Here is a 230,686-nt window from a genome sequence, read left to right as displayed (position 1 = left end):
AGAAGAACCCGAACTCCGGCATGCAGCTTCGGAGCGTGAGGCAAGGAACGGCATACGGATGGTATTCCGAGTCAGCTGCGTTTAACGTGTATTTCAAGGATGCGGATAACGAGATATCCTTCAAACAGCACCAAGGGGAGAGCTTCGAGTATTTGAACGTGTCCCGTTATAATACACCTTTGTTTCCGCTGGCTGCCATTAACGAGTTTTTTGCAGCTCCCTTCAAAAAGCACGATGAACGGGACACGGAGGGACACGAGCATGTTTTTTACATCAATCTCATTCATATTGAGAAGACGCGTTATATTGAATTTTTTCAAAAGCATCTCGAGGAATACTCGTTCTTGCTTCGGCACGAAGCCCATAAAAGCTATGCCCTCACCATAACCACCGGGAAGAGCCTGTACCATCTGCTGCATACGGTCAATGTGTTGTGCCTGTTCCTGGCAATGTTCGGGAGCGAATATCTCGATACCTCGGATAAAGTGCTTGAAAAGCACATTCGCAGTCTGAATGTCATCGATGCCCCCTACTACATACGAAGTCTGTTCGTGCGCAATTTTCTGAATCATCGGGATCGATTCAAGCAGTTCAAGCAGGAGCTTGAGTTTACGCCTAGATACAGCATCAATTTTGCATATGGAAACACGGCTATGCAGCGCAGAAGTTACATCGCTCAAGTGCTGCCATTCAACAAGCCGATATTGGATATCGGCTGCGGTGAAGGCTTTTACGCCCTTTCTTTTGCCGGAAAAATAGAGGAAACCTATTATGCGGTAGATATTAATGAAGCTTTGCTGGAAGTGGTAGAGCGTAAAGCGGAAGCGAAGGGGCTGGACAATCTGGTGACCTTTCCGTCGATCGCTCACTTTCTTGAGGGGTATGACGATGAGTCCGTAGACGTTATTTTGACCGAAGTGATCGAGCATATGCCGGAAGCGGAAGCGGCGGACCTCATCCGCCAAGTCGTGCAGGAGATCCGGTTCGAGAAGCTGATCATTACGACGCCCAATGCCGATTTCAACCCGTATTATGAGCTCGATGGTTTCAGGCATGATGATCATAAGTGGGAAATGGGGCAGGAGAAGTTTAGATCGTGGTGTGACGAAATCCTGCAGAATCTGGGCGTTCAATATGAGTATGTGATGATCGGTGACAGTGTGGACGGCATGCATACAACGCAGGGAATGATTGTTACGAGGAAGGGGGAGTAAGGCCATGGAATTGCATACCAAAATGCATACGATTTTTATGCTGGTCGGTCCGACAGAGTGCGGAAAAACGACGTTTGCGAAGGAAATCCTGATTCCATCCTTGCAGTGGGAATACCCTGAGCGCAACTACAGGAGCAATGTCCAGTACCTATCATCGGACGCCATTCGTCAGGAGCTGCTCGGTTATGATTATGATAAATACGATCAGGTGATGCTGGAGGCGAGCTCGCATGCGTTTCAGTTATTATTTGAGCGGCTTAGATTGACGACTTCTTTTCCGATTCAGGCTGACTTTGTTGTAGTGGATACAACGGCATTGGCCGATGATTTCCGGGGCAAGGTCCTTGAAATCGCGCATGAGAACAACTACCGTGTGGAAGTCATTCTGTTTGATTACCGGAAACGGGAGGATTACTACGCCTCCGATCGCTCCAAGAAGCTGATATCCACGCATATTAGCCGCTTGAAAAAGGAGGTGCTCCCCGTCCTCGCACGGGAAGGATACGATGCCATTCATAAAGTGCGTGCGAAGGATTTTCTTAACAAGGAGAAGGAGTTGGCGAAACCTGCTTACGAAGTGATTGTGGACAATAAAGAGGAGTATCTGTCCTCGATTCTGAGTCAGGATATGGAATACATTGTGATCGGAGACGTGCACGAGCGTGTGGACGCGCTTCAGGGGCTTTTGAGGAGTTATGGTTACGGGATGACGGACGGAAAGTTATCCGTTCCGGAGAAACTGCGAAACACCCGGATCATTCTGGCCGGGGATTGGATCGACAAAGGGAAGCAAACCCGGGCCATGATCGATTTCCTCTACGACAATATGGAGCATTTCCTTTTCGTTATGGGGAATCATGAGAACTTCGTTTATAAGTACCTGAAGGGAGAGATCAAGGGGGCCGAGCCGGAGCTGCTGCGTTCCTACTTTGATTCTACGGAAACGTTAGGCCAAGATGAAGCGCTGCGGGAGCGCTTCGATGAACTTGTAGGCCGGGCTAAGCCATTTTATCGATATGTGGGACAGCAGGGACCTTCCTATTACGTAACCCATGCTCCTTGCCGGAATAAATATGTCGGTAAACTCGACTCGAATTCCCTGCGCCATCAGCGTTCCTTCCGTCTGGAACGGAGCAACCCGGAAGTCACGACTGAGCAGCAGCTTCTATTTTTAAGCGAAGAAGCGGTCAGCAATCATCCTTACCATGTGTTCGGTCATGTCGCCGCGGTGAGACCGTTTCGGATCAAGAACAAAATTCACATCGATACGGGAAGTGTGCACGGGCATATGCTGACGGCCGTTCAAATCGGTCAAAAACCGGTCTATCGCAGCTTTAAGTCGCCGTTTAGGGAACAAGACCCTGTGTTCCTTCATGAACAATTGCCGGATTTATTTGCCAGATCAGAGCGCAGCAGCATCGATCTTCGGGATTTAGACCGCGAAGCCCAGCGAAGATTGTTGTATTGCGCGGAGCATAAAATCAATTTTATTTCCGGAACGATGTCGCCGGCGGATAAGGATTTGGCTAAGGGAGAACTGGAGTCCCTCGCAAAAGGACTCGATTATTACAAGGACCAAGGGATTGAACATGTGGTGCTCCAGCCTAAATATATGGGCTCCAGATGCAGCATCTATCTGTTCCGGGACCTTAAGCGCTGCTATGCCGTCAGCCGTAACGGTTACCGAATCAGCGGGATTGATTTATCTGTGGTGTACGAACGGCTGTTGGAGAGATTTTCGCCTCATATGCAGGCCCAAGGGATCGAAATGATGCTGTTGGATGGGGAGCTGCTGCCATGGAGGGCACTCGGGAAAGGCCTGATCGACAGGCAATTTCAACCGATTGCGGCTGCGCTTGAGTCGGAAACAAGGTTTCTGAAAGAGACGGGTTTTGAGGAGGCTTACGCTCAGCTGCTCACTGCCTATGACGCAAGCGGCTTTGAGAATGAACAGTTTCGACTATCCAAGTCCGCGCTTATAGAGAAGCATGGCTCGAGCAGCTATCAATCGTATAAATATATACGGGAAGTTCGGAAAGCTTATGTGCCGCTCGAGAAGCATGAGGAAGCTTATCGCATGTACAAGAAGCAGCTCGAACTTTATGCGGGGGACGCGGAATTGGATTACAAGCCGTTTGCCATTCTGAAAGAAATTCGGGATACCGGAGAAGAAGTCATGCCTGATATGAATACCTCGGCCATGTTCCGTTTCCTGAATGACGACAAGATTCTGGTTCTGGATTTGCGTGAGCGGGAGAGCTATGAACAGGCGGAGGCTTTCTTCTCCACGCTGACGACCCGGAACCGAATGGAAGGCGTTGTGATCAAACCGGAAAAGGAGCGGGAGAACGCTGCCCCTTACCTAAAGGTGCGAAATCCCGAATATCTCTCGATCATTTACGGTTACGATTACCGGTTTCCGCATAAATACGCGAAGCTGTTGAAACAAAAAAACACGCACAAGAAGCTCCGCACTTCGATCGCCGAGCATCAGCTTGGAAAGCGCATGCTTGGGGTAAAGTATGACGAGATTTCCCCGAGCCACGGGGATTACCAAGCGATTGCGATGCAGCTGCTGTTCGAGATGGAGAAAGAAAAGGAAATCGACCCTAGGCTTTAAGCGATGGGGGACGGACATTTCGCTGAACGTTAAACAGTCTGAAAGATGGCACCCTTCCTAAGGGAGGGCCCTGATTTCGGGCTGTTTTATTTTCCGAGAATGATGACTGGATCTATAGTTCCAGCCGCACAGTGTCCCTTAAGACTCAGGCATATTTTAGCTGGTCATGGATACAATGGAGAAGGGGGTTTAGGGACAACCCCTCCCTAAGGCCGGATTGCAAAAAAATGATCAAAAAATCATGCAAAGGACTTGAAATTTTAAGACAACTTGAGTATCATAAAATTGGTTGTTAGCACTGAGGGTTGTCGAGTGCTAATACATAAAGCTTTGAAAAAAGCATCACAACATATTTAAAGGAGGCTATTTTTTCATGATCAGACCTTTAGGTGAACGCGTATTGGTAGAACCGATCGAACAAGAAGAAACTACGGCATTCGGGATTGTACTTCCTGACTCTGCTAAAGAAAAGCCGCAAGAAGGTAAAGTTATTGCTGTAGGCAGTGGCTCCCTGAAAGACGGCGCACGTGTACCTTTGGAAGTTAAAGAAGGCGACCGCGTCATTTTCTCCAAATACGCTGGAACAGAAATCAAATACGAAGGTAAAGAATATTTGATTATGAAAGAAAGCGACATCCACGCGATCTTAGGCTAATGAACGCCTGAATATATCTTTGTTTCACTATTTCATAATCCACTAGGGAGGTATGTAATACCATGGCAAAAGACATTAAGTTCAGTGAAGACGCCCGTCGCTCGATGCTTCGCGGTGTAGACGCTTTGGCAAATGCAGTTAAAGTAACACTCGGACCGAAAGGCCGTAACGTGGTTCTTGAGAAGAAATTCGGAAGCCCGCTCATCACGAATGACGGTGTAACCATCGCTAAAGAAATCGAGCTGGAAGATGCATTCGAGAACATGGGTGCTCAGCTTGTTAAAGAAGTAGCTACCAAAACCAACGATGTTGCCGGTGACGGTACAACAACGGCAACGGTTCTGGCTCAAGCCATGATCCGTGAAGGTCTGAAGAACGTAACAGCTGGTGCAAACCCAATGATCATCCGCAAGGGTATCGACAAAGCGGTTAAAGCAGCTGTGGCTGAGCTTCAAAACATCGCAAAAGAAGTTAAAAACCACCAGGAAATCGCTCAAGTCGCTTCCGTATCCGCAGCTGACGATGAAGTAGGTCAACTGATTGCAGAAGCAATGGATAAAGTGGGCAAAGACGGCGTTATCACCGTTGAAGAATCCCGCGGCTTCTTGACGGAGCTGGAAGTAGTAGAAGGTATGCAATTCGACCGCGGCTACATCTCTCCATACATGATCACCGATACGGATAAAATGGAAGCTGTTCTTGAGAATCCATACATCCTGATCACCGATAAAAAAGTAACCAACACGCAAGAGATCCTGCCGATCCTTGAAAAAATCGTACAGCAAGGCAAACCGCTCGTTCTGATCGCGGAAGACATCGAAGGCGAAGCGCAAGCGATGCTGATCGTGAACAAACTGCGTGGTACGTTCAACGCTGTTGCTGTTAAAGCTCCTGGCTTCGGTGACCGTCGTAAAGCGATGCTGCAAGATATCGCTGCATTGACTGGCGGCCAAGTGATTACGGAAGAGCTCGGTCTCGACCTGAAAACAGCTTCCATCGATCAATTGGGTACTGCTCGTCAAGTGCGCGTAACCAAAGAGAACACCATCATCGTGGATGGCGCTGGCAACAAAGAAGACATCGAAGCTCGCGTGAAGCAAATCCGCAACCAACTGGAAGAAACCACTTCCGATTTCGACAAAGAAAAACTGCAAGAGCGTCTGGCTAAATTGGCTGGCGGCGTAGCGGTTATCAAAGTCGGCGCGGCTACTGAAACGGAATTGAAAGAACGCAAACTGCGCATTGAAGATGCCCTGAACGCAACTCGCGCTGCGGTTGAAGAAGGTATGGTATCCGGTGGTGGTACGGCGCTCGTTAACGTATACAACGCTGTTGCTGCTGTTCAAGTAGAAGGCGACGAGAAAACAGGCGTGAATATCGTTCTGCGCGCTCTGGAAGAGCCAATCCGCACGATTGCAGCAAACGCTGGCAAAGAAGGTTCTGTTATCGTAGAGCGTCTGAAAAAAGAAGAGATCGGTATCGGCTACAACGCTGCTACGGATGAGTGGGTGAACATGTTCGAAGCAGGTATCGTTGACCCTGCGAAAGTAACGCGTTCCGCTCTTCAAAACGCAGCTTCCGTTGCGGCTATGTTCCTGACAACCGAAGCGGTTATCGCTGACAAGCCAGAACCAGAAAAACCAGCAATGCCTGACATGGGCGGCATGGGCGGTATGGGCGGCATGATGTAACATTAGGCCCCAAAAGCCTGTCATATCAATGAAAAAGAGACCCCTCGGGGTCTCTTTTCTTGTATAAGGTCACAAATGTATATATGTCTTTAAGAGCAGTAGCATTTACTGTGATGTAGCTACAGTCTGTTAAATTTTAGTTGAGATAGGGAACCATCCTGGAGTATTGATGATTTTCAGCCATAACGAATCAGCAATCCCTAATTTTGCTTGATCATTTAAAGTTAACTCTGTACGAATTTCGTTTTCCTTACCCAGAGTTACTTTTTCAACCCAATCTGGATCGATAATCAGTTCTCGTCCAAGCGCAATAAATGGAACTCCCGATTGTAACGCTCTAAGCGCTTCGTCGGGCGTACGGATCGATCCTACGCCGATAATGGGAACTCTTTGTTTCACGAGCTCGTTAATAATCTCCATTCTGGAGCGATTGTCCTCTACGCCACGTCTAGGTTTAGACCAAAAATCCATTAAAGAGACATGCAAATAATCCAAATCTTTATTTGCGAGGGCGTCCACCAATATAAGTGTGTCGGCCATGGTAATACCGGGCGTCAACTCTTCTTCTGGCGATAACCGATACCCCACAAGAAACGGCTGTTTCGCATACTCATCCACCACTTTTCTTACTGTATCTACAATAGTGAGTGGAAATGCCATACGTTTGTCTATATTTCCTCCCCATCGATCATCGCGTCGGTTTGTGTATGGGGAGAAGAATTGTTGAATAAGAAATCGGTTTGCCCCATGAATTTCCACACCGTCGAAACCAGCCTCGATTGCCCTACGAGTGCTATCGCCAAATGCTCGAATAATGTCCACAATTTCTTTCTCTTGGAGTTCTTGAGGGATCACGCTCGATCCTTCTTTAGCAACCGCACTCGCACTGACAATCTCACGGTTCGGTACCAATTCTGGCGAACTCTCACGACCACCATGAAAGATTTGCAGAATGGCTTTTGCCCCGCGTTTCTTAATGGCTGTCGCCAGGCGTTGTAAACTTGGGATTAGATCATCGCGATCAGCCGCTAATTCGCCGCCAAATACCTTGGCGTTGGGTGAGATTATGGCGCTCCCAGTGACAACGATTCCAACTCCATTTGAACGACTTTCGTAATATGCGATTAACTCATCAGATACTGTACCGTCTTGCTTAGAATAAGATATTGTCATCGGTGCATGAACGATGCGGTTTTTTACTTGGATACCATTCTTAAAACGATACGGCTCCATTAAAGGCTGATATTTACGGTCCATAGATGTCCACTCCTATTTTTTAATCATTGCAGTTCCAATCTGATGCGGGCACTAGGCGCAGTTAACCGCGTGAAATGTCGCGTCGATTCGAGTCCAATATACATTTCCTCCTTTATATGGTCGGGACACTTCTCCCTGTTAGAGCTCATCATAAAAGTTGGAGTCGAATCCAAGTCAAGATGCGAAAACAAAAGAGGAGCCAAGGGAAAGAGATAGGAGAATAAGTTTGACTTGGAGTCGGATCCAAGATGTATAATGGGCAAAATGCAATTTTGGGAGGGGACGCAGTGGAAGAACTAACATATACGATCAAGCAAATCGCCGAGCAAACCGGAATTTCCGAGGATACCATTCGATATTACGAAAAGATTAAGCTACTACCTCGGGCGGATCGAAAGGAAAACGGGCATCGCGTCTATAGAAAAGAAGACATCTATATGATCAAGTTGATATCTTGCCTTAAAAAAACGGGCATGCCGCTCGAGGCGATGCGGCCGTTTTTGGCGGCCTCAGCCAACACAGATTCCGTGGAATATACGGAGTTGGTGGATCAATTAAGAAGCCACCGTGAAAATATCGTGAATCAAATCTCCTCACTTCAGCAGATCGTTGATTTTATTGATATCAAGCTGAAGGAAGGGAGACCTCGCCAGGAAAGCGCAGAACAAAGTCAAGGTGAGGCTTTAGAAGCAGAAAAGGAGAAAGCAAAAACAAAGCCTATTTCCGTCGTGGAAATGAGTTATTTTTCAGCCTCTGCTAAAACGGACAGGTTACGAAATTCGATTAAATAAGTATGAGCTTGATCTGCTTAGCTGCGCCTTCTGTTCAGGGAAAATAAAGCATTAGACTGAAATTATAAAATTATAGTCTAGACTAAGTAAACTTCTCACGGAAATATCCAACGGAATCAATAGACCGGAACCGTGATATACCGGACTTAAAGAGGATTGAAGAGGGCGGATTTTTTCGGGAAGTGCCACTAGGTAGAGGTTACAGTGATTTTATTTTACAGCCCTGCAGGAAATTGGTTATACGGGATATTTAACGATGAACGTGGAGTGGGTCAAAATCCGGAGCATGGTATTTCCAGAGCTGTTCAGTTTATTGGCAAGTTTAATAAATGAAAAAGAGACCTCAAGGGGTCTCTTCTCTATTAGAAATCTCAAAAAGGTCACGTTTCTTGCGGGAGTGGTCCCAAATATCGGTATCCGGTCGCTGCCGCCGTTGGCATCGATTATTTAAGATTCATCGTACCAAAAATCGAATTTTTACTTGGATCTCTAAAGGTAATAGAACTGAGATCCATACTTTCTGGAAGGTTGAGCGTAATTTGAATCGTTTTTGTCTCACCCTTTAGTAGATTGGTATGGTCATATGAAGTAGCTGAACTTATCTTCTTATCACCAATAGTAGCGCTATCAAAAAAATCTAATGCACTCCAAGCAAATTGATTTTTAGGCTCTTCGTTTAGCGTTGCTTCAAATTGAATAACAGCGAACTTGTTTCCTTTATCAGCAATTATCCCAGATGTTGCTCCAGGTCCAGATGGGACGAAGTTTGTATAACTTACACTGTTAACTTTAAGTGTCATATCACCTCGAGTAGCGGTTTCATTAAGCCTGAGATTTAATGGAGGCTCCGGTGCATTTGTTTGATTTGAATTTACTTGGGCATTTGTTGGTGTTTGTGACCCAGTCTTCAATTCTATTCTCTTAGCCTTGTTATCGAAAGAAGATAACTCAGCGTTTAGCATTTCAGCAACCTCACGAACCGGTAGGTAGGTTGTACCTTTGTATATGATCGGATCTGATTTGAGATTTTGTTTTTGTCCATCTACGATAATCGTGAATTTTGATAAAACGGCTTGAATTGTACCTGGTGCTGCAGCTGCAATGGTTGCAGATCCAATCATCATGCCAAGTCCTAGAGTGGCAATGGTTTTAACAAAAGATTTCTTCAAGTGATACAACTCCTTTTTTCGTCAAGTATAACACTTATTTCGGCAAAATTTGGACATAATTTTATATCGGTTACACTAACAATTTGCCCAATCAAAGCAACCAAACATAAGTGTATGTCATAGTTTAGTCCTACTGTTCTCTTCTCTTGATCTATTGATTATTTTGGTATAATATCCGATATTTTAATAGTTTAGGGAAATAACCGAAGGGGAGGAAGAAAGGGGAATGAGGAAGAGAAAAATTGTTTTAGCGATGACCGCGTTATTGATGTTGGGAGGTACTGCCGTTTATGCAGCCGCCCCACAGATTGTGCCGCAAAAAGATCACAATGTCAGCGATAAGATAATCTTCTCGTCAGCATGAAACATCAAAGCAATAATGTTATCATTCCAAGCACAAAAAATATGGATCCCAGGCAAATGGAGATTAGTCCTCCGAATTTCACCAAATCAATGTAAGTATCGCTTGGTTCAGAATCTCCCTTGACTTTCCATCCCTCATTCATCCTCCATCCGAATGTCGGATACTTTCTGGACAGGATGCCAATTCCTATGAGGATAATAGCAAAAAGAAAAAGTGTGCCCCATGACATGGCGTTACCTCCTTGTTGAACCAGAGTCGACATTAAGATTAGTACACCACCCCCAAATCCACCTATTGCTGCACTAACCTGAGTTTTTAATAAATCATGATCGTCCTGTTCGTAGTCCTCCGGTAATCTTTTTCCCCAACGTACCCAATCGGAATCCGGATTTTTGAAGTTATATCGGCAAAGTAGAATGATTATGACGCCAAAAAACATCCAAAACATATAAATCAACCCCTTGATGATACTTACGCAGTAACAAAATGGAAGTTTCAGTAAATAGGAGATGGTTCATAAAGTGAAACTGTCCTGATCTTTTTTGTTTATCCATAAATGAAAAAAAGCCCCATTGCGTCAGGGGATTATGAAGTTTGTTGGATTCCAATTCCAGAGGATTGAATGAATAATGAAAAGGAATTGAAGATATTTACAAACTCACAAATATCATTCGCTGAAGGGGGCAGGATTGTGTCCAAAAAGTATTCTCGATTGTTGATTGCGGGTTTTGTCGGATTGCTGCTGATGTTTGAGTTAGGCATTTCCAGTCACGCGGCTGCCGATTCGGCGCGGTCAGCTGTGGAGTGGGCTCATAAGTGGGTTATCTATGAAAAGGCCTATATTTTTAAGATTGATAAAAACGGCAACACGTTGTGGTATAACAAATACAATTATACGGACAGCGTGGCGTTCAACGATTTGATTCCGGCAAATGACGGAGGGTACATTGGCCGTTGGCAGCGTAGGCCGGGCGGAATATGAAACGGGGCCAAAATTGATGACCAAGGCAAAGAGGTCTGGTCGGAACAATTCAAAGAGTCGGATAGCGGCTGGACCGCCTTTTCCGTTACGGCTTCGGGGGATGGGGGGGGATGTCATTGGCAGTGGAAAAAGTGTCAACCATGACCAAGACGGACCTGAACGGACAAGCGCAATGGGAAAAAACATATCGAGACTGGACGAACTCCGAATACGTCAAACGTCTTGTCCGAACCAAAGACGGCTACGCCATGCTGGGAGAACATTTTTCTCGAAACAGTCTGGATTACAAACGTCAATATGATGTGCTGAGCGTCGATAGGAACGGCGAGTTGATCAGCAGGGAATTGTTTAAAGGCCCTCCCATCTACAGCGTCGGAAGTGCAGCGGTAACTCCTGACGGCGGATTTATTTTTCCTGGAACGATTAAGCGGGGAGACGTGACTAAGATCCAACTGATGAAGCTATCGCCGTCAGTGAATATACCGCCTGTTGAACGTACGCTGACGGATCCGGACGAATTCGAAGGCTATATCCAGCTGGATTCTTACGAGTATTCGCTTGCTGAAGGCACGATGCTCGACTTGAAGGTCATATTGCGTAACTATATCGACCAAAACGAAATCGACATCACAAGGCAAACAACATTCATCAGTGATGATCCGGATATAGCCGAGGTGGATGAGCTCCTCTATTACTAAGTCAATTTGTTGGTAAACATTGCGTCTCAGACAACTTCAAATCATTTTCTAAATTGGACCGAGCCGCTGTCTCTCGGGTCGGTTATTGTTTTGCGAGCGATGAGATCTCCTTCTTCATTAAAGCCCTCGATATCAAAAGGTGTGGAAACGGCCGATGGCAAAAACACGAACCAGATCATTTTTTCATTTCCTACGGTCGCCAGTTTAGCTTGATATGTACCATTATTCTGACTCTTGACAGTTACATTCTTGATCGAAGGATTCAGAATATCTCCAAAAACCATGGGAAAGGGGGTGGAGATATGATCTAATTTAGGCATGCTCATATAGTTTAATGATGATTTTGATTGTAGAGATTCACTGATCCCGAATCCCCCGCCCCAAACCCACTTCCATCCCATCCATGTTTTTCGTACATACTCTACCTGAAGATTGCTGCTATCCGATTGATTATATCGTCTCATAAATAAAAGGATGCCCCCTTTAACAGGTTCTCGGTGAATGACTTCCATCGACGATGGACCTCTAAACCGTTCAACCGCTTTATCCGGGGTTTTCCCGAGAGGGATATGAAGGGTAACTTTTTGCCCCAGCGCGCGGGACATGCGCCGATCCGATAATCCTCCAGGGCGTTCCATCATATAAATTATGGCGCAGAAGAGAACGGTAGAAAGTAACATCAGTAAGGCAGTAATCCCAATGATTCGTTTGTGTTTGACTCGCATAATCCTGTTTCACCACCAAAAATGTTTTTATCATAATTCCTCTAAAATCAAACAACGACTCCACCAATATACCATAATTTAGGTGTTGATAAGCCGTGTATGAGAAACCAGACGTTAAAATGGCCAGTGTATCTTAGAGGGATGAAACGCCCGGTTTACTCAACTCCAGCAGGGAAAACCCCCTTTATGTCGAAGTTTGATGTGGGGGGTGCTTACATGCTAAAAACGTTGAAAGTCGAGCTCTTTAGCGATTCCAATCTGGACGATTTGCAAGAACAGGTTAATGAGTTCCTGCATAATATCCATCCTGATGATGTCAAGGATGTTAAGCTTTCGTCTGCCGACGGAACGTACGATATTTTGGTCATTTATAAAGAATAAAGAAAAGCACCGCTAAAGGTGCTTTTCTTTATGTCCAGGTATCACCGTATAATAGAGCATCTATAAGAAACAAACTATTCCGTTTTCTCAATCGTGGACACACCGATAAGAACGGAATTCGTGGTTCCTCCACCTACATTTTCAAATGAATAAAATGTTGCCGGCACTCCTCGCATCGTGACGTAATCGTCTTGCAGAATATCGCCGGTAGTGTGGGCGTAAAAACCGATAATGGAGTTATCGTTATCATCTACGATGTGTATTTCGGCAAGAGTAATGCCCTCGTCGAATTCCTCTTCAACGATATCAACAACGTATCCACTTACCTCGATCATCTGATCTAAATAGGGACTCAGATTTTTGTTGAGGTGACGAGACGTGATATTGGGATCGACTTCTGCCTTCGCTCTCTTTTGAGCTTCGGGTGTAAGCGCTGGAAATAACTCATAATGCTTAACAAAATAGTTATAGGTGAGCTCGTCTAGAGCTGCGTCTACAATTTCAATAGGGATCACATAAGCCATGATTTCAGCGAAAAGGTTTTCTTCCGTTAATCCTTCGACATTACTGCCATCGTTAGCGTTCGAGTCTTCCACCTGATTACTAACTTTAACGGTTTCGAACGAGTCCATTATGTTTTGGACACTCGCTTTTCCTCCATTATCGTAGGCTGTCTTGGAATAGGAAATGGAAAGCGTATAAAGCTCATTGCCGTTTGGGACAAAATATTGAGTCAGTATGACCTGGGCATTGGACTCTCCATGAGTGTATTCCGATTCCAGGATTCCCGCCGCCTTTTCGGGAACGTCGATGTAGTTCAGTTTTTTGAAATTTTGTATTAATGGTCCCCCATCTCCATTGGTTAAACCTTGTACGGCAACATTAGCTGCTTCCTCGGGAGTAGCAGACGATTCCTCAATAACGACATTTAAATTATCAACAAAAGCTCCTTGGGGATTGGGGTTTACGAATGCCGCGACGACTTGAGGGACGTTAAGCTCTGCATCCTTCCATGTCGAAGGGTAGGAAAAGGAGAAATTCTCTCCCTTAAATGTTTGAGTTTTGTCAGGTTCTTCATTCGTCTCCGTATTTTCAGAGGCCGTGTTTGTTGCCGCTTCATTTTCGGATGGTGAAGGGGCGGATGAAGTTTCGGTTGCGTCTTTCCCTGAACTGCATGCAGTTAGCATGAACAATAACAACATGATGAACAGGGTGGATTTTGCCAGGCTTTTCATTTCTTCTTCTCTTTTCTTGAAGTCCCTATCGGCTAGGGGATTTGCTTGCACGGAAATTTTCCGCCGCTTGTTGTTAGCCTGTTAAAACAGGAATATTATAGAATAGTCTATCAGAACTAGGTATATATTTCTATATTTAATGCGAAAATGTACGGATATTGTAGAATAATAGAAATTAATGGGAAAATAGAACTATTACCTGTGAACAGTAGCCTTTCCCATATCTCACCATAGTGATCACTGGTGTACTTACAACTTTTTATGTCCCCCTAATGAAGCTTTAAGGTTTCATTAAGCTGCAGATCATATGATGGAATCACCTCTTAACAATAGATTAGGAGCCCCTCTAATTCCGTGGTTAGAGGGGCTTCTCTTGTTTACATACCTTTTTGACCCGCTCGTGGTTTGATTGTTGCTATTTTTTTGGGATATGATAGACTAGTATTTTTTTAAGCCATACAAATGTTGTAAAGAGAGTAGGAGAGTTATGGAAGATTTCATCATGTGGTTGAAGTACTTGCTGCTGGGTATTGTGCAGGGGGTTACGGAGCCGATTCCGGTATCCTCCAGCGGTCATTTGATTGTCGCCCAGAGACTCATGGGCATGGAGCAGAATGGGCTGTCATTCGAAATGCTAACCAATGCGGCCTCGTTGATTGCGATTGCGTTTATCTATCGCAAGGATTTGCAGAGACTGATCGTGAACGGCCTAAATTATTTACGCACACGAAAACCGGAGTATAAATCCGACTTCTTGTTCATTCTGTATATTGTTGTAGGTACGATTCCGGCTGTCATTATTGGTCTGTTGTTCAAAGATCAGATCGAAGAAATATTTGCTTCTGTACATACGGTTGGTATTGCGCTGCTGTTCACGGGGGTCGCCCTTTGGCTGATAAGGAATCTTCGCGGCCGCAAGCTGGACAATGACCTGTCATTCAAGGACGCGCTTATCGTAGGTTTGGCCCAGGCGGTTGCGCTGATCCCGGGTATTAGCCGATCCGGCTCAACCGTTATTACGTCGATCGCTGTAGGGATGAAGCAGGAGACAGCGCTTCGGTTTTCCTTTATGCTCTATATCCCTATAAGCTTCGGCGGTATGGTGCTGGGTGTGTCGGATATCACATCGGATCCCGACTTTTCTTCGCTGCTAATTCCTTATCTGATCGCGTTCATTGCTACACTGATCTGTACCTATGTTGCGATGAAATGGCTCATGAATATCATGGCGCGCGGAAACCTGAAATATTTCGCCTATTATTGCTTTGTCGTCGGTGTTTTGCTGCTTGTCTTCTTATAAGAATGGAGTATGGCTTCCCACAGGTTCTTGGAACTTGCGGGGGGCTTCTTTTCATATGATGGGAGAGGACAAGAGTCAGAATCTGATTGGATATAAGAAGAAGGTTTGAGGGGTAACTAAAAGGAGGGTGATTATGATGACAACAGTTCCATTTCAGTCCATCATTACAGCGGAGGAGGAGCTTCGGGACCTGTTCGGCGAGTCTAATCACGTGGTCAAACATAAAGCGATTGATCGATTGGATCATCACTGCAAAGACTTCATTGCCAAGAGTCCGCTGCTATTTATGGCTACTTCGGACGCATCCGGTTACTGCGATGCTTCGCCCAGGGGAGATGCACCGGGGTTTGTGCATGTGATGGATGAATCCTGTTTGGTTATTCCGGAACGGCCGGGAAATCGACGCTTTGATTCGCTGCGAAATATCCTGACCAACCCGAGGGTCGGCATCGTGTTTGTCATACCGGGTTTGAAGGAGACCCTGCGTGTTAACGGCAGTGCCGTCTTGGTAAGGGATGAAGAAATCCTGGATCGGCTTAGCGTGCAAGGCAAACGGCCATGGCTTGGCATTGGGGTCTCGGTTGAGGAATGCTATATGCACTGTGCAAAAGCCTTCATACGCTCGCAAGCATGGAATCCCGATTCCTGGATATCAGGCGAACAGCTGCCGAATCCGTCCAAGATCATTACGGATCATGTGAATCAAGATAGTGTGACGGAGGAGTCGGTTATTCGGGGATTACAGGATAGTTACAACAAGCGTCTCTATTGATATTCATTTATAATAAGTTTAGCGACGATGAGATATGACGGTCAGATTGAAGAAAGGGGACCAATAGCTTTGAAAACGACCAGAGAACAAATTTTAGACCGATTACATAAAGGAATACAGACGCAGGAGCGATTGATTGGCGTCGCGGCAGGAGCAGGAATCTCGGCAAAATATGCGGTTAAGGGCGGGGCTGATCTGATATTGGCCCTGAACTCGGGTCGTTTTCGGCAGATGGGACTCGGCTCCCTGGCGGGTTTCATGCCCTATGCGAACTGCAATGAAATGGTGATGGAATTCGGCTCGCGGGAGATTCTTTCGGTAGTCCGTGACATACCGGTAATCTTCGGCCTATGCGGCACAGATCCAACCATTCAACTCCCTGATTACTTGAAATACATCCGCGGCAGCGGTTTTGCTGGCATTATCAACTATCCGACTCTGGGACTGATTGATGGACATTTCCGTGAAGCCTTGGAGGAAGAAGGCATTACCTATATGCAGGAGGTGGAGGCTATCCTGGCTGCTCATGAGCAAGATATGTTTACGATGGCCTTTGTTTTTACTCCGGAGCAGACGAAGTGGATGCTGGATGCGGGAGCTGATATCATCTGCGCCCATTTGGGGGTCACGGCGGGCGGGTTGATGGGCACCACGAAAGCATGGTCGCTGGAGAAGGGGGCGGAAATCGCCAGAGACATATTTGAAGTATGTGACGCTTCGGGCAGGCGGCCGATCAAGCTGGTGTATGGCGGCCCGGTCCATACGCCGATCGATGTTCAATATATGTATGACAACACATCAGCCATGGGTTACGTGGGCGGTTCGAGCTTTGAACGAACACCGACGGAGGAGGCCATCGTGGATGCAACACATCGTTTTAAGGCAACGGGCCATCTGGAGCAGGATCGGCAGCTGATGGAGAAGCTCTCGGGGCTCGAAGAGCCGATGGATTATGTTGCATTTGTGAAGGATTATGTTGCCGAGAATTACGGGGGCCCGATTTCAATGACCGAGCTGGCAGAGCGAATTCATGTTTCACGAACGCATCTGAGCGCGCTTTTTAACAGGGAAGTGGGGTGCAGCTTTCCGGAATATATAGCCAAGTACAGGATTCACAAATCGCAGGAAATCATGAAGTACAGCAGGCTGTCACTGGGCAGAATAGCCGAATTGGTGGGCTACCCTGACTATGTTCATTTCAGCAAAACCTTCAAGAAATACGCGGGAACTTCTCCTCAATCCTACCGTCAGCATTTGAAAGACAAATATACATAAAGATCGTACATCGATACGATCTTTTTTGTTTGAAAGCGCTGTATTATGGTCTTGTAGGGATCCAATGCCGGACCTGTCAGGACGAGTGCAAGCGATCCTTTAGATGAGATATGGAGGAGGTCTGCACGGTGAAGACGGTAGCTATTGCGGGGACATTTGATTCGAAGGGTGCTGAGTTTTCATACGTTAAATCCGTCATCGAGAGCTTGGGGCTAAAGACGTTTACGATCCATAGCGGTGTGTTTGAACCGATGTTCAAGCCGGATGTATCCAACGACGAGGTTGCAGCGGCAGCTGGAGTAGATATACGTGAGATCGCGGCCCGGAAGGACCGGGCGGCAGGGACTGAAGCGTTGGCTCAAGGGATGGGAAAAATTGTACCGAGGCTGTATGCAGAGGGCAAATTCGACGCCATGCTGTCATTCGGCGGTACGGGAGGTACTTCGATCGTCACAGCAGGCATGAGGGCATTGCCGATCGGCGTTCCGAAACTGATGGTGTCCACGGTCGCATCCGGCAATACAGCGCCTTATGTGGGGACAAGTGATATTATCATGTTCCCGTCCATCGTGGATGTATCCACCAAAATATTCACGAACGCGGCACATGCGATCGCCGGTATGGTTCAGTTCGAATCGGCGCCCCCGGTGGATAAAAAGCCGCTGGTTGCAGCGACGATGTTTGGAGTCACGACGCCTTGCATCGATTATGCCAGGGCGCATCTGGAGCTGCATGGTTACGAAGTGCTTGTATTTCACGCAACAGGTACGGGCGGACAAACGATGGAAAGCCTCATTGAGGCCGGATATATAGACGGTGTGCTGGATTTGACGACAACGGAATGGTGCGATGAGCTGGTGGGCGGCGTTTTGGCGGCTGGTCCGCATCGGCTGGAAGCAGCCGGTCGCTGCAAGGTACCGCAGGTTGTATCGACCGGAGCGCTGGATATGGTCAATTTCGGTCCATATGAGACCGTGCCGGAGATATTCCGGGAACGGAATCTGTACAAGCATAACCCCTCGGTTACGTTGATGCGGACCACGGTTGGGGAGAACCGACAGCTTGGCGAGAAGATTGCAGAGAAGCTGAATGGTTCGCAAGGGCCTACGGTGCTGATGCTCCCTTTGAAGGGCGTATCGATGCTCGATGTAGAAGGGGAATCATTCCATGGACCTGAAGAGGATAAGATGCTGTTTGATACTTTAAGACAACGCATAGATCGTAAGAACGTTGAGTTGATCGAGATGAATACGGACATTAATGACCAAGCTTTTGCCGTGGCTGCAGCCGATAAGCTGATGGAGCTGATGAAACGGCAGTGAGAAGGGGAAGCCAAACGCACCAAGTATTCATACTGAAGGAGGAACATATATCATGGCCATGCAAATCAGAACAGAAGTATTAGCAAAATTAAAATCAGAGGTAGCAGCGGGTAAGGTGTTATTGGGAGCGGGAGCAGGAACAGGGATTTCGGCCAAGAGCGCCGAAGCCGGCGGCGTAGACTTGATCATTATTTATAACTCGGGCCGTTACCGGATGGCGGGGCGCGGCTCGCTCGCAGGATTGATGGCGTACGGGGATGCGAATCAGATCGTGGTGGACATGGGGAATGAGGTGCTGCCGGTCGTTAAGCATACGCCGGTATTGGCGGGGGTTTGCGGCACGGACCCGTTCCGGATCATGGATATTTTTCTGAAGCAGCTTCAGGAGCAAGGCTTTGCGGGCGTGCAGAACTTTCCGACGGTGGGCTTGATTGACGGCGTATTCCGGGCGAATCTGGAAGAGACGGGCATGGGTTATGATCTTGAGGTTGAGATGATCCGGAAGGCTCATGAGCTGGGTATGGTGACCACCCCATATGTGTTTGATGTCGATCAAGCGAAGAAGATGGCCGAAGCCGGAGCCGATATTCTGGTTGCCCATATGGGACTTACCACCAAAGGTACCATAGGCGCGAAAACGGCACTGACGCTCGACGATTGCGTGGACAAGATTCAAGCGATCTGTGATGCGGGTAAAGCCGTCAACCCGGACATTATGATTCTGTGCCATGGCGGTCCGATTGCAGAACCTGAAGATGCGGCGTATGTATTGTCCAGAACCAAGGGCGTGGAGGGATTCTTCGGAGCCTCCAGTATCGAGCGTTTTGCCACAGAGGTTGGCATTAAGCAGCAGACAGAGGCATTTAAGAATATCTCCAAATAAAATGATAAGAAAAAGAATGATCGGAATCATAAGGAAAGAAAAAAGGCTCCCATGAAGGGAGTCTTTTTCATGTACAGTGGCTAGAGAAGCGTTGATCGGGTCTAAATTCGTATATGGGTCCGATAACGACGGGTAGCAACCTCTCTAGCATCCGGCGGCTTATCCGCTGGTTCGCTTAATCATCATCCTTGTTCTTGCTCTTGGATGCAGCTATAGCAAAGGCAATGATGATAAGCGGAATGAAGATGAACCAGGGGATCGTAATCGTCGTCCCCAATAGAATGGCAAGCAGGAACAATCCAACCATACCCATTATAATGTACAGGCAGCCTCTGCCGAACGTCTCCATTTTTCCATCAGCTCCTTAATACAAGGATAACGTAATGGACAAGATCCAAGTTTCACGAATCATGATAAAAAGGCAGAAGCCTTGCCCTTGCCGTCACGCCCTTGCCGGTCACGCTGACAATGAATGAAGGTTTCCACCCAACCTCAGTGTAAAGTATGAAAAGCATACCAGATCAAGACTTCTTTTTATCGTTGTTCATCTTTTGCATTCATCTTATAGCCCTTCAGTGCGCTGAGATTAGCCCTGGAATTTCCAAGGGGTGGTTTCTGATCGCCAGGCTAGCCATATAGCTCCCAGTGTCTTGAACAGTTTTGACATGCCGATACCTCCATAGGGGTGATATTGTGTAATCGTATTAAAAAAAAGCTATGCGTGGGTATTGTGTGCACTCGAACGTATCCGCTCTTTACTCCCGGAATGCCTCCCTTTGAATAGGGAAAGCAAACATGATAGTATCAGGAAGGAACCGGTGGATGAGGGGGCTTGATGGATTGTGGCTAACATTAAAGAGATTGCCAAGCTGGCAGGCGTATCGGTCTCAACGGTATCCCGGGTGCTGAACAACCATCCCTATGTCAGGGAAGATAAGCGGACACGCGTGTTGGAGACCATGAAACAGTTGAAATACGCCCGGAATATGAACGCGGTTCATCTGATTACAGGGAAAACGATGAATATTGCTATCATGCTGCCGTTTATTAATCATGCCTACTTCTCCTTGCTGATGGAGGGAGCCGGCCAAGAAGCGCTTGCCGCTAGCTATCGCCTAATCCTGTGCCAAACCGGGTATGCGCCGGACAAGGAAGTGGAAGTGCTGGAGATGCTGCGAAACCGCGAGATTGACGGCATTATTATTTTATCATCGGCCGTAACTCCGAAACAGATCGAGGCCTATTGTGCTTATGGACCGATTGTATGCTGTCAGGATGCGGGTGAACGATTATTTTCTTCTATATATATAAACCATGCTGAGGCATTTCGCAGTGCCATGCAATTTTTGATAAAGCGGGGGCATCGACGCATCGGCTTCACGGTGGGAAGACTGGACAGTCCGAGCACGAGAGCACGCCAAGTGGCATATAAAGAAGTCCTTAAAGAGATCGGGGAGCCTTACCGCCAGGAATGGATTTTGGATGGCTGTATCGATCTGGAAGACGGTGCGGCAATCATGGATCGGCTGTCCGCTATGGAGGAACGTCCAAGTAGTTTATTGGTAACGGGTGACCATGTGGCCGCGGGTTTGATCTATGAAGCTGAGAAGAGAGGACTCTCCATTCCGCAAGAGCTCGCTGTCATTGGCTTCGATAACCAGCCGATCGGCAAAATGCTGGGTCTCACCACGATTGATAACCGACTCTTTGATATGGGTTCGGAGGCCTTCAAGATGCTGTATGCGCATATTCAAGGGGAGCGGAAAGAGCCGATTCGCAAGGAGCTTGCCTTCGAGCTGATCGAACGTTCATCGGTATAATGGCTCCGTAGCCAAGTTCTAACAAACGGATTACAAAGTTCGACAATTATGATATTCTTATTTATGCAAGTTCCATGTTTCACAACGTTAACGTCTGCAGCTGTCTGCAGGCGTTCTATTCTGTATTATAGAAGGAAAGGAGCATAACCAAGTGGATGCCCTTGAACAGTTTAAAAAAGCTTCCCGAATCAAAGTGATTCCCGTTATGCTGATTCCGGTTGCTTTAGGAGCACTCGGGGCTTATGTATGGACAGGTGAATTTCATATCGGCCTCTTTTTATTGACCTTGATCGGGAGCGGCGCTGCCCATCTGTTCTCCAATATGGTGAATGATTTGTGGGACTATAAGAACGGAACGGACACGGAAGCGCAGGAGCATGTAGATGCGATCTCCACGAATTCCGGTTTTCTTACGAAGGGCGTCTGGTCGCTCCGTAAATTCGAGATCGTTACCTGGATGCTGTTCGGGATTGCGGCGCTGAGCGGTATTATCCTTAGTTTGATCAGTGGTTGGTGGGCCTTCATCTTTGGCGGACTTGGCGGTCTGATCGCTTATTTCTATGTCGCACCGCCGATTCAATTCGGATACCGCGGCAAGGGTTTCAGCGAGATTGCGATTTTGCTATCCTTTGGTATTTTGCCGGTGATGGGCGCATACTACGTTCAAACCTCTCATATGGATGTTCGGGCGCTGCTGCTGTCACTGCCCATTGGGCTGCTGACAACGCTGATTTTGTTTAATCATCACTTTTTGCATTGGCAGGCGGATCGTCAGGCCGGGAAGAAGACCCTGGTAGTGGTATGGGGTGAAAAAAGAGCGCTGAGCTTCTCGAGAGTTCTGCTGCTGCTGGCCTGCTTGTCTTTGATAGCCTGCGTATTGGCCGGGGCGCTCCCGCCTTACGCATTGATTGCACTGCTTACGATGATTCCGTTGTATCTTGTCTATGGAAGACTGAAGGACAACAACCGTTCCGAAGCGTATTTACCACTGATGGGTGCGTCTACGATGACCACCATGCGCTGCGGCGGCGTGCTGATCCTGTCATTGATCATTCAAGGAATCATTCAGACTTTGTAAGGAAGAAGGGGAATTAGATGGAACAACAAAGCGTTTTTGGTGATTTTCACTCTATCCTGTCCGAGACCGGGACTTGGAAGATCGGTGGTTTTCCGCTGCCGGACGGTTCATTTTGGGAATATCGCGAGCCGAATGCAGTCGTGATCGTCCGCAACGGAATCCTGTACGTGCGGGCGCCGCTCAGCCGCCAGAATGATCAAATCCAAATTCTCGATAATGCCAAGCATATGTATTATTCCAACGAAGAGGTGGAAGTGCCGGAATCCGGTGAGGTCACGTTCGAGCTGCAGATTCGGGCACGCACCCAGGGTACGGTTCCCGGCGACTTGTATGACGGCTACGTATCGTTGAATCTGCTTGATTTCAGCACGGGCGCAGCACTGGACTTTTTTGCCTCGAACGACAAGTATGCCAGCGTGTATGCCGTCCTGCCATTCCCGGGCGTGCAGGTGCCGGAATCGGACAAGACCCGCTACTTCTGCATTTTCAAAGAGGAAGATACGCATTTTACACCGCGGGAATTCAACACGTACAAAATTACGTATAACCGTGCCGAGGACGAAGCGATCTTCTACGTGAACGGCGAGGAGATCCGCCGGGAGAAAAACATCCCGATCAAGTTTAATAAGTTCACCATCGCTTTGGGGATCATGACCGAAAAAGACCTTACGCCGCAGGGCAGCGTATCCGTGCATGGACAAACCGTCATTGCCGAATATTCTCCCGTGACGGTAACGATAAAAGAGTAGTGCTTATGAAAAAAGATCATGCCCATCGTGGGCATGATCTTTTTTGTGAGCGAGGGACGAGCTGAAGCAGTGCAATGTCGAGGCCGTATCGGGGAAAGCTGCAAGCCCCCGACAGGGCAAGGAAGCTGGCCTGGCAAGCCTGTGAGTCCAGAGGATTCACAGCATGTCCGGTAAGAATCAGGCAGCTGACCGTGTAGCAGTGGTCAGCTTAGCCCCTCCCGCGCCCAGCCCCCAAAAAAGCCATCCCAGACGATAGGGATGGCTCTCTTTTGGTGGGTGGAAAGATTGGAGGCCGTACTTAGGAAAAGAGGATGTATGCGTGGAGGAGACCTGGCGTTCGCCTTTGAAACCGGGAAAATACCGCAAGAATATCATCCCGTTTTCCTGGTTTCAACAGCGACCGGAACGGATACATCCTCCCAGAACAGGCCGACTAATCTTGACCACCAAAAAAAGAAAGCCATCCCACAAACCATGGGATGGCTTTCATCGTTACTTCAAATCCTCAATAGAATTTGCTTCCACGTAAGACGGAACCACCAGGCCGGTTTTCACGCCTTCCATGTTAGCGCCAAGGTCTTCGACTTGGTCCTTGAACTTATCCCAGTAGTCTGCATGCGTCAACGGAAGCCATGCTGCTACGGTTGCATCCACGTCTCCGTTGGCAACGCCGGTCCACATTGGGCCTGCTTCGACTTGAAGCGCCTCAACTTTGTATCCGAGCTTGTCTTCCATGATCACTTTCAGCAGATTGGTGCTGGCGATCTCGGAATCCCAAGCGACATAACTGAATTTGAAGGTTTTGCCGTCAACGGGTTGAACGCCTTCGAGCCAGGCGTCGACTTTCTCCGCATTGTTGTCTGCCCATTCCTTCGCGGCAGCTTCAGGGTCTTGGCCTTCTTGAATCGCCGTCATAATCTGACCCATATCGTCGGACGTCCATTTGAAATTGCTTAGGAACTTGTAAGCGTCCGGATGATCTTCTTTCAGTCCAAGACGGACAACGGTGTGAATCTCTTCCGCTTCACCGAATACTTTCTTCGGATCTTCCAGATACTTCAGGTCATACTTGGAGAACATCCAGTGCGGAGTCCAACCGGTAATAATGATCGGATCCTCATTCTTAATGGCTTTGTTAAGGGTTGCCGTCATGGCAGCTCCGGAGCCTTCGACCAGTTTCCAGTCGGTCAATCCATATTCCTCAATAGCCGCTGCGGTCGCCTTCATAATGCCTGCACCTGGATCAATACCGATGATTTCATGTTTCACTTGTTCACCGAGGGAAGCAGTTGAACCGCCTTCAGCCCCTTTGTCCGTCGTTCCATCCGTTCCGCCATTTCCGCAAGCAGACAGAACCAGAATAGCAGCCAAGCTGAGCAGCAACCAAAACTTCTGTTTCTTCAAATTAAGCACCCCTTTTTTTCGTTTTAAATATATTTTGTGTAAAGCGGTCAAGGACAATCGCCAAAATGACGACAGCCAAGCCAGCTTCAAAACCTTTACCAATTTGCAGCTGCGTTACGGCCCGGTAGACCTCGGCACCGATACCTTGGGCACCGATCATCGAAGCGATGACGACCATCGACAAGGACAGCATGATGGTCTGGTTAATGCCGGCCATCAAGGTTGGCATGGCCAGCGGAAGCTGAACCTTGAACAATTTTTGTCCGGAAGTCGAACCGAATGCATCTGCAGCCTCCGTCAGTTCACCGGATACTTGCATAATGCCAAGACGGGTCAAGCGAATCGTTGGCGGTATGGCGAAAATAACCGAAGCGATAACCCCGGGAACCACGCCCAAGCTGAAGAATGTAACGGCAGGGAGCAAGTACACAAATGCCGGCATAGTTTGCATAAAATCAAGAACCGGTATGATCACGCGGGATGCCGACTTGCTGTAGGCCGCCCATATACCCAGCGGAACACCCAGTATAACGGAGATTAAGGCTGCTGTGATAACCAGGCTGAGCGTGCTCATGGTCTGTGACCAGTAACCCAAGTTATCGATGAGCAGAAAACCGATGGCTGTGAACAAAGTCAACGGCAGACGGCCTAATAGGTAGGCAATGACGGCCAGGATGACAATGAACAGATACGGATGAGGCAGCATGAACAAATCCGTAAACAGCTGCACGATGTTTTCGATGATGAAGGAGATGGCGTCAAAGAATCCGGAGAAGACGTCTCCCATCCATTCGACCAAGGAATCAACCCAGCTTGCGAGAGGGATCTTAGGCATCTTGCGTCACCTCCTCGCTTTTGCTTTCTCCGGCCAGGGCACCAAGTACAGCACCGCGGACGATAACGCCCATCAATCGGCCATTCTCATCCACAACGGCCAACGGTACTTTAGCCATGCTCGTAATTTCAAACAATTCATTTAGCAATGTATCGGGTCCAACACTCGGGCCATCCGTGATGAGTATATCCGCAAGCTTACGGTTATTTTTCATGGCATCCGAAGCATCTTCGGCCGTAATGACGCCAAGCAGCTTCTTGGAACGGTCGATGACGAACAGGTTCGAGATTCCCCGTTCACGCATAAGCTCCAGCGCAACGCGAGGTCCACGATCCATCGTAATGGTCTCCGGACGGCGCATAACGCGTGAAGCGGTAAGCACCTTGGACAGATCCACATCTTCCACGAACCGCTCAACGTAATCGTTGGCAGGCTGGGTCAAGATTTCTTCCGGCGTTCCGATCTGCACGATCGAACCGTCCTTCATCAAGGCAATGCGGTCGCCGATTCGAAGAGCTTCGTCCAGGTCATGCGTGATGAACACGATGGTTTTTTTCATTTTATCCTGGAGCTCGATCAATTCGTCCTGCATGTCTCTGCGAATGAGCGGATCCAGTGCGCTGAAGGCCTCATCCATTAGCAGAATCTCGGGATCATTAGCGAGTGCGCGGGCTAGCCCGACACGCTGCTGCATCCCGCCGCTAAGCTGATCGGGCATCTTTTCCTCCCAGCCCTTCAAGCCTACAAGCTCAAGCGACTTCATGGCTGCTTCGTGCCGCTTGCTTTTGTGTACCTTTTGAATTTCCAATCCGTACTCCACATTCTCTACAACCGAACGATGAGGGAACAAGGCGAATTTCTGGAACACCATGCTGATTTTTTTGCGTCGTACTTCACGCAGCTGTTCCTTGTTCATTTTTCGGAGATCTTTGCCGTGGATCAATATTTCGCCCGATGTTGGTTCAATCAACCGATTTAGCAAACGGACCAATGTAGATTTACCGCTGCCTGACAGCCCCATGATGACAAAAATCTCGCCTTCGTGAATATCGAAGCTGACACGGTTAACGCCAACCGTTATGTTCTTCTCTTTCGCAATTCGCGCTTTACTCCAGCCTTGCTCCAGCAATTGAATCCCTTGTTCCGGATTCGCGCCGAACAACTTGCTGACTTTGTTAACTTGCAGAATAGCCAAAAGTACTCCTCCTTTTATTGTATAGAGACGCGTCCATTTGACCGAGTCTTCTTATTCCTGTCGTCTCGTAAACCCATGTCACCCATTGTAACAACCGATACGTAAAGTATCAAACGTTATATCCGTACATAAAGAACGTACAGTAAAAACTGTACAAAGTTATCCTTTGAAATGCTCCCATATGCTCCAATATCCTCTAGAGCGATCTTCTTTACTTTTAAAATAGCTTTCCCTACAATAGATCAGAGAATGTGTGTGGGTCGGGGCTTGTTTAGATTTCATGGAGAACGTTCACACTACACTTCGAGTCCACCTAGTTTTGTTATATTGACATGACTTCTTGGATGGCTACAGAAAGAGGAGGCTGCAAGCATGGGCTTGTACCATTTAGATGATGAACGGCAGGCAGCCGTGCATAAGATTCGTAAGCGTGTCATTGAAAATATTGGACGGAATATGGATTTGTACGGCATTCCACTCTCAACGGGACATTTATACGGATTGCTTTATTTTGCGGATAAACCGATGAACCTCGATGAAATGGGACAGGAAATGAAGATGAGCAAGACCAGCATGAGTACAGGCGTGCGGACGTTGCTCGATTATAAAATGGTAAACAAGGTGTGGGAGAAGGGTTCCCGCAAGGATTTGTATGAAGTGGAGTATGACTGGTACCAGAGCTTTGTGGATTTCTTTGATATTAAGTGGAGAAAATCGGTGGAGAGCAACATTCTGGTTCTGCGCAAAGCGCTCGACGAAACGGAGAAGCTCCGTAAAGCACATGAAGATGATGAAGAACTGACAGCGGTGCTGCAAGAGGATCAGGCGAAGATGCGTGAGGCCGTTGCTTATTATAAATGGCTGGAACGATTGATTGATACTTTTGTGGATGGCGAGATCTTTAATTATGTGCCGAAAGAGCCGCCAGAAGGCAAATCCTGATATTGAAAATGGGGAATTTACCCAGTATAATGTGAAGTAAGGCAATGCTTACCTAAGAGGTACAACCTGATTTTATCGGGTTGTGCCTCTTTTTTGTTATCTGGCATCGCCTGGAGTGAATTATCGGGAAACAAGCGTATGTTGGTGCAAAAATAGTCAGGAGGGGTTAGAATGGTCAGTATGTCCTCAAGAATGGTAGAAATTGCAGATTTTCCATCGGTTAACTTAGGCAATACCCGAAGTTTGTATGTATATCTTCCACCCAGTTATCATGAGAATACGGATAAGCATTATGCCGTACTCTATATGCATGACGGGCAGCATGTATTTTCAGCGGATGAGAGAGGCGGTTCCTGGGATATGCACGTCACCGCGGATCGGCTGGTTTCCGAGGGACGAATGCAGGAGATTATGATCGTTGGCATCGCAACGGTTCCTCATCAAAGACTGAATGAATACTTCCATGACAATCCAAGGATGCATGAGGTGTTTGATCCCCCGTTTGCCGGCGAACGCTACGAATTATTTATTATTGAAGAAGTTATACCCTATATCAATCAGAACTTTCGCACGTTGAGGGGCCCTCAGCACACGGCCATGATGGGTTCGTCTGCGGGCGGGATCGTTACCTACAATATAGGCTTTAGAAGACCGGACGTGTTCGGAAGTATAGCGGTCATGTCTCCTTATTTCGTCAAAGCTCATTTTGATGCTCAGGGAGAGCTTAAGGAACATCCCTTTTATGAAAGATACGGGACGCATCCCAATCTTAAGATATGGCTTGATATGGGCGGCGCGGAAGGGGTCTTCATGGAAAAATACGCACGGGAGGAAGCAGAACGTTTGATCCAAGACGGGTTTGTGCCTGGGGAAGATCTCATGCTGTTCCTTGATCAGGGAGCGGCTCACAGCCAAAGCGACTGGGCAGGCAGAGCGCAAGCGCCGCTGCTGTATTTTTTCGGCGACATTGGAGAACCAGCCTCGATAAAGCTGCATGGAGATGGCGTCGTAGGGGTGAACGGACCCGTCAAGCAACTGAACCCGGTCATTACATACGACAGCGGATTTGTGCAATCGTTGATGAACGGAACCTACCATGTCGAGGAGCCGGAATTGCTCACGCTGCTGCCGGACGGAACGATGAAGCCTCGAACATCCGGCAGTACCCGGGTTACGCTGCAGATGGGAAGCTTGAGCGCAGATAAAGAGATTACGATCGTGGAACAATTGCCTGAGCTTGTGAAAATCACGATTCAGGTGAAGGTACCGCCTTCCACACCGGCTTCCTCCACGATCTATGCTGGATTTGAGATTCCGTACTGCGGAGATGGCATATATAGAGGAAGTGCAATGGTACCTCATGGCTTGTCTTTTACGTTCAAGGTATCAAGAGGGTTTGGACTGCACGAGAAGATCGGGGATCCTGAAGTTAAACGGCGTTCTTTTACAGCATCGTCTGAGATGGAGCTGTTTTATGAGGTTGAGGACTGGGATACTTGAAATATGAAAATGCATTGAATTGTAATCGGAGGATGAATAGGCATGAGCATCAGATCAGCTAGACCACAGGATGCAGCTGCAGCGGTAAGGCTGCTGTATGACGCACTGCACGATGTGGCGCATCAATTAACAGGGGAAGATAGTGAAGAGAAAGTGCTTGAAGTGCTGGAGCAATATTTCCGGGCAGACGAGGGCAGGCTCAGTTACCGTCAGGCTGCCGTGAAAGAGATCGACGGCGAGGTAGCGGGCATTATCGTTGCTTACGGCGGGGATCAAGCGGCCGAATTGGATCGTCCGATTCTGGATCGTTTGCGGAAGCTTAAGAATGACCCTTCCGCAGCGCTGGACAAAGAGGCAGACGAGGATGAGTATTATATCGATACGTTATCCGTTTCTCCGCGGTTTGGAGGAAAGGGAATCGGTTCGGCGCTCATCGATCATGCAGAGAACCGGGCAAAGGAGCTTACGTATCGTAAAATTGCTCTCGCTGTGGTAACGGACAATCATCGCGCCCATTCTTTGTACGACAGAAGAGGATATAAAACGGATAAGGAAATCATGATTAACGGGCATGTTTATTATCATATGGTCAAACCCGTATAGGAAAAAATAAACAATTTATAAGCCGCCTATTTACAAATGGTAATAGGTGGTTTATTATTGTGTCATACCGATCTAAAAAATTAGAATGATAAATTAAAATGGAATGAACGAAAATAACCGTATAATTTACGTAATTAGAATGAATTTAGAATGGAGTGTTGAGCTATGGAACAAGATCAAAATCAAAGCATCGAAATATCGGTGGAACAAGCAAAGCTGCTCGGGAGCGCCCAGCGGGTAAAAATTCTCGGAACCATACTGGATACGGCCAAAACCTCAAAGCAAGTAGCGGATGAATTGGGAGATTCGCCGGGGAGCATCCACTATCATATTCAGAAGTTATATGACGGCGGGCTGATAGATTTGGTGGAGACCCGGACGGTCGGCGGCATCGTAGAAAAATATTATAAATCCAAAGCGAAGTGGTTTAACACCAAGGGAACGCAAACGATGGACCCGGTTCTTGCCGAAGATTACGCAGCGGCGACCCGTACAAGAATCAGCTTGAGGCTGCAGTTGGACGCAGACCAATATGAAGAGATGACAACGGAATTCAAGGAGCTGCTTGAAAAATGGGTGAACAAAACCCTCACGACCAAAGGGAAAGACAGTAAGGAGTATGCCGTCGGGATCAACGTGGTTTCGACGGAAACGTCCGATTAGGAAGGGGCTTCCAGAGCCTCTTCTCTCCAAAACTACTAAACTTTAAATCAAGGAGTGTTCCTCTATGGAAATATTAAAAAATCGCAATTTCCTGCTGTTGTTCGTTGGCCGAATTCTTACGAATATCGGCGACAGCCTGTACGCGGTAGCGGCCATGTGGCTGGTGTACGATCTCGGAGGCTCGACGCTGTATACGGGGCTTGCCGGCTTCCTCTCGATTCTGCCCCGAATCATTCAACTGCTATCCGGTCCGATGATTGACCGCGTTCCTATACGGGGGCTTCTGGTGTACACCCAGTTATTTCAGGCGCTTCTTCTGTTGATCGTTCCGCTTGCATTTTATTTCGACTTTCTGACGGTCGGCGTTGTACTGGCGATTACACCGATTCTGTCCACGCTGAATATGTGGGTATATCCGGCCCAAATGTCGGCCCTTCCCAAAATTCTCGATAAGAAGCAGCTGACGCAAGGCAACTCGCTGTTCTCCTTAGCCTATCAAGGCATCGATGTCGCTTGCAACGCAATATCCGGCGTGTTGATTATTGTGCTGGGCGCAGTATCCCTTTACTTGTGGAATTCCATTGGCTTCTTCATCGGAGCGCTGTTATTCTCGCAATTGAAAATCAAGAAATCCATCAAAACTTCGGATAACAACGATAATAAAACATCAATGAACAATACAGAAACTTCAAAACCTAAGCGTAATGCCCTTAAAAGTTATTGGGCGGACATGAAGGAAGGTCTTCGCTATATTCTGGCAACCCCGCTCGCACGGGTACAAATGGGGATGATTGTCATCAATGCTGCGGGCGGCGCTACCTTTACGGTTATGCCAGCGTTTGCCGACAGCCTCGGCGGAGCCGGCGTCTACGGTATATTGCTCATGGCCCAGGCTTTCGGAAGTTTGCTGGGAGCGATCCTGGCTCCATATTTGAAGCTGGAGCGCCTGCCCCTTGGTTATATTTTTGCCGGAGCTTTCTGTCTATCGGGCGCTGCCTGGTGTCTCAGCGTATTCACCCCTTGGACTTGGCTTGTCGTTCTGGTGTACGGTCTGGCATGGTTTCCCGGAGGGATTACGAACGTTATCATCAATTCGGTCATTCAGAAGGCAATACCCGAGAAAAGATTGGGTACGGTGTTCGCGGCAGCTAGCGGACTCAGCGGAATTGCCATGCCGCTTGGCAGCCTAATCGGAGGTGCCCTTGGCGTGGTTGCGGCAAGCTCCTCCATTATCGCGGGATGCGGAATCGCCGTGCTCAGCGTAGGGATCTTCTGGGTCTTTGACTCGACTACTCGTAATCTTCCGTCACCTGACAATGTAGATGAGGAATGGTTCGCGCCTTATACGAATACGGCTGCTGAGAAGTCTGTTTCTATGCACACAGCCCCTTAGAGTTGGCTAAGGTCGATCAGTTTCTATACTTACAGAGTCCTATAAGAAGAGGGTTTGTACTGATTATTTTCATATATCGAGCCGAGGATGAATCAGCGATCGACGGATTCAATCTCGGCTCTTTTTCGTTTAAGCGAAGTGTAAATGCCTGCCGAGTCCGGAACGCAGCGGTGCTTGTCAGGCTAGTCTGCATAATGTGACCAAGTCCCTCATAGACATGTATCAATCAAGTCAAAACAAGTGTTGAAGGGGATGATGACATGCGCCGGATTTCATGGGTGCTGCTCGCGGTAGTATTATGCTTAACAACAATACTGGCGGGATGCGGGAAGAAGAATGCAGACAGCGTTGTAAAGGATCTGGGCAAGGTGGCTGATAAGCTGGAAAGTGCCAAGGGCGCTTACCAGGGAGCGGGCGTTATGACCATACATACCGGTTCGGCGCCGCAGGAGTATCAGGTTGAGGTATGGTACCAGTCTCCATCTTATTACCGGATCAGCTTAACCAATGGGCAAAAGGATATTACGCAAATCGTGCTTCGCAACGATGACGGCGTGTTCGTTCTGACGCCGAGCTTAAACAAGAGCTTCCGCTTCAAGAGCGACTGGCCGGATAATCAGGGACAGGTATATCTGTACCAAACGCTGCTCAGCAGCATTCTGAGCGACAACACCCGTCAGTTTGCCGAGGATAAGGATAGTTACGTGTTTGATGTGGCCGCCAATTACCACAGCCATTCCTTGATTCGTCAGAAGATTTGGCTCGCCAAGGACAACTACACGCCGAAACAGGTACAAGTGTCGGATTCCGAAGCGAATGTGGTTGTTGAGGTGAAATTCAACACCTTTACCTTTGATACGAACCTGACCAAGGATTCATTTGATACGAACAAGAATCTAAGTGCCATGAACGATGCGAAGGGGACCATGGCGGAAGTGGACGAGAACGGGGTACCAGTGGCTTCCAGTACGGAAGGTAACGGCACTCAGGGAACCGAAGGTTTGACGGAAGCGGCTTCGGGTCGCGATATGGGATCCTTCGGCATCATCTATCCGGAATATGTGCCTGCAGGGGTCACGAACAAAGACACGATGGAAGTTCCGGAGAGCAAGGATCATGCGGTTATTCTGAAGTATGACGGTGTGTATCAATACACGATTATGGAATCCAGACCGGTGGATCGTGCGGTTTCCCTCGTACCGGGCGAGGCCGTGTATATCGATTTCACAACGGTTGGCCTGCTCACCGGCGATCAGCAAAGAACGCTGACCTGGAATTCGGAAGGCGTGGAATACCGAATTACGAGCGCCAACCTGCCTGTTGAAGAAATGAAGAAAGTCGCTGCTTCCATGCAGGGAGAATCGGGTAAATAATACGAAGTAGGCGGATACCGAGCATTGAAGGAGGGCAAAATTCCGACAATGAGGCCATTCGCCTCTTTTCCAAATAAAGGCACTCCATCCGTGGGCTCATCACTATTTCTTGCATAGATTCCGATGTTTCACCAAGTTTCGCACCCGGGGGGAACCACGAGCCTCATAAATAAGCAATTTGCCTCAATTGACAGTTGCCCCCGGGAACATTACCATTAATCTAATGTAAAGCATAATGCTTTTTTCAAAATGGTAAGAAGGTGACTGGAATTGCAAGCGATATATCGACCTACCCTGGCGGAGATCAACCTGGACCATCTGCGCGCCAACTATAACGCTTTTCGTGAGGCGCTGCCAAGCCACATGAAATTGCTTGCTTGTGTGAAGGCTAACGCCTATGGTCACGGAGCTGTAGAAGTGGCACGCGAACTTCAGCAACTGGGGGCGGCTTACTTAAGCGTAGCTTTCCTGGATGAAGCGCTCGAGCTTCGGCAAGGAGGCATCTCCAGCCCGATCCTGGTGCTCGGATATACACCACCGGAGGCTGTAGAGATCGCTTATGAGCATGATGTAACCATAACCCTGTTCAGTTCGGAAGTGCTCCAAGCGATAAAGGCACTGCCGGTCCAGCCGGAGAAGCCACTCAAGGTACACATCAAGATTGACAGCGGAATGGGTCGTTTGGGCCTGCTTCCAGGCGAAGATGCAATTTCTTTTATAGAAGAAGTATTTTCGCTGACGCAGGTTGTTGTCGAAGGAATGTTTACCCATTTTGCAAGAGCGGATGAAAAGAACAAAGACTATACGTTGGGACAGTACCGCCGTTTTCAGGGCGTAGCGGACGCTCTTCGGGATAAGGACTACCATATCCCGCTCATACATACGGGCAACAGCGCTGCTGCGATTGATACACCCGAATTATCCTATGATATGGTTCGTGTCGGCATCAGCTTGTACGGACTGTATCCTTCAGACGAGGTGAATCGAAAAACAGTGAGCCTCCGCCCTGTCATGACGTTAAAGACAAAGCTTGTCTACGTCAAAAATTTACCTCCGCATTCCGGTATCAGCTACGGGACGAAGTATGTAACGGAGGAGGAAGAGCAAATTGGAACCCTCCCCATCGGTTACGCCGATGGCTTCTCTCGTATGCTGAGCGGTAAAGTGGAAGTACTGATACGCGGCCGCCGCGTCCCTGTTGTCGGAACCATCTGTATGGACCAATGTATGGTATCGCTCAAACCTTTCGCCGATGAGGCGGAACAAATTAAAGCTGGTGAAGAGGTTGTACTCATCGGTCAGCAGTCTGACGAATGCATTACGGCAGATGAGCTGGCGTCCAAGCTGGGGACGATCCACTACGAGGTCGTCTGCATGATTGCCCACCGGGTACCACGTCAGTATATACGCAATGATATACCCGTGAAGACCGTAAATGCACTCTGGAGCAACCTTTAAAAGTCAAGTCACCATAAGTAATTTATTCAGGAAAGAAGGAATAAGTACAGATCTTCCCGAATTAGGAATATGTCGTTTAAGTCTGTACGAAAGTGTCGATTGTAGTTTATAATGATATGCAGCATACTTGATATACCTTCGGCATATATATTCTTTTGTATAATTTTCCTTGAATAATGTAATACTGGTGCACAGGGCGAGAAGGTTGTGGGGGTGTAATAGAGGGTGGCCAATATGCAGAACACCAAACGAATCATGATCAGTTTACCGGATCATCTTTTGCAGGAAGTGGACGGGATCGCTCAGCTGGAAAATTCCAACCGCAGTGAGCTTATTAGGCAAGCCATGAAGTTGTACCTGAATGAACGGAAGAAACGTTACATTCGTGAATCCATGCAGCGAGGTTATATGGAAATGGCCAAAATTAACCTGACCATGGCTTCTGAGGCGTTTCACGCGGAGGAAGATGCAGACAACACTCTAGACCGCTTAGTAAGCGGGGTGTAGACAGTGATCGTTAAACGGGGCGACGTATTTTTTGCGGATTTATCACCTGTTGTCGGTTCTGAGCAGGGCGGCGTAAGGCCAGTCCTTGTCATTCAGAACGATATCGGCAACCGGTTTAGTCCGACTGTGATTGTTGCAGCCATTACGGCACAGATTCAAAAAGCCAAGCTGCCGACTCACGTCGAAATCGACGCGGCGTCGCATGGATTTGACCGGGATTCCGTCATTTTGCTAGAGCAGATCCGGACGATTGATAAGCAGCGGCTAACCGACAAAATCACCCATCTTGATGATGAAATGATGAGTAAGGTGGATGATTCCCTGCAAATAAGTCTGGGCTTGATTGATTTTTGATTCCATTCAAGCGCTAACGTTTTCCACATAGAATGTTATGACTAAAAACCCTCAAGGACTAACTCCTTGAGGGTTTTTATATGGAGGGTATGTTCGAAGGGCACGGCAATGGATGCATGAGACTAAGAGAGCGGCGGTTTACGCGTTTGTAGGTATGAGGATGTAGGCCGTTGTGACCGCCGCTGCGATAAACAAAAGGCAGACAACGGACCAGGCAATCGCATGTTTGTCATTCATCTAAGGTGACCCCCTAATTGTAATGAGGTGCGGATATCCGGCAGCAGCATTTTCGTACACTAAGAATATAAATTTAATCTTAAAATCAGATGAAATTGACATTAAAAGCAGCTTAAAGCCTTATGAAGTGAGCGATGTAGTGGAAATGAGCGCTTAAGTTTGGGATAATAGCAAATATAGTTTCATTGAAGAAAGAGGGATATCATTGTCTGAATTAGAAGCTGTTGTGGAAGTAAATGAGGAACAGATTCGCAAGGAAGAATCGAAACGGATCGTGAAGCAGATCGCGAAGGAGCTTCAATTGTCCGAAAAACAGGTGCGCACGACCGTTGAACTTCTGGATGAGGGCAATACCATACCGTTTATTGCGCGTTACCGTAAGGAAATGACAGGCGAACTGGATGAGAACCAATTACGTGATATTGAAGAGCGGACTGGCTATCTGCGCAATTTGGAGATCCGTAAGCGGGAAGTCATCCGCATCATAGAGGAGCAAGGCAAGCTGACGGAAGATCTGAAGGCATCGATTACGGCCGCCGTTAAGCTGCAGGAGGTAGAAGATCTCTACCGTCCGTATAAGCAAAAGCGTAAAACCCGGGCAAGCGTTGCCAAGGAAAAAGGGCTTGAGCCGCTGTCGGAGTGGATATGGTCGCAGCCGAAGCAGGCTGATGTGATGGTTGAGGCAGCCAAGTATGTGGATGAGGAGAAGGGTGTGGCTTCGGCAGAAGAGGCCGTGCAAGGCGCGATGGATATACTGGCTGAAAACATTGCCGATGATGCAACCGTTCGTTCCTGGGTTCGCAGATACAGCTTGGACCACGGCATATTGACCTCTGAGGCGAAGGATACCGAAGTGGAATCCGTATACGAGAACTATTACAATTACCGGGAATTGGCGAAGAAAATGCCGCCGCACCGGATTTTGGCCATTAACCGGGGAGAGCGCGAGAATATTCTAAAGGTAGGGCTGGATGTTCCTTCCGAATCCATTCACGCGTATATCGGCAAGCAGGTGCTTAAAGGTCCATCAGCCGTCACGGACATTCTTACGGCGGTGATCGAGGATTCATACAAGCGCCTCATTGCTCCATCGATTGAACGGGAAGTACGGGGAGAGCTGACGGAAAAAGGGGAGAACCAGGCAATCTCCATCTTTGCCGGGAACCTGCGCAGCCTGCTGCTGCAGCCGCCGGTGAAGGGACGCTGTGTGCTGGGCGTTGACCCGGCCTACCGTACCGGTTGTAAGCTGGCGGTGGTCGATGATACGGGGAAGCTGCTTGAGGTGGCCGTAACCTATCCGACGCCGCCGGCCAACAAGAAGCAGGAGGCGGCCGCCAAGTTTAAGGAGCTGATTGCCAAATACGGCATCAAGCTTATTGTCATTGGAAACGGTACGGCATCCCGTGAAACGGAGCAGTTCGTAGCCGAAGAAGTCATTGCGGAGCTTGCTGACCCTGAGCTGGCCTACCTCATCGTCAATGAAGCGGGAGCAAGCGTGTACTCGGCCTCGAAGCTGGCGCAGGAAGAATTCCCGGACCTGGATGTTGCCGAGCGCAGCGCGGCCTCGATTGCCCGCCGTGTGCAGGACCCGCTGGCCGAGCTGGTGAAGATTGATCCGAAATCGATCGGCGTGGGCCAATATCAGCATGACGTAACCCAGAAGCATCTGGAGGAGAGCCTGAAGGCCGTCGTGGAGTCTGCGGTGAACCATGTCGGGGTGGATGTGAATACGGCTTCGCCGTCACTACTATCCTATGTGGCCGGCATCAATGCCACGATTGCCAAAAATATCGTGAAATACCGGGAAGAGAACGGGAAGTTTGTCAGCCGGAAGCAGCTCCAGAAGGTCCCGCGTCTCGGTGCCAAGACCTATGAGCAGTGCGTGGGCTTTATGCGGATTTCGGAAGGCGAGAACATATTGGATCGTACCCCGATTCACCCGGAATCCTATGTGGTGGTTGACCGTTTGTTCAAGGAGCTTCAGGTAAGTCTGGACAAGCTTGGAAGCAAGGAGCTCGCTGAACTGCTGGATGCCCAGCAGCCGGAGAACCTTGCCGTGAAGCTGGAGGTTGGCGTGCCGACGCTGCGTGATATACTGGACAGCTTGCAGCGCCCGGGACGCGATCCGCGGGAGGAATTGCCGCTGCCGATTTTCCGTCAGGACGTACTGAAGATCGAGGATCTCATGCCGGGAATGGAGCTGCAGGGAACGGTACGCAATGTCATCGATTTTGGCGCCTTTGTGGATATCGGCATCAAGAGCGACGGACTGGTGCATATTTCCCAGCTGAGCGATGGGTTTGTCAAACACCCGATGGATGTTGTCTCTGTGGGGGATAACGTTACCGTGTGGGTGCTGAATGTAGATTTGAAGAAAGGCCGCGTCGGATTGACGATGCGCAAGCCGAAAGATCAGTCATAGGAACTGCTGCGTAAAATAGAAGAAGAGCCGTAACTCCTTGAACTGTACCCCAGTTGTTAGCGATGACCTAACATTTGGAGGTGCAGTTCCTTTGGGGAGAACGGCTCTTTTTTTGAATAATTCTTGGAGTAAGAGCTAACGGGGCATGTCCTGGCGGTTGGCTTAGCCATGGCTCAGCTTTAGCAGCAGTACTTTTTTATCGTATCTTTCGCGACACCAGTGATATTTTGCTGAAATTTTGGGTTCGACTGCGGGAGCATTTACATCGATTTCATGAAAACCAAACTTCTTATAGAAATGCTGCAGCTCCTCAAATGGAATGCAGTAAACCGTCTTAAAACCTAGTCTTTTGGATTCTTCCACCAGAAACGAGACGACTTCGTGCGCGAGGGACTGGCCTCTAAACTTGTCCAGAATATAAATACCGCCGAGCTCCGCCTCGTGTTCATTAAGTCTAACCAATCGACCGACTCCTGCGTAGTCGTCTTGCGACATGACGATGGCAATGATTTCATTGTCCAGTGAACTTGGCTGAAAGCCGATGTGCACGTATTGTTGATTGACCCAAGGCAATTCTGCTTGAGTCACCCTTTTGATGCTCATGATTACTCACCTCAGTTTCTTCAAAATGGATGTGGAGGTATACTGCGCGCAGCATAAGCATTCGGCTTAGTCCTCGCTGTCCGAAGATTGCTGTTTTTTCTTCGCCCGGAATCGTCTGACCTTCATCAGATTGCCGCACATTTTATCGTCGCAGTACCGTTTGGAACGGTTACGCGTGTCGTCGTAATATACCCAGAGGCAATCGGGATTCGTGCAGATGCGGAACCGGGATAATTCGCCTTGCTCGATGGCTTGCGCAAAGGAGCCGGCAATCTCGGCAGCCGCTGCTTGCAGGCCAGGATTTTGGAGGATATAGGACAGCGCCAAATTTTGTTCCTCATCGATCTCCAGATGACGAATAACGGGTCCAGCAGCCATCCAGCGGTTTAATTGCTCTATCTCCATGGGAGAGGGTGACTCCCCCGCAACGATGTGTTGAACGCACGTTAACAGGAAGGAACGAAGCTCCCTCAACTGCCCCAGCTCATCCGGGGCCAGGGGCAGGCTGACTTGAAGCTGATATTGGTTCATGAAATCGGTGAGCCAATCCTCTCGGGCAAGCCGGTCCTCGGATCGGCCGCTGCCCCTCCAGTCATGCCATTCGCTGTTTATAAAATCATCCCATAACATGAAACTCATCCTTTCTCATCTCATTATTGTAACAAGTAAATATTAATGTTGCTAGTTACTTGTAATGGGGTCCGAAGTGTGTTAATTTTTATGTAACATGCTATTTGATTTATGCTGGTTACAAATTTGATGCGGAGGCGATGGTTATGAACATGAAGGAACTGCTGCTCCAAAACTGGGATTATGCGATGGGGCAGGAGGATTGGTATCCGCCGATTCTTCCTGCCCTGAAGGACGTAACAGTTGAGCAGGCTTTGTGGAAACCGGAAGGGCAGGCGGCAAATTCCATTTGGGAGAACGTTCAGCATTTGCTGTATTACAAGCAGCGTCTGCTCGCGAGATTGGAAGGAACGCCGCTTCCTAATGAAGGAATCGGCAATGACGAGACGTTTCTTATTCATGACACAAGTGAGGGGGCATGGAATACGGCTCGGGAGCAGCTTCAGGATGTTCATGCCGCTTTACGACAGAAGATGGAAGTGATGACGGAGGCAGAGATCATCGAATCGCCGCAGCGAATACTTAGCTTAATCATGCATGATGCGTATCATACGGGACAAATTGTTTTTCTCCGGAAGCTTCAGGGCTCCTGGCCAGCTAAACGCAGCGATCTATAAGTATAACATTCGTCCATTCAGCCATCATAATAAATGCAAAAATAAGCCGGACAGGGCGTCCGGCTTATTGTCATACCTATGGATCGGTTGCAGTGCACTAACGGGCATTCGAGTTTTCTTCGCCCGGGGAATTCCGGTAAAAGTACCAGCATTCATTCAGCAGCTTGATCTGACGTCTGTCCTTTTTGCGAAAAGCGCGTGTCAATTGATTGCAGAGCCATTGCGGCAAGGGTATCTCCTCCTCTTGCTAATTCCATCTGTATGGATAGCATATGGGGAAAAAGCCCAAAGCGTGCAGGTCTACCTCGATTATAACGCTTCTTCCTCGTACCATTGCTCAAGCTGCGCTTGGAGAGCACGAATTTCGGTAAGCAATGAGATGAGCGGATATTCCGTTTCCTTAAGGGAAGCAAAGGCCTGCTCAAGCTCATTTATGTATTCCAGACCACCTTGAATGCTCAGCGATTCCTGAAGCAGATCCAAATTGTCGCATTCGGCTACAGCAAGAGGCAGCTGAGGTTTGCCTGCGGCGGTGAGTTTATCGATTTCCTTATTGAGGCGTAAATTTAGAGCACTGAGCTGGTAAGCATAGTCACTGGGCATTTCAACAAATAACAGCTCGTCCTGTCCTTTTAAAATAACGTAGCGCATGTTCGGCATGATTGCAGGTTCTCCCTCCATACTTTCTACTTGACAGTGTAGCCCAGAGAGAAGTTAAAATTCAAGTAGCATTTATACGGCAAAAGGAAGGATCAGACATGGTGACGATGAACGAGATGAGTAATGAAGAACTGCAGGCATGGGTTGAGAAAATCTCGCTGGAAAGCTTTCGGGTTCCGTTCAGGCATCAGGCTACGTTTAACCGGCGATTGTCTTCAACAGGCGGGCGTTATTTCATGAAAAGCCATAACATCGAGATCAATCCGCATCAGCTTGCTACGAACGGCAAGGAAGAGGTGGAGAAGATCATCAAGCATGAGCTGTGCCACTATCATCTGCATATCGCGGGCAGGGGATATCGGCATCGGGACGCTGATTTCAAAAGCCTGCTGCAAGCCGTTGGAGGGAGCCGTTTCTGCAAATCCTTGCCGAAGGGCAAGGCCGCGGGCCGTCGTCAACCGGAACCATACCGATATAAACTACGCTGCAGCGTCTGCGCAACCGAATATCTGCGTAAACGGAAGATGAATCCCGCCCGGTATCGGTGCGGAAAGTGCAGCGGACGCCTTACACTCCTGAAGCTTGACTCCCCTATGAAGTCATGATAAATTATTAATATCCAACTTAATGTTCCCTGATAGCTCAGTTGGTAGAGCACTCGACTGTTAATCGAGTTGTCACAGGTTCGAGTCCTGTTCGGGGAGCCATATGGAGAGATACCCAAGTGGCTATAAGGGGACCCTCTGCTAAGGGGTTAGACTGCGTAAGCGGTGCGAGGGTTCGAATCCCTCTCTCTCCGTTGAGCGTTACATCGAAGAAAGCTCCCATCACCAAGTGATTGGGAGCTTTTTTTGCATAGGGATGAGAACCCTGGATAGGGTTCGTCGGAGCATAAGCAGCGTTAGGAATACTTCGCAGTCTCGACCGAAGGGAGAGTACCCCTCTCTCTTTCGTTGAGCGTTACATCGAAGAAAGCTCCCATCACCAAGTGATTGGGAGCTTTTTTTGCATAGGGATGAGAACCCTGAATAGGGTTCGTCGGAGCATAAGCAGCGTTAGGAATACTTCGCAGTCTCGACCGAAGGGAGAGTACCCCTCTCTCTTTCGTTGAGCGTTACATCGAAGAAAGCTCCCATCACCAAGTGATCGGGAGCTTTTTTGCATAGGGATGAGAACCCTGAATAGGGTTCGTCGGAGCATAAGCAGCGTTAGGAATACTTCGCAGTCTCGACCGAAGGGAGAGTATCCCTCTCTCTTTCGTTGAGCGTTACATCGAAGAAAGCTCCCATCACCAAGTGATCGGGAGCTTTTTTTGCATAGGGATGAGAACCCTGGATAGGGTTCGTCGGAGCATAAGCAGCGTTAGGAATACTTCGCAGTCTCGACCGAAGGGAGAGTATCCCTCTCTCTTTCGTTGAGCGTGAATGGGGGAAGAGAGCTCAATGAAGCAGATCATTGCAATGGGTGGCGGCGGTTTTTCGATGGAACCGGATAATCTGCTGCTTGATCGCTATGTTTTGGCACAAGTATCGAAAGAATTGCCTGAAGTGTGTTTTCTTCCGACGGCAAGCGGAGATGCGGATGGTTATATTGAACGTTTCTATCATGCTTTCCGGACACTGCCGTGTACTCCCAGTCATCTGTCGCTGTTTCAGCCGAACTTTGCCGATCTTCGGTCTTTTGTACTCGAGAAGGATATCATCTATGTTGGCGGGGGCAATACCCGGAATATGCTGGTCTTGTGGAAGGAATGGGGCCTGGATCAGATACTCAAAGAGGCGTATGGACAGGGTGTCATCTTAACCGGGTTAAGCGCTGGTTCCATTTGTTGGTTTGAGCAAGGGGTGACGGACCCGTTGAACGCGCCTTTGTACAAGCTTGGGGGTTTGGGTATATTACAAGGCAGTCATTGCCCGCATTATGATGGTGAGAGCAAAAGAAGACCTGCCTATCATAAACTCGTGCTTCAAGGTGAAGTACAAGCAGGATATGCTGCTGATGATGGGGTTGCATTACATTTTATGGACGGACGGTTGCATCGAATCGTAAGCTCAAGGGAAAATGCACATGCATACCATGTGGATCGAGAAGGAAATAGCGTTCAAGAAGTGGAGTTAACACCGGAATTTTTAGGCTGATTTATTGGCCGAAAAAGCTCCAAAAATAAATTTTAAAATTTACGAAAAAAAAGCTTGCCAGCATTTTTGGAATTATGCTATACTCAATCTTGTCGTCACGGCGACGTGGTTAAAGTGGCCCGTTGGTCAAGGGGTTAAGACACCTCCCTTTCACGGAGGTAACAGGGGTTCGAATCCCCTACGGGTCACCACTTTCTATATAACCTCGGGATGAGAACCCCGTCGGTTCGTCGGAGCATAATCATCGTTAGGATAGGCTTCGCAGTCTCGAACGAAGAGAGAGTATCCCCTACGGGTCACCACTTTCTATATAACCTCGGGATGAGAACCCCGTCGGTTCGTCGGAGCATAATCATCGTTAGGATAAGCTTCGCAGTCTCGAACGAAGAGAGAGTATCCCCTACGGGTCACCACTTTCTATATAACTTTCTTATATGGCAGCAGCACGATTGTCATCGAGAGCCATTAGCTCAGTTGGTAGAGCACCTGACTTTTAATCAGGGTGTCGAAGGTTCGAGCCCTTCATGGCTCACCATTTTTTACAAAGCAACGAAACGATGTACTCCTTATATTATGCGGTAGTGGTGGAATGGCAGACACGCTATCTTGAGGGGGTAGTGGGTGTATACCCGTGGAGGTTCGAGTCCTCTCTACCGCATACGAATATTAAGAAAAAGCTCCGTACCTTGTGCGGAGCTTTTTTTTTCGCTTAAGATATCAGAAAGTATAAACTTCGAAGCATGCCCTTACCTGATCATGCAAGAAAATAACATCTAATCGAGTTCTGTCTTCTTTAGAATGTACGTTGATAGTTTTTTCTTATATCAAGGTTTACATAGGATTCATCACGGTTTTGATCGATTTTCATTGCACATTTATGCACAACAAGTGTTTCATCTCTGGTCAGGAGTTTAATATCATAACGTGGACGAGCAACAACTTCAAATTACCTATAAGGAGTGATTCAGAATGGCTAATAACAACAATGGAAAGATGAGCCGTGAAGAAGCAGGACGTTTAGGTGGAGAAGCAACTGCGAACAACCATGACAAAGAGTTCTACCAAGAAATTGGACGGAAGGGCGGCGAAGCAACTTCCCGTTCCCATGACAAAGAGTTTTATCAGGACATCGGTAAAAAGGGAGGAGACTCCACGTCAAACTCCCATGATAAGGAATTTTATCAGGAAATCGGCCAGAAGGGCGGGGAAGCGACTTCCGATTCCCATGGCAGGGAATTCTATGAGGACATCGGACGCAAAGGCGGCGAGGCTACCTCGGAATCCCACGGACGTGAGTTCTATCAAGAGATTGGACAGCAGGGCGGCGAAGCCAGAAGCGACAGCGGCAGCAGCGGGGACGGCAAGATGAGCCGTGAAGAAGCGGGCCGCAAAGGCGGCGAGGCAAGAGCAAGACAGCGCCAGCGGGGGAACTAATGACAATCCGGCGCATTTGAGAAGAGGTTTTTCTTGGAGGGGACTGATATTCTCTCATGCGAAGGATCCGCCTTCATACCCAATATTTGAAAAGCAGCAGCTACGGCTTCCTGACAGGAAGCGCGTGGCTGCTTTCTTTTTGTCTAACATCAGCATGCGACAAGGTGGAAAAGAGAATATCGTGCTGGACTTTTGGGACGGTGTGTGATAATTATATGATAATGATAACCATTCTCATTTAAGGTTGGGGTCTGTACATATGTTAAACCTGTCAACGAATAGCAGTAGCAAAAAAGATTCGCGTGAATACAGCGGGCTCACGGCCCGTTTATGGAATATGGATATTGTTCATGGGCAAGAGCTCTCCTTGGAGCAGCAGTTGGCAGTGCAGCCAGCCCTGATTATCCCGCTTAGCGGAGAAACCTGTTTACAACAGGCCGAGCAAATCACCCGTATGAATAAGGGATGCGTTTATTGTTGTGCAGCGGGGACTACTTTCGGAATTACGAGTGTCGATCACAGGAGTTCCGAGGAGCACGAGCAGGCTTCGGTCGCGATCCTTCATTATAGTTTCATGGAAGGGATATCAGGATGCGGTAGATTGCATGAGGTGGATTGCGCCGATTTCATGCCCTATGACGGCATCTTTGTCATCAGCTCTCCGGACCGCTTGAATCTCGTCTGCCGGTCGATGTATAAGGATTTTCACAGTAAGGAGCCCATGAAGCAATGGAGGGTTCAGCTGGATTTTCAAGAGCTGCTATATACGATGATTGCCGAATGCAGCCCTTACTCCAAGAATGATAAGCGGCAAGCGCTGGAGCGGGTGAAGGAGTATATCGAGGAACATTATGATGAAGATTTAACGATTGAACAATTGGCGAACCTTTCGGAGCTGAGTCCCAAATATTTTGTTGAAGTATATAAGAAGACGTACGGGCACAGCGCGATGGATTATTTGGCGCATGTTCGTTTGAACAAGGCGAAGCAGTTGATGCTGGGCTCGGATTCATTGCTGCGTGAAGTGGCGCACATGGTGGGGTATAAGGATGAATTTTATTTTAGCCGCAAGTTTAAGAAGGCATTCGGGATATCCCCCTCGGTGTATATGAAAACAAGGAAAAATAAACTGGCGATGTACGGCTCAACGGCCCTCCTGGGTTACGCCATGCCGCTGGATTTCACGCCGTATGCGGCTCCGCTTCATCCGAAGTGGTCACAGCATTACTATAACATTCTTGGGCCGGATATCCCCGTTCATCTGGATGCATACCGTCAGAATCATAATAAATATGCGAATCTGGAGAAGCTGGCCTCGGCACGTCCGGAGCTCATCGTTTGTGCACAGGGGGTGGAAGATTGGGAGAAGGAGCAGCTTCGGCTGATTGCCCCCCTCTACGAAATGCCTGAAGAGCAGGGAGGGTGGCAGGTTAATCTGTTAGGGCTCGCTAAATTGCTGAACAAGCTGCCCGAAGCAGAGCAGTGGATCGATACGTTTCATCATAAAATATCGACTTACCGTGGGAAGCTCCCCGCTGAAATGATGGAAGAACGCACGCTTTTGACCGCACGCCTGCATCAGGATGAACTGATGGCTTACAGTCATCCGGGCATGAAGGAACTATTATTTGATTATTTTAATTTTCAGCCGGCTAAGTCTGTGGACTGGGAGGAGGCTGGACGTTTAACGATTGAGCAGATCAAGGAGAGCCGGGCAGACCATATGCTGCTCTTGATCCGTCAGGATTCCGAAACGCTGGCCAATTGGAGAAAACTGCAGGCAACGCCGGAGTGGATGACCATTCCTGCGGTGCGAGACGGAACGTTGCACCAACTATCCTCTTACCCTTGGCGCGAGTACTCTCCCATTGCGATGGAGCAGATGGCGGAGGAAGCCTTTCGGTTGTTTTCCGGAAATTGTCCATGAGGAATCCGGTGATTTGTCCATGGTACTAAGAGAGCAAATCCTATACTATGATCAATAATGATAATCATTATCAATTGTTGAGTGAATCATAGATCATGGAAGGGGTAATTGGAGAGAGATGAAACGAATGAAATGGGTCTTGGGGTTATTGCTGGTATTTGCGTTGGTACTGTCCGCCTGCGGTGGAGGCAGCGAGGCTAAAGATACAGACGGAGCTAGCGCGAATAATGCAGCAGAGAGCGCGAACACAGCCGGGGAGGAAAACGCTTCGAAAGAAGAAGCGGCTCCAGCATCGTCCGATACTAAAGTTGTGAAATATCTCGATCAGGAATATACGCTTCCTGCCAAGACGGAGCGCATCGTTATCACCGGTGCCGTTGAAGCCATGGAGGATGCCATTGTGCTGGAAGTAAACCCGGTTGGGGCCATTAGCTTCTCGGGTAAATTCCCGCCGATGTTTGAATCGATTACGAAGAACGCCCAGTCGGTTGGCGAGAAAATGGAGCCGAATTTCGAAACGATCCTGTCTTTGAAGCCGGATGTGATTTTGGCATCGTCCAAAGCCAAGCCTGAAGTCATTGAACAGTTAAATAAAATCGCACCCACGATTCCGTACTCCCATATATCGACCAACTGGGAGAGCAACCTGAAATTGCTCGGCGAGTTAAGCGGCAAACAGGAACAAGCGGAACAGGCAATCGCGAAATATAAAGAGAGCTTGGAAGAAGTCAAAGCGACGATTGGAGATAGCCTGAAGGACAAGAAAGTTCTGGCGCTTCGGATTCGTGCGGGCGAGATGTACATCTATCCGGCAGGCGTGTTCTTTAACCCGGTATTGTATGAGGATTTGGGGATTGAAGTACCGGCTGAAGTAGCGGCAGCCAAAGCACAGGAACTGATCTCGAAAGAGAAAATTGCAGAGATGAATCCGGATTATGTATTTGTCCAATTCTCGCCAGATGAGAATAAGGATACGCCGAATGCTTTGGAAGAACTTCAGAATGATCCGATCATGAAGAACTTGAATGCATTCAAGAACGGGACCGCTTTTGTCAACGTGGTGGATCCACTGGCTCAAGGCGGAACCGCGTACAGCAAAATCGAGTTTCTGAAAGCTGCAGTCGATAGCTTGACAAAGTAACATCCAACATTTCAGTATAAACCTATAAGGCGTGTTGTTCATGAGGTTCAAAAAATCACTGCCGGCTGTCATCCTTGTGATGGCCCCGGCAGTCTGTTTCTTGCTCATAGCGGCCTCCATCCTGTATGGAGCCAAAAATATTACGATGGATACCGTTTGGGATTCCATCTTTGCTTTTGATTCGGAGAGCATCGATCATCAGATTATTGTGAGCTCCAGATTGCCGAGAGTTGTCGGTGCCATGCTTATCGGCGCTTTTCTCGCGGTATCAGGCGCTTTAATGCAAGGAATGACAAGGAACTATTTGGCGTCCCCATCCATCATGGGAGTATCAGATGGTTCGGTGTTCGCGGTAACACTGTTCATGGTATTTATCCCGAACGCCAGCTCCAATATGTATATCGTCAGCTCGTTGATCGGCTCAGCCATCGGAGCGGCCGTCGTGTTCGGCTTGGCATGGCTTATTCCTGGCGGGCTCAGCCCGGTTCGACTGGCTATACTCGGAACCGTAATCGGGACGTTTCTTAGCGGTACTGCAGAGGCTTTGGCGGCCTATTTTCAGATATCGCAAAATATCAGCTTCTGGTACAATGCCCGGCTGCATGCCATGGACCCGGAACTGATTAAACTGAGCATTCCGTTTGCAATCGTTGGTTTGTGTCTTGCCGTTGTATTATCCAAATCGATCACGCTGCTGTCGCTCGGGGACGAGACGGCCAAAGGGCTCGGTGTGAATACATGGCTGATTAAGGCCCTTGCGATGGTGGCTGTTGTGATTCTGACGGGCGTATCTGTAGCCCTGGCGGGTAAGGTTGCCTTTGTAGGTTTGATTATTCCTCATATTGCCCGTTTCCTGTCCGGCTCGGATTATCGATGGATCATACCGGTGTCAGGCGTGCTTGGCGGCATGTTTCTTGCATTATGCGATATTCTCGCACGGTTTGTAAATTACCCGTTTGAGACGCCGGTGGGCGTTATAACTTCGTTGATCGGGGTTCCTTTCTTCCTCTACTTGATCAAGACGAGGGGAGGGACTCAGCGTGCGTAACACCTATTATCGATTCCCGATGGTTCTGACTGGAGGAATCTTGGTTGTATTGACTGCCGTATATTTCAGTCTGACCAACGGGACGTTTGATATGTCCATCAAGGAAGTATTTCAAACTTTGCTCCGCATGAATCCCAATTCGGATTTCGATCTCGTTGTGTTCGAGTTCAGGCTGCCTCGTATTGTGCTTGGCGCTCTCGTCGGCTTTGCGCTGGGTATGGCCGGTGCAGTTATCCAGGGGGTTACCCGCAACGGTCTTGCGGATCCGGGCATTCTCGGCATCAATGCAGGCGCAGGCATGGCGGTTGTGTTGTTTATGTTCCTGCTGCAAGGGCAGATCACGATGACCGGCTGGTTCGGGGTTATGATGATGCCGATGTTCGGTATCGCTGGCGGTTTGGCGGCAACTACGGCCATATTTATGTTCGCCAGAGAAAACGGAAAGCTGGATCCGCAGCGGCTAATTCTTGTGGGGATTGCGATTGCATCTGGTTTTGGTGCTATTACGATGTTCCTCTCGCTGAAAATGAATCCATCGGATTATGAGATGGCTGTATCTTGGCTGGCCGGCAGCCTTCACAGCGCTAACTGGAAGTTCGTGGTCACGATGCTTCCTTGGCTCATCATGCTGCCGCCTGTCATTTGGCTCCGCTCTCAAGTGCTCGATTTGTTCCAGCTGGGCGAGGAAAGCGTGAAGAGTGTCGGGGTAACCGTTGAACGCGAGAAAAATGTATTGCTTCTATGCAGCATCGGTTTGGTCAGCGCGAGCGTTGCCGTATCCGGCAGCATCGGGTTTGTCGGTCTGATCGCTCCGCATCTGGCGAGGCAGCTGGTTGGACTGCAGCACAGGCATATCATCCCGATCAGCGGTATAGCAGGCATGGCGATTGTGGTCATAGGCGATTTCATCGGTAGAACGATATTCGCTCCGGCCGAGCTGGCTGCAGGCATTGTGGTGTCCGTGATTGGGGTTCCATATTTTATCTATCTATTAATTCGTATGCGAAAATAAAAGCAGCTTTCGGGAGGATCACATGAATCGTTATCAACAGCTGGTGGTTGAGGACAGGGAACTCACACTGTATTTGCCTCCTTCCTATCATGAGTCGGACCGTTCTTATCCTGTTGCCTACGTACAGGATCAAGGAGATATGTTCACGGACTGTCTCAATTATCTGAACCATCTGTTTGCAGCAGGCCAACTCGTCGAGGTCATCCTGGTCGGGATTTCGTCAACAAATCGAAACCGTGAGTACACGCCTTGGCCGGCCGAGCCGCTGCTGGAGGGCAATCCGCCTTTCGGCGGGGAGGGCAGAGCTTATGTCGATGAGGTGGCGGATGTCATCAAGGCGTACATAGACAGACAGTACCGTACACTCGCAGCGCCCGAACATACAGCCATCATTGGTGGTTCCTTTGGCGGTTTGATCTCGATGTTCGCGGGGTATTGGCGTCCCGAGACCTTCGGACGGATCGGGATGCTGTCGGCTTCGTTATGGTATGACGGGGTTATGGGTTACATCAGGGAGCAGGGGGAATTGCCTGCCGGGCTGAGGGTATATATGTCCGTTGGACAGTTGGAAGGCGCATATAAGAACAATGCGCAGAAACATATGTATCCGAATAACGTCGAGGCGCATCGATTCTGGATCGAACAAGGGGTGAGCCCCGAGCGGCTCCAACTGGCGGTAGATCCTGATGGGACCCATGATCCCATTTTTATGGCCAGAAGATTTCCGGATGCGCTGCGGTGGTTGTTCGTCAAGGAAGAATATGACCAAGAATCTGAGATGGTGCGAGCTAACTGCAATAACCACGAAAAGGATCCTCTGTTTTGCATACCGGGAACGGTGACATGGTCCATGCAATCCGACGTCACAGGCCGCGAATACCGTATTTTCATTGCCGAACCGATGGGACCACCACCTGAAGGCGGTTATCCTGTATTATATTCGCTGGATGCCAATGCGACCTTCGGAACGCTTGCGGAGGCAATCCGACTGCAATCCCGGACCCCCCGCGGCATTCCCTCGGCGCTTATTGTCGGGATCGGCTTTGATAGTGACAGTCCGATCGTGAGCAGCGAGCGTTTTTACAACTTTACTGAATATGCTGAAGACCATGAATTGCCGGTCCGCCCTAACGGATTGGATTGGCCGGAAACAGGCGGCGTCGAAGCATTCCTTACGTTCATCGAGTTTCAGCTGAAGCCGGCCGTGGAGCGGCAATACGCGGTGAATCGTTCGAAGCAGGCGCTGTTCGGGCACTCGCTCGGTGGTTTTTTCACCTTGTATACATTATTCACCAGACCGGAGACCTTTTCGCGGTATATTGCGGCTTGTCCCTCGGTGTGGTGGAAGAACTACGCGCTGTACAAACGGTGGGAAGAGGGGAAGCTCCGTTTACAACAGAGCGGACAGCGTAAAGAGCTGCGTCTGTATGTTGGAGCTGAGGAGAAGCCGTCCATGGTTCAAGACGCCAGGGAACTCTATGCATTCCTCAAAGGGCATGATGAGGTGGTGGAGACTACGTTCCATGAAATTGAGGGAGAAGGCCACGTCTCGGTGCTGCCTGCTCTGATAAGCCCTCTGCTTCGTTTTGTGAACGCGTAATAATAATGCCTTAATAATGCCTTAAGCATGAATAAGCATGAATAAGCATGAATAAGCAGAATAAGCAGCCTCATATCCAGGGATAAAGCCGGATCATGAAGCTGCTTATTCCGCGTTGCTGTATACATAGGCAAAGAGTTAATCAAGTATTTCCGGATCATCAAGGATGGAAGAGTACTTTGGGTATAATCTGCGAATGCAATCCGGACAGATATCGTGGGTAAATTCAATGGGGAGGCGGCTCTCCAAATAGCTCTCCACAGGCTCCCACTCTTCCGCGTGGTGAACGTATTTGCATACGGCGCAGATGGGAATATGCCCGGGAAGGGGAAAGCTGTGAGCCAGCGCTTGTTCCAGCAGCAGCTCCTTGCGTTTGAACTTCGTAATATCCGTAAATGATATCATAGCTCCGTGAATACGGCTGTCCTTGTTGATAAGCAGCGGCAGTACCTCACATAAAACCCAATTCTCTTGGCCGTTCCATTGTACGGCATATTCAAAGGAATAATCAGATTGCTTCCCCAACATAACATCTCTTACGGAGGGCAAATCCAACTCACGGAAAAAGTGACCAAATGAAGCCAGACTCAGGGACTTGGAAGCGAGATTAAAAAAAGATGCCCCCTGCCATCCAAACTCAGGGGAAACACCATATCTTCCGGCCATGGTAATGAGTGGATCGTTAATTTTGTCTATGATGCCATCCGGCGTAATGATCATCAATCCTTTGTTCAAGGAATGAACCGCATTATTCCAGGATGTGATCATGGTATCGTAGGGCAAATGACTCGCTCCTCATACTGAATAGACTCATGAGTAAAAGATACAACGATCCATGAGTACTATGGTATAATTTAGGCAATATATATTTGATTATACACGTAAATAAGTGGTTTTGCAAGAGAAAAATACGTACATAAGTAATTTTCTTTCAAAGAGAACTAGGAAGGCGGTTGTTTGATGCAGTCTATTTACCAACGAATCGAACATCTCATAGAAAGCCGAGGTATGACCAAGAAGGCGTTTTGTGAAACCCTCGGGATCAGCACAGGAAATTTTGGTGATTGGAAGAGGGGGAAAACAACGCCGAGTACAAATAAATTGATTGAGATTGCTGCATTCTTTTCCGTAAGCTTGGATTGGTTGATTATTGGCAAGGGCAACCCTACCCGCGTCAATGAAGCGCGTGGGGAGTACGAAGTGGACCCGGAATCATCCGATCTTCCCATCATGTCCGGATTGGCAGAGAATGAGAAGGAGTTTATCCGGGAATACATCGAGTTTTCGGCATACCGGAAGGAAAAACGAAACGATAAGACCTAGCTGCTCATGCGTCTAACCGACCCCCCCATAATTTGGATCTTTACTTTTGTGTGACGGAACAGTATAATAGGGAATGTTCGCTACAGAACATCCCTTATAACATGCGGTAGTGGTGGAATGGCAGACACGCTATCTTGAGGGGGTAGTGGGTGTATACCCGTGGAGGTTCGAGTCCTCTCTACCGCATACTTTATGAAGAAGCTGTTTATCAAGAGGAATTCTTCCTTTGATAAACGGCTTTTTTGTTTGCTTAGCAAGCTGGGACATGCGGTTTCTTATGCGAGTTTGCCCAATTATCGTTTCAATTTGTGCTGCAAGTTTAAAGAGTACATGTAGAGACCATAATAGGGCATGAAGGAGATGAACGAGCATGAAACCATTATACACAGCAGATGTAAAAGTCATTGGAGGGCGTGAAGGCTCTGTTGAATCTACCGATGGGGTTCTTAATCACAAGTTAAACATGCCGAAGGAGCTTGGAGGACCGGGCGGTGACGGAACCAATCCGGAGCAGCTGTTTGCGGCCGGCTATGGCGCCTGTTACGAAAGCGCCCTGGCTCATATCGCCCGTAAAGAGGGCGTCGAGCTCAAGGACGTCGTGATCCATTCTCAGGTCATGATCGGAAAGGACGATGGCGCTGACGGTTTTAAGCTTGCGGTGAAGCTGAAGATCGAAATGCCGGGAATCGAACGAAGCCAGGCGGAGGACCTCGCGAAGAAGGCGCATGCGTTCTGCCCTTATTCCAAGGCTACCCGAGGCAACATTGACGTGGAGTTAAGCGTAAGCTAACCATAAAGGAATTCGGATGGTCCTCTGAAATGGAGGGCCATCCTTTTTTGTCGGCTTACGATGCGGAATATGAAACTTTTTACATGATACTCCGTATTTCAGTTAAAGCTATGAATTGGAAAGGGGCGCTTAAGATGAGTATTGAACAAATGATAGAGGAACGGTTTGTATGCAGCAAATGCGGAGGGAATCACTGCCAGACGAAAGAGGTCTCGATGTCAGGGGCCGGGCTGAGCAAGATGTTTGATATTCAGCACAATCATTTCCTATTTGTTTCCTGTACGAACTGCGGATATGTGGAAGTGTTCAACCCGGATATATTAGAAGGTAAAAAGAGGGGGCAGCTTGGCTCGATCCTGGATGTGTTCTTCGGTTGACATCACCCCTAAAATTCTTTAATATGACTAAGTACCAGAAAGTACAAACCAGTCATAGGGAATTTAAATAAAATAAACGGGTGATGAACATGCCATACAGACCGCAGATTGCAAATGTGACCACAGCTGGAAGCAATGAAAAAGAAGGGCTTTACGAATTCATTATCCACACGGCTGACGGAACGGATATTCGCGTATTCTATAACCGCTTCCCGGAATGGAAACTGACTGCGCTTAGCCGACTTGGGAAAGTACCTTGCCCGGTTTGTCGTAAGGATTTCATATGCAAATGCATGGAGAAATTCTCGAACGAATTCGACCAGCAGATGAAAGACGGCGAGTGGCTGAACAAAGCTGCTGAGTAATAAACCAATAAGCGTACTTGATCAAGCGTAGGAGAGGGCTCCTGCGTTTTTTCTTGTTTTAGGCCTGAAGGGAGCCAGGAAATATATGAAGGATCGTGCAACCGATAATCATGAGGACTATGCGATTGTGCTGATTGATGGTGTGTGCCATTTGTGCCAGGGTCTGACGCAGTTCATTATCAAGAGAGATCCTGCTGGTGCCTTTCGCTTCGCTTCGCTGCAATCCGAGATTGGGCAGGAGCTGTTGAGGCAGGGAGGGCTTCGTGGAGATACTACGGAAACGATGGTGCTGATTGAACAGGGGAGGTATTACACAAGGTCGACGGGAGCTCTGCGGATTGCACGGCGTCTTCGCTTTCCTTGGCCGCTGTCGTATATTTTGATCCTGATTCCCCCTTTTTTACGGAATCTGGTGTACCGCTGGGTGGCAAAGAACCGCTATCGGTGGTTCGGACAATCGACGGAATGCATGGTTCCGACGCCGGAGATTCGGCGCCGGTTTTTGTCCTAATCCAGCTTGCTTTAATGATGATGATCTGCCGTACCCTCTTGAAATGTCGGGGTCCCCGCTTGCAGGTAGGCAAGCTCGGCCTCGGACAGTTTGCCGACGGCGAACGGTTTCTGGGGGATGATGATGGAACCGTTGTTGCCGCTGTGCAGCTTGATGAAATATAGCCCCTCTTTATCGAAGGTTCTGGTTACCGTATACACGCCATCACCGACCTCTACCGCATCCGTCATGGGATCCCGCAGGGAGCCGTCATGGCTCCACAGTTCGTAGTGGACAAAATCCGCACCAGGTACTCTTTGGCCATCCTGGGTGAGAATGATCTCAATGGTCTCCGGTTGATGAACGGATAACGTCTCCGGTATGTTTACCTCGGCGATCAGCGGGATTTCTTTTTCATACCGGTTGACTGCTTCGGGACTGGCCGAACAAGCGCTCAGCAGCAGGAACGATAGCAATGCGCATAATATAAAACGGCTTTTCATGATCATGAAACCGCCACCCCTTATTGTAGTTAGAGTAAAGACCGAATCAGGCATTCAGAAATGTCTTGATCGCCGGTACCCTCCGAACGATGACATAATCGATGATCCACACGATGATGAGCGACAAGCCCACAAGCGGGAACAGGATCCCCAAAGCGATGAGCAGCAGAAGGAATACCCTCATGTTCTTGGCTTTAACCTCGGGTGCTTTTGGTGCCCCCAGTCCATGCTCCGGTTTTCGCTTCCACCACAAGTACAGACCGCTCACCGCAATGAAAATGATGCCTATGCATATAAGCAAACTGAAGATTTGGTTAACGATACCGAACTGTGTTCCTTTATGCAGTGTAATGCCCAGGGCAACGGCTTTGCCAACGACTCCATAATGATCATAGCGATAATCCGCCAACACCGCGCCGCTGTACTGGTCGATATGCATGGTAGCCTCGTCTTGGGCTTTCGGCGGATAGGCCGACAACGTGTACACCCCGTCCGCTTGCTGCGGAATGCTGATGGTGTAGCTTGGATGGATCCCCTCGCTTCGGGCTACGTACATGACATCTTCGATTGGAAGCGGCGTAAAGTCGGAGATGGTGGAGTTAGGTACCTCCAGATTTTCGGCCGCCCAAGGGACCTCTGCGACTTCCTTCGTCTGAACCACATGGGAGGATGGCGCACTGCCTGACCAGATGGAAGGCGGATAGCCGGCACCGGTATTGGTTGCCACCGTTTGAAAATTGCTGCCCCACAGGCCTGACCAGGGCAAGCCGGTCATGATGAGAAACAGCATGCCTGCCGCGATCCAGAAGGCGGGAACGGCGTGCAGGTCCCTGCGGAGAATCTGCTTGCCCTTGCCCAGACGCGGATACAGGATGCCCGCGAGGCTTCCTTTGTTTTTGCTTTTGTTTTTATTTTTTGGAAACCACAAATACACGCCGGTAAGGATGAGCACGATCGCCCAGCAGGCGGCAAGCTCCACGATCCGGTCCCCCACGGTCCCGACCATCAGCTCGCCGTGGAACTCCTCGATTTTGTCCATGATGCGGTCTTTGTCTTTCAGCTCGCCAATCTTTTCTCCCGTATAAGGGTCCATGAAGACGGTCATGGATTCGCCTTCTGAGGTCAAACTGATCTCCGTAGAGCGGGAATCCGACTCGCCGGGGCGGTATTTCGTGATCGTAGCGTCAGGGTAGAGCGCTTTAACTTGTCCGACCAGCTTGCTGGGCGTTACCCGTTCAACCTGAGGGGTTACCGTGTAGTAGTCCCGATATAGCGCTTGTTCAATCTGAGGCTTAAATAAGTAAACGGAGCCGGTGATCGCCAGGATGATCAGAAAGGGCGCAAAAATGATGCCGGCATAGAAATGCCATCTCCACACGGTTTTGTACCATGCGGCAGGGTTTGGATTAGATGATTGACTTTCATTTGGTTTGGCTGCTGGAGGTTTCTTGTTCCCCATGGCTGGTGGCTCCTTTTCAATTAAGGCTAAAATTTATATAAGATGAACTTGAGGGTTCATTTCATATAACAGATGGTTTACTTCGGGGCCCGGAAACCGGCCTGGACGGCTTCTGCCTCGCTGCAGAACCACTGCTCCTGCTTCGTGCGCTCATAGTATGGGGATTCGGGAGTATGGTAGATTTTCTCGCCCTTCGAGTTGATGTTGCCCTTGATGTCGCAGCCTTGCTTGGACTCTTGGCTGTTCTCTTTCGGAGCTTGGATTGCCGCTGTGTTATTACGGCTGCCGTTGTTCTTGTTGTTTGTGTTGTCCTGCTCCTCCGGATGGAAGCCGTCTTCCTGGGCATAGTTCTCTACGCTCCATATCCCGAGCGCCTGGTCCCGGCTGATCCGCTGCAAATCATCAAATTTGTCCACATAGCGGGTGTTGGGCGGATAGATATAGGCCACGCGGGCGAGTCCTTCTTCAAGCAGCGATTCCTGGACCATTTTTCCGTCGGCATATACATACGCAAGCAGCCTGGAGTATTTATCGCGGTTCGGACCGATATCAAATTCCAATTCAAGAAGGTCGGCTTGTTCCACCAGTTCCTTCGTAAAAGCCTTGGCCTCGGGCCCGAATGGCTGTACGCCCAGCTTCGGATGACTCGTCTCGGGGGTATCGATCAGGAGCATCCGGACATTCTCCTTCTTCCCTTCGAACATCACGCTGATGGTGTCACCGTCAACGGCTTTGACCAGTTCAACGGCTACCCGCGGAAGATTCAGATCATCGGTTGGATAGGTCGTTTGTTTGGAATTCGTTGTACTGGTGTTGTTTGTCTTGGCTTCGGATTTAACGCTTGTTGCGGTTCCTTCGTTTGATGTCGCCGGGGACATCAGCGGCTGGCTGCAGCCTGATAATAGCAGCAAGGCGGTTAGCATAGCGGTTAACATTCGTTTGTTCACTTGTTGTCACGCTCCTGGCTTGGAAGTTTGGTTCAGATGGTTTAGGAGTTTATGTAATGTTGGTTCTATATAAGTAGTTCTTATATAGAGAACATTCGTTCTAAGCCTATATAGTAGGACATATATCCTTGTTTTGACAATAGTGATTAAGGGCTATCTGTATATCAAAATAATATCTTGCCGTTCTGCTGCAACTGTGATATTCTAATGTCAAATTATAACAGACAACGGAAGCACCGTTCATGGACCGCATATTGCGGCCTTGGACGGTGCTTTTTTGGCGTTGTTACAGAAGAGAGGGATTGGATTTATGATACCGGCCCGACTTGTGCTGGCAGTGCAGGATTCCCGGTATGTTGAACCGCTGCTGAGTTATTTGCATGGAAGTTCTTACGGATCGGCTCTTCAGGTGACCGCATTTACCCGCATCGATTCATTTCTACATTATATGGAAGTGGGAGAAGTACCCAATCTGGTCGTGGGGGATACGGAAATGCTGGAGAGCTGGCTTAGCCGGGGGGAGACTTCGGTTCCGTGGCTGCTTCTAAGTGAAGGTCATTCATCTTCTTCTCTCGTAGAGGGCGGCAGCAGTACATTCAAGTATCAACCGCTGCCTCAGCTGATGGAAGTCATCATCACCCACTGTAAGCGAAGCGGTGGAGCGCTGGAGAAATTGAATGTCGGAACAACCTCGGTGATTGGCATTGTATCTCCCTTGAGCGGGAGCGGGAAGTCAACGATAGCCATGAACATGGCGAAGCAGCTGGGCGTGCTGGGATTAAAGGTGTTCTATCTCAATTTGGAGACGGTGAACAGCAGTGCATTATTTCCTTCCGGTTCGGTGGGTATGGAGGGGAGCTTTTCAAGATTGTTGTACGACATTAAGGCCTCACAAGAAACGGCTTCGGGGACCGATTTGTCAGTAACCCCTTATATCATCAGACATCATGGCCTGAAGTGCGATTCCTTTGAGCCCAGCTTCAACGTGAAGGAAATCACGGAGATGACCATGGAGGACACGGCTTTGCTGCTGGCTTCCCTCGTATCGTGCAATCAATATGATGTCATTGTCGTGGATACCGAGGGATACATGGAAGAACGAATGCAGGCGGTTCTTGAACAGGCCGGAGTGCTAATCTGGGTTTTATTGGATGATCTTATGAGTATGTATAAGAGCGGTGTGTGGATGGATCAATTGGAGCTCGAGGATCCCGCGCTTTTCGGAAGCCTGAAGAAGCGGAGCCGATTCATTGTCAATCGGTACACAGGACAACTTGTTAACGGATTCCCCCGCAAGGATATAAGCATAGGTAGCGTACTGCCTTATATTCCTTCATGGAAACAGCTCCATCGGGAAGAGTTGCTGTTGTCCTCACCGATCTATCAGAGAGAGGTATTGAAGCTCTGCCAGCAGCTGCTGGAGGGCTCGGGTATCATGGCGGTGCAAGCGGGTGGTGGGCAGTGATGATGGAGGATCCGTTCAAGTCAGTTCGTGACCAGGTTCGTTCCGAGCTTGATTTGAGTGCGAGCATTAACAATTCGGAATTGATGGCCCGTATCGAGGAAATGGTGTGGAGAAGACGCGAGCTCATGGAGCTGACAGCCGCTGAGAAGCGGCGGCTGGTGCGCAGGGTATTTGACTCTTTTCGCGGGTTGGATGTGCTTCAACCATTAGTGGATAATCCCCGAATTACGGAAATTATGATTAACAGCCACCAGGATATATTCATTGAGCAGGATGGGGAGGTGAAGAAGCTGCCGCTCCAATTCGAATCGCAGAGCCGCCTGGAGGATATCATCCAGAGCATTGTCGGTACGGTAAACCGGGTGGTGAACGAATCCACCCCCATCGTTGACGCCCGATTGAAGGATGGCTCGCGGGTAAATATCGTGCTTCCTCCCATAGCGCTGAAAGGACCGACCATGACGATCCGTAAGTTTCCGGAATCGCCGATGACGATGGATGACCTGGTACGAAGGGGCGCCCTGACAGAGGAGGCGGCGGAACAGCTTCGGATATTGGTTAAGGGGAAATACAACATTTTTATAGGCGGAGGGACAGGTTCAGGGAAGACGACTTTCCTGAATGCATTATCGCAGTATATTCCGCCTGATGAACGTGTCATCACGATTGAGGATTCGGCGGAGCTGAAGATCGTGACGGTCCCGAACCTCGTGTCGCTGGAGACCCGGAATGCCAACACGGAAGGCCGGGGGGAGATCGCGATACGCGATCTGATCCGATCCTCGCTGCGGATGCGCCCCAACCGGATCGTGGTGGGCGAGGTGCGGGGAAGCGAGGCGCTGGATATGCTGCAGGCGATGAATACCGGGCATGACGGAAGTCTGTCGACGGGGCACGCTAACAGCACACAAGACATGATCAGCCGTTTGGAAACGATGGTGCTGAGCGGCGCGGATCTTCCGATCAGTGTAGTCCGTCAGCAGATAAGCTCGGCGATCGATATTTTCGTTCATTTATCCCGGCTTAGGGATCGATCGCGTCGCGTAACCGAGATTAGTGAAGTGATCGGAATGAGAGGCGGCGAGGTGCTGCTGAATCCACTGTACCGATTCCGCGAGACGGGCGAGTCAGGCGGCCGGGTGATTGGGTCTCTTGAGCCATGCGGGAACCCGCTTCAATCGTCGGACAAGCTTCATATGGCTGGGATTGCGACTTGGCCGCTGCAGAAGATGTTGGAGGTGACATCGTGAAGCGATATGAAGGTTCAGTCTTGACTCCGGAAGAGGGTCAAGGTGAGCGGGTGATCATGAAGAGGAATGGAGCTGGAAAGCGTGAGCAAGCTGCTCCAGCTCGAACCAACACTCTTCCGGATTACGGCGTCTATCATCTCTCGATGAGACAGAGAATGGGATGCATTATCCTTGGCGGTCTTATGTTTTTCTCCATCGGTTATCTGTTTTATCACAATCTGATTTTGTCGCTGCTGCTTGGAACGGCAGGTCTGACGACCCCTAAATTTTGGAGACGGTTTATGCTGGAACGCAGGCGCAAGACACTGAATCTTCACTTCAAACAAGCTTTGTATTCCTTGTCCTCGTCATTGTCCGCTGGCCGCTCCGTAGAGAATGGGTTCAGGGACGCGGTACAGGATTTGCTGCTGCTGGATCCCGGAGGCACCAGCGATCTGATCTTTGAGCTCAAAGTCATCGTGTCTCGGATGGAGTACGGCGAGCCTATTGAAGTGGCTTTGCAGGATTTTGCCCGAAGAGCGGGGATGGAGGATATGGACAATTTTGCCGATGTCTTCTCGACTTGCAAACGAACAGGCGGCGATCTGGTTGAAGTCGTGCGGAGAACTTCTTCAGTCATCGGAGAAAAGCTGGATATTCAGCAGGAGATATCCGTGATGATCGCCCAGAAGCGGTTCGAATCCAAGGCACTGCTGGCTGCGCCGTTCCTGCTGCTGCTGTTCATGAACCTGACGTCTCCCGATTATATGGAGACGATGTACAGCGGACCGGGGATTATGATCTCTACTTTTGCGCTGGCCGCTCTAGGAGGCTGCTTCCTGTGGATCAGCAAAATGATGAATATCAAGGTGTAAGGAGGTGAGGCGGCCATGTTGACATGGGTAGCGGGCACGCTGGTGGTTCTGCTTGTGGGTGGTTGGGTGGTGCTGAATCATATGTGCGGTGAACGATACCATCGTCTCAGTAAAGTGCCCATGGAAGGTCTCAGGCTGCAACGGTTAACACCGCCTCTGTTGTTCCTGCTGGAGCAGGGAAAGATTCCGATGCGTTTTCCGATCGTGTTCTATCGGATGCAGGGCTCCGTCCAGAAGATCCATGGCTTGCGGCACAGCGCAGAAATGACGTTGTTGTTTATGACCGAGGCTCTTGCTTATACATGGCTCATTTTGATTGGTGGCTGTATATGGTCATTGTTGTCGGGAGATGTCACCGGACTTCTGGCTGGATTGGGATTGGGGGTGTTGCTGCCTGTTGCTATGGCAAAGGATCTCCACAAAAAGGTAATGTTGCGCGAGCAGGATATCGTTATGGAGCTGCCGGAGCTCCTAAACAAAATTGTGTTACTTGTTGGCGCCGGCGAGACGGTGCAGCGGGCGGTCATTCATTGTGTAGAGCGGAATAAGGATTTGAACCACCCTCTGTATGTCGAGCTGAAGCGAATGGTGCTTGAATGGGAAGGCGGCCATCCGTTTCAGCAAGCCTTCGAGCAGTTCAATAAACGTTGTGGCGTTCAGGAAGTATCGATATTCACAACAACTGTTTTGCTTAATTTTCGACGCGGCGGGAATGACTTTGTATTGGCACTGCGCGATTTGTCCCGAGTTCTCTGGGAGAAGCGTAAGGCCATCGGAAGAACAAGGGGGGAGCAGGCCTCCTCAAAGCTGGTGCTGCCAATGGTGGTCATATTCATGATCGTGATTGTTTTGCTCGGAGCGCCTGCATTTATGATGATGAACATGTAGAAGGGATCGGTGTATTCGTTATGATGTTGTCCATGGTAAAGAGCGGTATGAAAGCTTTTTGGAAGGATGAGAAAGGGATTGGAACACTTGAGATGATTCTGATCCTTGTCGTTATTTTGATTATCGCGCTGATATTTAAAGATCAAATTACCGCCTTGGTGAACAACTTGTTTAAAAACGTGAATAACAAGAGTAAAGAGTTTCTTGAATAATCGGTTTCAGAGAAGATGGAAGGACGATACGGGGAGCTTCACGGTGGAAGCTTCCCTGGTGCTTCCCATTGTGTTGATGGTGACGGTATTGCTGCTGTTCCTATGCTTGTACATCTATCAACAGTCTATGCTGGTCCAGGCTTCAGTTGCAGCATCCGAGCGGACTGCGTATAGCTGGGATAACAGCCATAAGAGTGCAGCCACGGGATCCGTAGAGCAGGGGAAATATGATTCGCTATATTGGCGGTTGACGGATGATCAAGTTATAGGAACTCTATTCGGCTTGGCTGGGGGTGAGAAAACGAAGTCCATTTCATTGCCGCATGGCGAAGCAGGCAGCGGGAAACTGCCCGAACTCAAAATGTCCAAGGGCGGCATGGCTGTTCCCACAAGCCTGGCGGGAGAGATGAGTTATACCAATCAGCTGCTCATTCGAAAGGTGACGACTTCGTTAAATGAGCAGGTATCTCTGACGCCATTGAGTCGAATATTGGACGATGGAGGTCAGATCAAGGTCAGCGCACAATCGATCGTGGTGGATCCTGTTGAATTTATTCGCACGGTGGATCTAATGCGATATTACGGATCGAAGTTTCAAGGCGGGAGAAATGGAACCGATAAGGCTTCCGCAGGAGAAGTTCTACAAAAGTTCGGAGGTTCGCGATAGTCATGACGAAGCATAGGGAAGCACGGTCGAGTCGGAGAAGGAGAGAGGGCGGCCGATCTTCCGATGGATCTGTATCTGTTTTTTTGATTATCGCCCTGGCTGCTGTATTCATGTTTGTAGCTATCTTTATTGATTATTCCCGCATAGCAGCGATGAAGGTGCAGAGCGAAAGGCTGACCAGAGCGGCCGTACGCTCCGTGATGTCTTCCTATGATCCGCAGCTTCAGAAGGAATATGGATTATATGCCCTTGGGGACACCAGTGGCGATCTCATTATGGGCAATGTGCTGAATGACAGCATGAATCCGGGAGAACGGAGCGATGCATTTCGGTTAATGGCAATGGAGCTCGATAGTTCGGGTCTTGAGCTGCAGCGTCCGCTAGGGACCTATGACATATTCAACCGGCAGATTATTGAGGAAATGAAGTATAAAGCGCCGATTGATTTCACTTTGGAATTAGTGGGTAAGTTCAAACCGTTATCGCAGTCCATGAAGGAAGCTTCCAATACGGTAGATGTTCTTAAGAAGCTTCGCAAATTGTATGACAAGCGGGAAGCGGCGCTGGATGAAATGCTGGCAAAGCAGCGAAAAGCAGGGGAGCATGCAATCCGGCTTTCGAAGCTTGTTATGGATCCGCCGGGACAATCGATCTCCGACACTTCGCTGGGGGGCAGTATGTATACCGCCGCTGATGTGGGATCGCAATACGAGGATTATAAGGCTAAACAACAGGAAGATGCGGACAGGCCTCCTAAGGAACAACAGTATACGCTGCTGCTCATGGCTTACCGGAGCGGAATTTCTTCCATTGGCTCACAGATTTCGAGGGAGGCCAGCCGAGTTCAGAAGGAGAATGACAAGCTGCTCTCGGATGCGCATCAATTATGGGAGGAAGCAAGGAATCTGAATGAAGAGATGAAGCAGGTCATCAAGGATTCCGAGAACCGTTCATCTAATAGTGGATATGATCAGGTCACGAATGATGTAACACCAGGGTCTAACGATTCATCCGGGGCAGAAGCGGAGATGATTCAATCCATACGGAAGCAAGCTGACAAATTAATTCACAGCGATGAGTTCTTGAACGGCTTCCGGCAAGAGATTGATAGCCAGGAGAGTCGATACCAACAGGTTGCCCGAGCGGTCACCACTCTTCAGTCTTCGCTGGGGGAGAGGGAATGAAGGGGACGGTGCTTGAAGCCAGTCGCACATTACAAAGTTTTGTGTCTAATTATGGAGTATCAGGCAGTGGAAATATTATAGATCGGCAGCAGGCGTCATTGGAACAGTTCCGCACATCGGATAAGGAACGGAAGGCGATGGAGAAGCAGGCCAGTCAGAAGCTGAAGCAGGCATCCAAAGTCATTGAGGCGATTAACGGGTTGAATGGACAACATCAGGCCATTATCGATGAGTTCCGTGAACTCCAGCAGTACTATGACGAAAGCCTTCAATTTAATGCTGAAGCGGACAACATGAATAAGGGAAAGCCTTTGGACGATGATCCGTATGATGCCGGTAAACAGGCAATGGATAATATGGATGGTATGTTTGGATTTATGGGGAACGTGCTTGGCGGTGTCAGGGATGAACTGTTTCAAAATGAGTACGCCGTTCACTACTATCAGCATTTTGATATTGGGAATTTAACCGGGATGGTTGATGGTTCCAACACTGGCGGGGATGTCATCCAGGAGTTCGCCATTGGGAACCAGGAAGTGGAGTACATTCTTTATGGATTTCATAACCCCGCTGGGAATATCTCGGCGGCCTATGCAGAGATCTTTGGTTCCAGACTCGCGATCCGGACGATGGAAGGATTCATTGTGAATAGTAAATTGGGAAATCCGTTGGCGATTTTGGCGGCAGCGATTCTGTATGGGATTGAGAAGGCCATTGAGGATATGATCCAGTTGTGTCAGAAGGGGAGCGTTCAGCTATCCAAGTATGTCCCCGTTGAGCTGACTTACAGGGATCATTTACGAATATTTTTGTTTATTCACAGCAATAACGAGAAGAAGCTGTCGCGCATGTTGGCATTGATTCGATTGAACACCGGCACCAATCCTGCGGAGCGATTTACCTACGCTTCAGGAGAGGTCAAGACGGCCATGCGTTTATGGTTTCTTCCAGGGGTGACGAAAGCGATCGGCGTTGTATTTGGAAGCGATGGGGACGAAGTTCAGGGAAATCGTTACATGGTAAAGCGCAAGGCGGATTTTTCCTATTAGGATTAGGGGTACTTGAATGAAACGATTATCGGTAATACAGAAACCTCTCCATAAAGGTAAAGCGTCATCGGAACAAGGAAGCATGGTGGTGGAAGCTGCGCTTGTGCTGCCGATGTTTATGTTTTTTGTCATTTTCCTCATTTATATCGTGCAAATGACGTTGATATCGACAGCACTCCAGAGTACCGTTTCGGATACGGTCAAAATCGTAGCGGCTCATATGTATCCCGTCTCGCTAGCCGTGCAGGCCAATGCCGATGGTAGTGGAACAGAAGAAGGCTCACCAAGCACATCCCATTGGGAGATTCCCAAATTGTCGCTTTCTGATTGGGTTTCGAATTACAGCGACTCTCTTCCTTCTCCTGTTAATGAATGGATAACGCAAGCCGTAGCGTCAGGCGAGGAGCCGCTGCAGCAGCTTAAGAACCAAACCGTGGAAGCCGTACTCGATCCCGTGGTTAAGCCGATGCTGAAGTCATTTATGCCTGAACATCTTCTGGACTATGATCGAATCCATGTGTCCAATGTTCACATTCCCAATTTGAAGAGCGGGGCGAGTCCCTATTTCGGCATTGAGGTGAATTACGCGCTTCCGATCCGGGTTCCTTTCTTGAACAAACGCATCGTGCTGCAGGCAAAGGCTCAGGAGAGATTATGGATTGGCGACACCGGCGAAGGAGGGATGGGTTCAGGGGATGGCTCGGGGACGAACGGGGCTATCGAGCTGTTGGAGAAGCCGAATCCGGCCGTTGCCAGCAAGCAGGCTAAGGTAAAAGTACGAGTGGAGCCGGGCAGCAGTGCTCAATTGTCAGTCTATTATAAGAGTGGTCAGAGTACGGCTAAATATTTGGGCTGGGAAACCGCGGACGGTAACGGCTATATCGAATGGGAATGGAACGTAGGCTTTAATACAACGCCGGGAACGTGGCTGTTTGTCGTTGAGACAGCAGACGGGCAGCGGATTGAGGTGCCGTTTACGGTGGTCGCGCGGTCAGGTTCTTGAAACCTTGATAGCAAGAGTTCGAAATGAAGGATTCCCTAAGAAGTGTTTCAGGGAAGTGTCTTTGAGAAACGTTTCAAGGAAGTGTCTAAGAGAGTCATTCCAAGAAGCATTGGTTGTACATCCATAGTTAGAATCCTATCACGGCTATTCCAGTGAATAGTTTAGCAAGGGAGTTATGATATCGCATGTCCGTTGCTTTTGGTGTTTGTGCTGTTTATTTGATCGCCGCATTCATTACAGACCTTCGTTCCATGAAAATACCGAATATTTTAACTGTTTCGGCTATGCTGTCCGGTCCTGTCTATCATGGCGTTCTGGACGGGTGGGAGGGGCTGTTCTTTTCTTTGAAGGGGCTTGGAGCCGGGTTTCTTATCTTGTTGATCATGTATTTTATAGGGGCTGTGGGAGCGGGTGACGTTAAGCTGTTTGGGGGCATTGGTGCCTGGACCGGCTTATGGTTTACCTTGCATGGCATTATGTATTCTGTCCTTTTTGCCGGTGTCATCGGTTTGCTTATCCTGCTATGGCGTCGGGAAACGATAAAGCGAGTACGTAATGTCGTTGGCAGTATCGCCGGCGTTTTTGTGATGAAGAGCTGGTTGCCATGGTGCAACAGCCAGGAGGAACACTTGCGATTCCCCTTTATGATTGCCGTCCTTCCTGGCGTAATCAGCACGTATGTAATACTGCACTTGTAGGAGGGGGAATTATGCTCGGATTAAAGGCGGATTTTATGCAGAACGGTGGAACCATTATGGTGCTGGATCGGGCTGAAGGAATCCAATCATCAGAACTTAATCATGTACAGCTGGGAATGATCCGTTCGTCGAGAATCCCTCATTTCTTGAAGCTGCATATGAAGGAAGTCGATTATAAGGTAACGCTGGAATATGATATTACCGGCAAAAAAATGCTGTCTCAAACGTTAAAGAGCGAGCGCATGACACTGACTGAATATTTTGGATTGCTGCTGCAGATCGTCACGGCTCTGGAGGACAGCAAGTTGTATATGCTTCAACCGGAGAATTATATTTTGCATGAGGATTATCTGTTTATTGAAGGTTCCCTGCATCTGGGCACTTTATATTTAACTTATGTTCCCGTTGCAGCCACCGAAGCAAGCGGCACTCGTCTTCCGCTTATGCTCAAGGAGCTAATGACAAGGTTGCTCGCATCGGTGACGGAGCTAAAAGGGGGAGGGATACAGGCACTGATGTCATTCTGCAGTGAACAGAGCTTTAATCTACCGGGACTAAAGAAGCTTGTGATTGAGCTGTTAGCCGGAGAGGGTGAAGACCATCGTGCTGTACCTCAAGCTAATGCAGCAGTGCCTTCAGGTCTGAATCAAGGGTCGCCCTATACCGATAGTCAATCAAGCAACATGGGCTCTGCATTCGCATTTGCAGAACCGACTCATGGACGGACAGCAGTGCCACAGACGGACAGTGACATCTACACAGATAAACAGAGTTTAATTCAAGGTCTGAAGGAACGTACGAATGAGATGTTCGGGAAGAGGGGCAAGAGCGAGGAAATGAATTCTCATGCGGGTCGAAGCCCATTGGGTTCCACTCCTTCGTGGCTGCCCGATACGGATGACACAAATTCAGAAGCTTCGGACAATGACAAAGCCTCGCCGGTTCGCACCTATATTATGTTAGGATGTTTGCTCGCCGCAGCGGGAGCTTGGAGATTGCTTTACATGAATCAGCCTACTCCACTGATGCTGGGGTTGTCGGTAGGTATTACGATTCTGCTTGCTGCGGTAACCTGGCTTGGCTGGACAGGTAAACTCCAGCTGCTCTCACGGAGATCCGGCGATTGGTCCGGTTCCTTGCCCATGTTCGAGTCAACAGAGCTTAGTCCGCAGGAGCATTCCAAGTGGAAGTCTGTCCCGCGTTTTCAGGCGGACCCTTTATCGGGTCTTCTTGGGGATAACTCGGAAACAGACGCTGGAAAAGCAGAAGCAGGGCTTGAGGAGGGGAAAGAGAATTGGAGATGGCGGACCCCTAAATCTCCATTCAACTCCGAGAGAGATCACCATTCAGGGGATATTCCGCACAATCTCCGCAGGGCCATGCTTATTCGCGTTCATCTGAGGCATCAGCTGCGGCAGCGGATCCATATGGGGAAGAGGGGGATTATTATGCCCAGTTGTCCCAACGGACGGAGGTGCTTTCGTTCCCTGGAGGTGAGGGAGCTACCGTCCTGCTAAGTCCGGATGCAACAGCCCGTCCAGCCGTGCAGCATTCAGCAGGTGCTTACCTCGAGCTAAATGAACCGAATGCAGCCAACCCGCAGCGGATTGAACTATATCAGCCCCATTTCATCATCGGCCGATCCCCTGACGTAGCCCAATTCGTCGCACAGGGTGTGGGGACTTCACGGGCGCATGTCGAACTTTCGCGCGAAGGCGGAGATTACGTCCTGAAGGATCTGGGGTCGAGAAATGGTACGGTGTTGAAAGGGGAATCCATGGTGCCTTATAAAGAATATCCTCTGATGGAGGGGGATGCCTTTATTATTGCCGGATGGACGTTTACCCTGCGCAGGGGATAATATTCTATAGTACATAAAGAACCCCGGGTTTGAAAGGCAGCGATCTGCCTTAACATAATACCCAGGGTTCTTTTTCTAATTTTTATTGAAGTGTGAGTGCGAAATTTTTATAACGAGCTTGAATAAATCATGTACTCCGTATCGCCGGTTGGGTCAAAATACCAGTAAGCTACCTTTTCCGAGTAATTATAAGATCCTCCGTATAAGGGCCAGCGTGTAACATATACATTGTATTCGGGAACGAAAATATTATATTGGGCATCATATCCGCTTGGATAAGAGGAACTCGCAAAGAATGTAATGATAAAGATATTAACTTTTTTGTAGCCATATTTATTATGTACATGGTTGGCAATATTCTTGGTCAGCTGATGCCCCGTTGAAGGTTTGCTGTCAAAGGTGTCGATAATGTTCTGCATCGTTTGTTCATCCGAAATTTCTACAGCAATGGAAAGTGTATCCGAATCATCGGTTACGCCATAAGTTAAGTTGTTTAGGTGCAATTTTCCGAAAGAGAGATTCGAGTATTTGGATTCCAACTCCTCTTCGATTTTTACGGCTTTCGTTTTTACCGGCGGGATCGGTGTAGGCTTAGGAATAAAGGGTTCTGTCCCTTTGTAACTGGTAATGTTGATGGTGTTTCCATTCACGGCCAGAGTTGCTCCAGTGGCTTCGCTAATGAAGCGAAGCGGAACGAAAATATTTCCGTTCAAGGATACCGGAGGAGATTCGAGCACCATTCGCGAGCCGTTTACATAAGCGTTTTTGTTGCCAACGGTCAGCACAAGGTTGATCCCTTTTTTGGTTCCTGTAATCTGCTGTTTAGCGGGATCCCACTTGACAGAAAGGCCCAAGCTTTTGAATATCGGAGCGAATTGTACCAAGGTCACCCCATCTCGCAAAATAGGGGCCTGTCGCAGTCCCACTTTAACGCCATCCACATTGACGATATTAGCTGGCGCCGCTCCTGCGGCCGGCACGATGCATGTAAATAGTAAAACGATAATAATTGCTAATTTCAACTTCACGTCATTCTTTCCTCCTAGGACTATTGGATTACATTTCTTATAACAGTCTATTATACTTGATCTATGACTTATTTCCACAATTTTCTTGAAGCGAAAAACAGGCTAAGTTGATGTGTATCCCTTCAATATATCGAAATTAAAAAACGAATCCCCCTGATCCTCTGTAAGAGGACTAGGGGGAGATATCTTCCGGACCCAACGGTTTGTCCGAGCATTTGAATGGGACTGGAACCGTAGTTCCATTTAAGGTTGTATCATTACTTATTAATCAAATGCTGATATGGCTTGTAGTCGATTTCCTTCTTCTGGAGGAAATTCATCAGGAATTTGTAATCTCGCTTCGGCGTAGCTACGATGTAACCTTTGATGCAGTGATCCCGGGTGACTTCGTTTGCGCCGGATTCGACGGCGATTTTGCCGATTTCGGCTGCAATGGAGTGTTTGGCGATATCCCGGAACGGTCCCGGAACAGGCTGTACCAGTTCGTCCAGAAATGCTTTGGATTCATCCGTCCACAGCGCGCGGCTTCGTTCTACCCAGTAATTTTGCCAATCGAGCTTTGATTTACCATCGGCTTTGGGAAGCACTTTCAGAAACTTGCGGAACATGAAAAATCCGCCGATGCCCATCAACCCAAGCATGACCCATCCCCAGAAGGCAATGGAGTTCATGAACCATGACGGCGGCGCACTGGACGACAAATAGCCCATGACGGCCCCTGTGCTCTTCATTTGTATATCACCTCAATGATTATTGTCACATGACACTTTCATGAGAATTATAACGCATTTCTAGATTTATTTCGATATACAAGCTAAAATAGGTGTAATTGTGTGTTAAAAAAGGGGGATGCAGCATGTTGAAAATTGGTTCCCACGTGTCGTTTTCGGACAAGGGATTGCTGACTGCGACGGCTGAAGCCACATCATATGGCTCAAGCTCGTTCATGATATATACCGGCGCACCGCAAAACACGCGCCGCAAGCCGATCGATTCCATGTTTATCGAAGAAGGCAAAGCCGCCATGCAGGAAAGCGGCATTGAGGAGATCGTGGTCCATGCGCCGTACATTATTAATCTCGGATCGTACAAGCCCAACACGTTTGAGCTGGCGGTAAGCTTTTTGCAAGAGGAGATCCGCCGCACGCATGCGGTCGGCGTGAAGAATATCGTTCTCCATCCCGGCGCGTATACCGATAAGGATGCGGAATACGGCATCGACCGAATTGCCGAAGGCCTTAATGAAGTGCTCGGCGGTACGGATGAGACCGAAGTGAAGATTGCACTGGAGACGATGGCCGGCAAAGGCACCGAGATGGGACGCAGTTTTGAAGAAATTGCTTCCATTATTGATAAGGTGAAGTACAATGACCGTTTGGCCATCTGCCTCGACACCTGCCATATTCATGATGCGGGTTATGATATCGTAAATGATCTGGACGGCGTGCTGGAGCAGTTCGACAAGCTGATCGGACTCGACCGGTTAACGGTTGTGCACGTGAATGACAGCAAGAATCCGCGTGGAGCGGGTAAAGACCGTCATACGCCGATTGGAACCGGATGGATCGGCTATGAAGCCATTCAAAGAGTCGTTCATCATGAGAAGCTTCAGGGCAGACCGTTCATTCTGGAGACGCCGTGGATCGGTAAAGATCCGAAAACGCAGCGTCCGATGTATGAGATCGAGATTGCGCTTTTGCGCGGGGATGTGGAAGGCCGTTTCGGGCCGACTTTTGCTCAGCAAGTAGAAGAACTGGGTGCTTTCTTTGCGAAGGAAGGCATCGAATCCCGTTCGTTCGTGCTGGATACCTGGACGCTTCTGAAGAATGATGCCAAAGCCAAAAAGGCGGATCCTCGCGAACCGATGGAGCGCCTGTATGATATGGTCATGGCAGCCGGCCTGCTGTCCGACCTTTCGGAGGAGCAGATCAATCAGCGCCTGATCGCTTGGTTGTCCGGTGTTTCCCTGACTTCATAAGCTTCATTAAATGGCTTTATAATCAGAATACTAAGGCATTCTCGGGATAACGTCCGCAAGTCGCGGCATGTTTTCCTGAGAGGCCGATTGACGTTAATTGCAGATTTAAAAGGAGGATCACCTAGTCTTATGGAAATTCACATCAAGAAGGATCTGCCGTCTGCGGCAGGTCAGTACCCTAATCGTGCCCGCATGCTGATCTCCTGTCCGGATGGACCGGGAATTGTGGCGGCGGTCTCCCAGTTTCTGTACCAGCATGGTGCCAACATTGTCCAGTCTGATCAATATACAATGGATCCGGCCGGCGGCATGTTTTTTATGCGGGTTGAATTTGATCTGGAGGATTTGAACACGAAGCTTCCCCAGCTGGAGGAGTCCTTCCGGGAAGTTGCCGATCAATTCCGTATGGAATGGAATATCTACCATGCGGTCCGTAAGAAACGGCTGGCGATTTTTGTTTCAAAAGAAGATCACTGCCTTGTAGAGCTGTTGTGGCAATGGCAGGCCGGCGATCTGGACGCGGATATCGCACTGGTGGTAAGCAACCATCTGGATATGAAGGAATACGTGGAATCGTTCGGTATCCCGTATCACCACATTTCGGTTACGGCGGATACGAAGCCTCAAGCGGAGCAGCGTCAGCTGGACGTGATCGGCGATGATATCGACGTGATTATCCTTGCGCGTTACATGCAGATTATTTCGCCAACCTTTATCGAACATTACCGCAACCGGATTATCAACATTCACCATTCCTTCCTTCCGGCCTTTGTCGGCGGCAAGCCTTATGCGCAAGCCTATAACCGCGGGGTGAAAATTATCGGAGCAACCGCCCATTATGTAACCGAAGAGCTGGATGGCGGCCCGATTATTGAACAGGACGTGCAGCGCGTTAGCCACCGGGATGATGTCAACGAGTTGAAGCGTATTGGCCGTACCATCGAACGCGTGGTGCTTGCAAGAGCCGTCAAATGGCATGTTGAGGATCGGATTCTGGTGCATAACAATAAAACGGTTGTATTCAACTAACGGTCTGCGTAAGATTTGCAAGCGTACGTATGATCAGACAGGAAGACAGCCAGCAGGTTTGGAAACAGAACGAACACGATGGCGAGCGATGCCAGAGTAACCGGGCCTGTGCCTGAGATACAAGTAAGATATGAGGCTGTATTCGGACGATTCATCATAGATAGTACAATGGAGCAGCCCAACACTTTAACGCTGCAATGGATTACCCCTTGATCCCGCTCCTCTTATTGGAGTGGGATTTTTATTTATGGAAGGAAACGTCAAACTTTTTATAGATTCGACTCGTCAATATAGTTGAACTTGTGAAGAGAACCTTTACATACATCTTCTGAACATAGGTGTCATTTGTCATGAGAAAGCAATTTATATGTGGAGAGGGGAATCATCAGTTGTCGTTTTATACAAAAAAAACGTGGATGTTGCTGCCGATGGTGGCGCTGCTGATTGTTGCATCGTTATCCTTCTCGTTCCCGGCCGGAAACGTCTACGCCGACGGAGCGAAGATTGGCATTCAATCCGAAATGGGTTATCAAGGCAAGATTAAACATGATAAATGGAATCCGCTCAAACTGACCTTAACCAGTGACCGGGATATATCCGGTGACGTGGTCGTGCAGATTCAGAACTACAATGGCTTCGGATATCAAACCTCCTACGTCCAGCAGGTGGACCTGCCGAAGGATACGCCGAAGGAAGTCGTGATCGGCATTCCAGGGGCTGTGCTGAATAAAGATAATAACCAGATCCTGTTCTATGAAGGGTCTTATACCAAGGGGAAGCAGATTCCGTTTGCCTCAGGTAAAAATTACGTGCAGGCTTCTCCATATCAGGGCGCACTCATCGCCGTGTTATCCGATGATCCGGATACAATGAATTTCATGAATGTCCTTAACGGCAAGGGCAACAGCGTGAATGTGTTCCCGCTTAAGAACGCCAGCGTTCCATCGGATGGAATGCTGCTGAACGGACTGGACGTCATCGTGATCAACAATTTTGCTTCCGATACGCTGTCAGAGCCTCAACGCAAGGCGATTACAGATTGGGTGAATGGCGGCGGCACCCTGATTCTGGCCGGCGGCGCTGGATATGCCAAAACAGCGGCACCGTTTGCCGACATCACGCCGGTCGCTGCGGATGGGACCACCACCGTTCATTCGCTGGCTGAGCTGGAGAAGCTTGGCGGGAAACCGCTGAAACTGGATGGGGCATTTACCATTTCCACAGCGAAAGCGGTGGAAGGCGCCCAAATCGGAATTGAAGCGGACGGACAACCTTTGTTTGCCTCGAAAGCCTATGGCCAAGGAAGTGTTCAATATGCAGCCTATGATCTGGCTATGGAGCCGGTGAGCTCATGGGCAGGCCATCCGGATGCATGGGCATCGATATTGCGCAATAACCTTCCCATGGTGGGCGCGCAGAATGGCATGTACTACAATTCGCTGATGGACAGTTTGAATTACGTTCTGGAGTATTTTCCATCGCTGAAGATGCCTTCTTTCACGCTGCTGCTGTGGATGCTCATTATTTATGCGGTCGTCGTTGCGCCGCTGCTCTACTATATCTTGAAGAAGGCGGACAAGCGGGAATGGGCGTGGTTCTTGATCCCGATCATTGCCGTCATCGCGAGCGGTTCCGTTTACGTGGTCGGTTCATCGGACAAGACGCGGGAACTCGCGCACACCATCAACTTGATTGAACTAAACGGTCAGGGGGATGCGGTTAAATCGACGGCTTCCGCATTTTTCACGCCTCGAAGCGGGAACTATGCTTTGGAATTTCCGGAGAATACGTATTTGAAAACGGGGCAGTCCCAGACCAGGTTTGGAGGAATGGGCGAGAATAAGAGTTTTGTCCGAGTGGAGCAGGCGTCCACGACGCTGGAGCTTCGCGACATGTCCCAATGGTCATTAGCCAAGGTCTGGGTGGATCGTCAAGGAACCGAGGAGATGGGGCGTCTGGGCATGGATTTGAAGCTGGATGCCAAAGGAGAATTAAACGGTAAGGTCACCAATGACACGATTAACGATTTGACCGAGGTTGTGCTGGTTGTCGGGGGCAAAGCCTACAAGCTGGGAGATATCAAGAAGGGGGATGCTGCATCCGTTCCTCAGGATCCGAAACAAATCATCAAGTTTACGGGCGGTGACTTGTCCGGGATGCTGTACCCTTATTCGCAGAATGATCCGAAACAGCGTGAGCGCGATATTTTGTCCCAATACGGATATTCCAACAGAATGGTTAACAGGGATGCTTACATCTTGGGATGGAGCAAGGACCATTTGACGAATTATACGCTGAAAGGCGCTGAGGTGGACAGTGATCAGCTCAATTTCTGGATACAGCCCGTGGAGATGGATTGGGGATTGAACGGGGAGATTAACATTCCTTACGGCTTCCTCTCTCCCGAAATATCGCAGGTGAATGCGCCGATGTTCGGGGTTTACCCTCATGGGGTTGAAATGGGACAGGGCAGCTTGATTGCCGAATTCCCGTTAATTTCGGAAGGCAACGTGAAGTATTCGGAGTTGTCCGTGAAAGGCACCAAATTCAACAACAACGTTACGATGGAGATCTGGAACTCGAAGAAGAGCGCATGGGAGCCTGTTACAGACGCGAACAATGTGTTTACCATTACCAAGAATCCGGAGCAGTATATCGTGGGGAATCGGATCCGCTTCATGATCACCGCCAAGGATCAGACCAACTTTATGATGCCGGAGCTGTCTGTGAAGGGGGAGGCCACTCAATGATCGAGATTAGAAACCTGAGTAAAAAATACGGAACGTTCCATGCGCTGAAGGACATCAGTCTTCATATTGAAAAAGGGACGGTATTTGGATTTGTCGGTCCGAACGGAGCCGGCAAATCCACAACGATGTCCATATTGGCCACCCTGATGCTGCCAACCTCGGGTGTTGCCAAGGTCGGCGGCTTCGACGTGACCCAGCATCCCAAGGAGGTCCGCAAGCGGATCGGCTACATGCCCGATTTCTTTGGCGTGTATGACCAACTGAAGTCTACCGAATATTTGCATTTTTACGGGGCAAGTTACGGCATTCCGCGCGCCGAGCGGGAACAGCTCATTCCGCAGCTCCTGGAGCTGGTCAACCTGAGCGACAAAGCGGATACCTACGTCGACAGTCTCTCGCGGGGCATGAAGCAGCGTTTATGCCTTGCCCGGTGCCTGGTGCATGATCCGGACGTCTTGATTCTGGATGAGCCGGCTTCGGGGCTGGATCCGCGGGCGCGGATCGAGATGCGTGAAATATTGAAGGAATTGAAGCTGATGGGCAAGACGATCATCATTTCGTCGCATATTTTGCCTGAGCTGGCGGAGATGGTGGATGAAATCGGCGTGATCGAGCACGGCGAGATGGTTGCCCAAGGCAAGGTGGCCGATATTCAGAGCCGTCTCCGCGTAAAAAAAGTCATCCACATCCGCACGCTCGAGCGTGAAGAGGAACTGGCCGAGAAGCTGCGGGACGAACCGTTTGTCACGTCGGTATTGACGGATAACACCGGCGTCCATGTTCACTACGGCGGGGATGACACGCAGCAGAGCGCTCTGCTGCGGCAGGTGGTCTCCTGGGAAATTCCGATTGTCTCGTTTCAGGAAGCGCAGAGCAATCTGGAGGATGTATTCCTCGAAATTACCAAAGGAGGGCCACGCGAATGAATTGGAGCAGAAAGCTAATTAATCCGGTCATTGACAAGGAATTTCGGCTGCGGATGCGTTCTACGCGTTCCATGCTGTCGGTGTTATTTTATGTATTGGCGCTCGGAGCCGTTGCGATGGGTTTCATTTATCTCTTCTTATATTTGGGACAGCGGGGACCTCAGCGATTCGATCCGCAGATGAGCCAAATGATGTTCTATGTGCTGAGTTTTGCCCAACTTGTTCTCATCGCATTCATGGCGCCCGCTCTTACCGCCGGTGTCATCAGCAGCGAGCGGGAGAAGCAAACGCTGAGCATGCTGCTGACAACGCAGCAGAGCTCGGCCACGATTGTGCTGAGCAAGCTGGTGTCGGCGCTCAGCTTCATGACACTGATCGTGCTGGCCACCCTGCCGGTATACAGCATTGTTTTCCTGTATGGGGGGATTTCGCCGAAACAGCTCATATCCGTCTTTATTTTTTATTTATTCGTGATGCTGCTGCTCGGTTCGCTTGGGGTGATGTTCTCGACTTTATTCAAAAGAACCATCGTCGCGATTATTGTCACCTACGGTGCGGGACTGATTATCTTCCTTATAACAGGACTACTGTATTTGTTCTTCATGGGAATTGAACAGCAGAATATGTATCAAAGCGGCCAGGCGCCAACACCAGGCAGCTATTCCTGGGTCGGATATTTGCTGGGCTTGAATCCGGCTGGGGCGATGATGAGTTTGTTTAACCCGTCCTTCTCAAAAGACGTGTTCCTGCTGTACGGCGGAAGCTTGAACAGCAAGGCTCCCATTGAATTGTGGCTGGAATTTTTCATCGTCTATTCGGTTGTGATCGTTCTCGCCCTGTGGGTTGCCGTACGGAATATCCGTCCTGTCGCCAGGCGGAAACGTAAGGATAAGAACGAAGAACAGCTCCCGCAAGTATCGGAAATGAAGCGGGACGAAGCGTAACCTAAAGCATAACAGCAGGGTAAGGAGGAAGAGCAATGGACAACATCATGCGTTTTATCGAAGCCGCGAGACGGCGGCTGCAGCGATTCCGCGTCATAACGTATGTTTTATACGGACTGATGGCAGGGTTTGCCGCACTGCTGCTGCTTCTGGTGCTGGGGAGATTCGTGCCCATAGCCTGGCTTCCCGTTGCATCCGTCGCCATTCCTGTCGGGGCAGGCTTCGTAGGTTTGTTATGGGGATGGCTGCACCGGGTTCCGATCGAAGAGGCTGCTTCTGCGATGGATCATGTTCCTGACGAAGCGGAGCGAAGTGACATGATGGTAACGGCACTATCGTTCAAAGAAGAGGAATCGCAGGCTGCAAAATGGCAGCGCGAGCAGGCGGAGCGCTATGGCGCACGTTTTGCAGAGCAATTGCCGAAGCGTCTTCCTTACCCTAACCGTAAAAGACATCTCTTGATCTGTGGCGCTTCGCTGGCTGCCGTGCTCATCCTTGTTTTTGTTCCGAATCCGATGGATAAGAAGGTGGAAGCGGCAAAAGAGGCGCAGAGCTGGATGAAGGAGCAGGCAGCCAAAACTGAAAAGCTGGCGGAAGAACTCCAGAAAGAAACGATCGATCTTGCTGACAGGAAGAAGCTGCAGGAGAAGCTGGATGCCTTGAAAAAAGCGCTGGAGCGTGAGAAGCATCCCGAGCAAGCGCTGGAGAAGCTGGAAGAAGCGATGAAAGAGCTGGAGAAAATGGCGAAACAGCAGGAGGAAAAAGCGAAGGCTTTGTCGGAGCTGGCCCAAAAAATGCAGCAGGAGAAGGCGTTGTCCCAGGTGGGGAAAAAGCTTGCCGAAGGCATGGCCGATGAGCTCAAGCAGGAAATGAAGAAACTCACCGAGCAGGTGAAAAAGATGTCCCAGGAAGAGAAGAACGAGCTGGCCGATGCCTTGAAAAAATTGGCAGAGGAAGCAGCCAAGCAGCTGGAGGACGGGAAGCTGGAGCAAGAGCTCAAGAAAGCGGCAGACTCGCTGAAGGAAGGCAAGCTGCCGAAAGAGCTGGAAGAAGCGCTCCAGCAGCTGGCCGAGGAGCTGGCTAAAGCGGCTCAAGCTAAAGCCGCATCCGACAGTCAATCGCAATCCGCCGCTTCGCTGGCGTCCTCCCTTGCTTCGCAAGGACTGAGCTTGGCCGATCAGATGACGGCTGCCGGGATGTCGGTATCGGATGCCTGGAGTAACGGCGGCAGTGCGGAGGCGTTGGCGCAGGCGGGATCCGGGGAAGGCTCGGGAGAAGAAGGCGAAGGCTCGGAGGGAAGCTCCGGAGAAGGTGGCTCCGGGGCCGGTCAAGGTCAAGGTCAAGGTCAAGGTCAAGGTCAAGGCGCCGGCAGTGGTTCCGGTTCGGGGAGCGGCTCTGGATCAGGAGCAGGCTCCGGCTCAGGCGGCAGCGGAGGATCGGGAAGCGGAACCGGAAGCGGAGCCGGCTTTGGCTCAGGCGGTCGCGAGCTTGTGACGATCCCTAGAGATTTCAAGGGCAGCGGCAATGTGCAGAACGATTCCGGCGAGATCAAGGGCAGCGGCGGAGATATTCAGAAGGGCGGCGTTTCGCCGACCGTTCCGGGTATGTCCAGGCCTTATGAGGAAGTGTATCGCGTTTATGAGACCGAAGCGCGCAAAACGTTAGATCGCAATCCGCTGCCTGACCAGATGCAAGGGTTGGTCGAGGAATATTTCATACAGATCAATCCGAATCCGTAGGGGATGGAAGAATCGATTACGGAAGCGGAAGCTAGAATGAGTACTTGAACTTTACCAAGAAGATGGAGGTTTCGTCCATGTCGGATATAGCAGTGAGACCACAGGAATGGATGGAGAAAATATCAGGCCTGCGGGAACATATCGGCAAGGTGATTGTCGGGCAGCAGGATGTTGTGGAGCAAATGCTCTGGTGTATCTTTGCAGGAGGGCACGCCCTCCTGGAGGGGATTCCGGGTCTCGGTAAAACGATGCTCGTCCGCACGGTGTCGGAAGCGTTGGAGCTATCCTTTTCCCGTATACAGTTCACGCCGGATTTGATGCCGAGCGATATAACGGGCACCAATATCCTATCGTTCGGGCAGCATGGGGACACCGGGATGACCTTTCAAAAGGGTCCGCTGTTCAGCAGCATCGTGCTGGCCGACGAAATTAACCGGGCCACGCCCAAAACCCAGAGCGCCTTGCTGGAGGCCATGCAGGAGAAGACCGTCACGGTGGGTGGGGTAACCCATCAGCTGCCCAAACCTTTCTTTGTTCTGGCGACGCAAAACCCGCTGGAAAACGAGGGAACGTATCCATTGCCGGAGGCGCAGCTTGACCGCTTTCTGCTGAAGATTGAAGTGTCGTATCCAAGCGCGGATGAACTGAAGGAAATCGTGAAGCGGACGACGTCCTCCCACAAATTCCAGGTGGAGCGGCAAATGACCGGCGACGAGCTGCTGGAAATCCAGCGCGGAGCCCGGGAAGTGCTGGTTGCCGAGGAAATTTTGGACTATGCGGTTCGTCTGCTCATGATGACGCATCCCGAAGAGGCAGCGGCCCCGGAGGCGGTGCGAAAATACGTCCAGTTCGGTTCCGGACCGCGGGGCATTCAATCTATCATATCAGTGAGCAAGGTCCGTGCATTGTGCAGCGGGCGGATGCATGTATCGACAGGGGATATTCGCGTCGTGGCTTTATCTGCGCTGCGCCACCGTTTGTTCCTGAATTTCGAGGGGCAGGCGCTCGGCATTACGACAGACCATGTCATTCAGGAGGTTCTGCAAGCGCTGGAGGCATCCGCGTGAGCGGGGGCGGGCACCTGCTTCCTCCGGAATGGCTTCCGCGTCTGGAGCGGCTGAGCCTGGATGCCAAGCGGCGGGTTGCCGGGACGCTGCAGGGAAAGAGGCGATCCCGCCGGCTCGGATCGTCCCTCGAGTTTGCCGATTATCGAGTGTATGCACCCGGCGATGATGTCCGCAGGTTTGACTGGGGCGTCTATTCTCGTACGGGAAAAGCATTCGTGCGTCAATTCATGGACGAGCAGGAGCTGACGGTCAGTCTATTCGTGGATTGCTCGGCATCGATGGGGGCTGTCATGTCATCGTCATCCGAACCATCTGCTGCAGATCCGGCAGGAACGAAGGAAAGTCCGAAATGGCTGCTCGCACGTCAACTCGCCGCAAGCATCGGCTACATGGCATTGTCCTCTTACGACAGGCTGCAGATCGCCTGTTACAGCCGTTCGATTAACGCCCGCCTTCCGATCATGAGAGGAAAGGGCTCGGCCCATCGCCTGTTTTCGTTCCTGCAAGGGGCAGAAACGGGAGGCGAAGGCAGTTTGGGCGCAGCGCTTGCGGTTCCTGGCGCACTCCCCCGGCAGCCGGGGATGACCTGGGTGTTCTCGGATTTTTGGCTCGAGGGCGGCGAGGAGGAGTTGTTCAGGGCGCTTTCCCTTTTATCCGGCACCGGGCAGGAAGTAGTGCTGGTACATGTGTTGTCGAGGGAAGAACTGGAGCCTAAATTGACCGGCGATTTGCGATTGGTTGACAGTGAAACGATGAGCGGCAAGGAAGTGGCGTTGACGGGTAAAGTGCTCGATGCTTACAAAGAGGAGCTGGAGCGGTACCGGACGATGCTGTCCCGCGTGTGCGCGGAGCGGGGGATGTCTTACGTGCTCATTCCGGCGGACATGCCGCTTACGGATGCGATGTTCGGGGTGCTTGCGGGAGCTGGCCTGGTTACTGGATAGAGCGGGATCCCTTGCAGGGCCCCGTGTCCAAGCATCTGCAGGAGCTTCATACGTATTGGGAAGCTGTTAGACAGGGGAACACCGGAGAATATACATCTATGAAATGCAGGCTTCACGAGCACCTGTTTGTGATCTATATAGAAGAAACAAGAAGAGAACTCAATAAAACAGGAACAGATGACAGGCCTTCATCCGATGCTTTGAGAAAACGTCCAAGTCGTGTTAGTCAGGGGCCACGGGAGTAAGGAGGGGACACGTTGGGGATTCAATCTTGGCTGAGTCTATGGTTCGGTTTAACGCTGCCGGCCATCGTGCTTATGTATATGTTCAAACGAAAATATGTCGATACAACCGTTCCCAGCCATTTGCTGTGGGAGCGGGTGCTTCGGAACCTGGAGGCCAACAGGCCGTGGCAGAAGCTGCAGAACCGGCTTCTGCTGTGGCTCCAGTTGCTTGCTGCTGCGCTGATGGTCTTCGCACTGATGCAGCCTTTTCTGCAGGTGTCTGGCGGAGGCAGCGCCCACGTGGTCATCGTTGCCGATACCTCGGGCAGCATGAGCGCGCAGATTCAGCCATCGGCTGAAGGCGAAGCCGCAACCAGGCTGCAATGGATGCAGGAACGAATAAAGGAATACGTGAAGAACCAAGGGAGACGGAGCGAAATCACCCTCCTGTCCGTGGGAGCAAGTCCCATGACGCTGGTCTCCCATGAAAGCGACCGCACCGTCATTGATAAGGCTGTGGATGGGCTGCGGCCCTATTACGGCCAGGCATCCTACAGGGAAACCTTATCGCTCGCTTCCGCTCTGACACGGGAAGAGCGTGATGCAGAGGTCGTTATTTTTACGGACAGCTACTGGAAACAGGATACGGCTCCCATAACGTTTCAGGTTCCGGTATCCGTAGAGAAGGTGCAGGGGGAGCTCCCTCTTAACGTGTCCATTGACCAATTCGGCATTTCACCCAAGGGTGAAACAGGTTCATCCTATGGGGCGGTCGCTGTCCTCAGCACGAATGCCAAGGAATCGATGTCGGCTGAAGTGAATCTTTACGGGGATGAACAGCTATTGACCAGCAAGATGCTTGAACTGGAGCCTGGTAAAAAATCAACCGAATCCTTTTCCGATCTGCCGTTTGCGGAAGTGTACCGGCTTGAGTTGTCGCAGGATGACGGATATGCCGCAGACAATCAATCCTTTGCATTCGGTTTGGGTCATGGATCTTCGCGCGTGCTTCTGCTGACTTCGGGCAATTTGTTTCTGGAGAAGGCCTTGCAGCTAAGCGGAGCCGAAGTCACCCGGGTTGCTTTGGACGAGTCCAAAGACAAGACCGCCGAGGACAATGGCAGTGCGGATAAGGAGGCGGGTAAGGGCAGCACAGCTGCGGATGTACCGCCCGTGCCTGAAGGCGAATTTGATCTGCTCGTCATCGACGGGGACGTGCCGGAAGGGTTCAAGCAAGGGAAGTGGGCGGAATTGGCCGCTAAAACGCCGCTATGGACGATCGGCGGAGAAGGTGCCAAAGTCGGCAACCAAGGGGGGCGCGCCGTGCTTTCCAAGCATCCGGTGACCGCCTATGTAACCTTGTCGGGCGTCTATTTTGGCACGCTGGTGGAACAGGCCCCTGCCTGGGGAGAGCCCGTTATAAAGCTGGGGGATCAACCGATCGTCTATGCGGGAAGCGAAAACGGGCGACCGCGCTTGTCGTTTCATTTCCTGCTTCAAGATAGCGATCTTCCGTTATCGCCGGAATTCCCGGTCATGGTCAGCAATGCACTGGAGTGGATGACCTCGGGCAAGGGAAGCGGCCTTGGCCGCTATATGGCTGGCGCGCAAGCGGATATACCGATTGCGGCGGATACGGTAGCGGCAAAATGGGTACCTACGAGCGGTCTTGCTCTTACTGGCGGCATCCCTGCTGCGGAAGCGCTCCGGAATGAGCAAGGAATATCGCCGGTACAGCTTGTGCCGGAATATCCGGGGCTGTACGCTTTTGAACAGCAAAATGAAGCGGGTGAGAATCTTAGGTTCTGGCTGGCCGTGACGGCGGATCCATACGAGGCGAATTGGAGCAACGATCAGGGGCCGGTCGTAAGTCAAGCGGCTCCGAACTTGGATGAGTCTGAAGCGGGAGAGCATGCCGGGACATCCGGCAGCAACGAAACCGCAAACCGCGCCGGCTCGTTAATGCCATGGCTTGCTGTCTTTGCACTGGCTGTGATCGCAGCAGAATGGGGGGTGTACCAGCGTGGGCGTTCAATTTAGCCAACCATGGTTGTTGCTGCTGTTGATTCCGGCAGGATTATTTCTTTACTATGCATACAAATCGGATTTTCGATTAAACGGCTTTCGGAAGAAACTGGCTTTATTCTTTAGAACCTGCGTCATTCTATTATTGATTCTTATGATTTCGGGTTTGCATGGCTTTACCGTCCTAAGAGATAAACAGGTTGTATATCTGGCTGACCGTTCCGACAGTATGGGGGATTCAGCCCGGATCGCGAGCTGGATTAACGATTCTCTCTCGGCAAAAGGCGAGAAGGATGGCACGGCTGTTGTTTCTACGGGGCTTGAGGGCGCAGTAGAACGGCGGTTAACCTCTGCAGAGAATGCAGGAGCCTCTCTTAATGCACTGCTGGAGCAGCAGTTTACGGGGCTGGAGTCCGGTCTTCAGCTCGCGGGGAGCCTGTTCGAGGGCAACAGCGATTCCAGAATTGTGTTGATCTCGGACGGGGAAGAGAATGTAGGCAGCATGGCAGCGGCCGGGAGGCTGCTGAAGGACCGGGGCATTGCGGTTGATGTGCTTCCGACGCCCAAGCAGGCCATCCGTGACGTTGCGGTGGAGGAACTGAAGGTACCGGATAAGCTGTATCAAGCGGAGTCTTTCTATGTGGAGGTTATGATCCGCAGCACGTTTAAGACCTCCGGTGAGCTGCGCATTTACGAGGACAACCGTGAGATCGGCCGGGAACGCGTGGACGTCACCCCGGGCGAGAACCGGTATGCCGTGAAAGGCCTGGCCAAGAGTCCGGGACTTCACCGTTACCGTGCCGAAATCTTCATGGACGGGGATGAAGCGTCCGCCAATAATGCAGCGTTCGATTTCACCCGGGTGGAAGGTCCGCCGAACGTACTGATCGTGGAAGGAACCCCGGGAACGTCGGGGAATATCACGGCAGCCCTCGAGTCCGGCATGATCGGCACCGAGGTGATTCCGCCGGAACTGCTCCCGCTGGAAGCGGCCAAGTATGCCGTATACGACAGCATCATCTTTAATAACGTTTCGGGCAGTGACGTCGGCGGCAAGCAGATGGAGCTGATCGAGCAGGCGGTCCGAAGCTTTGGCATCGGGTTTATGATGGCGGGCGGCGAGGACAGCTTCGGAATGGGCGGATATTTTAAAACCCCGATCGAAAAGGCGCTGCCGGTCTCCATGGAGCTGGAAGGCAAGCGGGAGATTCCATCCCTGGGCCTCATACTCGTCATCGACCGATCGGGGAGCATGGACGGCAACAAAATCGAATTGGCCAAGGAATCGGCGATGCGAACGGTGGAGCTGCTGAGAGCCAAGGATACGGTCGGCGTTGTCGCCTTTGACGATCAGCCGTGGTGGGTCGTTCCGCCGCAGAAGCTCGGGGACAAGGAAGAGGTGCTCAGCAGCATCCAGTCGATTCCGAGCGCAGGCGGGACCAACATCTATCCTGCCGTTTCCTCGGCGCTTGAGGAAATGCTGAAGATTAAAACCCAGCGCAGACATATCATTCTGATGACCGACGGGCAGTCCGCCATGAATTCCGGTTATCAGGATCTGACCGATACGATGGTGGAGAACAAAATTACGATGTCTTCGGTGGCGGTCGGGATGGATGCCGATACCAACCTGCTTCAATCCTTGGCGGATGCGGCCAAAGGCCGGTATTACTTCGTTGAGGATGAAACGACGCTGCCGGCGGTATTCAGCCGGGAGGCCGTCATGCTGGCCAAATCCTATATCGTGGATAAACCCTTTGTCCCGGCCATTCAGAACCCGGCCGATTGGGCGAGTCTGTTCCAGCAGGGCATTCCGGGGCTGTACGGTTATGTAGCGACAACGCCGAAGTCTTCCGCCCAGACGATTCTGTCAAGCCCGGAGCCGGACCCGATCCTGTCACGCTGGCAGTACGGATCCGGACGAACGGTGGCATGGACGAGCGATTTAAGCGGAAAGTGGTCCAAGGAATGGGTATTGTGGTCCGGCTTTGCCAACACGTTGACTGAAATCGTGAAGTGGACATTCCCGCAGTTTACGTCGTCGCCCTATGAAGTGACTACCGAGACGGCCGGCAACCAAGTAAAGCTCCAAGTTATGGCAGAGGGCGAGAGTCCGCCGGAGAAGCTGAATGCGGTGATCGGGGACGATGAAGCCGGCGAGCAGACGGTAGAGCTCATTCAGGAGGCGCCCGGCCGTTATACCGGACTCGTCAACGTATCCAAGCCGGGAGCCTTCCTCATGTCCCTTGAGGATGCCAGCGGGGGAGAAGCGCTGCAAGCCGCGCCGGGCACCGGTTTTGTTGTGCCGTATTCGCCGGAATACCGGCTATCTTCCGGCAGCGGCGAGGAAGCGATGAAGCGGCTGGCCGAGATAACCGGGGGTCGCGTACTATCCTGGGATAACCCGGCCGAAGTGTTCGACCGGCAGGCGACCTCGCGGATGAATCTCCATGATTGGAGTTATCCGCTGCTGGTGGCGGCCCTGCTGCTGTGGGTCGCCGACATCGCCGTGCGGCGCCTGGCTCTGCCATGGGGCGCCATCGGCGCTAGGGTGGCCGCCCTGCTCCGCAGGCGGCCTGTACCTGCCGGCGAGGCCGGGCGTGACGCCGGCCTCGAGCGGCTGGCGGCGCGCAAAGCCCGCGCCGCCCAGTTCTACGGCGGCAGCTCCGCGAAGCCGCCGCCGCAGGCCCCGCCCGCGCGCGAACGCAGCGGCGCGGGCCAGGGCGCCGGGGGCGGGAACCCCGCCCCGGCACCTAGCGCAGCTCCGGCAAGGGGCCGAAAGGCCCCGCCGGAGGCGCGCGATTCGCAGCGGGCGGATGCCCCGCTGCGGGAAGAGCGGCCGGCGCAGACGAAGCCGGCCGCAAGCCAGGGCGCGCCCACGCCACCCCCGCCCCCGCCGCCGAAGGCGCAGGGGGGCGGCAGCAGCCGGCCCGGGGAGACCGGGCCGGCTCCGGAAGGAGGCTCCTCCATGGATCGCCTCCTCAAAGCCAAAAAACGCGGCACGCGCTGATGTGCCGCCTCACGCTTCGGCCGAAGCTGTCTACTGTGCAGCTTCGGCCGAAGCTTTTTTAATTGTCGAATGAAGTAACTTTTTCCATGCCGCCGATGTCCGTAAAATCGTTTAACGGATGTCGAATCCGGTTATAACCGGACTATTAAGGGAAATAATGCAAGGGGGATGTCGTTCGCCCTGGCGGCTTTTACACAACTTTGACAATTACGTTATGGAAATGAAAGACGTGTGGTGATACAATAAGAGTCAAAATGATATTCTCAACATTCCTAACTGCTCTAATACCATGTGGATTGGGGCTGGAGGGACGTAAGAAGCCTTCATTTTCGAAGCTTACTATGGAAAAGATTTGAGGAGGACGAATCATGACAACTGAACATAACCAAACGATCGACAACCTGTCCATCGCAACGATCCGGACACTGGCGATCGACGCGATCGAAAAAGCCAACTCCGGTCATCCGGGCATGCCGATGGGGTCTGCACCTATGGGCTACCAATTGTTCGCGAAGACGATGAATCATAACCCGGACCAGCCGGCGTGGATTAACCGCGACCGTTTTGTCTTGTCTGCAGGCCATGGCTCCATGCTGCTCTACAGTCTGCTTCACCTGAGCGGGTATGACTTGTCCATTGAGGATCTCAAGCAGTTCCGTCAATGGGGAAGCAAAACCCCGGGTCACCCGGAATTCGGCCACACGGCCGGCGTTGATGCAACGACAGGTCCGCTTGGACAAGGCGTGGCTATGGCTGTAGGTATGGCAATGGCTGAAGCTCATTTGGGCGCGACTTACAATAAAGACGGCTTCAACGTAGTGGATCACTATACGTATGCGATTTGCGGCGACGGTGACATGATGGAGGGCGTGGCTTCCGAGGCAGCTTCCCTGGCAGGTCATTTGAAGCTTGGCAAATTGATCATGTTGTACGATTCCAATGATATCTCCCTTGATGGCGAGCTCAGCCTGGCATTCTCCGAGAACGTAGCGAAGCGCTTTGATGCTTATGGCTGGCAAGTGCTGCGCGTAGAAGACGGTAACGATTTGCCTGCGATCGAGAAAGCGATCGAGGAAGCGAAAGCCGATACGAACCGTCCGACGCTGATCGAAGTGAAGACCGTCATTGGTTACGGCAGCCCGAACAAACAAGGTAAAGGCGGCCATGGCGGTACGCACGGTTCTCCGCTTGGAGCTGATGAAGCGAAGCTGACCAAGGATTTTTACAATTGGGTATATGAAGAGGATTTCTATGTGCCTGAGGAAGTGCGCGAGCATTTCGGCAAAGTGAAAGAGCGCGGTATTGCAGCTTATCAAGCTTGGGTTGATCAATTTGCGAAATACAAAGAAGCTTATCCTGAGCTGGCGGCGCAATTCGAGCGCGGTGAATCCGGCGAATTGGCTGAAGGATGGGACAAAGACCTTCCGAAATACAGCGCGGATGACAAAGCGGTTTCCACTCGCGTGGCTTCCGGTAAAGCGCTGAACGGGTTGACTGCAGGCGTACCGCAGCTGCTCGGCGGATCGGCTGACCTGGAAAGCTCCACGATGACACACTTGAACGACCTGGCCTCTTTCACAGCGAACAGCTACGAAGGCCGTAACGTGTATTATGGTGTTCGTGAATTCGCAATGGCCGGTGCCATGAACGGTATCGCTCTCCATGGCGGACTGAAGATTTTCGGCGGTACGTTCTTCGTATTTACGGATTATCTGCGTCCGGCTGTACGTCTGGCTGCGATCATGAAGCTGCCGGTTACGTATGTACTGACTCATGACAGCATCGCTGTCGGTGAAGACGGTCCTACGCATGAACCGATTGAACAATTGGCTTCCCTGCGCATCATTCCAGGCTTGACGGTGATCCGTCCTGCGGATGCTAACGAAACTTCCGCGGCATGGGCTTATGCGGTTGAGAACACAGACCGTCCGGTAGCGTTGGTGCTGACACGTCAGAATCTTCCGATCCTTGCAGGCACGGCGGATCATGCACGTGAAGGCATCAAACGCGGCGCTTATGTTGTAGCCGACGCGAAGGATGGCAACGTGCAAGCTCAAATCATTGCAACGGGTTCCGAGGTTCAGCTTGCCGTTAAAGCGCAAGCAGCGTTGGCTGAAGAAGGAATCGCCGTACGCGTCATCAGCATGCCGAGCTGGGATCTGTTCGACAGCCAGGACCAGGCATACAAAGATTCCGTGCTGCTTCCTGACGTAAAAGCCCGTCTGGCTATTGAAATGGCTCATCCGTTCGGATGGGAGCGTTATGTCGGAGACAAAGGCGACATTCTGGGGATCAACACATTTGGCGCTTCTGCTCCTGGCGACCGCGTCATTGCCGAGTACGGATTTACCGTTGAGAACGTGGTTAGCCGCGTAAAAGGCTTGCTGTAATGCAAGCGGATCTAACTCCATATTGATTTTCCGGCACCCGCATTATGCGGGTGCCGTCCATATATCAAGCCATAACTATGTTGGAGGAGGAGAGTTTGTCCATGTCACAATTTAAGAATGCTACCGTTACAAAGGCAGCCAACGTGTACTATGAGGGAAAGGTAACCAGCCGTACGGTGCTGCTGGAGAATGGCGAGAAGGTAACGCTCGGCATCATGCTTCCGGGAAGCTATGAATTCGGAACGGATGGCCCTGAGATTATGGAAATTTTGTCGGGCGATTTGCGTGTCCTGCTGCCTGGAGAGCAGGAGTGGTTAGAGATTCAAGGGGCTGCAACCTTTAACGTTCCGGGCAATTCAAGCTTTAAGCTGGAAATCCGCACCGTGACGGATTATTGCTGCTCTTATCCAACCATGTAATAGATGAAATGCCGCATGTGATGTCGTGTCCGTAAATACACAACAAAAAGGCTCAAAGCCGTTGGCTTTGAACCCTTATTGTCAATGTCGGATATCAACGCATGCCGTTAACGTTGGTTGCTATAATGGACTTATTCCTCCGGGATCGTCACGATCTCGCCTTTATATCCGGGAGCCCGGTTATCAAGCTCTACGTATCCTTCGCTCCATTCCTGATTACGGTCGAGCAGCCGGTAGCTGGTGACGCCGGAAGGATAACGGAATACGAATCGGGCTACAGTCCAGTTTCTGGCATCCGGCTGCTTACCGATCTCGGCTTGAATCGGGGGCAGGAAGAACAGGTTCTGATTCGCAGCCGCTTTGGCGGAGTAATCCAGCTTGCCCTGCCATTTCAAATATTTGACGCCGCCCTGGATTTCGTAATATTCGGCGATGTCGTTATCGACCAGGAAGAAGCGATTGGATTCGCCTTTTGGAAAATAATAATCCACGCCCTGCATTTCCACAGGGAGCATTTCCAGCTCAGGTTTCTGCAGTTGGGATGAATAAGGCAGCTTGGCAGCAGCATTCCTGGCGGTGGCCAGATCGGAGCTCTTTAAGTCAGCGAGCATAGCGGCATCTGCTTTATTGATATAAGCCGTCTTGAGAGAACCGTTCCAGTTGATGTCGGCATCAAAAGCTTGGGCTACGGCCCTCAGGGGAATCATGGTCTTGCCTTTATGGAGCAGCGGGGCTGCAGGCAGCGTCTTCTGAACTCCGTTCACTTCCATGCGGTTGCTTCCCGCCGTGAGAATCACCGTTCGGTGGTCACCCTGAATCGTCACCTGTTTCTTGCTGTTGTCGTACTTCATGACGTAGTTACCCAGAGGTTTGAGATCGGTTAGGGTAACAAAGGTGGAGCCCTGCTTGACCAGCACTTCGCCGCTCGCGGTAACATTGTTAATCGAAGCGGTAGGTTTGGCTGCGGCAGAAGCCGGTGATACAGCTGTTACTGAAGATAGTACAGTGGTTAATAGCGCAGCGGCTGTCACTGCTTTTAAACCTGTGGTCCATTTCATGTTGTATATTCCTCCCTTTGCATAGTAGACGAAATGAAATGCAAAAAGTTTCTTCTGGAGGGGGAAATCATGAATTTGACCAAAAAAATGGCTCCTTCCTCCTGGTCCGGATGATCCGAAAACCAGTATGAAAGGAGCCAGTGTAAGGCAAAGCATGGCTTAGCTGGTATTACTGCTGCTGTTCGCCGATTTTCTGGCCGATCCAGGCTTCATAACATTTCACGACAGCGGAAAGATCCTCTTCGCCATAACCTTCGCTGGCACCGGCTTGGAACAGGCTCTTGGCCAGATTCAGCATAGGGGAAGGCATTCCGATGCCATCGGTGAGTGAGGAGGCCAGCTTAAGGTCCTTGAGCATGAGCGCAAGCGAGAACTGATTGCTGAAGTCGCCCTCGATAATTTTGCGTCCCTTCAGCTCTGCCGCTTTGCTGCCGGCTGATCCCAGCTGCACGAGCTCCAGGAAATTGTCAGCGGGAATGCCTGATTTCGCGGCGATGGCAAAGCCTTCGGCAAGCGCCAGATTGTTAATGCCCACGATGGTATTATGCGCAAGCTTCGCGACAGCGCCGCTTCCGTTAGGTCCCATGTGGATGACTTTTTTGCCCAAGGTGTCAAACACGTCTGCATGAGCTTCGATGACCGCGGCATCGCCGCCAACCATGAACACCAAGGTTCCATCCATCGCTGCAGGCTTGCTGCCGGTTACCGGGGCATCCAGGAAGGAAGCGCCCAGACCGGTTACGGCGGAAGCGATTTCCTTGACAAGGCTCTCGGAGATCGTGCTGCAGTCAATGACGGTCATCCCGCTCGTCAGGGAGCCAAGCAGGCCATTCTCACCATAGAATACATCCCGGATGGATTGGTCGTTGCTTACCATTGTAATAACAAGATCTTGTCCTTCAGCCGCTTCACGAGGCGTCTCCGCAATGGAGGCTCCCTGTTCGGCGAGCGGACGGCATTTTTCGTGGGTGCGGTTATACACGGTCACATCGTAATCCTGCTTCAGCAGATTGGAGGCCATGGGAGCGCCCATGGTGCCCAGTCCGATAAACCCGATTTTTTTCATAGCTATATCACCTTCGATTATGGATTCCTGATCCACTCTATCTTAGCATGGGTCCCTGAAACGAAGCCAGCGTTTGTGAGGAATGGAAGCGCAAGGGAGACCCTCGCATGAAGAATAGATGACAGTTGGCCCGCGAAGCTTGCGGTCTTTATTAAATTAAAGTATCCTATTTCTAAATTCACAGGAGGTTTAAGGCATGTCTAAAAAAATCAAGTTTGATTACAGTAAAGCACTGACTTTTGTCAATCAGCACGAAGTTGATTATTTCGCTGAGCCGATCCGCACAGCTCATGAACAGTTACATAACGGTACGGGAGCCGGCTCCGATTATCTGGGCTGGATCGACCTGCCGACGCAGTATGATAAAGAAGAATTCTCGCGCATCCAGAAAGCGGCTGCCAAAATCCAAAGCGATTCGGACGTTTTGATCGTTATCGGAATCGGAGGCTCCTACCTCGGGGCACGCGCGGCCATCGAAATGCTCTCGCACTCGTTCTATAATGAGCTGTCGAAGGACCAGCGCAAGACACCGGAAATCTATTTTGCGGGCAACAACATCAGCTCCACCTATGTGACTCACCTGCTTCAATTGATTGAAGGCAAGGACTTCTCCGTCAATGTCATCTCCAAATCCGGCACAACGACAGAGCCGGCTATCGCATTCCGTATTTTCCGTGCGGAATTGGAGAAGAAATACGGCAAGGAAGAAGCTCGCAAACGCATTTATGCTACGACGGATCAAGCGAAGGGCGCCCTTAAGAAGCTGGCTACCGAGGAAGGCTACGAGTCCTTTATCATCCCTGACGATGTGGGCGGACGTTATTCCGTGCTGACAGCGGTCGGTCTGCTTCCGATTGCTACGGCAGGCATCAACATTGAAGAAATGATGCAAGGCGCGGCTGACGCATCCAAGGAATACAGCAGCCCGAACGTAGCCGAGAACGAAGCTTACCAATATGCGGCGGTTCGTAACGCGCTATACCGTAAAGGCAAAGGCATCGAGATCCTCGTGAACTACGAGCCTTCCCTGCATTTTGTATCGGAATGGTGGAAGCAGCTTTACGGCGAGAGTGAAGGCAAGGATTACAAGGGGATTTACCCGGCATCCGTCGATTTCTCTACGGATCTGCACTCCATGGGTCAATTTATCCAGGAAGGCAGCCGCAACATCTTCGAAACGGTCATTCAGGTTGAGAACGTATCCGAGCATATTACGATCGAATCGGATCCAGACGATCTGGACGGCTTGAACTTCCTGACCGGGAAAACATTGGATTTTGTTAACAAAAAGGCCTTCCAAGGCACGATGCTGGCCCATACAGACGGACAAGTTCCGAATTTGATTGTGACAATTCCAGATTTCACTCCCTATTCGTTCGGATATCTGGTATACTTTTTCGAAAAGGCCTGCGGTATCAGCGGCTATCTGTTGGGTGTCAACCCGTTTGACCAACCGGGCGTAGAGGCGTACAAGAAAAATATGTTCGCATTGCTCGGCAAACCTGGGTATGAGAAAGAGAAGGCCGAATTGGAAGCTAGACTTTCCGAATAACCTGACACTTTCATTGGATTAGACGTAAGACGCTGAAGGAAGCAGTCCGCTGGCATATCATTGCCGTGGACTGCTTTCTTGGCAATATAGAGGTGGTTGTAGTTTCATGCTGGATCGTTACAAAACGGTACGTCAGGCGGGCTCCAAAGAGATCGTCATCAAGAAATCGCGTTTCATCGGGCATGTGATGCCGGTTGAAACCGAAGAGGAAGCCGTCGCTTTTATTGAAGAGATCAAGAAAAAACATTGGAATGCTACCCATAACTGTTCCGCTTATATGATCGGCGAGCGGGATGAGATTCAGAAGCAATCGGACGACGGGGAACCGAGCGGAACGGCTGGTAAGCCAATTCTCGAGGTGATCCGCAATCAGGGGCGGAAGAATGTAGCCATTGTGGTCACGCGTTATTTTGGCGGCATTATGCTGGGTGCGGGCGGATTGATCCGGGCGTACACCGACGGAGCCGTGGCTGCGATGGAGTCAGGCGATCCGATTACAAGGGTTCTTCATCGGGAGATTTTCGTGGAGCTGGATTATACCTGGCTGGGTAAGGTGGAGAACGAGCTACGCAACCGAGGCGTTCGTATGGGAGAGACAAACTTTGCCGACACGGTGACCTTGACCTGCTTGCCGCTCGATGGTGATGCGGAGAGCTTTATGTCTTGGATGGTGGATTTGACACAGGGGCAGTCCCTGATCACAGAGGGAGAGCGGCTTTATTTTATTGAAGGGGAATAAAATAATATGGCAAGAAGAGCAGTCGAACGCGAGTTGTCGAGAGAGCGGATACTGGAAGCAGCCAGGCATTTGTTCATAACCAAAGGATACAGGGCCATATCGATGCGAAGCATCGGGCAGCATCTGGGTTATAGCCACGGCTCCCTGTATTATCATTTTAAGGAAAAGGCGGAGCTTTTCTACGCCATTGTCATGAAGGACTTTAATGATCTAAGTGATTTGCTGTTGGAAGTCTCGGGAAAGCCTCCCTGTGACGGGGTATCGAAGCTGGAGCAGCTGATGCTGGAATTCGTTCGTTTCGGTCTGGATAATCCTTATCAGTACGAAATCATGTTCATGATTCGGGACGAAGAGCTGCTGTCCTACTGTCGCTCTGAGCAGGGACGCTGTTTTGAAATGTTTGCTATGCTGGTCCGTCAGTATTTGCTTGAGGAGAATTACAGTGAGGAAGAACGGCGAACCGTTCCGTTGACTTTGTTTTTGTCGCTGCATGGATTTATATCGTATTATATTCAGGACAGAATTGGTTTTGATGAGATTAAACCAGCAGCTCTTACCCATATCAAAGTGTTATGCCGGAGTTTGTACAGCAGGGTCTGATGTTTAAATACGGTCAAAACGTGCAGCTTGATGCTTCAATCCGTTACAACGATCTAGCGTTGAAACGTCAATCACTTAATGAATAAAACACAGACAGGTCCACGCCCCCTAGCATGTGCCTGTCTGCTTTTTGTGCTGTTATACATACGCTGGCGTCAACATAACATCTTATTTAAGGGATTATCCTTCCATGATCTTCACATGATACTGGCGCTGCCTCGGTCCGTCGAATTCGCAGAAATAAATGCCCTGCCAACGTCCGAGGAGCAGGTGCCCGTTCTGAATGATCACGGTCTGGGAAGGGCCGCAGGTGATCGATTTGAGGTGGGAAGCGGTGTTGCCCTCCGCATGGCGATACTTGGGATGATTCCAAGGATAGACCTCATCGAGCGACATCAGGACGTCCCGTTTCACATCAGGATCCGCATTCTCATTGATGGCAATCCCCGCCGTCGTATGCGGGCAATAGATCAGGACCGTTCCCTGCTGGACCCCGCTTTGTTTCACGTAGGAGTGGATCTCCCTTGTAATATCCCTCATCTCATCACGACCTTGCGTTTCCAATTCACCGGTATACAGCATGTAGAATACCTCCTCATTTTTCACCATTTCTTTTATTTTACCCGATAAAGTGCAAAAGATGGATTGACGATGGGATTCCGCTTTTGGTAAAGTATGTGTAAAGAAAACCAAGTATACAAATAGGAAATATAAAGATGGTTTGCGAAAGTGTCGACCGGAATGCCATCCGGAGGCGGGAGGGATACGAGATGACAACATGGATTCGTCATAAAGGTTGGACTTGGGGATTTCGAAGTACCGTACTGCTTTATTTTCTTGCCTTGATCGTACTGCCGATCTTTGGGGTATATGTGCAATCATTCTCTGCAGGATGGAGTCATTTTACGGAGAGCATTATGGATCCGATCGCGTGGAAGGCTGTGCTGCTTACCATCAAGCTGGGCGTCATCTCTACTTTCATCAACGTGCTTATCGGAACGATGATTGCATGGGTGCTTATACGATATAAGTTTCCGGGAAGGACGCTGCTGAACAGTCTGGTCGACCTGCCCTTTGCACTGCCGACAGCCGTTGGCGGTCTGATGATATTACTGCTGCTGGGCCCCGGGAGCTTTCTCGGTGGTTTGGCAGAGAAATTGGGTTTTGAAATTGTATTCCACCAGCCCGCGATTGTGATAGCGATGATGTTTGTCACGTTTCCGTTTGTCATCCGTGCGGTTCAGCCGCTGCTGGAGGAGCTCGACCCGCTGGAGGAAGAAGCGGCATATACGATGGGAGCTTCCAGGACGAGAACCTTTTTCAAAGTCATCCTGCCGTCGATGCTGCCCGGGATTATCAGCGGAGGAATGCTGGCATTCTCAAGGGCATTAGCCGAATTCGGGGCCGTTGTCTTGGTGGCCGGCAACATTCCGGGAAGAACACTGATTGCCTCGGTTTTTATTTTTGGTGAGGTCGAGAGCGACAATCCTGCTGGAGCGGCTGCGGTATCTATTCTGCTCCTTACCCTCTCATTCATCATCCTCTGGGTGATCAATGCCGTACAGCAGAGGGGGAGACGAGTTTGAGACGTCTGTGGATCGGACTTACGTACGCCGTATTTATTATTCTGTTAATCATCCCCCTGTCCCGAATTGCGATCGGTGCGTTTGATAAAGGGCTGAGCGGGTTTGCCGAAGGTTTGTTCAGGCCGGAAGCCTTGCATGCCCTGATGATGACGGGGCTTATAGTGGTATTCGTTACGTTCTTCAATGCGTTGTTTGGCATCATGATGGCGTTGTACCTGGTACGGGCGAATTGGCTGAGCCGAAAGATCAAGGGCATTCTGAACAGCATTGTCGATTTGCCCTATGCGGTATCGCCGGTCATTGGCGGTTTGATGATTGTACTGCTGCTCGGACCCGACAGCATCATCGGCGGTTTTTTTGAAGGGATCGGGTTTAAAGTGGTATATGCTTTCCCGGGTATGGTAATCGCCACACTGTTCGTCACGTTTCCGCTCATGGTTCGTGAGGTCATGCCTGTATTGCAGGAAATTGGAAATGATCAGGAACAGGCGGCAGCGACGCTGGGGGCTTACGAATGGACAACGTTCCGAAAGGTAACATGGCCTTCCATCCGGTGGGCTGTCGTATATGGCCTGGTACTCACGGTGGCCCGTTCATTGGGCGAGTTTGGTGCGGTGCTGGTGGTGTCCGGTAATATCATGAATAAAACTCAGACGGCGACAACGTTAGTATATCAGGATGTGGAGAATTTTAACGTGGCTGCGGCGAATGGCGTCGCATTGGTATTGGCTGCCTTCTCGGTAGGACTCTTGCTGCTGATGGAATGGGCCAAAAAAAGAAAGGATGTGCATTGATATGCATGTGGAGGTTCGCGATCTGAACAAGCATTTTGGTACGTTTCATGCCGTCAAGGATGTCAGCTTCGAGATTGAGAAGGGACATCTGATTGGACTTCTGGGGCCCAGCGGAGGCGGCAAAACCTCCATCCTGCGCATGCTGGCCGGGCTTGAGAATCCGGACTCCGGGCAAATCTCCTTTCATGGCCAAGTGGTTAATGATCTGCCGCCGCAGGAGCGCGGAATCGGCTTTGTATTCCAGAACTATGCCTTGTTTAAGCATATGACCGTGTTTGATAACATCGCTTTCGGCTTGAAGGTGAAGAAGACTCCCAAGGCCATAATCAGGGACCGGGTAATGGAATTGGTGGAGCTGACCGGCTTAAAAGGTTTCGAGAGCCGCTATCCGCACCAGTTATCGGGCGGACAGCGTCAGCGTGTAGCCTTTGCCAGAGCGCTGGCGCCCGAACCGCAGCTGCTCTTATTGGATGAACCGTTCGCTGCCATCGATGCGAAGATCCGCCAGGAGCTTCGCTCCTGGCTTCGCGAGCTGATCGAGCGGGTCGGCATTACGTCGATTTTTGTTACGCATGACCAGGATGAGGCGATTGAAGTCGCGGATGAAATTATGATTATTAATCAGGGGCGCGTGGAGCAGAAGGGAACGCCTTGGGATATTTACAAGGAGCCGAAGACGCCGTTTGTCGCTTCATTCATAGGCGAATCCACCGTGATTTCGAGCGCGGCCGAGCTGAAGGGATTTGAGGCAGCGGCTAACAAGAATGCGACGCGTGCGCTGATTCGTCCGGAATATATCGAGATTGGAAGCAAGCATGATTTCAGCGTGTTGTCCGCAACGGAGACGGGGATCGTCCGTCATCTGCATTTCCGCGGCAGCGAATGGCTGGTGGAGGTGGAGGTTAAGGGACATAAGCTGATCACCTACCGTTCACTGGAGAAGGAAACGCTGTACCCGGGTCAAGAGGTCCGGGTTCTCGTTCACCGGGCTTATCTCTTTAATGAAGAGCACAGCTGGATCGAGGAGAATCGATTGAAGGTCGACCCGATGCCAATTATGATCTGATGGTTCTAAATATCCGAAGGGAAGTGGATTCATTCATGCGGATCTTAAATATGAAACGCACCTCATTCCTGCTGGTTGGCATGGCGCTTCTCTTCAGTTTTTTTATGGCAGGATGCGCCAGTGATTCGCCGGATCGCGAAGAAGTGATATCCCGAGCGGGAGAGAGAACGATCGTTCTGGGCGCGTACAGCGTGGCCAGAGATGCCCTGTCCGAGATCATCCCTGCTTTTCAAGCGCAGTGGAAGGAGCAGACGGGAGAAACCATTCGGTTTCAGGAATCCTACGAGGCTTCCGGAACACAAGCTCGTGCCATCACGGGCGGATTTGAGGCCGACGTAACGCTGCTTGCCATGGAAGGGGATGTCGACAAGCTGGTTCGGGAAGGGCTTGTGGACCCGGAGTGGAAATCTCAGCCGTATAACGGCATGGTGACACGATCGATTGTCGTTCTCGGCACGCGCGAGGGAAATCCGAAAGGAATACGGGATTTTGACGATCTGACCCGATCGGACGTCAAGGTGCTGTATCCGAATCCGAAGACCTCGGGCGGCGCCCAGTGGGACATTAACGCGATCTACGGCGCGGGGCTGAAACTATCGGAAGAGAACGGAAAGCGTGATCCTGCCGAAGCGAAAGCTTTCCTTGAAGCGGTTCACCGCAATGTGGAATCGCTCGATAAAAGCGGGCGGGCTTCCATGGCGGCTTTTGAATACGGGGTCGGCGACGTGATCGTCACGTATGAGAACGAGCTGCTCGCCCGGATTGCCCAAGGCGTCCAATATGATATCGTTGTGCCGCAGCACACGATGCTGATCGAGAATCCGGCTGCAGTCGTCGAGCGTTTCGCTGAAAAACACGGCACGCTGGATGTATCGGCAGCTTTCGTAGAGTACTTGCGCACGCCGGAGGCGCAGAGCATATTCGTGAAGTATGGGTTCCGTCCAGTTGAAGAATCGGTGTATGAACAGACGAAGGATCAGTTTTCCAACCCGCCGGGGTTATTCGATATCGAGTATCTGGGTGGATGGGATCAGGTGCGCGAGACGCTGTATTCCAAGCGCGGAGTCTGGTATCAGGTGCTGGCCGGTCTATGATGCTCGCGGCAAACGGGAGCGATTGAGGGTTCATGAGGGTCAGTCGCGTGCTGAGCTGCGTTTCGTACATGGTCCGTCGATCAAAAAAGACAAAAAAGCGAGCCGTCCAGGATCTCCTGGCCGGCTCTTATTTGTATATATAGAACATTAAGCGATGATCTGAATAACGCCTCATGTACTGGAAGTTTTCCATGTAAACGGATGGTGCCGTACAATCCTTGCCCTACACGCTCAATTTCCGCGCTTCCCATTCTTCGCGCAGAATGCCCATGCGAATGGAATCGTAGTAAACGCCCTCGTAATATCTGCACTTTCGCATACGGCCTTCGAGCTGCATGCCAACCTTCTCCGCGCAGCGCATCATTCTCGGATTGCCGGACCAGGTGGTGATGCCGACACGAGCGATGGTGAGATTTTGAAACAGGCATTCCACCCATAGCGACAGCGCTTCCGTGCCGTATCCGCCGCTCCAATGGCTCGGATCGTAAATCAGGATGCCCGCTTCCAGCCAGCGTGAGGCTTCATGCTCCCAATAGAACGTGACGATGCCAATCGTCTTTCCCTCTGCTTCGATGAGCAAATCACTCGGAAATTGATCGGTTTCGAAGTCGGCGTTCCACTGCGTTTCAAATATTTCGTAGGAAATCTGCTTGAGCGAGAAATAAGGAGCGTCGTATTTTTTCCATTCCGGATTCTTCGTGCCATAGATCAGATTATATAGAACCGGGGTATCCTCGGGTTTCCTGGATCTTAGCGTCACATTGCTGCCTTCAAGGCGAATTTTTTGCATATGTAGAAATTCCTTTCGCTCTGTATTCTGTACATGCTTAAGTACGGTCCGGGTTCTCTACATTGTAACGGTGAACAAGTTGGTTGCCAACTAAATTTGGATAAATGATCCTTTATATGAAACATTAGGTGACGCCATTCCGTCAATAGCAGATAGACAAAGAATTTGAGATTGAAGGGGGACAAGGATATGCGAAAAAGGATGATATTCTCGGGCCTATGTTTACTTATGGGGCTTACCGCTTGCGTTCAGGGCAGCGATATCCAGTCAGGGGAACCGCAAGCCATGGTGGATAAGCTGCCCAAAGTGAAGGAATTGTCGGCTGAGGAACGTAAAGAGGTATTGACCAAGATTGATACCGGCATGGTGGAAGCGCAGAATGATTTTGGCTTACGATTGCATCAGGCGTTAGCGAATAACCCGGAGTACAAAAGTGATAATCTGATTATTTCCCCGTATAGCGTTACGCAAGCTTTGGCACTGGCCTATAACGGGACAGCGGGCGGTACGGCCGCCGAGATGTCCGACGTACTTGGTTGGAAGGGCATGAATGTGGCTGATATCAACGATGGGAACCGCCAGCTGCGATCATTGCTGGAGAACGGGGGAGGCGTCGTGCTGAATGTGGCCAATTCCGTTTGGCACCAGCCAGGCCTTGAGATGAAGAAGACGTATTTGCAGGCCGTTAAGGATAGCTATCGTGCTGAAGTTAAGGAGGCCGACTTGTTGCATGCCGATGCAATGGATGCCATAAATCGGTGGGTGAACGACAAGACGAGCGGCATGATTCCTTCGATATATGATAAGCCTCCGGGCGGCGTTGCGGTTCTGATCAATGCCATTTATTTTAACGGCGGGTGGACGGACGAATTTGATCCGGCGAATACCGTGGATGAAGAATTCACGCTTTCTGACGGCACCACTCAAAAAATTCCGATGATGAAGCGGGAAGGACGATACGGTTACAAAGAAGGGGAGTCCTGGCAGGCGATCCGCATTCCTTATGGAGATGGCCGCATGCATATGCTGGTCATCTTGCCGAAGGAATCCTCATCCATGGATGAGCTGCAGCAGCAGCTGTGGAAGGATGCGTCCGTCTGGAAAGGTGATTTCCCGCATGAGACCATCCAGCTTGGGCTGCCCAAATTCAAGGTGGAACAGACCTTCGAGCTCCCGAATGCGCTTCAAAGTTTGGGGATGATTCAGGCATTCGACAGAAATGCAGCTGATTTTAGCGCCATGGCAGCCGATGGAGAGAAATTTTGGATTGATAAGATAAAACACAAAACCGTAGTTGATGTCAGCGAAAAGGGAACAGAGGCTGCTGCAATTACAGCAGTCGGGATCGAGACAACTGCTGCTCTGACCTCCCAGCCGATCGTCATGAATGTTGACCGCCCTTTTTTCTTTGCCATTGAAGATCGGGACACCGGCACATGGTTATTTATGGGGTCTGTTTTGAAACCTTAGCATATACTATACCAACATGCGCCTGCCATAATTTTCACCCAAAAATAGGCAACTTTGTTATAATGGTCGAATAAGACTAAAATGTATAACAAAGGGAGAATAGGATGTGCCTATGACCATACCGAAGCCGAATTTATTCATAGGTTCTTCCAGAGAGGCCATCAAGTATGCAAGGGCGATCCACGAACAGCTCAAACGGTCCGCCCAAGTGACACCTTGGTACGGCGGAACGTTCGGGGCGAACCTGTATACGATGGAAGCTTTGGAGAAGCAGCTGGCGTCCAGTGATTTTGGTGTGTTCGTCTTTTCTCCGGATGATGTGGCACTCATTCGAGGCAAACATGTATTTGTTACCCGCGACAACACGCTATTCGAGATGGGACTGTATTGGGGAAGGCTCGGGCGGCGAAGGGTGTACTGCATCATCCCGGATCAGGTGGAGGCAGACAGCAGTTCCGTTCAAGACGTGATCGTTAAGGATTACCATCTACTCTCCGACCTGCAGGGCTTAACGCTGCTCGAATATGAACTGCGAAGCGATGACGATTACAAATCAGCCGTCGATGTCGCTTGCGGGCATATACTGAGCGCGATCGAAACCGAAGGGTTCTACAACAACCCGAGCACCGTGATTGAACAGAAGGATGCGGAACTGAGGCGCAAGCAAAGCGTGCTGCATTTTTTCTGGGAATATAACCGAAATGTGCATGTGAGTGATGAAGCGGAAAAATATCATGCACTGAGTGAAGCTGTCCGAAATTCCTTGCTCCCGCCGGCTGCAGGGGATTTCAGGGTGACCGGGGCCGCCTTCTGGGGCCGAAGAGATGAAGGCATTGCCCAAATTGGGGGTAATGTAGGTAGAGGACGGTATTTCCCGTTCGATGGGAGTAAGGAACATTCGCCAAGTAACCAGTCGATTTACGTGATAGATGTCTATAATAGTGGAAAATGGGCATTTTATCACGAAGAGGAAGTTGCGCAGGTGTATGTGTTCTGCTATCCTTTAGGTGTAAATCATGTATTGTCCGTGCATTTTACGGGACATGAGATTCTTACGGATGAAGATCTCGCGGAGGTTGTAGAACAGAATCGTGAGCTGCTTCGTACCATCAGGCATTTAGTTGGAGGGGATTCGTCGTGAGCAGGAATGAGAAGAAGAGAACGTCAGGTCATCCGCAGGGGTCCGCCAATGGCAGCAGCTGGGTGGTTCGGGGACCCGTACCGATGATGAGTACGCTGAAATCCCGGAAGCGCTCGGTTAGACGCCCAAGCAAGAACAGTGTATATGTTGGTCCTTCTGTGGAAGGTGTAGATAAGAAATACGTCAAGGTCATCAGCGGAGCTGTTGACGATAATAAGCCCTCATTTGCTTAATGAATTGCTATGATACCGTTTAAGACGAAATGACGAAAGACCGTTCGGGATGATCCGGGCGGTCTTTGTTTTTTCTTCGTGCGCTTATACAATATAGGGACAAGGTTTACGCAAACAAGAACAAATCTATAAACACAAATGGGGGATGTCGTGTGAGCGGGGATACATTGACTTTTTTGGGAACGGGAGATGCCATGGGCGTTCCGCGGGTATATTGCGATTGTGAGGTATGCACGGAAGCCCGGAATACGGGGATCAATCGGCGTTTGCGCTCTGCCGTTATGGTGGAGTGCGATGAAACGTGCTTCATGATCGACTGCGGCCCGGATTGGCGCTCCATGATGGAGGAGCTGGGAAAGCGGAAGATGAGCGATATGCTGATTACGCACGCCCACTTTGATCATATCGGCGGTCTTCCGGAATGGAGCGATGCCTGCAGATGGCAGAGGGAAAAGGGACGGTTATACGCCCCTGCCGAGGTGCTGGAGCAGATTGTAAGGCAGTATCCATGGCTCCCGCGACAGATGGAGATGACGCCAGTCGATGATGGATTTTCACTGGGCGGTTGGGAGATTTCCTGCTGGAAGGTAAACCATGGACAGAACGGATATTCTTATGCATACCGGTTTCAGAAGGACGGGTACGTCTGGGTATACAATTCCGACTCGATTAATCTGAGCCCTGCGGAAAAGGAACCGCTGAATGGCGTGGATTTGCTGGTCCTCGGAACCAGCTTTGTTCATGAAACCGCCAAATTTGAGACGCGCTCCGTCTATGATATGAAGGAAGCGGCAGAGCTGCTCGCCGAGGTGAAGCCTCGCCAAACGGTGTATACCCATATGTCTCATGACGTCGACGTTCGGAAGGAGCTGCCTCTTCCGGAGGGAGTCCGCGTGGCGAGGACAGGGATGACCGTGAGTCTAAGCAAGTGAAAAAAATATGATGGACTTGATACGGATGCATACAGCGCCGATTACAATGCAACCTGGGCTAAAGATGTGAACTTGGCTAGATAGGCACTGGGAGAGATCCAAAAGACAGCTAATAACATTATCCGCGAGATCGATCACTTGAACAGAGAACGTATCCAGGAAGTTATTAAAGAGAAATCATTCCTGGTATGGATGTAGTTATAGAAGTAGCCGTAGGGTTCTATGAAACGAGACGAGCCAAAGGTCCGCGATAAGTCCAATGTAGTTGAACTCCCAAAAACTAATCCAGGGCCAGAACTAGAAAGATAAATACCCTGATTATGGTATAATAGAGAAGACAAAGTAACCGGTGGGATGTTGACACGGCGAAGCTACCCGAAAGGGGGCGACGCTGTGTCACTTGATCTTTTGGTGAAGATTCTGGATGTGCTACTAAAAGTGGTTGGTATTTTTGCTGGCCTGAAGACTTTGCATGGTAGCGGAAAACAGAAGAAAACACGTAAAGACAAGAAAAACCACCGGCGATAGGTGAACTGCACCCCAATTGTTAGACACCATCTAACATTGGAGGTGCAGTTTTTTCTATGGCTAATTTTAGTTCGGACGAAAAATTACAAGCAGTTATGCGTTATCAAAATGGATCAGAAAGCATGAAATCGATTGCGAAATCACTAGGACTCCATCATACTGTCCTTTTACATTGGATTAGACAATATGAGCATCATGGTGAAGAAGTCTTTAAAAAGCGCTATACACCGTATTCTGTACAGGATAAACTAGACGTACTTCATTATATAAAAGAACATGGGACGTCTATTAGAGAGGCAGCTGCAGTATTTAATATTGCGAGTCATAGTACCATTCTAAGCTGGCAAAGAAGCTTAGAGTTACATGGAATAGATGCCCTACAACCAAAGAAAAAGGGGCGTTCATCCATGAAAAAGGATCCAAAACAACTGAATGATCAAAAGTCTGTAAAGGGGTCGGTAGAGGCTTTACAGAAAGAGATAGAACTTTTGCGTATGGAGAATGCTTATTTAAAAAAGTTGAATACCTTAGTTCAAAACAAGGAAAAATCACCAAACAAGACAAAGCGCAAGTAGTCTATGAACTAAGGAACGAATTTTCGGTGAAAGCACTCCTCCAGCTCGCAGATATCCCACGTAGCACGTATTACTACTGGGTGAATACATTCGGTATGCCGGACAAAGATTCTGAGTTAAAGGACGTTATTCAAGCGATTTATGAGGAGCATCAGGGGCGTTATGGTTATCGCCGTATTCGAGACGAGTTAATGAATCGCGGTCACCATGTGAATCACAAAAAGGTGCAGCGTTTGATGAACGTGTTGGGATTGAAGTGTCTAGTACGCATGAAGAAATATCGTTCATATAAAGGTTTGGTTGGCAAGATTGCATCAAACATTCTAGAGCGTAACTTCTCCGCTGAAAGCCAAATGAGAAGTGGGTAACGGATATAACAGAGATTAAATTATTTGGAGAAAAACTGTACTTATTCCCCGTGTTAGATCTTTTTAATGGGGAGATTATTACGTATACGATCGGTTCAAGACCCGTCTATTCCCTTGTTTCAACCATGCTAGATCAAGCATTCGATCGACTAACGGATGAAGATACTCTTCTGATTCATTCTGACCAAGGCTGGCATTACCAGATGAAACAGTATCGTCATGCCCTCGAACAACGCGGTGTTAAGCAAAGTATGTCCCGTAAAGGTAACTGTTACGACAACGCGGTCATTGAGAACTTTTTTGGAATCATAAAATCTGAGTTTCTATATATTAATGAATTTGAAAGTATTGAGCAGTTTAAACAAGAACTTTCTACATATATCGATTATTACAATCACAAGCGAATTAAAGCAAAACTAAAAGGCATGAGTCCGGTACATGCCCAACAAATTGCCTAATAAAATAATATGTCTAACTTTATGGGGTCAGTTCATAGGTTGGCTCCCTAACCGGTGGTTTTTCATTTCGTATGAATCTCTCGCCGTGGGTAGCCCACTGGCCTTTGTTAAAAGTCACGATGTATCGAGCATCGTGACTTTTATTATTTTACGCTTCCTATATATTGATTATACCACAATAGAAACAATCCGGAACAGCCGTTTCATGAGTCAATATTGATTTATCAACAATTCGAGGACTATTTGAATAATGAAAGAAAGCGAGATGCAGCGGAAACAATTCGCAGCCCAGTGAGATGCCATACACAGGTTTGAAGGCCCCGCTCTCTTACACAGACCTGGCCATGCCGTATCGATCAGGGTACAGCAGCTTGAAGCCGGCATGTTGGTACAGCTTGATTCCGGGCACGTCGGTGATGACGGTGACCTCGGCTCCGCTTGGCGCTATTTTTGCCAGCCGGGAGAGCAGCTCGGACACGATCATCTCTTCAACCCCTTGATCAAGGTGGGAGTCCGCAACCATAATATCCACCAGTTGAAAATAGAAAGCGCCATCCCCTACGACCCTTCCCATCCCGATCAGCCGGTCATTGTCGTCTCTGGCCAGAAGGGACAGCACGCTGCGGTTTAGCGCTGTTGCTATGGCCGAAATCTCAACCTCAGGCAGCCCTGCAGCTGCTTTTAGATCCATGTATTCTTGATTCTGTGGAAACTCCTCGGTTATGTGCACGTTCATCATAATCAGCCTCCCGCGGTTAATAATAAGTTCATCTTGCCTCTACACCACTCAATATACAACATTGATGCAAGTGAGAAGATGTCTTGCAGCGGATCCAACCATGTCGAGGATGTCATCCAATAAATCTTCTCATAGCACTTTAATGTTTTAATTTAAGGTTTGCCAATGGCTTGCGATTCTGGTAAAGTAGGTTCTCAATCGTGATTGGGGAGGGAACGGCATGCATTACTACAAGCCGAAAGATATCGCCAAAGAGCTGCAAATCAGCACGAGTGCTTTAAGGCATTATGAATCTTGGGGAGTGGTACCCCCTCCTGCCCGGAACGAGAAGGGCTACCGTTTATACACGCAAATGCACATGGCTTACTTCCGTTGTCTGCGCGCCATGTTTCCGGGCTTTGGGTACGCGGTTACTTATGATGTGATTCGCCACATTCAGAAGAGGGAGATGGATGAAGCCCTCTGGCTCGTGAATGGGGAGCAGGTCAAACTGTTGCAGGAAAAAAACATTGCAGACGAAACGCTTGCCTTGCTCGAGAATCCCGAACTTAACATCATCAAGGATAAAAAGCTCAAACCCCATATGACAATCGGCGAGGTCGCCGAACTGACCAACGTGGAATCGTCCGCCATCCGTCACTGGGAGAAGGAAGGCTTGATCACCCCGGATCGAAACCCCGAGAATGGATATCGGCTGTATACCCCGTCGCAAGTCAGGCAGATTTTGCTGATCCGCTCGCTCAGGCGGACCGTATATTACTTGGAGAGTATCAAGGAGATTATTCAGGCCGTGGAGCATCAGAGCATTGAACAGGCCCAAAAAATGGTTCGCGAAGCGTTGTCCGTCATCCATCAACGGAATCTGCAGCAATACAACGGCATTCATAAATTGATGGAGCTGTGCATGGAGGTTGGCCTGCTGGAGTTCAACGATGCGGCGCTTCTGAAGCCGATTCTAACGTTTAACCCGGATCGGGAATGACGGACAAGCCGCGAAGGCTCTGCGCCGTCCCTCGTGACCTGTTAGGGAACGCACTGGCTGCGTTTTTTAAAGGACATGAACAAGCCCCCATGGATATCATGGAGGCTTAATTGCGCAGATTTATTTGTTCCGGATATTAACCTTGGTTGAGCACGAATTTATCAATGACATGTTTCACGCCGTCTTCGTTATTCCCAAGCGTAACGTAATCGGCAATCGCCTTAAGCGGCTCGATCGCATTGCCCATAGCGACGCCAAGACCGGCGGCTTCCAGCATCTCGTGATCGTTCCAGGAATCTCCGACAGCGATGGTTTCCTTGAGGTCGCAGCCGAAATGATCGGCAAGGAAGGTGAGCGCATGTCCCTTCGTGCCTTCCTTATGCATGAACTCCAGAAAATGCGGTTTGGATTTGGTAATGTGCATGTCATCGCCCAGCAGCTCACGGAATACAGGGATCAGTTCATCCAGATAGTCCGGATCGTCAATGATGAGCATTTTCGGGGTCGGTTGCTGAACCATTTTCATAAAATCAGGCTCGATGTAATACGGCGTCCGGTTCAGGGCACAGTAATCGATCAGCTTCTGATTCTCTTCACGGGCATACAGCTTGTCATCGATGTAGGTTTGCAGATGGAGATTGTGCTCTACGCAGTATTCATACAGCTTCACGGCTGCATCGACGGGTACAAAGCGTTCGTAGAGAACCTTCTCGTCGAGCAGATTTTTAATCAGGGCGCCCTGGTAGGTGATAATGGGAACGTTGAGTCCGGTTTGACGCGCAATAGCTTGAGCGGACGCATAGGCACGCCCGGTTGCCAGTGTCACAACGACACCGTGGGCTACGGCTTGCTCAAGCGCCTGCTGGACGCCGGGGGTTACTTCCTTATCGTCATTGATCAAGGTATCGTCAATGTCGATGGCCATCAATTTGTAAGTTGTCATGGGTATCTCTCCTTTTGTTTCTGTCTCTGTCTTTAACTCTATTGTACCTTCTGTGGCGCAGACTTCAATTCCGCAATCATCATTCCTGCCAAAATGCATAGACAACCGATGCCGCCGATGAGCGTAAGCCGCTCTCCCGCGAACAGGATTCCGGTCAGCGCGGCGAATACCGGCTCCGTTGCATAGATGATGGCCACCCTGGACGGCGTCGTATATTTTTGACAGACGGTTTGGATCCAGAAGGCGAATGCGCTGGTAGGTCCGATGGATACAGCCAGCGCCCACAGCACGTTCGGCTGGGTCAGCTTCCCCATCAGGTTGGTCACATTGCCGACATGCTCGGTTAGCGCAGATGCCGCTAAGCTCAATATCCCCACGACAGCCATCTGGAGCGCCGCCAGCAGCAAAGCAGGGTATCTCCCGGCATAAACGCCCGTGTAACCGATATGGAGCGCAAAACCGATGGCGCAAACGAGCACCAGCAAATCCCCTTTATTCAGGCTCATGCCGGATTCGGTGAAGGTAAGCAGATACAGCCCTGCCACCGCAAGCAAAGCGCTGATCCAGGTGAATTTGGAGATGGAGTGCCTTAGCAGAGCATAGGATATGAAAGGGACCAGCACGACGGACAAGCCGGTAATGAAGCCTGTATTGGACGTGGTGGTGTACAGAAGGCCCGCGGTTTGAAACGCGTACCCTATAAATAAAAAAAGACCCAGCAGGCAAGCATGCAGCAGCATTTTGCCGGTTATTAGCTTCCACTGGCTCCGGTAAAAGAGGGTGATGATCCATGCAAGGAGCAGGGCCGCTCCCAGAAAGCGGACTGAATTGAAAGCCATCGGCGGGAACACGCGGACCGCATGCTGAACGATGAGGAACGTAGATCCCCACATCATGGCCACCAGAAGCAGGCTGAGATCGGCAATTCGTGAGCGATTCACTCGGTAGTCATCCTTTCTTGAAGATGTGAAACTCCTGATGAGATTCCCGTGCATTCGTCCCCGGTCGTAACCTTGGGCAAGTGATCAAATTGTATCCCATATCAGAGAATCGGACAACCATTTTTAGGCCTAACCCAAGTGGGAGGGGTAGACAAAAAGAGGATGATTTTGCTATACTAATGAACCGAACGTACATTCTCATGACCCTGGGCTATCGGAGGTGAAGGTCGGCAAGCGATCCATCGATCCCATAGTCAGCATTGAGCTTAGAAAGGAAGATTGTCATCATGATGGGCAGAGCTCATTTGATTATTAGCACAGGGGTCACGTTATCCGTCATGGGCATGAGCGGAGTGCCTGTCACATTGCCGGCTGCCGCAGTGGCTTTGGTTAGCGCGCTGCTTCCCGATATTGACGAGCCCAACTCTCTGCTGGTGCGCAAGGCGCTTCCTTCCGGGTTGCTGCGAATCCTACAGCTGGCCATGATCGGCGCAGCCATCTTTGTTGTCTTCTACGGCAAGGAGTATGCCCCATGGAACGTCGCCCTGGCCGGACTGATCGGGGTGGTTTCGTACCTGCCAAGCCGGACCCTGCGCCATATCGTCATGTTCCTGATCGGTCTCGGACTGATATCATTTGGGCAGGGCTTCAGCCCGTGGAACACGATCGCAGGCAGCGTGCTTATTGCAGGCTCCTTGGTGACCCACCGGGGGTTAACCCATACCGTCTATGCCGCTGCCGGATGGACGGGCCTGCTGTATTTCGCGTCGCAGGGCAAGATCGGCGGGGAAAGCCTATGGTTTGCCGGCGGTTTATCCTACTCCATTCATTTGCTTGCAGATGCATTGACCAATCGCGGAATCCGCCCGCTTCCTCCGTTCAAATGGAGAATTAAACTGAAAATCATGAGCACAGGAAGCAAATGGGGACGCACGGTAGAGAATGCCTGCATTGTGTTAACGCTGGTCCTCGTTTGGTATGTGTTTATGGCCTCCTCTTGACCCGAGGTATACCTGTTTGAAATGAAAAAGCCTCCCACCCTTGTGCATGCTGCATACGGGCGGGAGGCTTATTTAATACGAGCCGGCTCTATTCCTCAAGGAAAATCAAGCCGATCAGATCGTCGAGCTCAAGGTTGCCGAAGTAAAACTTGACGTCGATGCCGGATAACGCGGTGCGCACCGCAGTTTCTTCATACCGTTTGCCGCGGAGCAGGTTCTCGATATCAGCGACATCGCCGACGCCGAAGAAGTCGCCGTAAATCTTGATCTCTCCGATATGTCCTTCACGGATGTCCATCCGGATATCGATAATGCCCACCGGGAACTTCTTGGCATGCTTCACATTGCTTTCCGGGGATAGCCCATAGTTCCAATCCCAGTTCTGGTAGCGTTCCTTCGAGATCTGGTTGATCATCTCCCAGTCCTTCTCTTGAAGGACGTATTGCGGTACTTGATCCGGTTCCATACCGAAAATCGAGCGAAGCAGCTCGGCGCGGAACTGTTCAATCGTCATATCCGTGCCAAGCAGCTCCTTGATGTTCGCCACGCGGCTGCGGACAGATTTGGTGCTCTTGGATTTGAATTTTTCCGGATTGGCATTCAGCGAGGCTTGGACATCATCCAGGTTCAGGTCAAACATGAGCGTGCCGTGGCTGAACATGCGTCCCCGCGTCGAAAACTGCGCGTTCCCCGAAATTTTCTTCTCGCCGACCTGCAGGTCATTCCGGCCGCTAAGCTCGGCGGGCACGCCCATCTTTTGCAGGAAGTCGATAACCGGCTGCGTGAACTTCAGGAAGTTGTGGAAGGACTGTCCGTCATCCTTCGTAATGAAGCTGAAATTCAGGTTGCCGAGATCATGGTATACGGCTCCGCCCCCGGACAGCCGGCGCACAACCTGAATGTTGTTGTCACGAACGTATTCCTGGTTGATCTCTTCGATCGTATTCTGATGCTTTCCGATAATAATGGAAGGCTTGTTGATATAAAAAAGAAGGTAGCTCTCGTCCATGGACAAGTGCTTCAAGGCATATTCTTCAATCGCTAGGTTAATGGAAGGATCGTGGATCCCCTGATTATCGATAAATAGCATAGTATCCTCCGTCGTCACAAATCAAAATGTGGTGCTTCCAGACTATTGTAAACCAATTTTAAGGCAGAGACAAAGCATTCCATGTTGACGAGGCAGGGACGGTAGCGACATAATGATGGCATTACATAACGGCAGGGCTTGCAAGAGCCGGGACATGGAACAGGAGGAGCCCTTATGAACGACAAAAAACAGCCCTTGATCGAGGTGTACGGCCATGGAGGAGACGTGGAGACGGCGGCTGCCGCATTCGGAAGGAAAGCCTCGGCTTTCCTGGATTACAGCGCCAATATTAACCCGCTCGGACCGCCGCAAGGCGTTATGACGGCCTTGCAAGAGGGAATGAGTGCGGTCATTCGTTATCCGGATCCGGGACACCGCAGGTTCAAGGAGCGGCTCGCAGCTGAGTTAGGCACCGATACCAGACAAATCCTTGTCGGCAACGGAGCGGCAGAGTGCATGGCGCTATTGTTGATGGGTCTTACGCCAGGGATTGTGGGCGTAGTTGACCCGTGTTTTTCCGAATATCGGGAATTGTCCTTAAAATTTGGTTCGGACATCCACTCCGTGTGCGGACATCCGGAGAGGGACTGGAGAGCAGACAAGGCGGATGTTATGGAGCTGTTGGCCCGTACGGATCTCGTGTTTTTGGGCCAGCCCAACAATCCGAACGGGGTTCAATACAGCCTGGAGGATATTCGTGAAATAGCGGTATGTGCAGAGCAAGAAGGGACCTGGCTGGTGCTGGATGAAGCCTTCATCGATTTCATTCCGCCGGTGGACAGACAGACCTTGATGCCGGAGCTGCAGGACTATCCGCGGACGGTCATTGTCCGGTCGATGACCAAGTTTTATGCGATTCCAGGCCTGCGGCTCGGATATACGGTCGCGCATCCTGACGTGATACGCAAGATGGCAGGCAAACAGGTGACGTGGAGCGTCAATGGACTGGCGCTGCTTGCCGGAGAGGCTTGTCTTGGCAGCGGCAGGGAATATGAACTGGATACGCTGCAATTGATTCGCGCAGAGCGCGAGAAGCTCATACGGGGGTTACAAGCGCTGGAGCTAGACGTTACGCCGGGCGAGGCTAATTTTCTACTCATGGAGCTTCCGCGGCCATGGAGTGCCGGGAGGTTTCAGTCGGAGATGGGCAGACGCGGCGTGCTTGTCCGCAGCTGCGCCATGTACCCGGGACTTGGTGAGCGTCATATCCGGCTAGCCGTTAAGGATGCCGGAGCTAATGACAGGCTGCTGGCCATAACCGCAGAGGTCCTTGGAAATTCTTCTGCTGGCGTGACATAGGGATGTTTAGCAGCAGAGCTATAGGAAGAACGCTACAGTTGGTTCAGATATTTAAGGAGCAGGGAGAGAAAAAAACATGGCAGTACCTTTTCTGAAAGGCAACACGCGTCCGTATTGCTCGGATGCATGGCCGGGAGCCACAGTGTACTTGGAATCGGAGCGGCAGCATCCGCATATCCGGATCTCGCTTCCGGAGCCGGCTGCGTCCATAAGCAGCGCCATATACGGCGGCGGATTTCTGCATTTGGATCATATCGTGAACCGTTATGTGGACAAGCACTACGATTGCAGCGACCCTGTGAACGATATGGTTAACTTTATGGCTGTTCACGGTTATCCGGCTGAATCCACAGCTGGATTGATGACAGCGGTAAAACTGAAGTATGCCTCTATTCGGGAAGAGCGGAGTGAACAAGCCTCCATCCTGTGCTGCACCACCGCCGGCGTGGGCAATGCAGCCCGTGCCGGGTCGAGTCGTACGACCTTTGCCGCTTATCAGCCGGGCACGATTAATATCATGTTGATGGTGGACGGGATGATGACGCCGGCTTGCATGGTGAACGCGATGCTGACGGCGACGGAAGCGAAAGCCGCTGCGCTGCATGATCTGGGCGTGAGGGATCATGAGACCGGAGGCGTTGCGACCGGAACGACAACGGACGCAATGGTCCTTGGGGTCAGCGGCAATGCAGCGTATGGCGTGAACCACCATTATGCCGGAACCGCAACCGATCTGGGCGGCATGATCGGCCGTCTTGTCTACGAGAGTGTTATGGAAAGCATTATTACCGAAAGAGAGGACCGGATATGACCGTCGTATGGGTCATTTGGGCAGCGGTCGTGCTGGACCTGCTGATCGGAGATCCGAGATGGCTTCCCCATCCTGTCATCGGCATGGGGAAAGCCGTTCGCCGGGTTGAAGGCTGGATACGCCAACGGGCGACTACCGCTCAGAGCCTGAAGCGAGCGGGCATTCTGCTGCCGGTGATCGTGGCCGGCGGATCCTTCGTGCTGGCATGGCTGCTGCTGGAGCTGTGCGGAGCGATTCATCCTTGGCTAGCGTGGGGAGTAGAGATCGTGCTTATTGCGACTACGATTGCCATCAAAGGGCTGCGTGAAGCCGGATTGGAGGTCTACGGCCATCTTCGCTCCGGGAAAATCGCGGAGGCCAGACGCTCGCTCAGCATGGTTGTCGGAAGAGACACCGGTCATCTGGATGAGCCGGAGATCGTGCGGGGAACGGTGGAGACGGTTGCGGAGAATATCGTGGATGCGGTCATCGCTCCGTTGTTTTTTGCCCTGATCGGGGGAGCGCCGCTGGCGATGGCCTACCGGGCCGTGAATACGCTCGACTCCATGGTCGGATATAAAAACGACAAATACCAGCATATCGGCTGGGCATCCGCAAGGCTGGACGATATCGCCAATTGGATACCGGCACGTCTGACGGCAGGACTGTTGACCATGGTGGCTGCCATGTTGTCGCTGCAATGGAAAAAAGCGATCAAAATGGTCAGAAGAGATGCGCGAAAGCACCCCAGTCCGAACAGCGGCTTCCCGGAATCGGCCGTTGCCGGTGCGCTGGGGGTTCGTCTGGGAGGCGAGAATTCCTATCAAGGCGTGATCTCGTTCCGGGCTTATATGGGGGATCCCGAACGCCCGCTTGAAGCGGAGCATATTCGGGTGACAAACCGTCTGCTGCTGGGCGTATCGGTATTGTTTACGTTGCTGGGTACCCTGGTGCTTGGGCTTGTTGCCGCAGCCGGAGGAAACCTATGGATATGAGGATCACGCTGCATCTGGTCCGTCACGGCCGCACGTTGTGGAACGAGGAGCGCCGTTATCTCGGCCATGAGGATCAGGGAATCCTGATTGAGGAAAGGGAACAGCTCCTCCCGCTTCGGGATAGGTTTTTTACCGGGCAGTTTGTCCGGATCTATTGCAGCGATCTCCTTCGATGCAGACAGACGCTGAATGTTATCCTATCGGACTCCAAAATGGCTGCTATTCCTGACGATGAAGTTTTGGGCAGGATTATACCGGGAGTGATGTATGATCCGCGGCTGCGCGAGCTCGATTTCGGAGATTGGGAAGGGAAAACCTACGAGGATTTGAAATCGGATATCTCCTATCGGCGCTGGATTGATAACCCCGCAGAAGTTACGCCGCCGAATGGGGAGAGCTGGGAGGCGTTCCGTTCCCGGCTTCAGGCATTCTTGACCGGATTGCATTTGGATTTAAAGGAACTGTTGCATATAGAGGAAGATCCGGATACCCTTGTGCAGGCAGAGGCAGAGGCAGAGGCAGAGGCAGAGGCAGAGGCAGAGGCAGAGGCAGAGGCAGAGGCAGAGGCAGAGGCAGAGGCAGAGGCAGAGGCAGAGGCAGAGGCAGAGGCAATGCCAGTTGGTTATGTCCTTGGAGCACAAAGGGCGGAGCTTGATGTGCTTGTGGTGACCCATGGAGGCGTCATCCGGCAGATCGCTGCAGCAGTCCTTCCGCATACGGAATTCTGGGAGACGCAGGTGTCGCCGGGCGAGGAGCTCAAGCTGCAATTGACATGGGACGGAGAACGCTGGCAAGGCGTACGGTTAAGCGATTAAACGAAATCGTATGATATCGGTGCGGAATGGGCGATAACGGGATAAATCCGTATCATAAGGCATTTGAAATGACCGAAACTTTCGGTTGTAAGAGGGAGGTTTATCGCCTATAATCTTGGGCAGAGAAACCATGCTTGGCCTAACATACATAAATTCATATTATTTGCGAGGGTCCCGGACAGAGGGCATTTATTGTCATCTGCCGGGTTAATAGGGAAGCCGGTGCAAGTCCGGCACGGTCCCGCCACTGTGAAGCAGGGACTTCTCCATATGCCACTGAGCCAAAAGCGCTTGGGAAGGCGGAGAAGTCGTTACAGCCTGCAAGTCAGGAGACCTGCCCTCGGCGAATGAATGACGGTCCTTCGAGGAGAGGATTACGTTGCCGGACCCATGCAGCATGTGTGGGCGGAAGTTTAAGGCGCTATCTGTGAACGGTGATCCAGATGTCCTTATGTTAAAACGTAATCCCTGATTCCTTGTTTACGAGGAGTCGGGGATTTTTGCATCTTTGGAGTATGACGATTGATGTTTTTTTCTCCCGGTAAGGATCGGTCGAAGGAATGTAAACTCGCAGCGCCAGGTTCTCAATTATGTATAGGGGGATTTCAAGAGATGAAAGCATTGAACAAAACATGGTCCGTACTTCTGGTAGCCATACTGATGGCTCTGGCCTTGATCGGCTGTGGAGGCGAAGAAGCTGCGCCGAAGGATACAACGCCGCCGGCACAGCAGGAAGAGCAGAATAACGAAGCGCCTGCGGATTCGGGCGAAGAGCTTAAAACGACGTATCCGCTGACCGTCAAGGATTCAACCGGGGTTGAAATGACGTTTGAGAAAGCTCCGGCCAAAATTGCATCCCTGACACCGTCCGAGACGGAAAAACTGTTCGCTTTGGGCCTGGATGAGGAAATTGTGGGCGTGTCCGATAATGACGATTATCCGGAAGCGGCCAAATCCAAGCCGAAATTGGGCGGGTTCCAAGTAAATGAAGAGGCTATTATTGCAGCCGATGCCGATGTGGTATTCGCCGCTTCGATGAATGCCGAGAATGCCGAGAAATTGCGTGAGCTTGGCGTGACCCTGTTCGTCAATGATCCGAAAACCATCGATGCCGTAATGGAGAACATCCAGTTGATCGGACAAATTACGGACCGTCAAGCGGAAGCGAAAGCCGTCGTGGATCAGATGAAGCAGGAATTGACTACCGTTACAGAAGCCGTGAAATCCGTGAAGGATGAAGACAAGAAAAAAGTGTATGTGGAATTCTCTCCAGGATGGACCGTCGGCAAGGGCGAGTTTATGGATGAGATCATCACCTTAGCTGGCGGCGTTAACGCAGCCGGCGAAGCGGAAGGCTGGTTCGAAATCAGCGAGGAGAATATTATCGCTGCAAACCCCGACGTCATTCTGTACACGGACGATGTCGTTGACGAAGCAACCAAGAAAACATTGGATCAGCTGATCAAGGAGCGCGGCGGCTGGGATCAGATCGAAGCCATCAAGAACGATCAGGTCATATCCGTGGATGCGAATCTGTTAAGCCGTCCGGGTCCCCGTGTAACGCAAGGGTTGATTGAAGTGGCGAAGGCCGTTTATCCGGAACTGATGAATCCATGAGTAAAAAACTTGCAGGATTCGGTGCGGCCGGCATCATCCTATTACTGTTAACCTTGGTTGTCAGTCTCGGAATCGGCTCCGTGCACCTGCCTGTGAGAGAGATTGGGGCGATGCTGCTGCACCGGCTGCCGGGAATCGGCGATTCCATCGTTCCGGGCTGGGAAGCTTCATCCGAGCAAATCTTAATGAAGGTGAGATTGCCGCGCATATTGCTTGGGATGCTCGTAGGAGCCTCCCTGGCCGTCGCCGGAGCCGCCTTTCAAGGGGTATTGCGCAATCCGCTGGCGGATCCGTTTACGCTCGGTGTATCCTCGGGTGCTGCGCTTGGCGCAGCATCCCTGATTTTTTTCGGGATGGAATACTCCTTTGCCGGAGGTTACACACTTCCGCTTGTAGCGTTTCTGACCGGAGCAGGGACCTTATGGGTCGTTCTGCTGCTGGCGAGGGATCAAGGAAAGCTGCCGATCCACGGGCTCATTCTGTCCGGCGTGGTGATGCAGTCGTTTCTGGGCGCCGTCGTTTCCTTTCTGACGGTCATGTCCAAAGATACGGTGAACCAGATCCTGTACTGGACGATGGGGAGCCTGAGCATGCGTGGATGGTCGTATACGGCCATCCTTTTCCCGTATTTTATCGCAGGTTTTATATACTTATGGAGCAGGTCGCGAGCGCTTAATATTTTGTCGCTGGGGGAACGGCAGGCCGCCCATATGGGCTTGAATGTGGATCGGCTGAAGACGAGCGTGCTCATCGTTGCTACCCTGCTCGCCGCAGCAGCCGTGTCGGTCTCCGGCGTGATTGGATTCGTGGGACTTGTAGTACCGCATATGATCCGTTTGATCACCGGCTCCGATTACCGCGTCATTGTTCCACTGTCGGCTCTGGGCGGCGCGATGTTCATGGTCTGGTGCGATACGGCGGCACGGTCCGTGCTGGCACCAACGGAAATACCGCTCGGTGTGGTTACGGCATTCATAGGCGCTCCGTTCTTTGCGTATTTGCTATACCGGAACAAAAAAAGGCGCAGGGAGGGTTTATCATGATTACAGCTCAAGGACTTGGCAAAGCCTATGGCAAGGTGCCGATTCTTGAAGGTGTGGACCTTCACATTGCCGAAGGGGAATGGTGGGGGATCATCGGTCCGAACGGAAGCGGTAAATCCACCCTTATGCAGCTGTTATCCGGTGTGGAGAGTCCCTCGACAGGAAGCGTGACCCTTCGGGGCAAGGAGCTTGGACGCTATACCCGAAAGGCGCTGGCACGGATCGTGGCGGTGCTTCAGCAGGAAGGGCTTGACCCTACTGATTTTACGGTCCGGGAAGTGCTGGAGATGGGGAGATTCCCCTTCCTGAACTGGCTTGGTCGTGAAGATAAGGATGCAGGGCCGCTCATTGAGGCCATTATCCGAAAGCTGGATCTGAACGGTCTGGAAGAACGGCGGCTTACCGAGTTAAGCGGGGGCCAGCGTCAGCGTGTCGCGCTTGGCAAGGTGATGGTCCAGGAACCCTCGCTGCTGATGCTGGATGAACCGACGACTTACTTGGATATCCGCTATCAGCTTCAGTTTATGGATATGGTGGCGCAGTGGCGGAGCTCCTCCGGAATTACCGTGATCAGCGTACTGCATGATCTGAACCTGGCAGCCCAGTTTTGCGATAAGCTGCTGGTGCTTGATCAGGGAAAGATCGCGGGGATTGGCAAGCCGAAGGAGGTTTTGACAGCGGCGTATATACGCCGAATCTTCCGGGTAGAGCCCTCGATTGTGGCCCATCCCGAGAATGGCGCTCCGCAGGTGCTGTTAACGGCAAATAGCACATGGTCCTGACCGATGCAGCCGCATGTTCCGACGGGGATGCAAGATTTAGGAACAAGATATGAGGAGGTCATTTCATTGACGGATACCATCGTGAATCGTTTAAATCGTTACATTGCTAACATAAAACCGCTGAGTGTCGAGGTGCAGAACGAAACAGCCGCTTATTTGGATACGCTGACGAAGCCTCCGGGCAGTCTGGGCAAGCTGGAGTCGCTAGCGATCCAATTAGCGGGCATTACAGGGAATATGAAACCGTCGTTCACCCAAAAATCCGTCGTTGTCATGGCTGGCGATCATGGAGTCTGTGAAGAAGGAATCAGCGCCTTTCCGGCTGAGGTAACGCCCCAGATGGTCATGAACTTCCTGAATGGAGGGGCGGCTGTGAATGTGCTGGCCCGTCAGGCGGAGGCAGACGTTCATTGTGTGGACATCGGGGTCGCGATCGAGCTGAACCATGAGAAGCTGATGTCGCGGAACGTTGGCAGAGGAACCGCCAATATGGCCAAAGGGCCTGCGATGACAAAGGAAGCGGCACTGGAGTCCATTGTAGTCGGTGCAGAGGTAGCTGCCGAATTGGTATCGCGAGGAACGCAAATGTTCGTGACCGGAGAGATGGGCATTGGGAACACGACACCGAGTGCGGCGATCTTCTCCGTTCTGTCCGGCTATCAGCCTTCTGAAGTCGTGGGGAGGGGAACCGGCGTAACGGATGAACGGCTGCTGCATAAGATTCGAGTGGTGGAACAGGCTATACAAGTTAATAGACCACATGCCGATGATCCCCTCGACGTGCTCGCCAAAGTTGGAGGATATGAGATCGGCGGGTTGGCTGGACTGATCCTGGGTGCAGCTGCTCACGGTTGTCCGGTTATCATCGATGGTTTCATATCCAGTGCGGCGGCGCTGGTTGCCAAATGCATCTGCCCGGACGCTCTCTCCTATATGATTGCCTCTCATGTTTCGCATGAGCAGGCGCATGTTCTTCTGCTGAAAGAGCTCGGACTCCAGCCGATGCTGCAAATGGACATGCGTCTTGGCGAGGGGACGGGCGGGGTGCTGTGCCTTCATCTGGTCGAGGCGGCGTGCAGGATCGTGAACGAGATGGCGACGTTTGAGAGCGCTGGAATCAGCGGAGGGGCCGTATGAGCCATCGTGGAAGCGTGTTGGTAACAGGCGGGGCCAGAAGCGGAAAGAGCTCATTCGCGGAGAAGCTGTGCATGAAGCGATCGAAGTCGGGAACGTACGTGGCGACTGCGCAAGCCTACGACGAAGAGATGAGGGAACGGATCCGGATTCATCAAGACCGCAGGCAGGATTCAGCCTATCGTTGGGAGACGGTGGAGGAGCCTGTCGCACTGCCCGAATTGCTGGAAACGCTCGGCCAGTCCGCCTCGGATGCCCCTGCGGTGGTAGTGGACTGCCTGACGCTGTGGCTTACGAATGTGCTGCTGCAAGCTGAGCCTGAAGGAAGTGCTGCAATGGAAGAACGGTTAGGACTTCAAATCGGCAGACTGGCAAGAGCGGTACAGAGTTACCCGGGCATGGTCATTTTGGTAACCAATGAAGTGGGGTCGGGTATTGTTCCGGAATATCCGCTAGGCCGAATATATCGCGACTGGGCAGGGATCATGAATCAGAGGCTGGCTCAGGTATGCGATGAAGTATTTTTGGTGACGGCGGGAATTCCGATGGAAATCAAGAGCAAGGAGTATCTCATATGAGCAAGATGATCGAAGCGGCTGCGGCCGCTTTTCAATTTCTATCGAGGCTGCCGGTGCGGAGAGAAATTCCTTTTACGCCGGAAGTGCAGCAACGGAGCGTCGTTTTTTATCCTTTGGTAGGGGCGGTCATAGGCTTTATCGTTGGCGGATTGGGACTGGGCTTAAGCTATGTGCTGCCCTCCCTTCCTGCTGCCGTCATCCTGCTGGTTGTATGGGTAGCGCTGACTGGAGGGCTTCATCTCGATGGCTGGATGGACAGCGCGGATGCGCTGCTCAGCCATCGGTCGCGCGAACGGATGCTTGAAATCATGAAGGATAGCCGTGTGGGTGCGATGGGCGTCATGGCGTGTATGCTGCTGCTCCTTCTGAAGGCTTCCTTGATCATGTCTGTATGGGATTTGTCAGCCGGGGCATGGAAACAAGAGGCATGGCTGCTGGTGCTCGCTCCGGTTTGGAGCCGCTGGTTTATGGTCCATGCGATGTATCGCTGGCCGATGGCACGGGGAAGTGAGGGGCTAGCCGCTCTATTTCACGGATTGACGGCCGGAAGGAGATCGCTGGCGGGCGTAATGGCTGCTCTCTTAACGCTAGTTACTGTAGGTTTCCTATGGTTCACGGCAGGCGAGACTAATCTTTGGACGATTGCAGTCGGAGGAATCCTTATTATCCCATTCATAGCCTGGGCAGCTGGAAGTTTAACGGCTGAACGGATGAGCCGAAGACTTGGAGGACTGACGGGGGATACATATGGAGCTCTCAATGAACTGATTGAAACGGTTTTGTTAATATTTGTGGTTCTCCTTTTGAAGTTTACATGATATGATAGTAGGGTGATATCAGTGGTAATCCGATCAACATAGTCGACATAATCCGCATCGATGGGAAACTAACGATTTTGACAGGAATTTTCTCAATCGGGTAATGATATGTTTAGAGTGGGCTGTAATGGATATGAATACATACTAGCGCACTTATGACATGAGGATGGAGCACATATATCCTTATTTAAAGAATGGGAGGAATCATTAGGATGGAAACGCTTTGGGTTATCATCAATGTCCTTGTTCTGATTCTGCTGGTCGGTATTTTGTACTGGATGCAGAGAAAGCATATCTCGTTTACCAAACGCGTGTTTGCCGGACTCGGACTGGGTGTGTTGTTCGGAGTGGCACTGCAGCTCATCTACACTTCGACCTCCGATGTGGTGGTGAAATCCACCGATTGGTTTAATTTGATAGGATACGGCTACGTAAGGCTGCTGCAAATGATGGTCATTCCGCTGATCATGGTGTCGATCATATCGGCTATCATGAAGCTGAAGGGCGGAAAGAATCTGGGCAAAATGAGCGGACTTATCATTACGGTGCTGCTTCTGACGACAGCCGTAGCCGCTGCAGTCGGGATTACAACCGCGCTGGCGTTCGATTTGTCCGCCGTCAATATCCAAGGCGGTGCAGCGGAAGAGCAGCAGGGTGCACTGCTGCAAGAACGGCTCGGGGATGTTGAGGGCCGTACGCTCCCGCAGCAGATCCTGGATTTCATTCCGAGCAATCCGTTTGCCGACATGACGGGGGCGCGAAGAACTTCGACGATTGCGGTCGTTATTTTCTCGGCATTCATCGGGATCGCGGTTCTCGGGTTAGACCGAAAAAACAAGGAGCAGGCGGAAACGTTCCGCAATATGATCTCTGCGGTGTATGGCGTGGTCATGCGCATCGTGACGCTGGTGCTTCGTCTGACCCCTTACGGGATTTTGGCGCTTATGGCCAAAACGATTGCCACGACCGACCTTGCGGTCATCATGAATTTGATCGATTTTGTCCTTGCTTCGTACGTGGCTTTGATCGCCATGTTCATTATCCATCTGGTACTGCTGGCGATATTCGGGTTCAACCCGCTTAAATATGTGAAAAAGGTATTCCCGACGCTGACCTTCGCCTTTACGTCGCGTTCCAGCGCGGCTACGATTCCGCTTAACGTGCAGACCCAGAACAAAAAGCTGGGTGTCTCGGAAGGCATCGCGAATCTCTCGGCATCGTTTGGCGCCACGATTGGGCAGAACGGCTGCGCGGGCATTTATCCTGCCATGCTGGCCGTCATGATTGCGCCGACAGCCGGCGTGGACCCGACCTCATGGTCGTTCATCCTTACCCTGATCGTGGTCGTTATGATCAGTTCCTTCGGCGTGGCGGGTGTCGGAGGCGGGGCTACCTTCGCCTCGCTCATCGTGCTCTCCACGATGAACCTGCCGGTTGCCTTGGCGGGCCTGTTGATTTCCGTCGAGCCGCTGATCGATATGGGACGGACGGCACTGAACGTGAATGACTCCATGACAGCGGGCGTGATTACCGGGAAAGTCATGAATGAAGTCGATAAAGACGTGTACAACGATGACAACATTGAACTGGATATGGTTCAGGCATAAGAACGTAACCATGGGAGCCATCTTGAAGGCATTGTTTCTGCCGGAGGATGGCTCTTCTGGTACATAGAGAAAGCCCGAATACCGTAAGTAAAACGGTATCCGGGCTTTTTTTATCATACTGAAAATGGAATTATCCGATGCTAGTCAGTTCTTTCGGGAAGGAGGTCAGCACCTCGACGCCATCCTCGGTTACGATCACATCATCCTCGATCCGCACGCCGCCTACGCCTTGCAGATAAATGCCGGGCTCGATCGTGAATACCGCCCCGGGCTGTAAAATGTCCTGGTTCAAACCGTGGATGGACGGATATTCATGAACATCCATGCCAAGCCCGTGCCCCAAGCGATGTACAAAAGCATGGCCGTACCCTGCGTCGTCAATCACTTTGCGAGCGGCTTGGTCAATCGACCCATAGGTTACGCCGGGTTTTACGGCCTGAATGCCGGCCAGGTTCGCTGCGAGAACCGTCTCATAGATGTCTACGGCTTCAGGCTTCAGCTCGCCTACGGCAAAGGTACGGGTAATATCCGACGCATAACCACCCGCATAAACTCCCATATCGAACATGAGCAGATCGCCTGCTTCAATCCGGCGCGTACCGGGAACACCGTGAGGCAAGGCGGTATTGGGGCCGGATAATACCATTGTGGCGAAGGACGGAGCATCGGCACCCATTTTTTTCATTAGGTATTCCAGCTCTGCCACAACCTCAATCTCACTGACGCCGATTTTGATCTGGGCCAGGCCTTGTGTCAGAACATCCTCAACCAGTCTTACTGCATGTTTGATGATCTTCACTTCATCGGCCGATTTTCGGATTCGGAGCTCCCGGAGCACAGCGCCAACATCCTCGATCCGGTTCGCGTTCACATGCTGCTGCAGCTGCTCATAACGGGAGACCGTAAGCTGATCCTTCTCTAGCGCCATCGTACCGACGGCACCTTGAAACTGCTGCTTGAGCAAGAGATACGGATTATCGGTATCCTGGTGCGTGACAATATGCTTAACCGTTGAAGCGGCCGCTGCCGCGTCGGCATCCAATGCGGGGACAATCAGCACCGGATCATTCGCAGAGGAGAGGAGCAGGCCCAGGAAACGCTCATGAGGATCACTCGCAAATCCGGTCAAATAGTAAACATGCTTGGGGTCTGTCACAAGGACATGATCCCAGCCCTGTGTATTCATGGATTGTAGCAAACTTTGCAATCGTTCATTCATTCTGTTCATTCCTTTCATCATCAGAAGACGGCTTTTACGCTATTAATGTTAGGTTATCGCGTTCAAACACGTAAGTAAAGTTTTCCTTTATTATGAGCTTGATCTTCCTATATAATGTTTTGAAGTTAATAAATTACATGTTATACGGGAGGAATTACACTCGAATGGATCCGAATCAAGTTCAGGAGAACACTCCTGATTCATCACCGCAGGGCCAGACACCCAAATATCTTATAAAACTTAAAGTGGAAGGGCTTGGCGGATGGCTTGTATTAGTCCAGATTTCTATGTATTTTTCATTGATCACGATCACATACCTGCTGTTTAATCATATTTTCCCGGTGTTCGAGCCGGAGATATGGAGTATGATTACCGATAAAGGATCGGCTGCTTATAATCAATCGCTTGTCCAGCTAATCCTTTTTGAGACCGTAGTTAATGTGTTGTTTATTATTGCATTAGTCTTTGCTTTATTTTTGCTCTATCGCAAAAAAAGGCGTTTCCCAAATTGATGATCGGTTATATTTTATTTAGTCTGCTGACCAGCATAGTGGACTATGTCGCAGTCAGCCAAATCGAAATCCTGGCTCAGGGGAATGATGGGACATTCATGCGTGAAGTTACCCGGTCCATTCTGTACGCCTGTATCTGGATCCCGTATTTCATTCGCTCCATGCGTGTGCGAAACACCTTCGTGAATTAATGCCGCTTGAAAAAACAGAAGCGTTTTTCCGCTGCCTCTTGTACAATAGATCTCGTACAAAAAGATTACGCATCTATTCGGAGGTAGGACATCGTGACGCAACAATACCGTATCGATTATGCCGTCAAAGAGGATTTGCCGGCCATTGTTGACATTTACAATTCGACGATCTCAGGCAGAAAAGTAACCGCCGATCTGGAGCCGGTCACGGTGGAGAGCCGTATACGCTGGTTCGAAGAGCACAGCAACGATTTTCGTCCGCTGTGGGTCATGCGGTCCGATGACGGAATGGTTGCATGGATGAGCTTTCAATCCTTTTATGGCCGTCCGGCCTATAACGGCACAGCTGAGATCAGCATATACGTAAACGAGAAATATCGCGGCATCGGTGCCGGAAGCATATTAATTCAGAAGGCCATTGAGGAGTGCCCGCGCCTTCGCGTCAGTAATCTGGTCGGATTTGTATTCGGCCATAATGAACCGAGCCTTAAGCTGTTGATGAAGTTTGGCTTTGATCAATGGGGGCTTCTCCCCGGGGTTGCGGAGCTTGACGGCATTAAGCGGGATTTGGTCATTGTAGGCCGTGCAGTTTAATCCGGAAATCATGACACCATCCTGGATGCTTGAAGATGAAGTTGCGTGCAAACCGTTCGTGATTTTATGCATTCCAAACCCTGACCGTCATCCAGTACACTTGGGGTAACGTCGGATGTAAAGGATGTGCGTGATTTGAAAGCAGAGATTCATATATATCAAGCGGAACAGAAGGATTTGAGCAAGGCAGCCGCTCTGTTTAATCAGTATCGGCAATTCTACAGGCGGGAAGATGATTTGAACGGGGCCGAGGAATATATCAGGGAGAGGCTGACCCTGGGCGATTCCGTTATGTATTTAGCGGATTGCAATAGAGGAGAAAACCTGGTTACGGCTGGCTTTCTGCAGTTATATCCATCCTTCTCATCGCTCTCGATGTCCAGGTTGTGGGTCTTGAATGATCTATTCGTGGACTCCGAATATCGCGGGCTTGGTATCGGAAGGAATCTGCTGCATCAAGCCCAAGCGCACGCCCTTCAGACCGGAGCCATAGGGCTGACTCTGTCCACGCAGCTTCATAACGTGACAGCTCGGCATTTGTATGAATCGGCAGGGTATGTGCAGGATGAAGAATTTGCCTATTATTATTTGGACTTATCATAACGAAGGGGCACAATAGCAAACAAAGACGATACTCCAGAAGGAGTTATCGTCTTTGTTTGCTATTGATATATCGAGCGTATTTTGCGGAAAACCTCAACCCGGGCAATTTTAAGTTCCCACATCTGGTCCAGCAGCTTCCGCTGCATATCTTTATCATCCGTTGCTTTCAGTTCATTGTAAAGGGCAAACATCCGGTCATTGATTTGGTTCACGCATTGCCACAGTTCTTGTTCCGTGCATTCCTCCGACTTCGCTTGCTTCTTGCCCTGCGGTTCCAACATGTGCCGAAGTGTACGAACAATGTCTGCTTGCCACTTCCGATCTTCCAAGCGAATAGCCAAACTGAGGAGATCCAGATAATCATCGAGGGTCAGAGATGTCGGTTCTTTATCGCATTGATCCAAGTTGAAAGCCCCCTTTAGTAAACTTCTAATCACTTTATACCAAGTATTATACTTGGAATTATGAGTTTTTCAAGAGAAAAAATAACGAGTATATTGTTATAAACATTGCTTTCGCTTGTTGCAACAATGCGAAGGAATCAATATAGTTAAATGTGACCGTATTTTTCCAATCCAAGGAGTAATATGAATGAAGGTAATTCTCGTAGATGACGAACCGTTGGCTTTGAAGTATTTAGAACGTCAGCTGTTAAAACTGGATACCATGTCTATAGATGTAATCGGTACATATACGAATCCCTTTGAAGGACGCAAAGAAATTCTTGCAAGGGACGTCGATATCGTGTTTTTGGATATCAGCTTGCCGGAATTAAATGGCATTGAGCTGGCAGAGCAGCTGCTTGAGCAGAAGCCTCATCTCTGTATTGTATTTGTGACGGGGTATCACGAATATGCAGTCACTGCCTTTGAATTGAATGCCGTTGACTATATTGTTAAACCTGTCCAGATTGATCGAGTCGCCAAAACGATGGAGCGTTTGCGAAGCCGCATTGCGTCCAGGCCGGAAGAGGTCATGGAGTCCAATCGCAGCATTCGGATGACAATGTTCCGCCAGGTTATGATCGAGCAGCCGAATGAGCAGGGGCAATTCGCTCTGCTTCATTGGCGGACAACCCGGGCTCAGGAGATCTTCATTTATTTGCTTCAGCATAGAGGACAGCTTGTACGAAAGTCGGCATTGATCGATATGTTATGGCCGGAGTTTGATATGGATAAAGCCTATCCCCAGCTGTACACGGCCATTTATCATATCCGAAAAACATTGGAGCCTTATGATACCCGATTCCAAATCACCAACACGACGGAAGGCTATGTGCTGAATATGGAAGGCGTGCAGCTGGACATTGAGGAGTGGGAGAATTGGTTCATGTCAAACACCTCCGTATCGGCTGAATCGATTGAGCGACATATTGAAATGATGAAGTTGTACACGGGGGACTACCTGCAGGAATATGACTACTGGTGGGCAGAAGGAGAGCGTCAAAGGCTGAAGGAGCTGTGGCTTAGCGTTTCTTTATCCATGGCGGAATGGTATGTGGATCAGGAACGCATCGATGAAGCCATATTATGCTACTTCTCGATCCAGAGGCAGCATCCCTTGGAGGAGAAGGCCTACATTTCATTGATGAAAATATATGCTTTGCAGGATAATCCGGCCCAGGTGCACCGTCAATTCAGTCTTCTGTGTCAGGTGTTAGAAGATGAGATGGGCGAGGAGCCAAGCCCTTACATTGTGAAATGGTACGACGAATGGAGCAATGGAATTCAAGCCGCCAATATGAAATAGATGAGATAGCCAAGACGCATTCGAGATGAAATCACCGGTTGTTCGACCGGTGATTTTTTTGTATATACTTGCCTGATTTTATAGTCCTTCCGGTGTTGTTCAGAAATTGTAGAGGACGGTCTCCTATACTGGGAGTGAACCATAACAATCGGGAGGTACATTATTCGGTTATGAAATTCATTCGGAAATTTAAGGAATCTTCGCTGCAAAAGGCCATGGGATTGGAGCTTGGAACGTTCCGGGAGTTCGAGCTTGATGCGGAGAAGGACCTCCAGCATTGCAGAGGCTTCTATGCTCACTTCAACGGCAAGCGGATTGGCATCGTTGCTACGGATGAGGGTCCGGTATTTCTGTGTGGACAGGAAAAGTACTTGCTGGATGAGCGTACCGTTCATTTTTTGTTGCAAAAAAACGCCGAGGTTAACACATTTATCTTTATGTGGGATGGGGGAGTGAAACTCCAAATTCCTTATTTGCGGTCCTTGATCGAGTACAACGGAAAATGGGTGGATGATTCGATTTTCGACTTTTTTTCGTGGATCTATGAAGCATCCGGTAGAAAAAGATTCTACTCTTACTATACGGTGAAGTATGTATCCGCTGCGGAATTATGTCCGTACCAGCCGCTGCAGCGTCCAGGCAAGACATTATCGTTTGTATAGCGGCCTGACCCGGCCCGCTTATTTATTGGACTTTATGGAAAAGGAACAGACAACAGCTCCGTAACGATGTAAAATAATGGACAGTTGTGTAGGGGTGTTGATTTTTTACAATATGTTAAAAGGACTGTTATTATTGTCGACCTATTCCAACTCGAACTCAAACTCGAAATCGAAACCGATCTCCGGCAAAAGGCTGCTGGGGATTACTTTTCTGTTTATTGTCATTTTACTCTCCGTGCGGTTGGCTTATTTTAAAATCATCATGATCCCTGAGGAAGTTCCGTTTCAGCAAGGAGTGCTGGATCTTCGGGATTGGCGGGCGGATGACCGCAATACGGTCGCGCTGAACGGGGAGTGGGCCTTTTATCCGAATCAATGGATGGGCCCGGATAGATGGTCTCAAGGGGAGCAGCAGCCTGCCGCCGATCCGCGCTGGATACAGGTTCCCGGGCCATGGGGAGGCGTAAACGAGAACGGGAACCAAATGGGCTTCGGCACTTATCGTCTCAAGCTGCTCGTACCGGAACGTAACATAACTTACGGCCTCTGGATCACCGATATCCGTACAGCCTATCGTTTGTATGTCAATGGCGAGTTATTGTACGAATCCGGACATCCCTCCGATACGCCAAAGACCCATGTGGCAAGAATCGTTCCCCATATCGAACTCATCCCCCCGGCTGCCGAAGACGAGCTGGATATCATTCTGGAAGTGAGCAATTACCAATATGCCGATTCAGGCGGGATTAGGCTGCCAATCAAATTCGGGACTGCAGAAGCGGTGATGAAAGGAAAAGCGTTCTCGGAGAACATGCAGCTGCTGGTCTGCATAGTGCTATTTCTTCATGTCATGTATATCTTAATTTTGTATCTGATCGGCTATCGGAGCAAAGGCCTCTTATATTTTGCGGCCCTTATACTGTTTACGCTGCTGGCTACGCTGGTTGACGACGATAAGCTCCTGCTCGTTTGGCAGCCTGCTATCCGTTTCGAATGGTCAGTGAAGCTTAAGGTTGTTGCTTATGTGGCAATATCCTTATGTTTGATTCTGTGCACCAAGCATTTACTCCGGCCGAGAATCAAAGAAGGATTATACCGGGCCTATACAATCTTTGTGGTTTCGTATGCCGTCGCTTATTTGCTGCTTCCGTTTCATCTGATGGTGCATCTCTCTACTTATTTATCATTGGTATTAATAAGCTCCGTACTGTTCCTGCCTTCGATTGCCAGGAAGGCGGTCAGCGAGCGGACGGAAGCGGCCATATTTATCTTGCTGTCGGCGGTTGCGGTTTCCTGCAACATTATCGTAAGCGGAATTTTAAGGTTTCGGTATTTTAAGGAACTGCCTTATTATCCGATAGACCTGATCGTTGCGTTTCTCGGATTTGCTTCCTTCTGGTTTATCCGGTTTGCCCGAAACACTGTGGTGCTGAGGGAACAGGCAGAGGAGCTGCAGCGGGCAGACAAGAAAAAGGATGAATTTCTGGCAAATACGTCCCATGAGCTGCGAAATCCGCTGCATGGCATGATTAATATGGCGCAAACGCTGCTGGAACGCAAAGGGAGTACACTTCAGCAAGAGGATCGTAATCACCTGGAGCTGATTACCGGCATTGGTAAGCGGATGTCGCTGCTGTTGGATGACTTGCTGGATGTTTCGTTATTGAAGGACAGGCGGATTCGGCTGGATGTACAGAGCATCCATCTCGGTTCGGCTGCCCAAGGCGTGCTGGATATGCTCCGTCCGATGGCGGAGGGCAAACGAATCGAGCTCGTATGCGAGATCGAGGATGACTTTCCCAAGGTATGGGCAGATGAAAGCCGGTTGGTTCAGATTATATTCAATCTGATTCACAATGCAATCAAATATACGGAGTCAGGCCGAATCATGGTGACTGCCGATGTTGTTAATGGAAGGGCCTGCGTCCACGTTCTTGATACGGGGATGGGGATGGACGAAGAGACAGTAAGGCGGATATTCCTCCCCTACGAGCAGGGAGACTCCAACTTTGCCGCAGCGGGAGGCGGCTTGGGGCTTGGACTCAGCATTTGCAAGCAGCTGGTTGAGCTGCATGGCGGGGAACTCTCCGTGTCATCTGCTCCGGGGCAGGGAAGTTCCTTTACGTTTACGCTGAAAGTGGACGATATGATGAGGCAGGAGAATACGGATAAACAGGAGTTTATTGCCGGCTCCTTGGCTTCAAATTCAGAGAAAGAGAAGGAGAGGCTATCTAACATGTCAGATAAGCACGAACAGGATGATGCCGAATCCGAGGCTAAGCAGCGTTCTCGTCAAACCGATGGCAGGCTGCTCATCGTAGATGACGATCCGGTTAACCTAAAAGTTATCCGTCATTTGCTTGAAAACGAAGGGTATCAGATCGTGACCGTTACCCGGGCTGAGGAAGCCCTTCAATTGTTAGAGCAGGGAGAGTGGGATCTCATCATATCTGATGTGATGATGCCCCAGATGTCAGGATATGAATTGTCCAGGACGATTCGGCAGAGGTATATGATATCGGAGCTTCCAATTCTGCTGCTGACTGCAAGAAATCGCCCTGAAGATATTCATATGGGCTTCATTTCCGGAGCTAACGATTATTTGATAAAACCGGTGGATCATCTGGAATTAAAAACAAGGGTACGCGCGCTGCTGGACCTGAAGCGCTCCATTAAGGAAAGGCTGCATATGGAGGCGGCTTGGCTCCAGGCTCAAATTCAGCCGCATTTTCTGCACAATACTTTAAATTCGATTGCATCTCTTAGTGAGATTGACCCTTCCCGGATGGTTGCGCTGATTGGAGAATTCAGCCACTATCTGAGAGCCAGCTATGATATCAGCAACTTGGAGCGTTTTATCCCGCTGGAGCAGGAGCTTGGCTTGGTTCGCTCATATCTGTATATCGAAGGAGAGCGGTTTGGGGAACGCCTGCGTGTCCGTTGGCATATTTCCGAGGAAGTTGCTGTTCAGCAGTGGAAGCTTCCCCCTTTGACCATGCAGACGATTGTGGAGAATGCTGTCGTTCACGGGGTATTGGCTCGAACCCAGGGAGGGACCGTAACGATTCGCATCGTAAGTGAAGCTGAATCCGCCAAAGTCATTATTGCGGATGATGGTGCCGGGATGGATCCCGAGAAGCTCCGCTTGATGCTGGGAAGCGGGAAGCGTACCGGCAAGGGAGTCGGCCTTATGAACACGGATCGGCGTTTGAAGCAAGTCTATGGGCAAGGACTCATGATTGACAGCACAATGGGCAGAGGAACCACCGTGTCGTTTGTCATCAGGAAGATGGCATAATGAGAGCCTAAGCCTATTAAACCTATAGTCTTTGAATCTTGGACGAATGCTTGAGGTATGGGTTAGGATGTAGAGAGAATGATCCATGTACATTATTCTTAGGGAAGATACGGAGACGAAGTTAGTTGATGGAAACAATTACCGTAACCGAATTCCCGGTCTTGAATCCGGATCACCGCCGCGCTTTGTTACCCATAAATATCGCCATTTTCCCGAAAGAGGGGAAATGGCAATACCGATTCAATAATATAAAAGTCGGAATCGATGGGCAATATGCGCTGATGATGTGCAATATGAGCTGATGATGTGCAATATGAGCTGATGATGTGCAATATGCACGGATGATGTGCAATATGCACTGATGATGTCAATATGCACGGATGATGTGCAATATGCACGGATGATGTGCAATATGCGCTGAAGATGTGCAATATGCGCGGATGATGTGCAATATGCGCTGAAGATGTGCAATATGCACTGATGATGGCAATATGCACTGATGATGGCAATATGCACTGATGATGTCAATATGCGAGGATGATGTGCGATATGCGCGGATGATGTGCAATATGCACTGACGATGTGCGATATGCACTGATGATGGCAATATGCACTGATGATGGCAATATGCACTGATGATGGCAATATGCACTGATGATGGCAATATGCACTGATGATGGCAATATGCACTGATGATGTCAATATGCGAGGATGATGTGCGATATGCGCGGATGATGTGCAATATGCGCTGAAGATGTGCAATATGCGCGGATGATGTGCAATATGCACTGACGATGTGCGATATGTGCTGATGATGTGCAATATGCACGGAGAGATGCGGACAGGAGGTCCGCTATTTGCCAACAACAGTGCCAAATTTAAGGCTTTGCGGACACAGAATCCGTTATTCTCGGCTTTTGCTTGTTTTTTGCTGTGATATGCCGGCAATAGCGGAACAAGTGTCCGCTTAAGCTTAATTTTAGTACCTTTGTTTGCAAATAGCGGAATCACGGTCCGCACGGAGCAGGTCTTATGTCTGTACACCGTTCGCGGCGTCCCCGCACCGAGCGCTGTCCCCTGTGCGCACGCACCGAGCGCGGCGGCGCCTGTGTGCACGCACTGAGCGCGCCGCCCCCTGTGCTGACGATGTGCGATATGCGCGGATGATGTGCAATATGCGCTGATGATGTGCAATATGCACGGAGTGATGCGGACAGGAGGTCCGCTATTTGCCAACAACAGTGCCAAATTTAAGGCTTTGCGGACACAGAATCCGTTACTCTCGGCTTTTGCCTGTTTTTTGCTGTGATATGCCGGCAATAGCGGAACAAGTGTCCGCTTAAGCTTAATTTTAGTACCTTTGTTTGCAAATAGCGGAATCACGGTCCGCACGGAGCAGGTCTTATGTCCGTACACCGTTCGCGGCGTCCCGGCACCGAGCGCTGTCCCCTGTGCGCACGCACCGAGCGCGGCGGCGCCTGTGTGCACGCACTGAGCGCGCCGCCCCCTGTGCGCTCGGTGCGTGGTCCGGAGCAAACTTGGATGGCTGTCGTCGACCTTATACAAAGAGCCCATCTCTCGAAGCAATGCAAAGATCAACGGTAAGTGGGTGGATCATCAGGTTCTGGCGATTATAAATCCGTCAGAGGATAGCTAGTTTTCCAAAGTGCAAATAATCGATGATTTATGGCTCAACCAACGGGATACGTTAGTTGAAATGACAACAGCGGCGGACCAAGAATTTTTACTTTGCATAAAGGTGGACCTCATGATCTCTTCTTTCTTAGCTACGATTTATGGCGTATTCCTACCCATATCACTGCCCGTCATCGGCGGAGCACTGCTCAAGCGATTCAAGGGCATTGAAACCAAGGGCCTTTCGGCCCTGTCTTTATATGTGCTGAGCCCGGCTCTGATCTTCGAAACGCTGGAGAAGGCTTCGATTACCTCGAATGAGGTCACGGTAACGGTTGCGTTTTGCTTGTTGAATGTGATTGCGCTTTGGGTGCTGAGTGCCTTAGCCGGTAAAATGCTGGGCTTGTCCCAGACAGAGAAATCGGGGCTCGCCTTGACCACTATTTTTACCAACAGCGTGAATTACGGGCTTCCCCTCGTTCTGCTTGCCTTCGGGCAAGCAGGGCTGGATAAAGCTTCTGTGTATGTCATTGTGCAGATTATCATTATGAATACATTAGGGGTGTACCTGGCAGCGAGATCTCATTTTTCCGCCGCAAAGGCGATCAAATCGGTGTTTACGCTCCCCTCGGTTTACGCGGCGGGACTCGCCGTGCTCTTCCGGTTGACGGATTTTCAGCTTCCGGAAGGGTTGAATACCGGCGTTTCCATGCTGTCCGCGGCTTATGCGCCGCTCGCTCTTGTCATACTGGGAGCCCAGATGGTCGGGGTTCGGGATGGCGGAGCTTCTGCCGTCTCCAAGCGCGGATTCTGGTCGGGCATGGCGATGCGAATGCTGGCGGGCCCATTGGTGGCTTGGGGATTGCTCGCGATTTTATCCATTGAGGGAACCTTGTTTGCGGTCATCCTGATTTTGTCGGCGATGCCAGCAGCCGTGAATGCGGTAATCCTTGCTGAACAATACGATGCCGCGCCCAAGCTGGTATCCAGGTGCATACTGTGGACCACGCTGGCTTCCTTTATCGTTCTGCCTGCCATGATCGGCTTTCTCTAAGCTTGCCATCTCCTGACCTGAAGCTTGGTTCAATCTCCAGACGTGTGTGTAAAGAGTAGTAAGCGTCAAGAAATAACCAACATCTGCAACTAAAGAATCGGATGGAGGTGGAGACTATGAGCAGGCAGCGTGACCGAGACGTGGAGATCGAGACCCGCAATATCGAGGAGCGGAATGACTCCAGCAGGGTAGCATCTACGTTAATTAAGTATGTGGCTTATCTGATTATCTTCTTTGGATTTTTGTATTTCCTTATCAAATACGTATTTCCGATGTTCTAGAAGGAGCAGATGGTATTCTTTAAAAAGCCTCCCTTTCGTGGTACGCGAAAGGGAGGTTTTTTATCATGGATCGTTCATAACAAGCTTTACCTTAGTCAGGCGATTCATCCAACCTCGTGTGATCAGATTCACTTCGCACCTGGGATCATCAAATCTTCCAGCTTGGTCTTTTCATCAGACCAGTTGGCAAGCAGTTCTTGAATATACCGGATGTCCGAATCGTCCGGATCATAGAAGTAATCGCCGCGGATCACTAGATCTTTTCCCTTTAGCATGTAATTCTCAAATGTCGGTGGAGAGTCATTAAAAAATAGGTTTTCGGCCAGCTTGAGAATGAAATCGGAGTTTAAGTCCATCGTGAGATTGCTGCCTCCGATACGAATCAGCTCCGGGATTTTGGTTATATTTCTCAATTCAAATACCCGATCCATTAAGGAACTGAGGAATATGCGTTGACGCATGGTACGGTTGAAATCCGAATCCTCCCGGTACCTTATATAATTTAATGCCTCTGTTCCATCATAAATCGGCTTGTTCGGCTCGATCCGCAATTTGATATGACGGGCGCTCTTGTTCTCGATGACTTTATCGATGGGGAGTTTAATCCCATCCAATGCATTGACGATATCCGTTAATCCGTGGAAATTGATGGCTGCATAATAATCGACAGGGTGCTGAAACAGATGCTCAACCGTATCCATGGCCATTTTCGCGCCGCCGTGGGCGTAAGCTGAGTTGATTCGGGAGGTGACTCCCCTGCCGATGACTTCGGTGTAGGTATCTCTCGGAATGGAGACAAGCAAAATTTTATTAAGGTCAGGTCGGATGACAGAGTAGATGATGGTGTCGGAACGGGCAGGCTCGTCCTCGCGTTGATCAACGCCCAGAAGCAAAACCGAGAATGGTTTCGTTGCCTCCGCAATAGGCTCGGGCGAATCAGAAGGACCAACAGGTTTGTAGGATTGCTCGAGCGTATGTTTGATATCTTTCGCGAAAAAAGCCTGAAACGCTATCCAGGATAATTCTTTTCTGAAAATATAGCCTAGTCCGCCTAAGAGAATCAGTATAGTAAAGGATACTCCTACCCATTTTTTGAGTTTGAGACGGCGTTTGGGCTTTCGAGGACGTCTGATAGTATACGTTTCATTTCGATGTTGGCTGGGATCCATGGATTTCCTCCTTGAATGTTTTGGATCATGCAGGGATGCCTGGATTATGTTTGAATAGGTTGATTTTACCAATACGTATTGTGATAATTATAGTGAAAAGTTCGGGAAAATCAACATAAAATTACATTATATCCCATAAAATTTTGAAATTTGTATATCAAGTGCCTGATTTTGGATTAAGGGGCAGCGGCTTCACCGTTGACTTTAAGGGTTAATGTAACTATGATGGTTACATGATATGATAGTCATCTGAAGATTTGGTCCGTCAGGAGGGGTCACATGAACATAAGCAGCCGATTTGCAGTGGCCATTCATATTCTCTCCGTGCTGGAGATGAATAAGGCTGGCGTCAGCACCTCAGATTATATCGCGGAGAGTGTGAACACGAATCCTGTGGTTATCCGGCGTATTGTAGGCATGCTGAGCAAAGCGGGCCTGGTGGAGGTTAAACCTGGCGTAGCGGGAGCGAAGCTGGCAAGGCAACCGTCCGAGATTACGCTGCTGGATATTTATCATGCCGTTCATGTCGTGCAGGAGGATTCCTTGTTTGGCATTCATGAGAATTCGGACACAAAATGTCCTGTCGGCAAACATATTCAAACGGCGATTGTCCCGGTTTTTTCAGCCGCCCAGAAGGCCATGGAGAACACGCTGCATGAGGTGAATCTGGAAGAGATTGTCCGGAAAATTGATGCCTCTGCGAATGGAACATCAAGTGAATAGGCAAAAATCACACGCTCGATCCTTATGTAGGATGGGCGTTTTCTTTTGGTTAAATGTTGGCGACTCGATGTACTTGTAAATTACTGGGTTTGACAACAAGGATGTCCTGTAACTATAATGATTACAAGCAAGATGTAACTGATTTGATTACAAGTTGAACCTGACGTTGACCTGAATATATGGAATGAACTAACCACAACATTCAAGGAGTGAGAATATGACAGCCATTATACATCCATCCACAAAGCTTGGCCCGGTCTCTCTGCGGATCAGTAATCTGGCACAATCTGTTCGCTTTTATACAGAAGTCGTCGGGTTGAAAATGCTTCGCCAGCATGGCCGTGTTGCCGAATTGACGGCAGACGGCAAACAGCCGCTGCTGATTATAGAGGAAATTCAAGATCTGGTGAGACCGCAGACCCGGACGGCAGGTCTGTACCATTTTGCAATTCTGGTTCCGAATCGGGAATCGCTCGGGCTTGCGCTTGCCAATCTGATTGCGCATAACATTCCAGTCGGTCAAGGCGATCATTTGGTCAGCGAAGCATTGTACATTAATGATCCGGACGGGAACGGCATCGAGATTTATGCCGACCGACCAAGGGATATCTGGAAGCGTGATGCCAATGGGGAATATGTGATGACTACCGACCCTGTCGATGTAGAAGGACTGCTGGCTCTCTCCAAGGACAAGGAATGGTATGGACTTCCTGAAGAGACGGTTATCGGGCATGTGCATTTCCACGTGTCCAACCTGCATGATGCCCGCGTATTTTATTGCGATGTTCTGGGGTTTGAGCTGACAGCCCATTACGGCGGCGCTGCGTTGTTTATATCTGCGGGAGGGTACCATCACCATATCGGGCTCAATGTTTGGGCAGGAATCGGTGTGCCGAACACACCACGGAGCGCTGCGGGGATGGAAGATTATACGATTGAGCTTCCGAGCCATGAAGAGCTTGAAGCGGTAACCGGCCGTATCCGTGAGGCGGGACTGGGCCTGGAGCAGCGCGATGGCGTCTGGGCCGTTCAAGATCCTTCGGATATCTGGATCCGGTTGGTTGTTGCTTAATAATATAAGTTAAAAAGCCTGTCCGCGATGATCGTGGGCAGGCTTTCTTTATGAGAAATCTCGGTTATCTTTAAGTTATATCTGGTCTAATTCTCCCAGCGTACGAAGCATGAATTCCAAGATATTCGGAATATCTCCCATCTGTTCTTCGTTGATTCTACGAGGAAAGCGAAGCTCGATCGTGTTGTGAAGCGGTACCGGATCATCGCTGTAGGTGTACCGTATCGTTTGCAGCGGAGGAAGCTCCGGATTCCATATCTCCTTTATGATCTGGGCAATAGCCGGACACGCTATGGAAGCATCAGCGATATGTTTATAAAAGCGGAGTTTCAGCTCGCAGGCTGGCTGACCTTCCGGAATTTCCAAGATCTCGGCCGCCAAATCCCGGAGCCCGGTCTCCAGGCAAATTTCGGCTGAAGTTGTGGATGACGCAGCCAGCTCGAACCGGAGGCTAAAACTTCTGGATAACGTGGCCATATCCAGAAGATCCTTCCGATCGGTAACACGAATGATTTCATCGAGGTTATCGAGATCGTAGACCGCGTTTTCGATGCCAACCTTTAAATTTTCGAATATCGTCGGGTCAAACATGAGGCACATCCTTTGAACGTCATAATGTCGTATATACGATTGTGGATAATATATCACAATTCAGCTGCTTAAGGGGAGCAGGCTAAGTGTATAAGACGGGATCCCTGCGTGATTTCCTTCGTGTTATAACAGTATTGCCAAATGGTATCATCGTTGACTCGCACTCGGCTCCAATCTGGTATAACGGAAAAATCTTAGGGGCAGCAAGTTGACCTGCGGATAAAGATCATGATAGGATGAAACACAAAAGACGGTAAAATAAATTTTACCGGTAAAGTGTATGGAGGTGTTAAAATTAAAATGACTGGTGTTTATAGAATTAAAACTCATGAACAGCTCAAAGCGATTGCCGATCCCCTGCGCACCAAGATCCTGATGAATCTCGTGAAAGATGCCTACACCGGACAGCAGCTAGCCGAGGTACTGGACATTACGCGGAACAATATTTACTTTCATCTGAAGGAGCTGGAGAAGCACGGCATCATTCACGTGGTCCGGAAGGAAGAGAAGAACGGTATCGTGCAGAAATACTATCGCGCCGTCGCAAGCCGTTTCATTCCGGAGGATCATTTGCTGCCGAGCCTGGATTTGGTGGAAACATCCAGACAGGTATTTATGGAGACACTCGATGTTACCCGGACGAAAATCGAAAGCGCGCCGGCTTCTTCTCTTGCCTTGGACAGCACAAGCGAACACTATCGAAAAAACATTGCAGGGACCTACCGTTTTCATGCAACAAAGGAGAGCTTCCATGCTTTTGTGGATGAGTTCAAGCAGCTCATGAATAAACACTTTACGATGGAGACGGCCGAAACAGGCCATACGCCTGTGTCCACGGAAGAGAAAAATTACTATATGTCGTTGATCGCATTTCAAGATAATCAGGAGGATATCACCATTCGATAATCCTTGATGGGGGAGTCATTACATATGGAGAATCATCAACATAACGTCGTTATCGATGATGCATGGTTTACCGTATCGCAGCTGGATGAGACCACGTTCGCGATCAGTGAATACGGACATTGGGAGAAGGTACATTCGTTTCTGTTGATCGGAAGCGAGCGTGCCGCACTGATTGATACGGGACTTGGCATCGACAACATGAGGCGGATGACCGATCAGCTGACGGATTTACCTGTTGTGGTGCTAACCACGCATGTTCACGCGGATCATATCGGCAGTCATGGGCAGTACGGAGAGATTTATGTGCATGAGGCTGAGGAGGACTGGCTCGTCAGCGGGATTAAGAAGCTGTCCATTGAACAAATCCGTAAGGACATTTCACGCGATATCACGAGGCCGGTACCGGCTTCCTTCGATCCGGCAACCTATACCCCTTACCAGGGGCAGCCGAACGGTATTCTAAGGGATCGAGATGTCATCGAGCTGGGCGGGCGGAGTCTGGTTATTTACCACACGCCGGGCCATTCGCCTGGACATATCGTGGTATTTGATGTACACCGGGGTTACTTGTTCACAGGGGATTTATTGTATGACGAGACGCCGATATATGCTTTTTATCCAACGACAAGTCCGGAGGATCTCGTAAACTCGCTGGAGCGGATCGCGAATCTCGATGGTGTAAAGCGCATCTATGGTTCTCACAATACACTTGGACTGGATCCGGCATGGCTGGTCGTGGTCAAAGAGGCGGTTCAAGAGCTGCGGGAAAAAGACCTTGTCCGATTTGGAACGGGCATTCACCGGTTCAACGGATTTTCGGTTCAATTTTAGCACCGTTATCCGGTTACTTCTCCGGCAAGCAAGCGCCATGGGAAGAAATGAAAAGCCTTGCACCGAGGGGTGCAGGGCTTTTTCGATCCCTGATTTATTTCGAGGCTAGCGGAAGGGCGTAGTAGTTAAAAGGCCTTGTCCAGCAGAGCACAGGCCTTTTGACGAAGCAGCAGTTGCTTGGAACGGAAATGGACGGAGCCGACCTTTTTGGTTACGAGTGTCCGGATCAACGACTCCACTCCCGATAAGCACTTGAATGGCTTCTACTAACAGCCAGCTACATTCAGTCACTTCTTTGAGAAGGCGTGTCATATGACATTTTGACACTGTTGCACATGACAACGAGTGCAGTAGGATACAGGAGTATCAAGGTCATGAAGACATGAAAGGAGTTTAATCTATGAAGAAATGGCTGAGGGAGTACCTGCTGAACTTTTGTTTTTTGATGCTGACTTTTGGAACCGGGGTGTTTTACTTTTGTTATTATCTTGTGGGCCTTGTTTTTGGATCCGGCATGAGTTTCACCCTGATCGGGATACCGGTTCTTACCTTTGTTATGCGATCGTCATGGACTTTCATGGATTATGATCGGATCCAGACGAAGTTCTATACGGACATAACGATCGAACCTGTTATGAAGAGAACAACAACCGGCTCCCTCTGGATTCAGGCTAAGGGGGAACTGGCGGATATCCGAAATTGGAAAGCCGTATCGGTACTCATGCTGAAGTTTATCGTTGGCATCACGAGTTTGTTCAGTGCCGTTATATTCTTTATCGTTCCCATTCTATGGATATTGGCCCCATGTATCAGTTCCTTTGCGGATATCAACGTAGGACCTATTCGCATCGATACCTTGCCCAAGTCTCTGCTTATGATGGGAGTCGGCGTTCTGTTTGCTTATGCAGGGTCATGGGCCGCTAAGGGAGCGGCGAGATGGAGCGGCCGGTACACGCAGTGGATGTTTTCGGTTTGTAGGTAGACACACTGTGGGGGCCATGTCATATTAGGAAAGAACCGTGAAGGAACTGCAGGGAGTGAAAGCTTTGTTTGATATAGTGAAACAATGGAAGTGGTACGACTGGGCCATGCTCTTTATTCGCATGATGGGCTGCATCTCCCTGATCATAAAGTTTGTAGAGCTCCGGAATCAGTTTACCGTATCATTATGGCTCGTCGTCATGTGGGAGATGGCAGCTTTCTCGATACCCTGGCTGTGTCTGCTTCTGAACCATAAAGCATATTTGGTAACGGAGCTCCTGTTATCGGGGGGGATCGCCGTCTATTTAACTTCCTTATTCCCGGAGGCTTACTTGTCGTTTATCATTCCGGCATTTCTGATGGCAGCGAACAGCTATGGAAATACGTACAGATGGACAGGCCCCCTTGCGGCTATCTTGGTTCCAATGCTGATCAAGCTGTACGCCCCATCAACGGATTTGATGCTGATGATGGAGCATGTCGCCTTTGCGTTTGCGTTAGGATTTGCCTTTCATCTATTGATGGCCAACTATCGCCAGAATGAAATCATTCGAACACATAATACGATTTTGGAGCAATATTTGTCCCAGGTCGAGCGGGTCACGCTGCTGGAAGAACGAGAGCGCGTGTCCAAGGAACTGCATGATACGATGGGCCATACGTATACGGCGGTCATTATGGGCTTGGAAACGCTTCGTTCCACGGAAACCGATGCAGCGGCTCAGCGTAAGCTGTCCAATCTGCTCGAACTGACACGGAGAAGCCTGGATGAAGTCAGAGGGTACTTGCATGAGCTGGACTCACCGCAAGAACAGCTTCCCCTGGTGCAGTCACTGAGACAGGTAACGGAGGATTTTGAGCGCAACAGCGGGGTAAAAGCAGGATTTAGAGTGCTTGGTGAAGCGTACCCGGTATCCCGGCAGGTGAAAATGACCTTCTATCGTTGTCTCCAGGAGTCTTTAACCAACAGTGTTCGTCACGGCAATGCGACGAGGATTGATGCCGTGCTTCAATTCGAATTGCAGCAAACCCGGCTTGAAATTCTGGATAACGGCCGTGGAACCGTGCAAATCCAGGAAGGTTTTGGTTTAAGTGCCATGAAGGAAAGGGCCTATCGCCTTCAAGGCCAAGTCACGGTTTATTCGACTCCCGACGAAGGAACCGTTGTGACCTGCAGCTTGCCTAGGATCTTGGAGCCTGCGGATGAAATCATCAGAATTTTATTGGTGGATAATGAACCTTTTATCAGGGAGAGTCTCGGCATCATTCTGGAGTCGGAGAAGGACCTTGAGGTAGTAGGACGTGCGGAACATGGGGAGTTTGCCTTGGACATGTGTGAGAAGCTTAACCCCCATCTGGTGCTGATGGATCTGGAGATGCCCGTGATGGATGGCATTACAGCGATGCGATTGATCAAACAACGTTGGCCGTCAGTGAAGGTGATCATATTTACCACATTTGAGCAGAGGGTCAAAGCAGCCGAAGCGATGCGAGGCGGAGCGGACGGTTATTTGCTGAAGTCGATGGAGCCTCGTGAACTTGCTGAGAACATTCGCATTGTGTATCGAGGCGGAACTTTGATGAATCCGGCGATTTCAGCGAAACTCTTCGATGGGGTATCGGGCGATTTTATGAAGGAGGAGGGCGGTACTGCATTCCTAATCGAAGCCGATCCGGCGTCGTCTCCAACTTTGAAGTTGTATGATCTGACACCAAGGGAGATGGAGATTCTGAAGTATCTCTCCCAAGGCATGCGGTACAAGGCGATTGCGATGAGATTGTATCTCTCAGACGGGACCGTACGGAATTATGCTTCAACCTTGTATGCCAAGCTGGGCGTCCGCAACCGGGACGAAGCGATAGAAATTGCAAATCAGGCCGGGCTCCTATGAGCCCGGCCTGGTTTCTGATTCTTGCATATTTCCAGCATCAAAGCCGTTTGATGGCAGCGTATCGGAGTGCATACCATCAGTAACTGCGGTCCATGTTTTTACCGTAATAAATTTCGTCCATCTCCAGTTTGATGCGCTCGGTGATTTTCTGCTGCTCGGCTTCGGATAGCTTATCCTTCGTGTAACCGAACAGATAGTTGTCCAGATCAAACTGCTTCAGCTTACACTTGGTGTGGAAGATGTTCTCCTTGTATACGTTGACGTCAATCATATCGAACAGCTCCTTGGCCTCGTCCGGAATGTAGTTCTGAATGGAGCTGATCTCATGGTCGATAAACAGCTTGTGCCCGTGAATATCCCGCGTGAAGCCTCGAATTTTATAGTCGATCGTCATAATATCCGTATCAAAGGAGTGGATCAGGTAATTTAGGGCTTTCAGCGGTGAAATCTCCCCGCAGGTTGACACGTCGATATCGGCCCGGAAGGTGCTGATTCCCTCATCGGGATGAAATTCCGGATACGTATGGACGGTAATGTGGCTCTTGTCGAGCTGCAGGATGACGTTATCCGGCAGCGGCCCCGGCGATTCGTCATAGGATTCCTCCGGAACCTCCACGACCGGACCCTCGGATACAAGGACCGTTACGCTGGCGCCTTGCGGGATATAATCCTGCTTGGCAATGTTCAGGACATGCGCTCCGATGATTTCGGCCACATGGCTCAATATTTTTGTTAGCCGATCCGCGTTATACTGCTCATCAATATATTCAAGATACGCCTCTCGTTCTTCCCGGGTTTTCGTATAACAGACATCGTACATGTTAAAGCTGAGCGATTTTGTTAGGTTGTTGAACCCGTGCAGGGTAACGCGTTGTTCTGGTGTCATATCCATATGAATTTCCCCTTGTGTCGTTAATATATCAGTTCGAGTACCTATTATTTCCGAAACCGGCGATTCCTAATCTGCCCATGCTTCACCTTCGGAATTAACATTAATATGTTCTTACCCGGATCGGGTTTAACATTAACAGAAGGTCAAGGATGATAGAGACAAGTATTGGCTGCTCAAAACTCAAAAAGGCCAACCGGTAATCCCCGGCTGACCTCAAGACGAGAAGGACACCTGCTACATGCAGCATATCCTTCGAGCGTGTATATGGACTTCACTTCGTATTTCCGATACTATGATCCTTCTCAAACGGCATGATTACTCCGTAAATTCCAGCAGTTCAATTACATTCCCAAAAGGGTCCCGGATTGCGCTGTATAGACCGGGAGGGCACGGCTGCGGTGTATCAAAGATGACCTCTACACCCTGCGTTTTGTAGTTCGCAATCGCCGCGCGTACATCAGCCGTCTCAAGTCCGATAATAACCTGAGCTTCAAGCGGGTAATCGGTTTTCGTAGGACGGTCGCATTTTTGCAGAACAAGGGAAACGCCTTCATGTTTCAAACTGATGATCTGATCATCATACACCTTGGAAATTTCGAATCCCAGAATATCACAATAAAATCGCGTCGCTTGATCCATATCACTTACATTGATCGATAGAACACAAAGATTGGGCATAGTTCCTCTTCTCCTCTAATCCATGGGTTGTCTTACTGGCAGCATAGAATGCCTTCACCGGATTCGATGCTGGATTTTAAGCTGGCCAGCATGCTTTTCCATGCATCCACATGCCATTCCCGGGCTTGCAGTGACGACTCGGTATCCTTCCAGCCCGTATGCTCTAAGGTAATTCTCGTGCCGCCGTCCTGTTCAGGTCTAAAAGACACCTTGACCTCAGTTAATTCCCCCTGATTCATCGTTTCCGCAAAGGGATCGGGTCCTTTCCACTCAAACACGAGGGTATGCGGTTCATCATACTGCAAAATGGTGCAGCCCGCGGTGCACATCGATTCACGATTAGCCGGGTTAAAATAAAGCTCGAACTTTCCGCCCGCCCTCGGTTCAATTTCAGCAGCCGGCGCAAACCACTCGGTTATCCTCGCAGACTCCGTCCATGCTCGCCAGAGGAGCTGCACGTCGGCCTGAATTATGGTTTCTTGAATAATGGTCATGTCTATTCCTCCAATCTATAGTGCTCATTGTTCCGTAATAACGCTTCCAGCAATTCCATTATAAAGGGACATGCGATTCAAAAATTCTTCTACCTTGCGCTGTTATTTCCGATCCTTCTCGAATAAGAGCAGAGGTAGATTAACAACAATCGGCGGGTCATAGGGCAGAGGCTCGCGCAAGGTGATGTTTACGGCGAGATCGGTTTCTTCGTCGATATGGACAGGCTCCTCCCGCTTGCCGCGCAAGGATTTGCTCAGCAGAAAATAATCCCGGGGATTGAGGCTCCAGGGGATGCCCGCTGCCAGCACATAATACGTTCCGGTTGGTATGCCGGCTAAAGTACAGGTCCGGTTCTTGAGGTTGACCGCCGTACCGGAGACGGGCTTCTGATCAGGCACGGGTCTTGGGAACAGACCAACGTAAATCATGCCGCGGAACGCCTCGGGAGCTTCGATCCGGCAATGAATCCGGGGCAGAGCATGTCTTTCTTCCTCTGCCCAGGTTAATGGCTTGTGCTCATATTGATTCACGTAACGATGCAGGGACTCGGTGGTGGAGCGGAACCTTTTCGGAGACAGGCCGACAAACTGCTTGAAGCGGGTATTGAAGGTGCCGGGACTTGCCAAACCGATGCGCATTCCGATTTTTACGAGCAGGGAAGGACTTTGAAGGAGCTCGATTTTGCCGGATTCAACCCGGAGCGCGGACAGGTATTGCCTGAGCGATATGCCGGTTACTCGCTTGAATACTCTGGAGAAATGGTAGGGACTGTATCCCGCAAGATCGGCGAGCTGCTCGGCCGTCATGGGCTCGTCCAGATGCTCCTTCATATATTGAATGGTTTGATTTACGGCTTCGGTATGTGCGTCATTCATTAGGATCACCAACTTCACTTTTTGGGCTCTACATGATAGCATGCCTTTTTCCACATTTATGAAGTTCTCTTCGTCGAATGCAATTTCCTTCTACGATTCGGTTGCCCATTCATGGAAAGGCCGTTAAACTTAAAGGATACAGGCTTTTCGAAACGGAAAACCAAGGAGAATTAAGGAGTTTTTATCCATGAATGTGGAAACAAATGATAGAGAATCGATGAATATGGATACAGCGCGGGATTATCTGCAGAAATATTACGGCTATCCTGATTTTCGGGAGGGCCAGAAAAAAATCGTCGCCAGTCTGCTGGCGGGTCAAGATACGCTCGGGATCATGCCGACGGGCGGAGGCAAATCGATCTGTTATCAGATCCCGGCGCTCCTGTGTCCGGGTCTCACGTTGGTTGTATCGCCTTTGATTTCCTTGATGAAGGATCAGGTGGATGCCCTTACGACAGCGGGTGTGGCCGCTGCCTATATCAACAGCACGCTCAGCGGCAAGGAAGTGAACGATCGCATACGTGCGGCCAAGCGCGGAGAATTGAAGCTGTTATATGTCGCCCCGGAACGGCTTGAACTGGATTGGTTCCGGGAGGAGATGGCAGGTCTTGACATTTCGATTGTGGCTGTCGATGAAGCTCACTGCGTATCCCAGTGGGGGCATGATTTCCGGACCAGCTATCTCTCGGTGGCTCCTTTTGTTAAAGGGCTCCCGAACCGTCCGATCGTGGCGGCCTTTACGGCCACGGCCACGCCAGAAGTTATGGAAGACATGCAGCGTCTGCTTCGACTGGAACAGCCGCAGGTGTTCGTAACGGGCCTTGGGCGCGACAATCTGGAGATGTCGGTGCTTCGCGGTGAGAACAAGCGGGAGTTCGTTCTGGACTATGCGGCCTCGCATACCCACCAGCCAGGAATCATCTATGCCGCCACTCGCAAAGAGGTCGATGATTTATGCCAGCGCCTTATAGCTAAGGGGCTTCTAGCGGGTCGATACCATGCCGGCATGAGTGACGCGGAGCGGGCGGAGAGCCAAGAGGCTTTCCTCTATGACGATATTCGCGTTATTGTAGCAACGAACGCGTTTGGCATGGGGATCGATAAATCCAACGTCCGGTATGTCATTCATTACAATATGCCGAAAAATATGGAGTCCTACGTGCAGGAAGCGGGTCGCGCCGGTCGGGATGGCGAGCCCAGCCAGTGCATATTGCTGTTTAGCGCCCAGGACATCATGACCCAGAAATTTCTGATTGAACAGAATCCCCAGGAGGGCGAGCGCAAGCAGAACGACTACCGGAAGCTGCAGCAGATGATCGATTACTGCTACACCACAAGGTGCCTTAGGAGCGCGATGCTGGATTATTTCGGGGAAGAACACGAAGATAAGCCCTGCGGTACGTGCAGCTCCTGCACGGATGACCGGGAGCTTGTCGATATCACGGTGGATGCGCAGAAAATTTTCTCATGCATCCACCGGATGCGCGAACGCTTTGGCGTGTCCACGGTCGCCTCGGTGCTGAAGGGCTCCCGGGCGAAAAAAGTGCTGGAGTACGGCTTTGACCGCCTTCCGACCTATGGCGTGATGTCGAATCGGACCGAGAAGGAGATATCCGAGACGATCAATGTGCTCATCTCGGAAGGGTTCCTGGCGCTGACGGAAGGCCAATACCCTGTCGTGAAACTGCAGAGCGAGGCCGCCGATGTGTTAAAAGGCCAGCGCGAAGTGATGCAGCGCGTTCCGCGTCCTTCCAAAGCCGCAGGCAGCCAGCGAAGCGGCAGCCGCCGCGATTATTCGCCGTCAGCCGTCAACGAGACGGTGTTCGAGCAGCTGCGTTTGATTCGGCGTGAGCTGGCAAGCAAAGAGCATGTGCCGTCCTACATCATTTTTAACGACGCAACCTTGCGTGAGATGAGTGTGGTTTGTCCGCAGAGCGAGGATGAGATGCTGAATGTCAAAGGGGTCGGGGAAGTGAAATTCCGTAAATATGGCCGTCCGTTCCTGGAATTCTTCCTGAATGGTCAGAGTGCGTCGAATGACGGGGACGATCTGTTTGACTATGAAGAATAGGCTTGCATGACAGGCGGAAATCATGGCTTTTTCCCGTTCCATCACTCAGAATAAACCGTTCGGTTAATAAATTTACATTATGTAGAAAGAAAGTGGACCCTACCATGAAAGTCATACTATCAACCTTGAATGCCAAGTACATTCATACCTCTTTAGCCATTCGCTGCCTGAAGGCATACAGCGAGAAGGATTTCGATATCGAACTGACGGAGTACACGATTAAGGACCCTGTGATGAATATCGTCTCCGACCTGTTCCAGCGCAAGCCGGATGTGATCGGATTCTCCTGTTATATATGGAATATTGAAGAAACGATTAAAGTGATCGATATCGTGAAGAAGATTATGCCGGAGGTCACGATCATATTGGGCGGACCTGAAGTATCCTACGATACGGAGTATTGGATGAAACGGCTGCACAATGTCGACTTTATCGTTATGGGTGAAGGCGAGGAGACCTTCCACCATTTGCTGCAAACGATTGAAGGGGACCGGAAGTATCATTTCGTTTATGGCGTGGCTTACCGCAAGCAGGATGAAGTCATTGTGAATCCCGGAAGACCGAAGAGCATTCTGGCAGAGCTGCCTTCCCCGCATCGTTTTCCGGAGGATATCCCGCATCTCGGGAAGCGGGTTGTCTATTTTGAGACCAGCCGGGGCTGTCCCTTCAGCTGCCAGTTCTGCCTGTCGAGCATTGAGGTGGGGGTTCGCTACTACGACATTGAACGGACTAAAGCGGATATTCTCTACCTGATCGAGAACGGAGCAAAATTGATTAAGTTCGTAGACCGAACCTTTAACATTAAGCGGGATTACGCGCTTGAAATGTTCGAGTTTCTTATCGAGAATCATGGCGGCTGCGTGTTCCAGTTTGAGATCACGGCGGATATCATGCGTCCCGAGGTGCTGGATTATTTGGCGAAAAATGCGCCTCCCGGCATTTTTCGGTTTGAAATCGGGGTGCAATCGACCAACGACCCGACAAACGAGCTGGTAAAGCGTCGCCAGAATTTCACCAAGTTGTCGCGCACGGTAACCATGATCAAGGACAGCCGCAAGATCGATCAGCATTTGGATTTGATTGCAGGTCTTCCGGAAGAGGATTACGATACGTTCCGCAAAACGTTTAACGATGTATTTGCGCTTGGGCCGGAGGAACTGCAGTTAGGCTTCCTGAAGATGCTCCGCGGAACCGGGTTGCGGATCGATGCGGACAAGTATAATTACACCTACATGGACCATGCTCCGTATGAGATCCTCGGTAGCGACGTGCTACCGTTCTCGGATATCGTCCGACTGAAGAGACTGGAGGATGTGTTGGAGAAGTATTGGAATGCGCACCGGATGGACCACACCCTGAATTATTTGATGAAGCATGAGTTTACGTCGCCGTTTGATTTCTTCCAAGAGTTTGGAGACTACTGGGAAGGACAGGGCTGGCAAAAAATCGGCCATCAGCTCGAGGATCTGTTCACGCGTTTAACGGCTTTCCTTGAAGATCGGAAGACCTCGCATATGGACGTTGTCTCCGGTCTCATGAAGTTTGATTATTTCCTGGGCCATAAGTATAAGCCGCGGAAAATATGGTGGGATCATACCCAGGATAAAGCGCAATGGACCGCCAATGTCCGCAAAATCGTAGAGGAGCCTGCGGCCCTGTCCGACGGTTTTGCCGATCTGGGGATCACGGAGCGCGATCTGCAGAAACATGCGATGATTGAGGTGCTGCCGTTTAACCTCAGCGATGCCATCCAGGGCGGCACCGGATTTCCGGACAGCGCGGACCATGCAACGATGCTGTTGGTATTGTACCAGCAGAACGAAACAGGACAGCCGCAGTACTATACGATGCCTGTGGGGTTAGCGAAGCAGGCAAAGTAGAGTTAGCGAAGGACAACTCTTACCGGAACTTGATGTGAGCGGCTTGCCGTGTTGGCGAAATACCTTTCTTATAGGGATTGGCATGGACTGGAGCCGTGAAGATGAATCCCTGCGTTGCCGTAACGGACCATAACCTGGGCGTCCCGGAATAAAACACCCTGAGGATCGGAATTCTAATCGCATCAACCGATGAGGAGGGGATGTTTATGAACGGGAAACAGATGGGGCGGGAACAGCATCCGCAGGATGAGCCCACCATTGCGCCGGGTATGGAAACCAATGATGATCTGCGCGAAGAGGCTACGGAGGATGAAGTAAACCATGGCGAGTACACCGAGGTCACGCAGCTGATCATCGACCGCACGCCGAACGAGGAAGAGTAAGGAGCTGAAAGGGGCTGGGCTTTCTGTTAAGTAGGTTTACTTACTTGGCGGATAGCTTGTCGAATTAAAAAGGTTTCCATTTACTAAGGAATTTTATGTTAAGGGTGGATATGCACAGCGTCACAACAGAGAAGGGGGTGTCCCAAAAGGTTAATCGACCTTTTTGGGACACCCCCTTTTTAATTCGTCCTGCAACATTCTTTTACATACGGGTTTCGATTCTCGCGGCGTCGTCTGCTGTCCCATGCGATTCCGAGGTGTGCCGTTCTAGCCAGTCGAGAACATGTGCCGCAACTTCATCCCGGTTGATTTCATGCAGCATTTCGTGGCGACCGCCGGGATACAAACGGTATTCAAGATCCTGGATGCCATGTTTCCGGTACATTTCGATCAAACGCCGTACGCCTTTTCCGCGGTGTCCGACCGGATCATCCTCGCCCGAGAAAATGTAGACCGGCTTATCCTTTAGAAGGCATTCCATCAATTGAGGTTTATGGATCTGGGACAGCAGCTTGAAGAAATCACGGAAGAAACGAGCGCTGCATACCTGACCGCAATAGGGGTCGTTGATATACTTATCCACTTCCGTTTCATCCCGGGACAACCAATCGAATGGAGTGCGAATAGGGCCGAAACCTTTGTTGTAAGGGCCGAACACGATGGCGTTCAGCATCAGACTCCGGTGCGTGTTTCCTTGAAGGCGCATTTGTACCGCTGCCAGATTCAAACCGAACGCCAGCAGTCCCTGTGGACCATTGGTGCCGGACAGAATGAATCCGTCGAATAATTCGCCGTTCAAACACATGATCTTTTGGGTCAAAAAAGACCCCATGCTGTGACCCATCAAGTAATGTGGAACACCGGCATGGCGCTTCTTAAGCTCGGAAGCAAGAAGCAGCAGGTCTTCAATCATTCCTTCGAAACCGTCTTCCCCGGCATCGCCGAGAAGTGTAAGGCCGGACGTTTGTCCATGACCCCGATGGTCGTTGCAGTACACAGCGTAACCGTGTGCTGTAAGCAACTCAGCAAGCTCCTCGTATCGTATGCCGGTTTCGCACATGCCATGCGCAATTTGCACGATGGCACGAACGGGATGGTCCGGCTCCGGCAGCCATTGATATACAAAAACATGCATGCCCTGCGTATTCAGCATCGTAAACGTGTCGGTTTGCATTTCAGGCCTAACACCTCCACAAAAACGAATGGTTTATTTCAATACTTTATACCCTGTTTATGGAAGATATGAACGAAGAACCGTAGATTGCCCGTCCAGCGTATATGCACCCAGGTTAGCTGGCAGCAGGAAGCATTGTCCGGACGTATACTCAATGGAGCCGTTATCCCAGCTGAGGGTTCCTTGACCATCGCATACCACGACGATCGTGAAGCTTTCCGCGGAAGTGGACAAGGACCAGGCACCGTTAACAACGCCTTTCTCGACAACAAAATAGGGAGACTTGGCAAGCTCAAGCCATTCTCCAGGCGCGGTTCCTTCCGTGCTCATTGTGGTCGCGCCGGATCCTTCGTAGGCCGTCACGTTCAAGGAGTCCTCGATATGAAGCTCGCGCGGCTTACCGTCAAGGCCTGGTCGATTATAATCGAAAATCCGGTAGGTTGTATCCGAATTTTGCTGAATTTCCGCCACTACAACGCCAGCACATAGGGCGTGCACCGTACCGGCAGGTATGTAGAACGTGTCTCCGGCTTTTACGGACACTTCTTGCAGCTGGTCCATAACCGTGCCGTTTTCCATGGCTTCTTTCAACGTCTCGCGGCTAACGCCTTCCTTTAGACCGTATATGATTTTGGCGTCCGGCTTCGCATCCAGCACATACCACATTTCAGTCTTGCCCAGCTCGCCTTTCGGAAGCCCCTCGTAGTCATCGGTCGGATGCACCTGAACGGAGAGGTTGTCATTGCAGTCAAGCAGCTTGATCAGCAGGGGGAAACGTCCGTTAACCTCGGAGAATCCCTTGCTGCCAAACCACTCCCGTCCAAATTGCTCCCGAACCTGATCCAGGCCGCGACCGGCAAGTTCACCGTTCACAATGCTGGTCGTGCCGTTCGGGTGGTCGGCGATCATCCAGCCTTCTCCGATATGTCCTTCAGGAATATCCAGGCCGAATTGCTCCAGGGCACGGCCACCCCACACACGCTCTTTAAATTCGGGTTGGAACAATAATGGATATGGTTTTGTCATAGTAATCATCTACCTTTCATCATGTTTGGAATATTCTATGGATGTAAGTGCGGGACCTCTCCTAGAACTTATATCATATCGGCTTCTTCCGTTCCAGTGCAATGAGATATGGCGCTTCGGAACGCTGAAGACCACGATACAATATCGTTTGCACCTTGTGCGGGGGCAATTCAGCCGCCCAGGCCTGCACGGCGTCCGCTTCGGCATCGCCGCCTTTATGGCCCGGGTACAGCACGATGGTGATAATGCCGCCGGGACGGAGCAGCTCGATGGCAGCTTCCAGAGCCGTGAGTGTGCTGGCGGTTTCCGTCATGATCCGTTTATCTGATGAATCTGCCGGAAGGTAGCCGAGATTGAACATGATCGCACCCATACGGCCATGCTCGCACTCAGGTACGCATTCTCCCATAAGGGCATGGCTCTGATGGTGAAGGGTAACCTCCGCAAGGGTGCCGGGCGGTTCCTTATCAAGCCGATCACGAGTCAGCTGCAGCGCCTGTTCCTGAATATCAAAAGCGTACACCTTGCCCTTTGAACCTGTGCATTTAGCTAGATACAGCGTATCGGCCCCGGTTCCCGCCGTCGCATCCAGCGCAATGTCTCCAGGCCGCAGCCTTTCGGACACGAGCTTGTGAGCAAAACTCAAAACCGAGAGGAAGCCCATCAGGATCCCCCCACAATTTACCCTGCCATGTATCCCGGCGCTTGAGCTCGGCGTCAATGCCGTTAAGCACTTCCCACTTCTTGAGACTCCACGTCGGTCCGATCAAGAGATCCCGTGGAGCGTCTCCGGTCAGACGGTGCACGATCATTTCGGGAGGTAAAAACTCCAGGCTATCTACGATAAGGCTGATATATTCGTCCTGTTCCAGGAACCGTAGCAGCCCCGCCTCATATTGCTTCACCATCGGCGTCTTGCGCATGAGGTGCAGCAGATGGATCTTGATTCCCTGCACATCCATCTTGGAGACCGCTTGGCCGGTGGCGAGCATCATCTCGTGGTCCTCTTGCGGAAGGCCATAAATGATGTGTGTGCAGACACGAATGTTATGCTTGCGCAGCTTTTCGACCGCTTCCAGATAACATTCGGTATCATGGGCCCGGTTGATCAGCTCGGAGGTGGAATCATGGATCGTTTGCAGGCCCATTTCCACCCAGAGATAGGTTCGCTCATTCAGCTCGGCCAAGTATTCCACGACGTCGTCTGGCAGGCAATCCGGGCGTGTAGCGATCGATAAACCGACAACGCCCGGCTGCTGCAGAATGACTTCATAGTACTCCCGAAGCTCCTCTACCGGAGCATAAGTGTTGGTATAGGCTTGGAAATAACCGATGTATTTGGCGCTCGGCCACTTCTGGTGCTGCCGGTCACGGATGGTGTTGAACTGGGTAACAAGATCGTCCCGCCGTCGTCCGGCAAAATCACCGGAGCCGCGGGCGCTGCAGAAGGTGCACCCGCCCTTGGCAATCGTGCCGTCGCGGTTCGGGCACGTAAAGCCCGCATCCAGCATAACCTTGAATACTTTTTCCTGGAATTGGCTGCGCATCTCGTAATTCCATGTATGAAATCGTTTGTCGCCCCATAATGTTGGGGCGGGTCTAAGTGATGTACTCATGTGTGCTCCTTTTATAGCCGCATAAGATGAATAGAGACAGGGATTGCCGTGCCTCAAAGTATACATGTTTTACTTAACTTATCCTTAAGCAGATATGTCCATTGTAACAAAAAATAAAACTTTGCGTTATATACAGGTCTTCAAGCCTAATTAAGATGTTGTTACTTGAATGAATTGCATATAATTGGTATATTTAAAGTAGAAAAATAAAAATATGATTCAAGCAATTTTGGCATGGGTATATATCGGATAGGATTCATATTTGTGTGACGTCATGGATACAATAATACCGTGAGGTGATTACGAATGAATTCATCGACAGTAAAGAATGACAGTAGAGACAAGATCGCTGTGGAGCTTACCCCGAACGAAGCTTTAGCCCTTACTGGCGTGGAGTTTAACTCCAACCAGGACGTGAAGGCTTCGGCACGTCGCAAGATTCGGGCCGCCTTTGAGAAGACGTTTGAATTTACGTCGAATGAAAGGTAGACTATTCACAGTTTAACCATCGCGGAACCCCAATTCCAAATATAAGAAAGAGGAACCTAAGCCTTTGCGTTAAGCAGAGTATAGGTTCCTTTTTCTATGGGGCTTTACTTTTGGGAGTAACTTCGTCACAATAAATGCAGTATCGGGATATCATTCTAAATTTACTTGGAAAGTTTCGGAGGTATGACATGCGTTTACGCGGAAGAAAAGGTATACGGGAAAATCTGGAGCAGCAGGAAGACCTGGTCGTTTTGGACCCCGGTCAATATAGAGGGAAATGGGCTTCATTATTTGGCAATGACCTCCCGATCCATGTCGAATTCGGCATGGGCAAAGGTCAATTTATAAGCCAGATGAGTTACAAACATCAGAATGTGAATTTTATCGGGGTGGACATGTACGACGAGCTGATTCGCCGCGCAAGCGAAAAGGGACGCAATGTCTGGGCTCAGGACGGTGTCGATACCCCGCCGAATTTGAAGCTGGCGCTGTTTAATATCGAGAATGTCGAGCAGGTTTTTGAACCCGGCGAGATCGAACGTTTATATTTAAACTTCAGCGATCCGTGGCCAAAATCCAAGCATGCCCGCCGTCGTTTGACGCATCCGCGTTTTTTGGACAAGTACTCCCAGATCCTGAACGAGCGCGGGGAAATTCATTTCAAGACCGATTCGGTTACGCTTTTTGAGTTCTCCCTGAATGCATTTGCCGATTATGGTTTGCAAATGACGAATATTTCGCTGGATCTGCACCGGGACGGACTGAACGAAGAACACGTGATGACTGAGTACGAGACGAAATTCGTCGGTCAAGGTATGCAGATACATCGCTGCGAGGCCATTGTTGGCAAGGAAGCACTTGCTTCCTACCATAAGAATCGTCTTGAAAAATACGGTAAATAACGTCTATATGGTAGAGTTTCTTCGATGATAGCGCTTGCATCTATTATAATAGTAGGAAATCTATCAATTCGATGACGTGTTTGCCGACAACGGCGCAAAAAAAGGTGTGCTCCCTCTTTAGGAGTACACCTTTTCGTTTTCCAGCATGTCGATGATGCTGCGTGCGCTTTGCATCGGATGGAATCGCTCGATGTCTCGCAAATTTTGCGCCCGTTGCTGTTGAATCACATCGTATTGATGAAGCAGTTTGTTCATCCAGTTGGCAAGAACATCCAGTGAATGGATAGGTTCGCCCAAACCTTGCGCGGTGAAATATTGGCAGTTCTCTTCTTCCTGTCCCGGAAGAGGCTGATGAAACAGCATCGGGATTCCTTTGGCCAAGCCTTCGGTGCATGTCATCCCGCCTGGCTTCGTAACGAGCAAATCCGACACCTCCATCAGCTTGTCGATCTCGCGCGTAAAGCCCAAAATCCGGATGTTCGGATGCTGGAACCGGGGGTTGTTCTCCATCTCCTCGCGTCCCTTGTCGTTATTGCCGAGGCAAAATATGATCTGGACTTCGTCGCGCCATCGGGTCAGAAATTCATGCACCACTTCGTCATTCATGATGCCCCAGCCTCCGCCCATTACAAGCACGGTAGGCATATCGGACAGATTAAATCGTTCCCTGATTTCCTTCTTGCTCGGATGCGTCCAGAAGTCGGGATGGATCGGAATGCCGGTAACCTGAATTTTGGCTTGGGACACCCCGCGATTGAGCAGCTTTCGCCTCACCTCCGGCGTGGACACGAAATATCGGTCGACCTCTGGACTGATCCATGTATCGTGAGCATCATAATCGGTAATAACGGTACACAGAGGCACATCAATGCCCAGTCGTTTCAAACGCGAGATGACCGCACTTGGTATAAAATGGGTACAAACAATGATGTCGGGTTTGAGCTGTCTAACCACGTTTTTGGTGCTTGTATAGAACATTCGGTGAAGTGCTAAAGCCGTAAAGCGATTAAAGGACTTTTGATGGCGATACATGTACCCGACCAATCTCGGGCGAGTTGTAATCGTCTTTCTGTAGGCCGAAATGATCAGTGGAGCGATTTTAGGGTTCAAGAAGCTCCCGAGCTCGAGAACTTTGGTCTGTACGCTAGGCGATAACTGGCGCAGGCTGCTGGAGAGTGCATGAGCGGCCTGTGTATGGCCTGCACCGAACCCTTCAGATAACAGCAAGACTCTTTTTTTAGCCACTACTTTTCACCCGTTCTGCAGCGTTATTCTTTAACTTTAACATATCGACTTTGGGAAAAGAAATCAACCGTTCTCCACTTGTGTTTCAGGGACTTTGGTCCCGGAAACGGAAACTTTGTTCGGCAAACTTCTCGCTGGCGCCTTGCTACTTAAGGAGTTAGTCAGCAGCGCGCATTTTGTAGAAAATCAGGGTCCGTGGTCTTTTGACTTGAGTATGAGATGCCGATACAATGATTCAAACGGACATCAAAAAGTTTATTAGAGAAAGAGCAATGAAAAACGAAAACTTTTTGGGTGTCTGTTGCGTTTATTTATTGGCGGACAAGTCGAAAAAGAAAAAATGGGCAGCCAAGAGAAATAAAAAGCAAGGAAACGGATGAAAATAAGAACTAAAGCCGTTTGAAACGAAGCTTGCTGGCAAACGACATTGCAAGCTGAGCTCTTTTACGAAGTTTTTCCGTAAATTAGAGCATTCCACGGTTTTGACAAAAGATTCAAAAGTGTGGAAAATCGTGTATGACGTGCGAAGTTGCCCCGCGGCACCGAGGCTACTAGAAGGACAGACACAAGTCACAGGGTCATAGCAACAACAAAAAAAGCGAAAAACTTAGAGAGAAAAAAATAACAAACATTCTCGGGTTATAAAAAGGGGGTAACGGAGAATCATGACAGACGCCATCTTTATCGCGCTCCAACTATTCTTGGCCGCGGTGGGTGTGTACCAGTTCGTATTCTCTTTGTTTGGTCTGGTCAAAAGAAAAAAGAAACAACAGTTTGAACCCAATAAATCATTTGCAGTGTTAGTTGCTGCGCACAACGAAGAACAGGTTGTCGGTGCATTAATGGAGAACCTGAAACAGCTTGATTATCCGAAGCATCTGTACGACGTATTTGTCATCTGCGACAACTGTACAGATCGTACTGCAGAGATCGTCCGTGCCCACGGGATGAACGCATGCGTGCGCACGAATCAGAATCTCCGAGGCAAAGGTTATGCCATCGAGTGGATGCTGAAAGAGCTCTGGGCAATGCCGCGCCAGTATGATGCGGTTGTCATGTTTGACGCGGATAATCTGGCCGCTCCGAATTTCTTGAACGAAATGAACAATGATCTCTGCTCTGGAGCAAGAGTTATCCAGGGATATATCGATACCAAGAATCCTGAGGATTCCTGGATCACTGCCTCTTACGGGGTATCTTACTGGTATATCAACCGCTTGTGGCAGCTCTCCCGTAGCAATCTGAACATGGCGAACTTCCTCGGCGGTACGGGAATGTGCTTTGAGACCAATCTCTTGAAGGAGATCGGCTGGGGTGCAACCAGTCTGGTTGAGGACTTGGAGTTCACGATGCGCAGCGTTATGCGCGGCGTGTATCCGAAGTTCAACTATGACGCGAAGGTATTTGACGAAAAGCCGCTTACGTTTAAGGCTTCCGCCAGACAACGTCTGCGCTGGATGCAGGGTCACTTTACGGTTGCCCGTCGTTATTTCTTCCCGCTGCTGTGGCGTGCCATTAAAGAACGCAGCCTCGTGAAGCTGGACTTGGCATTGTACGGAGTCAACGTTTACATCGTACTGCTGACTTTCTTGCTGACGGCCATCATCTGGGTTGACAGCTCATTCTTCGATGGTCCGAATATCGCTAATCTGTACGGATATTTACCGCTCTGGCTGAGCTTTACAGCGATCGCGGCGAATGTGTTCACGTTCATGATCGCGATGATTCTGGAGAAAGTGAAATACAAGAAAGTGTATATGTATCTGGTGCTGTTCCCGATTTACCTGCTGTCGTGGTATCCTATCACGGTGTATGCGTTCTTCACGCAGAACAACAAGCAGTGGAGTCATACGGAGCACACCCGGGTTGTACGCCTTGAAGAAGTTCAAAGCAAACAAGGCTAATCCAATATTTATATTGCATCTGTGTTGACAGAAGATAGGATGACCTGTTATACTATCGTAGTCTGTTAAACAGAATATCTGATTGCAAGCAGAAGCGCCGCTTCTCACCTGACCGACATGTGTTGGCTGGTTTGATCACGAAATCAATGAATGGATTTAACTTCATTTGTGAGATGAGTATCAAATAGGGATGTCGGTGATTAACCCGTCATCCCTTTATTTTTTTTGCAAACAGGAACAACAAGTAATTTGGAGGTGGAGGACTATCAGTAAGGAACATATGATCAATGACGAGATTCGGGCCAAGGAAGTACGTTTGGTTGGTGCCGAAGGTGAGCAAATCGGGATCAAGCCGATTCGTGAAGCACTGCAAATGGCAATTGATCTCAATCTGGATCTGGTGAACGTGGCCCCTCAGGCGAAACCGCCGGTATGCCGCATCATGGACTACGGTAAATTCCGCTATGAGCAGCAGAAGAAAGAGAAGGAAGCACGTAAGAACCAGAAAATTGTGGATATCAAAGAAGTATGGTTCCGAGCCAACATTGAGGAGCATGATTATCAAACCAAGCTTCGCAATGTCGTTAAGTTTTTGAAAGACGGCGATAAAGTGAAATGCTCCGTGCGTTTCCGTGGTCGTGAAATCACCCATGCTAACATTGGTCAGAAGATTTTGGAGCGCGTGAAGGTGGAAGTGGCGGATCTCTGCGTCATTGAACGTCAACCGAAATTGGAAGGCCGCAGCATGATTATGATTTTGGCTCCAAAAGCCTAAGAGAAATTAGAGGAGGAAGTACTACAATGCCTAAAATGAAAACACATAGCAGCCTGAAAGGCCGCTTCAAGATTACTGGTACTGGTAAAGTTAAACGTTATAAAGCTTACAAAAACCACTTGCTTTCCCACAAATCCAAGCGTGCGAAGCGCGTATTGTCCAATAGCCCAGTTATGGCGCCTGGAGATGTTAAACGTTTGAAGCAAGGTCTGGCTAACTTGAAATAGTAAACAACAATTATTGGGAGGTCTTTTGATATGGCACGAGTTAAAGGCGGATTTGTCGTTCGTCGTCGACATAAAAAAGTATTGAAGCTTGCGAAAGGTTATTTCGGTTCCAAACACCGCATTTTTAAAACAGCGAACGAGCAGGTAATGAAATCCCTCGTTTATGCATACCGGGATCGTCGTACAACGAAACGTAATTTCCGTAAATTGTGGATCGTTCGTATCAACGCGGCTGCTCGTCAAAACGGTCTGTCTTACAGCAAATTGATGCATGGTCTGAAGCTTGCTGGCGTGGACATTAACCGTAAAATGCTGGCTGATCTGGCTGTTAATGACCTGAACGCGTTCAATTCTTTGGCTACTGTAGCTAAAGAAAAAGTGAACGCTTAATTATACGTGTATGAAGAAACCGCCGTAATATTACGGCGGTTTTTTTATTTTTCGCTCCTGTCCGTCATACATAAGGATCCTAAGTGCTGAATGCTGGGCAGGACGAGCTTTTTCACCTATCTTTAGCCATCGTAAGGGCCATGAAACAAGCAAGGGAACTCCTTCCGGAATAGATTGAAATGTATATTACCTGAGGAGGGATCTTATGCACAAGCCTGTCAGCAAGGCAAAAGTGAAATCATATGTGGGCAAACAGATCGTAGCGTATAAGAAGGACGGGACGATGGTGACAGGCAAGCTGGTACGCGTTTCCGGCAACCGCCTTTTTGTAGAACCGGCAACCAAGGGGAAAAAAGTGAGAACCAAGGCGATTCTTCCGCTCGCATTGTTTGACCTTCTTGCCATTGGGACGGCACCTTATGCGTTCGGTGGAGGCTATGGTGGCGGATTCGGTGGATATCCGGGAGGCTACCCAGGGGGATACGGCGGATTCGGACCGGGGTATGGCGCATTCGGGCCAGGCTTTGGGCCAGGTTTCTTCTGGTAATTAGAGGAACCAAATCTTCTCTAGCTCATAACAGCGGCTCGGTTCGATGATTCTTGTAACCGTGTAGCCGAGCTTTCGGTAAAAGTTAAGGCCGGTCTGGTTTCCAATATCGACCATGACCTTGGCGCGTTTGCATCCGCGGGATACAGCGAAACGTTCGGCATGCTCCATCAATCGGACGCCCCACCGTCTTCGCTGTGCGGTGGATGCGACGGCCAGCATATCGATATACAGCAGTTCGCCGTGCATCATAAAATGGATAAAGGCAATGATTTTATTGTTATCCTGAGGCGAAGCAACAAGGGTCACGCCGCGTCGTAATCGAGAGGGAATATCCTTGCGGATGATGTCCAGCTCTTTTTTTGTCATATGGGAAAGCGGGACGAGTTGGGACTCAATGAGTTGTAGAATCATCGGATCATCCTGCTCCGGTTTTCGATAGCGGATCATCGTGTTGTTTCCTCCCTTCACCGCTATTAAGGATAGCTCCATTTATCATATGTAGCAGGGTTTAAGAGCGTGTTTTGCATCAAGGAAGCGAAGGGATTGCTCTAATTGTGAATGAAAACCTTTCATCGGAAGTAAAATAAATGTGTTGACTTCTGGAATGAATGAATCATATAATGTTTCTAAACATTTTAACGAAAATATCCAATCGGCAATGATGAGGACGAAGTTTAAAGGGCTCTTTTGCTCAGAGAGTGGATGGATCAGCTGAAACCACCACCAAAACCCCTTTTATACGAGCTCACCTCGGAGCTGTTTCCCTGAAAGATGCTACGTTATGACTTTATCGCATTAAGTCGTAACAGCGTTTATTAGGGGGAATCGTCTTAGTCCACGTTACGGACTGCAGATATTGAAGAGCTGTGTTCATTGTGTTCTTCATACCTGCTGAGGCTTTACACTGCGAAGTGTAGGGCAAACATGGGTGGTACCACGGAAGCTAAACCTTTCGTCCCTCACACGGAGTTACTCCGGGTGTGGCGACGGAAGGTTTTTTTGTTGCTTGAATGAAGAGTGCCAATATTTGAGAGGAGGATGACTGATGAGCGCGCAAACTCCAGAAGTGCGGTCTACAGAACAATTACGAGAGAAATGGTTGAAGCCTGAAGTGATTACCGGATCGGAAATCTTGCTTCGGAGTCTTCTGCTCGAAGGTGTCGAATGCGTCTTTGGATATCCGGGCGGAGCGGTCCTGTACATCTACGATGCCATGTATGGTTTTGAGGACTTCAATCACGTCTTGACCCGTCATGAACAAGGCGCCATTCATGCAGCTGACGGTTACGCTCGCGCAAGCGGCAAAGTCGGTGTGTGCATAGCGACTTCAGGACCGGGGGCAACGAACCTTGTGACCGGTATCGCAACAGCTTATATGGATTCCGTTCCACTCGTTGTGATAACCGGTAACGTTGCAACAACCCTGATCGGTACGGACGCTTTCCAGGAAGCGGACATTACGGGCATCACGATGCCGATTACGAAACACAGCTATCTGGTAAGGGATGTAAAGGATCTGCCAAGGGTGATTCACGAAGCCTTCCATATCGCTTCAACCGGCCGCAAAGGTCCGGTACTGATCGATATTCCGAAGGATGTATCCGCCGCAACGACGCTGTTCCAGCCGGAAGAACGAATTCAACTGAGAGGATACAATCCCCGGACGGTACCTAACAAACTTCAGTTGGATAAATTAGCCCGCGCGATTGAGGAAGCCGAGCGTCCTATGATCCTTGCTGGCGGCGGCGTGATTTACTCCGGAGCTCATGAAGGGCTGTACGAATTCGTGAATAAATCCGGGATTCCGATCACGACAACGCTTCTCGGTCTGGGTGCCTTCCCAAGCGGCCATGAGCTGTGGACGGGAATGCCGGGTATGCACGGAACCTACACATCGAACCATGGTATTCAGCAGTCGGACCTGCTGATCAATATCGGGGCAAGATTCGATGACAGGGTTACAGGCAAGCTCGATGGTTTCGCGCCACATGCGAAGATCGTTCATATCGATATCGACCCGGCTGAGATCGGCAAGAACGTGCCAACCGATATCCCGATTGTCGGAGACGTGAAGACCGTGCTTGAAATGTTGAATCCGCTCGTTCCGTACGCAGCGAAAGCAGATGCGTGGAGAGACCAGATCAGAACATGGAAGGCCGAATACCCATTCCGTTACGTCGATTCAGATACTGTGCTGAAGCCGCAATGGGTTATCGAAATGCTGAACGATACGACAAAGGGTGAAGCGATTGTAACGACTGACGTTGGCCAGCACCAAATGTGGGCCGCTCAGTATTACAAGTTCAACCAGCCGCGTTCCTGGATCACCTCCGGCGGTCTCGGAACGATGGGCTTCGGATTCCCGTCCGCGATTGGTGCCCAGATGGCGCATCCGGATCGCCTGGTCATTTCGATCAACGGGGATGGCGGCATGCAGATGTGTTCGCAAGAACTTGCCATCTGTGCCATCAACAACATTCCGGTAAAAATCGTTGTCATCAACAACCAGGTGCTAGGAATGGTTCGTCAATGGCAGGAGCTCATTTACGATAACCGTTACAGCCACATCGATCTGGCAGGCAGCCCTGATTTCGTCAAGCTGGCTGAAGCCTACGGTGTCAAAGGACTTCGTGCCACCACGAAAGAAGAAGCACAGCGTGCTTGGGCCGAAGCGATGGAAACACCGGGACCCGTCCTCGTTGAATTCGTTGTAGAGAAAGGCGAGAACGTGTATCCGATGGTGACGCAAGGGTCGACAATCGATCAAATGCTGATGGGGGATGCGTAAGATGAGTACAAAACATACCATTGCCGTACTAGTGAACGACCAGCCGGGTGTCCTGCAGCGCGTATCCGGGTTATTCGGACGCAGGGGCTTTAACATCGAGAGCATTACCGTGGGGCAGTCGGAGGAATCCGGCTTGTCCCGGATGGTTATCGTAACCACCGGTGATGAAACGACGCTGGAGCAGGTGGAGAAGCAGCTTTACAAGCTGATCGATGTTATTAAAGTCATTAACCTGAGCTCGAAACCGATGGTAGCCAGAGAGCTCGCCCTGATCAAAGTAAAAGCCGAGCCATCGGCAAGACCGGAAATTATGGGCGTTGTCGAGACATTCCGCGCATCCGTCGTGGATATCGGCACAGCCAACCTGATGGTTCAGGTGGTTGGCGATACCGTCAAAATCGATGCCATGATCGAGCTGCTTAAGCCGTATGGCATCCAGGAGCTTTCCCGTACCGGGGTTACCGCGATGATTCGCGGTAACGCGTAATGATTTTACGTTTTTCTTTTTATCCGGATGACAAAGTTATTGCAATATAAGCGTTAGACACCTGCATGGCATGAGCGGGTGTCTCAGCAGATCGGAAAAGGGATCGGTCTATTGAGATACCCGCTCATCATGAAGGGTCTTTAAAATCAAAGGAGGACTTATACAAATGGCAATTACTACTTATTATGAACAAGATGCAGAACTCAGCGTGTTAAAAGACAAAACAATCGCGGTTATCGGTTATGGAAGCCAAGGTCATGCTCAAGCGCAAAACCTGCGCGACAGCGGACTTCAGGTTGTCATTGGTCTTCGTGAAGGCAAGTCGTTCGACAAAGCGAAAAACGATGGTTTCGAAGTGCTTCCTGTAGCCGAAGCCGTTAGCCGTGCAGATGTAGTTCAAATCTTGATGCCGGACGAAACGCAAGCAGCGGTATACAAGAACGATATCGAGCCAAACCTGAAAAAAGGCGCGGCACTGATGTTCTCCCACGGTTTCAACGTTCATTTTGGTCAAATCGTAGCTCCTAAAGACAACGATGTCCTTCTGGTCGCTCCTAAATCCCCAGGTCACATGGTTCGCCGTACGTATGTTGAAGGCTTTGGCGTACCTGGATTGATTGCAATCGAGAAAGATGCAACTGGACAAGCCAAGGCGATCGGTCTTGCTTATGCAAAAGGTATCGGTTGTACTCGTGCAGGCGTTATCGAAACTTCCTTCCGCGAAGAAACCGAAACGGACTTGTTCGGTGAGCAAGCGGTATTGTGCGGCGGTGTATCCGCATTGGTTAAAGCTGGTTTCGAAACGTTGACTGAAGCTGGATATGCGCCGGAAATGGCATACTTCGAGTGCCTGCATGAACTGAAACTGATCGTAGACATGATCTATGAAGGTGGTCTTGCAAGCATGCGCGACTCCATCAGTAACACAGCGGAGTACGGCGACTATGTAACAGGCCCTCGTGTGGTAACCGAAGATACGAAGAAGGCAATGAAAGAAGTCCTCTCCGATATTCAACAAGGTAAATTCGCTCGCGACTTTATCCTTGAGAACCAATCGGGCCGTGCGTTCCTGACAGCTACCCGCCGCAACGAGTCCGAGCATCCGATCGAAGTGGTTGGTGCGGAACTTCGCGAAATGATGCATTGGATCAAAAAATAAGAATATATAGAATTCATAAGAATTCTTCCGGGTATGGAGCAGTCGAGCATGAGATGATGGTGCTGCTGCAGGGAACCCGTTAGATTAAAGCAGCCGGCGGCAGGGGATTAAGTCAACCTGCCGCCGGATGTTTACGTCAAGCGATAAACTTCAAGGAGGTGCCGACATGCGAAAGATTTATATCTTTGATACAACGCTGAGAGATGGAGAGCAGTCTCCTGGCGTGAATTTGAACACTCGGGAAAAGGTGGAAATTGCCCTTCAACTCGAAAAGTTGAAAATCGACCGCATGGAAGCAGGCTTTCCAGCGGCGTCACCCGGTGACCTTGCTGCTGTGAACGCAGTGGCGCGCGCGGTTAAAGACGTCACGGTCATTGGATTGTCACGTTCCAGAGAGAGTGACATCGATGCGGTTCGCGAAGCGCTTCAGGGAGCACAGGATCCATGCATACACGTATTCCTGGCGACTTCCCCGATTCACCGCAAGTTCAAGCTGCGGATGGAGAAGCAGCAGGTGCTGGAAACGGCGCAGGCCTCGATCCGTTATGCCAAGAAATACTTTTCCAAAGTGGAGTTTTCCCTGGAGGATGCCGGCCGGACGGAGCTGGATTTCATGGCCGAGGTTGTAGGCATGGCTGTACGGGAAGGCGCCAATGTCGTTAACATTCCGGATACCGTGGGATATTTGAATCCTTCGGAGTACGGGGCTATATTCAAATACTTGAAGGAAAATGTTCCGGATATCGAGAAGGTGCAGCTGAGCGCGCATTGCCATAACGATCTGGGCATGGCGACGGCGAATACCCTTGCCGCCATTTTAAACGGGGCCGATCAGATCGAAGGAACGATCAACGGAATCGGCGAACGTGCAGGGAATACCGCCATTGAGGAAATTGCGATGGCGCTGGAGACGCGCTCCGAGTTTTTTGGAGCGAAGACGGGGCTGGCACTAACGGAAATCGCCCGCACGAGCCGCCTTGTGAGCAAGCTGACCGGTATGGTCGTGCCGGGCAACAAAGCGATTGTCGGCGCGAACGCGTTCGCTCATGAATCCGGTATTCATCAGGACGGCATGCTGAAAGAGAAGACGACTTACGAAATTATGACGCCTGAGTCTATCGGGCTCAAAGAAAGCAAGCTGGTGTTAGGCAAACACTCTGGCCGTCATGCTTTCCGGGAGAAGCTGCTGGATTTGGGCTATGAGCTGAGCGAAGAACAGGTGAATGACGCATTCGCCAAATTCAAGGTGCTCGCCGACAAGAAGAAGGAAGTATCCGATGAGGATCTGCTGGCTCTGCTGGAAGAGAAACTGATCGATACGCCGGAAGTGTTCAAGCTGGAAACGATATTTGTTGCTTACGGCAACGAATCCACACCGACGGCGCGGGTTCGTATTGCGACTGCGGAGCAGACGATTGAGGAAGAGGCCGAGGGCAACGGTTCCGTCGACGCGATCTATAACGCGATCGACAAGGTGACCGGCGAAGAGGTTACGCTTGCGGATTATTCCATCAAATCGGTAACGCACGGCAAGGATGCTCAAGGTGAAGTGCATGTCGTGCTGTCGCAAAACGACGTGGCTGCGCAAGGCCGCGGCTTGAGCACCGACATTCTGGAAGCAAGTGCAAGAGCTTACGTGGATGCGGTTAACGTCCTGATCGAGAAACGCAAAACGTTTAGCCGGCGTGAGCGCGCTACGCTGTAATCCATACTTAGAGTACATGGTAGCTCTGAATCGCATCGTTTTGCGCTGCAGGAGATATTCAAAAGAAAAAGAGGGGCCGCTGTGAAAGCGGCTCCTCTTTTTCTTTATTTTATGATGCTGTTGGCCGGCCGTGAATGCTGGTATCAGATACTAGCAGCGAGCCTTTAACTCTCATGGCAGCGTACCGATACAGCCTTGATGCAGCTGATCAACGGGATAAGACAGCGTTTCGTTCAAATGTTATCCTTATTTTACCAGGCGTAGGCCTGCGGAGCGGCTCCGCCCGGACCCGGGAAAATTTCATCCAGACGCTTCATTACGGATTCATCGAGTTCAATCTCAAGCGAGCGCAGGGAGCTTTCGAATTGCTCCAGCGTGCGCGGTCCGATAATCGGTCCCGTAACCGCCGGGTTCTTAAGCACCCAGGCAAGGGCGACGTTATCCTGTGGTTCGCCAAGCTCCTGGCAGAGTGCGGCGAACTGTTCCAGCTGCGAGCGGTGTTTCTCCACGCGCTCCGCATTGCCCCCACTGCGAGAGCCTTCGATTTTCTTAAGCGCATTGCGTCCCAGCAGTCCACCGTCCAGCGGACTCCATGGAATGACGCCGAGCCCAAGCTGCTGCGAAGCGGGAAGCACTTCGAGTTCCGGCAATCGGCAGGTCAGGCTGTATTTATGCTGTTCGGAAACGAGGCCGAGGAAATGCCGGCTCTGGGCTGCGGCTTGCGCAACCGCAATCTGCCAGCCCGCAAAGTTGCTGGATCCGACATACCCGATTTTTCCTTGATGAACCGCAACCTCAAATGCGCCCCACAGCTCGTCCCAGGTGACGGAAGGATCGACGTGATGCATTTGGTACAGCTCGATATGGTCTGTCTGCAGACGCTTTAGCGACGCTTCGAGATGACGGCGAAGTTTATAGCTCGACAGCCCGGCTTCATTGTTGGGACCATCCAGAGGATCGCTCATGGAGCCATAGAATTTGGTAGCCAAAACGACTTTCTCGCGGCGGCCCCCGCCTTGATTAAACCAGCGTCCGATAATGGTTTCGGTCAGGCCCGAGTTCTCGCCCCAGCCGTAGACATTGGCTGTATCGAAGAAATTGACGCCTGCGTCAAGCGCTGCATCCATAATGCGGAAGGCTTCCTTTTCATCCGTAGCAGGACCGAAATTCATCGTCCCCAAACACAGACGACTTACTTTCATACCGGATTTACCTAGAGCAGTGTACTGCATAATCGATGATCACTCCTTGGTCGTTTAGGGTATAAGACAAATTCACCCCTATTGTAGCGTATTGGCAGAAAAATGTAACTAACGGTGTGGGGTAACGTTAATATGGTTGCACTGAAAGCCGACCTGCGAGTGATCTGTTTACTTCATTGGCCAAATTTAAAGAGCAAGAAGCAAGAAGCACAAGCAGGACTAGGAGTAACCGAGAATCTCTTCAAGATGTTACTTTCAAGAGCCGCCCCATGATTATACATAGGGCGGTTCTTCTATCTCCCACCACCCTTGTGGTCAGGGAGATGTGCTCTTCTCCAGTGACCTGTCAATCGCCAATTCATTAGCTTCGAAGCAGCGAAGAGGACGAATCGATTCCGGAAAAGCGGAGCGGTCGCCTTTGGAGCCGAATTTCAACCCCAGACATACAATCCAGAAATTCGGCGACAACAGCGATTGGAGGAACGATACGTAATCGGAGCCTCTCACATTAAGTCTTCGAAGTCTCGCATAAAGCTGCTCTCATTAAAGCCGATCTCGCATAAGTTACCCACGCACAAAAGCACACACGATTAAGCTTTGCCTCGAGCCTTTCTCAAAGTAAGCCTTACTCGCGTTCAGTCGCTCTTGCGATATTAACTCTTCGAGCTTCTGCACAACTCTTTGAGCGTCTGCGCAACTCTTCGGCGCAGCCATCTCCCTGATCACTTTCCCCCTGCTTATAGGCAAAACGAATTAAGTTCATAGTTTCTATATCTTGGTCAATCAAGGGGGAAGTATGTTACAACAGTAACTAGATGATTAAATACGACCAGTGTATATATAAATTAAGGAGTGACGAAGAATGGCAGAAACGAAGAAAATCGCGGTAATTGCCGGAGATGGCATCGGTCCTGAGGTAGTGGCTGAAGCGGAGAAGATCATTAAACGTACCGAAGAGGTGTTCGGATATTCATTTACGACGGAACATGCACTGTTTGGCGGCATCGCCATTGACGAGAAAGGGACGCCGCTGCCAGAAGAAACGTTGAATGTATGTAAGAGCGCCGATGCTGTATTGCTTGGTGCGGTAGGCGGACCGAAATGGGACAACAATTCGAAGGAGCTTCGCCCGGAAACCGGATTGCTTGGCATCCGTAAAGAGCTTGGCCTGTTCTCCAACCTGCGTCCGGCTGTCATTTTCGATTGCTTGAAGGATGCGTCCACATTGAAGCCTGAAGTCCTGGAAGGCACTGACTTGATGGTCGTTCGTGAGCTGACAGGAGGCATATACTTCGGCGAGAAATTCAGACGCGAAGGTGCTGGTGGCGAAGAAGCGGTAGATACTTGCGTATACAATACGGCGGAGGTAGAGCGAATCGTCCATCAAGCCTTCGAGATTGCACAGAAGCGCCGGAAGAAGCTGGCTTCCGTCGATAAAGCGAACGTGCTGGAAACGTCCCGCTTGTGGCGCGAAACGGTAAACCGCATCGCTCCTGAATATCCGGACGTGGAGCTGGAGCATGTGCTGGTAGACAATTGCGCGATGCAGCTTCTGCGCCGCCCGTCCAGCTTTGACGTGATCGTAACCGAGAACATGTTCGGCGACATCCTGAGCGATGAAGCAGCCATGCTGACAGGTTCCATCGGCATGCTGGCATCCGCATCCATGGGCGAGGGTGCTTTCGGCCTGTACGAGCCGGTACACGGTTCGGCACCTGATATTGCCGGTCAAGGCTTGGCAAACCCGATCGCAACGATTCTGTCCGTAGCGCTGATGTACCGCCTCACGTTCGGCTACGAGGATGCGGCAGACGCAATTGAACGCGCAGTTGCCGAGGTGCTTGATGCCGGACATCGTACAGCAGACATTGCTGTGGATAATAGCAAAGCGCTCAGTACGACAGAAATGGGCGATTTGATCGCTGCGGCTATCCGTTAATAGAGGAAGCATTCGTTCAAGGAAAATCCTTATTTATAATAATTATAATAAAGTAACGTCTACAATCTTGACTTTGATTAGCCTCAATGATAACATTTCTATTAAATGTTCATAGGAACATAGCATGTAGGAAATACACGTATTTTCTTACATATGTTAAGGAGGAATTCAATCATGGCAGAACGTTTGGTTGGTAAAGCGGCTCCTGATTTTACAATGGAAACTGTATCAGGAGACGGTAAAGATTTTGGTAAAGTAAGCCTGTCCGACTACCGCGGCAAATGGCTCGTATTCTTCTTCTATCCGCTTGATTTCACTTTTGTATGCCCAACTGAAATCACGGCTCTCAGCGATGCTTATGATCAATTCAAAGCATTGGATACTGAAATTCTGGGTGTAAGTGTTGACTCTATCCACAGCCACAAAGCTTGGATCAACACTGCTAAAGAAGCTAACGGTCTGGGAGCATTGAACTTCCCGCTGGCTTCCGACATCACCAAAAACGTAGCAAGAGACTACGGTGTTCTGATCGAAGAAGAAGGCGTTGCTCTGCGCGGCTTGTACATCATCGATCCAGAAGGCGAATTGAAATATCAAGTTGTAAACCATAACGACGTAGGCCGCAGTGTAGAAGAAACGCTTCGCGTTCTTCAAGCACTTCAATCCGGCGGATTGTGCGCTATGAACTGGAAACCAGGCGACAGCAACCTGTAATTCCATTTCGTTAAAGTTAAGGCAGCCCTCATTATCTGACATTATGTGCAGGTAGTGGGGGTTTTTTCACCTCTGATTTTATTGGATGAAATAGGGGAAGACTCTTGTTTAGAGAACCGCTCTTGCGTTGATATATAATTTAAATTTAAATTTAAATATATAGGCTAACGGACTTATGTTTAGGGAATCGTGCCTAAAATTTTTATCGAGGTTCTTTTCATGAAGGAATTAGCGGGAGTGAAAGCGAATACAATATTTTGAAACGGTTGAGAGTCCACAAAAGGAGGGTGAACGATATGAGTTTTTGCTGTGGGGCTAGTATGATGGGTACAAAGGGTACACTGAAGCATTATCGCACTCAAGTACATAATGTTCCCCTGCTGTCTTGTCCGGTCTGCCATCGCGTGGAGGTACATCATCGGGTTGAGAATGAGTATGAAATATTAGCTGAATATGCCCATGGTGACGGAGCATCCCAGGTGGATTTTCAGGATTATGTGATGGAAGATGAGGATGCGATTTTTGAGAATGTTGTCAACCGGGAGTCGGAGGATCCGCTAACGGTGGTTCAGAGTCAGATTGATATGTCGTTAGATCTCCTGGTGGTTGCCAAATGGATGGAGGATGAGAAGTGGCAGGGCGAACTGAAAAGACGGCTTGCCGTGATGAGTCAGCGCAGACTCCGGCTCCAGAAGCAGCCTTAATCCAGGAATTAATAAAGCCTCGTGAGTACTCGGGGCTTTTTTAATGTTTCAAATCATACAAAAGGGGGTAATGTTTATATTAGTTGTTTGGAATTAGGTGTTAGATCCACTACATAAGCAGAAATACATAAGCATGATGCATGGTATTTTTATGCAATTTCCCATTTTTCGACAGGATTTCTGATTGACGTTTCTTTGTCTCGATGACTATCATGGAAGGAAGCAGATTCGGGCTGCTTCTGATTCAAAGGCGGACAAGCTGATGTTTGCAAGGTTTTTTGTCGGTTTGGTGAGTTCAACTTTTCATGAAAAGGGGGAGCCATCTTGTTGAGTCAAATCCGTGAATCTGAGCTGCAGGCAATTCGTTCTTTTCATTCCAGCCAGCTTATAAGGAACAAGTATGAAAACATACTGGAGAATCTCGACAGCGGGATCATCCTCTTTGATAGTGACGGTGTGTTAGCATTTGTTAATGTACAGATGGCAAAATTGTTAGGTGTATCCCGTAAATCGCTGACTGGCTGTACGCTGACCCAACTATTGAGACATCCCCAGCTCTCCAGATTTAAGAAGAGAAAAATACTTCGCATTTTTCGGGAAACGGTATTCCACCGCAAGAGATTTCATGAATTGGTTGATGAATATGGCCGATCGTGGCTGATCACGATGACTTATGGGGACCAGATGGAAGGCGATTTTCTGATTAGCGTGAAGGATGTCTCCGACTTCAAACGAATTGAGCAAACCGCTTATCAGAACGATAAGCTGGCCATGCTGGGAAAAATCTCGGCCTCCATTGCCCATGAGATACGCAACCCGCTCACCTCCATCCGTGGCTTCATCCAACTGCTTCGTCCGCATCTCGTAAGTTTAGGTAAGGACGAGTATGCCAGAATTATACTTACGGAGATCGATCGCGCGAATGATATTATATATGAATTTCTAAATTCCTCCAAACCCTCGGCTCCAGAAACCAAAATTGTGTCCGTATCCTCTTTATTGAAGGAAGTTGTTCTGCTAACTGAAAGTGAAGCCTTAATGAAGGGATGCCAGATTAATCTGCATACCGATAAGACCCCGCCTGCGTTTATATCCGTGGATGTGAAGCAGATCAAACAGGTGATTCTGAATATTATTAAAAATGCCCTGGATGCGATTAATGAGCATCATGATGAGAACATCACCGGCGTGATTGATATCTCAGCCCGCGATACGGGGAAACATATCAACATCTGCATATCGGATAACGGCGGCGGCATGGATCAGAACACACTGAACCATCTGTTCAACCCGTTCTTCACAACGAAGGAGAGTGGAACGGGGCTCGGGTTATCCGTAAGTTACAGTATTATCAGAAACCATGGCGGTTCGATTGCCGTGGATAGCCAGGTTGGTGCCGGAACGGAGTTTGTGATTACTTTTCCCAAGCTGGACGTTTCGGAAGTCTAAGATTGTACGATACGTGCCTGAAATGAATACGAGAGCAGCTGTTCCGATGGAATGGCTTTTTCTTTTTTAGGAGGAGATCACGCATGAAGTGGACATTAAAGGGCAGTTTATCATCCGGGCAAGTACATACCGATGCGATCATTGTTCCCGTAACGAAAAAACAAGCGGCGGATGGCGGCGTTTCCGAGTCCTGGGATCCACTGCTCAAACAGTTGGTCGAGAATCGGTTATTTGATGGCACTCCGAATCGGTCATTCGTATGGCCCGAGAGCATCGAAGGGGGAGCACGCTTGTTAATATGGCTGGGACGTCCCGAAGGAATTCTGACATCCGAGCAGCTGCGGCTGCTTGCAGCACAGGCAGTAAAAGCAGCCGGGAGATCGGGTGTACGCAGTGCCGCCATTCAAATTCCAAATACGATGGTTAACTTTACCGCCGAACAGACGCCACAAGATGCTGCACAGGCTTTAACTGAAGGGTTTATCCTCGGAAGCTATCGGAAACCGCATTATAAGCGTGATGCTTCCGAGCCGACGAATTTAGAAGAAATCCTCTACTATATAGAAGGCGATATGGATGCGGAATTTGAAGCAGGGTGGACGAAGGGAATGTCATTAGGCGCAGCGATTGGAGAAGCAACCTGCCTGGCACGAGACCTGACGAATCTGCCCGGCAATATGCTGCTGCCGGAAGACCTGGCCCAGAAGGCGCTTCAGTTGGCGAAACGGTATGGTTTCGAAGCCCAGGTACTGGACGAGGACGCCATAGACGAGAAGGGTATGGGCGGCCTCCTGGCCGTAGGCAAAGGCAGCATCCATCCACCGCGTATGATCGCGATCCGTTATCAGGGACGGGAGACGTGGGAGGATGTTATCGGCCTTGTTGGCAAAGGGGTTACGTTTGATACCGGTGGCGTGTCGCTGAAGAGGGCATCCGGAATGGAGGATATGATCAGTGATATGGGCGGGGCGGCTACCGTAATGGGCGTTATGGAAGCGTTAGGACGGATTCGCCCCAGAGTCAATGTAGTGATGGTGATTCCGACTGCGGAGAATGTGATGAGCGGTAGTGCCTTTAAACCCGGCGATATCGTCACGACACTGAGCGGCCGCACCATCGAAGTATTGAATACGGATGCCGAGGGCCGTATCGTGCTTGCAGACGGAATAACCTATGCCAAGCAGCTTGGAGCTTCGCGTTTGATTGACGTAGCTACATTGACGGGGTCCGTCGTTTCGGCTCTTGGGGATATCGCCACTGGGGCCGTAACCAATGATGAGACTTTTTTGCAGGAGTTTATTGCCTCCTCCCGGAGGGCCGGCGAAAAAATATGGCCGCTGCCATCCTATCCGGAGTTTTGGGATAAATTGAAGAGTGAGGTGGCGGATTTACGAAATCAAACGGGCCGAGAAGGCGGGACGATAACGGGCGGTCTTTTTGTGGGGACATTTGCTGATGGACTGCCTTGGGTGCATTTTGACATAGCAGGTACGGCATACCTATCCAAGGAGCGGGGCGTGGATCCCAAAGGGGCGACCGGCGTGCTCGTCCGCACCATCACCGATTGGATACTCAAACAGGCCCAGGTCGTCAATTGAAGCGTTTGTTCTGAAATGAAGAGGCAGTGGCAGTCCCATATCCCTTTGAAAAACGTCCGTCCTTCGGACGTTTTTGCTTTACTTTTCAACCGGCATTCAAGTATGATGAAGAGAAAAATTGCCGAGAGGAGCTTAGCTTAGATGATTAAGAGTAGTCAGACAAAGATTGTAGACTGTACCATTCGCGATGGCGGACTGGTAAATAACTGGGATTTTAGTGTAGAATTTGTACAAAATTTATATGCGGGCCTGAATGAGGCTGGCGTGGACTATATGGAAATCGGCTATAAAAATTCGCCTAAACTGCTGAAAGGCGCTGATCAGGCGGGCCCTTGGCGTTTTCTGGATGATGAATTCCTCAGAGAAGTCATTCCTCATAAAGGTAAAACCAAACTGTCCGCACTTGTAGATATCGGCCGCGTGGATGAAGACGATATTTTGCCGCGCGAGGAAAGCTTGCTGGATCTCATCCGTGTCGCTTGTTACATTAAAGACGTGGATAAGGCGCTTGCGCTGGTACAGACCTTCCATGATCGTGGTTACGAGACTACGCTCAACATTATGGCTCTCTCCAACGTAATGGAGAACGAGCTGCTGGAAGCTTTTGAGCTGATCAGGGAGAGCGTCGTGGATGTGGTATATATCGTCGATTCTTACGGAAGCCTTGATCATAAGGATATGGAATACCTTGTGAATAAGTTCAAGACGCATCTGCCGAACAAACGCCTGGGCGTTCATACCCATAACAACATGCAGCTGGCGTTCTCCAACACGCTGGTCGCTGCAGATCTTGGCGTTGAGCTTCTGGATGCATCCGTATACGGGATGGGACGTGCGGCTGGCAACTGCCCGACCGAGCTTTTGGTTACCCATCTGAAAGGCACCAAGTATGAACTGCGTCCGGTACTGGATATTATCGAGCGCTACATGATTCCACTTCGTGAAAAAGAAGAGTGGGGTTATATCATGCCTTACATGATTACAGGCACCCTGGATGAACATCCACGCTCCGCCATGGCCCTTCGTGCTTCGGACGATAAAGACAAAATTGTGGATTTTTATGATAAATTGACGACACCGGAAGTGACTTTCGACAAAAAATAGGCAAGGGCTTTTGCAGCTCTGTTGTTTCAGGTCAAGGTAATATCAGCATCTTTCCCTCCTTGGAAGGATGCTGTTTGCTTTTTTAATATGGGTGATCTATTTTCCATAAAATACATGTTGAAATTACGTGTTCGGCATGGTATATTTATTTTTGTCTTCAAAAGACAGCATCTTTATTATCGGGACGTAGCTCAGCTTGGTAGAGCACCTGGTTTGGGACCAGGGGGTCGCATGTTCAAATCGTGTCGTCCCGATTCGCTTAAGATTTAGGACCTCACAGAAGTAATCGGGATATGCGCCGAGTCATAGCTCACTTTTGTAGGTATATATGCGGGTGTAGTTCAATGGTAGAACTCCAGCCTTCCAAGCTGGTAGCGTGGGTTCGATTCCCATCACCCGCTTACGTAAGAACAGAAAACCCTTGGTGACAAGGGTTTTTTTGTTTACTTTTTTTCGAATTGTAGGTAGGACCGGATAAACAGGCGATAGCAGGAATTCGAATATGTAGAAGTTCCGCTAATCAACCCTTTTACTTCTTAAGAATATCTGTTATAATGGCCATAATTTCATTCCAAGAATGCGAGGTAACCTAGTCCAATGAAGTAAGACACCCTTTTCTCTAAAAACAACTGCATGTGGTTTGCAGGCGTTTCTCTACGGCGGTAGAGGGAGAGATTTGGTGTGTCTGAACAATGTGACTGGGGTACCTCTTTTTGTTATGTCGAAAGTGGTACTCTTATGCAAAACAATCACATAAACGGAACGGATTGCAGCTTTCGCTGACAGCCGACGGTATAGAGCCTAACATCTCCATACCGTCAGGGCTGGCCTGGAATGAACAGCCGAAGGAAGTGTGCTGTGGCGTGCGTTCGTCCCGTTACTCAGATCAGAACAAATCCTCTCTCATGATATCCGCCGCAGGCCATCGCTTGCGGTTTTTTAGTTTTTTCCAAAGAGAGAGGATGAGGCGATATGACCATGATTCTAAAAGCGAAAGATATAAGTATGGAGCTCCAAGGGAGGCCGTTGTTTGAAGGCATTCAGCTGGAGGTGGCAGAAGGAGAGCGGATTGCGCTGTACGGGCGCAACGGCACCGGCAAAACCACGCTCCTCTCGATTCTGGCCGGCGAGCTCGAACCTGCCTCAGGCGTTGTGGAGACGATTCTCCCACGAGATCGCTGGGGCTGGCTCAGGCAGCAGGATGAGCCGGACGAAATCGATCGGAGTGCCATCGATACGGTGCGCAGCCGCAGTAACCCTTCGTTGTGGCAGCTGAAGCTTCAGATTGCCAGCGTCGAGCAGCGGATGAATGGCGGCAGCGCTGCTGAGATGGAATCATTGCTTGAGCAATATGGCAATCTGCTGGAGCGTTACGAGTCCCAGAACGGTTTCCAGTGGGAGACCGAGGTGGAGAAAGCGATGACGATGCTGGGCATCGGGCCGGAGGTATGGCCTGTGTCTTACCGCGAGCTGAGCGGAGGCCAGAAGACGAAGGTCATGCTGTCAGGGCTCCTTGTATCGGCACCGAAATTTTTACTGCTCGACGAGCCCACGAACCATCTGGACAGTGACAGCTTGGTCTGGCTGGAGCAGTGGCTGGTATCATCCTACAAAGGCACCGTGTTGTTTGTATCCCATGACAGAGAGTTCATCGACCGGGTAGCAACCTCTGTATGTGAGCTGACCTCGGAGGAACTCCGGCGTTACCGGGGAGGATATACGGATTACCGCCGTGAAAAGGAAAGGGAGCTGCGCGAGCAGGAGACGCTTTACCGAAAGCAGGAGCTGGCCCGCAAAGCGCTGGAGGAATCGATCCGAAGATATGAGGAATGGTTCCATAAAGCACATAACGCGGCCGGGGACGTGAATGACGTCAAGATCACCGCCAGCTTTTACAAGGCCAAGGCCAAGAAGAACATCTCAAGATATCATGCCAAGGAAAAAGCGCTGGAACGGCTGGAAGCAGAGCGGGTGGATAAACCGCGAAACGGTCCCAAGCTGAACATGGAGCTGGAAGGGGAGGCTTTCGGCGGCCGTACCCTCGTCCAAGTGAAGGATATCTGTTTTGGATACGGAGATCAGCAGCTTTTTAATAAGCTAACCTTCTATCTGAACCGCGGCGACCGGTTGGCCGTAAGAGGCCCTAACGGGAGCGGGAAAACGACACTGCTTAAGCTGCTTCTGGGCGAAATCGAACCGCATGAAGGCCGGATTACCCGAAATCCTTCCGTCAAGATCGGTTATTTCTCGCAGGAGCTTGAGGGGCTGGAACCCGAAACCACGCTGCTGGACAGTCTGCTTGTCATTCCGGGAATGACGGAGAGCCGTGCGCGTACTTTGCTGGGTTCGTTCCTCTTCAGACGGGACGATGTGTTTAAGAAGATGGGGCAGCTGAGTATGGGAGAGAAGTGCAGAACGGCTTTTCTCAAGCTATACTTCAGCGGTGCGCATCTGCTTGTGTTGGATGAACCCTCCAACTACCTGGATGTGGATACCCGCGAGGTGATTGAACAAGTGCTCGTGAGTTTTCCCGGTGCGATTGCGCTCGTATCCCATGACCGGTATCTTGTGCGTAAAATCGCGAACCGACTGCTTACGCTGACGCCCGGGGAAGATCCGGTTTGGTTCGAGGGAAGTATGGACGAGGAGGATGAGCAGGCCTCGCGGACCGGCGTGATCAAGGGAGATACGGAGAAGGACAACCGGCGGATGGAGCTCGAATACCGGATTCAGGAATTACTGGGATTGTCAGCCGAAGATCTTGAACCCGGGGACGAGGGAAGCTGGCTTGCCGAGATTAGGGAACTTCGGGCTGAGCTGGCTACACTTCAGTCGGAATAAGATCAAGGATCGCGATTAAAATCAGCCGGATGGGGTTAAAATGGGGAAATGAAACTTGCCATATCCCGAAAGGTTGCATATAATAAACCCTATATATTTGCATATGTAACAAATGCGTCGATGGAGAAAAGTAGTCAGTGCCTCTTTACAGGGAAGGGATACCGTAGATTGAGAGTGTCCCTCAAAGAATCAGGCTGGTGAAGTTCGCTCCGGAGCAGTTCCTTGAACACGGCATGCTGCCGGTCAGTAGGGGATAACGGGTCCGATTCGTTACGTCGGTCAAGTGAGCATGATGAGGCATACTCGGGGCTAAGGCTTTTACCGCCTTGGTTAGGGTATGAAACATGTTAACAAGGGTGGTACCACGGTCTCTTCGTCCCTTTTCGGGAGGAGAGGCCTTTTTTGTTTTCAGTCTTTTTTGTTTTCAGTTCGATGATGGAGTTTACAAAGGGGTGTGCGAATAGCCATGAAGGAAAAATTAGAAGCATTAAAGCAGGAAGCATTGGCGCAATTGCAGGATGTTACCGATCCGCAGCAGCTGAATGATCTGCGGGTGAAATACCTTGGCAAAAAAGGGGCTTTGACGGAAATCCTGCGCGGAATGGGTGCGCTGAGCGCAGAAGAGCGTCCTGTTATCGGCCAGGTGGCCAATGACGTTCGGGGCGCGATTGAGGAAGTCATCTCCGGCAAGCAGGAAGCATTCCTGCAGCAGGAAACCGAAGAGCGCCTGCGTGCAGAGAAGGTGGACGTAACCCTCCCGGGCCGCAAGCTCAGCCAAGGCGCTGTTCATCCATTGAGCAAGGTGATCCAGGATATCGAGGATATCTTTATCGGGATGGGTTATCAGGTAGCAGAAGGACCCGAGGTGGAAACGGACTACTTCAACTTCGAAGCGCTGAATCTGCCAAAGAATCACCCGGCACGTGACATGCAGGATTCCTTCTATTTGACGGAAGATCTGCTGATGCGTACTCAGACATCCCCGGTGCAAGCCCGGACCATGCTGTCGATGCAAGGAAAAGCACCTGTCAAAATCATCTGCCCGGGACGCGTATTCCGCCGGGATGACGATGACGCGACGCATTCGTTCCAGTTCCACCAAATCGAGGGCCTGGTCATCGGCGAGAACATTCGCATGAGTGATCTGAAAGGAACGCTGCTGCAATTCGTGCAGGAGATGTTCGGCGATAACACGCAGATCCGTCTGCGTCCAAGCTTCTTCCCGTTCACGGAGCCGAGTGCGGAAGTGGACGTATCCTGTGTAAGATGCGGCGGCAGCGGCTGTCGCGTATGCAAGCAAACAGGCTGGCTTGAGATTTTAGGCTGCGGCATGGTTCATCCGAAGGTGCTTGAAATGGGCGGTTATGACCCTGAGAAGTACAGTGGTTTTGCTTTCGGTATGGGGGTTGAGCGGATTGCGATGCTGAAATACGGCGTGGATGACATCCGTCACTTCTTTAACAACGATACAGCATTCTTGAATCAGTTCACGAGGATCTAATTTTAACGATAAAGGGAAGTGAATAGACAATGAGAGTTTCAACCGATTGGTTGTCCGATTATATTTCGCTCGAAGGCGTAACCTCTGAGGATTTGGCGAGCCGCATTACTTCGGCTGGTATTGAAATCGATGTGATCGAGAAACGGAATCAAGGCATTAATAAAGTGGTCGTCGGCTACGTTAAGAGCAAGGAGAAACATCCTGATGCAGACAAGCTGAATGTATGCATCGTGGATGCGGGTCAGGAGGAAGATCTCCAGATCGTGTGCGGAGCCAAAAATGTGGATGCGGGCCAGAAGGTGCCGGTGGCGCTTGTGGGCGCGAAGCTGCCTGGCGGTATGGATATCAAGAAGGCCAAGCTGCGCGGCGTGCTCTCCCAAGGCATGATCTGCTCGGCGAAGGAACTGGGCATGAATGACAAACTGCTGCCTAAAGAGCTGCAGGAAGGGATTCTGGTACTTCCGACGGATACGGAAATCGGCAAACCGATTGTGGATGTGCTCGGTCTGAACGATGAAATTTTGGAACTGGATCTGACACCGAACCGCTCTGACTGCCTCAGCATGCTGGGAGCCGCTTACGAAGTGAGCGCCATACTGGGGCGTGAGCTCAGTCTTCCGAATCCGGAAAAGGAAATGCTGGAAGTTCAAGATGCAGCGGCCGATCATATCTCGGTTACGATTGGCGCTGACGAGCAGTGCAGCCATTATGCGGCACGCTACATTACCGGTGTAAAGATCGGTCCTTCTCCGCTGTGGATGCAGAACCGCTTGATGGCGGCAGGCGTGCGCCCGATCAGTAATATCGTGGACATTACAAACTATGTGATGCTGGAATATGGCCAGCCGCTGCATGCTTTTGATGCCGATCAGCTGAAGGATGGCGCGGTTCACGTGCGTATGGCTGAAGCTGGCGAAACGATGGTGACGCTGGACGGCACGGAGCGTCGTCTGGAGCCGCATATGCTGGTGATTACAGCTGGCGGCAAGCCAGTGGCCTTGGCTGGCGTTATGGGCGGCCTGGAATCCGAAGTAACGGACAGCACGGTGAATATTTTCTTGGAATCGGCGAAGTTCGATGGCGGAACCGTACGCAAAACATCCCGTCAGCTCGGACTGCGTTCAGAGGCAAGCTCCCGCTTCGAGAAGGAAGTGGATCCCGCCGCAGTTATCCCTGCACTGAACCGTGCAGCGGCACTGATGGCGAAATATGCCGGCGGCGCTGTCCATCAGGGAATCGTCGAAGCAGGCAGTGCGGACACCGAGCCTACCGTGATTACTTTATCGCTGGAGAAGCTCAATCGTTATCTTGGTACGGATCTGTCCCTGCTTGAGGTCAAAACGATCTTTGCCCGGTTGCATTTCCCTTGCGGAGATGCGGGCCAAGGATTGGTGGATGTGCAAGTGCCGTCCCGCCGCGGCGATATCGTGCTTGACGTAGATCTTATTGAAGAGGTGGCCCGTCTGTATGGATACGACAATATCCCGACAACGGCCATAGAAGGTCCGACGACACCGGGTTCATTGACGATCGCTCAGGCCATCCGCCGCTCGCTTCGCCGTTTGCTGACGCATAGCGGATTCCAGGAGGTTCTGGGTTATTCCTTTATCCATCCGCAGCAAGCGGAAATGTTCACTTCCCTGTCGTCAGACGGGACAGCGGTTAAGCTGGCCATGCCAATGAGCGAGGACCGCAGCGTCCTTCGTACCAGCTTGCTCCCACAGCTGCTGGATATCGCGGTGTACAACCATAACCGCAAGCAGCCGGACCTGGCCCTGTTTGAAATAGGGAACCTGTTCCATACACATGAGAAGACGTTGACGAAGCAGCCGCTGGAGCGTCCGGTTCTTGGTTTGCTGCTGTCGGGACGCAAAGGCAGCAAGCAATGGAATGTCCAGCCGGCCAAAGTGGATTTCTTCGATTTGAAGGGTGCGCTCGAGACGGTGCTCGACTATCTTGGAATTCGCGCGGAAGATATCACTTACGAGGCTAACGGACCGGTTGGCTTCCATCCGGGGCGTTCCGCTTCCGTGTATGCGGGTCAAGGCGAGAATAAGAAGCTGCTAGGTGTGCTCGGACAAATTCATCCGAAGACGCAGCAGGAGCTGGATTTGGAAGATGCTTATGCCGCTGAAATTCTGCTTGAGCCGCTGTATGAGCTGACCAACGCCCGCGTCGTTTACCGCGATTTGCCTAGATTTCCGGGCATGGAACGAGATCTTGCCATCGTCGTGAATGAGGAGGTTGAAGCCGGCTCCCTGATTCAAGTGATCAAGGAGAATGCAGGTGAGCTTCTGCAGCAGATTCAGGTGTTTGACGTCTTCACGGGCAGCAAGCTTGGAGAGGGCAAGAAGAGTGTTGCCATCTCCATGACGTACCGTCATCAGGAACGGACCCTGACCGATGAAGAGGTTGCCGGCGTCACGGAAAAAGCGGTTGCTGCCCTTCAGCAAACTTTTGGCGCAGAATTAAGAAAATAGCAGGAATTGTGAACGCCCGCATCGAATCCATTACATCAGGGATTCGATGCGGGCTTTTTTGCTCTAAATTGAACTGGGATTTGCATCAGGACGCCCGCAGGGTACATAATTATAAGCACAAAACTGTGTTATCATATACCAAACTTCGGTCTGTTTTCTTGAGGTTCGTCTACAGATGTTATCTCATATATAATGAATGTAGAGAATAGACCATTTCAGACATCATAGAATCTACACATAATAGAAGGAGGGCACAATTTTGACTACATCGGACCGTAAAAGCGTTACCGTAGACATCTACGGAACTTCCTATAAACTCGTTGGCAGTAGCAGTGATTATACCAGACAGGTAGCGAATTATGTAGATGACCGCATGCGTACCATATCCAAGGCGCACTCTCGATTGGATACCCCGCGCATTGCCGTCCTAGCTGCAGTACATATGGCTGAAGAAGCTTTGCAGAAGCTGGAGTTTCAGAATGAGGCCAAGCAGATGACGGCCGAGCGGAATGAACTGCGCACGGAGCTTGCCAAGGTGCAAGGACTTCAAATCGAGCAGCAGGAGAGACATCGTCAGCAGCTGGAGCAGCTGGAGGGCAAGCTGGCGGAGCAGACAACGCTGGCTGAGGAATACAGGAAGTCCAAGGAGAATCTAACCGCGGAGTCAGAGCGTACGAAGGAATTGCTCCAGAAGGAATCGGACCGCGTGGCGGAACTGCTGAAGGAGAAGCAGCAGCTTGAGGCGCGTCTTAAGGAGCAGCGTGAGAAGCTGGAGAGCGGCCATAAGCAGTCTATTGAAGATATGAAGCGCCGCTATGAAGGGCAAATTTCACAGCTGACGCTCACTCATAGGCAGGCCATCGAGAAGCTGGAACAGAGTCAACGGACTTCTGCGAAGCAGGCCGAAGAGAAGCTGGCTGAACAATTGAAGAAACAGGAGAGCACCTATAAACAAGAGGCGCTCCTGAAGGAGCAGCAGCACTCGAAGACCGTGCAGGATCTGGAGCAGAAGTATACGAAGACGGTGCAGGATCTGGAACAGAAGAATGCGAAAACCGTGCAGGATCTGGAACAGAAGAAAGCGAAAACCGTCCAGGATATGGAGCAAAAGCATACGAGGACCGTTCAGGATCTGGAGAAGCAGCTTGCCGAGCAGCGAACGCGCGGTGGTCAGCTCCAATCACGTTTGTCGTCCGCGGAGAAGGAACTGGGTATTGTAAAAGCGGAATCGGACAAGCTGAAGGAAGCGCTCCAATCGTCCAGGCAGCAAGCCGAAGCCTCTTCGCAGGAATTGCGTTCCTTCCGTACGAAGGTGGAGGGGCTGACGAAGGAGCTCGAAGGACTGAAGCAGGAATCCGCCAAGTCGGAGGAAGAGCGCCGTCGTCTGCAGAAACTTGTGGTGGATGCGAATCAGACCTCCCGCAAGCAGCAGGAAGAGCTGCAGCGTCTAAGCAGCGAGCTTCAATCCTGGCGTACGCTGGCTGATCAGCGCAAAGAGGAAACCGGCGAGCTGGAGATGCGAATTGTCGAGCTTATGGAAGCGAACGAGAGCCTGGAAGAAGGAATGAAGGGACTTCAGGATGAAATCCAGGTCATGAAGGACGAAGCTGACCGGAGCATGTCCGAGCGCCGAAGTGCCCAAGAGGAATTGAAGGAACTGCAGCTTCGCCATGAAGAATTGGAGAAGCTCACGAAGGAAGCGGGAACCCGAGAGGAAGAGACCAGCAAACTGTACGCCATGCTGGAAGAAGAATACGATACGGTGTCGAATCAGCTGGATGAGCTTCGCAAGAAGGCAGCTGCCAGTGAAGAGCGCGCACGTGAACTCGCCGAGCAGCTGAGAGATTCAGAGGAACGCGCCGTTCAGTGGCAGGAGCAATACCAGCAATGGATGGCGGAACGGGAGCAGCTTGCCAAGGACAGCGAGAAGCTGGCCGCCGAGCGCGATGAGTGGAAACGAACCAAGCTTGCTCTCGAAGAAGAGCTCCAGTCCTGGCAGCAGGAAATTGCATCCGCACGCCAAGCCTGTGAGCGTCTGGAAGACGAGAAAAGTGAAGCGGCGCAGCAGTATTCCGATTTAGGTGAACAGTATGAGCTGGTTATGCACCAGTATCGTCTGCTCCAGGCAGAACAGGAATTGAAGGCGGAGCAATCTGCGCAGCTTGAAGAAGAACACCGTAAGCTGAAGGAAGAGTATGCGAAGCTCCAAGTTGAATATAATGAGTGGATCGAGTTGATTGAGCAGGATCAGCGTTAGGCCATGGCGAAGAATTGAACCTGAAAAAACCTCCGGATTAGACAGAGGATACTCTGGCGATCCGGAGGTTTATTTTCGTGAGCAGATCTACTATTCTTCGACGATAAGTTTGGAGATCATTTTGCTGTGACCCGCTCCACACATAATGGAACACGAAACTTCGAATTCTCCCGCTTCATCCGGCGTAACGACAGCGGAGTTGTTTTTACGGTCCAGCTGCAGGCCAAGTGCAGGAATCATAACGCCGTGGTTGCCGTCTTCGTTCTCGTAAGTGATCTTGACGGGCACACCTTTCTTGAGTCGATATTCCTCTTGGTCGAATTGAAAATTGGTGCCCTTAATGACGAGTTCAGCTTCCGGTGCTACGCCAGTATCCGAGATCCCGGAACCTCCTTGGGACTCTTTCTGGTCTCCGCCGCAGGCAGCCAATACAAAAAGGAGCATACATGAAACAAGTAAAGCTATGCCTTTTTTCACTATAACCTCTCCTGACTATGAAATAATTGTGAAATATAATTTCCAATCTTTATGATAGCTCAGAAAAAGAGTGGATGCACATATGTGTTATGAAAAATTGGTGAACGTGAACGGTTTCAAACGATGATATGGATTTCCTTTATAATATAGGGGAAGATGGAAATAAAAGAATGGAGCTTTGCCCAAAATGAAAACCCCCTGCGCAAATTGCAACAGAGGGTTAATGTGGAGTAATGCAGCTCCCGATCGGTTCGTTCAGGAAGAGGGTTCCAGAGGAATCCTCTAACAGAAGCGGCGTTCTTCTATTTGCGGGTTTTGCCTGCTTCAAAAGGGGTGGAAATCGGAATGAACAGATCGATGATCCCGATGACCAGTGCAGCAAGCAAGGCGCCCAATACGGAGACGCTAACGCCTCCAACGATGAATTGGGCAAGGTAAATCACGAGTGCGCTCACTAGGAAGCCCACGATGCCACGTCCAAAAGGCGTGACTTTTTTGCCGAAGATGCCCTCAATAGCCCAACCAATCAGGGCTATAACGAGTGCAAGCAACAGGGCGCTTCCGAATCCGCCGACGGTGAATTGGGGGACAATCCATCCGACAACCATAAGAACGAGCGCGGCAACGATAAATCGAACAACGTGCCCGAGAAATTGCATGGTACCTGCCTCCTTAGAATAAGACTGGAATGTTACGCAGAATTTATTTTGTTCAATAGGACCGTCGGTTATGTGTGGAAGGATTTTGGATTCCTTGGCGAATTCCCATCACTTTCGATATAATATATGCATTGATTGAGAGGAGTTGTGAACTTCTTGAATGACAAGATTTTGCAAACTTTAGAATACCGGAAAATTTTAAATACATTAACAAAATACACGCAAACCTCCATGGGAAGTGATAGAGCTGAAAAGTTAATGCCTGAAACCGACCTGGAGGCTGTAAAGGATCTGCTTGCGGCTACCGATCAGGCCTACACCGTAGACAGGCTCAAGGGCAATCCGTCTTTCCGCGGGATTACCGATATCAATGATGCTTTGAAGCGGGCCAGAATCGGAGGGACGCTCAGTCCCCATGAATTGCTGGCTACGTCGAATACGATTCATGGATCACGCCGAATCAAGCGGTTTATTGCGGCGATTCATGAGGACGAGAAGATTGAGATCCTCTATAATCTGAGTGATCTTATTTCGGAGCAAAAGCCCCTGGAAGACGCCATTCGGCTGTGTATTGATGATGCTGCTGAGGTCCTTGACTCCGCAAGCGCCGAGCTTTCCCAGATCCGGCGGGAGCTGAGGGGCGGAGAAGTTCGCATTCGCGAGAAACTGGAGTCCATGATTCGATCGCAATCCGTGGCGAAGATGCTGCAGGACCAGTTAATTACAATACGCGGCGACCGTTTTGTCATCCCCGTTAAAGCGGAATATCGCTCGCATTTTGGCGGTATCGTGCACGACCAGTCCGGGTCAGGCGCGACGCTGTTTATTGAGCCGGAATCCATCGTAGCCATGAACAACAAGCTGCGCGAGACGCGAATGCGGGAAGAGCGGGAGATCGAAGTGATTTTGCAGAAGCTGACCGCCCAGGTCGGCGAACAGGCTGAGCTGCTGTCCATTGACTTGGATCTGATCGGCCAGCTCGACTTTATTTTTGCCAAGGCTCGTTTGGCCCATGTCATGAAGGCTTCACTGCCAAGAATGAATGACAGAGGCTATATTAAGCTGCGTAAAGGCCGACATCCGCTGATTCCGGCGGATCAGGTTGTGCCGCTTGATGTGGAATTGGGCAATTCCTATACATCCATCATCGTCACGGGTCCGAATACCGGCGGTAAGACGGTTACGCTCAAAACGATCGGGTTATTAAACCTGATGGCGATGTCCGGACTCTTTATTCCAGCCGAAGAAGGCAGCCAGATGTGCGTGTTTGATGCGATCTACGCGGACATTGGTGATGAGCAAAGCATTGAGCAGAGCCTCAGTACCTTCTCCAGCCATATGACGAACATCATCCGAATATTGAGCCAGATGACGCCAAAGAGTCTCGTGCTGCTTGATGAGGTTGGAGCAGGGACCGACCCTGCGGAGGGTTCAGCTCTGGCGATTTCCATCCTGGAGCATATCCACCGCATGGGCTGCCGCATGATTGCGACGACGCACTATTCTGAATTGAAGGCTTATGCATATGAACGCAAAGGCGTAATTAACGCCAGCATGGAGTTCGATATCAATACCCTAAGCCCGACCTACCGGCTTCTGGTAGGCGTACCTGGACGCAGTAATGCGTTTGCCATTGCAGAACGTTTGGGATTGCCGGGATCCATTCTGGAATTTGCCCGTGGCGAAGTCAAGGAAGAGGATCAACGGGTGGAGCATATGATTGCATCCCTCGAAGAGAACCGTCACACCGCGGAAGTTGAGCGTGAGAAGGCGGAGCAGGTTCGGAAGGAAATGGAGGACCTGCGTCTTCGTCACCAGCACGAGCTTCAGAAGCTGGAAGAGCAGAAGGACAAGCTGGTTGATAAAGCACGTGCCGAGGCGAGACAGATCGTGGACAAGGCTCGGAGTGAGGCAGAGGAAATCATCGCGGATTTGCGCAAGATAGCCCAAGAAGAAGGGGCTTCCGTTAAGGAGCATAAGCTGATTGCTGCCAGAAAGCGTTTGGATGATGCCGAACCGCAGCAAGGCAAGAAGACGGCTGGCCAGCGTTCAGCGCAGCAGCAGCGCAGCATTGAGCCTGGTGACGAGGTTCGGGTATACAGCCTGAATCAGAAAGGGCACGTCGTGGAAATGGCCGGCTCGAAAGAAGCGGTTGTTCAGCTCGGCATCATGAAGATGAAGGTATCGCTGGATGATTTGGAGCTGCTGTCGAATCCGGCAGCAAACGCTAAACAGGCGCCGAAACAGCATGCGACCGTCTTGAAACGGACTCGCGATACCAACATCCGGAACGAGCTGGATTTAAGAGGCGCGAATCTGGAAGAAGCGCTGATTGAGGTGGATCGGTTCATTGATGAGGCATTTCTGGGGAACTTGGGTCAGATTTACATCATTCATGGCAAAGGCACCGGGATCTTGCGAACCGGAATTCAGGATTATTTGCGCAAGCACAAGCATGTTAAGAGTCATCGTTTAGGTAATTACGGTGAAGGCGGCAATGGCGTTACCATTGCCGAGCTGAAGTAAGGAAAGTAAGAAATCAGGAACCGTTTTCTCCTTCAATCGTATAACATATCATCATAAGGTTCAGAACGACGGGATGCGAAAGGTGCCGCATCCCGTTTATATCAGGGAGGAAATAAGGTAATGACGGAAGCGATTGATCATTTGCTGGCCCATCCACTCGGGGTGCTCGTCGGCTATTTCTCGGTTGCGATACTTGCACTTATTGTTTACTTGTATTGCTTTGAATTGGTTACCAAGTACAATTGCTGGGATGAAATACGCAAAGGAAACATCGCGGCGGCCATGGCGACCGGCGGGAAGATCTTTGGCATCGGTAACGTGATGCGGTACAGCATAACGGCGAATACGTCCATTTATGGCATGATTAAATGGTCGTTCTTCGGGTTTATACTGCTTTTATTGGCTTATTGGTTGCTTGAGTTCTTGACGCCTGTGTTTTCGGTCGATGAAGAGATTGGCAAGGATAACCGAGCAGTGGGCTTGATCGTACTTCTTATCACCGTATCTTTATCTTACATTATTGGAGCGAGCATCATTTAAGGGCTTCGGGAGGAAAAGGACGATGAAATATTTACCGCGGATATTGTTTGCGGCCGCCTTGATTTTTTTTGTGGCGGGTATTGTATACTTGATGTCTCAATAAAAATAAAGTGAACAGGGCCATCCATGGCCGTTTGAATAAGAAAGGGATGAATGATCGATGGAACCGACGGTTTGCCCATGGTGCCAAAGTGAGATTGTGTGGGATGAAGAGATAGGTCCCGAAGATACTTGTCCTCATTGTGCGAACGAGCTGAAAGGCTACCGCACATTGAATATCGCATTGGATGACGAGGAAACACAGGACGATCCGGAGGAATATGAAGAGGATTATGAGGCTTCCGATGAGGAGGCAGGTGATCTTCAACGTATTTGGGGGTCCGACCATGAATCGCTGTCCTCGCTTCGAACCGTGGATAAGTACGGGGAGGATCACGACCTATTTGCATTTGAGGAGACCGTAGAGGGGATTCTGGACCAGCAAGAGGAAGTTCCCGAGTGCTTGCATTGCCGGGAGTATATGCTTCATGCCGGAACGCAGCACGTGAGCGGGGAAGGCTTCCAGCCGGTTAACGCAGCCTTGATTCAAGGTCCGATCCTGCAGCCGCCATATGATTTAAACGTATATGTGTGCCCTGGATGCTTCCATGTACAGTATAATCTGGCAGAGAATGACCGGCTTCGGATGATCAAGAGCTTTATCCATAATAAGGAATAGCGTTTACGGAAAGGCGCTGTGTGCCGATCCGCGCGAACTTAAGGAAACTGCTATCGGCGGTTTCCTTTTTTTTGTTCATGAAGTGGGGATTAGAGGGGTAAAATACCTTGGACTTCAAGTGTGAGGGCGAGGGAGGAACTGTATATGAAGTTGACAAAGGACCCCCAGGCTATACTTCTGTTATCAGTTCATGGGTTGTTTATCTTATCGAGTGCATTGTCGGGTACGTTCCTCAACGTATACCTATGGAAAAGCCGCCAGGATTATACGATGCTCGGTTGGTTCACGATTGCTCAGCAGGTCGCATTGGGCTTGACGTTCTGGGCCGCCGGCAAATGGGTGAAGGAGCATAACAAAATGAATGCGCTTCGCCTGGGAATTGCGGTGTCTGGCCTGTTTTATTTATGCGTTCTGTGGGCAGGGCGGGACGCCGTCCATTATATTTGGCCGCTCGGCTTGCTGTTCGGCGTGTCATTAGGATTATTCTGGTTAGCCTTTAATGTGGTCTATTTTGAGGTTTCGAGCGCGGAGAATCGGGACTGGTTTAATGGCTGGATCGGACTTCTGGGCTCCATCACGGGCATTATCGGTCCGTGGCTGGCGGGCTGGATCATCACGATGATGCATGGGGATCAAGGCTACCGGTTTATTTTTACCGTATCGATGGTCATCTTCGCCGTGACGGTGGTGCTGAGCTTTTTTCTGCGAAAACGGCCGGTTCAGAGCGGCTATCATTGGCTGGAGGGGTTGAGCCGGCTCAAGGAGGGCGGCGTATGGAAATACGCGGTATTCGGCTTGGCCGTTCAGGGAATCAGGGAAGGTGTGTTTTCCTTCCTTATTACACTCCTTGTTTTTGTGGCAACGGATCAGGAGTCGAAGCTGGGGCAGTTTGCATTGATTACTTCGGCGGTTTCGCTGGTCAGCTACTGGGCCTGCGGGAAGTGGTTCAAGCCCAAATTCCGTAAAACCGGCATGCTGGTAGGTTCCGTATTGATGCTGCTGGTCATTTTACCGCTGCTGTTTGCCGTCAACTATACGACGCTGCTGGTGCTGGGAATCGGGACGTCGCTGTTCATTCCGCTGTACATGATGCCGGCTATATCCGCCAGCTTTGATCTTATGGGAGTGAATCAGGAAAACGTGGAGAAGCGGGTGGAACTGGTCGTGCTGCGGGAGCTCAGTTTAACCATAGGCCGAATTACGGGCCTGCTTGTGTTCATTCTTGTCCTGTCATTTAGACAGGACACGTTAACGGTGACGTTGCTGCTGTTGTTCCTGGGGGCGTCCCCTATCGGATCGTGGTTGTTTATACGAAAGCTGTTCCCTTCCAAAGGTCAAGTCACCTAAAGCCTAATGAAATCCCCCGGGTCAAAAGAATCCGCAAGTCAACGAACGGTTTGCTGATCAAATCGACTGCGTCAGAGCGCAATCCGTACAGCAAAGAAGGTATCTCCAGGGCTGCATGGCCTGCTTGGAGATACCTTCTATTATTTTATGACATCTTAAGGTCCATTGGCCGTGTCAGGGAGAACCATTTCAGTTCTTCGGGCTCACGTCCTGCTATCGTCTCGCCCAGCAGATCCGCAGCGATCATGCTGTATACGGTCCCGTTTCCGCCATACACCTCGATAAAGTAGCTGTGCGGATATTTCGGGTGCCTGCCGATCAGCGGGATGCCGTCTTTGGTTGTGGCAAATACGCCGGCCCAACTGCAAGCGATCTTCAAATCCGTCATATGGGGGAACAACTGATGAATTTCATTTAACAATCTCCGGCTTCTTGATTCAGCGTACTCCTCTGGTTTGCCAGAAGGAGGCAGCGGCTCATCCAGCCCTCCGGCTATGATTCGCTGATCCGGCGTTGTCCGGAAATAGAGATAAGGGCGATTTGTTTCCCATATGAATGCGCGCTCATACCATGAAGACAGATCGGATACCGGCTCCGTCAGGATGGCATAGGTATTGAGCAGCTCCGCTTGATAATCAGGCTTCCATTCTTGGGTGCTATACCCGGTGGCCCAGATGACGTTCCTGGCCAGAACGCTTCCTTGATCGGTTAAGACGGTGACATCGCTGTCGGTATACCGGGTTTCCTTCACTTCGCTATTTTCATAAACACGCAGCCCATGCTCGCTGGCATCCTGGAGAAGATTATGCCCGAAACGGTAGGGATCCACTTCGGCATCGCCGCGGGCATAGATGGCCGCTTCTTTTGAGAACGGGAAGTTAGCCTTCACATGCTCGCGGCCCCAGTATTCGACATCGAAGCCCTTCCGTTTGAGCAGGTCATACTCGTGCCGAATCATGCCGACATCTTGAGGGGTACTGGCATAGTAGAGGCTGCTTCGCGTGATCAGGCCGGAATCCCTGGACAGATGATTTGCGATTTCGGTGATCCGGCGTACCGCATGTCTGCACATCATGTAGAAGGAGGAAGCCCGTTGTTCACCGAATTGTTGGATCAGATCAGATAGAGGGCAGTCGTTAGAAAATTGCAACAGCCCCGAATTGGCGGATGTGCTGCCTTCGCACACGCGTTTTTTCTCCAGTAGGACGGTGTCCACGTCTTGCATGGTCAGCACGTAGGCCATCAGCGCGCCGCTTATACCGCCGCCGACTATGAGTACATCACAGCTGAGCTGTTCTGATAGACCGGGGTATTTTTTTACAGGTTCAGTGTTTAAATATTTCCAGGGCGTTATTCCGCCGGTCAGTAAAATGTCCCTCACCCCCTCATTGTCACATCGTTATTAGTTTGGACGTTCCTTTCGTTTTTAATGACATCTCACGACATAGATTTTTATATAGGTGGCATACTAGCTCCTGTGCAACCTAAATGGAAAGGGGAACAAACACAAAGATGACACCTAATCAGCAATTACAGCCTCTAACCTCAAAAGAACTGGACTATATTGCGGATTGCATCTCCAACGAAACCATGCTGGCCAAGCATTGTGCCGCGACAGCAGCAGCCAGTCAGAATCCAGCTATCCAGCAGGCGCTGCTGGGATTCGTAAAACGCCATGAGCAGCATCTGGACACCTTGGTGAATGCTCTGCAAATTCACAGCAATATCGCGCCGACGCAGCCTCAATAAGAGGAGATGTATAGACCAGGAAGCAAAATTGTTAAGGAGGAACGACTTATGGTAACCCCTAATGGATCTTCATACCTGCCCGAAGAGGATATGCTTAGCCCTATTCTGGGAGAGCTGAAACGTGCCGTTCGAGAGTATACGACAGCCACGACGGAAGCCTCTTGCCCTGAGGTGCGTCAAATGTTTACGGATCTGACCGCGGATACACTGAGGCTGCAAGGCGAGTTTTTTAATATGATGAAGCAGCAGAACATGTATACCGCCCCTCGGCATGCATTGAAATACGATGTGGACAAGCAGCATAAGCAAGCGCAGCAGTCGCTGCAAAAAACTCGGGAAACCATTAATCAAAAAACTTCCAGCATGGGCGCGTTCGCGCATCACCCGAATGTGGCGCCGCATGCCACCAATGTAGCGCCCGCTTCTAATAATGTAACCCAATGATCCCATGGTGAACTTAATCTATGAGCCGATGACCCCCGCAGCCGTTGCTGCCGGCATGCATCGGTATTTTTTTTTGCACATCCCGTGTAAGTTATTGTAATATAAGTATTAATCTCTGTTCCGATATATCATGCTATAAGAACGGATATTCGGAATAAGTGCTGGAGGATACGTATATGGAAGAGCTTAGCGAATTGAAACTGAAGGTGCTTGACCTGCTGAAAGAAGACGCGAGAAGATCGCCGGCTCTGCTCTCTACTCTACTCGGTGTAGATGAGGAAGAAGTAAAGACCTCCATTGCGGAGCTTGAACGAGATCACGTCATTGTTAAGTATGCGACCGTAGTCAACTGGGGCAAGGTGGAAGACGAGAAGGTTACGGCGCTGATCGAGGTTCAAATTACACCTGAGCGCGGAAGAGGCTTTGAAGGAATTGCGGAACGGATTTATTTATTCCCGCAGGTGAAGTCCGTCTATCTTATGTCTGGCGCCTACGACTTGCTGGTTGAAGTGGAAGGCGGAAACTTGCGTGAGGTGGCCAACTTTGTTTCGGAGAAGCTGTCACCTATCGATTCTGTATTATCGACCAAAACGAATTTTATTTTGAAAAAATATAAACAAGACGGGATTATTTTTGAAGAACGTCAAGAAGACAATCGTCTCCTGATCTCGCCGTAAAGGAAGCGTGTGCTATGATTGTGAACGAACAGCAGCTTGCAGAAAATAACAGGAAATCGATGAGCTCCTATTTGGCGCCCAGGGTCAGGGACATTCAACCCTCTGGAATCCGGAAGTTTTTTGATCTCGTCAGTGGAAATAAGGATATTATCACACTTGGTGTCGGTGAGCCTGATTTCGTAACGCCGTGGCATGTACGAGAAGCCTGCGTATATTCATTGGAGCGCGGGTTTACAGGATATACGTCCAATGCCGGTATGCCTGAACTTCGGGAGGCGATCGCGGAATATTTGAACGACAGTTTCCACGTGACCTATAATCCTGCCAATGAAATGATCGTAACCGTAGGCGGCAGTGAAGCGATTGATCTGGCGCTGCGTGCCTTGATTGTTCCCGGAGATGAAATTCTGATCCCCGAGCCGTGTTACATTTCTTACTCGCCGATTGCTTCAATCGGTGGCGGGGTGCCCGTTGGTATTGAAACGACGGCAGAGCATCATTTCAAACTGACCGCCGAGGCGCTCGAAGCGCAAATCACCCCCAAATCAAAGATTCTGATCCTGTGTTACCCAAGCAATCCAACAGGAGCGATCATGACCTATGAGGATTGGCTGCCCATTGCGGAAGTAGTGGAAAAACACGATCTGATTGTGATCTCCGATGAAATCTATGCTGAGCTCACGTATGAAGGCAAGCACGTCAGCTTTGCCTCGATGCCAGGCATGATGGACCGCACCATTCTGGTAAGCGGCTTCTCGAAGGCTTTTGCTATGACTGGTTGGCGTATGGGGTATGTGTGTGCTCATTCGGATCTGATTGGCGCCATGCTGAAAATCCACCAGTATACGGTTATGTGTGCACCCGCAATGGGGCAAGTCGCCGCGCTCGAAGCATTGCGTAACGGCATGGGGGAAAAGGACCGAATGGTTGAATCCTATAACCAGCGGCGCAGACTCGTGGTTCAAGGGCTGCGCGAGATCGGTTTGGATTGCCACGAGCCACAGGGAGCGTTCTACGCGTTCCCGAGCATCAAGCGAACGGGACTCGGCTCGGATGAATTTGCCCAGCGCTTGCTGACCGAGGCGAAAGTGGCTGCCGTACCGGGCACCGCATTCGGTCTTGGCGGGGAAGGATTCATTCGCTGCTCATATGCTACATCCATTGCCCAACTGAATGAGGCCTTGGAGAGAATGGGCAATTTTGTGGAAAAAATAAAGTAGGCAAGGAAATCGTTGAACTTTTTCCTTGAATTAACAAAAAAAATACTTTCCATTGGCAAAATATATGTTATAATTTTATTTTGGGGGCAGAATTTTACTTTCCAAGGAGGGATCACCAGTGTTTTGTGATTATGAATTGTCAAACTACCGTGGTGACTATACGGCTGAAGACAATAATCACGGTAAATGGTCAATTAAATCAGCCAAATCCACTCCTCAGGAAATTACCTTGGAAGACGAAATTCACATGCTTCGCCGAAAGATGGAACAAATTTTTTTGGAAGAGCAGTCCTTCACATCAGAGATTGTCATCGAGATCAGCAGTTTGCTGGACTTGAAGATTAACGAATATATGAAGGCCCATCCCAAAAAGAAACTATAAAATACGATCTGATTGAATAATACAAGGCTGTTCCTGGGGCTAGATGCCTTACGGATCAGCCTTGTTTGCGTTTAAATGATTCCCTCTGATGTAAAAAAACGTCCCGGAATCATGATGGGCCTGGGCTTATTCCGGCGCAGAGGGACCCTGATTCGAAATTATGCTATAGTTGAGCATATTAAGAAAAACGTCTATCGACGTACTTTCTCAGAAGACTGACCGCGGTTATAAGGAAGTTTTTCTTGCGATTATAGAATTGCTCAGCTTCGCTGAAACTATAAATTCTATAATCTTAAGAAATATGGTGTTATTGAATAAGGATCGGACGATGAAATGGAGGATATTGTGATGAAGGTATATACGAGAACGGGAGATGCAGGGGAAACTTCAATTATTGGCGGTCGTGTGCCCAAGGATGACCCGCGGATAGAAGCGTATGGCACGATTGATGAATTGAACAGCTTTGTCGGTCAGGCCGTGTTTTTGGCCAAGGAAGCCGAATTTGAGGAGCTGCACCTTCAGCTCGTTCGAATCCAGCATGAACTGTTCGATTGCGGCTCGGATCTGGCCTATGCAAGGCCTCGAGAGGATAAACTCAAGGTAAGCGCCGAGCTTGTGGACAATCTGGAGGTATGGCTGGATGCTTTCGAGGAGAAGAACCCTCCGCTTGAGCGGTTCATCTTGCCTGGCGGAAGTGCGTTGTCTTCGCTGCTTCATGTATGTCGGACCGTATGCCGCCGAGCCGAACGGTTGACCGTTTCGCTGCAGCGAACCACGGAAATCAATCCGGAAGTCCGCCGGTATTTGAACCGATTGTCCGACTATTTCTTTGTGACTGCACGGGCAGCCAATGTGCACGCCGGGATTCCGGATGTCGAATATGAGCGAAGCGGAAAGGTGTTTCGGTAATTCATGAGTTTGTATTATCCGCCTATCAGTTATGTCGTGTCCCCACAGGAGGACGGCATGCTGCTTAAGACCATTTTGCAAAAACGGATGAGAGTATCCCGTAAGCTGCTGTCTCGCCTCAAGTTGACTGAGCAGGGCATCATGCTGAACGGGACCCGTGTATACATTAGCGTTAACGTGCATGCCGGAGATCTGATCGAAATCCGGATGGAGCAGGAACGATCGGACGATATGCTGCCCCAGCCGATGAACCTTCATATTCTGTACGAGGATGAACATTTGCTTGTCCTGAACAAGCCTGCGGGGATCATTGTCCATCCGACGCACGGGCATTATACAGACACGCTGGCGAACGGCGTCGTTCACTATTGGCAGGAGAAGGGCTGGAACTACCGGTTCAGAGCGGTTCACAGGCTGGACCAGGAGACTTCCGGCGTGTTGGTGATTGCGAAGAATGCATATATTCACCAGCATGTCTCCGAACAAATGATAGCCGGCACCGTTGACAAGAGGTATGTAGCATTTGTTCATGGCAAGCCTGCTTTGCCCTCAGGCGATATTGACGGTCCGATTGATCGGGACCCGTTAGAGCCCCACCGCCGCATCGTAACTCCCGAAGGATACCCTTCGCTTACGCGGTATAAGGTATGCGAAGCTTACCCTTCCGGATCCTTGGTCGAATTAAAGCTGGAAACGGGTCGTACCCATCAAATTCGGGTGCATATGCTTAGCATCGGTTGTCCATTGATTGGAGATCAGATGTATAGGCATCCGGTTTACGGCGATCGGGAGTTACGATCAGACGGAGCGGAGGCGGCTTCGGACTTGGCTGCCGGTCCAGCAGATCTGGAAGCCGAAACGATCATGAGGCTGGACCGCTATATGGGCCGGCAGGCGCTGCATGCAGCGAGCCTGAAGCTGATCCACCCGATTGAGGGGAGCACGATGACATTCACAGCCCCGCTTCCTGAGGATATGAACGCACTGAGAAACATGCTCGCGGAAGAGGCGACTTAAGTAGGTTCAAAACAACACTAGAAGGAGAACGTATCGAATGAGCAAACTGAAAGTATATCAATATCCGAAATGCGGGACATGCCGCAACGCGGTCAAATGGCTGCAAAACGAAGGACATGAGCTGGAACTTCAAAATATTTTTGAACAACCGCCACAAAAGGAAGAACTAGCCGACCTTATCGCCAAGAGCGGCCTGGAACTTAAGAAATTTTTCAATACGAGCGGCGAGGTCTACAAGGAAATGAATCTGAAGGACAAGCTGCCTGGGCTCTCCGATGAGGAGAAGATCGAACTGTTGTCGTCCAACGGCAGATTAATTAAGCGTCCGATCGTGACGGACGGCAGTAAAGTGACCGTCGGCTTTAAGGCGGAACAATATCAGGAGTCATGGCAGAAGTAGAATGGATCCAGTGTATACACATTCTCCTGCTGAAGAAGGTAGAGCATCCCAAGGTCTTTCGACCGCCGGGATGCTCTTTTGTTTTAAGAGATAAGAAAGTATAAACATCCGAGGCTTAGCATCCTTATCTCGCAAGAAAAACTTCCGCTAAATGCGGTCTGTCAACTGAGAAAGCACGTCGATAGACGTTTTTATTTTGTGAACAGCCAATGATAGGAAATTCAAAGAAATACCTTATGACAAGCCCAAGACTATATAGGGATATGGTATAATGACAAGGTATATTTAAGGTTATATCAGAGAAGTTAAAGTTAGGAGCGATCATGACTGTGATACCCAATCAACAACCATCCTTAATGCTTGTAGACGGGATGGCTTTATTATTTCGTGCTTACTATGCAACCGCCTCAAGCGGCTATATCCGTAGAACCAAAGCGGGTGTTCCGACCAACGCGATTTACGGCTTCCTGCGGTATATGTGGGATGCTATCGATAAATTTCAGCCTACCCATGTGGCGTGCTGCTGGGATATGGGATCAAAAACATTTCGTACAGAGCAGTTTGCATCGTATAAAGGCAATCGTCCGGAAGCCCCGGATGATCTGGTTCCGCAGTTTTCGTTGGTGCGCGATGTGACGGAATGTCTGGGAATTCCGAACCTGGGCGTCGTGGGCTATGAGGCCGATGATTGCATCGGCACGCTGGCCAGACGGTACGGGGACAGCATGAATGTCATGATCCTGTCAGGGGACCATGATCTGCTTCAGCTCGTGAACGATTCGACTTCCGTCATCATTATGAAAAAGGGACACGGCAATTATATGCACTATACCCCGGAAACGTTATATGCCGAAAAAGGACTTTCTCCAAGACAGGTTATCGATGTGAAAGGCCTGATGGGAGATACGAGCGATAATTATCCGGGCGTACGCGGGATTGGCGAGAAAACGGCAGTCAAGCTGATTCAGGAGTATGAATCCGTGGAAGGCATTCTTGCGAATCTTGATTCACTGACCAAAGGGGTCCGCACCAAGATCGAGGCGGATTTGGAGATGCTGCACCTGTCCCGGGCTTTGGCCGAAATCCATTGCGAGGTTCCCATGGAGTGCGAATTGGATCTGTGCCGCTTAAGCGTGGATCACGAACGTGCATTAACCAAACTGGAGGAGCTTGAGATGAAGAGCCTCGGTCATCTTTTTGGTGTGGCGGTGGTTTCCTAGTCATGCGGAGACGGTTTAATTTCGGAAGAAAATCAATTTTGACCGGTTTACTGCTCGGGACATTGCTACTTCTTATATCGGCATGTGCCTCCGTCCAGACTCCTTCAACCGATACCTCTAAACAGCCCTCAAGAGACGAGAAGAAGGTGGAAGTTATGGTTTCGGCAGCAGCAAGCCTCAAATCCAGTCTGGAAGAGACCGGACGACGATTTGAAGCGGAATTTCCGAATGTTACGCTTCGTTATAATTTCGGCGGTTCGGGCTCTCTTGGACAACAGCTTGAGCAAGGGGCGCCCGTAGATTTGTTTATATCCGCAGCAACGGAGCCGATGGATCGATTGGTCGAGAAGGGGATCGTGCAATCCGATGCGGTTCAGTTGATGTTTCGAAATGCATTGGTGCTGATTGAGCCTGTCGGCAAACAGAACGTGAAGCAATTACCGGATCTATTAAAACCCGAGGTGCGCGTTGTGGCCATTGGGCAGCCGGATACTGTACCGGCCGGAGAATATGCCAAGGAGGCTCTTCAGAATGAAGGCCTTTGGGATGATGTCGAATCCAAGGCGGTGTATGCCAAGGACGTGACGCAAGTTCTGGCTTATGTAGAGTCGGGGAATGCGGACGCCGGTTTTGTGTACAAAACCGATCTGAAGAGTTCCGCCAAGGCAACGCTTGCGCTTGAGGTCGATCCGGACAAGCACCAACCGATCGAATATCCTGCAGCGGTTCCCGGTAATGCCAAGCATCCGCAGGAGGCTGAGGCTCTTCTCGAATTTATGCGGAAGCCTGAGATCAGGGATATCTTCACGGAGGCTGGATTTGAGGTAGCGGAGGCATCGCCGTGACCACGACCGAAATGTTCTGGATGCCGGTATGGCTGTCGATAAAAACATCACTGCTGTCCAGCATCATTGCATTTATACTGGGAGCAGCAGCAGCACGCTGGATGTCCCGGCGCTCGTTTGTCGGCAAGACGGCGGTAGAAACGCTGCTGATGCTTCCGCTCGTGCTTCCGCCTACGGTGGTTGGCTTTCTTCTGCTTGTCATGCTGGGCAGAAACAGCTGGATAGGTTCAGCTGCCGAATGGCTGTTTGCCAGACCCATCATTTTTAGTTGGGGAGCCGCGGTCATAGCGGCTATCGTGGTCTCGTTTCCGCTTGTGTATCAGAGCATGCGGGTGGGCTTTGAGTCTGTGGACCCGGAGCTTGAGGATTCGGCGCGATCGGCCGGGGCCGGCGAATGGCAGGTCCTTCGCTGGATTACGCTGCCGCTTGTTCGCAGGGCGGGAATTTCGGCGTTCATACTGGCCTTTGCCAGAGGTTTAGGGGAATTTGGGGCAACCTGGATGGTTGCAGGCAATATACCGGGCGTTACGCAAACGCTGCCCACGGCGATTTACGTTGCGGTAAGCAATGGCGAGAGCGGGCTGGCGTGGGCGTGGACGGCGGTCATTATTTTGTTCTCATGGCTGTTACTGGCCGCGTCAGGAACGGGCAGAAGCAGAGAAAGAGGCGGGCAGACTTGACGGGAGCACCATGTTTACATATGCTTCGAATAGAGCTTGTTAGCAACTATATAGAGAACAAGGCACAGCACATCGTGGAGAGGATGGAAGAAGCATGAGTTTACTTGGAGCAATTGAAGCAGGAGGAACCAAGTTCGTTTGCGGCGTGGGTATGGAGGATGGAACGGTTGTGGAGCGAGTGAGCTTCCCGACAACAACCCCTGAAGAAACCATGGCAAATGTCTTTAACTTTTTTGCTGATAAGGATATAGAGTCGATCGGAGTCGGTTCTTTCGGGCCGATTGATCCGGTGAAGGGCAGCCCGACTTATGGCTGCATTACAACGACACCAAAGCCGCATTGGAGCAATTACAATATTGTCAAAGCATTGGAAGAGCGTTTTCATGTTCCGATTGGGTTTGATACCGATGTAAACGGAGCAGCTCTTGGAGAATATACATGGGGCGCTGCCCAGGGACTGGATAGCTGTCTGTATATCACCATTGGAACGGGAGTAGGAGCAGGCGCCGTGGTAGCTGGTGAATTGATCCACGGATTGTCTCATCCGGAGATGGGGCATATTTATGTGCGCCGCCATCCGGAAGACCGGTATGAAGGGACCTGTCCTTATCATGCAGACTGTCTGGAGGGGCTTGCAGCCGGACCGTCACTTGGCAAACGTTGGGGAGTTCCCGGTGTGGAATTGACGCCGGATCATCCGGCTTGGGAGATGGAGGCTTATTATCTGGCACAAGCGCTGATGAATTATGTCCTCATTCTGTCCCCTCAGCGAATCGTGATGGGCGGAGGCGTTATGAAGCAGGAGCAGCTGTTCCCGCTGATCCGCACGAAGCTTCAGGAGCTGCTGGCCGGATATGTACAGCATCCAAGCCTTCATGACGGGATTGATCAGTTCATCGTTCCGCCGATGCTCGGCGATAATGCGGGTCTCTGCGGTGCATTGGCGTTGGCCAAGCTTGCAGTAGATGAGGCCAAGAGCGTTCAAGCTTAACTTTATTTGTTATATAGAGTGAGCCAAAATGGGTTTGACTTTATTACAGATTATGGTATTATGAATTCAACAGTATAACGTATGGAACGGGAAGCACCTTTCTTTGTCGCTGCGGCGGAGGAGAGGTGCTTTTTTGCGTTGTTCCATCGTTGTGCTGAATGCTAAACGGGAGGTATTCGAGGGATGCAAATTGTATTCATGAATCAGATGAGCGGAGCGGATGAGTCAGGTCACCTCCGTTCTGCTCAAGTATGGATCGGTGAGGAAGAGGGAGGATGGCGGCTCGGCTGGCGGAACATGGAACCGGACGGTGAAGTATCCGATGATGAGTGGTATGAAGGGAATTCATGGAATGAGTTATTATGCGTGTATCGACATCAATTAGCGAAGAAGCTTGGAGAGGGGTTCCGGCCGCTTGTGGAGGGGGTATTCCACGAACCGGGAGAGACTGGAGGCAAGAATCTTGGTGTGCAGAAGCTGCAGTGCTACAGTGAGCTGTACGGCTCGGAGGAGCTGTACACGGAGCTGTGTGCCTGGCGCAGGAGAAAGGCGGCTTCCGGAAGAAAAGCACCTTATTTTATTGCCAGCAATCGGGTGCTGCGCATGATTAGCGCCTTCGTCCCCCAGAACGAGGAAGAGCTGCTGCAGCTTCCGGGAATCGGAATCAGCAAGTCTTCAGAGCATGGGGCGGAGTGGCTGGAGATCACGTCAGGAATCGAGCGAACCACAACCTTTCCACTGGATTGGGTTGATAAGCAGCTGCAGGAAGAGGTGTTCTTGTCCTGGCTGTATAAGCAGAAGGAGCAGCGCTACAAGCAAGAGCTGGACCGTTTCCGAATTCGCCGTACGATGCTGCTTGGCATAGCTGAGGGAGCTTCGCTGACCGAGCTGGAAGAACGCACTTCGTTATCTCGTCGAGATTTGGTTGAGGAATTGGAAGGTCTTGAGAAGGACGGTTATGATACGGAGCAGCTGCTGGAGGTTGAACTGAATACGATGACGTCTACCGAGCAGGCGACGGTATGGAAGGCTTTTGAGGAGCTGGGCGATACATTTCTTAAACCCGTATTACAACGGGTATATGGAGAAGGACAAGCCCACAATGGAGAGGTAGAAGAGATTGGCGGAACGGAGAAGCTGTATGAGCGGCTGCGCCTGATCAGGATTCGCTTTCGGCGGGAAGAACCTGGTAAAGCGAACGCAGGCTAATTCCAGGTAATGAAAACAGGACGGATTCCCTTGCGGCAGGGAGATCCGTCCTGATGGTTTCGAGAGCTTCATATCCAGTCTTTCTTACGGAACAGATAAAACATGAGAGCACCGGCAGAAATCATGACGCCTATAACTACATAATAAGAATATTCCCAGTGAAGCTCAGGCATATTGTCAAAGTTCATGCCGTAGATGCCTGTAATCAGCGTCAGTGGAATGAAGATCGTTGTAATGGCGGTAAACACGCGCATGATTTCATTGGCCCGATTGGCGATACTGGATTGGTAAGCCTCTCGAAGGTTCCCCATGAGATCCCGGTAGGTTTCGAATGTTTCGGAAATTTTCACGGCATTTTCATAGATATCGCTGAAATATTTTTGCAGCTGGTCATCGATCAGCCGGAGATCTTTTTTGTTAAGTGTATTGATAACTTCCTTCTGCGGTCCAAGCACCTTTTTCAACCAAAGAATCTCGCTTCGCAGACCGATGATCTCGCTGAGGTGGGATTTTTTGGTATGCATCAGAATGTCTTCCTCCAGCTTTTCAATCCGCGCCTCGATGCGGTCCCCGACGGAGAAATAGTTGTCCGTCACAAGGTCGATCAAGAGATAGAGGAAGCGGTCAGGCGTGCTGACTTCATCCTCCCAGAGAAGCGGTTTAACGGTGCGCAGCTCGTGGATCTTTTGCTTGGTCACCGTAATAATAAAATGTCTGCCCAGGAAAACATTCAATGCCCGAAGGAAAATCTCTTCGTCGTCAAACCGGATGCTGTTCACGACGATAAAATAGTGGTTCTCGTATATTTCAATTTTGGGACGCTGCTCCTCTTCGCTGAGGCAATCCTCAACCGCAAGATCATGCAGGGAGAAGAGGGGCTGCAGTTCCGCTAAATCATCCACATCCGCATCCAGCCAGTAGAAGCCGCTGGCCGGAGGTGTCAGCGTCATTTCGATGTCATCAACAGGGGTAAATACGCCCGAATCGACCAACCGGATTTTCATCTGATATCACTCCTTTGTCAAATACAAGCTGCTTGGTTAAGCAGTAAAGGCACAGGATATCAGCCCACCGGTATACGGGCATAATCAAGGAAGGTTAGAATACGATAAAAAGCGCATGAAAAATAACGCCGCCCTCTGCCGGTAAGCTGATCTTAATCCTATGCGGTTGTGCGTCTTGTGCATCCAGTTTCTGGCTCGGGTCACCGTCCATCTTCCATGTCACCTCTTTCATACTCGGTTTTAAACAGCACTTGTCTAGTATAACGCCGGGTGTAGGACCTTTCAAGTTGAAATCCGGTCCAGCCAGGGGCCACGGTACAGGGTATGGAAACCTTCGGTGAAGTGTGACGGACTTTATGAAAAGGTTCTTGACGAAAAATTGGGAATGATTTAAAGTAAGTATCAATTACGAACAATTTAAGACAACTGAATAAAGCGAAATCTTATCAAGAGCAGGTGGAGGGACTAGCCCTATGAAACCCGGCAACCGGCGGCAACATCGCACGGTGCTAATTCTTGCAGGAGATACGACGCTTCTTCGAAGCCGTTGTATAGTCTGACAGATGAGAGAGGCGCATTGTGATACGTATATGATGACCTTTCTCTACTTTGAGAAAGGTCTTCTTGCGTTTATACAGTCTAACGCTCTTTCTCACAGCTTTTTTATGGATGTATCATTTCATATTTCGAAGGAGTGAGCCACGATGCCAATTAAAATTCCGGATGCCTTGCCGGCAAAGGAAGTTCTGGCTGGAGAAAACATTTTTGTCATGGATGAGAGTCACGCATTTCATCAGGATATCCGCCCATTGCGGATCGCTATTTTGAACCTGATGCCTACCAAGGAAACGACGGAGACCCAACTGCTGCGATTGATCGGTAACTCCCCGCTCCAGGTGGATGTTGTCCTTCTTCACCCGAGTTCGCACGTTTCGAAGAATACGTCGGCTGAGCATCTGAAATCATTTTACAAAACCTTTGAAGAAGTGAAGAACCGTCGTTTTGACGGCATGATCATTACAGGAGCTCCGGTCGAGCAGTTGGAGTTTGAAGAAGTGAATTACTGGGATGAGCTTACTGAAATTTTTGAATGGACCAAGACGCATGTGACCTCCACGCTCCATATCTGCTGGGCATCGCAAGCCGGACTTTATTATCATTACGGCGTGCCGAAATACAGCCTCGAGGAAAAATGCTTCGGCGTATTTCCACATACGATCAATGAAACATGTACCAAGCTGCTCCGCGGATTTGACGAAATGTTCTTTGTTCCGCATTCCCGTCATACGGAAGTTCGGCGCGAGGACATTACAGGCATTGACGATCTGGTCATCCTGTCCGAGTCCGAGGAAGCAGGCATTTATTTGGTATCAAGCCGGGATGGAAAGCAGATTTTTGCCACAGGGCATTCCGAGTATGATGCGGACTCTCTGAAGTGGGAGTATGACCGGGACGTTGCCAAGGGCATGGACATCGAACTGCCGCGCAACTATTACCCGAATAATGATCCAACAAGGACGCCTCCGTCCATATGGCGGGCGCATGCAAACTTATTATTTACTAATTGGCTCAATTACTATGTATATCAGGAAACGCCATACGATATTGGTCCGCAAATATAGCAGTAAACGGGAGGAGAGTTTGTGATGGAGAAGAAACCTTTTAATATAGAGAGCCGGCTGGCACAGATCGGCTCGGTGCAAGAACCGGTAACCGGAGCCGTGAATTTTCCGATTTATCAGGCTACGGCATACCGCCATCCCAAATTAGGCCAGAGCACGGGGTTTGACTACGCCCGTACGAAAAATCCGACCCGGTCGGTACTGGAGGACGCCTGCGCCGAGCTGGAATCCGGCGATGCCGGCTTTGCTTGCAGCTCGGGCATGGCTGCCCTTCAGACGATTTTTGCTTTGTTCGGTCAAGGGGACCATCTGATTGTATCGCTGGATCTGTATGGTGGGACGTATAGGCTGCTGGAGCGGATTATGTCCAAGTTCGGCGTTACGGCTACGTACGTGGATACGAATGACCTGGATGCGCTGGAAGGGGTAAGAAGGCCCGACACGAAGGCTGTATTTATCGAAACGCCGACTAATCCGCTTATGATGATTACGGATATCGAAGCCGTCTGTACGTGGGCAAGGCATCATCAACTGATCAGCATTGTGGATAATACGCTGCTTACTCCGTATTTCCAAAGACCCATCGAGCTTGGGGCGGATATCGTTATACATAGCGCCACCAAGTATTTGGGAGGACATAACGATGTGCTGGCGGGGATCATCGTAACGAAGGGCAAGGAACTATCGGAGGAGATGGCTTTCCTTCATAACTCCATCGGCGCTGTGTTAAGCCCGACGGATTCCTATCAGCTGATGAGAGGAATGAAGACGCTTGCGCTGCGTATGGATCGGCACGAGACGAATGCAACCGCAGTGGCAACGTTTTTGACAACTCACCCGGCGATCGGCGAGGTGTATTATCCTGCCCTGCCGGACCATCCGGGACATGACATCCAGAATCGTCAATCCAGCGGCAACACGGGCATCTTCTCCTTCAAGGTGAAGGACGCCCGTTATGTGGAGCCCGTGCTGCGGCACATTAAGCTGATTGCGTTCGCAGAAAGCCTGGGGGGCGTTGAGTCCCTGATGACATACCCTGCTGTTCAGACCCATGCGGACATCCCGCTTGAGATTCGGGAAGCAATCGGCGTGGATGACCGCTTGCTCCGGTTCTCGGTCGGCATCGAGCATGCGGATGACTTGATCGCGGATTTGGATGCTGCACTGAGCGCGGCCATGGCTGAAGTGGAAGGGAGCACGGGAGAATGAGCATCGATAAAGGTCCATCCGGATTGGAAACGCAAACCAAGCAGTTAGCTGCTAAACGGGGACACGAGGAAGAACTCCGTTTCGAGACAAAACTATTGCATTTCGGCGGGGAAATCGACCGGGCAACCGGCGCCTCAAGCGTTCCGATCTATCAAGCCTCGACGTTTCACCATGAAGACATCTTTAACCCGCCGCAACACGATTACAGCCGTTCCGGCAATCCGACTCGGCAGGCGCTGGAGGATTATATCGCCCTTTTGGAGGGAGGCGTACGCGGTTTCGCTTATGCTTCCGGTATGGCAGCGATCTCCAGCTCGTTCATGCTGCTCAGTGCGGGGGATCATATGATCGTGACGGAGGATGTGTACGGCGGAACCTACCGCTTGCTGACCAGCATTTTAAGCCGTATGGGCATCGAGAGCACCTTCGTGGACATGACCGATCTGGATCAGGTGAAGGCGGCCCTCAAACCGAATACGAAAGCCGTCTATATGGAAACCCCTTCAAACCCGACCCTGAAAATTACCGACATTGGTGCGGTGACGGATTGGGCGAAGGAGCATGGCCTGCTTACCCTGCTGGATAATACGTTCATGACGCCGTTTTACCAGCGTCCGATTGAATTCGGCGTGGATATCGTGATCCATAGCGCGACCAAATTCCTTGGCGGGCACAGCGATGTGCTGGCAGGTCTCGCGGTAGCCAGAACCGAGGAGCTGGGAGACCAACTGAAGCAGCTGCAAAATGGTTTGGGCACGGTCCTTGGGGTCCAGGATTCCTGGCTCCTTATGCGCGGAATGAAAACGCTCAGCACACGTATGGCCCACTCCGAGCAAAGCGCGGCCAAGCTTGCGGCCTGGCTGCAAGGGAGAAGCGACATTGAGCAAGTGTACTACCCTGGCCTCTTGAATCATCCGGGACGTGAAGTCCATGAGAAGCAATCGAGTGGTTATGGCGCGGTCATCTCTTTTGACGTCGGCTCAGGCGAACGCGCCAAGCACGTGCTGAACCATGTGAAGCTGCCGCTGGTAGCGGTCAGTCTGGGAGCCGTGGAGAGCATCCTGTCGTATCCGACAATGATGTCGCATGCGGCCATGGGTGAGAAGGTTCGGCATGAACGCGGAATTACGGATGGCTTGCTCCGTTTCTCGGTCGGACTCGAGGATGTGGACGATCTGATTGCTGATCTGGATCGGGCTTTTGCTGCCAGTTACTAAAGATTTTCCAAATCATAGAATTCGGCATCCTGTCACGGACGGGATGTCGTTTTTAATGCCGGATTGTGGTAGGATGAGATAGAAAAAGTTTTGCTGGTGATTTGTTATTTTGCTCTAAGTAGGGAGGCTGCAAGAATGAGTGCGGTAAACCGTATATTGGATAAAGCTTTACGCGGTGAGCGTTTGAACCTGGAAGATACCGTAACGCTTTTTGAAAGTGATGAGATTGAGAAAATTGGTCATGCGGCGGATGTGATGACAAAGCGTCTGCATCCGGATCCTATCACGACATTTGTTATCGGCCGGAATATCAATTACACAAACATATGTGATGTATTCTGCCGTTTTTGCGCTTTTTATCGCAGACCCGGCTCTTCCGAGGGCTATGTACTGCCCGATGAAACAATCTTCCAGAAGATTCAGGAAACCGAGGATGTAAACGGTACTGAGATTCTGATGCAGGGCGGCGTTAATCCGGATTTGCCTTTCAATTATTATACCGACCTGCTTCGCAACATTAAGAAGCGGTTTCCTAACATCACGATGCATTCGTTCTCCCCGGCGGAAATTATGAAAATGGTGGAGATCTCCGGGCTTACGCTCGAAGAGGTGATGCGCGAGCTTCACAGCGCGGGTCTGGACTCATTGCCTGGCGGCGGCGCTGAGATTTTGGATGATCGTATCCGCAAAAAGGTCAGTCGTCTAAAAGGCACATGGCGCCAGTGGATGGATGTCATGCAAACGGCCCATAAAGTCGGCATGAACACGACGGCTACCATGGTAATCGGTCTGGGCGAAACGATGGAAGAGCGTGCGCTACATATGCTTCGCGTACGTGATGCGCAGGATGAATGCATTCAGAACGGTTATGATTCCAAAGGCTTCCTTGCCTTCATTCCATTTACGTTCCAGCCGGACAATACGAACCTTAAGCGCGAGCGCGAAACGCCGGAGGCGTACTTGAAGACGGTAGCCATCGGTCGCTTGGCGATCGATAACGTTCCGAATCTGCAGTCGTCCTGGGTAACGATGGGACCTGAAATCGGCAAGCTGTCACTCAGCTACGGCTGTAATGACTTTGGCAGCACGATGATGGAGGAGAACGTGGTTTCTTCCGCAGGAGCCGTCTATAAGGTCAATATTGAATCGATTATTCAATTGATCCGGGAGACCGGCAACATCCCGGCTCAACGCAACACCCGGTATGATATTCTGCGCGTGTTCGAAGATAACAGCACCGTTGAGCGCGACTTCGTCATGCAGAACTAATTCTATACTTCATGAAGATCCGTAAGGCGGGCCGAGCAACTCGGTCCGCCTTTTTAATTTGGATCAGAGAGTATGTGCGTTGATGGACATATTTAGGATGCGGCCGTTGATTAGATATTTTCCGGACTTGCTTGTTTTTCCAAGCAGGAGTTCCGTATATCCCCGAGCGGGTCCCCATATACTGAAAAGGGAACTCGAAAGGAGTGATTCCATGGAACTGTTCAGCATTTCTGTCGGTACACGGACGGAAGACGAGAAAAAGGCGTTTCACCGTATATTGTCAGACAAGCAGAAAGAGCTACATAAACAATGCAAGCAGCTGAAATTCACATTCAGCGCTTCGGATGACCGCGTGATTTGGACGTGCTCCGGCAAGCTTCCGCTGTCCTCATGGACCGCATCGGCCGACACGCTGCGCCGGCTCACTGCCGAAGCAGTCACTGCTTATATTATGGAAGAGAAAGAGCAGGAGATTGCTGCACGGTTAATGTTCTCGGAATTCGAGTTTGATGATGAGGAAGAAGCGGGGCGGATCCTGCAGTGGTTTTTGATGCTCCTGCAAAAAGAGGAAGGCCCGTCCGGGGACTTCTGGCAGAGCCGCAGACGCAAGCTGTCGGAAGGCATATATCAATGCCTGAACGAGGCGCCTGAGCTTAATCTGGATGGGTTTATAACCTTCCGGCTTCAGTCTTATGAACAGGAGCTCCGCGAGATGGCGGAGTATGCAGTGGATGAATTTATGCTGGATCAGCAGTACGAGGAGTTCGTCAGTCTGCTGAAATATTTTGTTTATTTTCAGGAGCCCAAAATGCCGCTGGTTCACGTCATTCATAAGGGGGAGGAAGAGTTCCTGCTGCTGGATGGCAATCTTCGCCCGATTGAACGCCCTCGGGATGAAGGACTCGTTATGGAAAGGCTGGACCAGGATATGGAGATTGAAGATATGGTGGTCAGTACGCTGATTTCGGTATCTCCGGCCCGCATGATTATCCACACGAGGCAGCCTGAGCTTCCCGTCATCGTAACATTGGCCCATATCTTTGATAACCGCGCCGAAGTATGCTGCAGCTGTCCCGAATGCAGCGCGCTTCTCGGTAGCGGACGAATGATGACTTGACGCATCGAAGCGGTCAGGATTATAATTACTGATAAATTCACGTAAAAGCTCTGACAAAGACATGAATCAATTTTGGATTTGACCGCTCAGAGAGAGGAAACCTCGGCTGGAATTTCCTCCGGTTCACCATTGATTTACCCCTTTGTAGCTGTGTCGTCGAACCCGCACGTCATGATGAATGCGGATGAGTAGGCTTCACCGGTTCATGACCGTTACTCAATGCTGATGAAGGATCTTAATCGTTTATGTACCCAGTACATAAGGTGATGAAAGAGATCGAATTAGGGTGGAACCACGGGTATAACACTCGTCCCTTCGCGGGACGGGTGTTTTTTGCATGTTCCGGTATCTTTCGTTGAAGTCCAGGCGGGCACCTCAGCGGTCCATGCCTGTCTTCGCAGGGAGACTAACGCGTCCTTCATATATGGAAGAAACGTGAAATTCTTTGTCTTGGGAGGAATACAAGGTGGCTATTAGCATTAAATTGCCTGACGGCTCCGTACGGGAGTATGAGGCGGGCAGCAGTATTGAGGATGTGGCTGCTTCAATCAGCAGCGGACTTAGAAAGAATGCGGTCGCGGGAAAAATGGACGGGATCGTCGTGGATCTTTCGACACCGCTTCAGGACGGAGCTTTGATCGAGATCGTAACGCAGGATACGCCCGAAGGGCTTGAAGTGATGCGTCATAGTACAGCGCATTTGCTGGCTCAAGCGACCAAGCGTTTGTATGGAGCGAAAGAAGTAAAGCTGGGCGTGGGTCCGGTCATTGAGGACGGCTTCTACTATGACATGGATCTGGAAGAGCCTTTGAATCCGGAGGACCTGCAAAAGATCGAGAAGGAAATGGAACGCATTATCGGGGAGAATCTTCCGATTGTCCGCAAGGAAGTAAGCCGTGCGGAAGCGCTGCGCATCTTCGGCGAGCTCGGGGATCCGTACAAGCTGGAACTGATCAATGCCCTGCCTGAGGATAGCGTTATTACGATCTATGAGCAAGGCGAGTTCTTTGATCTCTGTCGTGGACCTCATGTCCCTTCAACCGGCAAGATCAAAGTATTCAAGCTAATGAACGTGGCGGGCGCATACTGGCGCGGCGACAGCAAGAACAAAATGCTTCAGCGCGTTTACGGTACGGCGTTCGTGAAAAAAGCGCAGCTCGATGAGCATCTTCATCTGCTGGAAGAAGCCAAGAAGCGCGATCATCGTAAGCTGGGCAAGGAATTGCAAATGTTTACGTTCTCTCAGCTTGTTGGACAAGGCCTGCCGATCTGGCTGCCAAACGGCGCGAAATTGCGCCGTACCCTGGAGCGTTATATCGTGGACATGGAAGAGCGCCTCGGGTACCAGCACGTGTACACGCCTGTGCTCGGAAACGTGGAGCTGTACAAAACCTCCGGTCACTGGGAGCACTATCAGGAAGATATGTTCCCGAAAATGGAGATGGACAACGAGGAGCTTGTTCTTCGTCCGATGAACTGTCCTCACCATATGATGGTATATAAGAGCGATATGCACAGCTACCGGGATCTGCCGATCCGTATTGCTGAGCTTGGCATGCAGCACCGCTATGAAATGTCCGGTGCGCTGACCGGCTTGCATCGGGTGCGCGCGATGACGTTGAACGACTCGCATATTTTCTGCCGTCCGGATCAGATCAAGGAAGAGTTTGCACGGGTCATTCAGCTGATCATGACGGTCTACAAGGACTTTGGCATCCATGACTACCGCTTCCGTCTTTCTTACCGGGATCCGCAGGATACCGAGAAGTATTTCCAGAATGATGAAATGTGGGAAATGTCCCAGCGCATGCTGCGCGAAGTTGTCGAAAGCCTGGATATGCCGTTCTATGAGGCCGAAGGCGAAGCTGCCTTCTACGGTCCGAAGCTCGACGTTCAGATCCGTACGGCTCTAGGCAAGGAAGAGACGCTGTCAACCGTTCAGCTCGACTTCCTGCTGCCTGAGCGCTTTGAGCTGGAATATGTCGGCGACGATGGCCAGAAGCATCGTCCGGTCGTTATCCACCGCGGTATTCTGGGCACCATGGAACGCTTCACTGCCTTCTTGCTTGAGAATTTTGCGGGTGCGCTGCCGTTGTGGCTGTCACCGGTACAGGTGAAAGTCATTCCGGTCTCCAATGCCTTTGAAGATTATGCCAAGGAAGTGGCTGAGAAGCTTCAATTCGCCGGTATCTCCGTGGAGCCGGATCTTCGCAACGAGAAGCTGGGCTACAAGATTCGGGAAGCGCAGCTCGAGAAGATTCCTTACATGTTCATCGTTGGCGAGAACGAGAAAAATGCGGGCGCGGTTTCCGTTCGCAAACGCGGCGAAGGGGATATCGGGGCCCAGCCGCTCGACGAGATCATCCTCAAGCTTCGTGAAGAAATTAACACCCACGTCGTTTAAGTTTAGCTTTAAGCTTAAGTAACGTAGGGACATGCAAACCTCTGCCATCACGTATATTCTTTTTGGGAAGTGGGAACCCTCGCTAGTAAGGGGGAGGTACTCACATGATCCAATGGAAAAAATGGCAGAGGTTTTTTGCTGGTTTTATTTTATCAGCCGTCTTGTTCAGTGCAGGTTCTTCAATAGTAGATGCCCATAATCTGATTCTAAGCGAATCCTATGATTCAACAGACTTAAGAAATGTGTATGATCCGTCCGGGGGATATCAAGGCTCCGATTACGTGGAAATGTCTCGCTTCTATGCGTTTCGAGTAGCAGGTTTTAGCGATATGAATAGATATTTGGATGTTCCGGATACGGGGCCTAAGGCCAGCGTGCCTGGCAAGAAACGCGAATCCATGCCCGTGCTTGCGCCTAGGGAGGACCAGGTGCTGCATACGGTGAAGGTAACCGCTACCGGCTATACGGCAGGTTATGAATCCACCGGGAAGAAGCCGGGGCATCCTCAATATGGAATTACCTATTCCGGTGTGAAGGTGAAGCGGGATCGAAATACGCTATCAACGATTGCCGCGGATCCGGATGTATTTCCGCTTGGCAGTATTCTCTATATACCGGGCTATGGTTATGGAATCGTAGCGGATATCGGATCAGCGATCAAAGGGCAAAAAATCGATCTTTATTTCTCCACAACCAAACAAGTGTTTAAGGAGTGGGGGAAGAAGGACGTCGAGGTACAGGTCATTAAAACCGGAAGCGGCAAATGCACGGAGGAAATGCTCAGAACCCTGGATAACGCGATCGAGACCTATCGTTTCCTGCCGGCATCCGTTTTGGAGGAAGCCATTTAGGGTGATTTTGGCGCGTAGATTGGCAGTAAACATTTAAGAATAATGCCTCCCTGTTCATCACATACTACTTTTCGGGGGCCAAACCCCTGAAGAGGATGATGGTATTGCATATGAACAGGGAGGTGAATACTGTGGCTAAAAAGAACAAGGTACAAGAGAACTTTAAAACGCCGAATGAAAAGTTTAACGCTGAGTTTGCTGAAGATACCAGCATAGCCAGCAACCCAAAAGGGAATTCCAAAGTTCAAGAGAACTACAAAAAACCGAACGAGAAGTTTGATGCTGAGTTTGGCGAACTGAACACACCAGGGGACCATCCAACAAACCGTTAAGGTGTAGATGCCAGCGCCCGTTCGTGCAAAAATAAGACCTCCGCTTTAGCGGGGGTCTTTTATTATGGTTTGGCTCCCATTTTTATCCATGGACTCAGTCTCTAGACCGAGTTCAACTTCATTCCACCGCCGCTAACCTGTTCATCGCAATATGTTGTACACTGTAGTTAAGAAAAAATAGAACTGGAAGGCAAGGGGATGACCATGAGTAGAAAAGGATGGAGCCAGCTTAGCAACGGATTGCTGCTCATCGGTATTGGTGTGTTGTTTCTTCTAAATCAGCTCGATATGATACATGTGGATCTTGGTTATATATTCAAGACTTTTTGGCCGGTATTCATCATCTGGTTCGGGCTGCAAAGCTTAATTTATGCCCGCGGAGGGGCACTATGGGGCTCTGTCGTGCCGATCATTATCGGATCGTACTTTCTTGGAAAAAACCTGAATTTGATTGACTTCTCGTTTGGCGATCTGATCAAGTATGCGATTCCGATTATGCTGATTGGGTTTGGATTGCAGGTCATTTTCAAACCGAAACCTCATACGCCGCCGCCATCGCCGCCAAGTCCGGATGACTTTAGCTCGCATCGTAGCGACCATTATGACATTCCCGATCCGCCTGAAGCGCGTCCGCTTGATTCTTCCCTGGATGAAGAATTCGAACGGAGATTTGGCAAGCCAGACAAGGCTGACAAGTCTGAGAATATCCTGCCCGATCGCGAACCAGGATCACCGGATTTTCATGAGCAGGGCAAGGGTTACCGCTGGCAGGGACAGCAGCAGGAGCGACCGCGCCAGGAGCCTCAGGATCGCAGCAAGTTCAGAGTTCATGTGGATTTTGACGATAACGGCAAAAGCTACGGCAACGGATCGGATTATAAGGATGAACAGCACCAACATCAACACCATCATCATCAATCTTGGCACAGCCATGATGCGGTGAACAAGTCCTCTTTTATCGGGGACGTGCACATGGGAAAAGATTATTTTCAGCTGAAGCCGACAAATATCTCCCAGTTCATCGGTGATACGGTGCTGGATCTGACCAAAGCTCAAATCCCTTACGGAGAAACGAAAATCAACATCTCGGCGTTTATCGGGGATGTCAAGGTATTCGTTCCGAATGATTCGGATGTCGGCATTCATGTCACGACCAACTCATTCATTGGCGATATGAAGGTGCTGGAGGAAAGCCGCAGCGGCTTTATGAGCAATGCCGGTCTGGAAAGCCCGCACTACAGGGAAGCCGGTAAGAAAATACGAATCACCGTCAGCGTATTTATCGGTGATGTCAAAGTGAATAGGGTAGGATAACCGTTATGATGGGAATATTGAAAAATACCAAATGGGTGATACTGTTTTACTTTCTGTTGATTGGAGCCGGGGTTGCTGTTTTCCTGTATACAGCAAACCAATCCGGCTACATACATATTGAAGATAACCGGCTGTGGGTATATTACACGGTCGGTGTACTTCTGTTTACGGGGATTGCGGGGTACATCGCGGGGCAGCGCATTCAGCGACCGCTGGACCTGCTACATCTGAACATGCTGCAGGTTGCCAAAGGAAATCTGAACGTGCGGCTGCCGGCAATGGAAGACGGTTCTTTTGCCAGAGTATATGATGAGTTTAACGGAATGACGGAAGCGCTGGAGAAGAAGATGAAGCTGCTGCAGCGCCTGGGCGAGCAGGATGTCATTGAGAAAGAGATCGCCGCGGAAGCCGCCGTGCTTGAGGAACGACGCCGGATGGCAAGGGATTTGCATGATACGGTCAGTCAGCAGTTGTTCGCGATTCATATGTCGGCTTCATCGCTTCCGGCGGTTCTGAAGAGAAACCCGGAGCACGGCGATAAAGTGCTCGGTCAGTTGATTGAGATGTCTCACGTGGCACAGAAGCAGATGCGGGCGCTGATTGCACAGCTTCGGCCTGTTGAACTGGAAGGAAGAACCCTGGAGGAGGCACTCGAACGGTGGTTTCCGGATTACTGCCGCCAAAATGGCCTGAAGGGCATGAAGGATGTGGAACTTTACGGCGGGGTGTCCGATGCGATTGAGCATCAGCTGTTCCTGATTATCCAGGAAGCCGTAGCCAACATTGTGAAACATGCCGGTGCAAGCCTTGTCAGCATGTCGCTTCGTGAGGATCAGAAACGCGTTATTTTAAGCATCAGCGACGACGGGATCGGGTTTGACGAGGTGGCAGGCAAGCAGGGCTCATACGGGCTGTCCACGATGCGTGAGCGAGCCGAAAAGCTTGGTGGCCAGGTCGATATCATAAGCAAAAAGGGTGCAGGAACGACAGTTCGCGTAAACATTCCGCTATTTGAGGCCGAGGGTAGTCAGGGACCGGCTGCGGAAGAGAGCAAGGAACAGGAAGAGCTGGCTGAGCCAGTGGAGTAGAGAGGGGACAACATCTTATGGGTACGATTCGGATATTGCTGGCGGATGATCATGACATGGTTCGTATGGGATTAAAAACGTATTTGTCGCTGGATCCGGGATTTGAAGTGATCGGAGAGGCAGCTAACGGCCAAGAGGTTGTTGATATGTTAAGAAATGGAGATGAGGCAGACCGGCCTGATCTCATTCTTATGGATCTGATGATGCCGGTGATGAACGGGGCAGAGACCACGCGTGCGGTCATGTCCGAGTTCCCGGACCAGAAGATTGTGATTCTGACCAGCTTTCTTGAAGATGAGCTTGTGGTTGAGTGCATTGAGGCGGGGGCTGTCAGTTATGTACTGAAAACCGTTTCGGCTGACGAACTCATCTATGCTCTTCAGGGAGCGTTCAGGGGCATGCCGGTCATGACCAAAGACGTGTCGGAAGCACTTACCCGCGGGATCCGCCGACATATGGTGAACAGCGATGATTCCGGGCTTACCGAGCGCGAGAAAGAAGTGCTGCTGCTCATAGCCGAGGGCAAGAGCAACAAAGAGATCGGCGAAGAGCTGCATATCAGCATTAAAACGGTTAAAACCCATGTCAGCAATCTGCTGATGAAGTGTGAGCTGGAAGACCGCACGCAATTGGCGATTTATGCCCACCGTAAGGGATGGGTCAAAATATAGCGATTCCATTCGAATCAGATTCCCTTGACGCCGCCCGGCTTTCTTTTTATCTGCCTTTTAATTGTTTTTAAGGTACTATTAAGGTTTATAGTACACAATAAGAACAGTTAATCAATGAAACCACTTGGAAGCAAGTGATTTTAAATAGGAGGTAGACCTATGGACGACCAAAGAAAGCGCTACGGGTATCCGGATGATGAGGGAATGAACAACGAGTCGAATAACAATGAAGCACCGAGACGTGAGGAAGCATCCACGAAGAATTCGTCTTATTACTATTCTTACGGACCGTTTCAGTCCATACCCAATGAACGCGATGATCAGCAGACGGAGCGACCATACCAGAGCCGGGAATCGCAGGAAGTGGAGGTTACCGCTCCGCAACCGGTTAAACCGATTCCATCCTCCGGTTTCTCGCAGTCACATTCCTCCGGAAGCCAAGGGGGCGGCGGATCTATGGATTCGATGAAAAGAAACAAAGAATGGAATTACAGCCAGAAGCCTAAAAATTCCGTGAAGACGGTGCTGTTGTCCTTCTTGGCTGGTGTCCTTGTTATTTCAAGCCTGATGTTTGCCGCGGACCGCACGAATCTGTTTACGCCGGATGCGGCGTATTCATCGGAGCCAGCCCAAGAAACTTCAGCTAGCGTTGATGATAACGGTGGAGCTACTACGGCATCGGCCATGATTCCTTCTAATCCGGGCGATGTATCGGCGGTTGTTGACCAGGCAAGTCCAGCCGTCGTGCTGATCGAGACGCTTGTAAACAGCAGCAATCGTCAAAGCACGAATCCGAACATGAATGATCCGTTCTGGTACTTCTTTGGCGGCGGACAATCGAGCCAGGGAGGAAATGGCGGAAACGGTGGAAGCAGCAACAACGGAGGTCAGGAATCCCAGCTTCAGCCTTCAGGCATCGGCTCGGGTTTCATCTTTGAGAAGTCGGGATACATTTTGACGAATGAGCATGTGATCCATGGCGCAGATGTGATCCAAGTGACGGTTCAGGGTACCAAAAAGCCTTATGAAGCGAAGCTGCTCGGTTCCAGCTATGAGCTCGATTTGGCCGTACTAAAAATCGAAGGGGCCGATTTTCCATCGGTGCAGCTAGGCGACTCCAACTCGCTGAAGGTTGGTGAATGGCTTGTTGCCATCGGTAACCCGCACGGTTTTGAGCATACGGTAACCGCAGGCGTACTTAGCTCGAAGGAACGCGAGATCGATATTCAAGGGACGAATGGTGAGGATAATCGAAATTATGAGCATCTTCTGCAAACCGATGCTTCGATTAATCCGGGTAACTCCGGTGGGCCGCTTCTCAATCTGAAGGGCGAGGTTATCGGGATGAACGTAGCCGTCAGCGCGGAAGCGCAAGGGATCGGATTTGCGATTCCGTCCAGCACGATCAAGGAAGTTGTGGAATACCTGAAGAACAATGAGGAAGTTCCGAAAGAGCCGGTTCCGTTTATCGGGGCAAGCCTTGGAACAGTCACTCCGCAAATTGCCCAATCCCTGGGCACCTACGTAACGGAAGGCTCTTATGTTGACGGCGTCGTATTCCGTTCGCCGGCTTATGAAGCAGACCTGCGTCAATATGACATCATTGTGGGTGTAGACGGGACGAAATATCCGACCTCGCAGGATCTAATTGAATTGATACAATCGAAGAAGGTTGGAGACAAAATTACGTTGAATGTGGTTCGTAACGGCAAGAAGATTGACCTGCCGCTTACGATCGGCGATAAGAACGATTTCGATTTAACCCAACAGCAGCAACAACAGCAACAACCGTAACCCTGGATATGTGTGAGAACAAGCGGAAGGGACCGTTCCCTTCCGCTTGTCTTGTCCTTGAGACGACCGATATAATGGGATTGTAACGTCGTACTAAATTTAACGCTAGAAGATAGAGGAGATGCCGCTATGCGATCCCGGATATTAATTGTAGATGATGATGAGAAGATTATTTCGATGCTGCGCAGGGGACTTGCGTTTGAGGGCTATGACGTCCTGACCGCGTCCAACGGAGCGGAAGGTTTGAAAGTAATTTTGAGTGAGGACCCGGACGTTGTCGTTCTGGATGTCATGATGCCTCAGGTCGATGGATTTGAAGCGCTGCGCAGACTCCGGGAAGGCGGAAGCACGACACCGGTGCTGATGCTGACGGCGAAGGATGAGGTGGAGAATCGGGTCAAGGGACTCGATGCCGGAGCGGATGATTACTTAGTCAAACCCTTCGCGCTGGAGGAGCTGCTCGCCCGCGTACGAGCCTTGTTGCGCCGCAAAACCGGAGATGATAGCTCTAACCACCGACTGACCTTCGAGGATCTCGTGATGGATACCGATGCAAGGGAAGTCATTCGCAGCGGGCAAAGACTGGAGCTCACCGCCAAGGAATTTGAGCTGCTGCATCTGTTTATGCAAAATCCGAAGCGGGTGCTGTCCCGCGATTTGATCATGGATAAAATATGGGGCTATGACTACAGCGGGGAGTCCAACGTGCTGGAGGTTTACATCGCCATGCTCCGGCAAAAGACCGAGGAACATGGAGGTAAACGGCTGATACAGACGATCCGCGGAGCCGGTTATATTTTAAGAGGAGATAATTAGCATGTCCATTCGGTTAAGACTGACAGCATGGTATACCGGCATTTTATTTGTGACACTGCTGATATTCAGCTCGGCGGTGTATGGGTTTGTCCATTTGTATACGTATGAGGAGTTAAAACAGCGATTAGTACAGGAAGCGAATAAAATCGGTTACACGTCTTCGTCTGTTGCGCTTCTACCGGATCGTTCCTCCGCGCTTAATATGGAGGCAGCTGATTTATACGTTCAGCTTTATACTTTCTATAATGGATCCATCTGGAGATCTGGCAATATGGAGTTCAGTGGTTTGCAATTTGAGAATCCAACTGTAGAAAGAGCGTTAAGTATGACTAAACCCGGAGAGTTTAAACGTTTTTCTTTTAATGGGGTATCCTTCCTTGTATACGAATCCCCAGTTGTTGAAACGAACTCAAGGAAATTGTTTGGCTGGCTTCAAATTGGTTCCAACACAAGGTTAATCGACGAGACACTTGACCGGCTTCAATCCATCCTCATCATGGGATCCGCAGCGACACTAGTCATTGCTTCCACACTAGGCTTGTTCCTCGCCCGGAAATCCATGAAACCGATCGGCAAGGTCACGGAGGCAGCGGAGCAGATCCAAAAAGGCACCGACCTTAGCGTACGTATCGAATACGATGGGCCTGAGGACGAGATCGGACAATTGATCGGCACGTTTAACGGCATGCTTGAGAGGACGGAGGGCTTTTATAAAGAGCTTGAAGATGCCTATGCGGCCCAGCGGCGTTTCGTATCGGATGCTTCCCATGAACTCCGAACGCCGCTGACCACCATCCGGGGGAATGTGGATCTCCTCCAGAAGATGTGGACGGAAGCCCCTGGTGAGAGAGCGAATATGGACGAAGAAACGATCAAACAAATCTCGTTCGAAGCGGTGGGAGATATATCCGATGAAGCGAAGCGGATGAGCCGGCTGGTGAACGATATGTTATCTCTGGCGCGAGCCGATACCGGTCAGACCTTTGAGCTGAATCCGGTTCCTCTGCAGCCATTGGTTGAAGAGGTCGCACGGCGTGCTCATTTCCTTGATAAAACCGCTGAGTGGCATGTCGGAGAGCTGTCTGTCCTGAACGGAGTTTATGTAGAAGGAAATAAGGACTACTTGCAGCAGATGCTGTTCATCTTTATCGAGAATGCGTTCAAGTATACGCCGGAGGGTGAAGTCAGCCTGGATGTCGTCCTGTACAAGGGTCAGGTCGGGCTGCGAATTTCGGATACGGGGATCGGCATGGATAAGGATGAGGTTCCGTTTATATTCGAGCGTTTCTATCGCGCGGATCAGTCCAGAGGCATCACGAGCGGGACCGGTCTTGGCTTATCCATCGCCAAATGGATTATTGATGAGCACAAGGGCTCTGTCGAGGTTGTTACCCGAAGAGGGGAAGGCAGCACCTTTATCGTCTGGCTGCCCGTCGTCTTTGCTCCTCCGCTGGAATAGGTTATAATAGACTGGATACTTTATGTATGACAACGGAAAGCAGGTGAGGATCATCGAAGTCTTGAAAATATCACCGAGAGGTTACTGTTACGGTGTCGTTGACGCTATGGTCTTGGCACGTCAGGCGGCCCAGAATCTGGATCTTCCTCGGCCTATTTATATATTGGGCATGATTGTGCATAACAGTCATGTCACGCAATCCTTTGAGGATGAAGGCATCATTACCCTGGACGGTCCGAACCGGATGGAAATCCTGAGCCAGGTGGAGAGCGGCACCGTCATATTTACCGCACACGGGGTCTCTCCCGAAGTACGCAAGCTTGCGCGGGATAAAGGGTTAACCACGCTCGACGCAACATGTCCGGATGTTACGAAAACCCATGATTTGATCCGGGAGAAGGCAGCGGACGGGTATGAGATCATTTATATCGGGAAGAAGGGACATCCCGAGCCGGAAGGCGCGATCGGGATTGCACCGGATCACGTGCATCTGATCGAGAAGGAAGAAGAGATCGAACAGCTTCAGGTCAATTCGCCCCGAATCATCATTACGAACCAGACGACGATGAGTCAATGGGACATCAAGCATATCATGAAGAGTCTTCTCGATAAATTCCCGGGGGCGGAGATTCATAATGAAATCTGCCTTGCAACACAAGTCCGGCAGGAGGCGGTAGCCGAGCAAGCGGGCCAGGCGGATTTGGTCATCGTGGTCGGGGATCCGCGCAGCAATAACTCTAACCGTCTTGCACAGGTATCCGAAGAGATAGCCGGCGTACCGGCTCACCGCATTGGCGATGTGACGGAGCTTAAACGCGAATGGCTTGAAGGCGTAGGCAAAGTGGCTGTGACATCAGGGGCATCAACACCGACTCCGATTACCAAGGAAGTCATCGCCTATTTGGAACAGTATGAACATGATCAGCCGGAAACCTGGGAGATCAAGCGCACGGTGAATATGAATAAATTGCTTCCGCCTGTACGGGTGAAGAGCAAGTCATAAGAATTTTAATACAACGGTTGCGTTCAATCGCAACCGTTGTATTTTTGTTGATATCGGTGTGTCCTTAATATGATCCCGTCATCGTCATAGTTGACGGCCATATGCTAGGAATTGTGTATTCTGCCGTTAATAATTGATTAGTATCATTTTTCATGATCGCTCGGCTAAATGTTGATAGAGCTTATGATACTTCCCCTTGTAGTGAATGGTGGAACAACTGTTCATGTGAAATGAACTTGACACTATTGACGCCAGGGGATTTTCTGTGTCCGGGATTATGACGCAAGGGTGAAATTAGACTACCTGCCCCGTAAAAGGAGCTTTTTGGGGTTACTCATCCCTCCCGTAAGCTGTAAGCGTTTTAATTTTCGATTGAATAATATCATTTTTCGTTGAATAGGCAAATGTTTATATGGGATCATTTATTCTACAATGTTAGACATCAGGTAAAACTTCATGGCATAGAACACACGGGGGGTTGGACATGGCGCAAATATCCGTAGAACAGGAAACTGTTCCAAAACGGAAGAGAGACAACGGATTCATTCGCTTTTTTAAACAGTGGGATATTCAGTTAATGGTACTTCCCGCTCTCGCACTCATTTTTATTTTCAGTTATATACCGATGTACGGTATTCTGATGTCGTTTCAGGATTTTAATATCTTCAAAGGCATGGGAGACAGCCCTTGGGTAGGGATGAAGCATTTCCGGATGTTCTTTGAGTCTCCAGAGTTTATGAACGTGATGCGAAACACTATCGTTATCAGCTTACTCAAGTTTTTGGTCGGCTTTCCAGCTCCGATCCTGCTTGCGTTGATGCTGAATGAAGTGCGACATCTGTTCTTCAAGAGATTGGTTCAGACCGTCAGTTATTTACCCCATTTCTTATCCTGGGTTATCGTATCAGGGTTTGTGGTTTCCTTGCTTTCTACCGATAACGGAAGCGTAAACATTCTGATGGAAAAAATGAATTTGATTAAAGAACCGATTAATTTCCTATCCATTCCTGAATACTTCTGGGCGATCCTGGTAACCACAGGGGTTTGGAAAGAAATCGGATTCTCCTCCATCGTTTACTTGGCCGCAGTTGCGGGAGTGGATCCTCATATGTACGAAGCGGCAGATATGGATGGTGCGAGCAAATTCAGACAGATTTTCACGATTACATTACCATCCATCATGCCTGTTGTTATCATATTTATGATTCTTGCAATAGGTAACCTGCTCACTGCAGGTTTTGAGGATATTTTGCTCTTGGCTAAGAACCCTGTCTTAAGAGAGGTATCCGACGTAATTGATACTTATGTATACCGGATCGGTATTGAAAACTCCAGGTTCTCCTATGCAACGGCTGTAGGCTTGTTCAAAGCGGTAATCAGCGTGATGCTTCTGACAATTGCTAACGTGATTGCACGCAGATCAGGTAACAGTCTATGGTAAACGAACATGGTGATGAAGGGAGCGGTTAGACTTGGTGCGTTTAGGATTCGGTGATCGTTTCATGATGATCATGATTTATATCTTTCTAGCATTTTTGGCCTTTGTGACGTTTTATCCTTTTTGGAACGCTCTTGTGGTTTCCTTTAACTCTGGAGCCGATACATCGCTTGGGGGAGTCACATTCTGGCCGAGGGATTTTACTTTGGAAAACTACGGTATCGTATTTCAGGATAAACGCCTGCTGAATGGCTTCGGAATATCGGTAGCCCGTACGATTGTGGGAACCATAACTTCGATTCTAGTGACCTCCATCTTCGCTTATGGCATGACCAAACGCGAACTGATCGGTCGTAAATATTACATGATTATGTGTATAGTCACCATGTATTTCGGTGGTGGTTTGATACCAAGCTTCATGCTGATTCGTGGTCTGGGCTTGATGGATTCGTTCTGGGTATTCATCATTCCTGGTTTGGTAAGTGTATGGAACATGATTATATTCCGTACCTTCTTTGCAGGGTTGCCTAATGGCTTGGAAGAGTCGGCAAAAATTGACGGGGCGGGCAATTGGGGGATCTTCTTTAAGATTATCCTGCCGCTATCCGGTCCGGTTATTGCAACATTGTCTTTGTTCACGGCAGTATCACACTGGAATGAATGGTTCCTACCGAGTATTTACATCAATAAAGAAGAATTGCTGCCCATTCAGACGATATTGCGTCAAATACTGAATTCCAACATTATGTCTGAACAGATGAGCAATTTGGACTCGGCATCTCAGGCCGCTTTATCTCGAATGCAGAGTGTGACCACGAAATCTTTGTCCATGGCTACAATGATTGTCGCTACGGTTCCGATCATCATGGTATACCCTTTTGTACAGAAGCATTTTGTTAAGGGAGTACTGGTGGGATCGTTGAAAGAGTAGCACATGTATGGCAAGCAATCCTGTTGTTTGAAGCTTAGCTTTAGACATAAATATCAAGGGGAATTATGAAAGGGGAAATTAGAGAATGAGGCTCAGAAAAAAATCTTTGGCCACATCGGTTACTGCGTTGTTAGCAGCGGCTTTAATGCTGTCAGCATGCAGCGGTGGTACTAAGACAGCTAACCCGACTCCTAGCGACAATGGAACCACCGCACCGCCAACAGAAGCAGCATCAGACAAGTTTGTACTGGGTGAGCAACCGCTTGATTTTAGCTTTTATGGTCACTATGACTGGTACACGATGCCAACATGGGGAGAAGATGCCGCAACGAAATGGATTAAAGAGAATAAAAAAGTCGATGTAAAAGCGGTTAACTCCCAAGGCAATGCTCAACAAAAATTCAACACGATGATTGCTTCCGACGAGCTTCCTGATGTTATTTGGCTGGAGCGGGGATCGGATGTTGAAAAATTGAGAGAAAACGGCATGCTCGTACCTTACGATGACTACTTGGATAAATATCCGAACTTGAAGGAATGGTTGGGTGAGGCAGGAATCAACATGCTTCGTTCCCCTGACGGCAAGCTGTATCAATTCCCTAACTGGTACACCAGCCAACCGAACGGTAATGCAGGTTATGTAGTCAACAGTAAAATTTATAAAGAGCTTGGCGAGCCTAAGCTGGAAACAACGGACGATTTGACTAAATACCTGGAAGCTGTCAAGGCGAAATACGGAAACTCTGTAGTTCCTTATGAACCAGGTATTGAAGGACAAGGGATTGATGTGTTGTACTCTGCTTTCAAAGAGAATGCAATGACACGTTGGATTACCATTCGTGGTGTGCCTAACGGAGATAAATTGACTTCGATCTTTACGGATCCAACATATCGCGAATCGATGCAATATGCAGCGAAGCTGTTCCGTGATAAACTGATTTCTCAAGATGCATTGACTCAAACCGCTGACCAAATCAAGGAAAAAGTAATGACAGGCCGCGTTGCTGTATATGCAGCTTCCAGCCCGACTGAAAATGCAATGAACGCACATGCGGAACTCGTTGCCAAAGATCCGGAAGCCGGTTATTTCATGATCTGGCCGATTCATAAGGAAGGTCTGGACAAGAATAAAATCTTCCCGGGAACCTATACTCAACTGGGTTGGAACGTAAGCGTTATTACGAAAGCTGCAAAAAATCCTGAAGCGATCTTTGCTTTCCTGGACTGGTATACAGGTCCTGAAGGTCAAACACTGTTAATGTGGGGACCGGAAGGCGGATATTGGGATGGATATGAAGAAGATGGTATAACGCCTAAGTTTACTGAGAAATATGTTACGGATGCTGCGGGTCTTGGCAAGTTGCAAGCGGAAACAACAAACCTCCAGTGGAACGGAAACACGGTATTTATTGATACAGCAAAAGCGAAATACGAAAGCACATTGCCAGAAGAAGAGCGTAACTGGTCAACTCGTTGGCAGTATGAAATAACTTGGAAAACTCAAGCAAATGCAACGGAATTCATCAATCTTGATCCGGCCCCAGAAAGCGAAGAAGGTATTATCCGTCAGCGTGTAGAAGATATCTACACAGAAGCTAGAGCGAAGGCGCTGTTTGCGAAGGACGATGCAGAAGTACTGGCTGTCTTGGACAAAGCAGAAGCGGATGCTCAAGCAGCTGGCTATGATAAACTTCTTGCATTCAAAACAACGAAATGGCAAGAAAACTTGGCTCAAATGAATGGTCAAAAGTAGAATAACGTAAACCAAAAGGGTATGCTGCATCTGCAGCATACCCTTATCGAAATTTAGGGGAGAGGATACCCATCTATAAAGTGCTGCTGGCTGACGATGAAATATTGGACCTAGAGGGCATGAGGAGCTTTATTCCATGGGAGAGTCTTGGAATGACCGTGGTTGATTCGGTCAATAATGGATTTGCAGCATGGGAAGTCCTGCAACGAGAGGATATCGACATTCTTGTGACGGATGTACGCATGCCCAATATGACTGGTATTGAATTAGCGCAAAAAGCGCTGAAGATACATGATGAATTACAGGTTATTTTTGTGAGTGGTTACCAGGATTTCAGTTATGTTAAACAGGCAATCGCATTAAACGCTTGTAATTACGTGCTGAAGCCCATGGAGGACCAAGAGCTGATTGAAGAGTTGACCAAAGTTCGGATTGAGCTGGACAGGCTCCATGACCGCAAGGAAACAGAACGGGCTTATCAACTGATGGTACCGATTCTCAAAAATCAGTACCTGCTGCAAATTCTCCAGAAGCCTTATGACGGTGCCATGCTGGGTATTATTAAGCGGGAATACCAACTTCATGAGATGAACTGGCCCGTGCGAGTAATATTACTTGAAGTGGATGATGTCAGCTCCTGGCGGAGCAATCATTACGAGGTCGAGAATCCGAGTGGATTAAATGAGCAGTACTTCACGAGATTGCATAAAGAGCTGGAGAGTTGCGGATTCAGGCATATATGCAAGGTGACAGATCAGCGGATGGCAGTACTCATGGATACGACAAAAGGCAAGGAAGAGATTCAGTCATTACTGACGGCGCTAGGCCAAGAGTATCCCCTTACCGTGACCGTAGGTGAGGGAGGGACTGCGAATCGGCTTGAAGAACTTCATCCGTCCTACGTTATGGCAGAGGGTGCCCTTGACTATAAAATGTTTCGTGGAAAAGGGAAATGGATACTTTATAACGAAGTGCCGACAGAGGACCGGGAGGACGCCAAAAGCCTCGATATCAGGCTGGACTCTTTATTTACCGCTATGACGAATTATGAGATCGTCAAAATCCACGATGAGATCGAAGCCATACAACTGCTTGCATCCAATATCCGCTCCAAATTTACGGTTCGAAATCTTGGAGTATACATTATATTGAAGTTGGACGCGCATTTGCATACGATGCATGAAGACCTGTTTCGGATGCTGGGAATCGAACTGAAAAACCTCGATGTACTCTTGCAATTTGAAACGATGGACGATATTTTCTCGTGGTTAAGAATGAAAGTTTTTGAGATTTCGGAGCAATTGAAATTTCGCAAATCGTCCAAGAATGGACGTCTTGTTGAGGAGATTATTGATAATATACGAGAGCGGGTTCACGAGAATATTACGCTCCGGGATATGGCGAACCGTTTTTCCTTTTCTCCAAACTATCTAGGTGTTCTGTTTAAGGAAGAAACCGGTTATAATTTTAGTGATTATGTCATCAAAATTCGTATGGAGCGAGCCAGAGATCTATTAGTCAGCACGAAACTTAAAATATATGAAGTGGCTTCTCAAACAGGTTACCAGTATTTGCCCTATTTTAGTCGTCAATTCAAAGAGATGTATGGAATGACACCACTGGAGTATAGGCGTAAACACTCTTAATACTACTATACCGCTTGTAATGAGGTTGTGATTAGGTTTGGCGGGGAAATTCGAGCGTATCCGGGTCAAGATACCATTTGGCTTCAAATTAATGATTTCTTACTGTGTATTCATCATAATACCGGTATTGCTTGTAGGAAATATCGCGAACCAGGTATTTATCAAATCGATTAGAGAACAAACGTATAATAACATTCAAGGTACCCTGCACCAAATGAGTGATAATATTTCGTATAAAATGGAAGACATCGTCCGCGTTTCCGACATGCTCTACTTTGATTCGTCCTTTAATAACCGACTGCGTTATTCAGAAAGTACATGGGTAAGCTACGATACGATGGTCAATGTCCTGATTCCGAAGTTGGAAACGGCGATTAACACAGCGAACTCCAAGATTTGGCTGTCGATTTATTTACGGAATGAAGAGTTAAGGGAAATTTATAATAATTATAGTTACTCTGATCCGCTTGAATCCAACACGCGTTTATTTGATATATATCAGTATGAGCGTCTTGTGGATAAGACCTGGTACAAGCTCTATCCCCAAGAGGAAAACTATGGATCGACGCTGGAATGGAAGCAGGTTGAAAATGATGCGGGCAACGGTCGCATTTCACTTTTGCGCAGGCTGATCGACATCAGTTCTATACAGCTGCAGGAGATTGGATTCGTGCGAATCAATGTCAGTCTAGAAGATATGTTCGAAAGCATGGATTATAACAAAATCGGTGATGGGACAGCGTTATATTTGTCGGATGCGCAAGGCAGAGTCATTCTTTCTTCAGGCGGGGTACAGACAACCGTGTTTAAGGAGAACGAGCTGCGCAATAATGGAGACTTGCTTATTCGTAAGCCGATTCCCGTGCTCGGCTGGAATCTTATCGCGGTCGTTCCTGCAGAAATCGTGGAGAAAGATACGGTGAAAATCCGGAACCTCACCCTGCTTATTTGCCTCATTTGCATTGCTATATTTTTTATAGTCAGCATCGTAATATCCAAGTACTTCAGCTTACGCGTATCCAAGATCGTCTCTGTTTTGGATTCTTTTCAGGAAGGTGCATTTCATAAACGGGCTCAGTTCAAGGGAAATGATGAGTTTACACACATCGCTTCGGCCCTGAATGATATGGGCAGCAATATCGGCAAGCTGATTAATGAGGTGTATCTGGCCGACCTTCAGAAAAAACAAGCGGAACTGGAATCGCTGCATGCGCAGATTAATCCGCATTTCCTATACAACACCCTATCCTCCATTAGCCGTCTGGCGCGGTTTGGGATGCTGGATAAGCTGCAGCGCATGGTGATGGACTTAGCGAAGTTTTATCGCCTGTCTCTTAATGATGGACGGAATATCATCTCTGTGAAGAATGAGTTGGAACAGGCTCAGGCATATGTGGATATTCAAAAGATTAAATACGACGAACGCATGCAGGTTACTTATGATTTTGAGCCGGAAGTGGTCCGGTATGAAACCGTGAAATTGATTTTGCAGCCGTTTATCGAGAATGTGCTGGAGCATGCCTGGACCGGGGATTATATACATGTTCGAATTACCGCCAGAGTGCTGGAAGATGTTCTGGAATTTAAAATTATCGATAATGGCGTCGGGTTCCCGCCCGGCAGAGTTCTGGACAATACAGGCGGACAGGATCTAACCAATGCCGGATATGGCATTCGGAATGTGGATCAACGAATCAAACTTCACTATGGCAGCGAATACGGGGTTACATTATTCAGCCGTGCCGGTATTGGGACGACGGTAAGAATTGTGATCCCCCTCGTGAAGCGAACCGTAGCGGAAGGACGCAGCAAAACATTGATGTAACAGGGGGCCTATATCTCCCGATCGTTCAGGCTTCAAGAATGGGCTTGACGAGGGGAGATATTTTCTGTATATTTACTTTATCGATTAAAAGCATAAAAGCTTAAAAGCGAACAAGCGCGAAAGCGACTATCAAACAATAAAATGGAATATATGCAGAAAGAAGGTTTTATTATGATCGTTATTACATCCAATCAAATACCAGAGGAACAAGTTCAGCATATTGTAAGCGAGATTGAGAAGGAAGGACTCCAGGCTCATGTATCCAAGGGAGCGGATCGTACCGTGATCGGGCTGATCGGCAGCGTAAACCCGAAGCTTGCGGAGCATCTTCGCCAAATGAAGGGCGTAGAGAATGTAGTTAAAATCTCCAAGTCCTACAAGCTTGCGAGTCGTGATTTCCATCCGGATGATACCGTCATTGATATTAAAGGCACCAAGATTGGCGGCGGCAATCTGGTCGTTATGGGTGGTCCATGCGCCGTGGAATCGCCGCAGCAGATTGACGAGATTGCGCAGCTGGTTAAGGCAGCAGGCGGACAAGTGCTTAGAGGCGGCGCGTTTAAGCCTCGCACGGGTCCATACAGCTTCCAGGGCGTTGGTGTCGAAGGTTTGATCATGATGGCGGAAGCCGGGCAAAAACACGGCCTGTTGACGATTACGGAGGTTATGACGCCCGAATACGTGGATATTTGTGCGGAGTACGCCGATATCCTGCAAGTGGGTACCCGCAATATGCAAAATTTCGACCTGCTTCGGAAACTGGGCACCTGCGGCAAGCCGGTTTTGCTGAAAAGAGGTTTCAGTGCAACCTATGATGAATTCCTGAATGCAGCGGAGTACATTCTTGCCGGCGGCAATCCGAATGTCATGCTCTGTGAACGTGGAATCCGAACATTCGAAACTTACACCCGCAATACGCTGGATTTATCTGCCATCCCTGTTTTACAAGGGTTGAGTCATCTTCCGGTCATCTCTGATCCGAGTCATGGAACGGGACGACGCGAGCTTGTCGAACCGATGTCCAAGGCATCCGTGGCGGCCGGAGCAGACGGCCTTATTATTGAGATGCATACAGACCCGGATAATTCCATGACAGGTGACGGGGTTCAATCCCTGTTCCCGGATCAATTCGCCGCACTGCTTAAAGACTTGGAGCAGCTGGCCCCATTGGTAGGCAAAAGCTTTGCGACCGCCAAAGCGCCTGCTTCTGAATTTGCGCGCGTATAGCATTTGAGCAGTGACGCTGCAACCACAGGGATCGCGTTAAGAACCTGGTCAAGGTTCGCCATTTCCTTAAATCTAATTGAGAAGACACCTGCAAAGAGCTTGCAGGTGTCTTTTTTCTGAGTTTACATTAACTGGTTCCTCGTGTCATATAAGTTGACATTGTTTTCAAAAATACCTTACATAGGTATTGACGTCAGGTTATCTCCCGGCATATAATGACGAAAAGAAATCGAAAGATTATGAACATTGTTAAGCTGTTTAAGTCTTAATGTTCGGAAATTGGGAGGAAGAGACATGTCGGTAGAGAAAGTATTGCAAACCATTAAAGAGAACAATATTGAGTGGGTCGATTTTCGTTTTGTAGACTTGTCGGGACGGGTTCATCATATTAGCTTGCCGGCTTCAGAAGTAGACGAAGAAACATTCGTGAACGGGGTAGCATTTGATGGATCTTCTATTCCAGGATTCCGCGGCATTGAAGAATCGGATATGGTTATGATGCCTGATCCGGAGTCTTGCTATATCGATCCGTTTACAGCACATCCTACGCTTAACATTATGAGCAACATCTATACTCCGGAAGGGGATGCTTACGAGCGTGACCCGCGCGGTATCGCAGCTCGTGCCGAGCAATACCTTCAAGAGGCCGGTATCGGAACAGCGGCATTCTTTGCACCGGAATCCGAGTTCTTCCTGTTTGATGAAGTTCGCTATGAAAGTTCCATGAACAGCTCCAGCTATTTCGTAGACTCCGAGGAAGCGCATTGGAATACGAACCGTAAGGAAGAAGGCGGCAACCTTGGCTTCAAAGTTGGCGTTAAGGGCGGATATGTTCCAGTAGCGCCTGTGGATACGCAGCAAGATATCCGCAGCGAAATGTGTCGTTTGCTTGATGAAGCAGGACTTCGCGTTGAGCGTCACCACCATGAAGTAGCAACTGCCGGCCAAGCGGAAATCAACTTCCGTTTCGATACATTGAAAAAAACAGCTGACAATTTGTTGATCTATAAATATATCGTGCATAACACAGCGCGCCAATATGGCAAAACCGCTACGTTCATGCCGAAGCCATTGTTCGGGGATAACGGAAGCGGCATGCACGTTCACCAATCCATTTTCGATGGCGATACTCCATTGTTCTACGAGAAAGGCGCTTATGCGAACCTGAGCGAAACAGCGATCCACTATATCGGCGGTATTCTGTACCACGCGCCTGCATTGATCGCTTTGACAAACCCGAGCACCAACTCCTTCAAACGTCTGGTACCAGGCTATGAAGCACCGGTTAACCTCGTATTCTCGAAGGGCAACCGTTCTGCCGCAGTGAGGATTCCGGTTGCGGCCGTAACGCCTAAAGGCTGCCGCATCGAGTTCCGTACACCGGATTCCACGGCGAACCCTTACCTTGCATTCTCCGCTATGCTGATGGCTGGCTTGGACGGTATCAAGCGCAAAATCGATCCA

The 230,686-nt window shown here is 50.0% G+C and carries 214 protein-coding genes, 8 tRNA genes, 4 pseudogenes and 2 riboswitches (2 of these 228 cut by a window edge); of the genes and pseudogenes, 179 read left to right on the top strand and 47 right to left on the bottom strand.

What is annotated here, in order from left to right; genetic code table 11:
• The 4 genes from BJP58_RS14375 to groL all read left to right on the top strand — a co-directional run.
• Positions 1 to 1,214 carry the 3' portion of a methyltransferase domain-containing protein gene (locus BJP58_RS14375; protein WP_194544445.1) on the top strand. 52 nt of this gene lie to the left of the window's left edge, so 1,214 of the gene's 1,266 nt are visible here — the last part of the coding sequence; its start codon lies beyond the left edge, outside the window; it ends in the stop codon at positions 1,212 to 1,214.
• 4 nt (positions 1,215 to 1,218) lie between these two features.
• Entirely contained in the window at positions 1,219 to 3,834 is a 2,616-nt protein-coding gene (locus BJP58_RS14370) for a metallophosphoesterase (RefSeq protein ID WP_194544444.1), read from the top strand.
• Positions 3,835 to 4,207: 373 nt separating this feature from the next.
• On the top strand, positions 4,208 to 4,489 hold the full coding sequence (gene groES / locus BJP58_RS14365; RefSeq protein ID WP_006212454.1) for a co-chaperone GroES: 282 nt from the start codon (positions 4,208 to 4,210) through the stop codon (positions 4,487 to 4,489).
• A 62-nt stretch (positions 4,490 to 4,551) separates the two neighbouring features.
• The gene (gene groL / locus BJP58_RS14360) at positions 4,552 to 6,180 is read left to right on the top strand and encodes a chaperonin GroEL (protein WP_194544443.1); all 1,629 of its coding nucleotides are present in this window, start codon (positions 4,552 to 4,554) and stop codon (positions 6,178 to 6,180) included.
• Positions 6,181 to 6,309: 129 nt separating this feature from the next.
• On the opposite strand, the gene BJP58_RS14355 is transcribed toward groL, so the two are convergent.
• The gene (locus BJP58_RS14355; RefSeq protein ID WP_194544442.1) at positions 6,310 to 7,437 is read right to left on the bottom strand and encodes an NADH-dependent flavin oxidoreductase; all 1,128 of its coding nucleotides are present in this window, start codon (positions 7,435 to 7,437) and stop codon (positions 6,310 to 6,312) included.
• A 248-nt stretch (positions 7,438 to 7,685) separates the two neighbouring features.
• Between BJP58_RS14355 and BJP58_RS14350 the strand changes: the two genes are divergently transcribed.
• Entirely contained in the window at positions 7,686 to 8,228 is a 543-nt protein-coding gene (locus tag BJP58_RS14350; protein ID WP_194544441.1) for a MerR family transcriptional regulator, read from the top strand.
• A 443-nt stretch (positions 8,229 to 8,671) separates the two neighbouring features.
• Here the strand turns inward: BJP58_RS14350 and BJP58_RS14345 are convergent, their stop codons facing one another.
• Positions 8,672 to 9,397 carry a stalk domain-containing protein gene (locus BJP58_RS14345; protein ID WP_194544440.1) on the bottom strand — a complete coding sequence of 242 codons (726 nt, stop codon included), beginning with the start codon at positions 9,395 to 9,397 and terminating at the stop codon, positions 8,672 to 8,674.
• A gap of 226 nt (positions 9,398 to 9,623) precedes the next feature.
• Here BJP58_RS14345 and BJP58_RS14340 point away from each other — a divergent pair, with 226 nt between their 5' ends.
• Positions 9,624 to 9,761 (top strand): hypothetical protein, encoded by a 138-nt coding sequence (locus BJP58_RS14340; RefSeq protein WP_194544439.1) that lies wholly within the window; start codon positions 9,624 to 9,626, stop codon positions 9,759 to 9,761.
• 4 nt (positions 9,762 to 9,765) lie between these two features.
• Here BJP58_RS14340 and BJP58_RS14335 read toward each other — a convergent pair whose 3' ends face one another.
• The gene (locus BJP58_RS14335) at positions 9,766 to 10,209 is read right to left on the bottom strand and encodes a DUF6199 family natural product biosynthesis protein (protein ID WP_194544438.1); all 444 of its coding nucleotides are present in this window, start codon (positions 10,207 to 10,209) and stop codon (positions 9,766 to 9,768) included.
• A 243-nt stretch (positions 10,210 to 10,452) separates the two neighbouring features.
• Between BJP58_RS14335 and BJP58_RS14330 the strand changes: the two genes are divergently transcribed.
• Together BJP58_RS14330 and BJP58_RS14325 are read left to right on the top strand one after the other, a co-directional pair.
• Positions 10,453 to 10,743, top strand: a complete 291-nt coding sequence (locus tag BJP58_RS14330; RefSeq protein WP_194544437.1) for a hypothetical protein — start codon at positions 10,453 to 10,455, stop codon at positions 10,741 to 10,743.
• A gap of 116 nt (positions 10,744 to 10,859) precedes the next feature.
• Positions 10,860 to 11,441: a hypothetical protein gene (locus BJP58_RS14325; RefSeq protein ID WP_194544436.1), complete on the top strand. Its 582-nt coding sequence runs from the start codon at positions 10,860 to 10,862 to the stop codon at positions 11,439 to 11,441.
• Between the two features lie 41 nt (positions 11,442 to 11,482).
• Here BJP58_RS14325 and BJP58_RS14320 read toward each other — a convergent pair whose 3' ends face one another.
• Positions 11,483 to 12,166 (bottom strand): hypothetical protein, encoded by a 684-nt coding sequence (locus BJP58_RS14320; RefSeq protein ID WP_194544435.1) that lies wholly within the window; start codon positions 12,164 to 12,166, stop codon positions 11,483 to 11,485.
• A 216-nt stretch (positions 12,167 to 12,382) separates the two neighbouring features.
• Here BJP58_RS14320 and BJP58_RS14315 point away from each other — a divergent pair, with 216 nt between their 5' ends.
• Positions 12,383 to 12,547, top strand: coding sequence for a sporulation protein Cse60 (locus BJP58_RS14315; RefSeq protein WP_194544434.1), 165 nt, complete (start codon positions 12,383 to 12,385; stop codon positions 12,545 to 12,547).
• A gap of 74 nt (positions 12,548 to 12,621) precedes the next feature.
• Here BJP58_RS14315 and BJP58_RS14310 read toward each other — a convergent pair whose 3' ends face one another.
• Entirely contained in the window at positions 12,622 to 13,833 is a 1,212-nt protein-coding gene (locus BJP58_RS14310) for a PsbP-related protein (protein WP_194544433.1), read from the bottom strand.
• Between the two features lie 436 nt (positions 13,834 to 14,269).
• On the opposite strand from BJP58_RS14310, the gene BJP58_RS14305 reads away from it, so the two are divergent.
• The 5 genes from BJP58_RS14305 to BJP58_RS14285 all read left to right on the top strand — a co-directional run bounded on the left by BJP58_RS14305 (position 14,270) and on the right by BJP58_RS14285 (position 19,334).
• Complete coding sequence (locus BJP58_RS14305; protein WP_194544432.1) at positions 14,270 to 15,082, top strand: undecaprenyl-diphosphate phosphatase; 813 nt, start codon at positions 14,270 to 14,272, stop codon at positions 15,080 to 15,082.
• 136 nt (positions 15,083 to 15,218) lie between these two features.
• Positions 15,219 to 15,854, top strand: a complete 636-nt coding sequence (locus BJP58_RS14300; RefSeq protein ID WP_194544945.1) for a pyridoxamine 5'-phosphate oxidase family protein — start codon at positions 15,219 to 15,221, stop codon at positions 15,852 to 15,854.
• 69 nt (positions 15,855 to 15,923) lie between these two features.
• Complete coding sequence (locus BJP58_RS14295; protein WP_199341205.1) at positions 15,924 to 17,129, top strand: phosphoenolpyruvate hydrolase family protein; 1,206 nt, start codon at positions 15,924 to 15,926, stop codon at positions 17,127 to 17,129.
• 128 nt (positions 17,130 to 17,257) lie between these two features.
• Positions 17,258 to 18,451, top strand: a complete 1,194-nt coding sequence (locus BJP58_RS14290; RefSeq protein WP_194544430.1) for a Tm-1-like ATP-binding domain-containing protein — start codon at positions 17,258 to 17,260, stop codon at positions 18,449 to 18,451.
• A 52-nt stretch (positions 18,452 to 18,503) separates the two neighbouring features.
• On the top strand, positions 18,504 to 19,334 hold the full coding sequence (locus BJP58_RS14285; RefSeq protein ID WP_194544429.1) for a phosphoenolpyruvate hydrolase family protein: 831 nt from the start codon (positions 18,504 to 18,506) through the stop codon (positions 19,332 to 19,334).
• A 175-nt stretch (positions 19,335 to 19,509) separates the two neighbouring features.
• Here the strand turns inward: BJP58_RS14285 and BJP58_RS14280 are convergent, their stop codons facing one another.
• Entirely contained in the window at positions 19,510 to 19,683 is a 174-nt protein-coding gene (locus tag BJP58_RS14280) for a hypothetical protein (RefSeq protein ID WP_194544428.1), read from the bottom strand.
• 493 nt (positions 19,684 to 20,176) lie between these two features.
• On the opposite strand from BJP58_RS14280, the gene BJP58_RS14275 reads away from it, so the two are divergent.
• From BJP58_RS14275 to BJP58_RS14265, 3 genes are all read left to right on the top strand, one after another.
• Entirely contained in the window at positions 20,177 to 21,154 is a 978-nt protein-coding gene (locus tag BJP58_RS14275) for a LacI family DNA-binding transcriptional regulator (RefSeq protein WP_194544427.1), read from the top strand.
• A gap of 151 nt (positions 21,155 to 21,305) precedes the next feature.
• On the top strand, positions 21,306 to 22,232 hold the full coding sequence (locus BJP58_RS14270; RefSeq protein ID WP_194544426.1) for a prenyltransferase: 927 nt from the start codon (positions 21,306 to 21,308) through the stop codon (positions 22,230 to 22,232).
• Between the two features lie 17 nt (positions 22,233 to 22,249).
• Positions 22,250 to 22,981: a DUF6081 family protein gene (locus BJP58_RS14265; RefSeq protein WP_194544425.1), complete on the top strand. Its 732-nt coding sequence runs from the start codon at positions 22,250 to 22,252 to the stop codon at positions 22,979 to 22,981.
• A 492-nt stretch (positions 22,982 to 23,473) separates the two neighbouring features.
• Here BJP58_RS14265 and BJP58_RS14260 read toward each other — a convergent pair whose 3' ends face one another.
• The 3 genes from BJP58_RS14260 to BJP58_RS14250 are packed head-to-tail and all read right to left on the bottom strand — an operon-like array spanning position 23,474 to position 26,415.
• Positions 23,474 to 24,385 (bottom strand): glycine betaine ABC transporter substrate-binding protein, encoded by a 912-nt coding sequence (locus BJP58_RS14260; RefSeq protein WP_194544424.1) that lies wholly within the window; start codon positions 24,383 to 24,385, stop codon positions 23,474 to 23,476.
• Position 24,386: 1 nt separating this feature from the next.
• On the bottom strand, positions 24,387 to 25,220 hold the full coding sequence (locus tag BJP58_RS14255; RefSeq protein WP_113058970.1) for an ABC transporter permease: 834 nt from the start codon (positions 25,218 to 25,220) through the stop codon (positions 24,387 to 24,389).
• Positions 25,213 to 26,415 (bottom strand): quaternary amine ABC transporter ATP-binding protein, encoded by a 1,203-nt coding sequence (locus tag BJP58_RS14250; RefSeq protein WP_194544423.1) that lies wholly within the window; start codon positions 26,413 to 26,415, stop codon positions 25,213 to 25,215. The genes BJP58_RS14255 and BJP58_RS14250 overlap by 8 nt, the downstream gene beginning before the upstream one ends.
• 372 nt (positions 26,416 to 26,787) lie before the next feature.
• Between BJP58_RS14250 and BJP58_RS14245 the strand changes: the two genes are divergently transcribed.
• The 10 genes from BJP58_RS14245 (at position 26,788) to BJP58_RS14200 (ending at position 37,867) form a co-directional block, all read left to right on the top strand.
• Positions 26,788 to 27,357, top strand: coding sequence for a GbsR/MarR family transcriptional regulator (locus BJP58_RS14245; RefSeq protein ID WP_113058972.1), 570 nt, complete (start codon positions 26,788 to 26,790; stop codon positions 27,355 to 27,357).
• A gap of 171 nt (positions 27,358 to 27,528) precedes the next feature.
• A complete protein-coding gene (locus BJP58_RS14240) occupies positions 27,529 to 28,857 on the top strand; it encodes an alpha/beta hydrolase (RefSeq protein WP_194544422.1) in 1,329 nt (442 codons plus the stop codon).
• Between the two features lie 42 nt (positions 28,858 to 28,899).
• Complete coding sequence (locus tag BJP58_RS14235) at positions 28,900 to 29,460, top strand: GNAT family N-acetyltransferase (RefSeq protein ID WP_194544421.1); 561 nt, start codon at positions 28,900 to 28,902, stop codon at positions 29,458 to 29,460.
• A gap of 165 nt (positions 29,461 to 29,625) precedes the next feature.
• Complete coding sequence (locus tag BJP58_RS14230; RefSeq protein WP_113058975.1) at positions 29,626 to 30,123, top strand: winged helix-turn-helix domain-containing protein; 498 nt, start codon at positions 29,626 to 29,628, stop codon at positions 30,121 to 30,123.
• A 64-nt stretch (positions 30,124 to 30,187) separates the two neighbouring features.
• The gene (locus tag BJP58_RS14225; RefSeq protein WP_194544420.1) at positions 30,188 to 31,516 is read left to right on the top strand and encodes an MFS transporter; all 1,329 of its coding nucleotides are present in this window, start codon (positions 30,188 to 30,190) and stop codon (positions 31,514 to 31,516) included.
• A gap of 260 nt (positions 31,517 to 31,776) precedes the next feature.
• Positions 31,777 to 32,889, top strand: a complete 1,113-nt coding sequence (locus BJP58_RS14220) for an outer membrane lipoprotein-sorting protein (protein WP_194544419.1) — start codon at positions 31,777 to 31,779, stop codon at positions 32,887 to 32,889.
• A 270-nt stretch (positions 32,890 to 33,159) separates the two neighbouring features.
• The gene (gene alr / locus BJP58_RS14215) at positions 33,160 to 34,347 is read left to right on the top strand and encodes an alanine racemase (protein WP_194544418.1); all 1,188 of its coding nucleotides are present in this window, start codon (positions 33,160 to 33,162) and stop codon (positions 34,345 to 34,347) included.
• 225 nt (positions 34,348 to 34,572) lie between these two features.
• Positions 34,573 to 34,854: a CopG family ribbon-helix-helix protein gene (locus BJP58_RS14210; protein WP_028406492.1), complete on the top strand. Its 282-nt coding sequence runs from the start codon at positions 34,573 to 34,575 to the stop codon at positions 34,852 to 34,854.
• Between the two features lie 3 nt (positions 34,855 to 34,857).
• Positions 34,858 to 35,208 carry a type II toxin-antitoxin system PemK/MazF family toxin gene (locus BJP58_RS14205; RefSeq protein WP_006212388.1) on the top strand — a complete coding sequence of 117 codons (351 nt, stop codon included), beginning with the start codon at positions 34,858 to 34,860 and terminating at the stop codon, positions 35,206 to 35,208.
• 442 nt (positions 35,209 to 35,650) lie between these two features.
• A complete protein-coding gene (locus BJP58_RS14200) occupies positions 35,651 to 37,867 on the top strand; it encodes a Tex family protein (protein ID WP_269468915.1) in 2,217 nt (738 codons plus the stop codon).
• A 162-nt stretch (positions 37,868 to 38,029) separates the two neighbouring features.
• Here the strand turns inward: BJP58_RS14200 and BJP58_RS14195 are convergent, their stop codons facing one another.
• Positions 38,030 to 38,470 (bottom strand): GNAT family N-acetyltransferase, encoded by a 441-nt coding sequence (locus BJP58_RS14195; protein ID WP_194544417.1) that lies wholly within the window; start codon positions 38,468 to 38,470, stop codon positions 38,030 to 38,032.
• A 66-nt stretch (positions 38,471 to 38,536) separates the two neighbouring features.
• Positions 38,537 to 39,100 carry a CGNR zinc finger domain-containing protein gene (locus BJP58_RS14190; protein ID WP_194544416.1) on the bottom strand — a complete coding sequence of 188 codons (564 nt, stop codon included), beginning with the start codon at positions 39,098 to 39,100 and terminating at the stop codon, positions 38,537 to 38,539.
• 146 nt (positions 39,101 to 39,246) lie between these two features.
• Here BJP58_RS14190 and BJP58_RS14185 point away from each other — a divergent pair, with 146 nt between their 5' ends.
• Complete coding sequence (locus BJP58_RS14185; protein WP_194544415.1) at positions 39,247 to 39,717, top strand: DinB family protein; 471 nt, start codon at positions 39,247 to 39,249, stop codon at positions 39,715 to 39,717.
• A gap of 97 nt (positions 39,718 to 39,814) precedes the next feature.
• Here BJP58_RS14185 and cmpA read toward each other — a convergent pair whose 3' ends face one another.
• The gene (gene cmpA, locus BJP58_RS14180) at positions 39,815 to 39,946 is read right to left on the bottom strand and encodes a cortex morphogenetic protein CmpA (protein WP_015737250.1); all 132 of its coding nucleotides are present in this window, start codon (positions 39,944 to 39,946) and stop codon (positions 39,815 to 39,817) included.
• A gap of 80 nt (positions 39,947 to 40,026) precedes the next feature.
• Entirely contained in the window at positions 40,027 to 40,377 is a 351-nt protein-coding gene (locus BJP58_RS14175) for a hydrolase/acyltransferase (RefSeq protein WP_071222576.1), read from the bottom strand.
• A gap of 98 nt (positions 40,378 to 40,475) precedes the next feature.
• On the opposite strand from BJP58_RS14175, the gene BJP58_RS14170 reads away from it, so the two are divergent.
• The 13 genes from BJP58_RS14170 to BJP58_RS14110 all read left to right on the top strand — a co-directional run bounded on the left by BJP58_RS14170 (position 40,476) and on the right by BJP58_RS14110 (position 50,677).
• Positions 40,476 to 40,982 carry a SprT family protein gene (locus BJP58_RS14170; protein ID WP_233355076.1) on the top strand — a complete coding sequence of 169 codons (507 nt, stop codon included), beginning with the start codon at positions 40,476 to 40,478 and terminating at the stop codon, positions 40,980 to 40,982.
• Positions 40,983 to 41,008: 26 nt separating this feature from the next.
• Positions 41,009 to 41,084, top strand: a tRNA-Asn gene (locus tag BJP58_RS14165).
• Between the two features lie 3 nt (positions 41,085 to 41,087).
• A tRNA-Ser gene (locus BJP58_RS14160) sits at positions 41,088 to 41,176 on the top strand.
• Between the two features lie 643 nt (positions 41,177 to 41,819).
• Positions 41,820 to 42,515 carry a Type 1 glutamine amidotransferase-like domain-containing protein gene (locus BJP58_RS14155; RefSeq protein ID WP_194544414.1) on the top strand — a complete coding sequence of 232 codons (696 nt, stop codon included), beginning with the start codon at positions 41,820 to 41,822 and terminating at the stop codon, positions 42,513 to 42,515.
• 116 nt (positions 42,516 to 42,631) lie between these two features.
• Positions 42,632 to 42,706 (top strand) — tRNA-Glu (locus BJP58_RS14150).
• A gap of 268 nt (positions 42,707 to 42,974) precedes the next feature.
• Positions 42,975 to 43,050, top strand: a tRNA-Lys gene (locus BJP58_RS14145).
• Positions 43,051 to 43,090: 40 nt separating this feature from the next.
• Positions 43,091 to 43,173 (top strand) — tRNA-Leu (locus BJP58_RS14140).
• Between the two features lie 311 nt (positions 43,174 to 43,484).
• Positions 43,485 to 43,949: a KGG domain-containing protein gene (locus tag BJP58_RS14135; protein WP_194544413.1), complete on the top strand. Its 465-nt coding sequence runs from the start codon at positions 43,485 to 43,487 to the stop codon at positions 43,947 to 43,949.
• A 259-nt stretch (positions 43,950 to 44,208) separates the two neighbouring features.
• Positions 44,209 to 45,876: an AraC family transcriptional regulator gene (locus tag BJP58_RS14130; RefSeq protein ID WP_194544412.1), complete on the top strand. Its 1,668-nt coding sequence runs from the start codon at positions 44,209 to 44,211 to the stop codon at positions 45,874 to 45,876.
• Positions 45,877 to 45,994: 118 nt separating this feature from the next.
• On the top strand, positions 45,995 to 47,017 hold the full coding sequence (locus tag BJP58_RS14125) for an ABC transporter substrate-binding protein (protein ID WP_194544411.1): 1,023 nt from the start codon (positions 45,995 to 45,997) through the stop codon (positions 47,015 to 47,017).
• A 40-nt stretch (positions 47,018 to 47,057) separates the two neighbouring features.
• Entirely contained in the window at positions 47,058 to 48,065 is a 1,008-nt protein-coding gene (locus BJP58_RS14120) for a FecCD family ABC transporter permease (RefSeq protein ID WP_194544410.1), read from the top strand.
• 19 nt (positions 48,066 to 48,084) lie between these two features.
• Entirely contained in the window at positions 48,085 to 49,077 is a 993-nt protein-coding gene (locus tag BJP58_RS14115) for a FecCD family ABC transporter permease (RefSeq protein WP_194544942.1), read from the top strand.
• Between the two features lie 22 nt (positions 49,078 to 49,099).
• Positions 49,100 to 50,677, top strand: coding sequence for an alpha/beta hydrolase (locus BJP58_RS14110; protein ID WP_194544409.1), 1,578 nt, complete (start codon positions 49,100 to 49,102; stop codon positions 50,675 to 50,677).
• A 138-nt stretch (positions 50,678 to 50,815) separates the two neighbouring features.
• On the opposite strand, the gene BJP58_RS14105 is transcribed toward BJP58_RS14110, so the two are convergent.
• Positions 50,816 to 51,460: a PAS domain-containing protein gene (locus BJP58_RS14105; RefSeq protein ID WP_194544408.1), complete on the bottom strand. Its 645-nt coding sequence runs from the start codon at positions 51,458 to 51,460 to the stop codon at positions 50,816 to 50,818.
• Positions 51,461 to 51,637: 177 nt separating this feature from the next.
• Between BJP58_RS14105 and BJP58_RS14100 the strand changes: the two genes are divergently transcribed.
• The 6 genes from BJP58_RS14100 to BJP58_RS14075 all read left to right on the top strand — a co-directional run bounded on the left by BJP58_RS14100 (position 51,638) and on the right by BJP58_RS14075 (position 54,043).
• On the top strand, positions 51,638 to 52,000 hold the full coding sequence (locus BJP58_RS14100) for a helix-turn-helix domain-containing protein (RefSeq protein ID WP_156088551.1): 363 nt from the start codon (positions 51,638 to 51,640) through the stop codon (positions 51,998 to 52,000).
• 103 nt (positions 52,001 to 52,103) lie between these two features.
• Positions 52,104 to 52,186, top strand: a tRNA-Leu gene (locus BJP58_RS14095).
• Positions 52,187 to 52,370: 184 nt separating this feature from the next.
• On the top strand, positions 52,371 to 52,790 hold the full coding sequence (locus tag BJP58_RS14090) for an organic hydroperoxide resistance protein (protein WP_194544407.1): 420 nt from the start codon (positions 52,371 to 52,373) through the stop codon (positions 52,788 to 52,790).
• Between the two features lie 134 nt (positions 52,791 to 52,924).
• Positions 52,925 to 53,167, top strand: a complete 243-nt coding sequence (locus tag BJP58_RS14085; RefSeq protein ID WP_071222731.1) for a zinc ribbon domain-containing protein — start codon at positions 52,925 to 52,927, stop codon at positions 53,165 to 53,167.
• Between the two features lie 89 nt (positions 53,168 to 53,256).
• Positions 53,257 to 53,532 carry a hypothetical protein gene (locus tag BJP58_RS14080; RefSeq protein ID WP_076324660.1) on the top strand — a complete coding sequence of 92 codons (276 nt, stop codon included), beginning with the start codon at positions 53,257 to 53,259 and terminating at the stop codon, positions 53,530 to 53,532.
• Between the two features lie 85 nt (positions 53,533 to 53,617).
• Positions 53,618 to 54,043 carry a thiol-disulfide oxidoreductase DCC family protein gene (locus BJP58_RS14075; protein ID WP_113060399.1) on the top strand — a complete coding sequence of 142 codons (426 nt, stop codon included), beginning with the start codon at positions 53,618 to 53,620 and terminating at the stop codon, positions 54,041 to 54,043.
• An 11-nt stretch (positions 54,044 to 54,054) separates the two neighbouring features.
• On the opposite strand, the gene BJP58_RS14070 is transcribed toward BJP58_RS14075, so the two are convergent.
• The 3 genes from BJP58_RS14070 to BJP58_RS14060 form a co-directional block, all read right to left on the bottom strand.
• Entirely contained in the window at positions 54,055 to 54,531 is a 477-nt protein-coding gene (locus BJP58_RS14070) for a FixH family protein (RefSeq protein WP_194544406.1), read from the bottom strand.
• 40 nt (positions 54,532 to 54,571) lie between these two features.
• On the bottom strand, positions 54,572 to 55,984 hold the full coding sequence (locus BJP58_RS14065; protein ID WP_194544405.1) for a PepSY-associated TM helix domain-containing protein: 1,413 nt from the start codon (positions 55,982 to 55,984) through the stop codon (positions 54,572 to 54,574).
• 77 nt (positions 55,985 to 56,061) lie between these two features.
• A complete protein-coding gene (locus BJP58_RS14060; protein WP_194544404.1) occupies positions 56,062 to 56,931 on the bottom strand; it encodes a thermonuclease family protein in 870 nt (289 codons plus the stop codon).
• 310 nt (positions 56,932 to 57,241) lie between these two features.
• Here BJP58_RS14060 and BJP58_RS14055 point away from each other — a divergent pair, with 310 nt between their 5' ends.
• The 12 genes from BJP58_RS14055 (at position 57,242) to BJP58_RS33620 (ending at position 68,062) form a co-directional block, all read left to right on the top strand.
• Entirely contained in the window at positions 57,242 to 58,396 is a 1,155-nt protein-coding gene (locus tag BJP58_RS14055; RefSeq protein WP_194544403.1) for a P-loop NTPase family protein, read from the top strand.
• Positions 58,396 to 59,646: a TadA family conjugal transfer-associated ATPase gene (locus tag BJP58_RS14050; protein WP_194544941.1), complete on the top strand. Its 1,251-nt coding sequence runs from the start codon at positions 58,396 to 58,398 to the stop codon at positions 59,644 to 59,646. The genes BJP58_RS14055 and BJP58_RS14050 overlap by 1 nt, the downstream gene beginning before the upstream one ends.
• Positions 59,647 to 59,702: 56 nt before the next feature.
• Positions 59,703 to 60,500 carry a type II secretion system F family protein gene (locus BJP58_RS14045; RefSeq protein WP_194544940.1) on the top strand — a complete coding sequence of 266 codons (798 nt, stop codon included), beginning with the start codon at positions 59,703 to 59,705 and terminating at the stop codon, positions 60,498 to 60,500.
• 15 nt (positions 60,501 to 60,515) lie between these two features.
• Entirely contained in the window at positions 60,516 to 61,388 is an 873-nt protein-coding gene (locus BJP58_RS14040; RefSeq protein WP_194544402.1) for a type II secretion system F family protein, read from the top strand.
• A 20-nt stretch (positions 61,389 to 61,408) separates the two neighbouring features.
• The gene (locus tag BJP58_RS14035; RefSeq protein WP_194544401.1) at positions 61,409 to 61,600 is read left to right on the top strand and encodes a Flp1 family type IVb pilin; all 192 of its coding nucleotides are present in this window, start codon (positions 61,409 to 61,411) and stop codon (positions 61,598 to 61,600) included.
• On the top strand, positions 61,593 to 62,267 hold the full coding sequence (locus BJP58_RS14030) for a TadE family protein (protein WP_194544400.1): 675 nt from the start codon (positions 61,593 to 61,595) through the stop codon (positions 62,265 to 62,267). The genes BJP58_RS14035 and BJP58_RS14030 overlap by 8 nt, the downstream gene beginning before the upstream one ends.
• A gap of 2 nt (positions 62,268 to 62,269) precedes the next feature.
• The gene (locus BJP58_RS33630; RefSeq protein ID WP_233355075.1) at positions 62,270 to 63,451 is read left to right on the top strand and encodes a hypothetical protein; all 1,182 of its coding nucleotides are present in this window, start codon (positions 62,270 to 62,272) and stop codon (positions 63,449 to 63,451) included.
• Positions 63,448 to 64,500, top strand: coding sequence for a hypothetical protein (locus BJP58_RS33625; protein ID WP_233355074.1), 1,053 nt, complete (start codon positions 63,448 to 63,450; stop codon positions 64,498 to 64,500). Before BJP58_RS33630 ends, BJP58_RS33625 begins: the two co-directional genes overlap by 4 nt.
• An 82-nt stretch (positions 64,501 to 64,582) precedes the next feature.
• Complete coding sequence (locus BJP58_RS14020) at positions 64,583 to 65,503, top strand: TadE/TadG family type IV pilus assembly protein (RefSeq protein WP_194544939.1); 921 nt, start codon at positions 64,583 to 64,585, stop codon at positions 65,501 to 65,503.
• A 185-nt stretch (positions 65,504 to 65,688) separates the two neighbouring features.
• Entirely contained in the window at positions 65,689 to 66,201 is a 513-nt protein-coding gene (locus tag BJP58_RS14015; protein ID WP_194544399.1) for an A24 family peptidase, read from the top strand.
• 11 nt (positions 66,202 to 66,212) lie between these two features.
• On the top strand, positions 66,213 to 67,718 hold the full coding sequence (locus BJP58_RS14010; RefSeq protein WP_233355073.1) for a DUF6382 domain-containing protein: 1,506 nt from the start codon (positions 66,213 to 66,215) through the stop codon (positions 67,716 to 67,718).
• Complete coding sequence (locus tag BJP58_RS33620) at positions 67,658 to 68,062, top strand: FHA domain-containing protein (protein WP_233355072.1); 405 nt, start codon at positions 67,658 to 67,660, stop codon at positions 68,060 to 68,062. Before BJP58_RS14010 ends, BJP58_RS33620 begins: the two co-directional genes overlap by 61 nt.
• A 107-nt stretch (positions 68,063 to 68,169) precedes the next feature.
• Here BJP58_RS33620 and BJP58_RS14005 read toward each other — a convergent pair whose 3' ends face one another.
• Together BJP58_RS14005 and BJP58_RS14000 are read right to left on the bottom strand one after the other, a co-directional pair.
• On the bottom strand, positions 68,170 to 69,090 hold the full coding sequence (locus tag BJP58_RS14005) for a copper amine oxidase N-terminal domain-containing protein (RefSeq protein ID WP_194544398.1): 921 nt from the start codon (positions 69,088 to 69,090) through the stop codon (positions 68,170 to 68,172).
• A gap of 257 nt (positions 69,091 to 69,347) precedes the next feature.
• A complete protein-coding gene (locus BJP58_RS14000) occupies positions 69,348 to 69,821 on the bottom strand; it encodes a DUF2621 domain-containing protein (RefSeq protein ID WP_194544397.1) in 474 nt (157 codons plus the stop codon).
• A 125-nt stretch (positions 69,822 to 69,946) separates the two neighbouring features.
• Here BJP58_RS14000 and BJP58_RS13995 point away from each other — a divergent pair, with 125 nt between their 5' ends.
• From BJP58_RS13995 to ppnP, 12 genes are all read left to right on the top strand, one after another.
• A complete protein-coding gene (locus tag BJP58_RS13995; RefSeq protein WP_071222600.1) occupies positions 69,947 to 71,068 on the top strand; it encodes a deoxyribonuclease IV in 1,122 nt (373 codons plus the stop codon).
• Positions 71,069 to 71,197: 129 nt separating this feature from the next.
• Complete coding sequence (gene purU / locus BJP58_RS13990) at positions 71,198 to 72,097, top strand: formyltetrahydrofolate deformylase (RefSeq protein WP_194544396.1); 900 nt, start codon at positions 71,198 to 71,200, stop codon at positions 72,095 to 72,097.
• A 350-nt stretch (positions 72,098 to 72,447) separates the two neighbouring features.
• A complete protein-coding gene (locus BJP58_RS13985) occupies positions 72,448 to 74,847 on the top strand; it encodes a DUF7408 domain-containing protein (protein ID WP_194544395.1) in 2,400 nt (799 codons plus the stop codon).
• Positions 74,844 to 75,773, top strand: coding sequence for an ABC transporter ATP-binding protein (locus BJP58_RS13980; protein ID WP_071222603.1), 930 nt, complete (start codon positions 74,844 to 74,846; stop codon positions 75,771 to 75,773). The genes BJP58_RS13985 and BJP58_RS13980 overlap by 4 nt, the downstream gene beginning before the upstream one ends.
• On the top strand, positions 75,770 to 76,717 hold the full coding sequence (locus BJP58_RS13975) for an ABC transporter permease (protein ID WP_194544394.1): 948 nt from the start codon (positions 75,770 to 75,772) through the stop codon (positions 76,715 to 76,717). Before BJP58_RS13980 ends, BJP58_RS13975 begins: the two co-directional genes overlap by 4 nt.
• 35 nt (positions 76,718 to 76,752) lie before the next feature.
• Entirely contained in the window at positions 76,753 to 78,456 is a 1,704-nt protein-coding gene (locus BJP58_RS13970; protein WP_194544393.1) for a phage tail tape measure protein, read from the top strand.
• Between the two features lie 77 nt (positions 78,457 to 78,533).
• Positions 78,534 to 79,523 carry an AAA family ATPase gene (locus BJP58_RS13965; protein ID WP_194544938.1) on the top strand — a complete coding sequence of 330 codons (990 nt, stop codon included), beginning with the start codon at positions 78,534 to 78,536 and terminating at the stop codon, positions 79,521 to 79,523.
• Entirely contained in the window at positions 79,520 to 80,467 is a 948-nt protein-coding gene (locus tag BJP58_RS13960) for a DUF58 domain-containing protein (RefSeq protein WP_071222607.1), read from the top strand. Before BJP58_RS13965 ends, BJP58_RS13960 begins: the two co-directional genes overlap by 4 nt.
• 257 nt (positions 80,468 to 80,724) lie before the next feature.
• Complete coding sequence (locus BJP58_RS13955) at positions 80,725 to 82,731, top strand: vWA domain-containing protein (protein ID WP_194544392.1); 2,007 nt, start codon at positions 80,725 to 80,727, stop codon at positions 82,729 to 82,731.
• Complete coding sequence (locus BJP58_RS13950; RefSeq protein ID WP_194544391.1) at positions 82,715 to 85,726, top strand: VWA domain-containing protein; 3,012 nt, start codon at positions 82,715 to 82,717, stop codon at positions 85,724 to 85,726. The genes BJP58_RS13955 and BJP58_RS13950 overlap by 17 nt, the downstream gene beginning before the upstream one ends.
• Before the next feature lie 368 nt (positions 85,727 to 86,094).
• Positions 86,095 to 88,116 carry a transketolase gene (gene tkt / locus BJP58_RS13945; protein WP_194544390.1) on the top strand — a complete coding sequence of 674 codons (2,022 nt, stop codon included), beginning with the start codon at positions 86,095 to 86,097 and terminating at the stop codon, positions 88,114 to 88,116.
• 101 nt (positions 88,117 to 88,217) lie between these two features.
• A complete protein-coding gene (ppnP, locus tag BJP58_RS13940; protein WP_194544389.1) occupies positions 88,218 to 88,535 on the top strand; it encodes a pyrimidine/purine nucleoside phosphorylase in 318 nt (105 codons plus the stop codon).
• Positions 88,536 to 88,666: 131 nt separating this feature from the next.
• Here the strand turns inward: ppnP and BJP58_RS13935 are convergent, their stop codons facing one another.
• Positions 88,667 to 89,593 carry a copper amine oxidase N-terminal domain-containing protein gene (locus tag BJP58_RS13935; RefSeq protein ID WP_194544388.1) on the bottom strand — a complete coding sequence of 309 codons (927 nt, stop codon included), beginning with the start codon at positions 89,591 to 89,593 and terminating at the stop codon, positions 88,667 to 88,669.
• Between the two features lie 169 nt (positions 89,594 to 89,762).
• Entirely contained in the window at positions 89,763 to 90,659 is an 897-nt protein-coding gene (locus BJP58_RS13930) for an NAD(P)-dependent oxidoreductase (RefSeq protein WP_194544387.1), read from the bottom strand.
• A gap of 196 nt (positions 90,660 to 90,855) precedes the next feature.
• On the opposite strand from BJP58_RS13930, the gene BJP58_RS13925 reads away from it, so the two are divergent.
• From BJP58_RS13925 to BJP58_RS13915, 3 genes are all read left to right on the top strand, one after another.
• Positions 90,856 to 92,211, top strand: coding sequence for a glucose-6-phosphate isomerase (locus BJP58_RS13925; protein WP_194544386.1), 1,356 nt, complete (start codon positions 90,856 to 90,858; stop codon positions 92,209 to 92,211).
• A 106-nt stretch (positions 92,212 to 92,317) separates the two neighbouring features.
• Positions 92,318 to 92,950: a YigZ family protein gene (locus tag BJP58_RS13920; protein ID WP_194544385.1), complete on the top strand. Its 633-nt coding sequence runs from the start codon at positions 92,318 to 92,320 to the stop codon at positions 92,948 to 92,950.
• Between the two features lie 6 nt (positions 92,951 to 92,956).
• A complete protein-coding gene (locus BJP58_RS13915; protein ID WP_113061516.1) occupies positions 92,957 to 93,550 on the top strand; it encodes a TetR/AcrR family transcriptional regulator in 594 nt (197 codons plus the stop codon).
• 180 nt (positions 93,551 to 93,730) lie between these two features.
• On the opposite strand, the gene BJP58_RS13910 is transcribed toward BJP58_RS13915, so the two are convergent.
• Positions 93,731 to 94,132 (bottom strand): secondary thiamine-phosphate synthase enzyme YjbQ, encoded by a 402-nt coding sequence (locus tag BJP58_RS13910; protein ID WP_194544384.1) that lies wholly within the window; start codon positions 94,130 to 94,132, stop codon positions 93,731 to 93,733.
• Between the two features lie 188 nt (positions 94,133 to 94,320).
• Between BJP58_RS13910 and cysT the strand changes: the two genes are divergently transcribed.
• From cysT to BJP58_RS13890, 4 genes are read left to right on the top strand one after another with little or no spacing between them, the layout of a single operon-like run.
• Positions 94,321 to 95,136 (top strand): sulfate ABC transporter permease subunit CysT, encoded by an 816-nt coding sequence (gene cysT / locus BJP58_RS13905; protein ID WP_071222617.1) that lies wholly within the window; start codon positions 94,321 to 94,323, stop codon positions 95,134 to 95,136.
• Positions 95,133 to 95,930, top strand: coding sequence for a sulfate ABC transporter permease subunit (locus tag BJP58_RS13900; RefSeq protein WP_071222618.1), 798 nt, complete (start codon positions 95,133 to 95,135; stop codon positions 95,928 to 95,930). Before cysT ends, BJP58_RS13900 begins: the two co-directional genes overlap by 4 nt.
• Before the next feature lies 1 nt (position 95,931).
• On the top strand, positions 95,932 to 96,996 hold the full coding sequence (locus BJP58_RS13895) for a sulfate/molybdate ABC transporter ATP-binding protein (RefSeq protein ID WP_194544383.1): 1,065 nt from the start codon (positions 95,932 to 95,934) through the stop codon (positions 96,994 to 96,996).
• A 35-nt stretch (positions 96,997 to 97,031) separates the two neighbouring features.
• Complete coding sequence (locus tag BJP58_RS13890; protein WP_194544382.1) at positions 97,032 to 98,090, top strand: sulfate ABC transporter substrate-binding protein; 1,059 nt, start codon at positions 97,032 to 97,034, stop codon at positions 98,088 to 98,090.
• Positions 98,091 to 98,313: 223 nt separating this feature from the next.
• On the opposite strand, the gene BJP58_RS13885 is transcribed toward BJP58_RS13890, so the two are convergent.
• The gene (locus tag BJP58_RS13885) at positions 98,314 to 98,880 is read right to left on the bottom strand and encodes a GNAT family N-acetyltransferase (RefSeq protein ID WP_194544381.1); all 567 of its coding nucleotides are present in this window, start codon (positions 98,878 to 98,880) and stop codon (positions 98,314 to 98,316) included.
• Between the two features lie 189 nt (positions 98,881 to 99,069).
• Between BJP58_RS13885 and BJP58_RS13880 the strand changes: the two genes are divergently transcribed.
• The 6 genes and pseudogenes from BJP58_RS13880 to BJP58_RS13860 all read left to right on the top strand — a co-directional run bounded on the left by BJP58_RS13880 (position 99,070) and on the right by BJP58_RS13860 (position 104,585).
• Entirely contained in the window at positions 99,070 to 100,350 is a 1,281-nt protein-coding gene (locus tag BJP58_RS13880; RefSeq protein ID WP_194544380.1) for a serpin family protein, read from the top strand.
• A gap of 112 nt (positions 100,351 to 100,462) precedes the next feature.
• Positions 100,463 to 101,491 carry a TIR domain-containing protein gene (locus BJP58_RS13875; RefSeq protein ID WP_113061508.1) on the top strand — a complete coding sequence of 343 codons (1,029 nt, stop codon included), beginning with the start codon at positions 100,463 to 100,465 and terminating at the stop codon, positions 101,489 to 101,491.
• Positions 101,488 to 101,724, top strand: coding sequence for a hypothetical protein (locus BJP58_RS13870; RefSeq protein WP_071222624.1), 237 nt, complete (start codon positions 101,488 to 101,490; stop codon positions 101,722 to 101,724). Before BJP58_RS13875 ends, BJP58_RS13870 begins: the two co-directional genes overlap by 4 nt.
• Positions 101,725 to 101,918: 194 nt before the next feature.
• On the top strand, positions 101,919 to 102,656 hold the full coding sequence (locus BJP58_RS13865; protein WP_194544937.1) for an MBL fold metallo-hydrolase: 738 nt from the start codon (positions 101,919 to 101,921) through the stop codon (positions 102,654 to 102,656).
• A gap of 393 nt (positions 102,657 to 103,049) precedes the next feature.
• Positions 103,050 to 103,184, top strand: coding sequence for a hypothetical protein (locus BJP58_RS33910; protein WP_258394733.1), 135 nt, complete (start codon positions 103,050 to 103,052; stop codon positions 103,182 to 103,184).
• A gap of 56 nt (positions 103,185 to 103,240) precedes the next feature.
• A pseudogene (locus tag BJP58_RS13860) lies at positions 103,241 to 104,585 on the top strand (IS3 family transposase).
• Positions 104,586 to 104,913: 328 nt separating this feature from the next.
• Here the strand turns inward: BJP58_RS13860 and BJP58_RS13855 are convergent.
• Positions 104,914 to 105,324 (bottom strand): GNAT family protein, encoded by a 411-nt coding sequence (locus BJP58_RS13855; protein ID WP_194544379.1) that lies wholly within the window; start codon positions 105,322 to 105,324, stop codon positions 104,914 to 104,916.
• Between the two features lie 220 nt (positions 105,325 to 105,544).
• Between BJP58_RS13855 and BJP58_RS13850 the strand changes: the two genes are divergently transcribed.
• Positions 105,545 to 106,306 (top strand): TioE family transcriptional regulator, encoded by a 762-nt coding sequence (locus BJP58_RS13850; RefSeq protein WP_071222627.1) that lies wholly within the window; start codon positions 105,545 to 105,547, stop codon positions 106,304 to 106,306.
• A 136-nt stretch (positions 106,307 to 106,442) separates the two neighbouring features.
• Here BJP58_RS13850 and BJP58_RS13845 read toward each other — a convergent pair whose 3' ends face one another.
• A complete protein-coding gene (locus BJP58_RS13845; RefSeq protein ID WP_071222628.1) occupies positions 106,443 to 107,249 on the bottom strand; it encodes a Cof-type HAD-IIB family hydrolase in 807 nt (268 codons plus the stop codon).
• 38 nt (positions 107,250 to 107,287) lie between these two features.
• Positions 107,288 to 108,190: a DMT family transporter gene (locus tag BJP58_RS13840; protein WP_194544378.1), complete on the bottom strand. Its 903-nt coding sequence runs from the start codon at positions 108,188 to 108,190 to the stop codon at positions 107,288 to 107,290.
• 287 nt (positions 108,191 to 108,477) lie between these two features.
• On the opposite strand from BJP58_RS13840, the gene BJP58_RS13835 reads away from it, so the two are divergent.
• The gene (locus BJP58_RS13835) at positions 108,478 to 109,191 is read left to right on the top strand and encodes a metal-dependent hydrolase (protein WP_194544377.1); all 714 of its coding nucleotides are present in this window, start codon (positions 108,478 to 108,480) and stop codon (positions 109,189 to 109,191) included.
• An 88-nt stretch (positions 109,192 to 109,279) separates the two neighbouring features.
• Here BJP58_RS13835 and BJP58_RS13830 read toward each other — a convergent pair whose 3' ends face one another.
• Positions 109,280 to 110,281, bottom strand: coding sequence for a lipoate--protein ligase (locus tag BJP58_RS13830; RefSeq protein ID WP_194544376.1), 1,002 nt, complete (start codon positions 110,279 to 110,281; stop codon positions 109,280 to 109,282).
• A gap of 174 nt (positions 110,282 to 110,455) precedes the next feature.
• On the opposite strand from BJP58_RS13830, the gene cobD reads away from it, so the two are divergent.
• From cobD to BJP58_RS13775, 11 genes are all read left to right on the top strand, one after another.
• The gene (cobD, locus tag BJP58_RS13825; protein ID WP_194544375.1) at positions 110,456 to 111,580 is read left to right on the top strand and encodes a threonine-phosphate decarboxylase CobD; all 1,125 of its coding nucleotides are present in this window, start codon (positions 110,456 to 110,458) and stop codon (positions 111,578 to 111,580) included.
• A gap of 76 nt (positions 111,581 to 111,656) precedes the next feature.
• On the top strand, positions 111,657 to 112,391 hold the full coding sequence (locus BJP58_RS13820) for an adenosylcobinamide amidohydrolase (RefSeq protein ID WP_194544374.1): 735 nt from the start codon (positions 111,657 to 111,659) through the stop codon (positions 112,389 to 112,391).
• A complete protein-coding gene (gene cbiB, locus BJP58_RS13815) occupies positions 112,388 to 113,365 on the top strand; it encodes an adenosylcobinamide-phosphate synthase CbiB (protein ID WP_194544373.1) in 978 nt (325 codons plus the stop codon). Before BJP58_RS13820 ends, cbiB begins: the two co-directional genes overlap by 4 nt.
• A complete protein-coding gene (locus tag BJP58_RS13810; RefSeq protein ID WP_194544372.1) occupies positions 113,356 to 114,180 on the top strand; it encodes a histidine phosphatase family protein in 825 nt (274 codons plus the stop codon). The genes cbiB and BJP58_RS13810 overlap by 10 nt, the downstream gene beginning before the upstream one ends.
• A 152-nt stretch (positions 114,181 to 114,332) precedes the next feature.
• Positions 114,333 to 114,536: riboswitch (cobalamin riboswitch) on the top strand.
• Positions 114,537 to 114,792: 256 nt separating this feature from the next.
• Positions 114,793 to 115,797: an ABC transporter substrate-binding protein gene (locus BJP58_RS13805; protein ID WP_194544371.1), complete on the top strand. Its 1,005-nt coding sequence runs from the start codon at positions 114,793 to 114,795 to the stop codon at positions 115,795 to 115,797.
• The gene (locus BJP58_RS13800; protein WP_194544370.1) at positions 115,794 to 116,840 is read left to right on the top strand and encodes a FecCD family ABC transporter permease; all 1,047 of its coding nucleotides are present in this window, start codon (positions 115,794 to 115,796) and stop codon (positions 116,838 to 116,840) included. The genes BJP58_RS13805 and BJP58_RS13800 overlap by 4 nt, the downstream gene beginning before the upstream one ends.
• Positions 116,837 to 117,622: an ABC transporter ATP-binding protein gene (locus tag BJP58_RS13795; protein ID WP_194544369.1), complete on the top strand. Its 786-nt coding sequence runs from the start codon at positions 116,837 to 116,839 to the stop codon at positions 117,620 to 117,622. Before BJP58_RS13800 ends, BJP58_RS13795 begins: the two co-directional genes overlap by 4 nt.
• 66 nt (positions 117,623 to 117,688) lie before the next feature.
• Complete coding sequence (cobT, locus tag BJP58_RS13790) at positions 117,689 to 118,759, top strand: nicotinate-nucleotide--dimethylbenzimidazole phosphoribosyltransferase (RefSeq protein ID WP_233355070.1); 1,071 nt, start codon at positions 117,689 to 117,691, stop codon at positions 118,757 to 118,759.
• Positions 118,756 to 119,334 carry a bifunctional adenosylcobinamide kinase/adenosylcobinamide-phosphate guanylyltransferase gene (cobU, locus tag BJP58_RS13785; protein ID WP_194544368.1) on the top strand — a complete coding sequence of 193 codons (579 nt, stop codon included), beginning with the start codon at positions 118,756 to 118,758 and terminating at the stop codon, positions 119,332 to 119,334. Before cobT ends, cobU begins: the two co-directional genes overlap by 4 nt.
• Complete coding sequence (cobS, locus tag BJP58_RS13780) at positions 119,331 to 120,152, top strand: adenosylcobinamide-GDP ribazoletransferase (RefSeq protein WP_194544367.1); 822 nt, start codon at positions 119,331 to 119,333, stop codon at positions 120,150 to 120,152. The genes cobU and cobS overlap by 4 nt, the downstream gene beginning before the upstream one ends.
• A gap of 212 nt (positions 120,153 to 120,364) precedes the next feature.
• Entirely contained in the window at positions 120,365 to 121,759 is a 1,395-nt protein-coding gene (locus tag BJP58_RS13775) for an L-cystine transporter (RefSeq protein ID WP_071222641.1), read from the top strand.
• 130 nt (positions 121,760 to 121,889) lie between these two features.
• On the opposite strand, the gene BJP58_RS13770 is transcribed toward BJP58_RS13775, so the two are convergent.
• Positions 121,890 to 122,978, bottom strand: coding sequence for a M24 family metallopeptidase (locus tag BJP58_RS13770; RefSeq protein WP_194544366.1), 1,089 nt, complete (start codon positions 122,976 to 122,978; stop codon positions 121,890 to 121,892).
• A gap of 92 nt (positions 122,979 to 123,070) precedes the next feature.
• Between BJP58_RS13770 and BJP58_RS34255 the strand changes: the two are divergent.
• From BJP58_RS34255 to BJP58_RS13750, 3 genes and pseudogenes are all read left to right on the top strand, one after another.
• A pseudogene (locus BJP58_RS34255) lies at positions 123,071 to 123,681 on the top strand (DUF2569 domain-containing protein).
• 93 nt (positions 123,682 to 123,774) lie between these two features.
• Complete coding sequence (locus tag BJP58_RS13755) at positions 123,775 to 124,275, top strand: GNAT family N-acetyltransferase (protein WP_071222644.1); 501 nt, start codon at positions 123,775 to 123,777, stop codon at positions 124,273 to 124,275.
• Between the two features lie 126 nt (positions 124,276 to 124,401).
• Positions 124,402 to 124,878, top strand: a complete 477-nt coding sequence (locus BJP58_RS13750; protein ID WP_194544364.1) for a GNAT family N-acetyltransferase — start codon at positions 124,402 to 124,404, stop codon at positions 124,876 to 124,878.
• Positions 124,879 to 124,937: 59 nt separating this feature from the next.
• Here BJP58_RS13750 and BJP58_RS13745 read toward each other — a convergent pair whose 3' ends face one another.
• Positions 124,938 to 125,282: a hypothetical protein gene (locus tag BJP58_RS13745; protein ID WP_194544363.1), complete on the bottom strand. Its 345-nt coding sequence runs from the start codon at positions 125,280 to 125,282 to the stop codon at positions 124,938 to 124,940.
• Positions 125,283 to 125,469: 187 nt separating this feature from the next.
• Here BJP58_RS13745 and BJP58_RS13740 point away from each other — a divergent pair, with 187 nt between their 5' ends.
• The 7 genes and pseudogenes from BJP58_RS13740 (at position 125,470) to BJP58_RS13715 (ending at position 133,557) form a co-directional block, all read left to right on the top strand.
• Complete coding sequence (locus BJP58_RS13740) at positions 125,470 to 126,627, top strand: response regulator (RefSeq protein WP_194544362.1); 1,158 nt, start codon at positions 125,470 to 125,472, stop codon at positions 126,625 to 126,627.
• A 170-nt stretch (positions 126,628 to 126,797) separates the two neighbouring features.
• Positions 126,798 to 127,289: a hypothetical protein gene (locus BJP58_RS13735; RefSeq protein ID WP_194544361.1), complete on the top strand. Its 492-nt coding sequence runs from the start codon at positions 126,798 to 126,800 to the stop codon at positions 127,287 to 127,289.
• 112 nt (positions 127,290 to 127,401) lie between these two features.
• The gene (locus tag BJP58_RS13730; protein WP_194544360.1) at positions 127,402 to 130,587 is read left to right on the top strand and encodes a hybrid sensor histidine kinase/response regulator; all 3,186 of its coding nucleotides are present in this window, start codon (positions 127,402 to 127,404) and stop codon (positions 130,585 to 130,587) included.
• Positions 130,588 to 130,712: 125 nt separating this feature from the next.
• The gene (locus tag BJP58_RS13725) at positions 130,713 to 130,889 is read left to right on the top strand and encodes a hypothetical protein (RefSeq protein WP_194544359.1); all 177 of its coding nucleotides are present in this window, start codon (positions 130,713 to 130,715) and stop codon (positions 130,887 to 130,889) included.
• A 1,259-nt stretch (positions 130,890 to 132,148) separates the two neighbouring features.
• Positions 132,149 to 132,244 (top strand): annotated as a pseudogene (locus BJP58_RS34125) (GNAT family N-acetyltransferase); the annotation flags it as partial.
• 111 nt (positions 132,245 to 132,355) lie between these two features.
• Positions 132,356 to 133,276, top strand: a complete 921-nt coding sequence (locus BJP58_RS13720; protein WP_194544358.1) for an AEC family transporter — start codon at positions 132,356 to 132,358, stop codon at positions 133,274 to 133,276.
• A gap of 116 nt (positions 133,277 to 133,392) precedes the next feature.
• Positions 133,393 to 133,557 carry a hypothetical protein gene (locus BJP58_RS13715; RefSeq protein ID WP_164817510.1) on the top strand — a complete coding sequence of 55 codons (165 nt, stop codon included), beginning with the start codon at positions 133,393 to 133,395 and terminating at the stop codon, positions 133,555 to 133,557.
• Positions 133,558 to 133,685: 128 nt separating this feature from the next.
• Here the strand turns inward: BJP58_RS13715 and BJP58_RS13710 are convergent, their stop codons facing one another.
• The gene (locus BJP58_RS13710) at positions 133,686 to 134,726 is read right to left on the bottom strand and encodes an LCP family protein (protein ID WP_194544357.1); all 1,041 of its coding nucleotides are present in this window, start codon (positions 134,724 to 134,726) and stop codon (positions 133,686 to 133,688) included.
• A gap of 279 nt (positions 134,727 to 135,005) precedes the next feature.
• Here BJP58_RS13710 and BJP58_RS13705 point away from each other — a divergent pair, with 279 nt between their 5' ends.
• A complete protein-coding gene (locus BJP58_RS13705) occupies positions 135,006 to 135,449 on the top strand; it encodes an Rrf2 family transcriptional regulator (protein WP_194544356.1) in 444 nt (147 codons plus the stop codon).
• A 217-nt stretch (positions 135,450 to 135,666) separates the two neighbouring features.
• A complete protein-coding gene (locus BJP58_RS13700) occupies positions 135,667 to 136,521 on the top strand; it encodes a VOC family protein (RefSeq protein ID WP_194544355.1) in 855 nt (284 codons plus the stop codon).
• A gap of 75 nt (positions 136,522 to 136,596) precedes the next feature.
• On the opposite strand, the gene BJP58_RS13695 is transcribed toward BJP58_RS13700, so the two are convergent.
• Positions 136,597 to 137,112 carry a hypothetical protein gene (locus BJP58_RS13695; RefSeq protein ID WP_194544354.1) on the bottom strand — a complete coding sequence of 172 codons (516 nt, stop codon included), beginning with the start codon at positions 137,110 to 137,112 and terminating at the stop codon, positions 136,597 to 136,599.
• 300 nt (positions 137,113 to 137,412) lie between these two features.
• Here BJP58_RS13695 and BJP58_RS13690 point away from each other — a divergent pair, with 300 nt between their 5' ends.
• The 4 genes from BJP58_RS13690 (at position 137,413) to BJP58_RS13675 (ending at position 141,722) form a co-directional block, all read left to right on the top strand.
• The gene (locus BJP58_RS13690; protein WP_194544353.1) at positions 137,413 to 138,018 is read left to right on the top strand and encodes a winged helix-turn-helix domain-containing protein; all 606 of its coding nucleotides are present in this window, start codon (positions 137,413 to 137,415) and stop codon (positions 138,016 to 138,018) included.
• Positions 138,019 to 138,042: 24 nt separating this feature from the next.
• Positions 138,043 to 138,849 (top strand): MBL fold metallo-hydrolase, encoded by an 807-nt coding sequence (locus tag BJP58_RS13685; protein ID WP_194544352.1) that lies wholly within the window; start codon positions 138,043 to 138,045, stop codon positions 138,847 to 138,849.
• A 400-nt stretch (positions 138,850 to 139,249) separates the two neighbouring features.
• Positions 139,250 to 139,831 (top strand): sensor domain-containing protein, encoded by a 582-nt coding sequence (locus tag BJP58_RS13680; RefSeq protein WP_194544351.1) that lies wholly within the window; start codon positions 139,250 to 139,252, stop codon positions 139,829 to 139,831.
• Positions 139,832 to 139,907: 76 nt separating this feature from the next.
• On the top strand, positions 139,908 to 141,722 hold the full coding sequence (locus BJP58_RS13675) for a response regulator (RefSeq protein ID WP_336245453.1): 1,815 nt from the start codon (positions 139,908 to 139,910) through the stop codon (positions 141,720 to 141,722).
• A gap of 76 nt (positions 141,723 to 141,798) precedes the next feature.
• Here BJP58_RS13675 and speD read toward each other — a convergent pair whose 3' ends face one another.
• From speD to BJP58_RS13655, 4 genes are all read right to left on the bottom strand, one after another.
• Positions 141,799 to 142,614: an adenosylmethionine decarboxylase gene (gene speD, locus BJP58_RS13670; protein WP_194544349.1), complete on the bottom strand. Its 816-nt coding sequence runs from the start codon at positions 142,612 to 142,614 to the stop codon at positions 141,799 to 141,801.
• Positions 142,615 to 142,929: 315 nt separating this feature from the next.
• Positions 142,930 to 143,292 carry a VOC family protein gene (locus BJP58_RS13665; RefSeq protein ID WP_194544348.1) on the bottom strand — a complete coding sequence of 121 codons (363 nt, stop codon included), beginning with the start codon at positions 143,290 to 143,292 and terminating at the stop codon, positions 142,930 to 142,932.
• Between the two features lie 32 nt (positions 143,293 to 143,324).
• Positions 143,325 to 143,786 carry an SRPBCC family protein gene (locus tag BJP58_RS13660; protein ID WP_194544347.1) on the bottom strand — a complete coding sequence of 154 codons (462 nt, stop codon included), beginning with the start codon at positions 143,784 to 143,786 and terminating at the stop codon, positions 143,325 to 143,327.
• Positions 143,787 to 143,888: 102 nt separating this feature from the next.
• The gene (locus BJP58_RS13655; protein WP_233355069.1) at positions 143,889 to 144,680 is read right to left on the bottom strand and encodes an AraC family transcriptional regulator; all 792 of its coding nucleotides are present in this window, start codon (positions 144,678 to 144,680) and stop codon (positions 143,889 to 143,891) included.
• A gap of 169 nt (positions 144,681 to 144,849) precedes the next feature.
• Here BJP58_RS13655 and recQ point away from each other — a divergent pair, with 169 nt between their 5' ends.
• The 3 genes from recQ to BJP58_RS13640 all read left to right on the top strand — a co-directional run bounded on the left by recQ (position 144,850) and on the right by BJP58_RS13640 (position 148,996).
• Complete coding sequence (recQ, locus tag BJP58_RS13650; protein WP_194544346.1) at positions 144,850 to 146,733, top strand: DNA helicase RecQ; 1,884 nt, start codon at positions 144,850 to 144,852, stop codon at positions 146,731 to 146,733.
• Positions 146,734 to 146,837: 104 nt separating this feature from the next.
• Positions 146,838 to 148,613: a B12-binding domain-containing radical SAM protein gene (locus tag BJP58_RS13645; protein WP_194544345.1), complete on the top strand. Its 1,776-nt coding sequence runs from the start codon at positions 146,838 to 146,840 to the stop codon at positions 148,611 to 148,613.
• Positions 148,614 to 148,819: 206 nt separating this feature from the next.
• The gene (locus BJP58_RS13640) at positions 148,820 to 148,996 is read left to right on the top strand and encodes a hypothetical protein (RefSeq protein WP_194544344.1); all 177 of its coding nucleotides are present in this window, start codon (positions 148,820 to 148,822) and stop codon (positions 148,994 to 148,996) included.
• A gap of 202 nt (positions 148,997 to 149,198) precedes the next feature.
• Here BJP58_RS13640 and BJP58_RS13635 read toward each other — a convergent pair whose 3' ends face one another.
• The 4 genes and pseudogenes from BJP58_RS13635 to BJP58_RS13620 form a co-directional block, all read right to left on the bottom strand.
• Entirely contained in the window at positions 149,199 to 150,170 is a 972-nt protein-coding gene (locus BJP58_RS13635) for an alpha/beta hydrolase (protein ID WP_194544343.1), read from the bottom strand.
• 57 nt (positions 150,171 to 150,227) lie between these two features.
• The gene (locus BJP58_RS13630; protein WP_194544342.1) at positions 150,228 to 151,196 is read right to left on the bottom strand and encodes a type I phosphomannose isomerase catalytic subunit; all 969 of its coding nucleotides are present in this window, start codon (positions 151,194 to 151,196) and stop codon (positions 150,228 to 150,230) included.
• A 73-nt stretch (positions 151,197 to 151,269) separates the two neighbouring features.
• Positions 151,270 to 151,860, bottom strand: a complete 591-nt coding sequence (locus BJP58_RS13625; protein WP_071222662.1) for a tRNA 5-(aminomethyl)-2-thiouridylate-methyltransferase MnmM — start codon at positions 151,858 to 151,860, stop codon at positions 151,270 to 151,272.
• Between the two features lie 10 nt (positions 151,861 to 151,870).
• Positions 151,871 to 152,812 (bottom strand): annotated as a pseudogene (locus BJP58_RS13620) (TIGR01212 family radical SAM protein); the annotation flags it as partial.
• A 306-nt stretch (positions 152,813 to 153,118) separates the two neighbouring features.
• Between BJP58_RS13620 and BJP58_RS13615 the strand changes: the two are divergent.
• Both BJP58_RS13615 and trmB read left to right on the top strand, forming a co-directional pair.
• Entirely contained in the window at positions 153,119 to 153,301 is a 183-nt protein-coding gene (locus BJP58_RS13615; RefSeq protein WP_194544341.1) for a hypothetical protein, read from the top strand.
• Between the two features lie 188 nt (positions 153,302 to 153,489).
• Positions 153,490 to 154,203 (top strand): tRNA (guanosine(46)-N7)-methyltransferase TrmB, encoded by a 714-nt coding sequence (gene trmB, locus BJP58_RS13610; RefSeq protein ID WP_194544340.1) that lies wholly within the window; start codon positions 153,490 to 153,492, stop codon positions 154,201 to 154,203.
• 117 nt (positions 154,204 to 154,320) lie between these two features.
• Here the strand turns inward: trmB and BJP58_RS13605 are convergent, their stop codons facing one another.
• Complete coding sequence (locus tag BJP58_RS13605) at positions 154,321 to 155,448, bottom strand: MGDG synthase family glycosyltransferase (protein ID WP_194544339.1); 1,128 nt, start codon at positions 155,446 to 155,448, stop codon at positions 154,321 to 154,323.
• Positions 155,449 to 155,678: 230 nt separating this feature from the next.
• Here BJP58_RS13605 and BJP58_RS13600 point away from each other — a divergent pair, with 230 nt between their 5' ends.
• The 6 genes from BJP58_RS13600 (at position 155,679) to BJP58_RS13575 (ending at position 159,291) form a co-directional block, all read left to right on the top strand.
• Entirely contained in the window at positions 155,679 to 155,828 is a 150-nt protein-coding gene (locus BJP58_RS13600; protein ID WP_194544338.1) for a hypothetical protein, read from the top strand.
• 285 nt (positions 155,829 to 156,113) lie between these two features.
• On the top strand, positions 156,114 to 157,352 hold the full coding sequence (locus tag BJP58_RS13595; protein ID WP_071222667.1) for a glycosyltransferase family 2 protein: 1,239 nt from the start codon (positions 156,114 to 156,116) through the stop codon (positions 157,350 to 157,352).
• Positions 157,353 to 157,632: 280 nt separating this feature from the next.
• Entirely contained in the window at positions 157,633 to 158,127 is a 495-nt protein-coding gene (gene infC, locus BJP58_RS13590) for a translation initiation factor IF-3 (RefSeq protein WP_071222668.1), read from the top strand.
• Positions 158,128 to 158,153: 26 nt separating this feature from the next.
• Positions 158,154 to 158,354: a 50S ribosomal protein L35 gene (rpmI, locus tag BJP58_RS13585; protein ID WP_007127239.1), complete on the top strand. Its 201-nt coding sequence runs from the start codon at positions 158,154 to 158,156 to the stop codon at positions 158,352 to 158,354.
• A 30-nt stretch (positions 158,355 to 158,384) separates the two neighbouring features.
• Entirely contained in the window at positions 158,385 to 158,744 is a 360-nt protein-coding gene (rplT, locus tag BJP58_RS13580) for a 50S ribosomal protein L20 (RefSeq protein ID WP_071222669.1), read from the top strand.
• 205 nt (positions 158,745 to 158,949) lie between these two features.
• On the top strand, positions 158,950 to 159,291 hold the full coding sequence (locus tag BJP58_RS13575) for a hypothetical protein (RefSeq protein WP_194544337.1): 342 nt from the start codon (positions 158,950 to 158,952) through the stop codon (positions 159,289 to 159,291).
• Here the strand turns inward: BJP58_RS13575 and BJP58_RS13570 are convergent, their stop codons facing one another.
• A complete protein-coding gene (locus BJP58_RS13570; protein ID WP_194544336.1) occupies positions 159,292 to 159,741 on the bottom strand; it encodes a GNAT family N-acetyltransferase in 450 nt (149 codons plus the stop codon). It lies immediately after the preceding gene.
• Between the two features lie 598 nt (positions 159,742 to 160,339).
• Here BJP58_RS13570 and ilvB point away from each other — a divergent pair.
• From ilvB to BJP58_RS13550, 4 genes are all read left to right on the top strand, one after another.
• Positions 160,340 to 162,082 carry a biosynthetic-type acetolactate synthase large subunit gene (gene ilvB / locus BJP58_RS13565; protein WP_113060011.1) on the top strand — a complete coding sequence of 581 codons (1,743 nt, stop codon included), beginning with the start codon at positions 160,340 to 160,342 and terminating at the stop codon, positions 162,080 to 162,082.
• Position 162,083: 1 nt separating this feature from the next.
• Positions 162,084 to 162,569 carry an acetolactate synthase small subunit gene (ilvN, locus tag BJP58_RS13560; RefSeq protein WP_071222673.1) on the top strand — a complete coding sequence of 162 codons (486 nt, stop codon included), beginning with the start codon at positions 162,084 to 162,086 and terminating at the stop codon, positions 162,567 to 162,569.
• A 166-nt stretch (positions 162,570 to 162,735) separates the two neighbouring features.
• Positions 162,736 to 163,728 (top strand): ketol-acid reductoisomerase, encoded by a 993-nt coding sequence (gene ilvC / locus BJP58_RS13555; protein ID WP_009589347.1) that lies wholly within the window; start codon positions 162,736 to 162,738, stop codon positions 163,726 to 163,728.
• A 166-nt stretch (positions 163,729 to 163,894) separates the two neighbouring features.
• Positions 163,895 to 165,433, top strand: a complete 1,539-nt coding sequence (locus BJP58_RS13550; RefSeq protein ID WP_194544334.1) for a 2-isopropylmalate synthase — start codon at positions 163,895 to 163,897, stop codon at positions 165,431 to 165,433.
• Positions 165,434 to 165,684: 251 nt separating this feature from the next.
• Here BJP58_RS13550 and BJP58_RS13545 read toward each other — a convergent pair whose 3' ends face one another.
• Together BJP58_RS13545 and BJP58_RS13540 are read right to left on the bottom strand one after the other, a co-directional pair.
• Positions 165,685 to 166,665 carry an aldo/keto reductase gene (locus BJP58_RS13545; RefSeq protein WP_194544332.1) on the bottom strand — a complete coding sequence of 327 codons (981 nt, stop codon included), beginning with the start codon at positions 166,663 to 166,665 and terminating at the stop codon, positions 165,685 to 165,687.
• Between the two features lie 285 nt (positions 166,666 to 166,950).
• Complete coding sequence (locus tag BJP58_RS13540; RefSeq protein ID WP_194544331.1) at positions 166,951 to 167,142, bottom strand: hypothetical protein; 192 nt, start codon at positions 167,140 to 167,142, stop codon at positions 166,951 to 166,953.
• Positions 167,143 to 167,497: 355 nt separating this feature from the next.
• Here BJP58_RS13540 and leuB point away from each other — a divergent pair, with 355 nt between their 5' ends.
• From leuB to BJP58_RS13480, 12 genes are all read left to right on the top strand, one after another.
• Positions 167,498 to 168,574 (top strand): 3-isopropylmalate dehydrogenase, encoded by a 1,077-nt coding sequence (leuB, locus tag BJP58_RS13535; protein ID WP_194544330.1) that lies wholly within the window; start codon positions 167,498 to 167,500, stop codon positions 168,572 to 168,574.
• A 174-nt stretch (positions 168,575 to 168,748) separates the two neighbouring features.
• The gene (locus BJP58_RS13530) at positions 168,749 to 169,288 is read left to right on the top strand and encodes a peroxiredoxin (RefSeq protein WP_009593058.1); all 540 of its coding nucleotides are present in this window, start codon (positions 168,749 to 168,751) and stop codon (positions 169,286 to 169,288) included.
• Positions 169,289 to 169,584: 296 nt separating this feature from the next.
• A complete protein-coding gene (locus tag BJP58_RS13525) occupies positions 169,585 to 169,992 on the top strand; it encodes a hypothetical protein (RefSeq protein WP_015737147.1) in 408 nt (135 codons plus the stop codon).
• Positions 169,993 to 170,316: 324 nt separating this feature from the next.
• Positions 170,317 to 171,441, top strand: a complete 1,125-nt coding sequence (locus BJP58_RS13520; RefSeq protein ID WP_194544328.1) for an ATP-binding protein — start codon at positions 170,317 to 170,319, stop codon at positions 171,439 to 171,441.
• 83 nt (positions 171,442 to 171,524) lie between these two features.
• Positions 171,525 to 173,039, top strand: coding sequence for a leucyl aminopeptidase (locus BJP58_RS13515; protein WP_194544327.1), 1,515 nt, complete (start codon positions 171,525 to 171,527; stop codon positions 173,037 to 173,039).
• Between the two features lie 141 nt (positions 173,040 to 173,180).
• The gene (locus BJP58_RS13510; RefSeq protein ID WP_071222679.1) at positions 173,181 to 174,143 is read left to right on the top strand and encodes an aldolase catalytic domain-containing protein; all 963 of its coding nucleotides are present in this window, start codon (positions 173,181 to 173,183) and stop codon (positions 174,141 to 174,143) included.
• Positions 174,144 to 174,323: 180 nt separating this feature from the next.
• A tRNA-Pro gene (locus BJP58_RS13505) sits at positions 174,324 to 174,397 on the top strand.
• A 76-nt stretch (positions 174,398 to 174,473) separates the two neighbouring features.
• Positions 174,474 to 174,544, top strand: a tRNA-Gly gene (locus BJP58_RS13500).
• 571 nt (positions 174,545 to 175,115) lie between these two features.
• Positions 175,116 to 176,984: a ribosomal protection-like ABC-F family protein gene (abc-f, locus tag BJP58_RS13495; RefSeq protein ID WP_194544326.1), complete on the top strand. Its 1,869-nt coding sequence runs from the start codon at positions 175,116 to 175,118 to the stop codon at positions 176,982 to 176,984.
• 466 nt (positions 176,985 to 177,450) lie between these two features.
• Complete coding sequence (gene pheS, locus BJP58_RS13490) at positions 177,451 to 178,485, top strand: phenylalanine--tRNA ligase subunit alpha (RefSeq protein ID WP_071222682.1); 1,035 nt, start codon at positions 177,451 to 177,453, stop codon at positions 178,483 to 178,485.
• A gap of 29 nt (positions 178,486 to 178,514) precedes the next feature.
• Complete coding sequence (gene pheT, locus BJP58_RS13485) at positions 178,515 to 180,965, top strand: phenylalanine--tRNA ligase subunit beta (protein WP_194544325.1); 2,451 nt, start codon at positions 178,515 to 178,517, stop codon at positions 180,963 to 180,965.
• Between the two features lie 259 nt (positions 180,966 to 181,224).
• On the top strand, positions 181,225 to 183,222 hold the full coding sequence (locus BJP58_RS13480; protein WP_194544324.1) for a cell division protein ZapA: 1,998 nt from the start codon (positions 181,225 to 181,227) through the stop codon (positions 183,220 to 183,222).
• A 90-nt stretch (positions 183,223 to 183,312) separates the two neighbouring features.
• Here BJP58_RS13480 and BJP58_RS13475 read toward each other — a convergent pair whose 3' ends face one another.
• Both BJP58_RS13475 and BJP58_RS13470 read right to left on the bottom strand, forming a co-directional pair.
• Entirely contained in the window at positions 183,313 to 183,699 is a 387-nt protein-coding gene (locus BJP58_RS13475) for a cupredoxin domain-containing protein (RefSeq protein WP_194544323.1), read from the bottom strand.
• A 302-nt stretch (positions 183,700 to 184,001) separates the two neighbouring features.
• On the bottom strand, positions 184,002 to 184,358 hold the full coding sequence (locus BJP58_RS13470; protein ID WP_071222686.1) for a phage holin family protein: 357 nt from the start codon (positions 184,356 to 184,358) through the stop codon (positions 184,002 to 184,004).
• Between the two features lie 156 nt (positions 184,359 to 184,514).
• Between BJP58_RS13470 and BJP58_RS13465 the strand changes: the two genes are divergently transcribed.
• From BJP58_RS13465 to BJP58_RS13450, 4 genes are all read left to right on the top strand, one after another.
• The gene (locus BJP58_RS13465) at positions 184,515 to 186,884 is read left to right on the top strand and encodes an endonuclease MutS2 (protein WP_194544321.1); all 2,370 of its coding nucleotides are present in this window, start codon (positions 184,515 to 184,517) and stop codon (positions 186,882 to 186,884) included.
• 120 nt (positions 186,885 to 187,004) lie between these two features.
• Positions 187,005 to 187,424: a DUF350 domain-containing protein gene (locus BJP58_RS13460; protein WP_194544320.1), complete on the top strand. Its 420-nt coding sequence runs from the start codon at positions 187,005 to 187,007 to the stop codon at positions 187,422 to 187,424.
• Positions 187,425 to 187,584: 160 nt separating this feature from the next.
• Positions 187,585 to 188,142 carry a hypothetical protein gene (locus BJP58_RS13455; RefSeq protein ID WP_194544319.1) on the top strand — a complete coding sequence of 186 codons (558 nt, stop codon included), beginning with the start codon at positions 187,585 to 187,587 and terminating at the stop codon, positions 188,140 to 188,142.
• Positions 188,143 to 188,262: 120 nt separating this feature from the next.
• On the top strand, positions 188,263 to 189,489 hold the full coding sequence (locus BJP58_RS13450) for an MFS transporter (RefSeq protein ID WP_336245452.1): 1,227 nt from the start codon (positions 188,263 to 188,265) through the stop codon (positions 189,487 to 189,489).
• A 145-nt stretch (positions 189,490 to 189,634) separates the two neighbouring features.
• Here the strand turns inward: BJP58_RS13450 and BJP58_RS13445 are convergent, their stop codons facing one another.
• Positions 189,635 to 190,870 (bottom strand): NAD(P)/FAD-dependent oxidoreductase, encoded by a 1,236-nt coding sequence (locus tag BJP58_RS13445; RefSeq protein ID WP_233355068.1) that lies wholly within the window; start codon positions 190,868 to 190,870, stop codon positions 189,635 to 189,637.
• A 131-nt stretch (positions 190,871 to 191,001) separates the two neighbouring features.
• On the opposite strand from BJP58_RS13445, the gene BJP58_RS13440 reads away from it, so the two are divergent.
• The 13 genes from BJP58_RS13440 to BJP58_RS13380 all read left to right on the top strand — a co-directional run bounded on the left by BJP58_RS13440 (position 191,002) and on the right by BJP58_RS13380 (position 201,232).
• Positions 191,002 to 191,238 carry a hypothetical protein gene (locus BJP58_RS13440; RefSeq protein WP_071222691.1) on the top strand — a complete coding sequence of 79 codons (237 nt, stop codon included), beginning with the start codon at positions 191,002 to 191,004 and terminating at the stop codon, positions 191,236 to 191,238.
• A 48-nt stretch (positions 191,239 to 191,286) separates the two neighbouring features.
• On the top strand, positions 191,287 to 191,682 hold the full coding sequence (locus tag BJP58_RS13435; RefSeq protein WP_194544317.1) for a spore coat protein: 396 nt from the start codon (positions 191,287 to 191,289) through the stop codon (positions 191,680 to 191,682).
• Positions 191,683 to 191,858: 176 nt separating this feature from the next.
• Complete coding sequence (locus tag BJP58_RS13430; protein ID WP_071222693.1) at positions 191,859 to 192,359, top strand: Lrp/AsnC family transcriptional regulator; 501 nt, start codon at positions 191,859 to 191,861, stop codon at positions 192,357 to 192,359.
• A gap of 14 nt (positions 192,360 to 192,373) precedes the next feature.
• A complete protein-coding gene (locus tag BJP58_RS13425) occupies positions 192,374 to 193,579 on the top strand; it encodes an aminotransferase class I/II-fold pyridoxal phosphate-dependent enzyme (protein ID WP_071222694.1) in 1,206 nt (401 codons plus the stop codon).
• Between the two features lie 118 nt (positions 193,580 to 193,697).
• The gene (locus tag BJP58_RS13420; protein WP_009590300.1) at positions 193,698 to 193,961 is read left to right on the top strand and encodes an aspartyl-phosphate phosphatase Spo0E family protein; all 264 of its coding nucleotides are present in this window, start codon (positions 193,698 to 193,700) and stop codon (positions 193,959 to 193,961) included.
• Positions 193,962 to 194,309: 348 nt separating this feature from the next.
• Positions 194,310 to 194,870, top strand: a complete 561-nt coding sequence (locus tag BJP58_RS13415; RefSeq protein WP_194544316.1) for a cob(I)yrinic acid a,c-diamide adenosyltransferase — start codon at positions 194,310 to 194,312, stop codon at positions 194,868 to 194,870.
• Positions 194,871 to 194,873: 3 nt separating this feature from the next.
• Positions 194,874 to 195,887, top strand: a complete 1,014-nt coding sequence (locus BJP58_RS13410) for an RluA family pseudouridine synthase (protein ID WP_194544315.1) — start codon at positions 194,874 to 194,876, stop codon at positions 195,885 to 195,887.
• Positions 195,888 to 195,924: 37 nt separating this feature from the next.
• Complete coding sequence (locus BJP58_RS13405; RefSeq protein WP_071222700.1) at positions 195,925 to 196,287, top strand: arsenate reductase family protein; 363 nt, start codon at positions 195,925 to 195,927, stop codon at positions 196,285 to 196,287.
• A 323-nt stretch (positions 196,288 to 196,610) separates the two neighbouring features.
• Positions 196,611 to 197,507, top strand: a complete 897-nt coding sequence (locus BJP58_RS13400; RefSeq protein ID WP_181469742.1) for a 5'-3' exonuclease — start codon at positions 196,611 to 196,613, stop codon at positions 197,505 to 197,507.
• A gap of 38 nt (positions 197,508 to 197,545) precedes the next feature.
• On the top strand, positions 197,546 to 198,352 hold the full coding sequence (modA, locus tag BJP58_RS13395; protein WP_233355067.1) for a molybdate ABC transporter substrate-binding protein: 807 nt from the start codon (positions 197,546 to 197,548) through the stop codon (positions 198,350 to 198,352).
• The gene (gene modB / locus BJP58_RS13390; protein WP_233355066.1) at positions 198,349 to 199,032 is read left to right on the top strand and encodes a molybdate ABC transporter permease subunit; all 684 of its coding nucleotides are present in this window, start codon (positions 198,349 to 198,351) and stop codon (positions 199,030 to 199,032) included. The genes modA and modB overlap by 4 nt, the downstream gene beginning before the upstream one ends.
• A gap of 94 nt (positions 199,033 to 199,126) precedes the next feature.
• Positions 199,127 to 200,023 carry an ROK family protein gene (locus BJP58_RS13385; protein ID WP_100538947.1) on the top strand — a complete coding sequence of 299 codons (897 nt, stop codon included), beginning with the start codon at positions 199,127 to 199,129 and terminating at the stop codon, positions 200,021 to 200,023.
• Between the two features lie 183 nt (positions 200,024 to 200,206).
• Positions 200,207 to 201,232: an HRDC domain-containing protein gene (locus BJP58_RS13380; protein WP_194544313.1), complete on the top strand. Its 1,026-nt coding sequence runs from the start codon at positions 200,207 to 200,209 to the stop codon at positions 201,230 to 201,232.
• A gap of 68 nt (positions 201,233 to 201,300) precedes the next feature.
• Here the strand turns inward: BJP58_RS13380 and corA are convergent, their stop codons facing one another.
• Complete coding sequence (gene corA / locus BJP58_RS13375) at positions 201,301 to 202,236, bottom strand: magnesium/cobalt transporter CorA (RefSeq protein WP_113057622.1); 936 nt, start codon at positions 202,234 to 202,236, stop codon at positions 201,301 to 201,303.
• 440 nt (positions 202,237 to 202,676) lie between these two features.
• Positions 202,677 to 202,806, top strand: a riboswitch (SAM riboswitch).
• Positions 202,807 to 202,940: 134 nt separating this feature from the next.
• Between corA and metA the strand changes: the two genes are divergently transcribed.
• From metA to glnA, 22 genes are all read left to right on the top strand, one after another.
• Positions 202,941 to 203,858: a homoserine O-acetyltransferase MetA gene (gene metA / locus BJP58_RS13370; protein ID WP_071222710.1), complete on the top strand. Its 918-nt coding sequence runs from the start codon at positions 202,941 to 202,943 to the stop codon at positions 203,856 to 203,858.
• A gap of 24 nt (positions 203,859 to 203,882) precedes the next feature.
• Positions 203,883 to 205,067, top strand: coding sequence for a PLP-dependent transferase (locus BJP58_RS13365; RefSeq protein WP_194544312.1), 1,185 nt, complete (start codon positions 203,883 to 203,885; stop codon positions 205,065 to 205,067).
• Complete coding sequence (locus BJP58_RS13360) at positions 205,064 to 206,284, top strand: aminotransferase class I/II-fold pyridoxal phosphate-dependent enzyme (protein ID WP_233355065.1); 1,221 nt, start codon at positions 205,064 to 205,066, stop codon at positions 206,282 to 206,284. Before BJP58_RS13365 ends, BJP58_RS13360 begins: the two co-directional genes overlap by 4 nt.
• A 135-nt stretch (positions 206,285 to 206,419) precedes the next feature.
• Complete coding sequence (mqnC, locus tag BJP58_RS13355; RefSeq protein ID WP_015737124.1) at positions 206,420 to 207,553, top strand: cyclic dehypoxanthinyl futalosine synthase; 1,134 nt, start codon at positions 206,420 to 206,422, stop codon at positions 207,551 to 207,553.
• A gap of 211 nt (positions 207,554 to 207,764) precedes the next feature.
• The gene (locus tag BJP58_RS13350) at positions 207,765 to 208,670 is read left to right on the top strand and encodes a putative sporulation protein YtxC (RefSeq protein WP_113057619.1); all 906 of its coding nucleotides are present in this window, start codon (positions 207,765 to 207,767) and stop codon (positions 208,668 to 208,670) included.
• A gap of 466 nt (positions 208,671 to 209,136) precedes the next feature.
• Positions 209,137 to 211,074 (top strand): threonine--tRNA ligase, encoded by a 1,938-nt coding sequence (gene thrS / locus BJP58_RS13345; RefSeq protein WP_194544311.1) that lies wholly within the window; start codon positions 209,137 to 209,139, stop codon positions 211,072 to 211,074.
• A 104-nt stretch (positions 211,075 to 211,178) separates the two neighbouring features.
• A complete protein-coding gene (locus BJP58_RS13340) occupies positions 211,179 to 211,925 on the top strand; it encodes a 3D domain-containing protein (RefSeq protein WP_194544310.1) in 747 nt (248 codons plus the stop codon).
• Between the two features lie 131 nt (positions 211,926 to 212,056).
• The gene (locus tag BJP58_RS13335) at positions 212,057 to 212,257 is read left to right on the top strand and encodes a hypothetical protein (RefSeq protein WP_194544309.1); all 201 of its coding nucleotides are present in this window, start codon (positions 212,057 to 212,059) and stop codon (positions 212,255 to 212,257) included.
• A gap of 198 nt (positions 212,258 to 212,455) precedes the next feature.
• Positions 212,456 to 213,571, top strand: a complete 1,116-nt coding sequence (liaF, locus tag BJP58_RS13330) for a cell wall-active antibiotics response protein LiaF (RefSeq protein ID WP_194544308.1) — start codon at positions 212,456 to 212,458, stop codon at positions 213,569 to 213,571.
• 5 nt (positions 213,572 to 213,576) lie between these two features.
• Positions 213,577 to 214,659 carry a sensor histidine kinase gene (locus BJP58_RS13325; protein WP_194544307.1) on the top strand — a complete coding sequence of 361 codons (1,083 nt, stop codon included), beginning with the start codon at positions 213,577 to 213,579 and terminating at the stop codon, positions 214,657 to 214,659.
• A gap of 17 nt (positions 214,660 to 214,676) precedes the next feature.
• Positions 214,677 to 215,330: a response regulator gene (locus tag BJP58_RS13320; protein ID WP_194544306.1), complete on the top strand. Its 654-nt coding sequence runs from the start codon at positions 214,677 to 214,679 to the stop codon at positions 215,328 to 215,330.
• A gap of 159 nt (positions 215,331 to 215,489) precedes the next feature.
• The gene (locus tag BJP58_RS13315; protein ID WP_194544305.1) at positions 215,490 to 217,124 is read left to right on the top strand and encodes a S1C family serine protease; all 1,635 of its coding nucleotides are present in this window, start codon (positions 215,490 to 215,492) and stop codon (positions 217,122 to 217,124) included.
• A gap of 129 nt (positions 217,125 to 217,253) precedes the next feature.
• The gene (locus tag BJP58_RS13310) at positions 217,254 to 217,940 is read left to right on the top strand and encodes a response regulator transcription factor (RefSeq protein ID WP_194544304.1); all 687 of its coding nucleotides are present in this window, start codon (positions 217,254 to 217,256) and stop codon (positions 217,938 to 217,940) included.
• A 1-nt stretch (position 217,941) separates the two neighbouring features.
• Positions 217,942 to 219,399 carry a sensor histidine kinase gene (locus BJP58_RS13305; RefSeq protein WP_194544303.1) on the top strand — a complete coding sequence of 486 codons (1,458 nt, stop codon included), beginning with the start codon at positions 217,942 to 217,944 and terminating at the stop codon, positions 219,397 to 219,399.
• A gap of 52 nt (positions 219,400 to 219,451) precedes the next feature.
• On the top strand, positions 219,452 to 220,402 hold the full coding sequence (locus tag BJP58_RS13300) for a 4-hydroxy-3-methylbut-2-enyl diphosphate reductase (RefSeq protein ID WP_194544930.1): 951 nt from the start codon (positions 219,452 to 219,454) through the stop codon (positions 220,400 to 220,402).
• 484 nt (positions 220,403 to 220,886) lie between these two features.
• Positions 220,887 to 221,843: an ABC transporter permease gene (locus BJP58_RS13295; RefSeq protein ID WP_194544302.1), complete on the top strand. Its 957-nt coding sequence runs from the start codon at positions 220,887 to 220,889 to the stop codon at positions 221,841 to 221,843.
• 31 nt (positions 221,844 to 221,874) lie between these two features.
• Positions 221,875 to 222,771: a carbohydrate ABC transporter permease gene (locus tag BJP58_RS13290; RefSeq protein ID WP_194544301.1), complete on the top strand. Its 897-nt coding sequence runs from the start codon at positions 221,875 to 221,877 to the stop codon at positions 222,769 to 222,771.
• Between the two features lie 85 nt (positions 222,772 to 222,856).
• Positions 222,857 to 224,524: an extracellular solute-binding protein gene (locus BJP58_RS13285; protein ID WP_194544300.1), complete on the top strand. Its 1,668-nt coding sequence runs from the start codon at positions 222,857 to 222,859 to the stop codon at positions 224,522 to 224,524.
• 71 nt (positions 224,525 to 224,595) lie between these two features.
• The gene (locus tag BJP58_RS13280) at positions 224,596 to 226,170 is read left to right on the top strand and encodes a response regulator (RefSeq protein ID WP_194544929.1); all 1,575 of its coding nucleotides are present in this window, start codon (positions 224,596 to 224,598) and stop codon (positions 226,168 to 226,170) included.
• A 91-nt stretch (positions 226,171 to 226,261) separates the two neighbouring features.
• Positions 226,262 to 227,995 carry a sensor histidine kinase gene (locus BJP58_RS13275; RefSeq protein ID WP_194544928.1) on the top strand — a complete coding sequence of 578 codons (1,734 nt, stop codon included), beginning with the start codon at positions 226,262 to 226,264 and terminating at the stop codon, positions 227,993 to 227,995.
• A gap of 171 nt (positions 227,996 to 228,166) precedes the next feature.
• The gene (gene aroF / locus BJP58_RS13270; RefSeq protein ID WP_194544299.1) at positions 228,167 to 229,222 is read left to right on the top strand and encodes a 3-deoxy-7-phosphoheptulonate synthase; all 1,056 of its coding nucleotides are present in this window, start codon (positions 228,167 to 228,169) and stop codon (positions 229,220 to 229,222) included.
• Between the two features lie 294 nt (positions 229,223 to 229,516).
• A protein-coding gene (gene glnA, locus BJP58_RS13265; protein ID WP_113057606.1) for a type I glutamate--ammonia ligase crosses the window boundary here: on the top strand, positions 229,517 to 230,686 show its 5' portion. Its footprint extends 255 nt past the window's final position; 1,170 of the gene's 1,425 nt are visible here — the first part of the coding sequence; it begins with the start codon at positions 229,517 to 229,519; its stop codon lies off the right edge, out of view.

The organism is Paenibacillus sp. JZ16 (assembly GCF_015326965.1).
Taxonomy (GTDB): Bacteria; Bacillota; Bacilli; order Paenibacillales; family Paenibacillaceae; genus Paenibacillus_AQ.
This window is presented reverse-complemented; position numbering and strand designations above follow the sequence as displayed.

Bases quoted from the DNA above. Each gene is read 5' to 3' on its own strand.
- BJP58_RS13925 (WP_194544386.1), top strand. From the start codon at position 90,856: ATGTCTAAAAAAATCAAGTTTGATTACAGTAAAGCACTGACTTTTGTC.
- tkt (WP_194544390.1), top strand. From the start codon at position 86,095: ATGACAACTGAACATAACCAAACGATCGACAACCTGTCCATCGCAACG.
- BJP58_RS13830 (WP_194544376.1), bottom strand. From the start codon at position 110,281: ATGCTATTTATCGATAATCAGGGGATCCACGATCCTTCCATTAACCTA.
- mqnC (WP_015737124.1), top strand. From the start codon at position 206,420: ATGAGTGCGGTAAACCGTATATTGGATAAAGCTTTACGCGGTGAGCGT.
- BJP58_RS13835 (WP_194544377.1), top strand. From the start codon at position 108,478: ATGATGGGCAGAGCTCATTTGATTATTAGCACAGGGGTCACGTTATCC.
- BJP58_RS14355 (WP_194544442.1), bottom strand. From the start codon at position 7,437: ATGGACCGTAAATATCAGCCTTTAATGGAGCCGTATCGTTTTAAGAAT.
- BJP58_RS14035 (WP_194544401.1), top strand. From the start codon at position 61,409: ATGATGTTGTCCATGGTAAAGAGCGGTATGAAAGCTTTTTGGAAGGAT.
- BJP58_RS13935 (WP_194544388.1), bottom strand. From the start codon at position 89,593: ATGAAATGGACCACAGGTTTAAAAGCAGTGACAGCCGCTGCGCTATTA.
- metA (WP_071222710.1), top strand. From the start codon at position 202,941: ATGCCAATTAAAATTCCGGATGCCTTGCCGGCAAAGGAAGTTCTGGCT.
- BJP58_RS13695 (WP_194544354.1), bottom strand. From the start codon at position 137,112: ATGTTTGACCCGACGATATTCGAAAATTTAAAGGTTGGCATCGAAAAC.
- BJP58_RS14265 (WP_194544425.1), top strand. From the start codon at position 22,250: ATGGAACAACAAAGCGTTTTTGGTGATTTTCACTCTATCCTGTCCGAG.
- BJP58_RS13320 (WP_194544306.1), top strand. From the start codon at position 214,677: ATGGGTACGATTCGGATATTGCTGGCGGATGATCATGACATGGTTCGT.
- BJP58_RS13415 (WP_194544316.1), top strand. From the start codon at position 194,310: ATGAAGGTATATACGAGAACGGGAGATGCAGGGGAAACTTCAATTATT.
- BJP58_RS14255 (WP_113058970.1), bottom strand. From the start codon at position 25,220: ATGCCTAAGATCCCTCTCGCAAGCTGGGTTGATTCCTTGGTCGAATGG.
- infC (WP_071222668.1), top strand. From the start codon at position 157,633: ATGATCAATGACGAGATTCGGGCCAAGGAAGTACGTTTGGTTGGTGCC.
- purU (WP_194544396.1), top strand. From the start codon at position 71,198: ATGGAAATTCACATCAAGAAGGATCTGCCGTCTGCGGCAGGTCAGTAC.
- BJP58_RS13350 (WP_113057619.1), top strand. From the start codon at position 207,765: ATGGAACTGTTCAGCATTTCTGTCGGTACACGGACGGAAGACGAGAAA.
- BJP58_RS14235 (WP_194544421.1), top strand. From the start codon at position 28,900: ATGAGCATCAGATCAGCTAGACCACAGGATGCAGCTGCAGCGGTAAGG.
- cbiB (WP_194544373.1), top strand. From the start codon at position 112,388: ATGACCGTCGTATGGGTCATTTGGGCAGCGGTCGTGCTGGACCTGCTG.
- BJP58_RS13895 (WP_194544383.1), top strand. From the start codon at position 95,932: ATGCATGTGGAGGTTCGCGATCTGAACAAGCATTTTGGTACGTTTCAT.
- BJP58_RS13360 (WP_233355065.1), top strand. From the start codon at position 205,064: ATGAGCATCGATAAAGGTCCATCCGGATTGGAAACGCAAACCAAGCAG.
- BJP58_RS14045 (WP_194544940.1), top strand. From the start codon at position 59,703: ATGAAGAGGAATGGAGCTGGAAAGCGTGAGCAAGCTGCTCCAGCTCGA.
- BJP58_RS13660 (WP_194544347.1), bottom strand. From the start codon at position 143,786: ATGACCATTATTCAAGAAACCATAATTCAGGCCGACGTGCAGCTCCTC.
- BJP58_RS14130 (WP_194544412.1), top strand. From the start codon at position 44,209: ATGTTAAACCTGTCAACGAATAGCAGTAGCAAAAAAGATTCGCGTGAA.
- groES (WP_006212454.1), top strand. From the start codon at position 4,208: ATGATCAGACCTTTAGGTGAACGCGTATTGGTAGAACCGATCGAACAA.
- BJP58_RS13910 (WP_194544384.1), bottom strand. From the start codon at position 94,132: ATGCTGTATACCGGTGAATTGGAAACGCAAGGTCGTGATGAGATGAGG.
- BJP58_RS14240 (WP_194544422.1), top strand. From the start codon at position 27,529: ATGGTCAGTATGTCCTCAAGAATGGTAGAAATTGCAGATTTTCCATCG.
- BJP58_RS14230 (WP_113058975.1), top strand. From the start codon at position 29,626: ATGGAACAAGATCAAAATCAAAGCATCGAAATATCGGTGGAACAAGCA.
- BJP58_RS13575 (WP_194544337.1), top strand. From the start codon at position 158,950: ATGCACAAGCCTGTCAGCAAGGCAAAAGTGAAATCATATGTGGGCAAA.
- BJP58_RS13770 (WP_194544366.1), bottom strand. From the start codon at position 122,978: ATGAATGAACGATTGCAAAGTTTGCTACAATCCATGAATACACAGGGC.
- BJP58_RS14370 (WP_194544444.1), top strand. From the start codon at position 1,219: ATGGAATTGCATACCAAAATGCATACGATTTTTATGCTGGTCGGTCCG.
- BJP58_RS13705 (WP_194544356.1), top strand. From the start codon at position 135,006: ATGAACATAAGCAGCCGATTTGCAGTGGCCATTCATATTCTCTCCGTG.
- BJP58_RS13735 (WP_194544361.1), top strand. From the start codon at position 126,798: ATGAAATTCATTCGGAAATTTAAGGAATCTTCGCTGCAAAAGGCCATG.
- BJP58_RS13965 (WP_194544938.1), top strand. From the start codon at position 78,534: ATGTCGGATATAGCAGTGAGACCACAGGAATGGATGGAGAAAATATCA.
- pheT (WP_194544325.1), top strand. From the start codon at position 178,515: ATGAGAGTTTCAACCGATTGGTTGTCCGATTATATTTCGCTCGAAGGC.
- BJP58_RS13975 (WP_194544394.1), top strand. From the start codon at position 75,770: ATGAATTGGAGCAGAAAGCTAATTAATCCGGTCATTGACAAGGAATTT.
- BJP58_RS13855 (WP_194544379.1), bottom strand. From the start codon at position 105,324: ATGATGAACGTGCACATAACCGAGGAGTTTCCACAGAATCAAGAATAC.
- BJP58_RS13455 (WP_194544319.1), top strand. From the start codon at position 187,585: ATGGAACCGACGGTTTGCCCATGGTGCCAAAGTGAGATTGTGTGGGAT.
- cobD (WP_194544375.1), top strand. From the start codon at position 110,456: ATGAACGACAAAAAACAGCCCTTGATCGAGGTGTACGGCCATGGAGGA.
- BJP58_RS14010 (WP_233355073.1), top strand. From the start codon at position 66,213: ATGCTCGGATTAAAGGCGGATTTTATGCAGAACGGTGGAACCATTATG.
- BJP58_RS13325 (WP_194544307.1), top strand. From the start codon at position 213,577: ATGATGGGAATATTGAAAAATACCAAATGGGTGATACTGTTTTACTTT.
- BJP58_RS13515 (WP_194544327.1), top strand. From the start codon at position 171,525: ATGAAGTGGACATTAAAGGGCAGTTTATCATCCGGGCAAGTACATACC.
- BJP58_RS13985 (WP_194544395.1), top strand. From the start codon at position 72,448: ATGAGAAAGCAATTTATATGTGGAGAGGGGAATCATCAGTTGTCGTTT.
- ilvB (WP_113060011.1), top strand. From the start codon at position 160,340: ATGAGCGCGCAAACTCCAGAAGTGCGGTCTACAGAACAATTACGAGAG.
- BJP58_RS14155 (WP_194544414.1), top strand. From the start codon at position 41,820: ATGAAGCAGATCATTGCAATGGGTGGCGGCGGTTTTTCGATGGAACCG.
- BJP58_RS13525 (WP_015737147.1), top strand. From the start codon at position 169,585: ATGAGTTTTTGCTGTGGGGCTAGTATGATGGGTACAAAGGGTACACTG.
- rplT (WP_071222669.1), top strand. From the start codon at position 158,385: ATGGCACGAGTTAAAGGCGGATTTGTCGTTCGTCGTCGACATAAAAAA.
- BJP58_RS13550 (WP_194544334.1), top strand. From the start codon at position 163,895: ATGCGAAAGATTTATATCTTTGATACAACGCTGAGAGATGGAGAGCAG.
- BJP58_RS13470 (WP_071222686.1), bottom strand. From the start codon at position 184,358: ATGCAATTTCTCGGGCACGTTGTTCGATTTATCGTTGCCGCGCTCGTT.
- BJP58_RS14280 (WP_194544428.1), bottom strand. From the start codon at position 19,683: ATGGAGACGTTCGGCAGAGGCTGCCTGTACATTATAATGGGTATGGTT.
- BJP58_RS13810 (WP_194544372.1), top strand. From the start codon at position 113,356: ATGGATATGAGGATCACGCTGCATCTGGTCCGTCACGGCCGCACGTTG.
- BJP58_RS13410 (WP_194544315.1), top strand. From the start codon at position 194,874: ATGAGTTTGTATTATCCGCCTATCAGTTATGTCGTGTCCCCACAGGAG.
- BJP58_RS13640 (WP_194544344.1), top strand. From the start codon at position 148,820: ATGAACGGGAAACAGATGGGGCGGGAACAGCATCCGCAGGATGAGCCC.
- BJP58_RS14075 (WP_113060399.1), top strand. From the start codon at position 53,618: ATGAAGGATCGTGCAACCGATAATCATGAGGACTATGCGATTGTGCTG.
- BJP58_RS13635 (WP_194544343.1), bottom strand. From the start codon at position 150,170: ATGCAAACCGACACGTTTACGATGCTGAATACGCAGGGCATGCATGTT.
- BJP58_RS14170 (WP_233355076.1), top strand. From the start codon at position 40,476: ATGGTGACGATGAACGAGATGAGTAATGAAGAACTGCAGGCATGGGTT.
- BJP58_RS13890 (WP_194544382.1), top strand. From the start codon at position 97,032: ATGCGGATCTTAAATATGAAACGCACCTCATTCCTGCTGGTTGGCATG.
- BJP58_RS14115 (WP_194544942.1), top strand. From the start codon at position 48,085: ATGGTTCTGACTGGAGGAATCTTGGTTGTATTGACTGCCGTATATTTC.
- ppnP (WP_194544389.1), top strand. From the start codon at position 88,218: ATGTCACAATTTAAGAATGCTACCGTTACAAAGGCAGCCAACGTGTAC.
- BJP58_RS13850 (WP_071222627.1), top strand. From the start codon at position 105,545: ATGCATTACTACAAGCCGAAAGATATCGCCAAAGAGCTGCAAATCAGC.
- BJP58_RS14320 (WP_194544435.1), bottom strand. From the start codon at position 12,166: ATGCGAGTCAAACACAAACGAATCATTGGGATTACTGCCTTACTGATG.
- BJP58_RS14100 (WP_156088551.1), top strand. From the start codon at position 51,638: ATGCAGTCTATTTACCAACGAATCGAACATCTCATAGAAAGCCGAGGT.
- BJP58_RS13995 (WP_071222600.1), top strand. From the start codon at position 69,947: ATGTTGAAAATTGGTTCCCACGTGTCGTTTTCGGACAAGGGATTGCTG.
- BJP58_RS13295 (WP_194544302.1), top strand. From the start codon at position 220,887: ATGGCGCAAATATCCGTAGAACAGGAAACTGTTCCAAAACGGAAGAGA.
- BJP58_RS14135 (WP_194544413.1), top strand. From the start codon at position 43,485: ATGGCTAATAACAACAATGGAAAGATGAGCCGTGAAGAAGCAGGACGT.
- BJP58_RS14350 (WP_194544441.1), top strand. From the start codon at position 7,686: ATGTATAATGGGCAAAATGCAATTTTGGGAGGGGACGCAGTGGAAGAA.
- BJP58_RS13800 (WP_194544370.1), top strand. From the start codon at position 115,794: ATGAGTAAAAAACTTGCAGGATTCGGTGCGGCCGGCATCATCCTATTA.
- BJP58_RS14175 (WP_071222576.1), bottom strand. From the start codon at position 40,377: ATGCCGAACATGCGCTACGTTATTTTAAAAGGACAGGACGAGCTGTTA.
- BJP58_RS14015 (WP_194544399.1), top strand. From the start codon at position 65,689: ATGTCCGTTGCTTTTGGTGTTTGTGCTGTTTATTTGATCGCCGCATTC.
- BJP58_RS13795 (WP_194544369.1), top strand. From the start codon at position 116,837: ATGATTACAGCTCAAGGACTTGGCAAAGCCTATGGCAAGGTGCCGATT.
- leuB (WP_194544330.1), top strand. From the start codon at position 167,498: ATGGCAGAAACGAAGAAAATCGCGGTAATTGCCGGAGATGGCATCGGT.
- BJP58_RS13680 (WP_194544351.1), top strand. From the start codon at position 139,250: ATGAAGAAATGGCTGAGGGAGTACCTGCTGAACTTTTGTTTTTTGATG.
- BJP58_RS13340 (WP_194544310.1), top strand. From the start codon at position 211,179: ATGATCCAATGGAAAAAATGGCAGAGGTTTTTTGCTGGTTTTATTTTA.
- BJP58_RS14220 (WP_194544419.1), top strand. From the start codon at position 31,777: ATGCGCCGGATTTCATGGGTGCTGCTCGCGGTAGTATTATGCTTAACA.
- BJP58_RS13545 (WP_194544332.1), bottom strand. From the start codon at position 166,665: ATGCAGTACACTGCTCTAGGTAAATCCGGTATGAAAGTAAGTCGTCTG.
- BJP58_RS13530 (WP_009593058.1), top strand. From the start codon at position 168,749: ATGGCAGAACGTTTGGTTGGTAAAGCGGCTCCTGATTTTACAATGGAA.
- BJP58_RS13385 (WP_100538947.1), top strand. From the start codon at position 199,127: ATGAGTTTACTTGGAGCAATTGAAGCAGGAGGAACCAAGTTCGTTTGC.
- cobU (WP_194544368.1), top strand. From the start codon at position 118,756: ATGAGCCATCGTGGAAGCGTGTTGGTAACAGGCGGGGCCAGAAGCGGA.
- BJP58_RS13380 (WP_194544313.1), top strand. From the start codon at position 200,207: ATGCAAATTGTATTCATGAATCAGATGAGCGGAGCGGATGAGTCAGGT.
- BJP58_RS14070 (WP_194544406.1), bottom strand. From the start codon at position 54,531: ATGATCATGAAAAGCCGTTTTATATTATGCGCATTGCTATCGTTCCTG.
- BJP58_RS13710 (WP_194544357.1), bottom strand. From the start codon at position 134,726: ATGGATCCCAGCCAACATCGAAATGAAACGTATACTATCAGACGTCCT.
- BJP58_RS14315 (WP_194544434.1), top strand. From the start codon at position 12,383: ATGCTAAAAACGTTGAAAGTCGAGCTCTTTAGCGATTCCAATCTGGAC.
- ilvC (WP_009589347.1), top strand. From the start codon at position 162,736: ATGGCAATTACTACTTATTATGAACAAGATGCAGAACTCAGCGTGTTA.
- liaF (WP_194544308.1), top strand. From the start codon at position 212,456: ATGACCATGAGTAGAAAAGGATGGAGCCAGCTTAGCAACGGATTGCTG.
- aroF (WP_194544299.1), top strand. From the start codon at position 228,167: ATGATCGTTATTACATCCAATCAAATACCAGAGGAACAAGTTCAGCAT.
- BJP58_RS14020 (WP_194544939.1), top strand. From the start codon at position 64,583: ATGGTGGTGGAAGCTGCGCTTGTGCTGCCGATGTTTATGTTTTTTGTC.
- BJP58_RS33625 (WP_233355074.1), top strand. From the start codon at position 63,448: ATGAAGGGGACGGTGCTTGAAGCCAGTCGCACATTACAAAGTTTTGTG.
- BJP58_RS14050 (WP_194544941.1), top strand. From the start codon at position 58,396: ATGATGGAGGATCCGTTCAAGTCAGTTCGTGACCAGGTTCGTTCCGAG.
- BJP58_RS14340 (WP_194544439.1), top strand. From the start codon at position 9,624: ATGAGGAAGAGAAAAATTGTTTTAGCGATGACCGCGTTATTGATGTTG.
- BJP58_RS13275 (WP_194544928.1), top strand. From the start codon at position 226,262: ATGATTTCTTACTGTGTATTCATCATAATACCGGTATTGCTTGTAGGA.
- trmB (WP_194544340.1), top strand. From the start codon at position 153,490: ATGCGTTTACGCGGAAGAAAAGGTATACGGGAAAATCTGGAGCAGCAG.
- BJP58_RS13980 (WP_071222603.1), top strand. From the start codon at position 74,844: ATGATCGAGATTAGAAACCTGAGTAAAAAATACGGAACGTTCCATGCG.
- BJP58_RS14120 (WP_194544410.1), top strand. From the start codon at position 47,058: ATGAGGTTCAAAAAATCACTGCCGGCTGTCATCCTTGTGATGGCCCCG.
- corA (WP_113057622.1), bottom strand. From the start codon at position 202,236: ATGAAAATCCGGTTGGTCGATTCGGGCGTATTTACCCCTGTTGATGAC.
- BJP58_RS14245 (WP_113058972.1), top strand. From the start codon at position 26,788: ATGGGCTTGTACCATTTAGATGATGAACGGCAGGCAGCCGTGCATAAG.
- BJP58_RS13920 (WP_194544385.1), top strand. From the start codon at position 92,318: ATGCTGGATCGTTACAAAACGGTACGTCAGGCGGGCTCCAAAGAGATC.
- BJP58_RS33630 (WP_233355075.1), top strand. From the start codon at position 62,270: ATGACGAAGCATAGGGAAGCACGGTCGAGTCGGAGAAGGAGAGAGGGC.
- BJP58_RS13720 (WP_194544358.1), top strand. From the start codon at position 132,356: ATGATCTCTTCTTTCTTAGCTACGATTTATGGCGTATTCCTACCCATA.
- BJP58_RS13440 (WP_071222691.1), top strand. From the start codon at position 191,002: ATGACACCTAATCAGCAATTACAGCCTCTAACCTCAAAAGAACTGGAC.
- BJP58_RS14090 (WP_194544407.1), top strand. From the start codon at position 52,371: ATGAAACCATTATACACAGCAGATGTAAAAGTCATTGGAGGGCGTGAA.
- BJP58_RS13845 (WP_071222628.1), bottom strand. From the start codon at position 107,249: ATGACAACTTACAAATTGATGGCCATCGACATTGACGATACCTTGATC.
- BJP58_RS13305 (WP_194544303.1), top strand. From the start codon at position 217,942: ATGTCCATTCGGTTAAGACTGACAGCATGGTATACCGGCATTTTATTT.
- BJP58_RS13885 (WP_194544381.1), bottom strand. From the start codon at position 98,880: ATGCAAAAAATTCGCCTTGAAGGCAGCAATGTGACGCTAAGATCCAGG.
- BJP58_RS13820 (WP_194544374.1), top strand. From the start codon at position 111,657: ATGGCAGTACCTTTTCTGAAAGGCAACACGCGTCCGTATTGCTCGGAT.
- BJP58_RS13775 (WP_071222641.1), top strand. From the start codon at position 120,365: ATGGAAACGCTTTGGGTTATCATCAATGTCCTTGTTCTGATTCTGCTG.
- BJP58_RS13570 (WP_194544336.1), bottom strand. From the start codon at position 159,741: ATGATCCGCTATCGAAAACCGGAGCAGGATGATCCGATGATTCTACAA.
- BJP58_RS13600 (WP_194544338.1), top strand. From the start codon at position 155,679: ATGATTCAAACGGACATCAAAAAGTTTATTAGAGAAAGAGCAATGAAA.
- BJP58_RS13425 (WP_071222694.1), top strand. From the start codon at position 192,374: ATGATTGTGAACGAACAGCAGCTTGCAGAAAATAACAGGAAATCGATG.
- BJP58_RS14305 (WP_194544432.1), top strand. From the start codon at position 14,270: ATGGAAGATTTCATCATGTGGTTGAAGTACTTGCTGCTGGGTATTGTG.
- BJP58_RS13630 (WP_194544342.1), bottom strand. From the start codon at position 151,196: ATGACAAAACCATATCCATTATTGTTCCAACCCGAATTTAAAGAGCGT.
- BJP58_RS14055 (WP_194544403.1), top strand. From the start codon at position 57,242: ATGATACCGGCCCGACTTGTGCTGGCAGTGCAGGATTCCCGGTATGTT.
- BJP58_RS14185 (WP_194544415.1), top strand. From the start codon at position 39,247: ATGAACATGAAGGAACTGCTGCTCCAAAACTGGGATTATGCGATGGGG.
- BJP58_RS14335 (WP_194544438.1), bottom strand. From the start codon at position 10,209: ATGTTTTGGATGTTTTTTGGCGTCATAATCATTCTACTTTGCCGATAT.
- rpmI (WP_007127239.1), top strand. From the start codon at position 158,154: ATGCCTAAAATGAAAACACATAGCAGCCTGAAAGGCCGCTTCAAGATT.
- BJP58_RS14300 (WP_194544945.1), top strand. From the start codon at position 15,219: ATGACAACAGTTCCATTTCAGTCCATCATTACAGCGGAGGAGGAGCTT.
- BJP58_RS14225 (WP_194544420.1), top strand. From the start codon at position 30,188: ATGGAAATATTAAAAAATCGCAATTTCCTGCTGTTGTTCGTTGGCCGA.
- cobS (WP_194544367.1), top strand. From the start codon at position 119,331: ATGAGCAAGATGATCGAAGCGGCTGCGGCCGCTTTTCAATTTCTATCG.
- ilvN (WP_071222673.1), top strand. From the start codon at position 162,084: ATGAGTACAAAACATACCATTGCCGTACTAGTGAACGACCAGCCGGGT.
- BJP58_RS13875 (WP_113061508.1), top strand. From the start codon at position 100,463: ATGACCATACCGAAGCCGAATTTATTCATAGGTTCTTCCAGAGAGGCC.
- BJP58_RS13665 (WP_194544348.1), bottom strand. From the start codon at position 143,292: ATGCCCAATCTTTGTGTTCTATCGATCAATGTAAGTGATATGGATCAA.
- BJP58_RS13970 (WP_194544393.1), top strand. From the start codon at position 76,753: ATGGACAACATCATGCGTTTTATCGAAGCCGCGAGACGGCGGCTGCAG.
- groL (WP_194544443.1), top strand. From the start codon at position 4,552: ATGGCAAAAGACATTAAGTTCAGTGAAGACGCCCGTCGCTCGATGCTT.
- BJP58_RS14085 (WP_071222731.1), top strand. From the start codon at position 52,925: ATGAGTATTGAACAAATGATAGAGGAACGGTTTGTATGCAGCAAATGC.
- BJP58_RS14080 (WP_076324660.1), top strand. From the start codon at position 53,257: ATGCCATACAGACCGCAGATTGCAAATGTGACCACAGCTGGAAGCAAT.
- BJP58_RS13310 (WP_194544304.1), top strand. From the start codon at position 217,254: ATGCGATCCCGGATATTAATTGTAGATGATGATGAGAAGATTATTTCG.
- BJP58_RS14040 (WP_194544402.1), top strand. From the start codon at position 60,516: ATGTTGACATGGGTAGCGGGCACGCTGGTGGTTCTGCTTGTGGGTGGT.
- pheS (WP_071222682.1), top strand. From the start codon at position 177,451: ATGAAGGAAAAATTAGAAGCATTAAAGCAGGAAGCATTGGCGCAATTG.
- cysT (WP_071222617.1), top strand. From the start codon at position 94,321: ATGACAACATGGATTCGTCATAAAGGTTGGACTTGGGGATTTCGAAGT.
- BJP58_RS13315 (WP_194544305.1), top strand. From the start codon at position 215,490: ATGGACGACCAAAGAAAGCGCTACGGGTATCCGGATGATGAGGGAATG.
- recQ (WP_194544346.1), top strand. From the start codon at position 144,850: ATGAATGTGGAAACAAATGATAGAGAATCGATGAATATGGATACAGCG.
- BJP58_RS13865 (WP_194544937.1), top strand. From the start codon at position 101,919: ATGGGCGTTCCGCGGGTATATTGCGATTGTGAGGTATGCACGGAAGCC.
- BJP58_RS13405 (WP_071222700.1), top strand. From the start codon at position 195,925: ATGAGCAAACTGAAAGTATATCAATATCCGAAATGCGGGACATGCCGC.
- BJP58_RS14285 (WP_194544429.1), top strand. From the start codon at position 18,504: ATGGCCATGCAAATCAGAACAGAAGTATTAGCAAAATTAAAATCAGAG.
- BJP58_RS13915 (WP_113061516.1), top strand. From the start codon at position 92,957: ATGGCAAGAAGAGCAGTCGAACGCGAGTTGTCGAGAGAGCGGATACTG.
- BJP58_RS13700 (WP_194544355.1), top strand. From the start codon at position 135,667: ATGACAGCCATTATACATCCATCCACAAAGCTTGGCCCGGTCTCTCTG.
- BJP58_RS13730 (WP_194544360.1), top strand. From the start codon at position 127,402: ATGTTAAAAGGACTGTTATTATTGTCGACCTATTCCAACTCGAACTCA.
- abc-f (WP_194544326.1), top strand. From the start codon at position 175,116: ATGACCATGATTCTAAAAGCGAAAGATATAAGTATGGAGCTCCAAGGG.
- BJP58_RS13285 (WP_194544300.1), top strand. From the start codon at position 222,857: ATGAGGCTCAGAAAAAAATCTTTGGCCACATCGGTTACTGCGTTGTTA.
- BJP58_RS13715 (WP_164817510.1), top strand. From the start codon at position 133,393: ATGAGCAGGCAGCGTGACCGAGACGTGGAGATCGAGACCCGCAATATC.
- BJP58_RS14195 (WP_194544417.1), bottom strand. From the start codon at position 38,470: ATGAGCATCAAAAGGGTGACTCAAGCAGAATTGCCTTGGGTCAATCAA.
- BJP58_RS13595 (WP_071222667.1), top strand. From the start codon at position 156,114: ATGACAGACGCCATCTTTATCGCGCTCCAACTATTCTTGGCCGCGGTG.
- BJP58_RS13805 (WP_194544371.1), top strand. From the start codon at position 114,793: ATGAAAGCATTGAACAAAACATGGTCCGTACTTCTGGTAGCCATACTG.
- BJP58_RS14190 (WP_194544416.1), bottom strand. From the start codon at position 39,100: ATGTTATGGGATGATTTTATAAACAGCGAATGGCATGACTGGAGGGGC.
- BJP58_RS13460 (WP_194544320.1), top strand. From the start codon at position 187,005: ATGACGGAAGCGATTGATCATTTGCTGGCCCATCCACTCGGGGTGCTC.
- speD (WP_194544349.1), bottom strand. From the start codon at position 142,614: ATGGATATGACACCAGAACAACGCGTTACCCTGCACGGGTTCAACAAC.
- BJP58_RS13685 (WP_194544352.1), top strand. From the start codon at position 138,043: ATGGAGAATCATCAACATAACGTCGTTATCGATGATGCATGGTTTACC.
- BJP58_RS13510 (WP_071222679.1), top strand. From the start codon at position 173,181: ATGATTAAGAGTAGTCAGACAAAGATTGTAGACTGTACCATTCGCGAT.
- BJP58_RS13690 (WP_194544353.1), top strand. From the start codon at position 137,413: ATGACTGGTGTTTATAGAATTAAAACTCATGAACAGCTCAAAGCGATT.
- BJP58_RS13930 (WP_194544387.1), bottom strand. From the start codon at position 90,659: ATGAAAAAAATCGGGTTTATCGGACTGGGCACCATGGGCGCTCCCATG.
- BJP58_RS13365 (WP_194544312.1), top strand. From the start codon at position 203,883: ATGGAGAAGAAACCTTTTAATATAGAGAGCCGGCTGGCACAGATCGGC.
- BJP58_RS13645 (WP_194544345.1), top strand. From the start codon at position 146,838: ATGAAAGTCATACTATCAACCTTGAATGCCAAGTACATTCATACCTCT.
- BJP58_RS13615 (WP_194544341.1), top strand. From the start codon at position 153,119: ATGAATTCATCGACAGTAAAGAATGACAGTAGAGACAAGATCGCTGTG.
- BJP58_RS13400 (WP_181469742.1), top strand. From the start codon at position 196,611: ATGACTGTGATACCCAATCAACAACCATCCTTAATGCTTGTAGACGGG.
- BJP58_RS14125 (WP_194544411.1), top strand. From the start codon at position 45,995: ATGAAACGAATGAAATGGGTCTTGGGGTTATTGCTGGTATTTGCGTTG.
- BJP58_RS14065 (WP_194544405.1), bottom strand. From the start codon at position 55,984: ATGGGGAACAAGAAACCTCCAGCAGCCAAACCAAATGAAAGTCAATCA.
- BJP58_RS14000 (WP_194544397.1), bottom strand. From the start codon at position 69,821: ATGAAGAGCACAGGGGCCGTCATGGGCTATTTGTCGTCCAGTGCGCCG.
- BJP58_RS13880 (WP_194544380.1), top strand. From the start codon at position 99,070: ATGCGAAAAAGGATGATATTCTCGGGCCTATGTTTACTTATGGGGCTT.
- BJP58_RS13430 (WP_071222693.1), top strand. From the start codon at position 191,859: ATGGAAGAGCTTAGCGAATTGAAACTGAAGGTGCTTGACCTGCTGAAA.
- BJP58_RS13740 (WP_194544362.1), top strand. From the start codon at position 125,470: ATGAAGGTAATTCTCGTAGATGACGAACCGTTGGCTTTGAAGTATTTA.
- BJP58_RS13435 (WP_194544317.1), top strand. From the start codon at position 191,287: ATGGTAACCCCTAATGGATCTTCATACCTGCCCGAAGAGGATATGCTT.
- BJP58_RS14110 (WP_194544409.1), top strand. From the start codon at position 49,100: ATGAATCGTTATCAACAGCTGGTGGTTGAGGACAGGGAACTCACACTG.
- BJP58_RS13625 (WP_071222662.1), bottom strand. From the start codon at position 151,860: ATGGGCTTCCTCTCGGTTTTGAGTTTTGCTCACAAGCTCGTGTCCGAA.